Genomic DNA, 175,008 nt, shown 5'->3' with positions numbered 1-175,008 from the left:
CGACCCGGACGGAAGAGCTCCTTTAGATTATTTTGATAAAGAAACAGGTAAATATTTAGGTAAAGGTGGAACAGATGAAATTAGGTTTATAGATAAAAAAGATTGGGACAAAGGAAACCTTAAAAATTATACTACAAGCGGAAAAGATATAAGTAATAAAGCAGCTGAAAAGGTTGTAATGCATTATGCCCAATTTACTGATAAAAAAGTTTCAGAACCATTTAAAGTATCTATTAATAGTAATTTTAAGCAAGTAACTTCGTTCAACTCTGAAACAGGAGAAATAACTTATCATTTTCATAAACCTGCTTTTGGAGATTTTATAAAAAATAGATATGACATGATTAATATGTGGGAACATGAAGGTTTTCAGCACGGTAATGATCATATAAAATTATGGAACACAGAGAAGAGAAAATATTCCTATGCACAAGATGGTAATAATTTTGAAGTAAATGCTGTCTCACATCAAATTCAATCCTCAAGTTGGTCTAAAACAAGTATAGAATTTAAAAAATACTTGAGCTTTCAATATGGGGGTTTACTACCACCGAGCGTTTACAATAGATATTTTAAAGATATTTTAAAGAAATAGTTATGAAAGTAATAACGATTATTTTATTCAGTGTCTTTCTTTCATTTGTAAGTTGTAAGTCATTAAATAACTGCATTTTAAATATGCAATTTGAAAGAGAGTTAGATGGTCCCGGACCAGATTTGTTAACGTTTCAACTAATGAGTGAAAATGAAGATTTAGATAATATTTCTGATGAAATAGAAGTTGTAGAAATAAATTTTGACGAAAAAAGGATGTTCAAAAGTTCTGCTTTTAGTTTATTAAAAATTGAAAAAGGAAATTATGAACTGAAATTAAGCTCTCCTTTTTTTACTTTGTCAGGTTATAATGATGATGATGAAATTTATAAAATTTACAATGAAAGTGATAGATTAATAATTAGATTAATTTTAAATGAAAATGATATTATTGAATTTAAAAAATGTGATTAATCTAAAATATTTTACTTACAATCCAATAAAAGAATTTGATGGTTCGGGCTTCGAAAAGGGTAGAAGTAATCAGCCAACTAGTACTCCTAAATTTGAAGAAGTATTTATACTATAACGTTCAAAGAAAAATTATGGCACGAGCAGATAGAGAAAGCAAAGAAAAACAATAATGAAAGTCAGATTTAAAGTTGATAAATATAATTTAGTACCATTTATTATAATACTATCTTATTATACTTTGAAAAATAGTAATTATTTAAAAAAAATAATTTTAAATCTATTTGGAGATAATAAAGCTCTGTATAATATTTTAATAATTTCAATTTTAATTTCAATTTCAACATCTATAGTGAGTCTGTTGTTGAAATTTAACAAACAAAAAAAATTAGATGTAATAGCTTTGATAACATTAATTGCTTCTATTATATTGTTTTATTTATGGATTTTCTAATAAAAGTAAGTTTTTGAAAAAATAAGTTTAGTATTTCATTGAGTAAAGGAAAATATTTAGAGTTTCACGACTTAGACAGCATTGTAACCATTGGTTCCGTACGATTTAATGTGTACAAGAATCAAATAGTTGGTCATATTGTTCAAGATACTCTTAACCCTGATGCGCAACCTATAGGAGATGTAACCGGAAGATGGATGTCACCAGACCCTTTGAGCGAGGAGTTTCCGGAATGGTCTCCTTATACAATGGTAATGGACAGCCCCATTAGATTTAATGACCCGACAGGCATGGCAGCAGAATGGACTCCAGATAAAAACGGTAATTTAATTGCTGAAAAAGGAGATAATACAAAAACATTAGCAAAGTATTTAGGAACAACAACTAAAGATGTTTCAAATAGATTTACTTTAACATCTACAGGTAAAAGCTTATCTGAAGATCATGAGTTTACAGAAGGGAGTAAGGTTACTTTAAACAACAACTATTCGAGAGCTCTTGTCAAATCTAATGGAGAAAAAGGATTGACTACTGAAGAAATTACTAATGAAGGGTTGGGGCTTGGCGATTCTTATTCAAGAAGCAATAAAAAAACAGATTCTTATAACTGTACAGATGGGGCAACTTGTGGTGTTCTTGGAGTTGAAATAACTCCACAAAATGCTGACTTATATGGTAAAGGAGACATTCTATCTTTTGATAGCTTTTTAAATAATAGAAATCAATTTGATAAAGTATCACAAAATGATGCTGTCTTTGGCAAAACCATATACCAATTTGGATATGACCATGCAGCCGTTTATTATGGCACAAGTAAAGATGGAACTGTTTATGTTTTTAGTAAAAATGGTGAATACGTTAAGCCACAAATTACAACTTTAAAGTCTGTTGAAAGTTTATATGGAAATCATACTGGAATTTATAACTACAACCCTAAACAATAATTTTATGAAAATTAAACAGACCTATTTAATTTTATTTTTCTCTCTAATTTTCTTTTCATGCACGAATAAAGAAAAACCAGTTTTATTTTTTGAAACACCTGATTTAGAAAAATTTTCAGATACGTTTACTATATGTGAAACTTCTGAAGGGGTTGAAATTTATATAAATAATGATTTTAAAGATAAAATTTCCAACCAAAAAATTAAAAATTTTTCAATTAAATATAAGAATAAAGAAATAGTTATATCTCTGTTTAATATTCTTCATAGCTCAAATAAAGATAAACCACATCAATCTCCTACAACACCTAAAGGAAGCATTTCAGTGTTTAATGATAATGGGAAGTTTTTCATAGATATTAAATCAAAATCAAAATCAGATTTTTACGATTTACTTGCAGACATGAAAATTAGTAATTGTAATAATCAATAATCAAAATTACATATACAAAATGTAGCTTACTTAAACTATAATACAGAGAGCTATAAACATGTCTGAAGTTAAAACAATAAAATATTATAAATATGGTAAGTAAAGTTCGTTTTATTTCGTTTTTATTTTTAATACTGCTTGTAAGTTGTAATGGACAAGATAGTGGACAATTTGAATTCTTTTCTAAAGAAAAGGCTATAGTTATTAATAATTATACTATTTATGTAGATAGATTAGATAATTTACTTTTAATTATTAACAACGATAAAGAAAGAGAATTGGTTTTAAATTCTGAAATAGATTCCTTAAAGTATGTTGGTAATTCTTGTACCTATACAGCCACAAGATGTAAAATTTCAGGAGAAATTGTAAATTCTTTTCATTACATTACCCAAAATGATAAATTAAAGATTTTTCCTTTTGGTAAAAGTAAAAACGGAAAGGAAATAATTTCAATAGGATTAAAAGATAGCTTAAAATGTATAGTCAAGCATAATGTTGTTGATCAACTTAAATAAGTTCAAATTTAATTAATGGTTTTGAATTTTAAAATGAGTTGATGTTGAACTGGTTATCATATGGCAAAGAACTACGATCCTGCATTGGGCAAATGGTTTAGAGACTATATAACATTAAAAAGTGATAGAATGAAGCAACTAATTAAGATATTATGTTTAATTTCTTTGGTTTCCTGTAATTTAAAAGAAGATAAGGTTGAGATTTATTTATTAAAAAGCAGAATGAAAAATGTTAATGGTGTAAGTTTAGATAAAACTCCACAGTATAAACAAGGAGACAGTATCTATTTAAAAAAACTAATGCCTGAAACTACAGTTGATACATCGAAGATGAAATTTATTTTTGCAGGCAAATTTGAATTTAAAGATGATGACATTGAAGCAAAGCCATTTATTACAAATGATGAAATTTTAAAACTTGATACCATAAAAGGTAAAATTGAATTTTCAAATTCAGGAGGTAGAAAATTGTTAGGATTAAAGCCTAATTTAAGAAATGGTACGCAATTTATTATTACTGTAAACAAGAATCCTGTTTTTAGTGGATATGTTTGGAGTCCTTACTCTTCGAATGGTGCTAATTGGTTTTGTATTCAATATGAAGACACGCAAACAGCTAAAGATACAACTCTTAATAATTACAAGTTTTTATTTTATAAAGGATTAGGTACAAGTGACCCAAAGAAAAGAGAAAAAATTGACTTTAAAAAGTATCCTGAACTTTTAGAAGCGTTTAAAGAATCTGATAGATTAAAAGAAGATAAAAATAATTAGAATTAGATTTATTTTGAAAGGTTATTTACTATTTGCTTTTCTCTTAGTTTGTGGAACAGGGTTTTCACAAGACAAACTCTCGAAAGAAGAACAAGAACGAAGAGAAAAAAATATTGAAGCAGGCAATCCGTTTGCCCGATTTGGGTACAAAGCCAAAGTAGCCACATTGAGTAAGGGGAAGTATTTAGAGTTTCACGACTTAGACAGTATTGTAACCATTGGTTCCGTACGATTTAATGTGTACAAAAGTCAAATAGTTGGTCATATTGTTCAAGATACTCTTAACCCTGATGCGCAACCTATAGGAGACGTAACCGGGAGATGGATGTCACCTGACCCATTGAGCGAGGAGTTTCCGGAATGGTCTCCTTATACAATGGTAATGGACAGCCCCATTAGATTTAATGACCCGACAGGCATGGCAGCAGAATGGACACCTGATAAAAATGGTAATTTAATTGCTGAAAAAGGAGATAATACAAAAACATTAGCTAAATATTTGGGGACAACAACTAAAAATATTTCTAATAGGTTTACCTTAACATCTACGGGTAAAAGCTTATCTGAAGATCATGAGTTTACAGAAGGGAGTAAAGTTGTTTTAAATAATACTATGTCAACAGATGTTAAGCAATTTAATGATTCTGGAGTAGTAGAAGGCGAAAGTTGTCATAATTCAATTTACCCCGCAATTAAAGGATTAGAAATTGGAGATGACAACAATGGGCACATGGTTTCAGGCCCTTTAACAGACCCTCCTCAATTAGTTGGTTTAACTCAGAAAGAATTTATGAGTGAATTTACACAAATTGAAGCACCTGATGAAGCTGTTTTTGGAAAGACAGTAGCTGTCTTCGGAGGAGGAGCTCATTCAGCAGTATTCTATGGTCAAGATCAAGAAGGAACAAGATATTATTATTCAAAAAATGGACAAAATGGATCACCAACAATTTCAACAGAATCAGAATTACAACAGCAATATGGAGAAGGGGCTTCTATTAGGTACTTTAATCATACTGATAAGTAGTTTTTTATTAGGTTGTTCTGATAAGAAGAATAGCTCAAATATTTCTAAAAAAATCTTTTTTTCAAGTTTTGATAATGAAATATTAGAATTAAAAATTAATTCTGATGGAGTAGAAAAGAGAGATACTCTAAATATTAGTAATAAATTTACTTTAAATAACTTATCCGATTATAATAATAATATTTTTGAAGGCTATCTAGTTGGCTCATTCAATCCAATATATAATTTTGAAAATGAAAAAATTCTTTTGAATGATACCGGAGTTTTCATATCAAAAAAAGAAGACTCTATCTATTATTACAATATTAAAAAGAAAAAAATATTTTGGTTTAGTTTAAAAGATTTTAAACATGAATATTTAAACTTCAAAGGAGAGTTTTTTTTACCAGCAATTAACCGATTACCATCAAAAAACTTTATTTCCAAGAATCTTAAAAAAGTTGTCTTAATAGAAACTAATGACACTATAAGGCAAAACCTCAATAAGGAATATGTTTTACAAATATATGATTATGAAAAAGATTCCATTTTAAATAAAATACCCAATATAAAGGGTACAGTTATGTCAGGTTTATCAAGTACTGAATCTACACCGTCAGTAATTTGGATAAATGATTTTGAATTTATTTACACATCGAATTCATTAAAAGACAATTTGAATACTTGCTCTTTTATGAAATTTAATATTAAATCTAAATTAACTAAAAAAATAGGAAAACCTATTATTACAAGATTGTCAACTAAAAATGGAAGATTTATAAATGATGAAATCGGAAACATTTTCTATTTAATTAATGGGCAAGTATTTAATATTGATTTAAAGAACAATAACATTTCAAAAGAAATAGAATTTGATAAAGGAAATAGCTTTGTCATTTCCATAAAAGATGGGAAAACAAAAATTTTGCATAAAGGAGAAACCATTAAAGATATTAAAGATGAAAACATATTATTATTAAATGCAAATAATTGTAAATCATCAGAAAACTCTATATTTTTTATTGAGGATAAAACAGGAGATATATGGTTTGAAGACACTAAAAAATGGAAAAAAATAAATTTAGGTAAATTCGACTACTTATTAGGTTTTTAAAAGATGACACAATTGGTAATAACCCAGTGAAGATTTACCCTTTTTACACAGGGTTAAATTTAATAAAGGGATTGCAACAATTGGAGAAGTTCACACTGTTTCATACTACGGGACGAATAATGAAGGTACTATTTATGTTATGTCAAAGGATGGGCTTTTATATAAGCCTGAGGTCAAACCTTTAAATACAGTAATTCAACAAATGAATGATAGAGGTATGAATACAAGTACAATTAAATAGTATACAAAAAATGAAACTAAATAATTTTATAATTTTTATATCCTTTTTTTTGTTCATTTCTTGTGAAAAGAATGAAAACAAAAAAAGCAAAGTAGAAATCTATTTAACAAATAAGAGAATTGAATCATATGAAGGCGTTAAGACAAAAAACTTAAATGATACTTTAAAATATAAAGAATTATTAGACCGATTTAGTCAATTCTCAATAAAGATCGATACAGTTCATAATGATATAATTTTTGCCGGAGCTTTTGATATAAAAAATATGGATTTAGAAGATCATCCTTTAATAAGTGATGATGAAATTTTAAAATTTAATTTTGATACTTCTAAAATTGTTATGAAAAAATCTGCTATTAATAAAATAACAAACTTAAATTGGAAAATGGGAAATAGTTTTGGTAGACAATTTGTATTATGTATTGATAAAAAACCTGTTATCTGTGGTTATTTTTACAATTCGTCCTCCTCTTTTCTTTCAAATACTTATCAGATTTTTATAGATGATTACAAATTAATTAATTCTGAGGTTGAATATAAAATATATTTCGGTAAAGATTTAAAAACTCCTAACTTAAAGAACAGCAACGAATTTTATAAATTAATATCAGAAAGAAACTTATAAAAATTTCACTATAATAATCAGGGACACTGATGATTTGATGAAGTATTCAGCTGTTTATTATGGAACTGATAAGAGTGGAACTCATTATTTTTATTCAAAGAATGGAGCAGATAAACCTGAAATAACTACCTTAGAAGCAATGCAAGCTGCAAATCCTGGGATTGATTATACCTTAAGAAACTAAGAACCAAAAAAATAAAAAATGAGACTAGTTTATTTTATCTTTTTATCTTTTTCATTATTCATTTCATGTAATGATAACAAACAAAATTCAATCGAAATCTATCTTTTAAAAAATAGAAAATTGAATAGTGAAGGGGTACAAATCAACACGATTAAAGATTATAATGAAATGGATACCGTTAAGTTAAAATCATATATTCCTTATACAACATTTGACACCATTAAGAATGATTTTATTTACTCTTCAAAGTTTGAATTTAAAAATGAGGATTTAAACATTGAGCCTTTTATTGATAATAATGAAATAAATTCATTAGATATTAATAATGGAAAGTTGGTTTTAAATAATTCTGGGGCAAGAAAACTCTTTAAATTAAGACCATCTGGAAGAAATGGCGAACAGTTTGTTATTAAAGTCAACGACAGTGCAGTTTTTAGTGGTTATTTTTATAATTCAATATCTTCTTATGGTTCAGATTGGAATTGTATTAATATTGACTTTTCAGAGCTTGTAAAAGACTCTACTAAAACTAATTATAGTTTTGATTTTTTTAAGGGAAACGGAATAGACTTTACTAAAAGAGAAAAAATTGACTTTAAAAAGTATCCAGAACTTTTAGAAGCGTTTAAAGAATCTGATAGATTAAAAGAAGATAAAAATAATTAGATTTATTTTGAAAGGTTATCTACTATTTGCTTTTCTCTTAGTTTGTGGAACAGGATTTTCACAAGACGAACTCTCGAAAGACGAACAAGAAAGAAGGGAAAAAAATATTGAAGCAGGCAATCCGTTTGCCCGATTTGGGTACAAAGACAAAGTAGCTACATTGAGTAAGGGGAAGTATTTAGAGTTTCACGACCTAGACAGCATTGTAACCATTGGTTCCGTACGATTTAATGTGTACAAGAATCAAATAGTTGGTCATATTGTTCAAGATACTCTTAACCCTGATGCGCAACCTATAGGAGATGTAATCGGGAGATGGATGTCGCCAGACCCTTTAAGTGAAGAGTTCCCAGAATGGTCTCCTTACACAATGGTAATGGACAACCCTTTAAGATTTAATGACCCAACAGGTATGGCTGCTGATGATGTGATTACCTTAAACTCAAAAGGAATAGTCACTAAAGTGGAACGAGATGATAGACCAAACATTTTCTTAGATGAAAAAGGGAATACATTAGATATTCATGACGCCGAAGATTTAGATTCACCATTACTTAGTAAAAAATTTGAAATTGGGGACAAAGTTTTTGAAAAAATATCAAATGATGACTTAAATAAAGCGATGGCTGATGCTGGAAGTATTCCTTATGATAAGGATGCTAATTTTTTAGAAAAAGGTTGGTTTAATCTTAAATATGCCAAAGCTTCTTATTATGAATATGATTTTGGACACAGCTATTTAAAGGGAAAGCTTGGAGTTTCAACAGAGCAAATGGGTGAATTATATTATGGGACAGGCTATGTAGATGAAGTACCATTTGTTAAATTCGAATCAAGTAATACCCTTTTTAATTTACCAGATGCAGGAAATTTTATGTGGGGACACAGAGCTTTTTTAAATAACTTGCCTAAAGATATTATGCTTGATGCCGCTAATAAGAATGAAGGGGGGGCAGATACAAATGCAGATACAAGAGCAATTCTATCAGGATACAATTACAAAACAAAAAAGTAAAAATACATGAGAAACTTATTGAAAATAAACAAACTAAATATAATTTCTTTAATTTCTATACTTGTATTTATTTATGTGAAAAATAATAATTATATTAAAAAAATAATATTAAATATTTCTGGAAACAATAAAGCTATCTTTAATATTTTAATAATTTCAATTTTAATTTCAATTTCAACATCTATAGTGAGTCTGTTGTTGAAATTTAACAAACAAAAAAAATTAGATGTAATAGCTTTGATAACATTAATTGCTTCTATTATATTGTTTTATTTATGGATTTTCTAATAAAAGTAAGTTTTTGAAAAAATAAGTTTAGTATTTCATTGAGTAAAGGAAAATATTTAGAGTTTCACGACTTAGACAGCATTGTAACCATTGGTTCCGTACGATTTAATGTGTACAAGAATCAAATAGTTGGTCATATTGTTCAAGATACTCTTAACCCTGATGCGCAACCTATAGGAGATGTAACCGGGAGATGGATGTCACCAGACCCTTTGAGCGAGGAGTTTCCGGAATGGTCTCCTTATACAATGTCATTTGATGATCCGATTAAATTTGTTGACCCGGACGGAAGAGCTCCTTTAGATTATTTTGATAAAGAAACAGGTAAATATTTAGGTAAAGGTGGAACAGATGAAATTAGATTAATATCAAAATCAGACTGGGATAAGGGAAATTTAAATAATTATAGCACTAAAGGAAAGTATTTAAGTGATGTCGCTGCAAAAAATATAGTATCACACTACATTCAGTTTACAGATAAAAAGATAGAGAAAAATGTTGAAGTAAAGATTAACAACAATTTAGATTTATCAGCCAAATACGATGAAAAAGCAGACAAAATTGTATTGAATTTTCCGAAAGAAATTATTGGAGGTACTATTGAAAATAGATATGATATGATAAACATGCATGAGCATGAAACTTTTTCACACGGTAATGACCATGTAAAATTGTGGAAAAATGAACACCGAAAATATGAAAGGTCTAAAGATGGTGTTAGATTTGAACAAAATGCAGTTAATTATCAAGTAAGAACGAGTAGTTGGAACAAAACAAGTTATGAATTTAAAGAAACATTATATAATGCTGGTTATAATAATTATATTTCAATATCAGATCAAAACAAATATTTTATAGATGTTATTAAAAAATTAAGAAAATAAATTTATGAATAGAATGTCAATGTATATTGTGAATATTTTGTTTGCAATGGTTTTTATAGGGTGTAATAGTCAAAACTGTATCAGTAATGTTGACTTTGAAAGACCTAATGACGATTCAACGGCAATGGATTTGATAACCGTTACGTTGAACACTGATATTAATCTAGTACAGAAAGAACTTGATGAAATAAAAAAAATTAAAATTTTTATCAATGAAAAAGATTCTATTGTGAATACTGGTTTTTTTACTGTTGATAGTATTGATAAAAATAGAATTGATGTAAGATTAAGAACATTACTCTTTATGAAAGATAATAATTTTTCTCAAGAAAAATTTAAAGACTTTTTTGTTAAAAATGAAAACTTTAAGGTTGTTTTAGCTTTTGAGAATAAAGAAATTGAATTTAAAAAATGTGATTAATCTAAAATATTTTACTTACAATCCAATAAAAGAATTTGATGGTTCGGGCTTAAATATTTTAATTTTAATAATTAGTCTATGCTTTACAAATTGTAATAAGAAATCAAATAATGATTCAATCTATACTTATTTAAAGCAAGAAAATTGTGATAATTTTTTTTCAAAAAAAATAAAGATTCAAAATTCAGAAGTGTGTTATTTGGATTTTGATTCATCTGATGAAGCTAAAAGAGATTTATCATTATTGAATGAATTCAATCCTAATAATATTGAATTAAATGATGAAAAAAAGATCTACAAGGAAATTGATTTAATTTTTGATACTAATGAAAAAAAAGTAATAAAGTTTAATCTTTTTTATTTAAAAAAAGAAATTAATAAAATAGAGAAAGTTGTTGAATATATTTTTAATGGATATGCTAAATATATTAATAAAAATAGTTTTGATAAATACAAAAAAATATTTGAAAATTTAACCGAAGAACAAAAAGTTGAAATAATTGAAAATAATGATTTACTTATAATGGTAAGTCTAATTTATGAAACTAAAGTTCCGTTAGACTCTCCACCTAATTATTGATTAATACTAGTTTTAAAAATCAAAAGAACCAACTTGGAAAAACTTAAAAAAGAGAGAAAAATAAAAGCTATTTTTATAAAATGAAATTGATTTTAAAAATAGCTTTAAGCGTGCCATTAGTCTTAATGTTCAATTCTTGTAAGTCAAATAAAAATAGACATAAGATTGAGACAAAATATTTAATTACCCGATTAGATTCAATTAATAATTGGTATATAATATACGCTGCAAGAAAAGACAGTTTATATAAGATCATTTCTAAAAAAGCAGTGATCATACCCAAAGCCACAAAAAAGATAGTAAAAGGGAAAAACTATAGTCTTTCTTTGAATTCCCAAAGAGAGAATGCTCCTGTGATCAATGGGATTAAAGTAGCTACGATCAATTATCTGGATGTAAACTGCTATGGTTTTGATAAAGAAACAAAAATATGTATTGAGCCTGAAAAAGGGTATTTTGATTTATATACAACCTCTGATCTAAATGGACTGTATATAGTACGATAAATCGGAATGAAGGTAAGAACAAGAGCACTTATGTGCTATCCTTTTTCCCCTGAATAATATTCTGTAACGTTATCACTGCTTCCAATCTAAGCCGCAAGCGATCAAGTCGTCGGATATTTTCTGTTGCCAGATTGCGTTCCACTTTGTCCCGAATATTCTTTAATAAAGAGGCAGGATCCTTTTTCTGCATTTCTAAAAATCGGATAACGTGCAAAGCAGCCAGATTTTTAGCCCGTTTTTGTTCCGATACCGCTATTTTCTTTTCCAGAAGCAGTTGTTCGTATCTTAGTCTCTCCAACTTTCGCTGTAATACTAATTTTCCATTCTTCCTTTGATCTGTCTGCAATAATTTTTTGGTATTGAAGACATCCTTCTCTTTTTGCCGTTGCAGATAAATAAGAATAGCCGCAAGCTTGTTCTTAGCAGTTAAAGGCAAGTTGCGTTTCCCGCTCACAAACATTGACCATTGACTTCTGCTGATCCCTAAAAGCAAAGCTATCTCATGTTGGGATAACCCTACTATTCCGCTTAAGCTTGATCTATCTTTCATAATTTGACAAATTTTTTGAACAAAATATTTTCATATTTTTACCAAACAAAAATTTTGCCACAAAAGTTATAGCAAAAATGGATAATGTATTTTTTTCCGGACTTTTCAAATTACAATTAACTAAGTACCCTACGTAATATTTGCACGTTCCACGTATGTTTTACCATTCCCGATTATCTTAATCTTGTAGTTGAAATTAAACCCTATTTATGATGAGAAATAGTTTGCGTAGTATCCTGTATGACCTGCCTGTACTGATAAGGCGGCAACACGAAGTTGAGTTAAGAGCAGCCCGTCGACCGGCTCGGGGTGTTTTTTGATCCGTAGGACGACCCGAATAGCAACTCTTTTACGAGAGAACAGCTCCTTTTGACGTCTGACGTTTTTTGAAAAGTAAGACCATTCCACAGATTACCTGATAAGGAATAGTCGTACTTAAATTTTATTATGAGACGAATTGATAAACTTAAAACCAATCATGAAAATTAAAATATTGTTGTATACCCTTGTGTCACTTATGGAGGTAATGGTAGTTGCTCAAACCAAATCCCATCCCGCTATGAGTACTCATGCAACCGCTTCGCAAATCCATGACCGAGCGGAAAATTATAATTTGATAAACTTAGCCTGTCCCGGGAATGTAACGGTGAATAACGATGCGGGGCAATGTCAGGCAAATGTTGTACTTCCGGATTATGATGTTTCGGGTAATGCAATTGCCTTTGACGGAACAAACGATTATCTGTCAGCTACCCTGCCTACAGCATTTGCTGCTATAGGAACGACTGATTTTACAGTAGAGACCTGGGTTAATCCGTCGTCTCACGGAACTTCAAGACGTGTGTTCTTTGCACAATACGATCAATCCAATTTTATGACGATCTTGATCAATTCCTCCGGTGTAGTATATGTTTTTGTACAAAACAATGCTACTGTTTATAGTACAAACACGCAAACAGTAGCTCCCCTAAATCAGTGGACACATATCGCATTTCGCTGGGTGGCTTCCACAAAGGCTATTCAAGTACTGATAAACGGAACACTTGCACCTTCTATTTCAGGAGGTTCAAGTTCATTAGGAACTAACAATCGGATGACGATAGGTAGCCGAAGTGACGGGATGCAGGTTTTTAGCGGAAAAATAGATGAATTCCGGATATGGAACACCTTAAGAAGCAATTCGGAGATCGTAGGTTCAATGACTACCTGTGTGCCTGAAGCAAGTACCGGACTAATTGCCTATTATCGTTTTGATGAAACAAGCGGAAGCCTTACCGCAGCTGATGCAACCGGAAACGGTTATGATAGTACCTTGAATAATATGGACAGTTCGACAGTTTGGGTGAACGGCATTACTACATGCGGAGCCTCAGCGGTAAATGATTATACAGGAACGAACAATGCTTCGGGTACTTATCCTATAGGGAACACAACAGTGAACTGGACCATAGATGACGGACAGGGGAATATAAGTAACTGTACACAGATAGTAACCGTGACCGATGCCGAAGATCCGGTCATTACATGTCCGGCGACTATTACGCTCAATGCAGCTGCTGGTCAATGTACGGCCACAGCATCCATAGGAACGGCTACAGCCACGGATAATTGCGGTAGCCCAACAGTAACCAATGATGCACCGACGGCTTTTCCGCTACGGACGGAGCAGGGAACACGGCAACTTGTACGCAACTGGTAACCGTGACCGATGTCGAAGATCCGGTCATTACATGTCCGGGAGCGATTACGCTCAATACAACTGCAGGTCAATGTACAGCTACAGCATCCATAGGAACCGCTACAGCTACGGATAATTGCGGTAGCCCAACAGTAACCAATGATGCACCGACCGCTTTTCCGATAGGAACCACTACTGTAACCTGGACGGCTACGGACGGAGCAGGGAACACGGCAACTTGTACGCAAGTAGTAACCGTGACTGATGTTGAAAGTCCTGTTGCCATTGCTCAGGATATTACGGTTTCTTTAGATGCTTCCGGCAATGCAACCCTTACACCGGCAATGATCGACAACGGAAGTAGCGATAACTGTACTATTGCTTCTTGGCAACTGGATAGAACTTCTTTTGATTGCTCGGATATAGGGACACCGGTTACTGTAGTTCTGACCGTTACTGACGGTGTGGGCAATAGCGATAGTACTACTGCTTTGGTAACGGTTGAAGACACTATTGATCCGGTAGTGATAACACAAGATATTACCGTACAATTAGACAATTCGGGAAGTGCTTTTATTACGCCTGAAATGATCGATAACGGAAGTTATGATAATTGTGGTATCGTGAGTATGTCTTTGAATACAACTTCTTTTAACTGTCCGGGACTTGACGAAGCTGAAATGGTAACACTAACCCTAACAGATGCAAGCGGTAACAGTAGCCAGGCACATGCAACCGTTAGCTTTACGGGACCGGATAGGGATATGGACCATATAGCTGATCCTTGTGATGCTGAGCAAAACCCTGATATTACCCCTATTTTAGGTTTATCGCCTAATAATGACGGTCAGAACGATACTTGGGTAATTGAAAATATCACCGATTATCCTCAAGCAAAGATTGAAGTTTTTGACAGGAATGGGGTAGCGGTGTTCCATACGGTAAATTATCAAAACGATTGGGACGGCCGTAGAAACGGAACGGGAGACTTAGTACCGGTGGGCTCTTACTTTTACAGTATTGATGTTTTCGGAGATGCTTCCTTATACCTTAAAGGGTGGTTGTATATAAATTACTAATAAATCAATAAAATGAAATTCTATAAATTATTATTTTTAATACTATTGCTTTTAACATCATCATTAAAAGTTTTAGCACAAGCAGAACCGAGTTATTCTCTGTATCGATACAATACCAGTTTTTTTAACCCGTCAGCATTCGGACTTGATGAACGCGCTACGGTCAGAGCCAATTTCAGAAGTCAGTTCATCGGTATTGCAGAAGCACCTGAAACACAAAGCCTGAATTTGTCGGTCCCGGTTAATGACAAGATCAACATTGGCGGAATTGTTATAGCAGACAAAGTGTTCATTGAGCGAACAACTTCTTTGTTCGGTAGTTTTTCTTATGCGTTAAAAATCAGCGAGTCTACGGATGTATTGTTCGGAGTTCAGGCAGGAGGAACATTTGTGAATATTGACTTTGAACGGTTGAATTTACCGGCAGATCCGTTCTTATCTCAGAACACCAATTATTTTAATCCGAACATAGGAGCCGGTTTTTATCTGAAGAACGACAACTATTTTGCGTCACTGTCTGTTCCCAGAATATTTGAAACGGATCGGGTAGCCGATAAGAACGGAATTGCCACGACTGCTAATAATAAAGCACAGCTTTACATAAGCGGTGGTTATAATTTTACGATCAGCGATCAGATAAAGTTCATCCCCTCAACATTGGTTCGCTATTCGAGCGAAGAAACCATTACCGACGTAACGGGAACATTTAACTTTTTTGATGTTCTCGATCTCGGGGCAAATTACAGAATAGACCGCGCTGTAGGAGGCTTATTCAATATTAAGATAAAAAACCGCTTGCAGTTGAGCTATGCTTTTGAATCGAATATTACAAACATAAACAAGTATGAGAACGGAACCCACGAACTGGGAATATGTTTTGAATTTTAAAAATATGTTTTTCTCTTTTCGATAGAAAAAAAGAATAAAGAAAGTAATTACCCCAAAAGGATCGTGCACAGGCTGATTCTTTTGGGGTTGCTTTTTAGGGCTTAAAAGGTGTTGGATAAAAGAGGAGAAGAACGCTCAATACAAAAATCAGATCAGATAAAGTTGAATTTGTACATTTTTACATCGGATAAAGAATGATTGTGTACAAATCCTATTTTTACAATAACAAATTTTCTGTTCTTACAGAAAAGAGGTATATATTTGGCAATAAGAAAAAGGGACACACTATTTTTAAATGGTAAAAACAAGATGAGTTTATTTAAAGTTATACAGGAAAACTGCCCGCATTGTAATGCTATTCAAGAGATCAAATATTATCAGACAGTCAATGTTACACTGGAACCTAACTTAAAAGAAGAGGTTTTAAGCGGGACACTGAATAGTAAAAAGTGTACTAACTGTCGCAAAGAGATCACTATTTTTTCCGGACTGCTCTATCACGATATGGAGAACCGATTAATGTTTGAAGTAAAAGTTTCAGATGAGCAAGATGAGCGGAAAGCAGAAACCCTGAATGAATTTAAGAAAAACGGTTATATATACCGGGAAGTCCATTCTTATCCTGAATTAGTTGAAAAAATTCACATTTTCGACAACAAATTGAACGATCAAGTGGTTGAGAGTGTATCCAATAAACTGAAAGCAATGTTAGATGAATCCCTTAAACAAGTAAAGGAAACGGATATAGAATTTAAAGTCTTTTTTAAAAAAATAGAAAAAGGCCTTTTTAAGAAAAAGTTGGTTTTCTTTTGTTTCTCTCATCCGAGTCAAATGATGGAAATGAAATATGAGATAAAAAATCTCTCAGCAAACGAAAAAAAGGATCTGTATACTATTGACAGCTTAAGAGGCTAAAAATAGCTGTATATATGAAAATAAGATACTGCTGGAGATGTGGAATGGAGGTTCCAATGTTAGAAGGAGAAGAAAGTAAAATAGCATCTCAACTCTATGCTGAAGGGTTTAGAGCCTTAAAAAAAGATAATCAGAACCGATTTAAAAAGTTATTGGATTACTATAACGAGTTGACAGGATTCGAAGAACGAAACCCTAATGCAATTCTTCACCATTTTGCAGATATGTACGGTCCGGTTTGTGAGGTTTGCGGAAAACCATATAGAACTCATCAGGCGACATTTTGTGCAGCTTGCGGAAACAAAAGAAAGATGAAAAAACTCTTTTTAGACGATATTCGAACGATTGATATGATTTATGACCGATCCTTAGAATCGGAATTTGACATAGTCAGAAGTTATAATGAATTTGTGGCTTATATAACCAAAAACGGACTTCCGAACTTTATAAGTTTTGATAATGATCTGGGACTTGATGATGAGAGAAATGTAGCACCTGACGGAGTAGCATGTGCAAAATGGTTGGTTTATCAATCCAAACTTGACTTACGCAATTTAGAGTTTAAAGTACATTCAGCAAATCCGGTAGCATCAGAACAGATCAGAGGACTTTTAAATAATTACATTAAACACTTGAAAACCATTGAATAGAAAAAGGTTTGACGTTGTGATTCGGTAAACCGGAATGCTTCTATTTAGTTGTACCTGATTAAAACAGTATTTGATTTGTAATTGTTTGTTAAATAGTGTTTTATTTATCTAAAAGGGATTGTTTAGCATTTAATTTTAGCATACATTTATCTTTGTAGTATAATTTTTAAAATCGTAATGTTATGAGTACAACAAAAAATCACAATGCAGACAGTCACAATGCTAACAAAGGTACATCAGGGACAAATGAAACGTATCAGGCACAATTAGACAATCGTTCTAATCAATTAAACCCTAACAATCCGGAATATAAGGGTAAAAAATAAAAAGAAAAAAGGAGTTTTTGATTAATTTTATTAAAAACTCCTTTTTTGCATTCGTATGTTTTTAAAACTATATCATTTTATACAGTCCGAAGTAACGTCGCTTTGTAATGATCCGGATTTCCAATTGGAACTCCGACAAATTGCAGGTGAAAATACGGAGCCGATAGGTTCATTAGAAGAGATCGGGAACGCTTCAAATTATGTAGTGATCGATTTTAAGTTTTTATTTAGTTGTGTTGTCACTGAAACATTGTCCGAATTGTTTAAAAGAAATAGTCAGACGGATAAAATTTCAAATTGGGTTATGCAGACAGATCTCAAAAAGGAAGAGTTAGGATATGCCTTAGAGAGATTAGATGTCATAAAAGCAAAAATAGGACGTTATGTTTTCAATAAACTATTTAAGATTAAAAGATCGCAACGTTTAACCAAAGACTTATTGCTCAGGAAAATGGATACTGTTATCAAAGTTTCAAGAGACGAAATTGCAACAGAATTCGGAATTGAAAACAAAACCCTGAATCTATGGATTACTCAAATATATGGTTTTGATAAATACAAAGATAAAGAGATCCGATTTTCAGAATATTTAGATTTATACATAAGGTGTTTTGTTTCTTCTGATGTAACATCATTTAATTTTGAGCACAACAGAAAGCATTTTCAAAATTTGTTCGATAAGAACAACAAGGAAATAAAAAGGGTTTATTCCAAAAAAGAGATTATCGATCTATCTGATTCAGATTATAAAACAGCCAGAGCTCAAGTACTAGATCGCAATAAACTGGAATTCTATGCTACAATGAACATCTTTCCTTATACATTGGCTCAAGAAATTATACAAGGAATGAACGGGAAAAATAGTTTAGAGGAGTGAATGGCTTTTGGATGCAATATTTTACTTTTCTTTATTCATAGGAGGTAAAGAGAGTAGAGGTGTACAAAAGGTATTGTAAACATGACTAAAAAAGACTAAAAATCGGCATTTATAACCTCTTTAAAATCCTCTTTAATAAATCCCTAGTAATTACCTTTGGAACAAATAGGCATCAAATCATCATCGGCTTGGTCAAAAAGAATAAGAGTCTGAAGAATTAGATCTTTTTGATGATAGGGGACTTCCAATCATTGGATTAATTTTACCATTTTAACAGTAAAAAATGAAAGACAAAATAAATAGTTTACCGATATATCAAAAAGCAGAATTCATTTTAAAATTGATCAACAGTCTGCTGGAAGCTATTCCGGAGGAAGATGAGTATTTAAATGCAACAAAATATATGATGCGCGATGATATGGCTATAATTTGCGCTAAAATTGCAGGAGCAGAAGCAGGTGATCTATACAGCATCCGAATGCAAAATGCGGCAATAATCAGAGACTATGTCATGCATTTATATACTCACGTGGGTAGTTTAAGGTTTGACGATAATTTTAAAGAAAAAGAATATGTAACCTTAATCAGAAAAGAAATAGAGGAATTCAGAGAACTCTTTATAGATTGGGTTTCTAATTTTGATAAGAGCAATTACATTTGGGACGAATGGGAGCTATTCAATCCGCCCGGAGCAATACCACCTGATCCAAACGATGATCAAGATCCGATAAATTGGGATGACTTTGAGGAAGATTAGGATAATTTCTATTTTTTAAAGACTTATCCTATCCCAAAAAGTTTCAGTTGCTTTCATAAAATTACTGATTTTCTACAGCATTTTTAAATGGTAACAATACATTTTCAAGATATTCTTTAAAATCACTACTTTCGACTTCAAAAGTATCATTGTAAATTAAAAGTTCTTGAACTTCACGTTGTATTTTGGGATCTAATTTAGAGGTAATGGAATGTAAAACTTCATCTATCTCAGTAATCATTTTACTTTCTAATTGTGGTACAATGTATTGCTTAACTATTTTAGCTTCATTTTCATGACTATATTCAGTTATCATTTTTTCAATAAATGTAGCTTTCAGTTTTTTGTCGTAATTTTTTAGAGTAAGTGAAAACAGAGGGTCAATTTCAATATACTCTTGCAATATTATTTCTATACTGTTTTTAGATTTTTCAGAATCTAGTTTTAAATCTTCAAAATAGAATAGAACTAATTAATTCAAATTGTTTTTCAAGAATTTCAGTTTGTTCTCTATTTGAAATTTCTGACTCACTAATTCCAAGATTTTCTCTCATATATTGAATCTGTAATTCATTTATAGATTCTAATCGTTTTTTGAAATTTAGTTTTTCACTAGCAGCCTTTCTCACTATAAGCAAATGGTATAAAAGCTTATTTAGTTTCTTTTTCTTTTCATCTTTTTCTTTTGCACGCGTTGATTGAATACCAAAATAATAAGCTAAATAAGCAGACAAAAAAAGTGTTATTACACTAATTATAATTGTAATTAAGTTTTGAATCATAATTTATTTAGGCAAACCAATTAGCCATGTTTTTAACTCATTTATTTTCCTTATATCTCTTGCAGTTTGATTTGCAATATCTACTTTAGGAAATTTTTCAATATTGATAAATTTTTGCAACCAGCCTTTTCCATAGTTATAATTATTAAGTATATGTTTTCTTCCTTTTCCTTTTGTTCTACAGGCACAAATTATGATGTCAACAGATTCAATATCTGATGTTCTAAATAAATCATCAATTTTCTTTACTTCTTTTTCATTATCACCAGCACTATTAATCCCTATTTTTAGTTTTCCAATAGTTAAAATACCAAAAGTATCCTTTCTATAATTAGTTATATCCAATCCAATGGTATTTGGTACGGTATAAGTAGTAATGATCCATTCTGCAACTTGATTAATTTTGGTTGTTTTCCCAGTATCAGCCCCTCCTTTTAGAATAAATATTTTTTTCATTGATTTGTTGTTTTAATTTTTATTTATCTATAAACCATGTAATCTTATTAAAATCTTCCAACATCTTTTTATTCGCTTTTGGATTGACCGATTTGATAAAACATAAATGCCCGTATAACCAATCGTGGAAACTGATTGCATTGTATTTTGGAAATTCTTTTTCTCTTCTTTTTAAATGACTATTTACGCCATATTTTCTACAATAAAAGATATGTTCAGCAATTTCTTTTCTATATTTTTTAGAAACATTTACCCCATTTGTTGTGGTTAAACCGGTTACATATTGTTTGCAGCTTTTTTTCATATATTTTGTTTTTTTATCATTGATAAAGAAACCTTCCTCAGTAATTATTTTAGAAATCAATTTTAATGAAGGTAGTTTGCCTTCTTTTTGAATAGAAAAGGTTAAATCGTCTGCATATCTAGAATAACGAAAGTTCATTTTTTTTGCTTCCCCATCTAAAACCAAGTTTCCAATAACTTATTATGCTTTTATTTTGTTAATTTGTGTTCGTGAAATTTCATTAATCTATGAAAGTTTTTCCAAAATTTTCTACTCTGTTTTTTTATTACATCGGTACTATTAATTGAAAACATTGCATCATTAGATTTATAAATGTAACTCATGTAATTACCCCAGTAATATTCTTTTGTTTTAATATATTTTTTTGCATCATCTTTTGAAGGTCGATAAATAAGTTTTCTATTAGCTCCTTTGTAAGTAAATCTTTTATACAATCTAGATTTAAAAATTCTCTTATCAGGATTTTTACTATTTTTGGCTAATGAAGAGGATTTTTTAAATGAACGCTTCATTGCTCTGTAGAATTTTGAAAAGCCAGATGTTTTTATCAATACTCTTTGACCATTGTAAGTAAAACCAAGATATTCTAATGATTTATTATAATTTGGATTTTTTGTTTTTTCATCAATTTCAAACCCTTGAAATGCTCCATCAACATCTTCAAATCTATAAATTCTAGTTTTACTTTCACTAATTTCAAGTTTTGCAAGATTTTCAATTCTATCTCTTATGAATTGAATTATTACATCTTCGTATTCTTGTTTACAAACTATAATTAAGTCATCGCTGTATCTTTGGTAAAATCCATTTATTGAATCAACTTTTTCAAAAACTTCTTGATCAAAATCTAACATATAAATATTTGCCAAAGTTGCACTTATTGGACTACCTTGCGGAATTCCTTTTTTGTTTTGAGCTGAAATTACTAGATTTAAATTGTTTTTTAAGAATTCATCTTTAGTACAATAAGCAACTGCGTTTTTTTCTTTAAAATATTTATTTGAATTAATCTTAATCCGTTTGTATTCTTTTAGAGTTGATGAATTTGGGACACCCTTTTCCACAATCATTGTTCCTTTATAGCTATTAAATAATTGATCAGACTCTACATATCTTAATTTTGTAAGTGCCTTAAAAACATTATAGTGATCTGGAGGTAATGTGTTTTCATTTATAACATTACACCAGTGTCTTTTCAATGTTTTATGATCTAAATTATCAAAAAAAGATGTTACATCTGCTACTATAACGCTTAATTTTTCATGTTTATTTGATTCTATAAATTCAAAAGTTGTTTTTGCGAAATCAACATTGCATTTATTTTTTTCAGAACCTTCTATTATTGGTATTTTTCTATATGCCACTATAGAACTTTCAAATTTTTTGTTTTTTATTAGTTTATTATAAGCTTCACTTAATAAGCTATTATAATATGAAAAAATTAATGAATCGAAATGTGAAGCATAATATATGTTTCTGATTTTTGGCTTACCGATTATCCTTTTTCTTTTACCAGTTGGGTTTCTAATGATTGAATTTTTATCTGCTCGATATTTTCTTTGAACAATACATTTATGTACAAGTGGGAGGAAACTATGTTTTTTAATACATGTTTCATCCTCAATATATTCTTTTACCCAATTGTAATCCTTAATGGTTAATGGTTCGCCAATATGAGGGTATCGTTTCAATTTGTACCATTCGGGTGTTTCCATAATATAAAAAAAATAAGGGTCAGATACTAATAGTAGCAGGTTCAAGACTTACATGCCATTCGAAGCTTTCACCAAGAAATGGTTATTTCAACGCTACTCTTTTCAGGTATAGAAATTGTTATCTTTGTAATTAACAACTTAAACACTTTACAAATGCTTAGAAGAATTAAACCCAGATGCAACTTCAAGAAATCAACAGTTATTAAGCTGTTGGCAACTATTTCTTCACTTCTTACTCTATTTCTAGAGGGAAATTTGGAAATTGGTATTCTCTTTCCCAACTAACGTATGTCTTAGAAGGTATTACTGAGTAAAACGTAATGTCTCAACCCTCTGACCCTATATTAAATTATTTAATTTTGTTCATTATTAATTGCGTATTCATTTTTTAATGTTTCAAAAATCCTTTCAATTTCATCATATTTACTTTCACCACTTAAAACTGTAACATCATACTCCAAACAATACTGAATATCTTTTTGTGATAAATAATGTTGATGAATTAAAGCTTCATTAATTTGTTCATTTATATCAAAATATTGTCTTGTTTCTTCATCTTGACTTTCAATTAAAAATCTTTCAAAAGACTCTTGGATAATTGGTTTAGAAAAAGACTGAATTTCTTCAGCATACTGTAAAATACTGTTTATTTTAGTATGAAGATAAGTATCAGCTCTAAATGGAATTAACCCATTTGCATGAGCGATATCATTTCTATCTTTTACAAGTTTTTTATATTTACCAACTAAAGCATTTACATCAGAATGAGATGCACATAAGTATTTCATTAAATCAAAGATTCTACTTTCACCTTCAGTACTAAACATGAAAGGATTTGTAACTTTATCTAATCTATCACTAAATCCCAACTTTATTTTATTAAAATCATCTTCACGAACAGATTTTACTTGCCAAATATTAAAATAAACAAAGCTCATAAACAACATATGATATGCCATAAAAGCAAATTGATATTTTTCATTATTGTAGTTACTCTCATAGGAAGACCATAGATGTTGAATATACTCTTGTTCGTTTGTATCTTTAAAACGAACAGGTAAATATTCAAATATGTAATAGGCTTCTTCCATTACTCTCCCCACACTTTAGCAATCCTATCCTTTATTTTTTGCTCATAAATAGCAATCAACTCTTTATTGGCATTGACCAATGCTTGTTCTTTTTCTATTTGGGAAACAATTTGTTGTTGGGTTTCTAGCGATGGGACAGGAATTTTTAAATCAGTAACTGTTTTTTGTGAAATAGATGGTTGACCACCAACTTTTGCAAATTGATTAAGATTTAATTGAGTTAATACTTGACTTAAATATTTTAATTCTATCTCTTGAAGAAAGTTAGTTACATATAAGCCGTTATCACTAATCCATGATTTATTTTCTGTGATATGAACAACTCCACAATATGCTCCAACTCTTCCTATTACAATTGTGGGTTCTTCAAGAAAATATTCATTATGATAACCATTTATTCCATTTCCTCCATAAACAGGATATGGTCCTTCAACCATATTTATAGATGTCAAACCTTTTCCACTAGATAGTTTTATAATCTTATCAAGTTGTTCCATCTCCCACTTAGGATCAATTTCAATCCTCGGTTTGTAATGATCGACTACCATTTTTGCACCATCAATAATTTTTTGATAACTCTCTATCTCTGCTACAATTTCTTCTTGAACGGATAGAGGAGGAAGGGGGATTTTTTCATTTTTAATCATTGGGATTGTCAATTGAGGTATTGAATTCCCATTTCTATATATATCAAGCGAATCTAAAAGGAGCTGTAAATAATTAATATTGACTTTTGTCTTATTCGGTATTGCTACAATTAATCTTACTATTGGTAAAAAAGGAGCCTTTCTAACTCTTGCATGACCTATTGTTCCTCTTGCAGAAATTGTTACAGCATCTTCATCTACTTTTGATATATTTGAATAACCATAAATACTTTTTTTTCCTATTCCATTTGAATAAATGGGAATATTAAAATTTATTGTCTGAGTTTTTGAAAATTCATTTGGAGCATCACCTCCAGCAAAAAGTCTATCACAAATGTCTTCTAACTTTACTAGGTCATATTTGCTTGAAGTAAGTGATATTATTTTATACTTGTCACCACTCAAATTATAATCCCCACTTTTTCCTATGGCTTCTTTGCTTACAGCATGGGCTAGTGTGGTGTTTTCAAAAGGTTGGCTATTTATTATATGATTTTTATAATCGGTTAGGGTTTGTATCACTTCTTCAAGTTGCCCTCCTTTTATAGGAGTGCGTTGTGCACCCAAACTGTAGCCGTCGTTTTCTATTTTTACGAATAGAATATCATTGGTTTTTTTTGCCAGTGCTTTGTCCATTAATAAAATAGAGGTCTTTACACCACTATACGGGTTAAAAACACCTGCGGGCAAACTCACCACCGCATACAAATAGTTATCAACAAGCATCTTGCGTAATTCTTTGTAGGCTTTTCCACTTTGAAAAATAATGCCTTCGGGCACAATAATACCCGCTTTTCCATTGGGGTTTAAATGTTCGGCTATATAATCTACAAACAATACTTCGCTACGGTTGCTGGTTATTGAAAATTTCTTGTGAGGTCTTATGCCTCCTTTTGGACTCATAAAGGGTGGGTTAGCCAATACTACATCAAAGGTTTCGTCCCATCGGTCTTCACTGCTTAGGGTATCGTATTCAAAAATATGAGGGTCTGAAAAACCATGTAAATATAAATTCACCAAACTCATGCGCACCATATCGGGCGAAATGTCATAGCCTATTAGGTTTTTGATTATTTTTTTTCGCTCGTCGGGTTGTAATTCGTTATTTGAGACGCCATGCATGGCGTTTGTACCGTTATTTGAAATATATTTAAAAGCCGATATTAAAAATCCTGCTGTACCACAAGCTGGGTCAAGAATGGTATCATTTTTATTGGGGTCAACAGCCGCTACCAAGAAGTCGATAATATGCCTAGGGGTTCTAAATTGTCCTGCATCGCCTTGCGAACCCATAACCGATAATAAATATTCAAAGGCATCGCCTAGTTTTTCACTATGGGTGTATTCAAATTCACCTATGGTTTTTAAAAACATTTTTAAGGTTTCGGGATCCCGATAAGGTAAATAGGCGTTTTTAAAAATAGTAGCAAACAATTCCGGAATATTCGGGTTTTTGACCATCCCTTCAATGGCTTCCGAATATAATTTTAGCATTTGGGTAGCGCTTACTTTGGCATCAAACAAATTGCCCCAACTGTATTTTTCAAAAGGTACAAGTAATGTTTTGTTGGGGGCGTTTGGGTCTGGAAGGGTATAATCAGAAAAGAATTTTGCCTTGCCACCTAATGCAATGGCTTCTTTATCCATGTCGTCCATGAATTTGTAAATCAGCGCAATGGTAATTTGTTCTATTTGCGATTTGGGATCGGGTAATTTCCCAACCAATATATCACGGCAATCGTCTATTCTTCTTTTGGTTATGTTGTCTAACATTATTTGTTTTTTCGGGTAATCAATTATTATTTATTAAATTCAGCATCAACCCATTTTTTGGGATTGTCAATGATGTATTGTGAAATCACATCATACGATTGTTGATTTCTAATGATATGGTCATAAAATCTTGGTTGCCAACCAAAACCGGGGTTAATTTTTTTTGCCTGAACCGTTACGGCAGATTTAAATCCGCGAATTAGGGATGATACATTTTTGGATTGTGGTCCAAATTCATTTTTGTATTCATTATTTATTTCCCCCGTATCCGTAGAGACGCCATGCATGGCGTCTCTATCAAACGTGTCGATTGTATCATCATGTATGGTATTTGAAATTATTTTGGAATTATCATTTGTTTTGGAGACGCCATGCATGGCGTCTCTACGGTTAAACGCATTGTTTCCAATAAAAATAATGCCATGAAAATGATTGGGCATAACCGCAAATTCGCCCAATTCTAAATTCATATCCGGTCTAATGTTGGGCGTTTTTATCCATTCTTGTTCCACAATGGTTCCCATTTCTGAAGGTATAAATACCTGATTTTCTACGGTTCCAAAAAAAGGGGTTCTATTGGCAGTACATATAGTGATAAAATACACCCCTTTTTGGGCATAATCCCAATGTTTCAAACGTGCAGATTCTATTCTATATGTATTGTTGAATTTGGTCATTAGGCTGCAAAAGTATCAAGATTTACATAATCTTTAATATAAACAGGAACTACTTCTCTGTATTTAGCGGTTACTTCTTTAAACTGCGCAATTGTTAAAACGGGATGTGTTTGTAAGGCTTGAAAATCTTTGGTTTCAATTATTTTACGAATATCTTGGTCGATAATATAGGCTTTAAAAAAATACTGTAAGGATCGTATATTCACATCTTCTTCCGGAGGATAAATACTAATGAACTTATCAAATTCTTCATCTAGTAATTCATCTTTTGATTTGAATTTAGGTATTATGCCAAATATTTTTTCAACTAATTCTCTAATAGAAACCTTTCGGTCTATTTTTGCCGATTTTCGTAATTTTTCAAGATTAAAATATTCATTAGGCTTGTCCATGATTTCATTTTTAATATGGCTCACCACTTGCTCCCAGTTGCCCAGTTCTACATTTTTTCTAATGATATCGTCCATTTTAATACGATTCTCAAAATCACGATAGAGCATGCGGTCAATCTTCATGCCTTCATAGCCTATTACTTTTTCTTCAGCTACTACTAAAGGATCGAGTAACTCACTGGTGTATTTCTTTATCCTTTTAGTTTCACCGGTATTATCTGGAATGCCTTCTCTTACCTTTGGTAAAATCAACACTTCATCATAGTCAAACTTTTCTTCAAAATATTCACAATTGGCAAAGAAATCAAACAATTTAAAATGGGCTTTATCTTTTTGAATACTTTCTTCTTCCTGCAACTCATTCTTGAATTTATAGGTAAAAGTATGCTTGCGAGTACCACGACCTTTTATCTGAACAAAATCTGACGGACTAAAAACAGGACGCATCAAGCCAATATTCAATAAATCAGAACAGTCATAACCGGTAGTCATCATACCTACGGTAACACAAACACGTGTTTTGCTCGATTTATAACCCTCTAACCAATTGGTTTTCCCATTAAGGTTGTTATTAGAAAAATTAATAGTCATTTGTTGGGCATTGGTAACTTGAGAAGTTACCTGAACAGCAAAATCAGAATTATATTTATTAGGAAATAATTGTTCGGCAAACTCATTTAAAATTTCTGTGATTCGTCTTGCATGATTCTGACTCACTGCAAAAATGATGGTTTTCCCAATTTCATTCGTTATAGGGTCACGTAACGCTTTTTCTAAAAAAGTCGAACAAAAAACAGCATTGGTTTTATCTGAAAAGAATCTTTTTTCAAAATCTCTAGATACAAATGTTTCCGCTTCTTGACCTTCTTCTGTTTGGGTTACTACGGCATAACCTTCGTCAGATAATAATTGTGTGGTTATTTCAGTACGGGCATCAATGGTAATAGGATTTCTTAGGAAATCATCTTTTACACCTTGCAATAATGTATATCTAAAAGTAGGTTGCCCATTTTCGCAACCAAAAGTAGTGTAGGTATCGCGTAGCATTCTACGTTCAATTTCCCTAGGGTCATTTTCTCGTATTTTATCTAAATCGACTCCTTTCAAATAATCTTTTGGAGTTGCGGTTAAGCCCAATTTATAACCGTTAAAATACTCAAAAACCGCTCTCGAATTTCCAGAAACAGAACGATGTGATTCGTCAGAAATTAATAAATCAAAATCGGTAGGAGAGAAAAGTTCCCGATACTTATTATTAAAAAGCAACGATTGAATGGTCGTTACAATAATATCGGCTTTATGCCAATCGCTTCGATGTTCTTTGTAGATATACGTAGTATAATCGGGTTTTAAATAATTTGTAAAATCCTTATACGCTTGGTCTTCCAGTTCTAATCGATCTACTAAAAATAAAACTTTCTTTGCATTTTTTGTTCGTAAAAACAACTTGATGACAGCCGCAGCTGTTAATGTTTTTCCTGTTCCGGTTGCCATTTCAAAGAGAAAACGATCGTTCCCTTTATCGACAGCCTCTTGTAGCTTTTGAACAGCATTTAATTGATAATACCGAAGAAAACGAAGTTTATTGTTCCAAATAAAATCGGTACTGTTTTCAACCGTTCCGTTCCAACCAGGTCTTTCTGCATAATCTGGCATTTGTACAGAAGCAATATAATCGATACTTACTTTTTCATTGGCTAATGCTTTTCTATCAGGTTGCCATTCTTTTATAGCTCCGATCTCTAACGGAGAAGGAAATTTATAAATCGGTTTAGGATTTCCTTTTTTTAAATCCCATAAATAATGGACAACTCCATTTGAAAGAATAATGTATTGCGCTCCTACCGTATTGGCATATTTTCTAGCTTGTTCCTTTGCAACAAGTGGGTGTAAACTTTCTTTTTTAGCTTCAAGAACACAAATGGGTTTGTTATTATCATCTACCAGTAAAAAATCAAGAGAACCACCTTTTATCTTTTCATAATCATTGCCCCAGGCATCAATTGCTACTTGACTGATCTTTACGTAATTCTCTAATAAAATATTTGCTTTACCATGCTCAGTATCAAAGAATCGCCAACCTGCTTCAGTAAGCAATTGGTTAATTTTAATTCTTGCATGAGCTTCGTTTTTCATAACATTTATTAGTTATCCCAAACCTACCAAAAAAATACCATTTTAACAATAGGTATTTAAATTCCTGTTTCTGGTATTTCTTACAAAAATAGATTTTGTTTTTACACATTCCTTACGTAAAACCATAACCCGATACACTTTTTGTAAAAAGATCTTCTGAGGTTCGTTCGGGTTTTGTTCGGGTTTTGTTCGGAGTCCAGTGCTTATATCTTAGGTTTTATGCGGGCTGGTTGGGAAAAATGCCGAACAAAGACCGAACAAACCCCCTGAAAAATCCCTTTTTATCGGTCAAAACCCGTCAAAAGCGGTCAAATTCAGTCAAATCCGGTCAAAACCCGTCACCGCAAGGCTAAAGCATACTATTTTTTGAAGTGCTGCAGTTATTACAATTGATGATACCGAACCGGTACAAAATGGCTTGCGTTCAGTAGTATCATAACCTATTGTTAAAAGGAGTATTAATTTTTAATTTTTGTAAGTATGGGAACTTATAACAAAGGCATTTTAGGTGCATTCTCAGGAAAAGTAGGACCAGTAGTAGGAGCTAGCTGGAGAGGAAAAGAAGTGTTGCGCAGTTTGCCCAGAAAAGCGAACCGAGAAGCGACACCGACACAAGCATTGCAACGCTTAAAGTTTAGTACGGTTGCGGCCTTCTTAAATCCGTTATACCCATTGCTAAGCCGCTATTATGGCAACAATACAGGAGAAAAAACCCGTTTAAACCAGGCCATGTCCTATCACATGAAAGAAGCCACGGTGTACAACGATCCTGTTTTTGACATGATATATGCCAAAGTGCAAATTTCTAAAGGAGATTTATTGGGGGTACAAGCGGGTTCGGTAGCCTCCACTGTGGCAAACACCGTAACCTTTACTTGGACAGACAATTCAGGGCAGGGGCAAGCGGTGGCTACTGACCAACTTATTGCGGCTATCTATGAGCCAACGACTAAAACAACCCTGTATGCTTTAGCAGTTGCCAACAGAAGTGCCGGAACCGGAGCCATGATAGTTCCTGCAGGACTAGTGGGCTTAACGGTTGAGGTATGGGCGGGTTTTGCCTCAGCCGACGAAAAGAAATACGCGACCAGTTCGTATTTAGGTAATGTGCTTGTCGTATAATATGACAGAGGGTAGAGCTGCAAAAAAGAGGTTGTTGGAGTCGTAAAGTGTGGGTTTTTAGCACACCCGACAACCTCTTTTCTTTGAAAATTGGTTTTATCAGAAAAAAAGCATTCCCTTTAGAACTTATAAAATAAACGTAAGATTTTTTCGTTATTATATGTGTTTTTTCCTACGGTTATGAATAAGCAGTTAAAACAAATGCAAGACGAAATAGATGCTATAAAAAGGGCGTTGGATTATTTTGTACGGTTGCAAAAAGAAGAAGATTGGTTAGACAATGCCGATATAAAAATGCGTTTTCATATCAGCGATAGTACGTTGTACAGAATGCGCAAAGAAGGGAAAATTCCGTTTGTAAAGATTAGAGGCAAGTACCATTACCCCAAATCGTTTTTGAATGATTATTTGTTGGGTAAGATTTGAGATTATTTGTTATCCAAAAAACTTTTTGTTTTTGCATTAAAAAATCTGCTAATCTGTGAAGGTAAATAGTATGAAGAACTTCTAAGATAAAATGAATTGTACTTTTGATTTTTTATGTAAAAAAAGCAAAAATTACAACACTAGTGAACTCCCTTTTAATTTCTTCAATCAGGTTGATTTTATTTAAAAATTTAAATAATAAAACTTATTTTGAGCCGAATAGTGAATATTAATTTTAAAAGATATTCAAATTTGAAGTATATTGTTGAATTATAATTTAGTATGGAAAATAAAAATATCACTGTTATAAAGTCAATTGAGGATTTCCCATCTGAAAGTGTATTGTTTAAATTAAATAGGGGAGATAAATTAATAATTTATTATGATAAGTTTAGTTCGCCAGAAAAGAAGACAAAAGCAGAAGAGTGGAAAGAAAGGTTTTCAGACTATTCGATTGAAATAGATACTGTTGATGAAAGTATCTCTATTTTTAAGAAAATTACTAAAGAAGAAGTTCTGAAAAATTTGAGTTTTTTTTAAAAATATGAGGCAGAATATAGAGAATTGGCTTCAAGCCTTTTTTTAGAACTAAATAAATTATTATTCAATAATGGAGATCTTAAACATATTGATCCAATAATGAGAAAAAAGTTTGCTAAAGGACAAATTTTAGATTGGAATTTTAATTTTTCAGGAAGTTATTATTCTTTTGAAAATAGGAAAAAAGAAGAGTTTATAACTGTGCCTAAAAACTTTGGAAAGGATACTAAGTTAGATTCGTATTGTTTTCCTAAATTTATTGAAGAGAATAGAGAAATAGCTAGTATTCTTCCAATTAAAATTTATTTTGGATATAAAGATTGGGAAAGGATTGTTAATATTATTTCAGAATAATTATTTCTAATTCATATTGGTAATATTGTAAGAAGCATGTGCTTATTTCAAATTAAGGTTTCATATACAAACGATATTCTTTTTATTCGCTAAAAATAGTCAAAACTTACTTGTTAAAGTAAATTACAATTGTTGCACAAACCATAAAAATTATTTACGTTTGGAATACTATAAAAAAGATTCAAATTCATTCGAATGAAATTCAACGAAGATTCAAGAGTTAAAATTCCTACCATACTACATTTGATACGTTTAGGGTATCAATATCTTTCTTTAAAAGATCAAGTATGGGACGAATCAACCAATATTTTTACGGATATTTTTAAAGAAAATCTACTTCGTTTGAATCATGAGCTTAATGAAGCGGAAGCCGATAAATTTTATGCTGAATTAGCACTTACTTTAGAAAATGAAGATTTAGGAAAAGCTTTTTATGAAAAGTTAATCGATCAATCAGGGATTCGATTAATCGATTTTGAGAATTTTGAAAATAATACTTTTCATGTTGTAACTGAATTAACCTATAAAAAAGATGAAGACGAGTTTCGTCCAGATATAGTTTTATTCATTAACGGATTGCCATTGGTTTTTATTGAGGTTAAAAAACCAAATAATTTAGATGGTATTCAAGCGGAACATAAAAGATTGCAAATGCGTTTCCAAAATAAAAAGTTCCGACATTTTATCAACTTAACGCAGTTTATGGTGTTCTCTAATAATATGGAATACGATGATAATGCGTTGCAACCCTTACAAGGAGCTTTTTATTCGACTACCTCTTACTATAAACCAATATTCAATTATTTCAGAGAAGAGGAAACGTTTGATTTAGAATCACTTTTAAATACTGTTGAAGACGATTTAGAAAACTTTGTTTTAAAGGATAATAATTTATTGAGTATAAAAAACTCACCTGAGTTTTTAACGAATAAAAATCCAAAATCGCCAACAAACAGCATTTGTACTTCGTTATTTCAAAAAGATCGTTTAGCTTTTATTTTGCAATTTGGTTTTGCTTACGTAAAAGATAACAAAGGATTGCAAAAACATATCATGCGTTATCCGCAATTATTTGCTACAAAAGCAATTGAGCAGAAATTAGAAGAAGGTGTAAAAAATGGTATTATTTGGCACACACAAGGAAGTGGTAAAACAGCTTTAACGTATTATAATGTCAAATATTTAACAAGCTATTTTCAATCAAAGAAAGTAGTTCCTAAATTTTATTTCATTGTAGATAGAATTGATTTACTAATTCAGGCAGGAAAAGAGTTTAGAAGTAGGGGATTGGTTGTACACAATATCAATTCGCGTGAAGAGTTTGCAAAAGACATTAAAACGACTTCCGTTATACATAACAGTTCTGGAAAACCTGAAATTACAGTAGTAAATATCCAAAAGTTTCAAGACGATCCTGATGTAGTTCAAAATACGGATTACAATTTAAATATTCAACGTGTGTATTTTTTAGATGAGGTACACCGCAGTTATAATCCTAAAGGTAGTTTCTTAGCGAATTTAAAAGAATCGGATAAGAATGCGATTAAAATAGGCTTAACAGGAACTCCTTTATTAGGAACAGACTACAACACAAGAAGTTTATTTGGTAGTTATATTCACAAATATTACTACAATTCTTCTATTGCTGATGGTTATACTTTGCGTTTGATTCGTGAGGAAATTGAAACCAATTACCAATTAAAATTAAAAGAAGCTTTAGAGTCTATTGACATTTTAAAAGGAAATGCCGACAAAACGCAAGTTTATGCGCATCATCGTTTTGTTGAACCGATGTTAGATTACATTGTGCAAGATTTTGAAAGAGCTAGAATTTCATTTAATGATAATTCTATTGGTGGAATGGTGGTTTGTGATTCTTCCGATCAAGCTAAAAAGATGTATGAAATCTTTCAAACAAAATATGCAATTGCCAACGATAGTTTCAACGTAGCAGCGGAACCAGAGGAATCGTATGGAAACCAAAAAATAGAAGAGAGCAAAGTAAAATCGGCAGCGGTTATTTTACACGACATTGGTACAAAAGAAGAACGCAAAGACCAAGTGGAAGAATTTAAAGATGGAAAGATTGATTTGTTGTTTGTGTACAATATGTTGCTCACCGGTTTTGATGCCCCACGATTGAAAAAACTGTATGTGGGTAGAGTTATCAAAGCGCATAATTTATTGCAAACGTTAACACGCGTTAATCGAACGTACAAAGATTTTCGTTATGGATATGTAGTAGATTTTGCCGACATTCAAAAAGAGTTCGAAAAAACCAATCGCGATTATTTTAATGAGTTGCAAGAAGAATTAGGTGATGAAATGGTGCATTATTCTAATCTCTTTAAATCGGCTGAAGAAATTAAAGAAGAAATAAAGGAAATAAAAGAAGTCTTGTTTCATTATGATACTTCAAATGCTGAAATCTTTCAACAACAAATTTCGCAAATCAGCGATAGAAAAGAAATGTTGAAAATAACACGTGTTTTGAATAACGCGAAGAGTTTGTATAATTTAATCCGACTTTCTGGAAATTACGAATTATTAGAACAACTCGATTTTCATAAATTAACGATTTTATCGCGTGAAGCCAATAATCATTTGGCATTAATCAATACCAAAGAAGCTTTAGAACAAAACGTTGATACTACTAATTTATTGAATGTAGCTTTAGAAGACGTTTTATTCGCCTTTGTGAAAATCAAAGAAGAAGAAATGGTTTTGGCTGATGAATTGAAAAACACGCTTCAAAAAACGAGAGAAATGCTCGGGGGTAATTTTGACCAAAAAGACCCGCATTTTGTTTCCTTGAAAGAAGAATTAGAACGCTTGTTTAAAAAGAAAAATTTAAGCGAAGTGACCAAAGAAGAAATGGAAGCCAATATTAAAGCACTTCAAGAAATTTATGATAAAGCCAAAGAATTAGAGCGCAAAAATGCGTTACTTCGCGCCAAATACGATAATGACGAAAAATATGCTCGTTTGCACAAACGATTAATGGAAAAAGATCCGTTAACGGATAGTGAAAGTAAGCTATTTGAAGCTTTACAAGGATTGAAAAAAGAAATTGATAATCAAATCATGCAAAATGCAAAAGTATTAGAAAATGAAAGTTTTGCAGAAAAAATGATGATTCGCATTTTAATAGATCAATTCAAAAATAAAAATCATATTGCGTTAGATGCCGCTACTTCTAAACGCGTAAATCACATGATTGTAAAAGAATATATGAACGAATTTTACGGAAGGGTGGCGTAATTATGTTACAAGGAGAAGGCTTTCATACTTATTTTGTCTATATACTCACTAATGTGAACAAAACGGTGTTATACATTGGTGTAACTAATAATTTGAAAGCAAGAATTGAACAACACAAAACAGGTGTTATTGAAAAGACTAAGTCTTTTACAGCTAGATACAATGTAAAGCATTTAGTGTACTATGAAAAGTTTACTTGGATACAAGAGGCAATTGCCAGAGAAAAAGAATTAAAAGGTTGGCGAAGGGAAAAAAAGGAAGCACTAATACGGAAAGTGAATCCAGACATGGCGTTTATTGAGTATTAAAAAAACATTATCAATGCGTCTTGTTGGTCATTCCGTTGTGTATGTCATTCCTCCCTGTTTGTCATTCCGACGAAGGAGGAATCCAGATGCTTCCTAATGTCAGCATGACAAGATTATGGAAAACGAAAGAATAAAAGAATAAAAGAATAAAAAATAAAACAATGACCACTAGTCTACAATTTGAAACCCAAACTAAAAACCTCATAGACGAACTAAAAAGCGTTTGTGCCAATTATGGTTTGGGAAATGACGGAAACGAATTTAAAATTATAACCCAAGTTTTTCTATATAAATTCCTGAACGACAAGTTTGTTCACGAAATTAAAGAATTAGAACCTACCATTGCCAATGCCGAAAAATGGGAAGTAGCACTTCGTAATTTATCCGATGATGATTTAGAAATGCTTACGCTTCAAATGAGTGAAAGCACGGCAAACATAAAACCCGAGCAATTAATCTCGAGTTTATTTGAACGTCAAAACGAACCTAAGTTCGCGGAACTTTTCGATACTACTTTGTTGGAAATTGCAGCTGCAAATAGTGAAATCTTCTCGGTAATGACAGAAGGTGGCGAGAAAATTGTATTGTTTGAAAACATTAGTAAATACGTAATCGATAAACGTGATGAGTTTTGCAAAGCCATCATTAACAAATTGGTTAACTTTAGTTTTGAGCATATTTTTCATGAGAAGTTTGATTTTTACGCCACTATTTTCGAATACTTAATTAAAGATTACAATACCAATAGTGGCGGAAAATATGCCGAATACTTCACCCCACATGCTGTAGCCAAAATCATGGCACGTTGTTTAGTAACCAAAGAAGTACAAAGCGTTACCTGTTATGATCCAAGTGCGGGTTCAGGGACTTTATTAATGAATTTAGCCCATCAAATTGGAGAGGATAAATGTACGGTGTATTCGCAAGATATTTCGCAAAAGTCGTCTAACTTATTACGTTTGAACTTGATTTTGAACAATTTGGTGCACTCGATACCGAATATTGTAAAAGGAAATACCATTTTAGATCCGTATCACAAAGATAAAAATGGCCAATTGCAACAGTTTGATTACATCGTGAGTAATCCTCCGTTTAAATTGGATTTTTCAGATTACCGTGATGAGTTAGATACCAAAGAAAACCACGATCGCTTTTTTGCAGGGATACCAAATGTACCGAAAGCTAAAAAAGAAAGCATGGCCATTTATTTGCTATTCTTGCAACACATTATGCACTCATTGACTGATAACGGAAAGGCCGCTATTGTAGTGCCTACAGGTTTTATTACGGCACAGACTGGTATTGATAAAAAAATACGCGAACAAATGGTAGCGCGTAAAATGTTGGCAGGTGTGGTAAGCATGCCAAGTAATATTTTTGCCACTACAGGTACCAACGTTTCCGTTATCTTTTTAGACAAACAAAACAAAGGTGATGTGGTATTGATTGATGCCTCTAAATTAGGCGTTACCGTAAAAGAAGGTAAAAACCAAAAAACGGTATTACAACCCGAAGAAGAAGAACACATTATCAAAACATTTAACGATAAAGTAGTTGTTGACGATTTCTCTGTAGTAGTGAGTTATGACGACATTAAAGCTAAAAACTACAGTTTAAGTGCCGGACAATATTTTGAAGTAAAAATTGAATATGTGGACATTACGGCTGATGAGTTTGCCACTAAAATGAAAACTTTTGAAAACAATTTGGAAAGTTTGTTTGCAGAAAGTAAAGCGCTAGAAAAAGAAATACAGAATAATTTGAAAGGGTTGAAGTATGAGTAAGCTTTGGAAAAAACGAGTTATTGAACTTGTAGATGTATTTAATAATATAAGAATACCATTATCTTCCAAACAGCGTGAAAATATTGATAAAATATACCCATATTATGGAGCACAAGGTATTGTTGATTATGTTGATAATTATCTTTTTGATGGAGAATATATTTTGATTGCTGAAGATGGAGAAAATTTAAGATCAAATAATCAAAATATTTGCAATATCGTTAATAAAAAATTTTGGGTTAATAACCATGCTCATATAGTTAAAGCAAATTTTGAAAATAATACAAAGTATCTTTATTATAATTTTAATAGAATTAAGTTTGAACCATATGTGACAGGTAGTGCACAACCAAAGTTAAATAAAGAAAATTTACTAAACATTGAAACGTATGTTCATAGTTTAAGTGAACAACAAAAAATCGCCAAAGTTCTTTCTGATTTAGATGCCAAAATTGACTTGAACAACAAAATCAATAGTGAGTTAGAAGTTATGGCTAAGACGTTGTATGATTATTGGTTTGTGCAGTTTGATTTTCCCTTCGACTTCGCTCAGGGTAAACCCATCATTTCGAGCCTGTCACATCGAGCGGAGTCGAGATGCGAGAAGCCTTACAAATCATCAGGAGGTAAAATGGTTTATAATAAAGAATTGAAGAGAGAGGTTCCTGAAGGATGGGAAGTTGGAACACTTCTAGATATTTCTACTTTTACTAATGGGTTAGCATGTCAAAAATTTAGACCTAAAGAAAACGAAGATTATTATAAAGTTATAAAAATTCGAGAAATGGGCTCTGGGTTTACTGAAAACTCGGAATTCGTAAGTACTAATATTCCTGAGAAAGTTATTGTTTATAATGGGGATATACTTTTTTCTTGGTCAGCAACTTTAGATGTGAAAATATGGACTGGAGGAATAGGTGGCTTGAACCAACACATATTTAAGGTTACTTCAAAAAAATACCCTAAAAGCTACTATTATTTTGAATTATTAAATTATTTGCAACATTTTAAAATGATAGCAGAATTGCGTAAAACAACAATGGGACATATTACCCAAGATCATTTAAAAGAAAGCAGAATAGCTATTCCTCCTATGGAATTGATACAAAAATCAGATAAAATTATTAGTCCAATTTTAGAAAAAAAAGTAAAATTATACCAAGAAAACCAGGAACTCGCTTCACTACGTGATTGGTTGTTGCCTATGTTGATGAATGGGCAGGTTACGGTGGGTGAGACAGTTGATATTGAAGATAGAGAAGAATTAAAAATGATTGTAGAGAATCCTGAAGCTAAAGTTTTGTCATTACAAGATAAAAAATTAAGACGAAAAATGTTAGCTACATTTATTGTGAATCAATCTTTATCTGATCCTAGTTTTGGTAAAACTAAATTTGAAAAACTATTACACTTAATAGAATATCATATAGTTAAAAACGATTATAATCAAAGATATTCGGTACAGACAGCCGGTCCATACGATGGAGGTTTTACAAATGTTTTTTGGGATGAAGTTATTAGGTCAAAATGGTTTCGATTTGAAGAATTAGGAAATTTAAAAAGAATAGTTGCTGGAGAAAATCACGTTAAATCGTTAGTTGATTATGGATATTTTTCAGATGATTTGAAAGAATCAATTTCAAGGTTTATTTCGCTTTTTAAGTTAAAAAATTACAAGAAAGCTGAAGTTGTTTCAACACTTTATGCTGTTTGGAACAACCGTTTGATAAAAAATGAAATGATTACTGATGCACTTTTAAAGAAAGATTTTTTAGAATGGGATAAACAAAAAGCTCAATATGCCAAGGATTTAGAAAGTGGTTTGAATTGGATGAGATCAGAAAATATAATTCCTAATGGTTGGGGAAAATATATTAGTAGAGCGAAGAGTAAAAAAAAATAAAAAGTAAAAAGAGGAAGACAATTGATTTTTACACCTAAAGATACAATATCAATTCTTAGAGAAAAAGAGATCAAAAAAAGCATATGAAAGAAAATGTAAAAAAAATACCAGCCAATACTACTGAAATTACTTTGTATTGTCACCTAGGAGAGGCATTGATAAAAACTCAAGCGGTAGAACAAGCCTTAAGTCATTCGATAACTCTTAAAATGAATCCTGACGAAACGAAAGAAATTGCGGATGAATTTTTAAAAAAATCCCAAAAATATACTTTAGGTCAAGCTGTAAATATTGCAAAAGAAAAAAAACTTTGTAATTCAGCTTTACAAGAGGAATTAGATTCTTTTTTAAAGCAAAGGAATTGGTTAGTTCACAGTGTTTTGATTGGAAATGAGGAAGATTTTAATGCGGGAAATATAAAAGAAGCATTGTTTCAAAAAATTAAATCTATTTCTGATAAAGCGGAAAGCATTCAACACTTAATTGAGTATGATATGATAGACTTTTGTTCTTCTAAAGGAAGAGATATGTCAAAAATTAAAGAATTATTACAATTACAAGAAAGAGGGATTAGAGTTCGAAAGAGTTTAAATTAATATTTAAAGTTTATAACTCAGGGATTATGTTGCCTTTGATATAAAAAATAAATAAGATTATGAAATACAAGCTTATTTTTGCTTACTTTATAAATGAGAAAAGAATGTATTAAACTTTTTTAATACATGCTATAAGTGAACAGTTTGAAAGAAATATATTTTTTAGGTTTGATTTGCAGCGTAATGTTGCTGCTTTTTTTGGGTTGTACAAATAAAATCGATTCCAATACAGTTGTCTTATTAAAGCAGTATAAAGGACTTCCAAAAGCTGAATTAGATACAGCTAAATTGTGTCTTGAAAAGTTCTATGGTGTAAACGTTCATATTAACGAAAATCAAGAATTGTATAAAGAAGCTTTTGTTCTAATTAAATCACCGAGATACAGAGCTGATTCAATCATTAGATTTCAAAAAAAGGATTTAAAAGATAGTATACAATACGTTTTAGGATTAACGAATAAAGATATCTCTACTACAAAAAGGGATAAAGATGGAAATATCAAAAAACCAGTTTACAAATACGAAGATTGGGGAATTATGGGATTAGCGTATTGTCCGGGTAATAGTTGCATAATTTCAACATTTAGAATCCAGTCTCCTAATGAAAGAATATATTTTAACCGTTTTAAAAAGATTATAGTTCATGAGTTCGGGCATAATTTAGGATTACCCCATTGTAATGATAAAAAATGTGTGATGACTGATGCTGTGGAATCAATAAAAACGATAGATAATGCTGACTTAGCCTTGTGTGAAAAATGTAAACGGGAATTAAGGTAAAGATCACTAATTATGGCACACAATTTTTACTAAATCAGCTTAGGTTTTAAAAAAGAACAAAAAGGCGTATTGATTTTCACTGCTTAAAATGATCAATCTATCCAATGCGCAGCCATTTTACCTATTCAGGAATTAGAGCAAATAGTACAATTATTAAATCAAAAATACAATTCTTGATGTTGGATAATTTTAGAATGAACAAATTGTTTTAATTACTTCCCGATACAAAAATTAGCAAAAATATTACCTAGCAATTCATCATTGGTCACTTCACCTGTAATCTCGCCGAAATAATGCAAAGCAGAGCGGATGTCGATCGCCATTAAGTCCGATGAAATACCGGCATTTAAACCCCATTTTACTTTTTGGATCTCTTCCAGAGCTTTTAACAACGAGTCATAATGACGCGTATTGGTAACAATGGTTTCATTGTTGCGCAAGGCACCTGTATTTACAAATGAAAGCAAAGCATTCTTCAGTTCGTCAATACCTTCTTTGTTTTTTGCGGAAATAAACAAACTGTTCGGAATTTGAGATCTCAGATTCGAAATCAGATCTTCCGACAATAAATCTTTTTTGTTAAATAAAACCAACAGTGCTTTTTGCGGGTATTTATTTTTGATACGCTCGGCTTCATTTTTAAGAGGTTCTAAGCTATCAACTGTTAGCTGAGAACTGTCAACCAAAAAAAGGACAACCTGAGCCTGTTCGATCTTTTCAAAAGTCTTCTGAATCCCGATGCTTTCCACATGATCTTTTGTTTCTCGGATTCCGGCCGTATCGATGAATCGGAAACCAATACCGTTGATGACCAATTCGTCTTCAATGGTATCACGGGTCGTTCCGGCAATGTCCGAAACAATAGCGCGTTCCTCGTTCAGCAAGGCATTCAATAAAGTCGATTTCCCTACATTGGGTTCGCCCACAATTGCTACCGGAATACCATTTTTAATCACATTCCCCACAGCAAACGAATCGATTAAACGCTTTAAAACAAATTCAATGCGGTTTAAGAGTTCATGAAAAGCCGTTCTGTCTGCAAATTCCACATCTTCTTCACTAAAATCTAATTCCAATTCAATTAAGGAAGCAAAATTCAATAATTCTTCACGCAATTTGGCAATCTCATTACTAAAACCACCACGCATTTGCTGCATGGCAATCTGGTGACTCGCTTCATTATCGCTGGCAATAAGGTCAGCTACAGCTTCTGCTTGTGATAGATCCAGTTTTCCATTCAAAAAAGCACGCAAGGTAAATTCACCTGCCTGAGCCATTTTGGCTCCTTTACGGAGCAATAATTGAATGATCTGCTGCTGGATGAAAGTAGAACCGTGACAGGAAATTTCAACCACATTTTCGCCGGTATACGAATGGGGTCCTTTAAAGATAGATACCAAAACCTGATCGTAAACCTTTCCTTCGTCTGTAATATGTCCTAAGTGGATTGTATGTGTCTTTTGTCGGCTCAGTTCTTTACCGGAAACCGATTGAAATACTTGTGTCGCAATAGCAATAGCCTCTTTACCCGACAGGCGGATAACAGCAATAGCACCGGCACCGGAAGGTGTAGCCAAGGCAACGATAGTTTCTTGTGGAATCATAGCTTTTTAATCTTACCGCAAAGATACGAATAGAATTGAGAAGTTGGTCAGGAGGAATAAGGTGTAATACAATGGAAGTCACTCTCGGGGTATACAGTATACCATAAATTGGACAGAAAGCGTAAAATTCAGTATTTTTGCTGAAAAAAATATTCATGTATAAGATCATCATAGCCTTATTGGTTTCGTGCTATACATTTGCTCAGGAAAGCGAAATGAGGTCGGCTCAGGAATTTCAGGAGCATTTGAATGAAGAATTCAGAGATTCTGTTTCAAGTCCGTTAGAAAAGGAAGATTTAGTGCATTTTGAACAATTGGATTTTTATCCGGTTTCACAGGAATTCATAGTTCAGGCAACTTTTGTGCAAGTAAAGAATACAAAGAAGTTTAAGATGAGAACGTCGACTTCCCGAACTCCGTTGTATAAAAAATACGGAGAACTGCATTTTGAGTTAAACGGAAAGCAATTCGTTTTAAATGTATACCAAAATATAGAATTAAGTAAGAAACCGGGATTCAAAGATTATCTTTTTCTGCCCTTTTTAGATTTGACCAACGGAGAAGCAACGTATGCAGGCGGACGGTATCTGGACATGAAGATTCCGGAAACCGATACAGTGGTTATAAACTTCAACAAAGCATACAATCCGTATTGCGCCTACAATCACAACTATTCTTGTCCGATAGTACCCCGGGAAAACGATCTGGATATTGCTATTGAAGCAGGAGTAAAAAAGTTTCATGACTAATGCTGTTCATTAACCTACATACACATCAGTACACAGCTGATCCGGAAATTCTGGAAGTGGTTAACCAATACCCGTGGGAGTTTTCTGCGAAGATCCCTCAGTATTCCATAGGAATTCATCCGTGGTATATAAAGGAAGATCGCTTATCAAGTGATCTGCAGCTAATAGAAGAGAAATTAAAAGACGAAAAATGTCTGGCATTAGGAGAATGTGGTTTAGATAAGCGAATTGAAATTCCGTTATCGCTACAAATGGAAGTCTTTCAACAGCAGATAGAATTGGTACAGCAAACAACAAAGCCTATTATTTTACATTGTGTAGCGGCTTATCAGGAACTCATTGCTATTAAAAAAGAAATGGATATTCAGAACCCGATGATCGTTCACGGTTTCTCAAAAAATGAGCAGGTCGCCAAAAGTTTACTAGATAGTGGACTGTATCTTTCTTTCGGAAAATACCTGTTGCGTAATCCTGATTTAGAAAAGGTTTTTAAATTTGTGCCCGAAAATTGTTTTTTTTTAGAGACGGATACTATTGAAGAGGGGATTGCTCAGGTTTACCAAAAAGCGGCAACTGTAAAAAATTTGACAGTAGAGCAACTACAGCAACAAGTGGCACAAAATTTTGAAGCGGTTTTCAAAAGAAATAAATAAAAAATAAATCAATAGAATAAGGTATGGCAAAGTGGCAAGAACGCGCAGAATTATTGTTTAAGCCGGAAGGGATGGCAAAATTGACAAATGCAAATGTAATGGTAGTAGGTTTAGGTGGAGTAGGAAGTTTTGCAGCAGAATTTTTAGCTCGCGCCGGAGTAGGGAATATGACTATTGTAGATGGCGATACGGTTGATATTACCAATATAAACCGCCAATTACCGGCATTGCACTCTACCGTAGATAAACCAAAGGTACAAGTAGTGGGTGATCGTTTACTGGATATCAATCCGGAACTCAATTTAACCCGTGTTCAGGAATTTCTTTCTCCGGAAAGAGCGTTTGAATTGGTTACTCAGGATTTTGATTATGTACTGGATTGTATTGACAGCTTAACACCTAAGTTGAATTTGATCCTGGCTGCCAAAAGAAAAAAAGTAAAGATCATCAGTAATATGGGAGCCGGCGGAAAGTTCCTGGCAGAAAAGGTAAAGGTTCGCGACATCAGTAAAACCGATTATTGTCCGTTAGCCAAACAAGTGCGCAAACGCTTAAAGAAAGAAGGGATTTCCGGTGGCGTGAAAGTAGTGTATTCAGATGAACGACCGGATTACGATAGCGTAAAAATGACCGACGGGACCAACTTTAAAAAGTCGTTTTACGGAACGAATAGCTGGATGCCGGGATTGTTCGGACTGCATGCTGCACAAACGGTTATTCTGCATATTTTAAAAAAGAAAGACGTTAAAGAAAGCGAATAGCTTTTATATTCAGATATGAAAAAGATCATTATTGCAATCGACGGCTTCTCGTCGACCGGAAAAAGTACCTTAGCCAAACAGTTAGCTAAAGAATTAGGATATGTTTATGTAGATACCGGAGCGATGTACAGAGCCGTGACCTATTTTGCCATGCAAAACCATTGGGTTTCTGAAGAGCATTTAGACAAAGAGCAGGTCGCTCAAAACCTGAATAAAGTTCAGTTGCGTTTCCAGTTCAATGACACTTTGGGATTTGCTGAAATGTATTTGAACGGTGAAAATGTTGAAAAAGAGATCAGAACTCTGGAGGTGTCTCAAAAAGTAAGCCGTATAGCTGAAATTTCGGAAGTACGTGCTAAATTAGTACAACAACAACAGGAAATGGGGCAGGATAAAGGAATCGTAATGGATGGCAGAGATATAGGAACGGTTGTATTTCCGGAAGCAGAGTTAAAAATTTTCATGACGGCATCGGCAGAGACAAGAGCTGAGAGAAGGTATAAAGAGTTGTTAGATAAAGGTCAAACGGTAACGTATGAAGAAGTATTGGAAAATGTGGAACAACGGGATTATATTGATACGCATCGTGAAGATTCACCTTTAGTACAGGCTGAAGATGCTGTTGTGATCGATAATTCAGATCTGACCCGTGAAGAGCAGTTTGCAAAAGTTATGGAATTGGTCAAACAAAAAATAAGCTAACAAGTTTAGAATAAGAGCGGTAATAAAACTTTTTTTTAAAAATAAGTATTTGGATTTCAGAAAAAATGACTATCTTTGCACACCTTTTTGGCAGAGTAGAGTTTCCGATTGGGTATCAAGTAATTATGTAAAAAACACTGTTGTGGTTTAATCTGCAAATTGAAACTCAAAAAACCCGGCATACAAATTTTTTTAATCAGCATGGCTGAAATTAACAAAACACAAGAAGAGTTTTTAGCAAACTTTAACTGGCACAATTACGCAGAAGGTATTGATGCGGTAGATGAGAAAAACTTGCAGGAATTTGAAGATTTAGTAGCAAAAACTTTCGTATCTACTGACGATCAAGAAGTTGTAGAAGGAGTTGTGGTAAGAATTACAGATAGAGACGCAATCGTTGATATCAATGCTAAATCAGAAGGTGTTATTTCTTTAAACGAATTTCGTTACAATCCTAACTTACAAGTTGGTGATAAAGTAGAAGTTTTAATCGACGTTCGTGAAGATAAAACAGGGCAATTAGTATTGTCTCACAGAAAAGCCAGAACTATCAAAGCATGGGATAGAGTTATCGCTGCTCATGAAACTGGTGAAATCGTTAACGGTTTCGTTAAATGTAGAACTAAAGGTGGTATGATCGTTGACGTATTCGGAATCGAAGCATTCTTACCAGGTTCTCAAATTGATGTTAAACCGATCCGTGATTACGATCAATACGTAAACAAAACTATGGAATTCAAAGTGGTTAAAATCAACCACGAATTCAAAAACGTTGTGGTTTCTCACAAAGCGCTTATCGAGGCAGATATCGAAGAACAAAAGAAAGAAATCATTGGTCAATTAGAAAAAGGACAAGTATTAGAAGGAGTTGTGAAAAACATCACTTCTTATGGTGTGTTCATTGACTTAGGTGGTGTTGACGGATTAATCCACATCACTGACTTATCTTGGTCTCGTATCAACCACCCAAGCGAAGTATTAGAATTAGATCAAAAATTAAATGTTGTAATCTTAGACTTTGATGATGAGAAAACACGTATCCAATTAGGTTTAAAACAATTACACCCTCATCCGTGGGATGCTTTAGATACTAACTTACAAGTTGGAGATAAAGTAAAAGGTAAAGTAGTAGTTTTAGCGGATTACGGTGCTTTCATTGAAGTTGCTGACGGTGTTGAAGGATTGATCCACGTTTCAGAAATGTCTTGGTCTACTCACTTAAGATCAGCTCAGGATTTCATGAAGATCGGTGATGAAGTAGAAGCGGTTATCTTAACTTTAGACAGAGATGAGCGTAAAATGTCATTAGGTATCAAACAATTAACTCCGGATCCTTGGACTGATATCACTACTAAATACCCGGTAGGTTCTCGTCACACAGGAACTGTTAGAAACTTTACTAACTTCGGTATCTTCGTTGAATTAGAAGAAGGTGTTGACGGTTTAGTGTATATTTCTGACCTATCTTGGACTAAGAAAATCAAACACCCGTCTGAATTTGTTAACGTTGGTGATAAATTAGACGTTGTTGTATTAGAGTTGGATGTTGAAGGACGTAAATTATCTTTAGGTCACAAACAAACTACTGAAAACCCTTGGGATAAACACGAAGAAGCTTTCGCTGTAGGTACTATTCACAATGGAACTATTGCTGAGATCGTAGACAAAGGTGCTACTGTAGATTTCGGTGATGATGTAGTTGCTTTCATTCCGTCTCGTCACTTAGAAAAAGAAGATGGTAAAAAATTGAAAAAAGGTGAAACTGCTGACTTCAAAGTAATTGAGTTCAATAAAGAATTCAAAAGAGTAGTAGCGTCTCACACTGCTATCTTCCGTGAAGAAGAAGAAAAAGTAGTTAAAGAAGCTGCAGCGTCAACTTCATCTAACACAGTTGAAAAATCAACTTTAGGTGATATCGATGCTTTAGCAGAATTAAAAGCTAAAATGGAAAAAGGAGGAAACTAATCTTTCTCTTTTCTGAATAAATTAAATCCCGCGTGTTTCATGCGGGATTTTTTTGTTTAAGACATTTTGGATAGGATTAATTTTTTATTAAAATTAACTTAGAAATAACTTGTTGAAATATAGTTTTTTTCTTTCTTTTGTTAGTAAATTTCTTGATATGAAAAAACTTTATTTTTTATCTTTTTTATTGCTTAATTTTCTAGCTAATGCTCAGATTATTAATTTTCCTGATGCAAATTTAAAGGCAAAGTTGTTAAGTGCAACGGCTGGAACAACTTCTTCTAATCACGTTGCATCTACAGTAGCTGATCCTGGACTATGGCCAACATTTTTCCATAAAATTGATACAAATGATAATGGTGAAATAGAGGTAAGTGAAGCAGAATTAATAACATACCTAGATATTTCAAGTGCAAATATTACTGATTTAACAGGGTTATCGTATTTTAGTAATCTTAAAACGCTGATATGTAAATATAATCAAATCTCCAATTTAGATGAGGTTAATACTTTGTCTAATTTACTTCTTTTTCATTTATATTATAATAGTAATAGTAATTTAACTCAAGTCAATTTAAATAATCTAGTAAACTTGACAAAGTTACATTGTTTTGGTAGTGGTATTAGTGAGTTAATAGTGTCAAGTAATGTTAGTTTAACAGCTCTTGATTGTATGGGTAATCAATTAACAACTCTAGATGTTTCAAATTGTCCAAATTTAAATTATTTAAGATGTGCTAATAATTCTAGTTCTCTTGAATATCTCAATTTGAAAAATGGAAATACACAAGATTGGATAACTTTGGACATTTACGGTTTACAAAATTTAAAATATGTATGTGCAGATGAGGAAGATATTGCTTTAGTTCAAAGTAAAATAAATAATTTACCTAACTGTCATGTTAATACTTATTGTTCTTTCACACCAGGTGGAACATTCTATGAAATTTCTGGAAATGTAAAATTTGATTATGACGATAATGGTTGTGATAATTTAGATTTTTCTTATTCTAATTTGAGTTTTGATATAACTGATGGAGTAACTCCAAGTATATTTATCGCTAACCAAACAGGTGAATATTACATTCCTGTTGGAAATAGTAGTCTTATAATTACACCAAATTTAGAAAATCCTACATATTTCAATATCACTCCGCCAAGTTTTACAGTAGATTTTCCAACTCAACCAAGTCCGTTTACGCAAGATTTTTGTGTTACGGCAAATGGCGTGTATTCCGATGTGGAAGTTATGATTGTACCAATAAATCCTGCGAGACCAGGTTTTGATGCAAATTATAAATTAGTATTTAAAAATAAAGGAAACCAAGTTGAAAATGGAACTGTAAGCTTAACTTTTGATAATACAGTTTTAGATTATGTTTCTTCAAATCTGGTTTATGATAGCTCAGTAACTAATAGCTTTACTTGGAATTATACTAATTTACAACCGTTTGAAATTAGAGAAATTGAAATTGCCTTCAATGTAAATTCTCCAATAGAAACACCTGCTGTCAATAATGGAGATGTGTTAAATTATACAGCTACAATTACAACAGCAAATACAGATGAAACTATTGAAGATAATTCATTTACATTAAATCAAACCGTGGTTGGTTCTTATGATCCTAATGATAAAACCTGTTTAGAAGGAGAAGTTGTTGGACCGAGTATGATTGGAAAATATATACACTATGTAATTCGTTTTGAAAATACAGGAACTTATGCTGCACAAAATATCGTAGTAAAAGATATGATTGATGCTTCAAAATTTGATCTTTCAAGTTTAGTTCCTTTGCATAGTAGTCATGATTTCTATACAAGAATTAAGAATAATAAAGTGGAATTTATTTTTGAAAATATCAATCTAGATTTCAATGATTCTACCAATGATGGTTATGTTGCTTTCAAAATAAAAACGTTGCCTACTTTAAATATTGGTGATACGTTTAGCAATGAAGCTAATATCTACTTTGATTATAATTTTCCGATTACAACCAATAATTATGTAACAACGATTCAAGCTTTGAGTAATCCGAGTTTTGAATTTGGAGATGAGTTTACTTTATATCCAAATCCGGTGAAGGATATTTTAAATATTTCAAGTAAAAATCAAACGGAGATTAAATCGGTTGAAATTTATAATATTATTGGGCAATTGGTAATAGTTGTACCAAATGCTGTACAGAATATAGATGTTTCTAGCTTGGAAAGCGGAACTTACTTTGTAAAAGTAAATTCTGAAAAGGGTAGTGGGAATACAAAATTTATAAAAGAATAAGTAAAAATAAAAGCTCTGATGAAAGTTAGGGCTTTTTTATTTTGCTGTTTAATTATTATATCGTAATATTACAATATAATAATTTAACTATGGGAGCTTCAAAAGCCGATTTTTTTACCAAAGAACAAAATGATTTAGCAGGTTTATTCAAAGCCATGTCGCATCCGGCGCGTATTGCTATTATTCAGTATTTATTGAGTGTAGATAGCTGTATTTGCGGTGATATTGTGAACGAATTACCATTGGCGCAGCCAACGGTTTCGCAGCATTTAAAAGAGTTGAAGAATGCAGGTGTTATTCAGGGAAATATAGAGGGAACAGCGATTTGCTATTGCTTGAATCTGGAAACTATGCAGAAGATCCAGCATTACTTTGGTGAAATATCAAGTAAGCTACAAAAGAAATGTTGTTAATTTTAAAAAACATAAAAAATGAAATTATCAGAATTTAGAATAGCTTTAGAAACGATAACTGAATTTACTATTCAGTTACCTGACGGAACTTTCGTTCCGAACCATTTTCATATTACAGAAATGGGATTGTTGACTAAGAATTTTATCGATTGCGGAAATACCATTCGTGAAGAAAAGTTGATCACGTTTCAAGTTTGGTTTGCCGGCGATCTGGAACATCGTTTAACGGCTGATAAGGTGTTTAAGATCATTAAAGCCTCCGAGAATTTGTTTCAAGGACAGGATCTGGAATTGGAAGTGGAATATCAAATGGAACAAACCATCGGGAAATTTGGTTTGGCTTTTGAAAACGGAATCTTTAAACTGACTAAAAAAGAGACTACTTGTTTAGCATCTGATCATTGCGGCATACCACCGGAAAAAATGAAAATTTCTTTAAAAGACCTGGAAGCCAAAACAAGTTGTTGTACACCAAATTCGGGCTGTTGCTAAATGGAACTTTCGAAGAAAGAACATTGGGAAAATGTTTTTGCTACAAAGGCTGTAAATGAAGTGAGTTGGTACCAACCCAATCCTGAAACTTCTTTACAGCTTTTTGAAAGGTATGGTATTGATAAAAAAGCTAAAATAATCGAGATTGGTGGCGGTGACAGTTATTTGATAGATCATTTGTTGCTTTTAGGTTACGAAGATCTGACGGTTTTAGATATTTCTGAAAAAGCCATTGAAAGATTAAAGACAAGATTAGGGGATAAAGCTAAAAATGTAAATTTTATAGTTTCAGATGTGTTAGATTTTCAACCGACAGAACGTTATGATGTTTGGCATGATCGCGCAAGTTTTCATTTTCTAACGAAAACCAATGATATTCAGAAATATGTTGATTTGGCTTCCAAAGCCTTGACACAAGACGGATTTTTATTTTTGGCAACCTTTTCTGCCAATGGTCCGTTGAAATGCAGTGGATTGACCGTTACGCAATATGATGAACCTAAAATAGGACTTCTTTTTCAAAACAATTTTCAGAAATTAAATTGTTTTATGACGAACCATCAAACACCGTTTGATACAATTCAAAATTTTATTTTTTGTTCCTTCCAAAAGAAATAATATGTATTCAAAATTATTGCAAACACTTGAAAAAATAACAGATATTTCTGTTTCAAACGAACGAAAAGAGGTCTTACAATCTTTAATTGATTTTATTCAGAACAAAGTCAATTCAAAAGACGAGATCCGATTAAATTTTATCTGTACACATAATTCACGTAGAAGTCATTTAGGGCAAATCTGGGCACAAACTATGGCTTTTCATTTCGGAATTCCAAATGTTTATTCTTATTCAGGCGGAACAGAAGCCACAGCAATGTTTTCTAAAATAGTGGAAACTTTAACGCATCAAGGATTTAATATTGAAAAATTAAGTGAGAGTACTAATCCGGTTTATGCTGTAAAATTCGATAGTAGTGAAGCGGCTGTTATCGGGTTTTCAAAAAAATACGATGATACGTTTAATCCGGAAAAAGGTTTTGCGGCTATTATGACTTGTTCTCAGGCTGATGGTGGCTGTCCTTTTATAGCAGGAGCAGAAAAGCGAATTCCTATTACTTACGAGGATCCGAAAGCTTTTGACGGAACGGAATTAATGAACGCTAAATATGAAGAGCGAAGTTTAGAAATTGCCTCTGAAATGTATTATGTTTTCTCACAAATAAAAAAATAATATGTCGGTTACAAATTGTGCTCCTGTTGTAGAAAGAAAAAAATTAGGCTTTTTAGACCGGTATTTAACGTTATGGATTTTTATAGCCATGTTGGTCGGAGTCGGGATAGGGTATTTTATTCCTTCAAGTAGTGGTTTTATCAATTCTTTTTCAAGCGGAACGACGAATATTCCTTTAGCAATCGGATTGATCCTGATGATGTATCCGCCTTTGGCAAAAGTTAATTACGCTAAAATGGGTGAAGTATTTAAAAATACTAAAGTATTGGGTGCTTCCCTTATCCTGAACTGGATTATTGGTCCGGTTTTGATGTTTCTTCTCGCTATTTTATTTCTAAAAGGTTATCCGGAATATATGATCGGAGTTATTCTCATTGGTTTAGCGCGTTGTATTGCAATGGTAGTTGTGTGGAATGATCTGGCAGAAGGAAATCGGGAATACGGTGCCGGATTAATCGCTTTGAACAGTATTTTTCAAGTGCTTTTGTATAGTGTATATGCTTATTTTTTTATAACAGTGCTGCCTCCGGTTTTTGGTTATAAAGGGTTTGAAGTCAATATTAGTATTGGTCAGATTGCAGAAAGTGTCGGGATTTATTTAGGAATCCCGTTTGCTTTGGGAATCATCAGCCGATTTGGTTTGATTCGTTTAAAAGGCGAAAAGTGGTTTCAGGAAAAATACGTTCCGTTTATATCGCCAATAACGCTCATCGCATTATTGTTTACGATTGTTTTGATGTTTAGTTTGAAAGGCGAATTGATCGTTCAGATTCCGATGGATGTAGTTCGAATTGCCATTCCTTTGGTAATTTATTTTGCCTTGATGTTTGTGATGAGCTTTTTTATCGGGAAATATTTCGGTGCCAATTATTCTAAGGCTACAGCCATTGCATTTACGGCAACCGGAAATAATTTTGAATTAGCAATTGCAGTTTCTATTGGCGTTTTCGGGATTAATAGCGGTCAGGCTTTTGCCGGTGTAATAGGTCCTTTAGTAGAGGTTCCGGCTTTGATAGCTCTGGTTAATCTGGCTTTCTGGTTTAAGAAGAAATACTTTTAGAATAAAATATATTAAAAAACCGGATTCTTTAGGGCTTAAAGAATCCGGTATATTTAGTTATGTTAAAAGTAATAGCATAATCTTATTTAGCCCTATTCTTTTAAAATTTTAAAAACTGATTTTTGACCTTTTTGTTCAAGGGTCAGAAAGTATATTCCTTTTTTTAATGAAGAAACATCAATAGTTTGTTTAGGTGTTTTGTCTGTAAATTCAATATGGTATACATTTTTTCCTGAAATGTCATATATCATAATCGCATCAATACTTGTTCCGTAAATAGTTAAAAGATCTGTTGTGGGATTAGGATATACTTGAATGCTGTTTACTGTAGTGTTAAATGTTTTGTTATCCAATACCGTTGTAATAGCAAACTGATAAGGAGTTTGGTAGTTAGAGGTACTAGGACTTACACTGGTTATTCTTAAAAAGTAATTGCCGGGACTTAATGTTTCAGTAAAGTTTAACGTATTTCCGCTGTTATTATGGGCAGAACCGATTAAATTTCCGTTGGCATCTAAAAATGAAGCATTCATATTACTCGTAACAATAGAACTCATATCTACTGTAGCATTGACATTATCAGAAACGGTAAACTTAAAATAATCGATGTCTGAAGTACCGGAATTAGCCTGAACGGTGGTAAAACCAATGTAATTTTGATTTGTTGAAATACCGTAAGCTAACTCTTTATAATTGGGTTCGTCTAAACCTTGAAGGATCTGGTAATATTTACCGGGAAGTTCGGTGTGATTTTCAATAAAATCAAAAGAAGAGTTAAAGTAAAAATACTTAGCAGGATAAAGCAGACCTGTTATGTATGTATTTAAAAGTGAAGAAGGCTCTGCTACGACACCATCAGTTGTTCCTCCTGTAATTCTACCGATAACACAAGAAAAGTCAATATAATTATCCAGGACTTTTTGATTCAACCCTATAATACTTTCTCCTGTGACACCATTGCAATTAATATCAACATTATAAAAATCAGGAGAATAAGAATTATCATTCATGCTACTGCTGTTCTGTATTTCTGTTCCTCCGAATAAATAAACGCTAGGCTCACCGCTGTAATAGTAGGTTTCTTTAAGATCCCGGATAGCTTCTGAACGAACATTAACACTGGTAAAGAAGGCTAGAGGATTATCGCTGGCATTACTTCCGCCGTGTGGTGTTCCTAAAGTCAGCAATTTGGCTACGTGGTGCAGGTTGTCAGCCTGCCAGTTGTTTGTATTCTGAAGATATTCTCTGGAAGCCAAACCTCCCATGCTGTGACCTACCAGAATAACTTTGTCTTTTCCGGTTATTTGTAAAACACGCTGTACGGCATCTTTCATGGCTGCTCCTTGTTTGGTAACGGCGGCCTGGTTACTCAATACATTAGTATCAATTGTGCCGTCAGGATTTAGATTAAAGTTGACGTAATAATAATCTCCGTTTTGAAAGTTTGTAGAAAATGCGGCAATATCAGCATTTGCAACAGGGTAGAAATCGGTATTGGCAAGTACATTATTTGAATCTGCATTGAGACAATAATCCAGTCGGCCACCAAAAGTAAAATTGTACTGGTTGTCAAAATAATTGGTAGAAGTATTCCAAGTATCTGAGCTGGAATTTAATCCGTGTACAAAGATAATAGGATAGGGAAGTTTGCTGGTAAATGTTTGAAGGTTAGCTTGAGGCGTTTTTAATACAATTATTTCATCATTGTGAAATTCCAAATATTCAAGCTGAGTAGCTCTGGGTTTAAAAACAACTTGTGCATAAACCGATGAAGCAAATAAAAACAGAGTAGAGAGAAAATATAGTTGTTTCATAAATTATATATTGAATTTTTATGCAATATATAATTTTTTAACAAAATAATAATAATGTGGTAAAAAATAACATAAATAAATACTCTCTTTTTAATGAGAGTATTTATTCTTTATCGATTGAACCCAGTACCCGCTTCATAAAATCGTTAAGAGCTGTTTTCTTGTCTTTTCCTTCTTTGATCATTTTATGAACTTCAAGGGCACCGTACATGTTGGAAATCAATTCACCGATCACATCAAGTTCTTCGTCTTTAAGAGAAGGAACTTCAGTAAGGTTTTCTAAAACTTCTATAGTTTCAACCAGATAATCCTGATCATTTTCCTCAATAAACTGAGTTAATTGTTTAATTACAGGGAGTTTCATTTGGATAGATTTAATAGTTCCTGTTTGCCAGATTACAATACTTTGCTTGCTAATTCTGCCAAAACTTCTGCTTTGTTTGTCTGAGTCTGATCGACCAGTTGTCCGTTTTTGAATGCTGCGAAAGTAGGTAAATTATCCACTTTTGCTAACTTTCTGGATTCAGGGAATTTTTCTGCATCTACTACTAAAAACGGTACATTTTCATGTTCAGAAGCTAATTTTTTAAATTTAGGCTTCATAATTCTACAGTTACCGCACCATGAAGCTGAAAATTGTACCAATACAATATCATTAGTGTTTACAATTTCCTGTAAGTTATCTTGATCTAATTCTTGGAACATAGTTGTTGTAATTTCAATCTCAATAACAATATCAGATTTCAATTACTGATCTTGACATTGCTATTGAGATTTATTATTGATTTTTTTATTAGTGAGAAGCTAAGTATTCAGCAGTACTTTTTCTGTCAGCTTTCATAGCGTCTTTTCCTTCTTCCCAGTTTGCAGGACAAACTTCTCCGTGTGTTTGAACGTGTGAATAAGCATCAATTAATCTTAAGTACTCGTGTACATTTCTTCCTAAAGGCATATCGTTTACACTTTCGTGGAAAATTTTACCGTCTTCGTCAACTAAATAAGTCGCACGGTACGTTACGTTAGAACCTTCGATTTGATATTCACCGGTTTCTTCGTTGAAAATATCTTCAGCTTCTAGAATTCCTAATGCACTTGACAAGTTACGTGTTGTATCAGCAAGGATCGGGTAAGTAACTCCTTCGATACCACCGTTATCTTTCGGAGTGTTTAACCATGCAAAGTGAACTTCATTTGTATCACATGAAGCACCGATTACCATAGTGTTTCTTTTTTCAAATTCAGCTAAAGCTTCTTGGAAAGCATGAATTTCTGTAGGGCACACAAAAGTAAAGTCTTTTGGATACCAAAATAAAAGAACTTTTTTCTTGTTGTTAACAGCTTCTTCAAAAACGTTGATTTTTAAGTTGTCACCCATTTCAGAGATCGCGTCAACAGTAATGTTAGGAAATTTTTTACCTACTAGTGCCATAAAGTTTTTATTTTAAAGTTATTACTAATTTTCTGATAGCAAATTTACAAATAAAAAAACCATAACTATAGTTAAGTCATGGTTAATTTTTATTAGAGAATAAGTTTTATTTATACTGCTTATTCTGTCTCTTTTTTTGAGACTAATTGTCTTATTTTTATGTTCAAAGCTGCAAAAAGTAATGTCATTAACGGACTCAAATAATTGAAAATAGCATAAGGCAAATAATCAAAAGTGGCCACACCTAAAGCTCCTGATTGATAAGCCCCGCATGTGTTCCAAGGAATAAGGACTGAAGTTACAGTTCCTGAATCTTCAAGAGTTCTACTTAAGTTTTCAGGCGCTAAGCCTCGATCTTTATAAGCTTTGGCAAACATTTTTCCGGGAACTACTATGGCCAGGTATTGGTCAGATGCAGTGACGTTTAAAGCAAGGCAGCTTCCTACTGTAGAAGCAAACAATCCGGCTGTTGAATGAGCCAGTTTTAATAAGGATTGGCTAATGCGCGCTAATGCTCCGATTGCATCCATGATTCCTCCGAAAACCATAGCACAAAGGATCAGCCAAATAGTACCTAACATCTTTTGCATTCCTCCGGCTTTGAAAAGGTCTTTTAACGTTTCATTATCAGTTGGGATCACAGATTCAACAGTGATCGCATTCATTACGCCTTTATAAGCATTTACGAAGTTCAGTTCAGTTCCTCCGGAAAGCATCAGTACAATATTGGGCTGAAAGATAATAGCAAAGATAGCTCCCAGTAAGGTTCCTATTAAAAGGGCAATAAGCGGTTCTGTTTTTTTGACGATCAATCCGATCACAATAACCGGAACTAAGAATAGCCACGGTGTGATGGTAAACGATTTTTCGATATCTGCTAAAAGTCCGTCAGTATTAGCAATTCCGTGCGTCTCTACGGTTAGCCCGAAAATGATAAAAATAATCAATGTGATGATGTAGGTAGGAACAGTAGTTAAGGTCATATACTTGATATGCGTAAACAGATCTGTTCCGGCCATGGCAGGAGCTAAATTGGTTGTATCAGACATTGGTGATAACTTATCTCCGAAATAAGCACCGGAAATTACGGCACCGGCAACCATACCTAAATCAAAGCCTAAAGCTCCTCCTATTCCTATTAGAGCTATACCTACAGTAGCTGAAGTAGTCCAAGAACTTCCTGTGGCTATAGAGATTACCGAACAAATAATTAATGTGGCCGGTAAAAAGATAGCCGGACTTAGAATTTTTAGTCCGTAATAGATCATAGAAGGAATTACACCGCTAACGAGCCAGGTTCCGGCAAGGGATCCTACCATTAACAAGATCAATATGGCTCCTGCAGTTGATTTGATATTTTCAGCAACTTCATCCAGCATTTTTTTATAGGTAACTTTGTTTAGGAAACCTACAATTGCTGCAACCGAAGCTCCTAAAAGAAGGACAAACTGGTTTGTTCCGCTTAGGGCTTCATCACCGAAAACATATACGTTAAAGGCTAACATACCGATTAAGGCTATGACAGGGATCAGGGCTTCAAAGATGCTTAGTTCTTTATTTTTGATGATTTTTGTACTCATAAAATAGTGTTATTGGCTTATAATTAATTATTTAAGAAACGTGTTGAAGTAGTCAGCAATTTTAGCATACATGTGAATACGATCAGTTCCTCTTACATTGTGTTCATGATTAGGGTATAAGAAATAATCCACTTGTTTTCCGGCTTTGATACAGGCTTCAATAAAGTTCATGCTATTTTGTTGTACGACTACAGGATCTTGTGCACCGTGTATCACTAATAAACGAGCCTTTAAATTGGCCGCTTTATTTAATAAGGATGCTTTTTCATAACCTTCAGGGTTTTCTTGAGGAGTGTCCATATAGCGTTCTCCGTACATTACTTCATAATATTTCCAGTCGATAACCGGTCCGCCGGCTACACCTGTTTTAAACAGTTCCGGATAAGTGGTTAACAAAGAAGTAGTCATAAACCCTCCGAAACTCCAACCGAAAACACCGATTCTGTCACTGTCTACAAATGTTTTTGATTTTAAGAATTCTACACCTTTTAGCTGGTCTGCCATTTCATTGATTCCCAGTTGTCTGTGGTTTACATCACAAAAGTGTTTGCCTCTGGCTTCACTTCCTCTGTTGTCCAATGAAAATACCACATAGCCTTGTTGCGCCATATAGTAATCAAAGAAGGCGGCACCGGCTAACCATTTGTTCTTGATCAATTGTGCATGAGATCCTCCGTATACATAGATCATTACCGGATATTTCCGGGTAGGATCAAAGTTTGCCGGATATAGAATTCTTCCGTTTAAAGGTGTTTTGCCATCAGCAGAAGTTAAAGTAACCAGTTCCGTTTTAGGTAAATCAATTTTTCCGGTAAACGGATTTTGAGCATTGACTAAAACCGTTTCTTTTTTTGTTTTAGTATTTAGAATCTCAATTTTGTTAGGTGTTTCTGTATTACTGAACGTATCTAAAATATATTTTCCGTCAGAAGAAACAGCGGCAAGATGAGTTCCGCTATCAGAGGTTAATTGTGTTGTTTTTCCTGATTTAAGGACAACATTGAACAATTGACGGTCTAATCCTTGATTGGTAATTCCGGTGTAGTAAACCGATTTATTATCTGAACTAAAACCAAGGAACTCCTGAACAATAACGTCTTTAAAACCTAGGTCTTTAATTAATTTGCCAGAAGTACTGTATAAATACATCTGGTTGTAACCGTTGTTATCAGTTTGATAAATAAATTGTTCCGGATCATTCGGTACAAAAATAATAGTATGTTGAGGCTCAACCCAAGTGAGGGACTTTTCTTCAAACAATGTTTTTATCAAAGCTCCGGTTTGGGCGTTGTATTGATTGAATCGTAAATGATTTTGTTCCCGATTCAGAACACCTATAAATATACTTTTCCCGTTCGGATGCCAGGAAACCATCGTTAAATATTGTTCTTTTGGTTCACCGGTTTGGATTTGAACAGTATTTTGTGTTTTCAGATCAAAAACTTGAAGTGTCACTTCTTCACTTTTCATACCCGCCATAGGGTACTTAATGTTGTTATTTACTGCTTCGCGTTCATTCCAGTTAATGATAGGATAATCTCCTACCATTGTTTCGTCTTTGCGATAATAGGCTAGTTTTGTACCGTTCTCATTCCACCACATTCCTTTGTGAATACCAAATTCTTGACGGTGAACGTAACTGCTCCCGTTTACAATTCCTTTATTACTATCATTAGTTACGGAAATAGAAGAGCCGTCCTGACGCGTAATTTTGATGTTGTTATCTTCTAACCAAGCAACATCGGAGTTTTTAGAGACTGCCGGTTCATTTGCTGTTAGCGGAGTAGCAACACTATGTATTACTTTTTTATTTTTTAAGTTGTAGTGAACAAAATATTTGTTGCTCTTTCCGTCAACATCAAAAGAAATGACCTCTTTTGTCTCCCAATTAAAGTTGTAAGGGAAAAAACGCAATTCGAAGGTTTCATTAGGAATTGCAGCTTGTAGGTTTTTTGAAAGTTCGGAAGTTGACGCTAAAGTATGTTCTTTCCAATTGTCGGAATCATTTCTTTCCAGTAGTGATTGGAAATCTTTACTTACATAAACAATAGCATTTTCATTTTTTTTCCATTGCGAAAACAATAGGTTTTCAGGAGCATATTTTCGAGAACCGGTTACGGTTTCTTCAATAGTGAAATTTTGGGAAAATGATACTAAATGAAAGAATAATGCAAAAGCACTGATTATAATTTTTCTCATATTTAATTTTTGATTACGAAATCCAAAAATAACTTTAAATTATTGAAAAGGAAAATTTATCCTTGAAGTTTTCCATATTAAATAACAAAACGGGACAAGTGTTAAAAGATTTTAATAGAATTTGCTTTTTTCTTAAAAGCTAAAAGATTTTTTTAGGTAGTACAGAAAGATCTTTTTTTTAGTAAAAAAAATAAAGTTTTATTGTCTTTAAGATTAAAAATTTGTCATTCTGTTTTTATTTTAGTTAATTTATGCGTTTTTAACCCCTTTATTTGATTTTTATTATGAAAAAAACGCTACTTTTTATTCTTTCGGGAATAAGTATTACTGTTACTGCCCAGGTAGGGGTGGGGACTACGACCCCAAGAGCTGCTTTAGAAGTTAATTCTACAACTAATGGTTTTTTAGCTCCGCAAATTGCTTTGACTGATACAACGATTGACACCCCCGTAGTAAATCCTGCCGGCGGAGCTTTGACAGCAGGAACTATTGTGTACAATACAGCAACTGTAAATGATGTAACACCCGGTTATTATTATTGGAACGGGACAATTTGGGTGAGAATGGCAGCCGGAACAGGAGGCGGTTCTCATAATACACTTGACATGGCCTATGATGAAGGTGGTGCAGGTGCCGGAAGAGTTATTAATGCTGATGCCGGAGCAGTATCTATTACAAACAATAACTCGGCTTCAACAGGACTTTTGGTTGTAAATAATACAACTTCTGCGGGCTATTCCGGACAATCTAATTTTGTGATCAATGATAATACGATAGGTGTTGTCGCTAATGTTGATGCAAATGGTGTAGGGGTGCTCATTGACCATAATGATACCAATAACCCTTATGCGGGTTTGCAAATAACGAATTATTCGGCAAACGGTTCAGGTATTTTATCAACTACAAATGCGGCAGGACCTTCAATTGCTGTTGAGGCAGACGCAGCCTCCGGAGCAGCTAATGCTATGACAGTGTATAATTTCAGAACAGGTGGTGGTGCTGCTATTGATGCCATTGGAGCGATAGGAATTCGTTCTATGAGTCAAACGGCTTCCGGGTCGGCATTTGCAGGTTATCTGAATGCTACGCAAGGAACGGCAGCGCAATTTAACGGAGCTGGAACAGCCTCTCTTTCTCCGATCAATGTTTTTGCGGGGAACAACCGTTACGGTGCAGTTGTTCAGGGAAATCCTGTAGGAACATATTCAAGTTTTCCGGGAACCAGTGGAGCAGCTTTTATAGGGTATGCTACGAACTATTCAGGAGCTTGGTTTGGTTATACTTTAGTTACCGGAGGAACTTTGTACGATGTTTATAAATCAGCACCCGGTAAAGAAGAAGAAACAAAAATGATGTTCAATGTTGTAGGCCCCGGAATTAATGCAACAACTGTTAAGAAGGATGATAAAACGTATGTAATGCCTGCTGTTTCTGCTCCTGAAAGCTTATTGCAAGATTACGGAACAGAAAAGTTAGTGAACGGAAGAGCAACGGTGACTATAGATCCTATTTTAAGTGAAAATATCTTAGTAGATAAAGAGCATCCTTTGAAAGTTTTTATCCAGTTAGAAGGAGACTGTAATGGGGTTTATGTTACGAATAAATCAGCTGAAGGATTTGAGGTGGTAGAATTAGGTCATGGAACATCTGATGTTGCTTTTTCTTATTCTATAGTAGCGTCAAGAGCTACGAGAGCATTCTCAGGTAAAGACGGTATGGAGGCTTTTAATGCTCCTGAAAGATTCAGACGTATTGAAGTTAAGCCAACAGCAGAAAATTTATTGTCGGATGACGATAAAGAAATTAAACCGGCTATAAAACTCGAAGATAGAGAAGAATTAAAATAAGAATTCATAAAAAAGTCCCGATAAATTTTATCGGGACTTTTTATTTAATTATTTGATATTAGTTTACAAAACGTTTAATTCCGTCATACACTGTTTCATGATTTGGTAAGTACGTTCAATATCGTTGTCTAAACCTATTGAAAAACGGATTAAACCGTCTGTTAAGCCCATTTCTTGTTGTTCTTCCATAGGAATTTCGGAAGAAGTAGAAGTTCCGGGAGCACTGAATAAAGTTTTGTAAAAACCTAAACTTACCGCTAAATATCCGAGATTTTTTTGTTGCATTAGCTCCATAAGCTCATTGGCTTTGTCTAAATTACCTACATCAATGGTCATCATACCTCCAAAACCATATTCCTGATTAATCATTCCGGCATATAGTTTATGACTAGGGTGACTTTCTAAACCGGGATAAACAACTTTTAAGCCGTCTTTTTCAAATTTTTGTGCCAAATACATAGCATTGTGACTGTGTTGTTTCATACGGATATGTAGTGTTCTTAAATTTTTTAAGATACTTGCAGCTCGTAAACTATCCATTGTCGGACCTAAAAGCATACTGGCACCGTCATTAACATTGCGCAGATCGTCTATGAATTGCTGTGTTCCGCAAACGACACCGCCAACGGTATCACTGCTTCCGTTGATGAATTTGGTTAAACTATGGATCACAACATCAGCGCCTAATTTTCCGGGTGCTACCGAAAGCGGAGAAAAAGTATTGTCTACAACTAATTTTAGATTGTGCTTTTTAGCAATTTGAGCCAAACCTGCTATATCAGCAACTTCTAAAAGCGGATTACTTACTGTTTCGCAGTATAAAACTTTGGTATCAGCAGTAATTGCTGCTTCCACTTTGTCTAATTTAGTAATATCGACAAATGAGGTTTTAATAGCAAACTTAGGAGCAAAGTTTTTCAGGAAAGCATAGGTTCCGCCGTAAATAGTTCGACTCGAAACAATGTGATCTCCGGCATTGCATAATTGCATCAGAACCGGAGTAATAGCACCCATTCCGGACGCTGCAACATTAGCAGCCTCTGTTCCTTCCATGGCAGCTAAAGCTTCACCTAGATATAAATTAGAAGGAGAAGAGTGACGAGAGTATAAATAACATCCTTCTGCATTGCCTTCAAAAGTATCAAACATAGTTTTAGCAGAAAGGAAAGTATAAGTAGAACTGTCAGAAATAGAAGGATTTACTCCTCCGAATTCACCGAAATATTGTAGATCCTGAATCTTGTCAGCCGGATTAAATGTACTCATAGTGTTATTTTGTTTAGTTTTTATTGTTCAAATTTCTAATTACATAATTTATTTTTCAATATAAAATAAAATATTTAGAATAAAAAACTGTAAATTTGTATAAATATAGATTTTTATACTATTTAAAAAATAAAATAACTTTAAAACTAAAGAAATATGAAGTTAGATACTATCGATAAGCGTCTGTTAGAGTTGTTACAAGCTGATACCAAAAAAACAACTAAGGAGCTTTCTCTTAAACTGAACTTATCAGTAACGGCAGTTTACGAACGCATTAAAAAGTTAGAACGAGAAGGTATAATCAGTAAATATGTAGCCTTATTGGATAAAGCAAAGATAGAGAAAAATTTTGTTGTTTTTTGTCATATCAAACTGACACAGCACAATATTGATATTATTTCACAGTTTGAGAAAGAAGTAGTAAAGATCAATGAGGTACTTGAATGTTATCATGTAAGCGGTGATTACGATTATATTTTAAAGATATTTGTAAAGGACATGGAGGCTTATCGTGAGTTTATGGTAACAAAATTAACGACAATTCAACATATCGGAAGTACCCATAGTACCTTTATGATCGGTGAGGTAAAAAACAGCACAGCCTTTAAATTTTAGATATAATAAATTACCAATAAATTCACACCTATTAATACAAAAAGCGTTACTTTTGTAATGAATAAATCAATATAACTACTAATATTAATAAAATATTTCCAAAAAAATGAGTCAATTTGATGTAACCATTATTGGTTCTGGTCCCGGCGGATACGTATCGGCAATACGTTGCGCTCAATTAGGTTTTAAAACTGCAATCATTGAAAAATATTCAAGTTTAGGAGGTACATGTTTAAATGTAGGCTGTATCCCGTCTAAAGCTTTATTAGCATCATCTCACCATTACGAAGAGTTACAGCATTTTGCAGATCACGGTATTGACGTTTCCGGAGATGTAAAAGTGAATCTAACTAAAATGATCGAGCGTAAACAAGCGGTTGTAGATCAGACTTCAGGCGGTGTTAAATACCTGATGGATAAAAATAAGGTTACTGTTTTTGAAGGTGTGGGTTCATTTGAAAGTGCTACTTCAGTTAAAATCACTAAAAACGACGGTAGTTCTGAGGTAATTGAATCAAAATATGTTATCATTGCTACCGGTTCTAAACCATCGACTTTACCGTTTATTTCAATTGATAAAGAAAGAGTAATTACTTCTACTGAAGCTTTGAAATTACCGGAAGTGCCTAAACATTTAGTAATCATCGGAGGGGGAGTTATCGGAATTGAGTTAGGACAAGTATATATGCGTTTAGGAGCTCAGGTTTCGGTAGTTGAATATATGGACAGAATTATTCCGGGAATGGACGGTGCTTTGTCAAAAGAATTGACTAAAGTGTTGAAAAAGAAAGGAATGAAATTCTATACTTCACATAAAGTAAAAGAAGTAACCCGTAATGGAGAAACGGTTACCGTTAAAGCTGATGATACTAAAGGAAATGAAGTAGTATTAGAAGGAGATTATTGTTTGGTAGCTGTTGGTCGTCGTCCGTATACTGACGGATTAAATGCTGACAAAGCCGGAGTAAAAATGACAGAAAGAGGTCAGGTTGAAGTGAACGACCATTTACAAACTTCAGTGCCTAATATTTATGCTATCGGTGATGTGATCCGCGGAGCTATGCTGGCGCACAAAGCAGAGGAAGAAGGAGTATTGGTTGCTGAATATTTAGCAGGTCAAAAACCACATATCGATTATAACTTGATTCCGGGAGTAGTTTACACTTGGCCTGAAGTTGCGGCAGTCGGTAAAACAGAAGAACAATTAAAAGCAGAAGGTGTAGCGTATAAATCCGGAAGCTTCCCGTTTAAAGCATTAGGTAGAGCCAGAGCAGGTGGAGACACTGATGGTTTCGTTAAAATTTTAGCTGATGCTAAAACAGATGAGGTGTTAGGTGTTCACATGATCGGTGCTCGTTGTGCAGATCTGATTGCAGAAGCAGTTACAGCGATGGAATTCAGAGCAAGTGCAGAAGATATTTCAAGAATGTCACATGCACACCCTACATTTGCGGAGGCTGTGAAAGAAGCGGCTTTAGCAGCTACTGATAACAGAGCATTGCACGTATAATTTAGTACAATAACTATATATAAACCCTTATTAAAAAACTTAATAAGGGTTTTTTTATATGTGATTTTGAGAAGAAAATGATAAAATAGTATTTGAGGATAATATGTAAAAAGTAAACCTTTGCCGAAAATTTTGAAATCTAAATAAAATGAGAAAAACATTTTTAATTGGTTTGGTTTTCTTTTCCTTGATAAGAATAAATGCTCAGGTCGGAATTAACACAGTTACTCCGGATCATTCCTCAATTTTAGATGTGGTTAGTACAGACAAAGGTGTATTGTTACCACGTATAGCTTTAACCTCAACACTTGATACATCCTCAATTTTTAATCCGGCTACAAGTTTACTCATCTACAATACATCAACTATGAATGATGTGGTTCCGGGATATTATTACTGGGACGGAGCAAAATGGGTAGGGCTTAGTGGTGGAGATAGTTCTGAAAAATGGGATATACATGGAAATAATTTTAATGCCGGAACAGGTTCAGAATTTTTAGGGACAACAACAAATCACCCTTTAACTATAAAAGTAAATAACACGAGTATAGGTCGGTTACATCCTAACGGAAGTATTTATTTTGGGTTGGGAGCTAATGCGAACGGAAATAATTCAATAGCTTTAGGATATAATGCTTTGGCTAACCTTCAAAATTCAGTAGCTATAGGATACAATTCTCAAACGCAGCAAAATGATGCAATAGCATTGGGTTACGGTGCAAATGCTTCCGGTTACCAATCGGCAGCCATAGGTTATAATTCGAAGACTAATGCAAACAGTACAACAGCAATCGGTTTTGCCACTATGGCAGATGGTTATCAGGCAACAGCTGTGGGTTGTAATTCAAAAGCATCAGCAACTAGTACTACAGCACTTGGATTTGCAGCCGTAGCTTCCGGTTACCAATCTACAGCAATAGGATATGGAGCAACAGCACCTCAGGACAATTCTATAATTTTAGGTTCATCAACTAATTATGCTAATAAAATAGGTATCGGAACAAATACACCGGACGAGCGCTTACATGTTGTAGGGAAATTAAAGTTAGTAGACGGAACTCAATCTGCCGGAAACGTACTGATCTCTGATGCAAATGGTGTTGCTTCCTGGGCCGACCCTGACCTGAATAAAGCATTCGGAGAAATAACAAAAGCAATCAATAGTACTTTAATAGCCGGAACAATAGACTTTAGCGGAGCTTCTATCAATACTAATGTAATCGTAAATGCTAATTCTATTCAGGTATTAAAAACAGGGACTTATAGAATTACGTATTCCGTTACCATAACAAAAACAGGTACTATTGTAACTACACCTTATTTTTATCTGTCAATTTGGGGAACCGAAGTTCCTAATACCAGAACGTATTGTACGATAGCAAAAGATGAAACAAGAGTCGTAACACTTACAAAATTTGTAAATCTGAATAGTTATGACGATATCAGAATAGATTCAGGTATAAGTGATGCAACTGTACAGGTTTTAGCCAATGCCACAATTTTAAATCTGGAATTGATGAAATAAAAATAAAGACCTTACCTGATAGAAAATACACGGTAACATATTTGTTTTTTATATTTTCAGTACTTTTGGGGTTTAAATTTCCGAATTGAGAACTAAAGTAATTCAACATATTTCTGATCCCGAAGAATTTAAGAGAAAATTACTGTATTGGGCGAACCAATTCAGAGAAATAGTTTTTTTAGATTCGAATGATTATCAGCAAAAATATTCCCATTACGATTGTATTTTGGCAGTTGAAGCTTTTACTTCTGTTCAAACTGATTTTTATAATGCTTTTGATGATTTGCATCAATACCAATCACAAACTAAAGATTGGCTATTTGGTTATTTATCGTATGACCTGAAAAATGATACAGAAAAGCTGGAATCTAATAATTCAGACGGCTTGGAGTTTCCGGATGTATTCTTTTTTCAACCTAAAAAAATATTCCTTTTGAAAGGAAATGAACTTGAAATTCAATACCTGAACTATATTGATGATGAAATTGAATTTGATCTTGAAGCTATCATATCAGTTCAGACAAAATCGGACGCAAAAGATACAAGTTTAGCAATACAGATCAACCAACGGATTTCCAGACAAAAATATCTTTCGAAAATAGATAAAATGTTGGATCATATCCACAGAGGTGATATTTATGAGGCTAATTTTTGCATGGAATTTTATGCGGCGAAAGCCCCGATCGATCCTTTAGTTATTTATGAAAAATTGAATCTTATTTCCAGACCTCCTTTTGCTACTTATTTAAAGAATAATAAACATTATGTACTCTCGGCATCGCCTGAACGCTATATTCGCAAAGAAGGAAACAAGGTCATTTCGCAACCGATAAAAGGAACAGCCAGAAGAGGACAAACTGAAGCAGAAGATAAAGAGAGCATAGCAGCACTACGATCTAGTGAAAAAGAGCGTTCTGAGAATATTATGATTGTTGATCTGGTGCGAAACGATCTGTCTCATACTGCAACAAAAGGAAGTGTTGAAGTAGAAGAATTGTGCGGTATCTATACTTTTAAGCAAGTACACCAGATGATCTCTACGGTCGTTTCTCAAGTAGAATCAATGACTAGTCCGGTTGAAATTATACGATCTACCTTTCCTATGGGAAGTATGACCGGGGCGCCTAAGATCTCAGCAATGAAAATTATTGAAGACTTAGAAGAAACCAAGCGCAGTTTGTACAGTGGCGCTATGGGTTATTTTACACCTGAAGGTGATTTTGATTTTAATGTAGTAATTCGCTCCATCTTGTATAATTCCGAAAAGCAATACCTCTCTTTTTCCGTAGGAAGTGCTATAACATCACAATCTGTTCCTGAGCAAGAGTATGAGGAATGTTTGTTAAAAGCTAAAGCCATGTTTGAGGTTTTGGGAAATAAATAATGCTTATTTTTGAAAGATGTTAACTCGATTTCAAAACCATATAGAAAATAAATTTACTTTTTTAAAAGAAAGCCCATTCTACATTGCCGTAAGCGGAGGAGTTGACAGTATGGTTTTGGCTCATTTGTTTCAACAATTGGGGTATTCGTTTTCTGTTTTGCATTGTAATTTTCAGTTGCGGGGCGAAGAAAGTGATGGGGACGAACAATTTGTGATCCAATATTTTCAAACCAAAGGCATTTCCGTTAAAGTACAACATTTTGCAACGGAAGAATATGCTACAAAGCACAAGCAAACCATTCAGATTGCCGCTCGCGAATTGCGTTACCGCTGGTTTGAAGAGGAAATGCAGACGCAAAATATTCCATATTTGCTTACAGCTCATCATGCCGACGACGATTTGGAAACGTTTATTATTAACCTGAGTCGGGGTTGTGGCTTAGACGGATTAGTGGCTATTCCGGAAGCAAACAAAAGTATCCTGAGACCGATGCTGCCTTTTTCACGTCAGGATATTTTAGAGTATGCTAAAGAGAACAATATCTTGTGGCGGGAAGATAGTAGCAATGCTTCTGATAAATATTTACGAAACAAGATCAGACACCATATCGTTCCGTTATTAAAAGAATTACATCCTACTTTTCTCGATAATTTCATTAAAACACAAGAGTATTTAAAACAAACTCAGGATGTAATTCATGAAACTACTGCAAGTACCATTTCAGAATTGCTTTCTGTTGAAGAGAATGGAGGTGTTTCGATTCCTGTGGAGTACCTGAGAAGATTACCGAACTACCAATTCTATCTGTACCAATGGCTGAACGATTTCGGCTTCACGGCCTGGCAGGATATTTATAATCTATTAGATGCTCAAACCGGAAAAAAAGTACTTTCGCCAACACATATTCTACTTAAAAACAGAGAGCGACTGATACTTTCTAAGTTTAAAGAAGCGAAAGAAGGTGTTTATTCTATTTCTGAAAAACAAAATACTCTTAAAGTTCCCTTAAAACTTACAGTTGAGCAGGTTGAGGTTATCGACTATTTTAATAACAATACTATCTTTGTAGATGCAGAAAAACTACATTTTCCATTGATTGTCCGAAAAAGAGAAGAAGCCGATGTGTTTTTTCCTAGTGGAATGAAAGGAAAGAAAAAGCTGAGTAAATATTTTAAAGATGAAAAATACTCACTTTTTGATAAAGAAAACCAGTGGTTATTAGTTTCTGTAAAAAATGAAATTATTTGGGTGATCGGAAAAAGAGCAGACGAACGATTTATGGCTCATTCCGATACAACAAGAATTTTAAAAATAGCATTAGAAGATTAAATTGTTTAAGAAATAGTATTAAAGAACCAAATAAAACCAATGAAAAAGAACTTATTTTTTATTTTACTACTTATTTCCTGGATCAGCCAAGCTCAGCTTTTAGATCCGGTAAAATGGAAAACCAGCCTGACAAAAATTTCCAATAATGAGTTTGAGTTGGTCATGAATGCGACTATTGAGCCGGAATGGCACATGTATTCACAATATACCCCAGACGGAGGTGCTTTGCCAACTGTTTTTGAATATAAAGAAGTCAAAGGAAATTATACCGTTGTTGGAAAAACTTCAGAAAGTAAATACATTAAAGAGTACAATGATATTTTTGAAGTAGATGAATATTTCTTTAGTAATACGGCTCAGTTTAAGCAAAAAATTAAGGTAACTAATACTCAGTTAAAAGAAATAAAGGTTTATGTGGAATACCAGGTTTGTAAAGAACAATGTATTCAACAAGACAAAACATTTACATTCAAATTACCCGAGATCAAGGAAGAAAAACCGGCAGTAGTTGAAGAGGTTAAAACTATAGCTCCAGAAACGGAAGCAAAACCTTTAGAACTAGAGATCGATACTACAGAAGTGGCTGTTATAGAAGAGCCTGTAGGAAAAGAAGAAGCAAAAACTGCTGTTGCAACAGAAGAGCATAAAGATTTAGTAAAAGCAGAAAAACGTGAAGAAAAGAGAAGCCTTTGGACGATTTTCATTTTTGCTTTTTTAGGTGGTTTTGCAGCATTATTGACGCCTTGTGTTTTTCCAATGATTCCACTAACAGTAAGTTTCTTTACTAAACAAAGTGGTTCTCGTGAAAAAGGAATTATGAATGCCGTTTTTTATGGTTTATCTATTATTGTTATTTATGTAGCATTAGGTTCGTTGATTGTCGGCATTTTCGGTGCTGATTCTTTGAATGCTTTGTCAACGAGTGTTATTTTTAATATCATATTCTTTATTATTTTGGTATTTTTTGCGGCTTCATTCCTTGGCGCTTTTGAAATTGTATTACCTCAATCTTGGGCAAATAAAGTAGATATGCAAGCCGGAAAATCTGGTATTTTAGCTATTTTCTTTATGGCATTAGCTTTAGCTATTGTATCTTTCTCTTGTACAGGTCCTATTGTAGGGACATTATTAGTAGAGGCTTCTTCAAAAGGTGGAATTGCTCCCATTGTAGGGATGTTAGGTTTTTCCAGTGCTATTGCCTTGCCATTTATGTTATTTGCATTATTTCCGGGATGGTTAAATTCTTTGCCTAAATCAGGAGGGTGGATGAATACTGTAAAAGCATCATTAGGATTCTTAGAATTAGCAATGGCGTTCAAATTTTTATCAAATGCTGATTTAGTATTACAATTACATTGGTTAGAGAGAGAAATATTTATAGCTATTTGGATTGCTATTTTTGCAACTTGGGCATTTTATTTATTCGGGAAAATCACATTACCGCACGATAGTCCGCTTTCTCATATTTCTGTCGGGCGCTTGTTTATGGCGTTGATAATATCCATTTTTACAATCTACTTAATTCCGGGATTATGGGGAGCACCGCTAAAAGTGATTTCTGGATTTCCACCGCCGATGACATATAGTGAAAGTCCTTATGGAGTAGGGTATACCAATGGAGGAGAAACAACTACTACTGAAGTTTTACCGGAACATGCTCACTATGGACCACATAAAATTATAGCTTTTCACGATTATGATAAAGGAGTAGCTTATGCTAAACAAGCCGGAAAACCAATTTTATTAGATTTTACCGGTCATGCTTGTGTAAATTGTAGAAAAATGGAAGAACACGTTTGGTCTAAACCTGAAATTTTACCATTGTTGAAAAATGATGTAGTATTGATTTCACTTTATGTTGATGATAAGCGTGAATTGGAAGAAAAAGATAAATATACTTCGCCGGAAACCGGAAAAGAAATAAAAACTATTGGTAACAAATGGAGCGATTTCCAAATTACACGTTATCAAAATAATGCTCAGCCTTTTTATGTTATCTTAGATGCTGAAGGAAAAGATATTAATACTCCTGTAGGTTATACTCCTGATGCTGATGAATATAAGACTTGGTTAGAAGGAGGAATTAAAACATTTAAAGAGAAATAAATATAATGCTGCCTAAAAGAAAAACGAAGCCTTTTGGCTTCGTTTTTTATTCTACGATCTTTTCAATATAATCGGAATTGAGCAGGTATAAAGCGCCCATATATTGGAGTTTAAACGTAACAATATCGCCTACTTTGTACTCTTTTTTAGAATCGGAAATGTCAATGACCATCATATCTGAACTGGCATCTACAATTGTAATATCCGGATTAACGGGAATTAAGTATTGTGGCTGCATATCTAAAAGACCAACATCTAAGATAGCTCGTAGTGAAGTTTCACTTAAATCGGTATCCTCATTGATCTCATAAGTATTTCCGGCTACATTTTCACCCAATTCTCCTATGGGGTTGTTTGGTTTTTCTGTAATTTCAATGATTTCTGAATAAAGGGTAAACACATCGTTATGCATACCTTCAATGGTTTCGCTTGTGAATAGATCTTTACCGAAGAAAAGAGCTTCTCCGACTCTAAAGTGATTCACAGCCATTGGTCTTGCATTTTTCAGCATAAGTGGTATTGCTACAGAAGTACCACCGGAAACCCAAGGAATTTCAATATTGAATTTTGCTTCAATGAGTTGTTTGTATAAACTCAACTGGATCAGTTTATCTTGCGTTGGCATAACACCACTAAGACAATTCAGATTGGTACCTATACCACTGATCTTGATATTAGGTAAACTAAAAACTTCCTGATAAAATTGTAATAGATCTTCGCCCAGAACACCTTCTCGCAGATCACCCATTTCGATCATAATAACGATCTTATGAATTTTATTTTGACGTTTGGCTTCCTCTGAAAGCATTTTAATAGTGTAAATTTCGGTATTGAAACTAACGTCAGCAAATTCTATAATCTTAGGAATATTTAGTTTAGAAGGAGGTTTTATGTAAACGGTTTGAACGTCAGGATTTAGTTTTTTGATCTTTTTTAAATTGCCAATTCTGGAATCGTGAATTTCTTCAACTCCCAGATCTAAGACCTCTTTTAAATAAATCGTATTACCACATAGTAATTTGGAAACAACTCCCCAAGTAATGTTACGCTCTTTAAATAATTGATCTAAGAATGTGTAATTTTCTTTTAGCTTTTGCCTGTTTAGTTTTAAAAATGCCATGACTCAATACTTATTGTGTTAGACGCATTTCCAGATACTTATTGGTAAAACCTAGTTTTTCATATAACTTCTTTGCCGGATTGTCAGGTTCCACATGAAGAGCAATGCTTCCTTCAACACTTGCAATAGCTTTCTGCATCAGTTTTTTGCCATAGCCTTTGCCGCGCTGACTGTTGTCAACTGCTATATATACCAAAATGTTTTCAGGAATATAATCTTTCATTCCTGTGTTGTTCAAAATAACGATGCCTACGATTTTGTTTTCGTCGGTTCCGACAATGATAGTACCTCCTTTTTCAGGAGTCATAACGTAATCGATACATTTTAAAATATCTTCTTTTGCATCGCCGTATTGCTCCAGATGGGTAAATAAAAAATCGGCAATAATTTCTGATGTAAAAACAGGATTTTCACCTGTTTTAGAATTAATAATATTAAATTCCATTTTTATTCTTTTTATAGTGATAGTTTGATAATACAATAAAAGTAAGTAGGGAGATACTGATCCCGAAAATGTTGGCATCCAGATCTTTTGGCAGTGAATATCCGAAAGCAAGTTTGTTACCGGACAATATGAGACTGATTGTTGTAGCTCCGCCTAAGAGCATACTCCAGAAGGCTGCCTTTGCATTGCTCTTTTTCCAGAAGAGTGCTCCTAAAACCGGTACAAAAAGTCCGGAAACCATAAAAGCATAAGAATACAGCATTAACTCTAATACGTTTTGCATTTGTGAAGCCAGAAGAATAGCAAAAACACCAACAGCAAGTGTTACAATTTGGGAAATTTGAAGTAGTTTTTTTTCGGATATGTTCTTTTTGTAAAAGGTTTCAATAATATCTGTTACAATATTTCCGGATGCAGCCATTAAACAGCTATCAGCAGTAGAGAGAATGGCTGAAAAATAAGAAGAAAGCATCAATCCCATTAACCCGACAGGTAAAATAGTACTTAATAAAACAGGCAGTCCCATTTCACTATCCATGGAAGCGACATCTGTGATGCTGTCAAACATTCCTTGTGATGCAGCTACTTTGGCTAGCATTCCCAGGATAACCCCCATAAAGGCCATAATCGGCCACTCAAATAAACCCGCTATGAACCAGGCTTTTTTCGCTTCTTTTTCGCTTTTACAAGCATAAATTCTCTGGTATAATGTCATCCCGATGAACCATATAGGTATAATGGTAACAGACCAATTTAAGAGCTGTAGCCAACTCACATTTTTTAGTGATAGATATTCCGGTGCCAATGTAGTTTTTATAGCTTCCATTCCTCCTACAGCATGATAAGCAATCGGGATTCCGATAAAAACCAAGCCGGCGATCAAAATGATCCATTGAATGGTATCGGTATAAATAACGGCTTTTAAGCCGCCAATGGAGGTATAGATAACAGCAATAGCTCCCATAATGATCAATGCCCATTGCAGATCCAAGCCTTCAATTGTAGCAGAAGCTAATTTGGCTCCGGCTAAAACCTGTGAACTGGTAAAACCAACATAGCCGATAGCGGAAATAATGCCGGCTAATAAGCCTACTCTGGCATTGTAAAAATGGCTGAAGATTTGAGGGAATGTAAAAAATTTATGCAAATGTCCTAGTCGGCTGACTTTAGGAATGAGTAAAACGGCACTTAACCAAGCGCCTATAAGTCCGGTGAAAAGCATCCAGGACCCGGAAAGGCCCATTGTGAAACCCAATCCGCCTAACCCTATTGAAAAACCGCCACCTACGTCTGTAGCGACAACGGATAGACCTATGTGCCAGCTACTCATACTGCGACCGCTTACATAAAAGTCTTCTGAGGATGTATTTTTTCTGTAAAAGTAAAAGCCAACGCCGAGCATAGCCAGCATGTAAATAACAAAGATTAAATAATCTATTGCGTGCATTTCAATATAATTTCAAATTTTGTCGACCTGAACTGAGATTTTCTCAAGGTCCGGACGCAGTTGACTGCAAATCGAATGATTTAGAAAGAAAGCAGACATTAAAAATGTTGCTTAAAAGACTTTTGTCTGTGACAAAAACAAAACTACGAGCGGCAAATGTACAAAATATATGAAAAATATCAAAAAGCCCCCTTTTTTGAAGGAATATTTAATGAAAAATTAAAATTAAAACGGTTTTTTGATTAAAAATGCTAACTTTATTAAGTTAGTCGTTCTCTTCCAATTCAAAAATTTCTTCTACCGGCTTGGCAAAGTAGCGGGCTAATTTTAAGGCTAGTAGGGTAGAAGGTACATATTTTCCTTTTTCCATAGCATTGATGGTTTGGCGACTCACTCCGATCTGATTGGCTAACTCTTCCTGCGAAATGTTTTTTATAGCTCGTAAAACTTTTAGATTATTCCTCATGATTAGTTTTATTAAGTTTATAGATCATATAATGAAAGCGAATGATAAAGAAGAATAACAAGGTAAAAGTGTTGTAAAAAAGTACATTCAGAAAGGAGATACCATACATGAAAGCTGTAAACAAAAGGATTAGTCCGTAGTTAACATAAGTTGCCCAAACTAAACTTTCATATCTGATCTTGGCAATGTATTCATCTTCATTTTTCAGTTTGGAAAAGCCAACCAGTAATCCGCCGATGATCAGGCAAAAAGTTAAAATTTCATCAGTTATACTGTTTTTAATGATCTGGAAAAAGTGATGGGAATCCTGATCAAAAATTTCATCATTGTAAATAGCAAAAACACTGACATTAAGGTATTCATCTATTTTCCATTCAAAAACAGAACTTAGAATAGCAAAAATAAAACCGGGTACAAATAAAATCCAGCCTAAGGTTTTGAACCGATTCGGAAAAAGGAAATATGTTTTCATAATAACGAAAGATTAAAATTAATATATCAAATGTAAAGTTTATTTTACATATAGACAAATAAATTTTACATAAAGTAATTTTTGTTTTACTTATTTAATTTTTTCAATTTGATTATCTCTTAAATCAGTTAAGTAAATTCAAAACCCGACTTTCCATTTATTATAGTTGACTTAACTAAATCAGTAAAAAAATTAAATTGAATTTCATTTATTAGAATAGCAAACTTAGTTTTTGAAACGTGAAAATATCTTATTTTTCAATATCGAGTCTAAATGCTGATTAAGTAGCTGTTATAGAATAGGTGTTTCAGCATCTTTAATTTGTGTAAGTGTGTGCAAATTAAAATTAGCGATAAAAAAGAAAGAATCGTTTTTGGGATTATTGTCTATATTGATGGTTGGAATATAGCTGCCTATAAATGGTTCTTATACGTGGGAATATTTAGGAATAAAAAAAAGCGGTTCTATAAGGAACCGCCGGTAAGTGGGAAGCAATGTTTATTTTTTAAAGAAGCCTGCAATCAATAAAATAATGACAGCTCCAATAAATCCTGTTAAAACATCTCCAATGATACCACCGGATAAAGAAATTCCTAAGATTCCAAAGGCCCAGTTTCCTACAAAACCTCCAATAATACCAAGAATGATATTGAACAGAGCTCCAAATCCGCCCCCTTTCATAAGTTTTCCAGCTAGCCAACCAGCAATAGCTCCTATTAATAATGCATAAAGTAAACTCATAATTAAAAATATTTTAAAGGTAATAAGTTTAAAGGTAATTAATTTATAGTTGAAGTGAAGCGATTTAATCTTTTATTGTTGTTGTTTTTTTAATTTTTTTAAGAGCAATTACATAGAGAGTCAGATAATTAACCCCTTTCCTGCTTTCTATAGTCGTTGTTAAACCGTTTAACAATGATCGAAAGCTATTCATCTCATCAATGTATTGTTGCGTTCCTGTATACATAATAGGTCGTTTTAAAATATTTACACTTTGTATGCAAATATCGATACCTTTTTTTATTTAATTTAAAAGTTCACATCACTTCAATAATATAAATAGTTGTTTGAAAATAGATTTTTATAAAATAGTATTTTTCGTGATTTTTTCTATATTTGTATCATTATAAGCCATTTAAAAAAGTATTCGCCATGTTAGTAAAAGTATTTGGAAGCGCCGTTTTCGGCGTTGATGCTACAACTATTACCGTTGAGGTAAACATTGATAAAGGAATTGGCTACCACTTGGTAGGTTTACCCGATTCCGCTATAAAAGAAAGCAGTTACCGCATTGCTGCTGCTTTAAAAAACAACAACTATCATTTTCCCGGAAAAAAGATCATCATCAATATGGCTCCTGCCGATCTGCGCAAAGAAGGTTCTGCCTATGATTTGACTATTGCTGTGGGTATTTTAGCGGCTTCTTCCCAAATTAATTCTGATGAAATAGGAAATTATATCATTATGGGCGAATTATCGCTTGACGGTAGCTTGCAACCTATAAAGGGAGCTTTGTCTATTGCGATAAAAGCTAAAGAAGAAGGTTTTAAAGGGGTCTTGTTGCCTATTCAGAATGTTAAAGAAGCTGCTATTGTAGAAGAAATAGAGGTTTATGGTATAGAAAATGTAACGGATGTTATTGATTTTTTTGAAGGTAACGGGGAATTACAACCCACTGTGATTGATTCTCAGGAAGAATTTTCTAAAACCTTGGATTTTCCGGAGTTTGATTTTGCAGATGTGAAAGGACAAGAATCCATTAAAAGATGTATGGAGATTGCCGCTGCCGGAGGGCATAATATCATTTTAATAGGTCCGCCCGGAGCCGGAAAAACAATGTTAGCGAAAAGATTGCCGAGTATATTACCTCCGATGACCGTACAGGAAGCGTTAGAAACAACAAAGATACATTCGGTAGCCGGGAAGATCAAAGAAGCCGGACTACTTACTCAGCGTCCCTTCCGGAATCCGCATCACACATCAAGTTCGGTTTCCTTAGTCGGTGGCGGAAGTTACCCGCAGCCCGGAGAAATTTCTTTGGCTCATAACGGTGTTTTGTTTTTGGATGAATTACCCGAATTTAAACGGGAAGTATTAGAAGTGATGCGGCAGCCTTTGGAAGATAGAGAAGTTACCATTTCGAGAGCTAAATTTACGATTACTTATCCATCGAGTTTTATGTTAGTTGCCAGTATGAATCCTAGCCCGGGTGGATATTTTAATGATCCGGATTCACCGGGAAATACTTCGTCACAGGAAATGCAACGCTATATGAATAAGATATCAGGACCTTTATTAGATCGGATAGACATTCATATTGAAGTGACACCTGTTCCTTTTGAAAAATTGTCAGACACCCGAAAAGCAGAAGGCAGTACCGTAATTCGGGAAAGAGTAACCAGAGCAAGACTTATTCAGTCGAAGCGTTTTGAATGTATGAGAAATGTACATTATAATGCACAAATGAGTAGCAAGTTAATTCGGGAATATTGTGTTTTGGACGAGGTTTCTTTGGGATTAATTAAAACAGCTATGGAACGTTTGAATTTATCAGCCAGAGCGTATGACCGTATTTTGAAAGTTTCCAGAACTATTGCAGATTTAGAAGCGTCTGATTCTATTGAATCACATCATATTGCAGAGGCGATACAATACAGAAGTCTGGATCGGGAAGGTTGGTTGCGTTAAAAATAAAAATGTAAGGGAGAAGAACCCTTACATTTTTTAATAGAAATAGCTTATTCTGATTTTACTGTTATAGTTATTTCATCATAAAATTTGTATTCACCTTTTTTATAAATTTCTTTATTAGCTAATACAATTTCATAAGTGTAAATTCCTTTGGGAATTTCAAAACAACATTCTTTTCCATCTTGTTGGATTACCATTTCTTTTTTTACAATATTATCTTCTTCATCTTTCCCCGTCAAAATAAATGTAATCTTTTGCGACAATCTATTTTTTACACACACACTTTCAACCTTTTTAGAATCTGTTTGTGAAGTACTATCAGCTTTGTCTTTTTTCAAAAAAGATAAGCCGTTTACTAAAATTTCACTGCTTTTTAAGATGGTTTCTAAATTTGTTTGAGAGTAAGATAATGATGAAATAAAAATTACAACTATTGTAATATATTTTGTCATTAATTTTTATTTAAAAAACGTTAAACTTAAAATGATAGCAAGTAATAAGTGCAAATACATATTACATTTCATTTTAGAATTTACATACCTATATATTAAATATATATTCGTGATAGTATATATTAAAAGTATTATCTTTAAAGACGTACTTAGATTACCAAGTATATATGATACATAAGAAAAAATAATAGTTGAAGAAATTAAAAAATTTGATAAGATGTTGAAAATTATTTTATCTTCTTTTTTAAAGAAAATCAACCTAAATGGAAAAAAATAAATAGCACCAATTAAAACTGTAATTAAATAAATCAATGAAGAATAAAGTTCCTTGATTAATAAGAAATAAGAAAGTATAATAACTATTAAATATAGGACTTCAATTTTTTTCATTTTTTTCATTTTTTTTATAAGCAATCCCAAGTACAAGAACCAACCATCCAGGCTGTAGATTCTGGAGTTCCTAAAATAAAAGCAGTTTGGTCAACCCAATTACCGGTATTAAAAACCGCACCTAATTTCTTTTTCATACAATTGTCTAAACAAGTTTCAAATCCAGAAATTCCACTAGCAGCTTTAGCAGAAACATCGTTTGAAAATAGAGTGAACCACTTAATATAAGCAATTGATTCTAAAAGTTTTGATTTGTCAAAACTTAATTTTTCTGCAACAACAAAATTTTCAAGTAAAATTAAATTTTTAAGATTGAAATCTTTATTACCAAAATAATTTTTATAAATGTTTAATTCATCTTCATTCAACTCCATAACAAAGTTGAATTCATTTTCAGCAATAAAATCACTTAAATTATCTTGATTAATTTCTTTGTTTTTCATTTTAGAAGTTAAGGTGTTTAAAAAATTATAATAATTTTCACCTTTGTTATTAAATGGATTATCCGATTTTAATAAGTCTTCATAATTTTGAGAAATTGAAAGATTACTAATCAACGCTGTAACCAAAAATAATAATAATTTTTTCATTTGTTAATATTTTATTATAAAAATTTATGCCTACTCTTTTTTGGGCAATCTTCGGCTTATTTACCCTTTTTAAATTCAAGTAAGATTTGATAAATTAATATCAGTTTTTATTAATTCAAACATTAAATCAAAGTTCTGTTTATAATCTCTCAAAAACTTTCTAAATCATTTATTGAAATTTTGAGGCGCAAATGTAAGTGTAGAAGATTTATTTTCATATACCCATTTTTAGGGATTTTATATACCTAATTTTAATATTTTTTGTTAATTAGTTGTTAACTAATGAAAGAAGAATAGTTTTTTTATTTTTTTTCGAAATGAGATTTTCAGTAATAAAAAATAACTGAAATTTAAAATAATGTTCTGAAAGTGTCCAGAATTATTGCAGAGGCGATACAATACAGAAGTCTGGACAGAGAAGGTTGGTTGCGTTAAAAAAGAAAAAGCTGGTTGTATAACCAGCTTTAACTAAACCAAAAACTAAATAAAACTGTGAACATTACTTCCTTAAGTAATATCGTGCTCCTAATAAATTAGGATTTTCTTTTTCTATATAATCGATCGAAAATTCATTTGAAGCTTCGACCACTGAACTTTTTAATTCTTTTTTGTGTAACTTTTCATAGGTATCAAAATCAATGGCTATACGTTGTTCCAAAACCTCAAACAGATTTGTTTTGGCTACTTCTGCTTGCCATTGCGGAGCGATCTCTGCTTCCATAACTTTTGATTTAGAACCGCTTCCATAAGCGATAAAACCTACTTTTTTTCCTTCAAGTGCTTTGTTTTCCTTAGCACTGAAATATAAGGCTGATAGTAAACCTAAGAAAATAGAACCTGTATAAATGTTTCCTACTTTCCCGGAGGCAATTTCAGCCGGATATAATTTTTCGTTTACCAAAGCTAAATATTCAGGTGATTTGGTTAACGCTTTTGTTTTTTCTTTTACGGTTTCTCCTTCTTGTTTTGCCAATAATTCAGGATTTTCAGCCGCAAATATATCGATGAACGTTCTTCTGCCTTGAAAACAATAGGGAAGATGCATTAGGATCAAATCCCAGCTTTCATAAATCTTACCTTTTTTTCCGGTTTCCGATTTGAAATTTTCATAGGCATCAGAAACTCGGTTGATGTAACATTCATTAGAATATTGTCCGTCAAAAACAGGTTGTTCTTTCGCGATACTTACTTCTGTTTCTGAAACTCCGAACCAATTTTCATTGGAATCATCTCCGAAAATAGCCGCTTTACTAACTGTTCTTTTGGGTTTAAAGAAGTCAAAGACTCCCTCTGTAGCTACTCCCACAGCACTTTCAAATGAAAGAATTCTAGGATTAGCTGTTATTAACATTGCGATAGCACCGGCACCTTGTGTATATTCACCGGTAGAATCCAGATCATATTTGGCATTATCGGTAGTAATCACAATTGCTTTCTTGTTCGGATTCAGTCTTACAAAATCCAGACAATTTTGTAAAGCATCCACTCCGCCTATACAAGCAAAAGTTAAATCAACTACATCGCAGTTTTTTAAAGCTCTTTCACCTAATTCTTTTTCAATGAGCTGAACTAAGTAAGAGCCAATGGGCTTTGAATTGTCTACAGCACTTTCAGTACCTACATATATTCGGGAAATACTGTTTAGAGCAATATTTTCCTGTCGGATCAGTTTGTAAAGAGCGTTTGCAGCTAAGGTTACAGTATCCTGATGTACATCCAGAAAACTCATTTGTTGTAACCCGAGACCTTTTATTAATTTTGCCGGTTCAATATTTCTCTTTTCGGCTAGTATTTCAATTGGTAAAAATATTTTAGGAATATCAAACTGTATAGCGTCAATACCTACTTTCATTTTGGTTTGTTTTACACAAAAATAAAAAGCATACTCAATTTTTACGTGAATATGCTTTAAAATATTAGGCTTAGAAAAACGATTTACGAATATGGTAAATAAAAACCCTTATTTTTTTGGTATGTAAATTTTTTGAATCAAATTCTGAGGAAATAACAACTACAATTCCTCAGCAAATGTATCTCCATTTCTGATTTCACCGGTTTTATACCCTTTCATGAACCATTTCATACGTTGTTCAGAGGTTCCGTGTGTGAATGAGTCGGGTACAACACTACCTTGCATTTTCTTTTGAATTTCATCATCACCAACGGCATGAGCAGCACTTAAGGCTTCTTCAATATCACCTTCTTCTAAATACTTTTGATTGTAGTGTGCCCAAAGACCTGCGTAGAAATCGGCCTGAAGCTCTAAACAAACGCTTAATTTATTTGCTTCTGCCTGGCTTTTGCCTTGCTGTAGCTGGCGAACTTTGCCTGATGTTCCTAAAAGGGTTTGTATATGGTGACCGACCTCATGAGCAATTACATAAGCAGTAGCAAAATCTCCTCCTTTAGCGCCGAAACGCGTACGGAGTTCTTCAAAAAAAGTCAGATCCATATATACTTTATGGTCGCCAGGACAATAAAACGGACCGGAAGCTGAGCTGGCTCCTCCGCATGCGGTTTCAACACTTCCGGAGAAAAGAACCATTTTTGGTTTTTCATATTCTCCTAAATTATTTTCAGCAAAGATTTGAGACCAAATATCTTCTGTATCAGCTAAAACAGTGGCTGCAAATTCGCCCATTTCTTTTTCTTCAGCAGTAAGTTCTTTGCTCTGAACTTGCTCTGTTGAGGCTCCTTGGTTTAATTGTTCCAGAACAGGAGCTATAGCTTGTCCTGTTTCACCGCCGAACAATTGGAGTAATAGTACGATTATTCCGATTACACCACCACCCACAATTGCTTTACCACCGCCGGACATTCCTCTGCGATCTTCAACGTTGCCACTTTGTCTTCTACCTTGCCATTTCATGTTTTATAATTTTATAGTTTTGAAAATATTAAAATCCGAATCGAACTCCTAAATATAGATCCGCTTGTTTACCACTATTTGTTAAAGCTGTTATAACACTGTTGGAACCTATAAAAAAAGCAGATAGTCTAAAGCCCATACCAGTTGTAAAACCGGAAATTTCATTTGAACCGATCGGAACATAAGCTTCAAACCATTTATAGGAATAACGCGGAATCAGAGTGTAAGAATTTTGAGTCGTTACAATGTCATTATCAGAGTCATCATTTATTTTTTGATTCATACTGGCTGTAACATACCATTTTTTTGCTAATTGATAATCTACGTAAGCATTTAATGTTGTAGGCAGTTTAATAGTATAATTGTCTGTAGAGGTTGTTGCCTGAAAGTAATTAGCGTTTGCCGGATCTGCTATAATTTGATTCAATTCTTCTAAGCTTTCAACATTTTCAAACTGATTTAGGTTCAGACTTTCAAGGTTGTCAACATTTAAAACGTAATTCTGACTTAAGTTTTGATCTGATTTAAAGGTCATGCTTCCTAAATTGCGGACAGAGATTCCGGCCTTTAATTTGTAGTTTTCATTGTCTGTTTCATCTTTCCAAATATAATTAAAACCAAGATCAACAGCCAAACCGTTAATTCCCTGAGAAAAAAAATCGTTGTAATTGCCTTGGTCATTGTAGGCACCAGCCAGACTTCCGGCGTATGCCAGATTGATTTCTGCAGAGGCATTGACTAATTCTACATCTCCGAAGGTGTTTACAATAGTTCCGTTTAAGTTGGTCGCAGAGAAGTTTCCATAAGCTCCGGGAAAGAGAAAACGGATTGAAGCTCCTGCATTTAAAGCATGCTTAGGCAGGTCAATGATATTGCGTCCGACAATCAGGTCGATCTCACCCCAAGTTACTCCATTAATCCTCTGGTTGTCACTGGAAGATAAGGTGGTTTGTGAAATAAGATCACTAAATCGTCCGTTTTGAATAGCATCACCTAATTTGGCATCTACATTTATGACATTAGCTTTAATGTGTGCCATTGAAGTTAATCCGAACCCCCATTGTTTTATTTTGAAAGCAAAGGCAGGTCCGAGAATCAATCCGTCTAAACGGAGGTTGACATTCTCATTTCCTTCAAAGATCTTGTCTTCAAGGTCAGTACCTTTGATTAGATCATTAAAAGTTAATTTGTTATTGGAGAGTCCTAATGACGCATTAAATACATTTACTTCATACTTGGTTGAAAGGTTGACAATCTCAGACGGATTGTATACTGTATTGACGATTCCCACACGTTTTGAAGTTGAGATTCCTGTAAAGTGCTCTTGAGCGATTCCGCTTATCAAACAAAAGCCTAAAAAAGTTAAAGAGAGAATTTTTTTTAGCATATTGTTTTATTTTATAGTTTATTCTGTTCCGATTTCTTCAATCTCTGATTTCTCTTCAAAACCTATTGCCTGCTCGTAAATACTGTAATATGTACTGTATAAAAAAGGAATTGTAAAAATGATCCCTATACAAAAAGCGATAAAGCCTAGCATTGAAAAGAAAAAGGCAACCAATAATGCTACAAAAATATAAAGAGGTTGCTTGCCGAATAGTGTAATACTTTTAGAAAGCGCTTCAGAGTAACTGATGTCATCATAAATAATTAAAGGTATGGTAAAAATGGTAACCATAGAGATCAGTCCTTGTGTGATGAAGCTTAAAAAATTTAATCCTACAAAAGCCAGCATCACATTTGTTATGGACATGGTAAAACCGATGATTGCATAAGCAGTCATAAGAGGTATTACATATTTTCCTTTGTAAAATTCAAAATAGGTGCTTAAACTGAATTCACGGTTTCTTTTGGCTAAATAATTGACATGAATGAATCCGGCTGTTACCGGAGCCATAATAGCGCTTGCAATAGTAGAAAAAACACCTGTACTAATGAGATAAGTAGGTTTTCTGGAGATAATGCTAATTTGACTTATTAGTTCTGAAAAGTTGCCTAATCCGTAGAAAGCAGCGATTAGTCCTAAATAGAGTATAATGAAAACGATGCTTAAAAGTATTAATGCAAGCCCGCTGATTAAAAAAGTTTTTTTATAAACAGCAAAACCTTCTTCGATTACGACTCCTAAATCAAGAGAGTACCCATACATTAATTTGTCTTCAATTTTTTTTTTCATTTTGGTCAGAATTATTAAGAAATAGTATTCCAGATTACATCATTGGGAGTGGGTGCTGTAAATGTAAGAATTTCTTTTGTAACAGGATGTTGCAGGTTTAATTTTCGGGCATGTAAATGAATTCCTCCGTCAGGATTGCTACGGTCAAATCCGTATTTCAAGTCTCCTTTGATCGGACATCCTATAGCTGCTAACTGGCAACGGATCTGATGATGTCGACCGGTATGTAAATCAATTTCTAAAGCATAATAATTGTTTAGTTTTTGAAAAACAGAGTAGGAGAGACTCGCTTTTTTACTGTCTTTGACTTCTTTCAGATGTGCTTTAGAAGTATTGTTTTTCGGGTTTCGGGTTAGAAAATGAATTAAAGTATCTTTTTCTTTCGGAGGTTGTTTTTTTACTATTGCCCAATAGGTCTTTTGAGTTTCCCTATTTTTAAAGGTTTCGTTTAATCGGGATAAAGCTTTAGATGTTCTGGCAAATACAACAATCCCGGAAGTAGGTCGGTCTAAACGATGAACTACACCTAAAAAGACTTCGCCGGGTTTGTTGTATTTCTCTTTTATATATTCTTTTACGACATCCGATAACGGTTTGTCTCCTGTTTTATCGCCCTGAACAATATCGCCTACACGTTTGTTGACTACAATAATATGATTGTCTTCGTGTAGTACTTGCAGATTATCCTTGGTAGAGAGAATTTTCATTTCTGAATCGGTCAAATGATCGAATTAATAAAACAATGAATACGAATTAGTATTGCTCATTTTCATTAGGAAAATCTACACTCTTTACATCATCTACATATTGACTGATGGCCGTGCTCATCTCTTCGTATAAGTTCATATAGCGACGTAAAAACCTTGGGTTGAACTCATGTGTCATTCCTAACATATCATGAACAACTAAAACCTGACCGTCAACACCGTTTCCGGCACCAATGCCAATAACCGGAATGCTGATGCTTTCAGCAACTTTTTTTGCTAATTTGGCAGGGATTTTTTCCAAGACAACGGCAAAACAACCTAATTTCTCAAGAGTTTTAGCATCTTCAATTAGTTTTTCTGCTTCTTCTTCCTCTTTGGCTCTAACGGTATAAGTTCCGAATTTATAAATAGACTGAGGAGTTAGTCCTAAGTGTCCCATAACCGGAATACCTGCTTGAAGGATTCTTTTAATGGATTCTTTGATCTCTTTACCTCCTTCTAATTTTACGGCATGTCCGCCACTTTCTTTCATTACACGTATTGCTGAGCGTAAAGCTTCTTTAGGGTCTGATTGGTAAGTACCAAAAGGCAGATCAACCACCACCAGCGCACGTTCTGCTGCTCTTACTACAGAGGAAGCGTGATATATCATTTGATCCAGAGTGATCGGAAGAGTTGTTTCGTGTCCGGCCATTACATTACTGGCTGAGTCACCGACTAAAATAACATCAATACCTGCAGCATCAACAATTTTAGCCATAGTATAATCATAAGCAGTTAACATGGAGATTTTTTCTCCGTGTTGTTTCATTTCCACTAATGATTTTGTTGTAATTCTTTTATAATCTTTTTTTGCAACTGACATTTTTTGGTTTTTTAATTGTGTAAAAGTAGTAAAATCATTTTTTTTACTTTGAATTGTAACAATTTTTCTTTTCTCCAACTAATGAGTAAAAAGGATAATATGAATAAAGTCAGATGTTTAATAGGTTTCTTGTTTTTTAATCTGGTGGCAATAGCCCAAAATGAGCCTAAAGAGGTTGTTGAGGATTTTTTTAAAGCCTTTCATGCTCAGGATACGACAGGCTTACAACAAGTGTGTCATGACAATATTAGTATGCAGACTGTAACAAATGCAGTAGAAGGAACTCGCCTAAAAGTAGAAACAGCTGAAGAGTTCTACAAGTCGATAGCAAACATACCGGATACGGTTTCATTTTTAGAAAAGATTATCGATTATAAAGTTCAAACTGACGGTAATATGGCTCACGTTTGGACGCCTTACGAATTCTATGTCAATAATCAGTTAAGCCATGTCGGAGTTAATTCTTTTACCATGATAAAGGAACCGGATGGCACGTGGAAAATCGTTCACATCATTGATACCAGAAGAAAGAATTAATTTTTATTCCTAAGGTAGTGATCCGAAAAGAGAGCAAAAAAGGTTCCGAATAAATAACATATCAAATCTGTCCAAAGAAAACCTTGTCCCAGTATGTAATGGCCTAAGGTTGTTTTTCGGATAACGATTAGCCATTCCCATTGAATTAATTGAAATGTTTCAATGGAGAAACAGAATAACAGACTCAGTATGAACGTTATTTTTGGTTTCAAAAAGAATATTGCTCTAAAACCAAAATAAATCATTACGGCATATAAGATATCGCCTGTATAAAACGAAACAAAACTGATCTTACGGGATAGAATACCTAAAAAAATGACCAGTAAGGTTAGTGCGGAATAAAAAAGCCGGTTTTTCTTTATGGTTTCCACTAACAATCGGTTAGGTTAACACCAACAGCTAATCCGCCTTCACTGGTTTCTTTGTATTTAGAGTTCATGTCTTTGGCGGTTTCCCACATGGTGTTCACGACTTTGTCTAACGGAACTTTAGCATTTTTAGCATCGGTTTCCAAAGCGAGTTCGGCTGCATTGATCGCTTTAATGGCTCCCATAGTGTTTCGCTCAATACACGGTACCTGAACTAATCCTCCGATCGGATCGCAAGTTAATCCTAAGTGATGTTCCATGGCAATTTCAGCGGCCACTAAAACCTGTTCAGGAGTTCCGCCCATTACTTCACAAAGTGCTCCGGCAGCCATAGCGCTTGAAACTCCGATTTCAGCTTGACAACCTCCCATAGCAGCAGAAATGGTAGCTCCTTTTTTAAAGATAGAACCGATCTCTCCGGCTACAAGCAAGAATTGTTTGATCTGCTCTTCATTTGCTTCGTGATTTTCAATGACCATATAGTACATTAAAACAGCGGGAATAACACCTGCACTTCCGTTGGTAGGAGCGGTAACAACACGTCCTAAAGAAGCATTAACCTCGTTAACGGCTAAGGCAAAGCAACTTACCCATTTCAGGATTTGTCTGAACTTTACTTCCGTTTGACGAATAATCTGTAACCAAGAATACGGGTTATCATAAGGTAAAACTCCGATTAAATTTTTGTGCATATCATAAGCTCTTCGCCTTACGTTTAACCCTCCGGGTAAAACACCTTCAGTATGACAACCAATGTACATACATTCCAGCATTGTATCCCAAATTCGAAGCAGTTCACTATGAATAAATGCTTCATTTCTCATAGACTTTTCATTAGCATAAACCACTTCAGATATTTTCATGTTTTCTTGCTGGCAGTAAGCCAAAAGTTCACTGGCTTTATCTATAGGAAATGGAAAAGCACATTTTATTTCTTCATTTCTGTTATTTTCATCTTCGGTTACCACAAATCCACCGCCTATGGAATAGTAGGTTTCACTATATTCTTCATTTTCAAAATAGGCAGTAAAGGTTAATCCGTTAGCATGAAAAGGTAAAAAGTTACGGTTAAATACAATATCTGTTTCCGGATTAAATGGGATGATAATTTCGTTAGCTAAGAAAATTTCATGCTTATTTTTGATCGCTGAAATAATGACATCTATACTCTCAACAGGAATATATTCCGGATCAGCGCCACTTAAACCGAGCATTATTGACAGGTCAGTAGCATGCCCTTTTCCGGTTAAAGAAAGTGAGCCGTATAGATCAACCTGAACTCTGTTGATAAAATCAATGTTCTTTTTTTGACGTAATTCTTGTAGAAAACGTTCGGCAGCTCTCCAGGGACCGAGAGTATGAGAACTAGACGGACCAATACCGATCTTAAGCATATCAAAAACAGAAATACACTCCATATCTTATTCAAAAAATAGTTTCTGTAGCAAAGATAATCAAATGCGAATCATATAAAATAGAGTATTATTTTTTAACAAATAAATAATTAATACCAGCGTTTTTTGTTTTTCTTTGAATTATCTGATTTTCTGGAATTTGATTTCTTGGATTTGTTTTTATTGGCTTGAGATTTATTGTTGTTTCTGAAATCCTTTTTGGGAGGAGCAGAAGTGTTTGTGTCTGAACTTTCTTTCCATGGGAAAGGATGATCAGTTATTTCTTTTATTTTGGCTTGCGTCAGTTTTACAATATCCTGCCAGTAGGTTTTCTCATCTTTACCACAAAAAGAAATGGATCTACCTTCATTTTCTGCCCTTCCTGTTCTTCCGATTCTATGGATATAGGTTTCCGGAATATTTGGCAGATCATAATTGATTACAATAGGCAATTGTTCAATATCCAGACCTCGAGCGGCAATGTCTGTCGCTATTAAAAAGTTAACTTCTTTGTTTTTAAATCGTTCTAAAGCTTTGATACGAGCCGATTGCGATTTGTCACCGTGTATGGCTACTGCAGAAATGTTTTGTTTTTCTAAGGATTTAACAACATTGTCAGCTCCGTGTTTCGTTCGAACAAAAACAATAGCTTGTTCAATAGCATCTTCCTTTATAATATGTGCCAGTAACTTTTTCTTGTCTTCTTTTTCAACAAAATAAATAGATTGCTTGATGTTTTTTGAAGTACTAGAAACCGGGTCTACAATAATATATTTGGGATTCTTTAAAAGAGAATCGGCTAGCACACGAATTTCAAATGGCATGGTAGCTGAAAACAAAAGTGTTTGCCTGTTTTCGGGTGATAGCTTAACGATTTTCTTCACATCATTAATAAAACCCATATCCAGCATCAGGTCGGCTTCATCAATCACCAGATGGTGCATTTGATCCAGACTGATGAATTCTTGTTTGTACAGGTCTAAAAAGCGTCCCGGAGTTGTAATAACAATATCTACTCCTTCTTTTAAAGCTTGAACCTGCGGGTTTTGATTAACACCGCCATATAATACTAAAGTACGGGTATTCATGTACTTTCCATATTCATCGAAATTAGCCTGAATTTGCATAGCCAATTCCCGGGTAGGTGTAACGACCACAGTACGGATGAATTTTCTTTTTTTAGCAGAACCTACAATAGGATGTAGTATCTCTAAAATAGGAATAGCAAAAGCAGCCGTTTTACCGGTACCGGTTTGTGCGCATCCTACAATGTCGTTTCCGTTTAATATTTCCGGAATGGCCTGTTGCTGGATCAGTGTCGGAGCAGTATACCCTTTGTCTTTAATAGCTTCAAGTAAACTTCTGTGTAGGTTTAAATCTGAAAATTGCATCTTAAGTGTTTTCTTAAGGCAAAGATAATGATATATTCAGAATGACATTCAATAGAAAAGAATTGTCAGCAAAAATGTCATGTTGTCATATAAAAAATGGTATTTCTGACAAAATGAGAACCAAAACATAACATTTTTGTATTGGCACAAAACTTGACTAATAGAAAGCGTGTTTATCACTGTTCACTCGTAGAGGAACAATCAAATTGAACTAAAAAGGAGAATATATTATGAGTAAAATTATTGGTATCGATTTAGGTACAACCAACTCTTGTGTGGCAGTTATGGAAGGTGGAGAACCAGTAGTAATTGCTAATGCAGAGGGGAAAAGAACAACGCCTTCAGTAATCGCTTTTGTTGAAGGAGGAGAAATTAAAGTAGGGGATCCGGCTAAACGTCAGGCGGTAACAAACCCGACTAAGACCATTGCTTCTATTAAGCGTTTTATGGGGAACAAATTTACCGAAAGCCAAAAAGAAGCAGGGAATGTAGCGTATAAAGTGGTAAAAGGAGATAACGATACGCCAAGAGTTGATATTGACGGTCGTTTGTATACACCACAAGAATTATCGGCTATGATTCTTCAAAAAATGAAAAAAACAGCCGAAGATTATTTAGGTACAACTGTAGATAAAGCAGTTATTACCGTTCCGGCTTATTTTAATGATGCACAACGTCAGGCTACTAAAGAAGCAGGTCAGATTGCAGGTTTAGAAGTGATGCGTATCATTAATGAACCGACAGCTGCTGCCTTAGCGTATGGTTTGGATAAAGCAGGAAAAGATCAAAAAATTGCAGTATATGACTTAGGTGGGGGTACATTTGATATTTCTATCCTTGAATTAGGAGACGGAGTTTTTGAAGTATTGTCAACTAACGGGGATACTCACTTAGGAGGGGATGACTTTGACCAAGTAATCATCGATTGGCTGGCAAATGAATTCAACGCTGCCGAAGGAGTTGATTTACGTAAAGATCCAATGGCTTTACAACGTTTAAAAGAAGCTGCTGAAAAAGCTAAAATCGAATTGTCGTCTTCTGCTCAAACAGAGATCAATTTGCCTTATGTTACTGCAACAGCTTCAGGACCTAAACACTTGGTGCAAACTTTAACACGTTCTAAATTTGAGCAATTGGCTCACGATTTGGTAAAACGTTCTATGTTGCCATGTGAAAAAGCATTAAAAGATGCAGGATTGTCAAAATCTGATATTGATGAGGTAATCTTAGTTGGTGGTTCTACACGTATCCCTGTGATTCAGGAAGAAGTAGAGAAATTCTTCGGTAAAAAACCATCAAAAGGAGTTAATCCGGATGAAGTTGTAGCCATTGGTGCAGCTATTCAAGGTGGTGTATTAACAGGAGATGTAAAAGATGTATTATTGTTAGATGTTACTCCGCTTTCATTAGGTATTGAAACTATGGGAGGAGTAATGACTAAATTGATCGAAGCCAATACAACTATCCCGACAAAAAAATCGCAAGTGTTCTCTACAGCGGCAGATAATCAGCCATCGGTAGAAATCCACGTGTTGCAAGGGGAAAGACCTATGGCAACAGATAATAAAACAATCGGACGTTTCCATTTAGACGGAATTCCGCCTGCACCAAGAGGAGTACCTCAAATTGAAGTAACTTTTGATATTGATGCTAATGGTATCATTAAAGTTTCTGCAACAGATAAAGGAACAGGTAAATCTCACGATATTCGTATCGAAGCTTCTTCCGGATTGACTCAGGAAGAGATCGAAAAAATGAAAAAAGAAGCAGAGATGAATGCCGAAGCAGATAAAGCAGCTATGGAAAAAGTAGCAAAATTAAATGAAGCTGATAGCATGATTTTCCAAACAGAGAAACAATTGAGTGACTTTGGTGATAAATTATCAGAAGGAAATAAAACAGCTATTAATGCCGCTTTAGAAGATTTGAAAAAAGCTTACGAGACTAAAGATGTAGATACTATTCAACCTGCTTTAGATAAGATCAACGAGGCTTGGAAAAATGCTTCTGAAGAAATGTACAAAGCTCAGGCTGAACAAGGCGGAGCTCAGGAAGCACAACCACAAGGAGGTGATACTGATTCAGGAGATCAAACGCAAGATGTTGATTTCGAAGAAGTGAAATAATTTTTCAAAATATCTCTCATAATAAAAAACCGAATCTATACGATTCGGTTTTTTATTATCTTTACATATTAATTTACAAAAAAAGATGGAAAAACTAATAGTCAAGAATTTTGGTCCGATTAAAGAGGCTGAAGTTGACTTAACTAAATATGTGATTTTTATTGGTGATACATCAACTGGAAAAAGTGTTTTAGCAAAATTAATTGCAATTTTTAAAGATTCGTTCTTTAAACTTACATTGTTTAAAGATGTCGAAAAGATAAATTTTCAAAGTGAGTTAAAAAAATATAATATTGATTTTAAGACTAATAAAACTGAAATTTCTCTTTTTCAAAAATCGATTTCTAATGATAGAATGATTAAAGTGTTAGAATTAAAAGATGGTTATATAGTAAATTTAAACTCCGAGTTAAAGAAAGGTTTTTTAAAAATTATTTCAGATTTTAATGAATCAAAAATTAATAGTTTAGATGTTGATAGATTAAGAAGTATTAACAAAGAAGAGCTAATAGAAATTTTTAATAGAAATTTTTATAATATCTTTTTAAATAAAACTAATTCAATTTATTTCCCAGCTGAAAGAGTCTTATACTCTCTTACAGGTAATGCAATATCAGGTTTGTTGGCGAACAATATTGCTTTGCCAGAATGTTATAAGGAATTTGCAGCAAAATATGAGGTAGCTAGAGCAAATGTAAAAACGGCAAAGTATAATAGTTTTGGTTTAGAGTACAACTTTAAGAATGATTTAGATGAAGTAAAAATTAATAATCAAAAAATTCTTCTCAATGAGGCCTCTAGTGGTGTGCAATCATTAGTTCCTTTGTTACTAGTTTTAGAAAATGAATTAAAAGAGCAAGACCAATTAATGTCAGGAAAGGTTATAGTAATTGAAGAACCTGAACTAAATTTATTTCCAATTAAACAGAAGAAAATAGTTAATTTTTTAGTTTCATCTTTCTATGATAAATCTGTGCAATGTATTCTTACAACTCATAGCCCTTATATAGTTTCATCTTTTGATACATTAATTTTAGCAAAAAATATTTATAATGAAAAACCAGAGCTTAAAGATGAAATAATTAAAATTATTCCTGAAAGTAATTGGGTTGATTTTGAAGAAATTTCAGTTTATGAAATTAAAGAAGATGGTTTAGTATATATGATAAAAGATAAAGAGTTTAAAAGCATAGATGTTAATATAATAGATAATGTCTCCGATGTGATTTCAGAAGAGTTTGATAAACTTACACAATTGCGATATGAATAATAATAGTTTTGAAGATTTTATAAAGCAATTTTCAGATTGTTCATCAAATAGTAAAGTTGCAAGCGAAAATGGAAAACGTTTTGAAATTAATTCATCTGAAAATTTTACAAGATTAAATATAGATGGTTGTGTAATTAATCTAAATGGACAAGAGCGATGTGATTTTGGGTTCCTTAGACATACAACTGATGAGTTTTATTTCATTGAACTTAAAGGAAGTGATATAGAAAAGGCATTTAATCAAATTGTAGCAACAATTAAACTTATTAATTCAGAATTTTTTGTAATTCCAAAAAATAAAAGACTTGGTTTTATAATAAGTTCAAGAGTTCCTAGTGCGGGTACTGATATTAAAAAGATTAAACAGAAATTTGCAAGAGATTATGGGAAAATTTTAGAAATTAAAAATAGAGTATTAACTTATTCACCTTAAATTATATTTTTTCATTTTTTCTGAGATATTGATTTCAAAAAGTAATTATAATAGATTAAAAAGAGCTGTCATTTTTGACAGCTCTTTTTTTATAAAAATGTAACAAATACTTTTTATAACGAATGTTTTTCTTGTGAGTTTTTTTACTAAATTGGGCAAACCTTAATCTCCAATCTTATGAGAAAACTTTTCTTTTTAACATGTCTTGTCACACTTCAATTTGCTGTAGCTCAAAAGAAAAAAACAACTGTGAAAAAAGTTGAAAAGAATGTTGTGATAGCTACTTTTGAAAATTTGTCTGCAGAAATTACAACCATAAACAAAGTAAAGAAGTTTGTTTTATTTGCTAAAAATGAACAAAGTACCGATACTTTAGTACTGAAAGAAACAATTGATAAAAATTTTAAGCCAGCGGAATTTAATGTAAAGAATTTTACAATCGGAACTCAAAAAATGTATTTAATTAGCTGGAAAGAGAATAATACAGTAACTATTAAGGATAAAACAGAAGCAACTGCAATTACAGAAAATCAAGTTTGGAATCCGATTACGAAAAAACAATTGTTTGCAAATACAGAGAAAACAATTCATACAAAAGAAAAAGTTTTTTTAGATGCCAATAAAACAGCTTCACACGATGTAGAGCGTAAAACTTCTGAAGGCTCTTTATTTACGTTATTAACAAACGGAGATGTTACATTGTATTCTAAAACACAGCAAAGCCACTTTGTTTATAATTCAGAGACCGATCAATATGAAAGTAAAAAAGTAAGTGCTTCTCCTGTTTCTAAAGCAAAACCAAAAAACGTTAAATAGTATGCGTGCATACTAATTTTTCATATATTTGGATAAAATAAATAAAAAATGAACAAACAATCACTAACCGATATTTTAAACATTAAACATCCGGTCTTAATGGCACCTATGTTTTTGGTATCCAATACTAAAATGGTCATTGAAGGGATGAAATGTGGCATTGCAGGTTGTATACCGGCATTAAATTACAGGACTTTGGAGGAGCTTAAAACAGCAATTCAAGAGTTGAAAGCCGCAAAAACAGAAGGAGGAAGTTTTGGCTTTAACCTAATTGTCAATAAATCAAATGTAAAGTATAAAGAACAACTCCGAATGCTATGTGATGAAAAAGTTGATTTCATTGTTACGTCATTAGGAAGTCCCGAAGAAACGATCAGAGAAGCACATAAAGCTGGGGTGAAAGTGTTTTGCGATGTAACGGACTTGGCTTATGCCAAAAAAGTAGAAAGCTTAGGAGCAGACGCTATTATTGCGGTAAATAATCAAGCCGGAGGACATCGTGGAAATATTGATCCGGAGGCATTGATTAAGTTACTGAATGATAATACAGCGATCCCGGTTATTTCAGCAGGAGGAGTGTCTACGAAAGCGGATCTTGATAAAATGCTAAGTTACGGAGCAGTAGGCGTTTCTGTTGGAAGTCCGTTTATTGCTTCTGAAGAATCAGGAGTATCTCAGGAATATAAACAAGCTTGTGTGGATTACGGAGCCGGAGATATTGTGATGACTGAAAGGATATCAGGAACACCTTGTACCGTGATCAATACACCTTATGTTCAAAAAGTAGGAACAAAACAGCCTTGGATCGAGCGTATATTGAACAAGAATAAAAAGCTAAAAAAATGGGTGAAGATGTTCCGTTTTTATATCGGAATGAAAGCAACCGAAAAAGCAGCTAAAGAAGTAACCTATAAAACCGTTTGGGTAGCGGGACCAAGTATTGAAGAAACAAGAGCGATACTTCCGGTACAGCAAATTGTTCAAAAGCTCATTCAGTAAAATGTACGATTCAATTTTTGGCGTATTAAAGAAATACGTTAAACCGGCTACGTTGTTTCGGGTAATGTTTAACGTATCTCCTATGTACAGAAGAAGTTGCGGAAAGTTATATTTTGTATCGGAAGATCTGCATTTGGTAAAAATCAGAATTCCGTTAACCTATCGCAATAAGAATTATGTTGGATCTATGTTTGGTGGCAGCTTGTTTTCGGCAACAGATCCAATTTATATGATCCAACTCATGCAGATTTTAGGGAAAGATTATGTGGTTTGGGATAAAGCCACTCAAATACGCTTCAGAAAACCTGCTTATTCAAATGCTTTTGTGGATTTTGAATTTTCCATTGACGAAATTAATGAGATAAAGAGACAGGTTCAGGAAAATAAAGAGATAGATTTTGTAAAAAAACTGAACATAACTGACGGTAAAGAGACTGTTTTTACGGAGTTAGAAAAAACATTATATATCAGTTCAAAAGAGCATTACAGACAGAAAAGAGCAAAGGTTAGTTCTAAATAAAAAAAGCGGTTTTTAAACCGCTTTTTTTATTCTTCAATCAATAGTTCAAAGGTTTTATCCCAATTTTTTCCGGTGACAAAAATAGTTTTTGTTTTCGGGTTATAAGCAATACCATTTAAAACATCAATGTCGGGATGCTGGGTAACTTTACTACGAAGGTCTCCTAAATTTAAAATAGCTTCTACTTCACCATTAGTATTGATAACGCCAATAGCATCTTTTCCGTAAATATTAGCCCAAATTTTGCCGTCAATCCATTCCAGTTCATTCAAAGATTCAATTTTTGCATGTTGGGTATAAACATTAATATAATCTACTTCTTGCATGGTTTCCGGATCTAAAACATAAATTTTCTCAGAACCGTCACTCATGTACAATTTTTTCCCGTCATTAGTCAATCCCCAGCCTTCAATATCCTTAAAGTATTTGAAAGTCTTTATTTTTTTAAAAGTGTCGGCATCGTATACATATCCTTCTTTATTAAGCCAGGTAAGTTGGTATACTTTATTGTTCAAAACGGTAATTCCTTCACCGAAATATTGATCTTCTAATGTTATTTTTTTAAATACTTCACCGGTTCTGTAGTCGGTTTTACGCAAACTGGAAACATCCCTTGTTCCTGTTCCGGATCCTCTTCCGTTACCGGTTCCTTCAAATAAAGTATCGCGGTAAAATTCAAAACCTTGTGTATAAGCTTTAATATCGTGAGGATAAGTATTTACAATTTTATAGTTTAATAATTTAGGCTGAATGCTCGATGCCAATGTAATTTTAGTCTCTTCATCAACAGTCGTACCTTCAGTATAAACTGTGGCTTTAATTGTATGACTCCCTAATTTGGTTTCTCTTAAAGCAAAAGGGAAAAGGGAATTTCCGGTAGCGGATCCTATTTTTGTATCTCCCAGGAAATATTGAATCGAGTCTACAGGTAGATTTTTAGCGTTTTTAACCTGTAAATTGATGCTTTCATTAAGGCTGTAAACCTGTTTTAAGTGGGAAGTATCTATAGAAAAATTATTTTTTAGCTCATTTTTGTCTTTTTCGCAACTCAGAACTGCAACACTTAATGCAGTGAAAGCGAATAGCTTAAAGTGTATCATGATTGTAATTTTTTGTCATGACAATATACAACGAAATTTTAAAGAAACAATCGCCTTGTAAAAATACAAAAAGATTGTATATTTGCACTGGCAAGTCCTACACGACCAGCTCCTGCAGAATCCCCCAGGGTGGGAACGCAGCAAGGGTATGCGGTTGTAGCGGTGCGATGTAGGTCGCTTGCCGTTTTTTAGAGCTCCTTAAGGGAGTTTTTCTTTTTTATATCCCTCTCTTTTCTACTTATTCCAATATGTTTACCTTTGTGGGCAAACAACAAAACTAACCTATAGATTAAGATGGACTTTATAAACTCAAGAGAATTTGCAAAGCAATTAGATTCTCAGGACGAATTGAATCAATACCGTGACGAATTTATTTTTCCTAAAGTAAATGGAAAAGAAGTTATTTACTTTACGGGAAACTCATTAGGCTTGCAGCCTAAAAGTGCTAAGATTTATGTAGATGAAGTAATGGACGATTGGGCAAATTTAGCCGTAGAAGGACATTTTTATTCAGAAAAGCCTTGGTGGGATTATCATGAACGTTTTTGCCAGCCGTTAAGTGAAATTGTAGGGGCTAAACCAACAGAAGTAGGGGTAATGAATACCTTAACGGTAAACCTGCATTTGTTAATGGTTTCATTTTATCAGCCTACAGCTAAGAAATATAAGATCATTTGTGAGGAAAAAGCATTTCCGAGCGATCAGTATATGTTTCAGAGCCAAGTGCATTTTCATGCGAAATCAGTCGGTTTTAACCCTGAAGAAGCTATTGTAGAAGTTAAGAAAAGAGAAGGGGAGAACACGCTGCGTTTGGACGATATTCTTCAGAAAATAGAAGAGGTCGGAGACGAATTAGCTTTAGTACTTTTCGGAGGGGTCAATTATTATACCGGGCAAGTATTAGATATGAAAGCAATTACTGAAGCCGGACAAAAACAAGGTGCGTATGTAGGTTGGGATTTAGCTCATGCTGCAGGAAATATAGCCCTTAAATTACACGAATGGAATGTCGATTTTGCTGCCTGGTGTAGTTATAAGTACATGAATTCAGGTCCGGGAAATGTGTCAGGTTACTTTGTTCATGAAAAGCATCATAATGATAATGATCTTCCAAGATTCGCCGGCTGGTATGGACACAATAAAGAACGCCGCTTTTTAATGGAACCGAAGTTTGACCCGGTTCACGGAGCAAATGGTTGGCAGATTAGTAATTTGCCTATTTTGTCAATGGCACCGTATTTAGCATCTGTAGAGATGTTTGCAAAAGTAGGGATGGAAAAATTGATCAAAAAGAGAAACCTTCTGACAGCTTATCTGGAATTTATTCTTAGCGAGATAGATGCGGAAGTGGAAGGAACAACATTCGAGATTCTTACACCTGAAAATCAGGCTGAAAGAGGTTGCCAACTTTCAGTCTACTTACACGGACAAGGAAGAGAATTGTTTAATTATTTAATGGAGAATGGAGTAATAACCGATTGGCGAGAACCGAATGTTATCCGATTGGCTCCGGTACCTTTTTATTCTTCTTTCGAGGATATGTACGATTTCGGGCAGATTTTAAGAAAAGGGATTCTGAAATAAAATAAAGTCGGAAAAATATTTAGAAAAATAATTTTAAAAGAGATAATAAAAGTAAAAAATTCGTACATTAGCTTATACAATTTGCTATTAACCAAACATATAAATGTATGAATCACTTTATTGTAGAAGAGTGGAAAGAATTTGTACCCGATTTTGAACTTAAAAAACGTTACTTAGTATCAAATTTAGGTAGAATCAAAAGTTGCGATAAAGATCTTGGAAATTGCTTGCTATTAAAAGGCTCTTTAACCGATGGTTATAATTTTTTGAATTTTTCAAGAAGTATAGATGGTAAGAAAAAATACATTCATTATTCCTATCATTTTTTGGTCGCTTCATTGTTTATTGAAAAAAAGAAGGAAGATCATACTCATGTTATTCATTTAGATTATGACAGACAGAATAATCATGTCAATAATTTGAAGTGGGTTACGTATGAAGAAATGTTAGAACATGGACAGAGAAGCCCTTATGTAAAGGAAGCTAAAAGAAAGCTCATTGAGTTCAATAAAAAAAGAGACGGACAAAAGCTGACAGTCAATGATGTTATACGCCTGAAAAAGAAATTATTGGATCCCAACAGAAAAACCAGACACAAGATCTTAGCGAAACAATTCGGCATTACAGAGATGCAGGTCTACCGGATCAAGTCAGGAGAGAATTGGGGACATATACAAGTAGATATAAAAGGAGCTGAGAATTAAGCTCCTTTTTTTATACGGTAAAAAAAGAGACTTATAAAGCTTGTTTCTCAATAATATCTGTAACTTTGTTCATTATACATTTTTAAGTCTTTTTCTTAAATGAAAGAACAAAAAAAGATAGCGGTAGTCGGTGCCGGATTAGTAGGTACTTTATTAGCTATATATTTAAAAAGAGCCGGGCATACCGTTCACGTTTTCGACAGAAGTAAAGATATAAGAACTGTTGAATTTTCAGGTCGTTCTATTAACTTAGTCATGTCAGATAGAGGTTGGAAAGCCTTAGAAAAGTTAGGACTGGATGCTGAAATTAAAAAAATAGGGATTCCGGTTTATAAAAGAGCCATCCATTTGGAAGATTCGTCTCTTAATTTTCAAAATTACGGTAAAGAAGATCAGGCAATTTTTTCGCTTTCCAGAGGTATTTTAAATAGAAAGATGGTTGATTTGGCAGAAGCTGAAGGTGTTCAGTTTTTCTTTGAAAGCAAAATCTGGGATATTACTCTCTCTACAGCAACACTTCATGAAGGACTTACAGAAAGAGGAGAATGGCACGATTTGGATTATGATATTGTATTCGGAGCTGATGGCGCTTTTTCAAGAATCCGTCACCGTATGCAACGACAAAGCATGTTCAACTATTCACAGGAGTTTCTGAAATTGGGCTATAAAGAGCTTCATATTCCGGCAAATCCGGACGGTAGTCATAAAATAGATCCGAACTCTCTGCATATTTGGCCCAGAGGTGAGTTTATGTTGATGGCATTAGCCAATACAAACGGAAGCTTTACCTGTACGTTATTTATGCCTCATGAAGGAGAAAACTCATTCGAACAATTAAAAGATAAAGCCACTTTAGAAGCATTTTTTGCCAAGTATTTCCCGGATACTAAAGAAGTGATCCCGAACTTGGTTGAAGATTTCTTTAAAAACCCTACCAGTTATCTGGTAACAATGAAATGTTATCCTTGGACTTATAAAGATAAAGTAGCTTTGATAGGCGATGCTTGCCATGCTATTGTTCCTTTTTACGGACATGGAATGAATGCCGGATTTGAGGATATAACCATTTTGGCAGAAATGATGGAAAAATATGGTAACGATTGGGAAACCGTTTTTGAACAATACCAGTTGTCAAGAAAACCAAATGCCGATGCCATTGCGGAACTTTCGTATAGAAATTTCATGGAAATGAGTTCCAAAACGGCGGATGATAAATTTCATTTGCAGAAAAAAATTGAAAAATGGTTCTCTGAAAAACATCCGGATAAGTGGGTTCCGTTGTACAGCAGAGTCACGTTTAGTCACCAGCCTTATGCTGAGGCATTGGCCGAAGGAGAAAAACAAAATGCAATAATGCAGGAAATCCTGTCTATTGATAAAATTGAAGAGATTTGGGAAACTGAACCCATTGAACATCGAATATTAGACTTATTAGCAAAATAAAAAAGCGGTTTTTAAACCGCTTTTTTATTCTCCTCTGTGAACACTTTCCATATTGAAGGCCGGTAGGCAAATGGCTAAATATTCGCAAGGTTCGTCAAACGGATTGGAATATTGGATTCGGGTGTTCTTTTCTATTTTAATGGACTGACCCGTTTCCAGAACTACAATTTCTTCTTCAATTATAAATTGTTTTTTCCCTTTGATAATATAAGTGTATTCATCAAATTCAGGTGTTTGAAAAGGCTCGCTCCAACCCGGTGGTGCAATCATGTGAGCAATTGAGATGTTCTTATTATCAGTGGTTAGTCCATGATGCTCTTCAATGAGCTTTCCGTCAGTGGTGGGAACTACAAAAGGTGATTTTTGAATGAAATACTTTTTCATAACTTACTTTTTCATCATTTTCATTAAAATACCCATAGCACCTCGTATAAAGGTTGCACTGGTCAATACTTTTACGATCGGATTTTGAGCCGTACTTTTTCTTGCAGAAGAACTTGAGCGCTTCGATTCTTTGGCTTCTTGCTTCTTCTCTTCTTCTTTAGCTGCAATTTCTTGCGCTTGCTCGATCTTTTTGGTTAAAATTTCATAAGCACTTTCACGGTCAATTTCGTCGTTATATTTTTTTACCAATTTAGACTTAGCAATACAATTTGCAATTTCAGCATCTGTCAGAATATCCATTCTGCTCATTGGAGCCCGCATCATTGTAGCGGCTAAAGGAGTCGGAATCCCTTTTTCGTTCAATGCAGTAATGAAAGCTTCTCCGATTCCCAGAGAAGTCAATACTTCATCCGTTTTATAATATTCTGAAATAGGGTAATTTTCGGCAGTCATTTTAATAGCTTTTCTGTCATTAGCTGTAAAAGCTCGTAAAGCGTGCTGAATTTTTAAACCTAACTGTGCTAAAACATCACTAGGAACATCCATAGGATTTTGCGTAATAAAGTATACGCCAATGCCTTTAGAACGGATTAATTTGACGATGGTTTCAATTTGGTCTAAAAGTGCTTTACTAGCCTGATCGAAGATCAAGTGAGCCTCATCAATGAAGATAACCAATTCAGGTTGACCGCTATCACCTTGCTCCGGCATTGTATTGTAAATTTCAGCTAATAAACTCAGCATGAATGTGGAGAAAAGCTTTGGTCTGTCCTGAATATCGGTTAGACGAATGATGTTTACATAACCATTTCCGTTTTCATCAATTCGCATTAAATCGTCAATTTCAAATGATTTTTCACCAAAAAAGAGATCGGCACCTTGTTGCTCCAGTTCAATTGTTTTTCTTAAAATAGCCCCAGTCGAAGCTGCAGAAATTCTGCCATAGTCAGCCGTAAACTCATCTTTACCTTCGTCAGTAGCGTATTGTAACACTTTTTTAAAATCTTTTAAATCTAAAAGCGGAATATTATTATCATCACAATATTTAAAAATGACAGAAACCACACCCGATTGGGTATCGTTTAGATCTAAGATTCGGGAGAATAGAACCGGTCCGAATTCAGAAACGGTTGCTCTTAAACGAACGCCGTCTTGTTTAGAAATGGTCATTAGTTCAACCGGAAAACCTTTGGTTTCATAAGGCAAGGTAATTTTAGCATGACGTTCCGTAATAAATGGCTTTTCTTCGCCCGGCATTGCAATTCCTGAAAAATCTCCTTTGATATCCATCATTAATACCGGAATACCTTTTGCTGACAATTGTTCTGATAGAACCTGAATGGTTTTGGTTTTACCGGTTCCTGTAGCTCCGGCTATCAGACCGTGTCGGTTTAAAGTTTTTAAAGGAATGTTGATAGGAGCATGTCCGATAGCTTCTCCATCTAAAATGGCTCCCCCCAAGGTTATAAAATCACCTTTGCAGGTATATCCGTTTCCTATATGTTCTCTAAAAGTTTCAGTTCTGTCCATTTTCTAACTTTTTTCCAAATTTATAAAATTGGATGGTAAAAATTGGGGAATAAAGGAACTACGTTCTTAAAAATTGTGTTATTTTTTTTATTGTTTGAACTTGTGTACTTTCGCAAAACAAATTTTTAATTATGAGTAAAGTTGTTTTCATAACAGGAGGTTCATCCGGAATTGGTAAAGCTGTTGGTATTTTTCTTAAAAATAAAGGATTTACAGTATACGGAACCAGTAGAAATCCGGAACGTTTTCCTGATGCGGAAATTAACCTGATCGCTTTAGATGTGAGAGATAAAGGAAGTATTGCAAAAGCCATTGAGGAAGTAGTGAATCAGGAAGGAAAGATAGATGTGTTGATTAATAATGCCGGAGTAGGTATTACAGGGCCATTAGAGGAGATTCCTGCTGAAGAGATCAAAAATAATTTTGAAACCAATTTATTCGGTCCCATAGAAGTTATGAAAGCTGTTTTGCCATATATGCGTGACAAAAAATCAGGTTTGATTATTAATGTAACTTCGATAGCCGGTTATATGGGCTTGCCTTTCAGAGGAGTGTATTCGGCTTCAAAAGGAGCTTTAGAATTGGTAACAGAAGCAATGCGTATGGAGGTAAAGCCTTTTGGTGTTCAGATAACCAATGTGGCGCCCGGTGATTTTTCAACCAATATTGCTGCCGGACGCTATCATGCGCCTTTAGTAAAAGGATCGGCCTACGAAGTAACTTACGGAAGTACTTTGGAAATGATGAACGAACATGTAGATGCCGGAAGTAATCCGATGGAAATGGCAGAGGCTATTTATACGATCATACAAAATCCTAACCCGAAGATTCATTATAAAGTAGGCGCGTTTATGCAAAAATTCTCTATTGTATTAAAACGTATTCTTCCGGATAAAGTATATGAAAAATTATTGATGAATCATTATAAATTGTAATTTTGCGCTCGTAATAACACAACTTAAATTAATACAAAACGAACTATGAAATTTTTTATTGACACGGCTAATTTAGAGCAAATTAAAGAAGCTCAGGAATTAGGAGTTTTAGATGGGGTAACTACAAACCCATCATTAATGGCTAAAGAAGGTATTACAGGAAAAAACAATATCTTGAAACATTATGTGGATATCTGTACTATTGTAGAGGGTGACGTAAGTGCGGAAGTGATCGCTACTGATTTTGAAGGAATGATCAAAGAAGGTGAGGAGTTAGCAGAATTACATGAGCAAATTGTAGTTAAAATCCCTATGACTAAAGACGGAATTAAAGCGTGTAAATATTTTTCTGATAAAGGAATCAGAACCAATGTTACGTTGGTATTTTCTGCCGGTCAGGCTTTGTTAGCTGCTAAAGCGGGAGCTACTTATGTTTCTCCGTTCTTAGGTAGGTTAGATGATATTTCAACTGACGGGTTAAATCTGATCGAAGAGATCCGTGAGATCTATGATAATTATGGATTCGGAACAGAAATCTTAGCAGCGTCAGTTCGTCATACGATGCATATTGTTAACTGTGCTAAAATAGGAGCTGATGTAATGACAGGACCTTTGTCTTCAATTTTAGGATTGTTAAAACATCCGTTAACAGATATCGGTTTGGCTCAGTTCTTAGCTGATTATGCAAAAGGGAATAAATAAAACAAAAATTTAAGATAAAAAAAGCGGCATCCTGAGATGTCGCTTTTTTTATTTATTGTAAGTTTTTATGAAAGTTGATGTCAAACAGATTGGCAAAGCCATTTTTTATCGTACCATCCGAATTCAATACAATTACCCGGTGTACCTTAGTGATCACCCATTTTTTCTTAATATCTGAAAAGTCGGTTGATTTATATTCGTTAATTTGATCCAATTGGAAATTTTTAAGCGCTTTTTTCCAGTTCTCTTCCGAGTCATTAATGTTGATAGCAATAAAATTAACGGCAGGGAATCGTTTTTTAAGTTCAGCGATTTTCCCGTGAGAAGACTTCAGATGCGATTCAGCATTTGTAGTCCAAAAGAAAATAACCGTTTCCTTATTTTGTGTTAATTCTTCTACCGGAACAGTTCGGTTTTGCTGATCGACCAAATGAACATCCGGCAGTCGCTTTCCGATAATTAGTTTTTGAACGGCTTCGGAGATTTCGCGAACTTCTTTTTGCTGTTCTTTATCGGTAGAAAGTTCAAGATAACGATCAATGAATTTTTTATTATTGTACATGTTTTGGTCTTCCAGTAAATACATGTAAGCAATATTGTTTAAGATAACATTTTTAATCTGGTGATCTTTAACTAAAGTGTCAGCAATATTTAGTTTTAAGATATTGTTCTCTAATGAGTTTTCGTTGAATTTTCCACCGTTTTTGGAATAAGTAATATTGCTTAATAAAGCTGAGATGTATTTTATGAATGGCGAAAAATTAGTTAAGTTCTTATTGTTGTAATAAAGTGATTTACGATAGTTGTAATAGTTTTCAGGTAATTTTTCATACACTTGCTCTCCTGTTTTGAACTGGTGAGCAAAAGGATAGATCTCTTTTTTCATGTAATGATTGAAATCTAAACTAGCCTTAGCTATTGAATCAAATCCTGAACCCCAGCCAATTTGAGCTCTTCTTTTTAAGTAAAAAGCTTTTTTACTGCTGTAACTGGAATCGATCAGGTGCTCAAAATCGTTTAGGTTGTAATCAATTGCTTCAAATAACTTGTCCTTATCTCTATCGTTCCTGAGGTATAGGTCAATTAAAAAATTGTTTTTTTCCTCACCTCTTCCGCAAAAAGCCAATGAATTGTCAAAATCAAAAGCGTTTAAACGGATCATTAAACTATCATTCTTTTCAAAATAAATGTATTGATACTCCGGTTCGCACTTAAAAGTATACAAGCCAGGAGTTAAAGAGTCAAATTTTTTATAGAAACGATTTTTTTTGTCAAGAAAAAGAGTGTCCAGTACTTTTCCGTCTTTCATAAAAAGTACAAAAGTACTTTGCGGATTAATGATTTCCCCACCAAAATATGCTACATAATTATCCGGCTCAAATACTTTTTCACAGGAAGTAAAAAAAGTTGAAAGTAGAACAGATGGGGTTAATAGATATAGTAGGTATTTCTTAATCATTAAATTACATTCATAATGGTTGTAGACAAATGTATAAGTTATTCATTAATGCCCTTGTTAATAGACAGTTAAAATAAACCTATATTTATTCTAAATAATCACTCCAAAACTGCACTATTTTTTCTACTTTTGCAACAATTTTAATAAAAAAAGAAAAAATGTTAACAGTTTCTAATTTATCGGTTCAGTTTGGAAAGCGTATTTTGTTTGATGAGGTTAATGTGACTTTCACTCAGGGCAATTGTTATGGAATTATCGGAGCTAATGGTGCAGGAAAATCTACATTTTTAAAGATTTTATCAGGAGAAATAGAGCCCACATCCGGTCACGTTATCTTAGAGCCAGGAAAAAGAATGTCTGTTTTAAACCAGAACCATAACTTGTTTGATGAGCATACAGTTTTAGAAACTGTAATGATGGGGAATAAAGTGTTGTATAAGGTAAAAACTGAAATGGATGCATTGTATTTGGATTACTCCGATGAGAATGCCGACAGAATAGGGGAGTTGCAAATGCAATTTGATGAAATGAACGGATGGAATGCAGAAAGTGATGCCGCAACATTATTGTCGAATTTAGGGATAGGTGACGAGTTTCATTATACTTTAATGGGTGAGATGGATGCCAAATTAAAAGTCCGTGTGTTATTAGCACAGGCTTTATTTGGAAATCCTGATGTGTTGATTATGGATGAGCCTACTAATGACCTGGATTTTGAAACGATCGGATGGTTAGAGAACTTTTTAGCAAACTACGAGAATACCGTATTGGTTGTATCACATGACCGTCACTTTTTAGATGCGGTTTGTACTCATATTTCCGATATTGATTTCGGAAAGATCACTCATTATTCCGGTAATTATACCTTTTGGTACGAAAGTAGCCAGTTAGCAGCTCGTCAAAGAGCGCAACAAAACAAAAAAGCGGAAGAGAAAAAGGCAGAATTGGAAGAGTTTATCCGTCGTTTCAGTGCTAACGTGGCAAAATCAAAACAAGCGACCTCTCGTAAAAAAATGTTGGAAAAATTAAAAGTTGACGATATTAAGCCATCAAGCAGAAGATATCCGGCAATTATTTTTGAACAAGAACGTGAGGCAGGAGATCAGATCTTAAATATTGAAAACCTGAGTGCTTCTACTGAAGGCGAAGTTTTGTTTAAGAATGTCGATCTTAATGTAGCCAAAGGTGATAAGATCGTAGTATTCTCTAAAGATTCAAGAGCAACAACGGCTTTCTATGAAATTATCAACGGAAACCAGCAAGCGGATTCCGGAAAATTTGAATGGGGAATTACAACGACTCAATCGTATTTACCGGTTGAAAATCACGACTTCTTTAAATCGGATCTGAATTTGGTTGACTGGTTGCGTCAATGGGCAAAAACGGAAGAAGAGCGAGACGAGGTTTATGTTCGCGGTTTCCTTGGGAAAATGATCTTTTCCGGAGAAGAGGCCTTGAAAAAGTGTAATGTGTTGTCAGGAGGAGAAAAAGTACGTTGTATGTTATCCAGAATGATGATGATCAGAGCCAATGTATTAATGCTGGATGAACCGACCAATCACTTGGATTTGGAATCTATTACAGCCTTCAATAATTCGCTTAAGAATTTTAAAGGAACTGTCTTATTTACTACTCATGACCACGAGTTTGCACAAACGGTTGCTAACAGGGTACTGGAGATCACTCCGAACGGAACTATTGATCGTTACATGACATTTGACGATTATTTAGATGACCCGAAGATCAAAGAATTACGAAAAACAATGTATGAAGCATAAAATAAAAAAATCCCGCAATCGCGGGATTTTTTTATTTCTTTATACTCAAAGCACCACTCGGACATTTTGCGACTTGATCGATCAATTCTTGTGAACTTGCATGTTCTGGTTTTACCCATGGTTTTTCTTTTGGGTTATATACTTCGGGTAATGTTTTAACACAAATTCCCGAATGGATACATTTTTTCGGTTGCCATATTATGGTTACCTCTCCGTTTGTATATTCTTTGGTTTCCATAGATTTACAATTAATGGATTAATGAATAAAGTTACTTAAATTTTAAGGTTAAAACAAAACATCACTAAGATTATTGTCTTTCTCAAAAACGGCTTTAGCAAACGGACAAAGAGGTAAAATTTTTAAATTGTTTTTACGCGCATAATCGACAGCAGCCAAAACCATTTTTTTTCCTACACCTTGCCCTTTAAAGTCGGGAGAAACCTCGGTGTGATCAATTATAAATTTTTCAGGTCCTGCCCAAGTGTAAGTCATTAATCCTGCTGTTTTACCATCAGAAAGTGCTTTGAAATTCCCCGCTTTTTCAGTGTTATGTTGAATGATCTCCATAGTTTTTTATTTAGTATTCAGTTAAAGTTATATTTTTTGAACTCATGTAAGTTAGAATAGTTGAGACTTTAACAAAATATACAGAAAAACTGTATCCGAGTTTGATTAGGAACCATTTATATTTACACCAATAGTTATAAGATAAACCTTAAACATTTATTAGCTAAAAGCTCGCTAATACTTGATGATTTGATTTTTACTAATAACGGGGAAAACAAGCTAAACAGATACCCATTATTATGATAGTAGGTAAAAATGTAATTAGAATAAAACATGAAAAAAATTAGTTTATTTGCTTTCCTATCATTACTTATGATATTTCTCAATTCTTGTGAGGAGGAAAATGTTGAAAGTAATCTTAATGTAAATAATGAGAAGATAAGTATTTCAGATGCCCTAAAATCAAATTATTTTGAAGAAAATTATTTTTTAGATTTTTATAATTCTGAAACTTTTAATTCAACAGACTTTTCTAAATGGTTTGGAATAAGTGATTTTGAATTAACAACTTCCAGAATTGTTTATGTTAAAAATGATTCTGGTATTGATATTCCTGTTATAAATATAGTTTTAGAAGATAATGCAGGTAAAATTATAGGAATGTTAGAGGCAATTAGTTATATTAATAATAATGGAAATACAGATTTTAATATTTTATTAAGAAATTATATTTTATTTGACTTTAACAATTATACAGGAAATATATCTTTGATTGACTTAAATGAAGATATAGATTATTTAAGTGCAAATATCGTTAATAATGAAATTATAGAAATAATACCAAATATTAATTTTGTTGTTAACGAAATAGGAAAGACACATCCAATGGATACAGATGGAGATGGAAATGTAACATTTAGTGAATGTTATGCAAATGCAAATTCAGCTTGTCAGACTGATCCAGAGTGCTATACTATGTGTTATTTTGTTGGAGATGCAGTTGGGTGGGTAGTAACAAATATGGGACCTTTATGTCAATATGCAATTTCAACTGCTTGTTTGGTTACTGCTTGGAGAAATTAATTCAAAATTATTAAAAAAATGAATAATCCTTTATTAATAACGATTCTTTGCACAGGAATTTTTGTGACTGTTATAAAATATTTAGCAAAAAGAAAGATGCGAAATTTAAATATCTCTGACAATAGGAAAAGGATCTATAAAAAGGCTTTAAAAAATCCTTTTGGGTGTTTATTGTTTTTATTTACTAAAATAGAAAATAATTATGAAAAAATAGAAAGATGAAAATAACAGTTGTAATTACAGCAGTTTTACTATTATTTTCTTTATTCTACTTATATCCTAGAATGAAATCAATTTCTTATGTTAAAAACACTCTGATAATAGAGAATGTAGAGGATAAATAATATAATATTTATTTTTAAAGGGTGTCTCAAAAATTATTTTGTTTTAAAATAGCAGATTCAATAACGTTGAATGAATTCTAATGACAAGTTTATAAGGTTTGAGACAACCTTTTTTATTCTATTTGATACGGGTATTAATAGTAATCTCCCCGGTTAAGGCTTTGTGAACCGGACAGGCTTCTGCAATTTGATGCAATCTTTTAATCTGTTCTTCGGTTAGATCGGTACCTTCAAAATGAAGAGTTCTGGTAAAAGTAGTCGTTCTGGTTTCACGGTTATTATCTAAGTGAATTTCCACATCTATTTTTTGAGCAGTCCAGTTTTTTCTATCCATATACATTTTTAGTGTAGCTAAAGTACAAGCTGAAAGTGCAGCGGTTAATAACTCCATAGGGTCAAAACCTTTGTCTTTTCCGCCCAGATCTAAAGGTTCGTCAGCAATGATAGTGTGGGCTCCTGTTGTAATTTCAGTATAATAATTTTCTTGTTCTATAAGGGCTTTTACGTTTGCTTCCATGATTTTTAAGTGTTAAGTGTTTTTTCGATCCTTGTGTCGGGAATAAGCCAAAGCAATGCTACACCGGCATATAACAGCATACTCACTATGGGAATAAAATAGGAGAGTATGACTCCGGCAAAGTAAAGCAGTAATGACAGGCTTTCTTTATTGTAATTTTTAAGAGCTATTTTTAATTTAGAGTTCTCTCCTTCATAATGAATGGAAGACTTTTCTAAAAGAATAAAGGCTAAAGCACACAGAAATAAATTGACGCCATACAGCGCAACCGGATTTTTGTCAAAATGATTTTCTCCCATCCAACCGGTTGAAAACGGAATTAATGATAAACAAAACAATAAAAAAAGATTAGCCCAGAGCAGTTTTCCGTTTACTTTTTGAATAACATGAAATAAATGATGGTGATTGTTCCAATAAATTCCGATATAGATAAAACTCAGGATATAAGAGATGAATTTAGGAATTATAGGCTTCAAAGCTGTAAAATCAGCCCCTTCAGGTACTTTCATTTCTAAAACCATAATGGTAATGATTATAGCCAGAACACCGTCACTGAATGCTTCTAATCGGTTTGTTGTCATTATTGTACGTTTTGCTTAAAGTCTGCTATTTTAGCATTTAGTTCCTTAAGAAGTTCAGGATTGATCACACCATTTTCTTCGTCAAAATTTTCATAGAATTTCGGCAACGAAAAACTTTCAATAATATCAGCGCCAAAAGCCGGAAAGTTCTTTTGTGCCAAAGCCATCGAATTTCCTCCGCCATAGCCGCCCGGTGAAGTACTCATCAGGAACATTTTTTTATCCTGAAAGACTTTTACATTGATTCGTGAACACCAGTCAAAGATATTTTTAAAAGCAGCTGTGAAATTTTTGTTGTGTTCGCTCATAGAACAGATAATAACATCACTTTCGGCAATAGCTGCTAAAAACTGATGAGCTTGCTCAGGGAATCCCTTTTCTTCTCTATCGACTGAAAAAACGGGCATTTCAAAATCATTAAGATCCAGTAAATTAACAGTATCGTCAGGAAAAGATCGCAGTACAAATTTGACTAATTCACGGTTAATGGATGTGGAAGAGGTACTTCCTGCAAAAGCTACTATTTTCATATTTTTCAATTTTATTTTTTATGGAATGGATTAACCGGTAACGGGACATATTCCTGATCGTCTCCGGGAACTTTAGGAAAGGCTTCGTGATTTTGGTCGCGCCAGTTTTCTTTAGCCCGTTCAATTACTTCCTTATCAGAATTGACAAAATTCCAGTAAATAAAATGCTCTTCAGCAAAAGGCGTTCCGCCAAAAAGATAAACGGTTGTGTTTTCACTCATGCTAAATTGACAAAGTTTTGAATTTTTAGCAATTAATAACTGTTTTGTGCCATAATCATTGCCTTCAATGTTAACATTTCCTTCCATAACGTACATGGCCACTTCACCATACAAATGTTCGCCAATATTTAAAGTGACAGCCTCAGAACTTTTAATTTCTATAAAATACAATTCAGAGTGAACATTGACAGGCGATTGTTTGCCAAAAGCCTTTCCGGCGATTAATTTAAAATGAGTAGTGCCTTCTTGCCAAGCAGGAATTTCACTAGCTTCAATATGTTGAAATGTAGGTTCACATTGTTCTAAATGTTTGGGTAAAGCCACCCAGATTTGCAAGCCATGAAGCTTTTTATCCGTATGGCGTAAATATTCAGGAGTTCGTTCCGAATGAACTACGCCTTTTCCTGCGGTCATCCAGTTTACAGCTCCGGGGGTGATCTCAATGGCGCTTCCCAGACTATCGCGATGAAAAATAGATCCTTCTAACAAATAGGTCAGAGTAGAAAGCCCGATGTGCGGGTGCGGCGCTACATCCAAATTTTGAAAGTCTTTTAAATCTGCCGGTCCCATGTGGTCAATGAAAACGAATGGACCTACTTGTCTTTTTTCACGGAAAGGCAATAATCTTCCCACTAAAAAATTGCCGATATCAGCGGCTTTTTCTTCTAAAATTAATCCGATATTTGACATTTTTATTCCAATTTTAAGTAGGCATGAGCCTGGAATGTTTATTTTGATTACTTAGTTACCGTTTTTATGCCAATAGATACCAACGGATAATCAAGTAGTATTCTTTTTATAGCTGTTTTTGCATTTGTTTCAACAATTAACCACAGTTCTATATTTATTTCAAATTACCGGTAACCATTAATCCGCCAATAGTACAAAAAGTAAGACTAAAGATTAAAAAAAATAACGACCAGCTCCATTTGGTAAAAAAGGTGTCTAAAATAGCTTTATTCGGATTCCATTTCAGGTATAAAATATCTCTTTGTTCATTTTCTGAAATTTTTTCAGTTGTCTGAACCCTATCGGAATTAATGAAATAGCGTTTACCGTCATTAGCCTCAAAGACAAATTTATAGCTGTAAACAATATCTTTTTCTTCAATAAACATATCGTGTATGGGATTTTCCGTTCCTCTGTAAACTTCCGAGAGTTTTTTAAATGAAGCTATACTTTCTTTAACAGCTGTTATTGTAGCCGTAGTTTTAATAGAAAAAATGAGAAAAAATACTCTCGATATAAATGATAAAATGAAGCCAATAACAGCGGCTAACCCAATTCCTAAAAATAATGAGCCGTACCAATCTTCTTGTGGTTCATACTTTTCAAGTATACTATGACTTCCTATTGTCAATAAGAGGATCAAAACGAGTACTCCAAACAGAACTCCATAATAATTTATATTTTCTTTATTTAACTTCACTATGTTTGAAATTTAAACCCACAAGCTAAAAAAAAGTAAACGTTATTCCTAATTTCCGACAAAAAAGTGGCAAAATGTTTCTTATTCTAAATAACCGAATTTTCCTTCGTTATAATCGTTAAAAGCCTCTACAAGTTGTTGTTGCGTATTCATCACAAACGGTCCGTAAGCGGCAATAGGCTCTTTAAGCGGTTCACCGCTAATGACTAATACAATACTATTTTCTAAGGCTTCAAAAGTGAATTGTTCACCTTCATTTTCAAATAATATAAAATGATCGGTAGCTACTTTTTCCGTTCCGTTAACGATGATACTTCCTTCAATAACAATAGCTGCGGTATTGTAATGTGCCGGAAATTCAAATTCGGCTTTTCCACCTTTTTGGAGTTTAGCATTCATCATATTAACAGGACTAAAAGTGGTAGCCGGTCCTTTTTGGTCTTTATAGTTCCCGGCAATGATCTCAACCAATCCGTTTGTACCTAGATCTACTCGTGTCATTTCACTATTTTGAATCGCCTGATATTTAGGTTGACTCATTTTGTCTTTTGCCGGCAGATTTACCCAAAGTTGAACCATTTGAAAAATTCCTCCGTCTTTAGCCCATTCTGTTTCGTGAAATTCTTTGTGCAAAACACCGCTGGCAGCAGTCATCCATTGTACATCGCCCAGACCGATAATTCCGCCACCTCCGGCACTGTCATGATGTTCCACTTTTCCCTCATAAGCAATAGTTACTGTTTCAAATCCCCTGTGCGGATGTACACCAACGCCACGGGGTGTATCAGTAGCGGAGAAGAAGTGTTTAGAGTTATAATCGAGCATGATGAAAGGATCCATTCGTTCCATGTCCAGGTGATAGGCACTCGGGATAAAGTTGTGAACTCGGAAACCATCGCCGACAAAATGAGGAGTGGGGGGCGCTAATACTAATTCTATATTTTTTGTTTTCATACTATCTTTTTTTGTTTGATACAAAGTTACAACAGCTAAAAAAGAATGAAGTTAATGTAGGATAAGAAATCAGAGATATCGAAGTTTTTTATAATTTGTTTTTCAATTTCTCATTTGAGAACATTTCCTCTAAAGTTAATGATTTTTGTTGTAAATTTACACACCAAACACAACTCCACACTCTATGAGTCAAAAAGTTCTGCTTTCAGCAAAGGAAATTTCTATTATTTTGCATCGTTTGGCTTGCCAGTTAATTGAAAATCATCAGGATTTTAAAGATACTGTTCTTATCGGAATTCAACCGCGCGGTAAATTTCTTGCCGAGCGTTTGGTAAAGATTTTAACAGAAGAATATCACATTCAAAATATTTCATTAGGTTTTTTAGATATTACATTTTTCAGGGATGATTTCAGGAGAAATGAAAAACCTCTGGAAGCGAATAAAACGGAGATCGATTTTGTTGTCGACGATAAAAAAATCGTTTTTATAGACGATGTTTTATATACCGGCAGGAGTATTCGGGCAGCATTAACCGCAATACAGTCGTTCGGAAGACCTTCAGAAATAGAATTATTAACGTTAATTGACAGAAGGTTTAGTCGCCATCTACCTATTCAACCGGATTACAGAGGAAGGCAGGTAGATGCCATTAACAATGAAAAAGTAGTGGTTAAGTGGAAAGAATATGACGGAGAAGATGAAGTTTTATTGGAATTGAAAAAATAAACAACAACAACACAACGATACAATTTGAATGAAAACACTTTCGGTAAATCATTTAATAGGAATTAAATACATCACCAAAGAAGATATTGAGTTAATTTTTGAAACGGCAGACCATTTTAAAGAAGTGATCAACCGTCCCATTAAAAAAGTACCTTCTTTACGGGATATAACTATTGCGAATATTTTTTTTGAGAACAGTACCCGTACTAAACTTTCTTTTGAATTGGCTCAAAAACGTCTTTCTGCTGACGTGATTAGCTTTTCGGCAGCGCAATCATCGGTAAAAAAAGGAGAGACATTGATCGATACGGTAAATAATATTTTATCGATGAAGGTTGATATGGTTGTTATGCGCCATAGTTCGCCGGGAGCAGCACATTTTTTATCTCAGAACGTTAAAGCCAGTATAGTAAATGCCGGAGACGGAGCACATGAGCATCCTACACAGGCATTATTGGATAGTTTTACTATTCGTGAAAAATTAGGAGAAGTAGGAGGAAAGAAAGTAGTCATTGTGGGTGATATTTTACACTCAAGGGTAGCGCTTTCCAATATTTTTGCACTGCAAATGCAAGGAGCCGAAGTTAAAGTTTGCGGACCTAAAACATTACTACCTAAATATATTGAGCAATTAGGTGTAAAAGTGGAACCCGATTTAAGAAAAGCTTTAGAATGGGCTGATGTGGCTAATATGCTTCGCGTACAGAATGAACGTCTGGACTTTAGTTATTTCCCGACAACCCGCGAATATTCACAGCAATTCGGGGTAACAAAAGAGTTACTGGATTCCTTAGATAAAGAGATTACGATCATGCATCCGGGACCGATTAACAGAGGTGTTGAAATTACATCGGATGTAGCCGATTCTAAACAATCTGTTATTCTGAATCAGGTTGAGAACGGAGTGGCAATACGAATGGCTGTAATTTATCTTTTGGCGAGTAAAATTCAATAATAAATTTTATATCTTAGCTTATATTTTAAAAAGATGAAGATCGATAAAAGAGAAAATACAACGATTGTAAGACAAACTAAGAACGAAATTGATACGTTTTTGGATAATTTAGAGAAGAGTTTTCATGAGTATGAAGACTTAAACCTGATCGTTGATATTACTGTTTCTGATGACTTAAGTGTAGAGGATTTGAACAAATTTAAACAATTAAGCAAAGTACAACAGAAACAAAAAAAGTCATTAGTAGTAGTAGCTAAGGATATTGATTTTCATACTGTTCCGGATTTTCTGACTGTAGTACCCTCAGTTTTAGAGGCTCATGATATTATTGAAATGGAGGAAATAGAAAGAGATCTGGGCTTTTAATCTTTTTTGAATTAATACACTGGCTTTTGTTTGTACCAAAAGTAATCAAGTAATTTTCGATTCTTCTTCAAAAAGAAAATTAAATCATAGGTTGTATGTTTGATGATTTATTGGTGTTATTAAAAAATCAAGAATTGTTTGAGGGATTTTTACATTATTTCTTACTAATAGCATTGTTAATATTATTCTTGTTTAGATTTCTGATAAGATCAAAAGAAGGAATCAGATTTTTAACGATTTCAGCATATTTAATACTAATCATTTATGTAAGTTTGATTTCAGGAAGTGCTTTTATAAGTGGTGATTATAGTAGAATATGGGGATTAGGGGGATATTTCATATTTTTTTACGGAATTAGTACTGTTCCCAAATTTCTAAAATGGTATGATGGAAAAATAGATAAATGGAATTAGAAATAGGAAGATATAGTGTAGTGTTAAAATGATAATTAAAACTGTTTAGTAGTAAACACGGAATATAAAAATAATGAAATTAACCGTTTTAGGCTGTTATGCAGCAACTCCGAGAACTTTAACGAATCCTACTTCCCAGCTTTTTGAAATCAAAAACCAGATGTTTTTGATTGATTGCGGAGAGGGAACTCAGGTGCAACTTCGTAAACATAAGATCAAGTTTTCCCGGATTAACCATATTTTTATTTCGCATTTACATGGTGACCACCTTTATGGACTGATCGGATTGATCTCTACTTTTACACTACTTAACAGAGTTAACGATCTGCACGTTTACGGTCCAAAAGGGATTAAGGAAATTATACTTTTACAACTGAAAGCTTCAGCTTCCTATACAAGTTATAATCTTTATTTTCATGAATTAGAATCTAAAGAAAGTGAGTTGATCTATGAAGACGATCATGTAACGGTGAGAACGATTCCTCTGGCACATCGTATATATACAAATGGTTATCTTTTCCGGGAAAAGAATAGCCAGCGAAAGATCAATATAGATGAGGTTAAAAAATACGATATTGATGTATGTTATTATCAAAAGATCAAGAACGGAGGAGATGTAGTTTTAGAGGATGGAACTGTTGTAGATAATAAGTTGTTGACTTTTAACCCGGAACCGGAGAAAAGTTACGCTTTTTGTAGTGATACGGTTTTTAATCCCGGAATGGTTCCTTTAATCAAAAATGTAGATGTATTGTATCATGAATCTACTTTTTTAGAATCAGAAGCTCATTTAGCAGAAAGAACTATGCATTCTACGGCTATACAAGCGGCAACAATAGCAAAAGAAGCTGAGGTTAAACATTTGGTTTTGGGGCATTATTCTACACGTTATGCTTCTATTGATGCCTTTAAGGAAGAGGCTGAGGCTATTTTTCCGAATGTGTTATTAGCGGATGACGGTATTTCGTTTGATTTCTAAAGACTATCACTAGTTGTTACTATTTCAGTCTGGTCAGAAGTATTGTTTTGTACGGAGTCCTGCAGTGATACCACCGGAATATGCTTACGTTTAACAGGAAAGTAGTATTCAATTGTTTCAGAGACCGTTCCTTTTGAGTTTATTTCTTCTTTATGAATTTCCAGCCATTTAAATTCCTTTTCATCAAAAGTATACTGGTTTTTCTCTAAATATTCTTTTGCTTTAGTAAAAACTTCGTTTTTAAAAGAAGGGTTTCCTTTAAAGGTTACTTTGAGTGCTTGAAATTCATTTAGTTTGGCAGCATCTATTTTACTGTTTGTGGTTGTAATAATCTCTTCGGTTACCGGATAACAAGTGGCAAATCGGTTATATTTTGAATTTTGGTACACTAAAACAAAAGGTTGACCATTTGTTTCAATATTATTTTGTTTTACAAAAAGAGAAACTTCAACTTTGCTCTTTGAAAAGGCTTTTTGAAAATCTGATAGTGCTACGGAATCTTTTTTAAACACATAATTCGTTTCATGTTTAGTAATGATCCCGGTAACTGAAACCTGATGAAATAAAATTGCATCAACAATTTGCTTATTAATTTCCTGAAGCGCATTTTGTTGCTTGTTCCTGAAGAAATTTTCAATACCTCCGTTAAGTAAAGCAACTACTTTCCATCGGAAACTTAAATCTCCCGATATGTGCCAGGAAATATCTGTTTTTTGAGAATCAGAATTCGGAGTGAAGTCCCATTTACTTGTACCCTGGATGCCATTGTAATTCATTTTTTGGACAAGGGAGTCATTTTGGTATCTTTTAGCAAGAGAAAAAGAACCTTTTGTATTTTCGTTGATCCATTTGAACGAATCGTTCTCTGTAGTAAAAGTATTTTCTGTATTGGATTCAAAACGGTTAAACCAAGACTTCCATTTGGAGCCGTCAGAAACAAATTGAGAAACCGAATCTTTAGGGTGATTGACTGTAAAGGAAGTGGTGACTGAAAAATGCTTAGGTTGTGTGGTAATGAAAACCACAAAGGCAACACCAAGAAGTGCTAATAATAAAATGATATATTTAGCAATTTTCATTTAGACTAACAAAATAGTAAATTAGGAGGGCATCCAAATATAAAGAAATTATTCTTTAATATAAAACTTAATAAAGAATAAAAAAGCTATAAATAAAAGAAACCCGATCAGAATCCAGTAAATTCCTCTATATTGGTTTTTCATTTCTTTTAAGTCTTTTCTGTAAACGTAGATCATTGTTGCTATGAAGGCAATTACAAAAAATATAGCGAAATAAATTTGGCCGGTTGAAAACATTGGGAAAAATTTTTCACAAAAGTACGCAAAAGCATTAATCAAATCTATATTTTTATCGGAATAAAAAAGTTAAGAACATGAAAAAACAGTTAAGCTCAGTACAGATCTTTCACGAATCGTTCGGATTAGGAATAAGCTCTTTACCAAAAGCAGATTTAGGAGAATCTATTAATCTATTGCGGTATAATTTGATGAAAGAAGAAAATGAAGAATATTTTGAAGCCGTTCAAAACGGAGACTTGATTGAGATAGCAGATGCTCTTGGCGATATGCTTTATATTTTGTGCGGAACCATTTTAGAACATGGTTTACAACATAAGATCGAGGACGTTTTTGAAGAGATTCAGCGTAGCAATATGAGTAAATTAGGAGAGAATGGAAAACCGATCTATAGAGAAGACGGTAAAGTAATGAAAGGTCCTAATTATTTTAAGCCGAATATTAAAGAAGTATTGGACTTATAAAGAAAACAGTCTCGATGTAAAAACGCATTGTCTTGTGTCGAGACTGTTTTCATCGGAAACTAAATTTTTACAGTCCAGTTGAAAGTGTCATCTGCTACTTTATTTTGAATATTGGTAAGCTTTTCTTTTAAATATAAAGCGTACGATTTTTCAACTTTAGGCAATTCAAAATATTCGTCTTTATAAGCAAAACCGGCAATAGGATTTACTACTGCTGCAGTTCCGGCTCCGAAAATTTCTTTTAACGAACCGTCTTTGGCTGCTGCAACTAATTCATCAACCAATACTGATCTTACTTCAACATTGATATTTTCTTTTTTAGCCAGTTCGATCAGACTTTTTCTTGTAACGCCATCCAGAATTCTTTCACTCGTAGGCGCAGTATATAAAGTATCATTAATACGGAAGAAAACATTCATTGTTCCGGCTTCTTCTAATTTAGTATGAGTAGCATCATCAGTCCAGATAATTTGCTGGAATCCTTTTTCGTTAGCTAATTTTGTAGGATAGAACTGTGCGGAATAATTACCGGCAGCTTTTGCAGCACCGATACCACCGTTAGCGGCTCTACTGAAATGATCGGCAATAACTACTTTTACTTCACCGGAATAATATGATTTTGCCGGCGACAGAATGATCATAAATCGGTAGTTGTTAGAAGGAGAAGCAATAACTCCTGAGCTTGTTGCGATCATAAACGGGCGAATATATAAAGATTTTCCGTCACCACGTTTTACCCATTCTTTATCAATTTGGATCAATTTTTTTAATCCGCCTAGAAAAACCTCTTCCGGAACTTCCGGCATAGCCAAGCGAACAGCGCTTTTGTTGAAACGGGCAAAATTTTGCTCCGGTCTGAAAAGCCATACATCTCCGGCTTCATCCTTATACGCTTTCATTCCTTCAAAGATAGCTTGCCCGTAATGGAAAACTCGTGCAGACGGTTCAATAGTGAATGGCGCGTATGGCATAATTTCAGGTTGCTTCCATTGGCCGTTGACAAAGTCACAAACCAACATGTGGTCTGTGAAAACATTACCAAAACTTAAATTTTCAAAATCAATATCATTAATTTTTGAACGCTCAGTTAAGTTGAGTTTGATGTCCTCGAGAGTTTTAATTTCCATTAGTTCTTATATTAAAAATTGTGTGTTTCAAAAATAAACAAAATATCCTTTAATTTTACGTGTAAAATTAAGAATTTAATAAAATAAACAATGTTTTTTTATGAATAGTAAAAAATAGGTTTAAATTTATTGGTTTTGAGTGATTTGTTGATATTTTTTTACGAATTCCTTTTGTATATTGTCGTATATAAATAATTTTACAGAAAATCAGAGAATCAATAAATTTTTTGCAAAGATAAGTAATTATGAAGAAAAATGTATTAGCTTTTGGCATTCTTTTGACCTTGTTAAGTTGCGGTAAGGACAAAAAAGAAGAACAAGTAACAGTGGTTGAAGAGCCTAAGGTAGAAGTAGAATATGCTGTTTTCGGCGATTCAATAACGTCTGAAGGAGCAATTTCCGCTCATGAAATGATGGAAAAATTCAGTAATTTAAAAGAAGGAGACACTGTAGATGTTAAATTTCAGTCTTCTATTCATGAAGTATGTCAAAAGAAAGGTTGCTGGATGACATTAGGACTAGAAAATGACAAAGAAGCTTTTGTGAAATTTAAAGATTATGGTTTTTTTGTGCCCAAAAATGCTCAGGATAAAGATGTCGTGGTTAACGGAAAAGCTTTTGTAAGTGTAATCAGTGTGGATGAGTTGAAACATTATGCAAAAGATGAAGGAAAATCACAAGCTGCCATTGACAGCATCACAGAGCCGGAAGTTACCTATTCTTTTATGGCTGATGGTGTTTTAATCCATAAATAGGATGAAGAAAGTAGTTTTTAGTTCTCTTTTAATCGTGGGATTAACTTTTTTTCAGTCTTGTAAAGAAGAAGAAAAAAAAGAAACGGCAGATGCCAAGACAGCAGAGTGTACATCAGATTCTTCTAAAAATGATGATGGATTTGATATGTATGAGATGAGTGAAATGGCTGCTTTAATGGAACAGATGTATGTTGATAACCAACGTTTAAAAGAAAGAATCCTGAAAGGGGATACCATAGGAAGGTTTCCGCAGCATTTTATGCGTATACACGAAGCCGTTTTAACGGATGAAACCGATAAGGATCAGTTTTTCAATGAACAGGCAAAAAAGTTCATAGAAGCACAAGAACTTATTTATAATGATCCTGAGAATGCTAAAGAGCATTTTAATAATGGAATTGACGCATGTATCAAATGTCACGAAGTGAAATGCGGAGGACCTATTCCGAAGATCAAAAAATTATACATTAAATAAGAGTAAAAAGTTTAAGAGTAATTCTTAAACTTTTTTGTTTTTACAGAACATTCTGATTATGAATCGAAAGATTATCACGACTAATGATGGCTCAGTGACCATTCATATTGAAGACTGGAATGAAAGCTACCATTCTAAACATGGGGCAATACAGGAAGCTTATCATGTTTTTATCAAGAACGGTTTGGATCTGTTTTCAGAAGAAGCTGCTATTTTAGAAATAGGCTTTGGTACAGGATTAAATGCTTTTATAACCTATTTAGAGCATAACAAAAGGAAGCTAAAGATCAATTATGTAGGCGTAGAGGCTTACCCGGTTTCAGTTGAAGAAATATCACAGCTTAATTATGTATCCCAATTGGATGCTGACCAATACAAAACTATTTTTGATCGCATGCACGAATCAGCATGGGATAAGCCGACGACTATTGATGAAACTTTTTCTTTAACGAAAAGACAACAATTTTTTCAAGATATAAAGGATGAAAATACGTTTGATTTGATTTACTTTGATGCTTTCGGATTCAGGGTTCAACCGGAGCTGTGGGATGAAGCTATTTTTGAAAAAATGTTCAAAGCTTTAAAACCTAATGGTATTTTGGTAACGTATGCATGTCGGACGAGTATTAAAAAAGCCATGCTGGCATCAGGGTTTAAAGTAGAAAAACTGCCCGGAGCACCAGGTAAACGAGAAATGTTAAGAGCCTTAAAATAAAAAATTATGTTTTTTTTAAGATTTTTTTAATGAATATAATAGTAAATGTATTCTAAAAATTATTATTTTTGAAATGCGTTCTTACCCCATGTTTAACCAATATATCCTAAAAAAGTATGTCAAGATCAATGTATTCGTACACTAAATCTATACTTGAAAGAGTTAGTTTTGACCCTAGACTTTTTTGTAAAGAACTAGAAAAGGCCGTTAAAGTTTTATTACCGTATGAAATTGAGCAATTAAGAGATTGGTTACTACAATTTACAAAAGAAAAGCCAGAGTTGAGGCAGTGTTTAATATATGTAAACTAATAATATAAAAATATAAGAAAAGAGTGGTATAACCACTCTTTTTTATTTTAGTTTAGGACTTATGATTTCTACATCATGAAAGGCAATAGCTCCTTTGATCACACCCGATATGGTATTGCGGAGTGCTTCTATAATATGTATTTTAAGTTCGTTTTTAGGATAAATCAAACTCACTTCTCTGGCAGGTTTAGGATCTGTAAAATCGCGAAGTTTAGCTTTATTCTTCTCATTAAGGTCAATCGTATGTAGGTATGGCAAAAGTGTAACCCCAAGGCCTTCATCAGCTAATTTGATCAAGGTTTCAAAGCTTCCGCTTTCTAAATGAAATCCGCCTTCTTCTAAAAACTTATTGTTTTTACATAGATTTAAAATTCCGTTTCTAAAACAATGTCCATCTTGCAATAATAAGATATTATCGTCATTGAGATCGTTGATCTCAATTTCTTTTTTGTTGTAATTCTTATTGCTTTCAGGAATGTAGGCAACAAACGGTTCGTAGTATAAAACGATTTCCTTAATACTCTCTTCTTCCAGAGGAGTGGCGGCTATGGCACAGTCCAGGTGCCCGTTTTTTAACTTGGTAATGATTTCCTCAGTAGTATTTTCTTCAATAATCAAATTGACTTTAGGATACTTGTGGATGAAGTTATTCAGAAACATTGGCAACAAGGTCGGCATGATCGTCGGAATGATCCCTACTTTAAATTCTCCTCCTATGTAACCTTTTTGCTGATCGACAATGTCTTTTATTCTTCCGGCTTCATTGACAATGTTTTTAGCCTGAGTGACAATCTTTTCACCGACTTCGGTTAAGGAGATCGGTTTTTTACTTCGATCAAAGATGATAACATCCAGTTCTTCTTCTAATTTTTGGATTTGCATGCTCAAAGTAGGTTGGGTAACAAAACATTTTTCGGCAGCGAGGGTAAAATTTTTATGTTCGGCAACAGCTAAAACATAGTGAAGTTGAGTTATGGTCATCTTTAATAAATTATTTTGATGCAAATATAATAACTATCAATTCAGATTATGGGAAAAAAGTGTAAAAAATCGTAAATTTGAATGTAATTAAAAAAGGACAAAAAATTATGAAAACAAACACATTAGGCTTACCTATTAAAGAAACGGAAAAATTAATTGAAGATCTAAATACTTTACTTTCTAATTTTCAGGTATATTATCAAAATTTAAGAGGTTTACATTGGAATATCAGAGGAAAGCGCTTTTTTGATTTACACTTAAAGTTTGAGGAATTGTATAATGACTCTCAAGTAAAGATCGATATGATCGCAGAGAGAGTTCTGACACTCGGGGGAACTCCTTTACATACTTTTTCAGATTACTTGGAACATAATCGTTTAAAAATAGGGAAAAACATTTCTAAGGATGTTGAGGCCGTACAATTAGTAATAGAATCGTTAACGGATCTGTTAAAGGTAGAACGTGAAATTTTAAACGCATCCGATGCAATTGATGATGAAGGAACCAACTCTATGATGAGTGATTTTATAAAAGAGCAGGAAAAAACCATCTGGATGCTTAAAGCCTGGATGGAAGAAGAAATTTAAAAGAAGGAACCACGCAATCAGCGTGGTTTTTTTATGTATTTTTATTAGTATTTCTGCTGATAAATTCTATATTTGTGCTATGAAGTGTTTGACCAAAATAGTTCTTCTTTTGTTTTTTATCTTTCTGATGACTCCAACTGTAGTTAGTATTTTAGATAGAAAAGCAGACACTTCTTATTTTTACAATATGGCAGAAGAAGAAGAAAACCACGTTTCTTTTGAAGCGATTAATGTATCTTCTCAATTGTTTATTAATTGCGAATCTGTTTCAGTTAGCTGTTCTAAGAACAACCTTTTTCTGAACAGGAACGAAGTGATCCTTGAATCGTTATCAGCTCTTATATTTTTACCGCCTCCCGAATTATCATAATATCTTTTCAAATTGTGTAAACTTCAACTTATAGTATTTGAAGTAGAGTTTAATTTGTAAAATATATTTATGAACAAAGATTTATTTTCTAATATCAGAGGAGATTTATCCTCCGGATTAGTAGTTTTTTTAGTAGCATTGCCTTTGTGTTTAGGGATTGCGTTAGCTTCGGGAGCACCTCTGTTTTCGGGAATCATATCCGGAATCATAGGAGGCATTGTAGTCGGAATATTTAGCAACTCTAATTTAAGCGTATCCGGTCCGGCAGCCGGTTTAACAGCAATAGTAATGAATGCCATTATGGATTTAGGTTCATTTCAGGTATTTCTTGTAGCTGTTATTTTAGCCGGTTGTATACAAATCCTGTTAGGTTATATCAAAGCGGGAGCGCTATCCAATTATTTTCCGACCAGTGTGATCGAAGGAATGCTGGCTGCCATCGGAATAATTATTATTCTGAAGCAAATTCCGCATGCCTTTGGTCATGATATAGACAATGAAGGTGATTTTTTCTTTATAGAAAAATCAGGGCATAATACATTCGATACTTTAATAGAGTCCATTAACTATATCCATTTAGGCGCTTTATTGATTTCAGTGATCTCTGTAATCATCTTAATAGCATGGGATAAAGTTTCTTTCTTAAAAAGAATCAAATTATTACCCGGGGCATTGGTAGTGGTGGTTGTAAGTATTGTTCTGAATGAGATGTTCAAAGGTGCCGGTTCTCCTTTGGCAGTAGTGAATGAAAGCCATTTGGTAAATTTACCGTCATTCACGGAAATTCAAGAGGGACTTTCTTTGCCTAAGTTGTCTGCATTTCTGAATCCTAAAGTTTGGATGGTAGCGGTTACAATTGCTATTGTAGCTTCAATAGAGACCTTGTTGTGTATTGAGGCAACAGATAAACTGGATCCATGGAAACGATTCACAAATACCAATAAAGAACTAAAAGCTCAGGGTATCGGTAATGTTATCAGTGGTTTTTTAGGCGGTTTGCCTATGACCTCAGTAGTGGTTCGATCTTCAGCAAATATCAATTCCGGTGGTAAAACTAAAATGGCAACGATCTTTCACGGAATTTTATTGTTGTTGTGTGTTCTGGTTATTCCTTCTGTTTTAAATCGTATTCCTCTGGCTGCTTTGGCTGCTGTATTACTAATGGTGGGGTATAAGCTGGCAAAACCTTCGGTTTTTATGCATTTATGGAAAAGCGGTAAAACAAGATTTATTCCTTTTTTCGTTACTGTAGTAGCCGTAGTAGGGATCGACCTTTTAAAAGGAGTGGCAATAGGTTTATTTGTCAGTATATTATTCTTATTGTATGAGAACCTGAAAGTAGCCTATTCATTTAACAAAGAAAATTACAAAGAAGGAGATATCATCACGATTAAACTGGCACAGGAAGTTTCTTTTTTGAATAAGGCTGCTATTAAAAAAACATTGAGCCAAATTCCGGAAGAATCAAAGTTAATTATTGATGCTTCTTTGACAACGTATATCGATTTTGATGTTCAGGAGGTTATTAAGGATTTTGTAGAAGCTGCCGAAAATAAAGAAATAGAGTTGACTTTAATAGGTTTTAAAGAGCATTACAATATTAAGAATTCACAGTCCGGAAGAATTGATATTGAAAAAGAAAATAAATGAGTTCTAATCAGAGCAAAACATGACAGAGTTTTATAAAAAAATACTGGAGAATAATAAAGAATGGGTTGAAAGAAAATTGCAGATCAGCCCGGATTATTTTAACAATTTAGCAGATGGACAAAAGCCACCGTTATTGTGGATCGGCTGTTCAGATAGCCGTGTTCCGGCCAATGAGATTATAGGGGCAGAACCGGGAGAGGTTTTTGTACATCGCAACATAGCAAATATGGTTCTGCATACCGACATGAGTATGCTGAGTGTACTGGATTATGCAGTTAATGCACTGAAGATCCAACATATTATTGTATGTGGACACTATGGTTGTGGTGGCGTGAAAGCAGCTATGACCAATAATTCCATCGGGATTATTGATAACTGGATCAGACATATTAAGGATGTTTATCGTTTTAATAGAGCGGAACTTGATGCTATTGCTGATGACAGAGAACGTTTTAATCGTTTTGTAGAGTTGAATGTTAAGGAGCAGGTATTTGATCTGGCCAAAACCTCTATCGTTCAATCTGCATGGAAAAAAGGACAAGATTTAAGTATTCACGGGTGGGTCTACGGATTAAATTCCGGATATGTTACCGACCTGGGATTGAACTTCAGCTCTAATGATGATTTGGATGAAGTGTATAAATTACAATTTTAATCTTCCAGATTTTCATTAAAAGAGGAGGGTAGAAGCTGAGGTATATATTTAATTAGAATTGGTAATAAGATTCCTCCTCCCGGAAGTAAAAAAATGGTCAAAGACGGTATTGTTTTACAAATGTCAAGTAGCTGTTTTTTTACTTTCTTTTTTTCTGTTTCATCTAGTTCGCGAGAGGTGGATTGCAGGAGTAAAATCATAAGTTCTTTGCTTTCACTTATTTCTTTGATCAGTCTGTTTTTATTGCGAATGATAAGCTTAGTAACCGTTTTATTCGTTTGGTCGTAAAAGTGTTTAACCGGATTAGAATAATTGAAATAAGGAATTTCTTCTTTGTATTTTGAGATAAATTGATCAATGTTTTGACAACTGTTATCTAAATTGATATGTTCTAATTGTAAACGGATAATGATCTCATTTAAGAACTGAAGTTCTTTTGATTCTAATTTTTCATCATTCCACAGCGCCATTTCGGTTAGGTCTAAAAGATATAAACGTTCAAGGATGTGCGGATAATCCTGAAAGTTCAGTTTTTCTAAACTGCTTTCTTCAAATTCCGGAGATTTAGTATAGCGAAGCGAGTTTTCAAATAGTTTAATGATCAGTTCATCATATTTGGTTTTGTTTTGCTTTACATTCAGAGCTAATGATACTATTTTGATACAGCAAAGCTCAAAATCTTTGATATATTTCGCTGAAAAATGATTTTTAGCTTTCAGATAGTTAAAGAAAGCTAAAACATCAATAAAAAGCAAAGCATTAGTAATAATATGAGAAAAGTTCTTACTGATAAAGTTTGCATTGGTCTGTATCCTGTCATTAATAATCACTTCCAGTTTGGAACTATTATTAGCAGAGGGGAGAATGTTCTTTAAAAAAATATAATTTTCGTGCTGAACTTCTTTATAGAAGTTTTTGGCCGTTTTGATAAAGTTTTTGCTATCGGTATCACCGGTTACTAAAGTGTAAACATAATACAAAGAAGTTAACAGTCCTACCTTAGTGATTTCGTCCTGAGAAAACTTTTCGATAGGATAGCTTTCTTTTAAGTTGAACGATATGGTATAGCCATAAATGAAGCCCGACTCTCTGACGGTTTTGTAGAAAGAGGTGAAACTTCCCTTGAAATCGATGAAATTATTCTCGTTTTCATGGAAATATTTATCAATCCAACCTGATATAGAGGGGTTTATCATATTATGAAAATGTTGAAACAAAAATAAAAAAATCTTGCGGGGAACAAATTAAATGTTGAAAACTATTTTTATCTTGCTATAAAATAACGCCCATGAATTTCGCTATTATCATCACTATATGTGTTTTACTTTTATTAGCTTATTTATTTACTATTACTTCTTCAAAGACAAAGATACCTTCGGTTATCTTATTATTGCTTTTAGGTTGGGTAGTAAAACAAGCTACAGAAGTGATCCATTTAGTCACTCCGGATCTGGAGCCGCTTTTAGAATTTTTCGGAACAATCGGTTTGGTGCTGATCGTTCTTGAGGGATCTTTAGAGCTGGATCTGAACAAGCGGAAATTACCTTTTGTAGCGAAAACGGTTGTGACGGCAATATTACCTTTGATCATTACAGCCTTTGTTATCGGACACTTTTTTTATTATTTTTTAGATGCAACTTATAAAGAGGGCTTAATTAATGCAATTCCTTTGTGTATCATCAGTAGTGCAATTGCTATTTCCAGTGTGGGGAATTTAGGTGTATTTAACAAAGAGTTTGCTATTTATGAAAGTAGTTTGTCAGATATTCTCGGTGTTCTGTTTTTTAATTTTTTAGCGCTTAATACTGTGATCAACCTTGAAACTCTCGGGAATTTTACCTTAGAGGTTTTCTTAATGTTACTGATCTCATTTATAGCAACAGCATTTTTAGCATTCTTGTTGAGCAGGATAGACCACCATGTGAAATTTGCTCCGATTATTTTATTGATCATATTGATCTTTGCAATTTCTGAGATATACCATTTGCCGGCATTGATTTTTATTATGTTATTCGGTTTATTTCTTGGAAATTTTGACGAGTTAGATCGTTTTAAATTCATTCAGAAGCTAAAACCTAGAACATTGAACCGGGAAGTAGTTAAGTTTAAAGAACTGATAGGAGAGGCCGCTTTTTTAGTTCGTTCACTGTTCTTTTTATTGTTTGGCTTTTTAATGAAAACGGAAGATATATTAAATCCTAATACGCTAGAGTTGGCTCTGGGAATTGTAGCATTGATCTACTTGGTCAGAGCGATTCAGCTAAAAGTGTTTAAAGTAAAATTAATGCCGTTATTATTTATTGCTCCTCGAGGGTTGATCACGATCTTATTGTTCTTGAAAATCCCTTTGGAGAGTAAGATTCCTTTAGTCAATAAAGCATTGATTATTCAGGTTATTGTTTTGTCGGCTCTGGTTATGATGATAGGGTTGATCTTTGACAAAAAAGATAAGGTACAGGTAGAAGAAGAACCCGTAGATGAAGAAAAAAGTGAGGTACTTCCTTAACATAAGAAAGGCTGCTCTAAAGCAGCCTTTACTTTTAACAAACTAAACCAAAATGTTGCTGTAATTAATAACAGTATTGGTTTTCTGAAATTAATTTAGCAGCAATTTTGTCTCGTAACGCTACCACATTTGGCATGTTTACATATTTTGTAAAACGGCGTAATCCCATTAACATCATGCGTTGTTCATCACCTTCTGCAAAAGAAACGATTCCTTCTTTTCCTCTTTTAGTAATGATATCTACAGCATTGTATAAATACAATTGAGCCATTGCAATTTGTTCCTGAGCTTTCTCTTCGCCTACTTTTTTAACTAATTTTTCAGTTCTTAAAATTGTGCTTTCTGCCATGTAAATTTCAATTAGCATATCAGCAGCAGCCATTAATAACTGTTGGTGTTTGTCTAATTCTTGTCCGAATTTTTGAACTGCCGCACCGGCAACCATTAAGAATGATTTTTTCAATTTTGCGATCATTTCTTTTTCTTCTGCAAAAAGTTCGGTGTAATCCGGAGTATCAAATGAAGGAATACCCATTAATTCTTCGGCAACAGCCATAGCCGGACCTAATAAATCAACGTGGCCTTTCATTGCTTTTTTGATCAACATACCTACAGAAAGCATACGGTTGATCTCGTTTGTACCTTCATAGATACGAGCAATACGAGCATCTCTCCAAGCACTTTCCATTGGAGTGTCTTCAGAGAATCCCATACCACCGAAGATCTGAATACCTTCGTCAGAACAGTTTTGGATATCTTCAGAAACTGCTACTTTTAAGATTGAACATTCTATAGCAAATTCTTCAACACCTTTTAGTTCAGCTTCCTGATGTGAATTTCCCTCACTTTGTCTGATCTCGATACGTTTCTGAATGTCGGCAGCAGCACGATAGGTTGCACTTTCTCCGGCATAAGCAGAAGTTGCCATTTCAGCTAATTTCGCCTGAATAGCACCAAAACTAGAAATAGGTGTTTTAAACTGAATTCTTTCATTGGCATATTTTACAGATTCTGTAATGTTTCTTCTTTGAGCATCTAAACAAGCCGCTCCAAGTTTAATACGACCAACGTTTAAGGCATTCATAGCAATTTTGAAACCTTCACCGCGACCTGCTAACATGTTTTCAACCGGAACTTTAGTTTCGTTGAAGAAAACCTGACGGGTAGAAGAAGAGCGAATACCTAATTTGTGTTCTTCATCACCCAAAGAAATTCCGTTTGAAGGATCGTTCTCAACAATAAAACCGGTAATGTTCTTATCGTCTTCAATACGTGCAAAAACGATAAATAAATTACAGAACCCGGCATTAGATATCCACATTTTACCTCCGGTAATTTTGTAATGTGTTCCGTCTTCAGATAGAACAGCTTTAGTTTTTCCGGAATTAGCATCAGAACCGGCACCCGGCTCTGTTAAACAGTAAGCGCCAAACCACTCACCGGAAGCTAATTTCGGAACGTATTTTTGTTTTTGTTCTTCTGTACCGTATAAAGTAATCGGCATTGTACCGATACCAGTATGGGCTCCGAAAGCGGTAGAGAATGAACCTGTTGCTCCTGAGATGTAATCACATACTAATACGGTATTTACAAATCCCATTCCCATTCCGCCGTAAGCTTCAGGAACAGCAACGCTTAAGAATCCAAGTTCGCCCGCTTTACGCATACACTCTTCAGTAAAAGCGTAATCTTTTTTCTCAAAACGCTCTTTGTTTGCCCATAGTTCTTTGTCCACGAATTCTTTTACAGAATCGCGCATCATGATTTGCTCTTCCGAGAAATCTTCTGGTGTGAAAATAGCATCACACTTTGTTTCTTTTACTAGGAATTGACCTCCTCTTAGAATATCAGCCATCTTTATTTGTTTTTTTATTATTTTTATTTTAAAAATTCATAGATTGCAGCAGCACCTTGTCCGGTACCTACGCACATTGTAACCATTCCGTATTTGTTATTGCGTAAGCGCATTTCATCAAATAATTGAACTGCAAGTTTTGCTCCTGTACAACCTAGCGGATGACCTAAAGCAATAGCTCCTCCGTTTACATTGATAATTTCAGGATTCAGATCTAATTCGCGAATTACGGCTAAGGATTGAGAAGCGAATGCCTCGTTCAATTCGATTAATTCAATGTCAGATTGTTTTAATCCGGCTTGTTTTAATGCTTTCGGAATAGCTTTTACCGGTCCGATACCCATAATTCTTGGTTCAACTCCGGCAGCGGCATAGTTTACTAAACGGGCAATTGGTTCAAGGTTCAATTCTTTTACCATTTCCTCACTCATGATCAGTACAAAAGCGGCACCGTCACTCATTTGAGAGGAGTTCCCCGCTGTTACGCTACCGTCAGCAGCAAAAACAGGACGAAGTTTAGCCAATGCTTCAATAGAAGTTCCTGCTCTTGGTCCTTCATCTTTTGAAACGGTATAAGAATTAGTTTCTTTTTTTCCTTTTTCATTTACAAAAGTATGCTCAACGGTAATCGGAACAATTTGTTTGTCAAATTTACCATCAGCCTGTGCTTTTAAGGCTTTCATATGTGAATTATAAGCAAATTCATCTTGGTCTTCACGAGAAACGTTGAATTGATTAGCAACTGCTTCAGCCGTTAACCCCATTCCCCAGTAATAATCTTCGTGTCCCTGAGCCGCTACTTTATAATCCGGGGTAGGTTTGTAACCTCCCATCGGAATGTAACTCATACTTTCAGCTCCTCCGGCAATGATACAATCTGCCATTCCAGATTGGATCTTAGCAGTAGCCATAGCGATAGTTTCAGAACCTGAAGCACAGTATCTGTTAACTGTTACCCCCGGAACGTCTTCAATTTTTAATCCCATTAATGAAATTAAACGACCTACATTCAAGCCTTGTTCTGCTTCCGGCATTGCATTACCTACAATCACGTCATCAATACGAGTTTTATCAAAATTCGGTAACTCGCTCATCATGTGCTCAATAGTTTCAGCAGCCAATTCATCCGGTCTTTTAAAGCGGAAGACTCCTTTTGGGGCTTTTCCCACTGCTGTTCTATATGCTTTTACTATATATGCTGTTTTCATATTGTTTGTTTTTAAGAGAAATAAAGAAAGAAGAAAGAGAAAAGACAAAGCTTGTATCTTACTTCTTACGTCTTGTTTCTAAATTTAATTTCTTAATGGTTTACCTTTAGTTAACATGTATTGGATTCTCTCAAGCGTTTTGCGTTCTCCTGTTAAACTTAAGAAAGCTTCACGTTCTAGGTCTAATAAATATTGTTCTGTTACTAATGTTGGTTCTGACAGATCGCCTCCGGCCATTACATAAGCTAATTTGTTAGCGATTTTCCTGTCATGCTCAGAAATGTATTTTCCGGCTTCCATACTGTCAGTTCCTACTAAGAACATACCTAAAGCTTGTTTACCTAATACTTTGATATCTTTGCGATGAACAGGTTGTGTATAACCTTGCTCTGCCATTTGTAAAGCAATCTGTTTAGCTGTAGCAATCTGACGGTCTTTATTAACCACAACTATGTCTCGTCCTTTCAATAAAACTCCGGTATCAAAACCTTCGTAAGCAGAAGTTGCTACTTTGGCCATACCTACGGTTAAGAAATATTCTTGTAAAACATTCAATTCAACATCATTTTTACGGAAAGTATCAGAAGCTCTTAAAGCCATTTCTTTTGAACCACCTCCGCCAGGGATCACACCTACACCAAATTCAACTAAACCGATATAGGTTTCTGCAGCAGCAACAGCTCTGTCAGAATGCATAGTCAGCTCGCAACCGCCACCTAATGTCATACCATGTGGCGCGGCAATAACCGGGATGGCAGAATAACGGCATCGCATCATAGTATCCTGGAACATTTTGATCGCCATATTCAACTCATCATATTCTTGTTCCACTGCCATCATGAAGATCATGGCTAAATTAGCACCTACAGAGAAATTAGCATCCTGGTTACCGATGACTAATCCGTTATAGCCTTTTTCAGCCATATCGATAGCTTTGTTGATGCCTTGAAGTACACCGGCACCAATGGAATTCATTTTGGATGTAAATTCTAAGTTTAAGATTCCGTCTCCTAAGTCCGTAATGATACTTTCGCTGTTATTCCAGACTTTTTTACTTTCACGGATGTTATTTAAGATAATGAAAGCATCTTGTCCGGGAACTTTTTCTGCCTTTTTAGAAGAGATAGAGTAGTAGTAAGTAGCTCCGTCTTTAACTGAATAGAAAGAAGTAGTTCCGGAAGCTAACATTTCTGTTACCCAAGCAGCCGGTTCGTATCCTTCAGCTTTCATCATTTCAATTCCTTTCTCTACACCGATAGCATCCCAAATTTCAAATGGTCCGTTTTCCCATCCGAATCCGGCTTTCATAGCATCATCAATTTTGTAGAAATCTTCTGTGATCTCAGGAACTCTATTAGAACAGTAAGCGAATAAACCTGAGAAGTTTTTGCGATAGAATTCTCCTGCTTTATCTTTTCCACCTACTAAAACTTTAAAACGTTTAATAGGCTTGTCAATTGCTTTAGTTAGATCTAATGTAGCGAAAGAAGCTTTTTTGCTTGGGCGGTATTCTAAAGTATCTAAATCTAATGAAAGGATGTCTTTTCCTTCTTTTTTGTAAAAACCTTGTTTTGTTTTGCTTCCTAACCATTTGTTTTCCATCATGGTATTGATGAAATCAGGAAGTTTAAATAATTCGTGAGCTTCGTCGTTAGGACAGTTGTCATAAATTCCGTTAGCTACATGAACTAATGTGTCTAAACCAACAACATCGACTGTACGGAAAGTAGCTGATTTGGGACGACCGATAACCGGACCTGTTAGTTTATCTACTTCTTCAATGGTTAAGCCCATTTCTTTAACTTGGTGGAAAAGGCTCATAATTCCATAGATACCGATACGGTTTCCGATGAATGCCGGGGTATCTTTGGCTACAACAGAAGTTTTGCCTAAGAATTTTTCACCGTATCCGTTTAAGAAATCCAATACTTCCTGTGACGTTTTCGGTCCCGGAATAATTTCAAATAATTTTAAGTAACGAGCCGGATTAAAGAAGTGTGTTCCGCAGAAGTGCTGTTGGAAATCTTCGCTTCTTCCTTCGCTCATAAAGTGAATCGGAATACCGGAAGTATTTGAGGTAATCAATGTGCCTGGTTTTCTATATTTTTCTACTTGTTCAAAAACTAATTTCTTGATATCAAGTCGCTCTACAACAACCTCAATGATCCAATCAACATCAGCTATTTTTGCCATATCATCCGTAGTGTTTCCGGTGGTAATTCTATCGGCAAAACTTTGGTGATAAATAGGAGAAGGTTTTGATTTCAGAGCATTTGTTAAATGCTCGTTGACAATTCTGTTTCTTACGGCTTTACTTTCTAGGGTAAGACCTTTTTTTTGTTCAGCTTCTGTTAGCTCTCTCGGAACAATGTCTAAAAGTAATACTTCGACACCTATGTTGGCAAAATGGCAAGCAATACCGCTCCCCATAATTCCCGAACCTATAACAGCAACTTTTTTGATGTTACGTTTCATATTTTTTGGTTGTTTTTATTATTTGTTATCTTCTTTGTTCTCAAAAATTTTCTTTTCCGAAATTAATTCATTGATTACTTCGGCTACTTCAATAAAATGTTGTAATTGTTCTTCATTGACATGAGCTTTAATAACTTCATTAAATTGTAGAACGGTTGATTTTGACAGTTCTCTTTTTTCCTTGCCTTCTTCTGTTAAGTGTACTAAAACACCTCTTCCGTCACTGGGATTTTTTTTTCTGTAAATCAGCCCTTTTTCTTCCATAGATTTTAAGGTACGGGTTAAGCTGGTTGCTTCCATTCCCATTCGCGGACCTAATGCGGTGGAAGGGGAACCGTTATCTTTATCTATAGTCAACAAAGCAAAACCGGTAGCCATAGAAGCTCCGTATTTGTTAGCTTCTTCATTATACATTCGGGCTACAGCTTGCCAAGTGGCTCTTAGTATATAATCTATTGTTTTATCTTTCATCTATTGTTTTTTACTAAAACGTTTTCAAATATAAAAAAAAATACTATGCATGCATAGTATTTTTAGAAAAATTTAATATTTTTTTACTTTTTTTAATGTTATGGTAAAATTAGTGCCCCTAAATTGGTTTCTGTGTTAGCCATGACCTCAATATTTTGAATTGTTAAAGATGTCAAAGGCGCTTCTGGAGTGATACTAATTGTATAAGTTCCGGGTGCTAATCCTAATAGTTGAAATTCACTGTTTTCGTCAACAATTGTTGTGAATTCTTCTCCTGTTGCGGAAATTGCAGTAACAGTAGCATTGATTCCGGTTGTAGAAATGGATCCGCTTACGGAACCGGTAATCTGTACATTGACCTCGCGTAAAACCGGTTTTAGAGAGTAAGAACCGTTTCCTTCAACGACAATTGAACTGTGTGCATCAAAATCAATTAGAATAGTATTCTGAACATTAGCGTCCAATTCTTGATTGACCAACAATTTTAAACCTGATTGTTGAGCACTGGGAGTACTTAGCGGATAGGTTTGTCCGTTGACAACAATGCTGTTGTTTTCTCCTAAAATTAATCGAATTTGTGTGACATAGGCACTTTGTATTTCGTCAGATGCAATTTCAACAGTAATACCATTTGAAAGTTCTAACAAATTGTAAACCTGTGCTTCAGTTTCTAAGTCATAAGTTGCTCCGTCTGAAGTTTTAACTTCTACTCCCTGAACATCAATATATACTGCATCATAAGGAGCAGGAGCATCGGTCATTTTTACATTATAACTATACGATTGTGCTTGTGAGTCATCATCATTACAAGAAATGAATAATAGTGTTGTTGCTACGCTTACAAATAAAAATAACTTTTTCATAGAAATTGTTTTTTATGTTAACAATACAAAGGTCGTGTGAAGTACTTTATATTGCATTATAATATTTTTTGGTTTTGTTATACAATTCCCAGAAAAAGTTATTTGCTAAATATTATTGGGGATTATAGATCTTTTGGTATAAATCTTTATATTTTTCCAATATAATTTTACGTTTCAATTTCATAGTAGGTGTCAGGTGACCGTCTTCGACTGACCAGATATCAGGGGTTAATTCAAATTTCTTGACTTTTTCCCAATTACCGAATCTTTCATTATAATGATCTACTTCTTCCTGAAATCTTTTTATGACATCGTCATTTTTACAGATATCACTGTTGGTCGTACCGATGTTTAAGTCCTGATGTCTGGAAGCCCATTCTTTGACAAAGTCAAAGTTAGGTTGTATGAATGCCGCCGGCATTTTTTCGCCTTCTCCAATAACCATGATTTGTTCTATAAAACGAGACTGTTTAAATGTGTTTTCCAGAATTTGAGGCGCAACATATTTGCCGCCTGAAGTTTTAAACATTTCTTTTTTACGATCTGTTATCTTCAGAAAGCCTTCTGTATCAATTTCTCCGATATCCCCGGTATGAAAATAGCCGTTTTGTAAAGCCTCATTTGTTTTTTCTTCGTCTTTGTAATAACCTGTCATAACGTTAGGTCCTTTACAAAGAATTTCACCGTCTTCTGCTATTTTTACTTCAACACCATTTAATACTTTGCCGACAGTTCCTACTTTGAAACCTTTGTTTCGCATATCGTTTACTGAAATAACGGGTGAAGTTTCGGTTAATCCGTAGCCTTCCATAACCGGAATTCCGGCTGCGGTGAAAACCTTTGTTAAACGAGGTTGTAAAGCAGCGCTACCGGAAACTAAGAGTTTTAATTCACCACCTAAGGCTTCTTGCCATTTAGAGAAAATTAGTTTTCGGGCAATTTTTAACTGGAATTCATACCACCAACCGTTTTCTTCGTAAGGTTTGTATTGGATCCCTAAGCCGGTAGCCCAGAAGAATAGTTTCTTTTTAATGCCTGTCAATTCAGCACCTTTGGCATATATTTTATCGTATACTTTTTCTAACAATCTCGGAACAACGGTCATTACATTCGGATGAATCTCTTTTAGGTTATCGGAGATCTTATCGATGCTTTCAGCAAAGTAAACAGAAACTCCGAAGTATTGGTACAAATAGAGGATCATTCGTTCAAAGATGTGGCAGATAGGAAGAAAGCTCAATGCTTTAAAATTACCGGGAGCAAAAGGCACGCGTTCTGCACTCATAAGAACGTCGGAAACGATATTCTGATGGGTAAGCATTACACCTTTAGGGCGCCCGGTTGTTCCTGAAGTATAGATAATAGTTGCTAAATCTGTCGTTACGATCGAATCTTTCCGTTTTTCAACTTCTTCCTGATTGCTAACGTCTTCTCCTAAAGTCAAAAGTTCATTCCAATTCTTACAACCGGGAATTTCATTATACGAATAGATTTCTTTTAAGGAAGAAACATTCTTTTTAATGGAATTGATCTTTTCAAATACTTCTTCGTCGGAAATAAAACAGTAAACCGATTCTGAGTGGTTTAAAATATATTCATAATCTTCCGCGGAAATAGTAGGGTAAATAGGAACAGTTTGTGCCCCGGTTTGTAACACACCTATGTCGGTAATATTCCATTCTGTTCTGTTAGTCGATGAAATGATGGCTATTTTTTCATTTTTTTGGATTCCTAACCGTACTAATGCCCGGGAAAGTTTATTGGCTTCGTCAATGTATTTTTGAGTAGAGGTTTTTATCCATTGTCCATCATATTTGGTTACCAAAGCATCTTGTAAATTGTACTTTTGAAGTTGGTAATATGGAAAATCAAATAAGCGTGTTATTTCGTTCATTTTTTAATTATTTCTATATTGCAAATTAATGAATTTGTATTTTAAACCCAAATTTTTTTGTCAATACATAATTTAATTAACATTTTTTTGAAATAACATTTACAGCTTGTTTATAAATTTTATGAAATAAAAAAAATCTACAGTTTAATTACTGTAGATTTTGTCGTATAACTCTTTGTATTGTGCTAATATTTGTTTTCGTTTGAGTTTCAGAGTAGGGGTAAGCTGACCACCTTCAATTGTCCAGATGTCAGGGGTTAATTCAAATTTTTTGATCTGTTCCCATTTTCCGAATTTAGGATTAATCGAATCTAAAACTTTTTGTACTCTTGCTATTACTTGTGGATTTTGAGCAATTTCAGCATTGGTATTACCAATTTGAATTTGTTTGCGTTCTGCCCAGTTTTTTACAAATTCAAAATCGAGTTGTATAAAGGCTGCCGGCATTTTTTGTCCTTCGCCAATTACCATGATCTGCTCTATGAATCGAGATTGTTTGAAATCATTTTCCAGAACTTGTGGAGCAACATATTTTCCACCGGAAGTTTTGAACATTTCTTTTTTACGATCTGTAATTTTTAAGAAGCCTTCAGAGTCAATTTCCCCGATGTCTTCGGTATGAAAATAGCCGTCTTTGATCATTTCAGCTGTTTTAGCCTCATCTTTGTAATATCCCATCATTACAATTGGACCTTTACAAAGAATCTCACCGTCAGCAGCAATTTTTACCTCAATGTTATCCAGTGGCTTTCCGACCGTTCCGATTTTGAAACCACCATTTCTCATATCATTTACAGCAATAACCGGAGAAGTTTCAGTTAATCCGTAACCTTCCATAACGATCATTTTACTAGCTGTAAAAACACGGATCAAGCGGTGTTGCAACGGAGCACTTCCGGATACGATAATTTCTAAATTGCCTCCTAATCCTTCTTTCCATTTGCTTAGGACTAATTTATTAGCAATGGCTAATTTTAATTCATATAACCAACCGTTTTTTCTGTAAGGTTCGTATTGTTCACCGATTTTTACTGCCCAGAAGAACAATGCTTTTTTGATACCGCCAAGTTCTGCTCCTTTTTCGGTGATCTTATCGTATACTTTTTCTAACAATCTAGGAACAACAGTCATTACATTAGGTTTTACTTCCTTAATGTTGTCGGCTATTTTATCAATGGATTCGGCATAATAAATTGCAATTCCGGAGTATTGATAAATGTAGGTTAGTACCCGTTCAAAGACATGGCAAATGGGTAAAAAGCTCATGGCTCTGCTTTCTCCTAGTTTTAGTGGAACTCTTTTGAATGATCCTAAGGCATCACTTACTAAATTTTCGTGGGAAAGCATTACGCCTTTAGGTTTTCCGGTAGTTCCGGATGTATAAATAATGGTGACTAAATCTTTAGTGCTAACATTATTTTTTGCTTCTTCAACTTTATCCTGATTGGATGAATTTTTACCAAGGTTGACTAACTCTTCCCAGTTTTTACAACCCTGAACTGAATCAAAAGAATAGATATCTTTTACAAATGGAAGCTTATCCTTAATAGAATTTAGTTTCTGGAATAAAACTTCATCGGAAACGAAACACAATTCGGCTTCTGAGTGGTTAAAAATATAGTCAAATTCTTCTAAAGAAATAGTCGGGTAGATAGGTACGGAAACAGCACCGATCTGTGAGATCCCGATGTCCATAATGTTCCATTCGGTTCTGTTATTAGATGAAATTAAAGCAATTTTACTTCCTTTTTTTATTCCTAAATCCAGTAAGGCTCTGGAAATAGCATTAGCCTTTTCTATATATTCAGCAGTGGAAGTTTTAATCCAGTTTCCGGCTACTTTAGTTACAAAAGCATCATTAAGATTGTACTTTTCCAATTGGTAATATGGAAAATCAAATATTCTGGTAATTTTATTCATTTTTTCAGAAAATTAGTGGCTGCAAAGTAAGAAAAATATATTTATTTGGGAGCTTTTTTATTATTTTCTTAGAGTAAAAGAATTGATTTTCAATGTATTGTGTTGATTTACTGAATATTATGCGTGCATATAAAAAAGAATCCCCGCAAAAATGAGCGGGGATTTTATTTATTTCAGAAAGCTTTTCTATTATTTATTCTTTTCGTCAATCCATTTTCTGGCATTTACAAAAGCTTCAATCCATGGAGAAACTAAATCTTTTTGCCCTCTGTCTGGATAGTAAGCCCAGTTCCAAGGGAAAGCAGAACGCTCAATGTGTGGCATCATTACCAGATGTCTTCCGGTACTGTCACACATCATAGCGGTATTGAAATCTGAACCGTTAGGATTTGCGGGATAACCTTCGTAAGCATATTTTGCTACAATATTGTATTGCTCTTCACCGTAAGGCAGTCTGAATTTACCTTCACCGTGAGAGATCCAAACTCCTAAAGTAGTTCCTGCTAAAGTAGACAGCATGACGGAATTGTTTTCTTGAACGGTTACACTGGTGAATCCGCTTTCGTGCTTGTGCGACGTGTTGTGCTGCATTTTTCCGTGTATCTCATGTTCCGGATTGATTAATTCCAATTCCATGAACAATTGGCAACCGTTACAAATACCTACAGATAAAGTGTCTTCTCTTTTAAAGAAGTTTTTTAATGCAGTATTTGCTTTTTCATTATATAAAAAGGCACCGGCCCAACCTTTTGCAGAGCCTAAAACGTCTGAATTGGAAAAACCACCGACAGCGCCTATAAACTGAATGTCTTCTAAAGTTTCTCTACCGGAAATTAAATCGGTCATGTGAACATCTTTAACATCAAATCCGGCTAAATACATAGCATTTGCCATTTCACGCTCTGAATTACTTCCTTTTTCACGTATAATGGCTGCTTTAGGTCTTACAGTTCCGTTTGCAATGACAGGTTTAGCACCTGTAAAGTTTTTAGGGAATGTATATTGTAAAGGTTGATTTTTGTAATTGTTGTAGCGAGCTTCTGCCATTCCGTTTTTGGATTGTTTCTGATCCAATAGGAATGAAGTCTTATACCACGTATCTCTTAATTCTGTAACAGAGAAGCTGAAAGTATCTTCAAAGTTTTTAAAAGTGACAGTATCACTTTCTGCAACTGAACCGATATTGAAAATTTCAATTCCATTCGCTTTGAATGTTTCCTCTACTGAAGCATCGGCTTGGAAAACTACGGCAATATTTTCGTTGAATAATGCTTTAACGGTATCTTTTTCGTCTAAAACAGACAAATCGTAATGAGCTGCTAAGTTCACATCCGCAAAGCACAGTTCTAATAGAGTAGTTACTAAACCTCCAGAACCGATATCGTGTCCGGCTTTAATTTTACGCTCTTTAATTAAATCTTGTAATGTATTGAAAGCTTTTTTGAAATATGCAGCATTTGTGATAGTAGGAACTTCTGAACCAATTTTATTTAAAACCTGAGCAAAAGAACTTCCTCCTAATTTAAACGAATCTTGTGATAGGTTTAAATAATAGATATTTCCGCCGTTTCTTTGTAAAACAGGTTCAACTACTTTGGTGATATTTGAACAGTTTCCGGCCGCTGAAATAATTACCGTTCCCGGTGCTATTACTTCATCATTCGGATATTTTTGTTTCATGGAAAGGGAATCTTTTCCTGTAGGGATATTGATTCCTAATTCAATCGCGAAGTCTGAACATCCCTGAACAGCTTCGTATAAACGAGCGTCTTCCCCTTCGTTTTTACAAGCCCACATCCAGTTAGCAGAAAGTGAAACGGAATGTAAACCGTCTTTTAAGGGAGCCCAAACGATGTTGGATAACGCTTCTCCTATAGAATTTCTGGAACCTGCCGCCGGATCAACTAATGCAGAGACAGGGGAGTGGCCAATTGTTGTGGCGATACCTTCTTTTCCTTTGAAATCTAAAGCCATAACCCCAACATTGTTCAATGGTAATTGTAGAGGTCCGGCGCATTGCTGTTTGGCAACTCGTCCGCCTACACAACGGTCTACTTTGTTGGTTAACCAGTCTTTACACGCTACAGCTTCGAGCTGTAAAAGATGGTTCAGATAAGTAGGTATTTCATTTGAACTATACGTAACATCCGCATAGTTGCGAATGATCTTTTTATCATCCATGATGGTTTTCGGTGAACTTCCGAACATTTCATCGATGGCAAAGTCCATCGGTTTAGCACCGGTAGTTTTGCTTTCAAACGTAAAACGATGGTTTCCGGTAATATCACCTACAGTATACATTGGGGATCGTTCTCGATCTGCAATTTTGTGTAAGGTTTCGATATCTTTTTCACCGATAACCAATCCCATTCTTTCTTGTGATTCATTACCGATAATTTCTTTTGCAGATAGTGTAGGGTCGCCTACCGGTAATTTGTCTAAGTCAATTAATCCTCCGGTTTCTTCCACTAATTCAGATAAACAGTTTAAGTGTCCGCCCGCACCATGATCGTGAATAGAAACGATTGGGTTTTCATCAGCTTCTACTAAACCGCGAATGGCATTAGCCGCACGTTTTTGCATTTCAGGATTAGAACGTTGGATAGCATTTAATTCAATTCCACTACCAAAGGCTCCTGTATCTGCTGATGAAACTGCAGCTCCACCCATACCGATGCGGTAATTTTCACCTCCTAAAACGACAACTTTATCGCCAACAGAAGGTTTTTGTTTTATTGCCTGGCTTTCTTTTCCGTAGCCAATTCCTCCGGCTAACATAATTACTTTGTCAAATCCTAGTTTACGGGCTTCTTCTTCGTGTTCAAAAGTTAAAACAGAACCTGTAATTAACGGTTGCCCGAATTTGTTCCCGAAATCGGAAGCACCGTTTGAAGCTTTGATCAAGATATCCATTGGTGTTTGGTATAACCAAGGACGTTCTGCCATTCCGTTTTCCCAAGGACGGTTTTCTAGTAAACGAGAATAAGAGGTCATATAAACAGCTGTTCCGGCTAATGGTAAAGAACCTTGCCCTCCGGCTAAACGGTCACGAATTTCACCACCTGAACCGGTTGCAGCACCATTAAAAGGCTCAACGGTAGTAGGGAAGTTGTGTGTTTCTGCTTTTAAGGAAATGACGGCATCAAATTCTTTTTCCTGATAGAAATCAGGCTTGTCTGCACTTTTCGGTGCAAATTGTGTTACTTTAGGGCCTTTTAAAAAGGCTACATTGTCTTTATAGGCTGAAACAATATCGTTCGGATTTGTTTCGGATGTTTTCTTGATTAATTTGAATAAGGATGTCGGTTTTTCTTCTCCGTCAATTACAAAAGTGCCGTTAAAAATTTTATGACGGCAGTGTTCAGAATTTACCTGTGAGAAACCGAAAACTTCTGAGTCTGTTAATTTCCTGTTGAGCTTAGTCGCTAAATTATCCAGATATGCTACTTCTTCATCACTTAAGGCTAAACCTTCCTGCTGATTATAAGCAGCAATATCTTCAATTTCTAAAATAGGCTCCGGCTGAATGTTGATCGTGTAGATGTCCTGATGCAGCTTAGAATATTTCTGTGACAGCATTGGGTCAAAATCAGAAAAATCAGCATCCACAACCTGGAATTCTTCAATGCGGATAATTCCTTCGATTCCCATATTCTGTGTTATTTCAACAGCGTTAGTACTCCAAGGCGTAACCATAGCTGCTCTTGGACCAACAAAAAAAGCATCCAGTGATGCTCCTTGTGTATTAACAACGGTATGTGTGTTTTCCGCTTGGCTGTTAAATAACCAGTTTAATTTATTAATGTCTTCAGTTGATAATTCGTTATGCGATTGTACGGCATAAACCAAATTGGATGAATTTCCAAAGAAATGAATCATTGTATGTGATGTTTTATTCCGCTGCGCTTCATATAGTTGCTTTGCATCGGGTGTTGTGTTGTTGAAAGTGCAAATTTATTTTAAAAATTTAGAAGTTCAAAGCATTATTTGCTAAGGAAATAAAAAAGCTGTTCGTACAAGAACAGCTTTTAATTATGAGATAAATAAAACGTTACATTTTTCTTTTAGAAAGAATTTCCATTGTTTTGAATTCTTTACCGTCATCACTGACTTCGAACATTTCCATTTTCTGGTTGTTATCGTCTATATAAGTAACTACTTCTTTTACTTTTTTCTCTTTTTTACTTATCGGATCGACCATAGTTCCGAACATCGTTAATTGTTTAGTAGTTTCATCATATTTTCCTCGGGTTACCATTAGTCCGGTTCCCATATTATCGATCCAGGTGGAAATAAATTCTTCTGTGGCATTGTCAAAGGCAGTTATGCTTCTTCCTTCAAAAGGCATTCCCCACATATTCCCTGTATGAATACATTCCTGATAACGACCATCCAAGATCATTTTATATTCTGCTTGAGAAGTAGATTTTTGAGGCTCCGGATTGTCCGGCATCCAAAAAGTAAGGTCAGCATCCCAGGTTCCGGCATCTTTTGCCATCATGTGGTGTGCATTTGATGGTGTCATATAGACTTCCCATGCTTTGGCAACTGTAGCAGAGTCTGGTTGTTCCGTAACGGCTTCTTCTACGACAGTTTCAGTTTCTGTAGCAGTTTTTTTATCTGCTTTAGGTTCTTCTTTTTTACAGGCTACCAATGTTAGTGCCGCTAAGAGTACAGGTACAAATGCTTTTTTCATAATCTTTACGTTTTTAGTTTATTCAAAGATAATAAAATTATAAGCACCTATGTCAGTGGGACTTATTCTCGGATTGTTTAAAATGTCATTGAATGTTGAATAGGTCGTATTTGCTGCTCCTTTTGCCGCTGAATTATCACCGATAATCATCTCATTGTTATCCGGATCTTTAAAATCCGGAAGGTTACTGTTGTAAATTTCGGCAATAATGCAATTGCTATAATGGGAACCATCGAATTGATATTCGGCAATGTTCCCGAATTGATTACTAGAGTCTATGAATTTAATCAGACAACTGTCAAATAAGAAATTGTAATTTGCATCGTTAGTTCCGTATCTGCTGAAATATAGCGATTGATTGGTCGAACCGTACACAATACAATTTTTAAAATTAGCCTGAGTTAAGGCATATTCCGGACTTCCGTCATAATCATCAATCATGATACAATATTGACTGGGTGTCGCCCAATAATTAGCAAAAGTACAATGGGTAAAGTCGTAGCTTCCGCCGAAACTACAGGATAAAGCAGTTTCACCACAATTGTTAATTACTACATTTCGTCCGGTCATATTTCCGGTTCGGGCTAATATTCCAACGTTAGAACAATTGTAGATCTGAGTGTTTTGTATGTCAATTGTCGGAGTGGCTGTACCGTCATTTCCGGTAACAAATAGTCCTACAGTAGCATTTTTTACGGTTAAGTTAGAGATCGTATTGTTGGTACTTCCTTGTGAGAACCAAATCGTCCCCCATTGTCCCGGAACATCTGCAAAGCCGGGTTCCAGGCGGTCACCTTCAAAGATCACTTCATTTTCAAGCTCTTCAGTATTTGAATAGGTACCGTTGATCTGTAATGAGGCATTATTGGCCACAATTAAACCGGATTCGGCATGAAAGTGTACACGAGCTCCTGCGTCAACAATTAATGTTTTAGTAGACGGAACGGCTGCGTAACCATAAATGACATAGGGTTTTGAGTTGTTCCAGTGCAGTTCGTTTCCGTTAACAGGGTCAGTTTCGTCTAAAAAGAAACCGTAAATTTCGTCCTCTCCGATAGGAAGTGTTTCCGTAGTTCCGTTTCCGAAACGTTGCGGATAAAGGAAATAGGCATCTTGAATTAATGTAACTAATTCTACTTTTTGAAAATTGCCTGAATCGCCGAAAAGAATTTGATCGGTATATAAAAAATCGGTCGGATTAGCTTCTGAGATATCCGAAGTCACTTCTATGAAAACGAACATGCTATCTTTTGCCAACAGTTCGACGTTTTGAAAAGTTTTTCCGGGTATTCCGTCTACCATTAAGCGGTAGTTTGAGTTTTCGCCTTTTCCCAGTTCGATTTTAGGAATAGCAATATTTTTATCACTTCTATTATAAACCTTTAAAGTATAGGTACTGGAACCGATATTGGTAAAAACCGTATCGAGGTATACTGTATCTCTTGAAAAACTTAAATTTCCGGTGCTGGGTTCAAAATCAAAATCATTTCGGCACGAAACTAAGGCAATCAGAGTAATTGCCAGGATATAAATGTAATGACGCATATTTGTCGCAATTTTTGGTAAAAATAAGTTTTTTTTACAAATGTTAACGTTTTACCAAATGATTTGTTGTGTTTCGCAGGAGTGAATGAAATTTGTACTTTTGAAAAAAATACGGAATACATGTTTGACAAAGAAGCAGTGATAAAATTATGCAACGATCTATCAAAAAATACCTTGATGACTACGTTGGAAATAGAATATATAGATGCCGGAGAAGATTTTTTAACAGCTAAAATGCCGGTTAATCCTAGAGTACACCAACCGATGGGCTTATTACACGGAGGCGCGAGTGTAGCTTTAGCAGAAAGTGTAGGGAGTGCCGCTTCCATTATGTTTGTGAACCCCGAAAAGCAGGAGGTACGAGGAATTGAGATCAGTGCCAATCACTTACGAAGTAAAAGAGAAGGGACAGTTTATGCTACGGCGCGTATAATTCACAAAGGAAGAAGCTTACATCTCTGGGAGATCAGAATTGTGGATGAAGAGGATCGTTTGATCTCATTGTGTAAATTGACCAATATGGTTTTGCCAAGAAAAAGTTGAGATGGATATTTTTTCAGCCATTAATCATCATAAAGCTCAAAACCTACCTTTTGTAGTATTTGCAAAACCTGATGAGAATAAGGTTCTAGCTCATTTACAACAGGATGATGTGTTGTATACCGTTGAACAATTTACGGAAAGCGGTTTTGTCTTAGCGAGTTTTAACCAAGAAGAAGTGTATTACATTCCTGAAGAAAAGTCGGATTACTTAGAGTTTGAAATTTCGAAAGATCTGAATTTTTTGACCGAGCCAAAAGCATCAGGTTCTTTTAAAGAAGAAGACAAAATACAGTTTGAACAATTAGTAGCTTCAGCTATTGCTACAATACAATCGGGAAAATGTGAGAAAATTGTAACTTCCCGAAAAGAAGTTCAGGCTGTTTCAGGTTGGGATTGGACGGAAACTTTCCAAAAGATGTTAGTGTTCTATCCAAAGGCTTTCAGGTATTGTTTTTTTCATCCTAAAATAGGAATGTGGATGGGCGCTTCACCGGAACAATTATTGAAAGTAGCTGATCAAAGAATCAAAACAGTAGCGCTGGCAGGAACACGTCTTAAAGCAACAGTTGATGTGTCTTGGGGGCAAAAAGAGGTAGTGGAACAGCAGTTGGTAACTGAATTTATTCAGCGAACATTAGCACCTTTTGTAAAAGAGTTATCGATATCGGAACCTTACACAGCGACTGCAGGAACGATACAGCATATAAAAACGGATATTGAAGCGGAATTAATGGACGAAAATCCGGCCGGTATCATTAAAGCGTTGCATCCGACACCGGCAGTTTGCGGAATGCCTAAGGCTGTAGCTTTAGATTTTTTGAAAGAGCATGAAGGTTATGATCGTAGATTTTATGCCGGATTTATCGGAGAGTTAAATAAGACTCAGACGAAGCAAACGGATCTATTTGTTAATTTGCGCTGTATGGAAGTGCTGTCAGAGAAAGAAGTGGCACTTTATATCGGTTGCGGAATTACTGCTGAAAGTGATCCGGAAGCTGAATTTAAGGAAACGGTTAACAAAGCCGTGACGATGAAGAAAATTTTGTAAAATGAAGTTCTTGGCTTGAGAGCCAGGTTAAAAATAAAGAAGAAAGATGAAGTTAGATATTTTAGCATTCGGAGCACATCCGGATGATGTGGAATTAGGCTGTGCCGGAACAATAGCCAAAGAGATCTCATTAGGTAAAAAAGTCGGGATAATTGATTTGACCCGGGGAGAATTGGGAACAAGAGGTTCGGCTAAGATCAGAGATCAGGAAGCAACGAGTGCGGCTGAAATTCTGGGCGTTTCAGTACGCGAAAATTTAGAGTTCAGAGATGGTTTCTTTGTCAATGATGAAAAACACCAGTTAGAGATCATTAAAATGATTCGTAAGTACCAACCGGAGATCGTGTTGTGTAATGCTGTTTTTGACCGTCATATCGATCACGGAAAAGGTAGTAAACTGGTAAGTGACGCTTGTTTTTTATCGGGATTGCGAAAAATAGAAACAATACTGGACGGTCAATCTCAACAAGCCTGGCGTCCGAAAGTAGTATATCATTATATTCAGTGGCATAACATTGAACCTGATTTTGTAGTGGATATTACAGGATTTATTGATAAGAAAATGGAATCGGTTTTGGCTTATGGTTCTCAGTTTTATGATAAAGATTCTAAAGAACCGGTTACACCGATCACCTCAAAAAACTTTTTAGACAGTATTACGTATCGTGCACAAGACATGGGACGAATCGTAGGAGTTGATTATGCCGAGGGATTTACAGCGGAGAGGTATTTGGCTGTCAATAGCTTAGCGGATTTGCGTTAAAAAAAGTATTTTTTTGTTTGCGAAATAATGTAAATGTTATATATTTGCACTCGCAATTAAGCAATAGGCATACTTTTTGTTTGTATTATGGCTTAAAAGCATTAAAAATGGTGATTGTAGCTCAGTTGGTTAGAGCGTCGGATTGTGGTTCCGAAGGTCGTGGGTTCGAGACCCATCATTCACCCGAAAAGCCCCGCATTTTGTGGGGCTTTTTCTTTTTGTATTTTATAAATAGCAATGCTTTTTAATTTATAAGTACTAACAATTTTAACCGCCAGTAGGTGGTTTAACTTTTTCCAGGTTTATCTCTGTTTTATTTGTAGTATTATAGTATCTCCGTTACCTGCAGGTTTTTATCCATTCGTTAAGGTTTAGGAATTGGTTCAACAGACAATTTATGTTCTGCTTTGTCCAGATAAGTTACGGTCATTTCAATCATATGAGTTGTCCATTTTTCAACTCCTGCATCTGCTGCTTGTTGACAAAACGTTAGGTAATCCGTTTGTCCTTGTTGATGGATTGAAATTGCATATTTCAATTTCTCCGCAGAACTACTATTATGTACTTCAATTTTCGGATATTTTGATTCTCCGTCAAGGGAAAAGTCCTTTCCATAATATTTTGTTCGTCCATCAGAAACAAAGTTGTCATAGTGTGTAACTCCGATTTCTTTTAAATCTTGGACAAATTGAGGAAAGTCTGCTCCACTTTTAACTTTTTGGAATGCTTTGTGTATTTGCTCTATTGTAAACATATTTAATAATATTTTTTATTTCAAGTTGCGATTTTTTAGCTTGCAGGTAACGGTGGCGATATGAGTAGTACGGGTTTTCGAAGCACTTACCTATCAAACCTTTGCAATTTTCATTAAATGTACTCATGTTCAATTAACCACATCACCCCGCATTACTTATGACCGCGTGTTATGGGGCGTGATTTTTATATTATCTGTAGTGCTTTAAATAGTCCACGATGTACAATTAAATGTTCATCACGATTTAAATTCATATTAGTTTGCATGTATTTAAAATATAGTATATCTAGCCTCTTTTTATTTTGATTTCCTAGAACACTAAATTTAAATAATATGTCTAAAACATAATCAATATTTTCCTCGGTTATAGTCCTATTTTGGAGGTATTTATTGTATTCCGATTTAAACTCATCTATACTAAAAGCCTGTTTTCTTAAATTTGAAATTACTTGTAAAATCTCCTCGATATCAGGCAGTAATGGAGTTAGCTCATCAATTATCTCATCTCGCAAGTAATTAGAAAATGCTCTGTCAACAAATTTCACTGTATCATTAGATATCTTTTCTTTCTGTCGATTTAGTGTTTCTTCACAACATGCTTGAAAATAACGAATAAAATCTCTTGGTCTTAAATGAGTGCTTCGTGTGATATAATCAAATGTATTTACAGAAACTGTTTGCCTGTTCCCTGCTTTAATTTGATTATTTACAAAAATCAAGTTCCATGCTTTATCGAAATCTAATACACAATTATAATTTGCATCTTTTGATATTCGATAAGCTATTAATTTTCTAATTTTTTCTGAATTCCATTCAATTTCAATTTTAAAATCTCTCCATTTATTTTTATCAGAATCCCTAATGAGAGAATAAATATCATCACGAAGAAAAACTAAAGGGCAAATATTGATTGAAGTTGTATTAAATGTGTATTTAATATCCTGAACAGCTTTAAATAAACTAGTTAATAAATAATTGTATTGAGAATATTCATCCGATTTAATTGACCTATAGTCTTCATCAAGTTCATCAAATATTATAAAGTATTTTGAATCATCACAATATTCCAAAATAATATCTTCAAGTGCGTTTACTCTATCAATCCAATTATTGGTTTGAGTTTTAACATCTTTTGAAAATTTAAAAGTACCACCTGTGCCTAATACTGTTGCTCCAAATTCAGCTGATGTCCAATTGTTAATTGTTCTAGCTAATGACCTAATTGGGTCTGGTTGATAGATTTCCTTCAATTTACTTCTCACATTGGAATCTATTTTCTCATTCATTACCATCAAACGTGCAACCGTTGAATAAATTAAGTATTTCCATAACGTTATATATTGATTTGGAGCTGTGTATTTCTGATTATCCAAACCATAGAGTTCATTAAATGGAAAGTTTTTAAAACTTAATTTTTCGGTAAAAGTATCATGATTTTTTAGACCGAAAATGTGTTCACTTATTGAAGATTTTCCAGAACCTTTTCGTCCAATGATATAGTATTTATTATTATCAAGAATTTGTGTTACTTCTTGTAAATGATAAAAGTAATTATTCTGTGATTCAAGTTTCGCTTCTAATTTCCAATTACTAGCAATGCTTTGTATAATTTCAACCGAACTTGCGATTTTAGATTTAGTAGTTGCTTTTAAGGAACTTTCTCCATTAGAATCTATAGTAATATTAATAGCTATTTTACCTTTATGATTTTCAGATTCTTCGTAGCTAACTTTTGAATTTATTTCTACAGGTTTATCAACTGCTGATTTATGAAAGAAAATTTCCTTTCCATCTAAATCTGATAGAATGAATCCTATGTTTTTTCTTTTATTAAAAGACTTTATTATTCCTGTTTTCATAAAAATAAAAATTTATTGTAGTTCGTAGGTTTGCTCTTTATTTTCATGCCTCATAACGTTTTGCCGCTTTGCGAAGGCGGGGCTTTTCAGCACTAAACTTCATTAGATGCACAAAGCTTAAATTTTGCACTTCACTGTCATAGAAGCACGAAACCCCCGCTTTTGCAAAACGGCTGTTACCGCCTAGTGCTTCTTTTTCTTCGTCCGTTTGTCTGTCGGTCGTGGGTTTGGAAAGACACACTCTTTGCCAAGTTATGGCTTGAGGGTCGGCTGTAGCAACTTGGCAATGTGTGTGGCTGTGAGGGGCTGATTTCATTTATTCTATTTTCAATGTTTTGTTTGTTTCCGAATAAAAGTCCCCTACACATAATTCAGTATTATCAAGGTCTGGAGAAATCATTGAAGTAGTTATAATAATTTGGTGTCTCACTTCTGATTCAAATGATAATTTCACGATTTCATTTTGAAAACTTTGACTTCTATCTGGTTGCATTCCTTTATCTTCAATATTGTCGCAAAGTATGAACCTAGGAAGTCTAAAAAAGTCCTTTTGTAATGAAGCGAAAAATATTGCAAAGCGAACGCTATTTTTTAAATACACATTTGAACTTTCCGAAAAGTTATTTTCACCATCTAATGAAAAAGTGTTTTTCTCAAAGTCTAATTCAACTTTTTTTCCTGTACTAAATTCAGCTTGTCTTCCTAAATCACTGTGCAACAAACGTAATGTTAAAGACTGAATTACTTGAAAAGCATTTTGTAAGCGATTTCGTTGCTCTGCTTCTTTTGAATAAATGTTCGCTTTTAATGAATCTATTTTGATTTTAAGTCCTGCAAGTTCTTTTCTTAATACGTCAATCTGTTCTAGTGCACGAAGTTGTTTAATTAAATAATCATTTTTTGACCTAAGTTCACCTTTCTTAATAAGCAATTCGTCAAATTCTTGATTTCTGACTGTTTTAACATTTGATAAAGCTTCGTCAAGTTCTCTTTGAAATGCTCTTACTTTTTGTTCAAGCGTTGGATAACTTGACTTTAGTCCTAAAAGTTTATGCTCGTTTTCAAGGTATAATTTTTTTGATTCCCTAATTTGATTATCAATTTCTTGTTGCATTCTTTTTATTTGAGAAGAGCCTTTATCTTCTGGCAGTTGCTGTTTGCAAAGTTCACAATGATTTTCATCTTCAGCCGGAACTAATGGAGATAGGCAATTCGGACAATGATGCATTTTCAAGTCTACGAAAGTTTCCCTTGTAAGCAATGAGTCAGATAATGCCAATGCTCTTTTTTCTAAGCTTCTAATAAAATCTTGTGAATCTAGAAGCTCAAATTCAAATTTGTTTATTTCAGACTGTAAAAGGGATAAACTGTTCCTTGATGCTAATAGGTTGGTTTTTATAGTAACAACCTTTAATTCTTCTTCATCAGATTTTTTATTTGTTTCATCTTGTTCTTTAGTTAATTTATCAAGATATTCATCTATACTTTTAATCTGCGAGTTGTTTTCTTCAATTAAAGCATTTATAGTACCTACATTTGTTTCATTATCACTTGCCTTAAAAATCTGTTCGATTCCTTCAAATTGCTTTTTCTTAATATCAAAGTCTTTTTCTGATTCCCTAAGTGAAAGTTTATCACTATATAAAGAATCATCATAAACACCAAAAAGTAAATCAGCAATAGTTTTTCTTGTGATTGATGAATCGAAATTTTCGGTCATTAATAAATCAAGTGTTAAACTTTTTTGGTCAACGTAAAGCATCCTTAAAATCTGATGCATTGTTATATTGCTATCAACATCACCCCTTAATTCAGGAAATCCTAATGCAAGAAATAAAGCATTAGAAAAACTTTTTTTACTGGTCGATTCATTTCTACGATAAGGAAAAAGTTGCCATCCTTCACTTGCTGATTTTAGAGCTTCTTCATAAGTTCCCCAAAAAATTGACATTGGCTGATTTCCTGAGTCACTTACGGTTCTTTTTATTGTTATCGGTTCCGAATTTATATATACTTCTGCATAAACATCACTGCAATAAACAGCGGCTGTTGTCCACTTCTTAAAGTCACCACCTAAAACATAAAATATGAAATTTCCAATTGTTGATTTTCCTGCACTATTATGTCCCCGAATAATATTAACACCTTCGTGAAACTTTTGGTCATAAGCAGTTTTGCCATTCTTTGTAAAAATGGTAAGTCGATTTAACTTTAAAAATGGATTATACTGCGTCATACTTAAATTCTATTAGATTGGTTCTCTCTTTAAGTCCTAAATGACCATAGAGGTTCATAGATGCAAGAGGGCCTGTAATTAGGGTAATTAAATTTTGACTTTCGTCATTTGCTATTTGAATCCTTGTTGATAAACTTTCAGAGAGTTGTATATCTGTTCTTTTTAATTTCCCATTTTTAAATTCGTTTGCATCAAATAAATCATAAGAAATTAAAGCTTTCATTGCGGAAATCTGAATATGCTCCATTTTAAAAAAAAGCCTTTTTCTGTCAATTACTCTTTCATAATTGTTGGATTCCGCTTTCAGAAATCTTTCATATTTCTTGAATCCAACAAAACTTCTTATTTCAAGGAGTTCAGCGGGAAAAGCTAAATAAAAATCCAATATTCTAAGTTTATCAACTTCTAAATCTTGTTTAGATTTTTCCATTATTTGAAGAATCCTAAACATAGTGTGATATAAGTCGTAAGCTTGGCTATATATTAACATATTAATTCCATTTTATATGACAATTGCCCATTAGGAAATAAATCATTCCATTGATTTCATCTTCATAGATGTGCAGTAAATTGTTACCTAACAAATCTTCAAGAGGTTTAACAATAAACTCGTCAACGAGTTGATTGATATATTCTTCGGGATGTCCTTCGTTTAGTCTTGAATAAATATGAGTCTCAAATCGGGAATAGACCTTTGCCAAAAGAAACGCATAAATATGTTGAGCTGTTTCTGAATGTTCATTTTTCAAAAGCTTTTTAGTGAATTTCTCTTTTGCTCGTTCAGCAAAATTTAAATATCGAAGTCTATTTCCATTTTCTAATTTCTTTTCAAGACCTATAATTTCAGTATTTGTAGCATACGATTTAAAATGCATCAATTCTTCAACCATTTCAGAAAAAACAGGTGAGTTTTGCTTTTCTTGTTCTAGTTTTTCATAAAGCACTTCCAATTGTGATTTACCACCAAATGAAACCCGTCCAATGTTGATTGTGGTTGGTTTAATTACATCACGCCCTGCGATGTCACCATTTTCAACGGTGTTGTTTGATTGGGTTACTTCGTTTTTGTTCTCTTCGTCTGCCATTAAACCTATTTATTTACATCACGTCCTGCAATGTCGCCATTTTTAACTTTGTTTTTTTCTTGATTGACTTTGTTCGTAGAGTTGTCTGTCAATTTGTTCTTTATTGAAACTACTTGTGTCGTTAGAAAAATTGCTATTAACAGTCCTAGAATTGAACAAATGCTTCCTATTAAATTAATTGTTTCCATAGTTATTATTTAAGCGTTGGCAAATATTTAGGCTCTTTTGCTTGCGAAGCGGTCGCCCGTGTGTATGGGCAAGCAAATGTGCCTGAATGTGCGGTTGGCATTTTTTTTTGTCGTTCATTTTATTCGGTGTCGTTGTTTTTTTAGCATTGGCGGTAACTAATATATATCAACAAATATATACAACTTTTTGTAAGTTATTTATTTTGTAATAAAAAAACCACTCTTGATAGAGCGGTTAAAATAGTTTCGGAGGTTGTATTAGATATACTTTAAATATTCGGTTTAGGCTATATATTTTAATTATAAAAGTGACTTTCAGTTAACCGGAAAGCTACTATTGAAATATACAGTGTTAAGAACTCTATTGTTTTGTTAAAATAATGTCAGTAGGAATAATAAAAGCAGGTGTCGGAATACCTGTCATATTTTCTTCATTAGCATTTTCAATCTCCCAATGTGCACTATTTGAACTGTTAGCATCTATTGTAAAAATTAAATATCCTTTTTTGCCAAAATAATACATAAAATTATCACTTCTTGTATTAATATCATATATTATGGCTGTCATTTTATTAAATTCTATAGAGTCGCCATTAATAATTGTATTGATAAGTTGTGAGCTATTTAAATAAGTTGTTTCAGAAGTATAAATTATTTCTTCATTAAGAGAACCATAATTTTCAACCAATTTATAATGACCGAAAAGATTATCCATATAATATAATGGCTTACTGGAGTTATCGCTTGGGTATTTGGTTTGTTTCCATATTGTTACAATGAATGTCTGATTTCCATTTTGAGAGTACCAAGTTCCGACAAAAGGGTCATACATATTAAAAACATCTTTGTAGTACACTTGGTCAATTGGAGTTGTAGGCAAACTTTCAGTATAGAAGCTGCTTATAGGTTTTATGGTTTGACTATAAATCAAATTTATAATCAATAGTGATAATAAAGTGTATATTGTTTTCATGATATTTTCAAATTTAATTACAGTTTTCTGATTTTGTCTGTCCGTTACTATCTAAAGAAAGTTTGGTATAATTCTCAAAATTATTATCAATTTCAAAAAGAGTTAAACCACAATCAGCTTCTTTTAAAAATTTTAAAAATTTTGTTTTATCGTCTACAGGATTACTATCAACTTTTATACCATTTGGTGAATTATAATATTTTTTAAAAATTTTATCTTTTTCTATTAAATCTTGACCATTAACGTATGTTCCGACAGAACCTGAAATACTATTAAAAAAAGCATTTAATTTAGTGCTGTCGTCTATAGTTATTGCGTATTGTGTATTATCTGCCGTTATTGCATAAAATACAAATTCACTTGTTTTAATATGTCCGTCTTTTGCTAATTTACTGATAGCAGCTAAATCATCCCATGAAAAAATAGAATATGTTCCGTTTCCGGTAGAACCTTGAGAGTCATGGGTGTGAGCAATCATTATATATTTTTTTGAAGGAGACATATCAGGGTTTATTTGTCCTCCGGAAGAATTTTCTGAGGGAATATTTTGGATTGAATTTGAATTTGATGAAGAAGCATCAACATCACAAAATATACCATTTTCATGATTTTGACTTGTTGTTGCTTTTAAATTGATGAGGGCTTGCTTTAATTGTGATACCTTATTGTTAAGATTTTTGACTTTTTTACAAGGACTTGCTAATGTAGTAGTAGGGGAAGTATTTACAGAGCCTCCGCCTCCTGATGAACTATTATCTCCTGAACTTCCGTCAGGACAAGCTCCCCAAGTTTCTACCCATTGATCGGGAGTTGCAGGAGAAGAAAAGCAAGTACAAAATTCACCATAGGAGTGCCCGTCACAACCACAAACAGAACCAGGTACAAAATTAACGTCCAAAAGGCAAGGAGCTTCAAGAGCATCATAATAGGCTTTCCCAAAAATAGAAGAGGTATTTATGGTGTTGTTATTTACTCTTAATAATGTACATTTTTGCGAAAGATTGATTGCGTTACCCTCTTGTAACTGTAGAATTTCATCGGATGTAACATCATAGAGGGCAACATACATGTCATAACCCAAAGAGTCATTTAAAGATAAAATTAAATTTTCTAAAGGATATTCTGCACTGTCACTAATAATTCTAAACGTATAGGAATGATAACCGTTATCGTCTTCTATATAAGTAGCAAAATCGGTATCAATATAAAAATCATTTTCTGCAGAATAAACTATTTTTCCATCGATACTTTGAGAAATGCTTTCGCTTATTTCAGATAGATTATTAATTAATTTTTTGTTTAGAGATAATTCTTCGAAACCTATAGGTCTTACATTAAAATGTTTTTCATGTAGATTGCTATTATCAGTTAAGTTTACTTTTTCATCATACTCACAATTGGTAAATGAAAAAAATAATATACTGAATAGGGTTAGAAATAGAATTTTTTTAAGTTTTTGTTTCATGCACTATAAATTGTGAACTAAATTAATATTAAGCTCAAATTTAAACTGTTTGAAAAAAGAGATTTTACGGTTTTTCGTACTCATTTTATTTTTACGGTTTATTTGTAATAAAATTTCTTGTAATTAGTATATACCAACAAATATATACAACTTTTTGTAAGTTATTTATTTTGTAATAAAAAACCACTCTTGATAGAGTGGTTAAAATAGTTTCGGAGGTTTTTCCGAAATTTTATTTCGCTAAAAAAGGATTAAGCTTTTTTCACATTAATGGCGTTAAGTCCTTTTTTTCCGTTTTCTACATCAAAAACAACTTTGTCATTTTCACGTATTTCCTCTGTAAGAGCTGAGGAATGCACAAAAATATCGTTACTACCATTTGCAGGAGTAATGAATCCAAAGCCTTTTGTAGCGTTAAAAAATTTTACTGTACCTTCTTGCATTATTTCTATTGTTATAAATTACTGATTATTTTATTTTTTTTACGTTTATGGCATTATAACCTTTGGCTGTCCTTTCTTTTTCAAAGATCACTTTATCTTTTTCTTTGAGAGGTTCTGATAATTGGTTACTATGCACAAAAATATTTTCATGGGATTCATCATCTATGATAAATCCATAACCATTTTGACTAAAAAATGAAACGACACCGGTTCTCTCCTTTTTTTCTTCTTCAATTGGTGTAGCGCCTAGTAAAATATCGTCAGGATTGATTTCCTTTCGTTTACTCAAATCGGGTGGAGTTGAGGTTAGATTACCGTCTTCATTAAGATAAGCAATCATGTTATCAAATCCTTTACCTTTATTGTTATTTATTTTTCGATCTTCTCTTCTAAGAGCCTTTTCCTGTTGTTTCTTAGCCTTTTTCTTTGCATTTTCCTTTTTAGAAAAAGAATCACTCATATATTTTTTCTTTTTGGGTTAGACAATTTATTTTGCATTTGAATTTACAGGCATATTAAAACCTATTAATTTTTGAATGTTTCTCAGGTTCACTTTTTCCTCATCATTACAAAATGAAATAGCAGTGCCTTCAATTCCGGCGCGTCCGGTTCTGCCTATTCTGTGGACATAGGTTTCAGGAACATTCGGAAGATCATAGTTCACTACATGAGGCAGTTCTTCAATATCGATTCCTCGGGCAGCAATATCTGTAGCGATAAGTACTCGTATCTTACTGGTCTTAAAATCGTCAAGGGCTTTTTGTCTAGCATTTTGAGATTTGTTCCCGTGTATTGCCGCTGAATGAATCCCTTTTTGTTCTAATTGTCTTGCCAGCCTATTAGCTCCGTGTTTGGTACGTGTAAAGACTAGTGAACGAGGAATAGACGGATTGTTTAACAGATCGATGAGAAGTTTTGTTTTTTCGTTTTTTTCTACAAAATAAACAGATTGTTTTATAGTCTGAGCAGTAGAAGAAACAGGTGTTACATTTATTTCAACGGGCTGATATAGGATAGAGTTTGCAAATTTCCTTATGTTTTCAGGCATAGTAGCCGAAAAGAAGAGTGTTTGTCTCTTTTTAGGAATTTTTGATAAGATCTTTTTAACATCGTTAACAAATCCCAAGTCGAGCATACGGTCGGCTTCGTCCAATACTAAAATTTCCAGTCTGGATAAATCGATGTGTCCTTGATGCATAAGATCTAATAATCTTCCCGGTGTAGCAATAAGTATATCTACTTTTCTTTTTAGTGCTAATACCTGTTTTTCTTGTGAAACACCGCCAAAAATAACAAGGTGAGTTAAGGGCAAATGTTTACCATACATTTTGAAATTTTCTTCAATTTGTATGGCTAGTTCCCGCGTTGGAGTTAAAACTAACGTTTTGATGTTTGGTGTTGAATAAGCTCTTTGGCTTAATTGCTGTAAAATGGGTATAGCAAATGCTGCTGTTTTTCCCGTACCCGTTTGGGCACAGCCTATAAGATCTTTGCCTTCTAAAATATAAGGTATTGTACGATACTGTATTTTAGTAGCTTGTGTATACCCTACTTCAGTTACTGCCTGAAGAATAGGGTCTATAAGGTTTAAATTTTTGAAATTCATAATTTATTACCGTAAAAAACGGCGTAATTGAATAAACCAATCATAAGGTATTGGTTTCTTTTTGTTTGTATTGTGAAAGATGAGATTAGACTTTTTGGAGAAGTCAAAACGCATGAAAAAAGGTAATAACAACTTTCAGCTTTGTTAATTTTAATTTACGGCTAAAAATGAAGAGTTGCTTTTACAAGCTTTATGATCAGGTTGCCAATGGAAATATTCATAAATGAAAAATGTGAGTTATAAATATGGCAGCTGAAAAAGCGAAAACTGAGAAAGAAAATTTTGACCTAAACTATGTCAGAAAAAGCAAAGGCAGAAGCCTGTAAAATATTTTACAAATATATGAATTTTTTTATTAAAAAATGGATTTCCTTATATTTTTTTGATAATTAGAGATTTACAAAATAAAATTTTACTTTTTATTATACAGAGCCTGCAAACTCAATGAAAAAAGAATCGTCAATAGTGCTCCGATAAAATTCAGCCAAAGGAAGCTTACAAGATCAATATAATAAATATAAAATATGATCAATTGGGATATACTCGCTCCCAGAAAGATGGCTTTGGCTTTAACGTATTTGATATAAAAACCAACCAGAAAAATTCCTAAAACCGTTCCGTAAAAGATGGAGCCGATAATGTTGACCAACTGAATAAGGTTTTCAAATAACGTTCCGATACAGGCAAATAATATCGCAATGATTCCCCAGAACAGAGTGAAAAATTGCGTGGCATACACATAATGTTTGTCGTCTTTTTCAGGAACGTTTCTTTTGTAAATATCTATTGCCGTAGTGGCTGCCAACGAATTTAAGCCTGATGCACTGGACGACATGGCCGCACTGAAAATAACGGCTAAAAGCAGCCCTAAAAGTCCTTTAGGCAGGTAATGCAAAATAAAATAGAGGAACACATAATCTTTATCATTGGTTTCAGAGGAACTATCCACTGTGGCAATAACGGCTTTGGCTTCTTCCCGCAGGTCTTTTTCTTTGTTGGCCAAGGAAACCATTTGTTTGCGTAGCGTCGGGTTGTCATAATCGTTGTGTTCCAACTGTTCGACATATATTTTGTTTACTACTTTTTTATCAATATTGATCTGTTCCAATTCCTGTTCTAAGCTTTCATATTCGGCTTTATAGGTCGAATTTTTTACTTTTTCCACATTGGTCGGATTAAAATGCAGCGGCGTATCGTTGAACTGGAAAAAGACGAAAACCAAAACTCCAGTTAAGAGAATAAAGAATTGCATCGGAACTTTTAAGATTCCGTTCATGATCAGTCCCATTTGGCTTTCTTTAATCGATTTTCCTGATAAATAGCGTCCCACTTGGGATTGGTCGGTACCAAAATAAGAAAGCATCAGAAAGAAACCTCCGGTGATTCCGCTCCAGAAGGTATAACGTGTTTCCGGATTGTAAGAAAAATCCAAAATGTTCATCTTGCCGTTGGCTCCGGCTACGTGCAGCGCATTGGTAAAATTCAGATCTTCGGGCAAATAAGACAATATGGTAAAGAACGTCAGGAACATTCCTAACATAATGATGAACATTTGCTGTTTCTGTGTTACATTGACCGCTTTGGTTCCGCCTGAAACTGTATAAACAATTACTAAAATCCCGATAATGATATTTAGCATGGTTAAATTCCAACCTAGTAGCGCTGATAAGATGATAGACGGTGCGTAAATGGTTAATCCGGTTCCTAATCCGCGCTGGATCAAGAATAAAATAGCGGCTAAAGAACGGGTCTTAACATCAAAACGTTGTTCCAGGTATTCATAAGCCGTGTATACCTGAAGCTTATGGTAAATAGGGATAAAAGTATACGCAATAACGATCATGGCTAAAGGAAGTCCAAAATAAAATTGAACAAATCCCATTCCGTCATGATACGCCTGTCCCGGAGTGGAAAGAAACGTAATAGCACTGGCTTGTGTAGCCATCACGGAAATCCCGACGGTAAACCAAGGGGTTTCGTTATTGTCCAGCAAATAATCTTTAACGTTGGCACTGCCTTTGGTCTTCATCGCACCGTAGATCACGATAAAAAGTAAGGTACAACTCAATACGATCCAATCTAAACTTTCCATATTAAGAGAAGATTTCCATTAGTAAATAGAAAACTAAAATATATATAGCATTGAGCAGTAAAACCACTGTATAGCTCATTTTCCAGTGCTGTTTGTCTTTCTCCATAGTTTTTAAAGTGCTATAAGGTTAGCCAATAATTTATAAGCGCCGCTAACGCCTTCCGGAAGTTGTCTGAAGAAACTCAGTCCGGTGTAGCAATAATTTCCTTTTCCGTATTTGGCTACCAGTAAACAACCTTTCTTTTCCGTTTCTCCGGTGTCGGCTGTTGCCAAAATAGGTTGAAATTCAGAGCCCCATTCGTTCGGGAAATACAGACCTCTTTCCTGTACCCAACCGTCAAAATCTTTTTGGGTAATGGTATTCGGCGAATTCAATGCTGTGCATTTAAAATCCAGAAAGTTCATTCTTGCATTTTCATTGGTTACCCTGTCGCGTGATAAATTCAGGCTGTAAGGAGCAATTTCCGGGGTTACCAGATGGTGATTGGTATTGTATTGTACAATTAAATTTCCGCCGTTTTCTACATATTCAAATAAAACTTTGTTTTTGTATTGCAATTCCGGTACTACATTAAAAGCTCTGATTCCTAAAATAATAGCATCAAATTGTTTTAGGTTTTCTAAAGTTAGGTCTTTTGGAGTTAAATAGGTAATGGTATAATTAAGATTTTCCAGATAGCGTCCTACTTCGTCACCGGCGCCGGTTAAATAGCCGATGCTCTCTTTTTTGGTTTTGATATCCAGAGTAACCATTTTGGCTTCGGCATCTTCTAGTATGGTTTGCTTCGGAATGTGCGGATAATTGATTTCAATGATTTGCTTACTGAAAGTCTGATTATCTGTAATAACCTTAGCTAAGAGCGAGGTGTTTTGTTCGTCTGAAGGTGATTTTACTTTGAATGTATAGATCTTTTCATCGCCTTTTTGCGCTATATTGACTTCTTGATGGCTCGGATAAACCGACCAGTCTGAGTTTAAATCAAGTTCTAACGTACCTTTGAAATCCGCTTTATTGGCTTTTACTTTTACTTTGATCTCTTTGGTTTGTTTGGGTTTAAAGATATTTACGTTATCAACTAAACTCACGGAAACATCCGGTAAGAGCGCAAAAGGGTAGTAGGTTTCTCCGTTTTCAGGTGTATTGGTTTTGTATTTAATATTTTCGGTTACCGAAAAAGGAATGCCGTCTATGTTTAACAGGAAAGTAATGGGAAATGGTGTTTTGATCTCGGGTAAATTTCGTTCTGCTTTATCTGGAACCACATACATCCCCACAGTAGGTTTTTCGTTTAGCCAAAATAGATTGCTGTAGGCTTCATTAGTTGGTAAAGTATAGTTTTCAAGGGTAATATCATTTTTTTCATTGGTAGCCAAAGTTCTGTTTTGCGGAAAATTTCCGTTAGGGAGTTGAATTTCCTTAAGTTCAATTTTAGCGTGACTTCTGTTGATGGCTTCAACGTTCAGGCTGAAAGTTTGTCCTTTGGTTATGTACGGAACGGAAGCTTTAGCTTCTAAATACAATCCGGAACAGGCTTCAATGATCGAAGTAATTTGCTCTGATTTCAGTTTTTTCCAACTATCGTCTTTCAATTGGTTGATTAAAGTGTAGGCTTTGATGAGTTGCGGTAAATGTTCGGCCGGATTATTGAAATTGAAATGTTCTTCGATCGGTTTTAAAATAGCTTCGATAGCGGCTCCGCCTTCAATACGATTCCAGGAAGTATCGATCCCTTCAAAGATATCATCGGCATTAGGCATGGTACCTTTTAAAAGTTCCAAATATTCCGGTTCGTTACCTCGGGTTCCGGTTGTGCCGAATCCTTGGCATTTGTGTTGGCTACGACTTAATGCTGCAATTTCACTATTACTTTTTCCTTTTAGCGGATAATAGACATTGGCTTCAATGGCTAAAAGGTTGGATTTATCTGCTTTTTCAAAATTTTCCTCACTGCCGTAGAACCACCAGGACGTATTGAAAAATACACGTTGCGGTTTGACCGAAATTTTATTGTAAGCCTCTAAGCTTAAAATCGCGGAAGCCGTGTGATGCCCGTGGGTAGTACCGGGTGTCCGATGGTCGAAACGGTTGATTACAATGTCGGGCTTAAAGTTTTCCATTGCCTGAACAACATCACTTAAAACCTGATCTTTATTCCAGATACTGAAAGTTTCTGTCGGCTCTTTACTGAATCCGAAATCGTTGGCACGGGTAAAAAATTGTTTACCGCCATCTACTCTTCGGGCGGCTAATAATTCCTGCGTACGAATAGCTCCTAATTTTTCGCGTAGTTCCGGACCGATTAAATTCTGCCCTCCGTCACCTCGCGTAAGGGAAAGATAAGCAGTTTCCGCATGGTAATAATTAGAAAAATAGGAAATTAACTTGGTATTTTCATCGTCAGGATGTGCCGCTACATACAATACTTTTCCCAGAAAATTCAGTTTTTGAATACGTTCGTAAATTTGGTTAGAGCTCAGTTTTTCAGGAGTCTGAGCTTGTAAACTTAGGGATATGATCGAAATAAAAAACAGCGTAATTCTTTTGAGCATCGGTTTCGTTTTTTTCAAAAATAAACATAATAAAAAAAGGGCACTTATTCAAGTTGCCCTTTTAACAGTAAATTATCATTTGCAAAAGCTAAGTAATTTGTCGTATACTTTGTCAATTGGCATTCCTACAACATTAGCATAGGAACCTTCGATCTTATCAATTCCGACAAGACCTATCCATTCCTGAATGCCATAAGCTCCGGCTTTATCAAACGGTTGGTATTTGTCGATGTAATACCGTAAAGCTTCATCGGATAGGTTTTTAAAACTGACTTTAGTTTTTTCAAAAAAAACAGTTGTGAATTGTGTTGTTTTGAAACAAACGGAAGTGATTACTTCGTGTGTTTTGCCACACATGGATTGTAGCATATTGAAAGCGTCTTCATAATCTTTGGGTTTCCCCAATGCTTTTCCTTCGTGCCAAACGATGGTGTCACTGGTGATCAGAATGTCATTGTCCTGAAGATCTGTAAAAGCATCTGCTTTCATCTTGGCTAAAAAATCAGTAATCTCTTCTGCCCGAAGCGCATCGGGATATATTTCTTCCACATCTTTCAACCGAATCTCAAAATCAATATCCAGTTCTTTGAAAAATTGTTGGCGGCGGGGTGACCCGGAAGCTAAAATAATATGGTAGTCTTGTAATTTTTCTCTAAGCATGATGTGTGGTAGCATAAGTGATTACCCAAATCGACAGAATTCCTAAAAATAAAATCACTTTTAATAATGTGCTTAAATTGTGGAATTCTTTTTGTGTTTTGGCGCTCCAACTTTTGATTGTAAAAAAGAGTAGAGGAGCTATGATAAATAGTAAGGCGTAATATACAACATAGTCGTACATATACAGATTTTTATTTAAGTAGTAGGCTAAAAGTACTATCGGAACGATAGACAGTACAAAAATAATTTTCATGGTTCTGTTCTTACCTATCAGAACCGGTAGGGTTGCTATTCCGGCAGCATAATCGGCATCGGTATCTTCAACATCTTTGACTAATTCGCGTAAAAGATTGATAAGAAAGGCAAAAATGGCATAATCGGTTAAGATGCTGAAAACTTGTTTCATTTGTTCTTTATTTCCTTCCCAAAGCATGTTTCCCTCGTGAGTAGAAGGAACGAGATCAAAAATTCCGATGATAAGGATGCTGAATGAAGTGATTAGTGCAATAACGATATTGCCCACTACGGCAATTTGTTTTAAAGTAGTGGAATAAATGTACAATAAAGCAGCCGTAAGGATGAATAAGGTTGCAAAACTCGGTTTGTTTATTGCATTGGAAAGATAAAAACCGATTCCTACGCCAATGACATTAAGACCAACATATAAATTATAGGCTGTGGTTTCGGTTATGGTAACACCTACGATACGTTTTTTGGCGATGGCATCTGTTTCCTGATCTAAAATATCATTGATAACATAACCTGCCGCTGCGATACAAACGGTTGCTAAAACTAATAAGAAAAACTGTAAGTGGGACAAGGCCAGAAAATTATATGTCGGAGTAAGCTCGGTATATGTCCCTGCTTTCATGAACGTATAGCGAAATAGATATTGCATGAATGCAATCATAGCAAGGTTTTGTACTCGTATTAGTTTTAGGAATTTCATTTATTTAAGGTAAAGGGTATTGGGTTATAAGTTTTGTCAGGTCGAGCGGAGTCGAGATCTAATTAATCATATTTAGCATCAAAGTGTTCCATCCATTTGTGTTGTACTTTCATGACTTGTTCAATTACATCACGAACACAGCCTTTGCCGCCTTCTTTATGGGAAACATATTTCGAAATGTTCTTGATTTCGGGAGCAGCATTTTGAGGGCATGTTGGTAAGCCTGTTAGTTTCATCACATGATAGTCAGGAATGTCATCCCCCATGTACAGAACCTGTTCGGGATCAATGTTATAAATATCCATGTATTCTTTGAAGACTTCTACTTTATCAGAAACTCCTAAATGAATATCAGTTATCCCTAAATTTCGCAAGCGAACGCGAACTCCTTCATTGCTGCCGCCTGAAATGATACAAACATTGTAACCATTTTCTACTGCTGCTTTCATAGCATAGCCATCGCGAATATTCATATTGCGAAGCATTTCTCCGGTTTGGGTTACGTGTATGGTTCCGTCGGTTAATACGCCGTCAACATCAAAAATGAATGTAGTGATGTTGTTCATGAGTTCTTTATAACTTTTTTGAGACATCTTGGATGGATTGGGTTAAGAGTTTGTAAATATCCTGATATTTTGAATCTTTTAAAAATTCAATGTGTTGGTTTATGGTTTTGGTATCGTTTCGCTTCGCCGGACCTGTTTGCGCTTCTTCGGGTGATAATTCCATTATTTTTTGCGCCGTTTCCCGAATTAATGGATGCAACACCTCAAAAGGAACATTGTTTTTATCGCAAACTTCGTTACCAATGTAATACAGATGGTTGACAAAATTACAGACAAAAACAGCAGCAACGTGCAAACTTCTGCGTTGTTCGGAAGAAATTCGGTAGACTTTTTCTGAGATAGCCTGAGCGACTTTTTCTAAAACTTGGAAATCCGTTTCATCTTCTGTTTCCAGACAAAGCGGAACAGAGGAGAAGTTGATCTCTTTATTCTTAGAAAATGTTTGCAAGGGATAGAAGACACCTTTTCTATTTTTGGAATCCAGAATAGAAATAGCAGAAGTTCCTGAAGTATGAACAACCAATTGGTCTTTAAAAGGGAGTTGCTCCGAAACTTCAGCAATAGCATTATCGGTTACGGAAATAATATACACATCTGCTTTTTGAAGCTTTTGATAGTCATTCGTGATCTTTTCATAGGGAAGTAAATGCAACAAACTTTCGGGTTGGCGGGCAAAGGCCTGAACCAACTCAATTCCGGTAGTTTTCGAAAAGACTTTAATCAGATGTTGCGCTACATTACCGCTACCAATGACAGATACTGTAATCATGGGGCTAATTTAGGGAATTTTGTATAATATGACTTAGTAAAATTAAAGAGATAGGAGGATTTTTTGCTGGAATTTAAAAAAAGGGTTGTATATTTGTATATACAAATGTTGTGAAATGAAAAGGAAAAATTTTATTAAGTTAATTGCAGGAGGTACAGTTATGATGAATATACAACCATTTTACAGTTGGACTCAGGATTTAAAGGAGAATGACACTTTAATGCCGGTCCTGTTTATAGGGCATGGTTCGCCTATGAATGCTATAGAAGACAATGAATTTTCCCGTCGTTGGGAGAAAATGGGGCAGGAGATCCCTAAGCCTAAAGCCGTAGTTGTGGTTTCAGCCCACTGGTTGACTAAAGGAACTTTTGTAACAGCGATGAACCAACCTAAAACAATTCATGATTTCGGAGGTTTTCCAAGAGCTTTATTTGAAGTACAATATCCGGCGCCCGGAAATCCGGAATTAGCATCTGAAATTCAGAAATTAATAACCAATCCGGCAGTGGAATTAGACCATGATTGGGGATTAGATCATGGAACGTGGTCAGTTGTAAAACACATGTATCCGAATGCAGATATTCCGGTGCTACAATTGAGTATTGATTATTACAAGCCTGCTCAATATCACTATGAAATAGCGAAACAACTTTTGGCTTTGCGGAAAAAAGGGGTGTTGATCATCGGTAGTGGTAATATGGTGCACAACTTGCGCATGGTGGCCTGGGATAAATTGAATGTGGATAATTATGGTTTTGACTGGGCTTTAGAAATGGATGCTATTTTTAAAGATAAAATTTTAAAGAAAGACCATAAAGCACTGTTTGACTATCCTAGTTTAAGTAAAGCTGCTACATTAGCTATCCCTACACCGGACCATTATTATCCGTTGATCTATACATTAGCTCTTCAAACGGATAATGATGCGGTCGAATTTTTTAACGATAAAGCTGTCGGCGGTTCGTTGACCATGACATCCGTTAAAATAGGTTAATCCTCTAATTCAAACGGATAGTTATCAAATAATGAGGAAAGTCTTTTTATCTGATATACTTTTTTGGTGTATTTGTTAGCCAAAGCTATACAGGTAACCGTATCATTTTTTAATGTGATGTAAGAGGTTGTGTTACCGTGCCACCAACCGTTGTGATAATAAAAAGTAGGAGCGTCATCCCATTCGCGAAGACGGATTCCGAGACCGTAATTTTTTTCCCCTTTCTTTTCGTAGCTGTAGCCTCTGAAGATTTCTTTTCGCAAGCTATCTGAAAAGAATCGGTTTGAATAAGTAGCTTTGTCAAATTTCAAAAGATCTTGTGGAGTCGAATAAATATTTTTATCACCATAAACAGCATCCAGATAATCGTTCGGTATTGCTTCCCAAGTACTTTTGTAAGATGGAGGCGTTGAATCTTTTTGAGTAAAATAATCAAATACAAAAGTGTTTTTCATATCCAATGGTTCAAAAAGCAACTTTTGCATGGCTTTTTTATAAGGGAGACCACTAATTTTTTCAATTACTAAGGCTAAAAGGGCATAATTAGTATTGCAATAAGCGAATCGCTTGTCCGGAGTAGCTTCAAGAGGAATATTTCCGGTGCAAAGCAGATTCAGAATGTCTTGATTGGTAAGTACGTTTTTTTTATCCCATACGGTTTCTTCATCTGTGAAATAGCTGTATCGACGCAATCCGCTCCTGTGGTTTAAAAGTGTCCGGATTGTAATTTCTTTATAGGGGAATTCAGGAAATATGCTTTGCAGGCTCTGGTCAAGCTGCAATTGATTTTTGTCTACCATTCGTAAAATAACAGCCGCGGTCAATACTTTACTAATGGAAGCCAGGTGGATCGGGGTAGTAGCTGAAACCTTTATTTTTTTCTGATAATCAGTGTATCCTTGATAGCTTTCATATAAAGTTTTTCCGTTTTTAGCAATTAAAATACTTCCGCTAAAATCATCATCAATAATATTATCATTTAAGAATTGCTGTATTTGCGGTGTAATTGAATCCTTAAAACTTTTCTCTAATGGTAAGAAGGTTATATCAAAATCACCATGTTTTTGTAGTTGCTGATCTTGATCTTGTGAAGCTATTTGTGTTTTTTGTTTTGTTTTTTCTTTGCAGGAATTTAAAATCAGTAGGGAGAAAAAAGATAGGTAAATTAAATTAAACTTAAACATTTGTAGGTGGGGCAATAATTATAAAATCGGGGTTAATTTCTTTTAATTTCAGAAGAAAGAGATCTTGATTTTCAGGAGAAATGTATAGTTCGTTTAATTTACCGTAGTTTATGATAATCCCCTCGCTATTGAGAGAAAGCTTTAGTAAAACCGGAACGATAGTACCTGAATGGTGGCTAATCTTTGTGATTTCTTTAATGTTGATCTCTTTTTTGATAGGGCCACATGTACAAAAAAGAGTTTGGTCAGTAATCTTGTATTCAGTTTTTAATAGTATCCAGAAAAGAAGAACAACAGCCATACTATTTATAATAAATGGTATAGCTGAAGCTGCAAGATTTTCCGGATCAAAAGCAAAAAAAGAGGTAATTGATAAAATCAATAAAATGAAACCAAAAATAAATTTGGTTGTTCTTGTAATTGTAGACTTAAAAATCATGATAAATTCTTTTAAGTCAGAATTTTATAGATTTAATGATTTTTTTAACTTTTTGTCAATACCGTTCTTATTTACTAAAACAGAGATCGATTTAAGTTGGAGATAAGCAGCACTCATGTAAACATATCCGCCGTTTTTTACTCTTTTCTCATCAGATCCCCAAGAATTTTTCACTTTGTAATATACATTACCTTTTTGATCCTGTAATTTACCTACGATATGCATTAAGTGGTCATCAGTAGTATCAAAATTTTCAAATTCATCCTGACGGTATTCCGGCGTAATTGTTTTTTCTGCTACGATCTCAGTTAATCCGTTTTTTTCATCTTCTTCATTTTCAGGGATGAAAGCAACACCGTATTTAGCTGAAAATGTTTTTTCCGATACATCGCAATCTAAGGCTAAAGTATAGCCGCTTTCTAAGGCATGATCAATAGCTTTCATAAATTCGTCTAAAGGTAAATTGTACATGCTTCCGTTCGAAAAATTATCCGGAATGTTTAAAATAAAAGGCTCGTAAAACGGATGATTTGTAAAACTGGTTAAAGTAACATATTCATCGGCATTTAGTTTGGTATAATCCAAAAAGGATTTAGGAGTGTATTTTTTTCCTTCATACATAAATTCAGAGGGAACTTCACCTAAATAAGTATCTAAAACTTTTGAGACAGCATCTTTCCATTTCGGGGACAATTTTTTTGCAGGATTTTCAACGTATGTTTTAACCATAGCTTCTAAAACAGCTGCTAATTCAGCATGATTGTGTATTTTTTCTTCTTCTGAAAGTCCTGTAAAAACAGATACCGGTACTAAACCAAAGTCTTTCATGCTGTTAATCACATCATGTGCCAAAGCTCCTTCGCTAAATTGTGCTTTACCCTGACGCATTACAAAATTTTCTGCCTTTTTAGGGTAAGTGGTTCTAACCTGATACATTTCAGATAGATCGATATGTTTTCCTGTTTTTTTGATGATCTCTGATTCCAGAAAAGAAGATGTGGAAAAACTCCAACACGTTCCGGTTCTGTCTTGTGAAATCACAGGTAAATGGTCTAAGTCTATAACTTCTTTAAAATCATAGCTTTGTGCAAATGAGCAGAAGCCTGTAAGTAAGCTTATAAAGGAGATTTGTATTTTTTTCATGATAATTATTGATTAAAGACCTGCAAGATAATATAAAAATGGCGTATTTTTACCTTCAGAAAGTTAAAAATACATATAGCTTTTAACACTTAATTGAATAACTAAACTCTAAATAAACTTTTTCGTTATGAGTAAAATCGAATGGGAAATTGCAAAAGAATTTGATGATATTACCTATAAAAAAAGCAACGGCGTAGCACGTATTGCTTTTAATCGTCCGGAAGTCCGCAATGCTTTTCGTCCGAAAACAACTAAAGAACTATTAGAAGCCTTTCACGATGCGCATGAAGATACTTCTATAGGTGTTATTTTATTATCTTCTGAAGGACCATCTCCTAAAGACGGAATTTATTCTTTTTGTAGTGGTGGAGATCAAAAGGCGAGAGGATATCAAGGTTATGTGGGGGAAGACGGTTATCATCGTTTAAACATTTTAGAAGTACAACGTTTGATCCGTTTTACACCTAAAGTAGTTATTGCCGTAGTTAACGGTTGGGCTGTAGGCGGAGGACATTCTTTACATGTCGTTTGTGATTTAACCTTAGCGAGTAAAGAGCATGCTATTTTTAAACAAACGGATGCTGATGTGACCAGTTTTGATGCCGGTTACGGTTCTGCTTATTTGGCTAAGTTAGTGGGACAAAAAAGAGCGAGAGAAATTTTCTTTTTAGGACGTAATTATTCAGCGCAAGATGCTTATGAAATGGGCATGGTCAATGCAGTAATTCCACATGATGAATTAGAAGAAACTGCTTATCAGTGGGCTCAGGAAATCCTTGAAAAATCACCGATCTCTATTAAGATGCTGAAATTTGCTATGAATTTGACCGACGACGGAATGGTAGGGCAACAGGTGTTTGCCGGTGAAGCTACACGTTTAGCGTATATGAGTGATGAGGCTAAAGAAGGACGCGATGCTTTTCTTGAAAAACGTAAGCCTAATTTTGAAAAAAAATATATTCCTTAAAATAAGTTAGATTTCAGAATTCAGAAGTAGAATGTTCTTTATTTCTGAATTTTCTGATTTCATAATTTTGATTCTATAAAATGAAACACTGGATTCAAGCGGCTCGTCTGCGTACGTTACCATTATCCGTATCGGGTATAATAGTAGGGAGTGCTTATGCTGTATACCAACATACTTATAATAGTACGATCTTTATCGGGGCTATTGTAACAACTTTGCTATTTCAGATCTTATCCAATTTTGCGAATGATTACGGGGATGGTATTAAAGGGACTGATGCTAACAGAACAGGAGAAAAACGATTAGTGGCTGCCGGTGTAATCACTGCCGGACAAATGAAAAAAGCAGTTGTTCTGATGGCTGTATTATCGTTGCTTTCAGCTTTAGTGCTGATCTATATTTCTTTTGGTAAAGATAACTTTTTATATTCAGTTCTCTTTGCTGTTTTAGGAATAGCTTCCATTGCAGCTGCTATTAAATATACTGTAGGAAAAAATGCTTATGGCTATAGCGGATTAGGAGACCTGTTTGTTTTTCTTTTTTTTGGATGGGTAAGTGTTGTAGGAGCTAATTTCTTATTTTCTAAAACAACAGATTGGGTTGTCTGGTTACCGGCAACAGCCGTAGGTTTTTTGAGTATTGCTGTATTGAATTTAAACAATATGAGGGATATTCATAATGATAAAGTAGCTGGTAAGCATACTTTAGTGGTTAAGTTAGGACTTGAAAAAGCAAAATATTATCATTATTTTTTGATCGTCAGTTCAGGGTTACTCTTTTTGATTGCTGAAATTTTAATGGGAAAATATCCGGTTGCCGGAGTTTTTTGTTTATTCCTGTTTTTAAAACATTTGGTATTTGTGAAAAATACTAATGAACCGGGTACTTTAGACTCTCAATTAAAGATAGTTGCGCTTGGAACATTTTTTGTTAGTTTATTATTTTTACTGAACGTTGTATTTTTAAGCTGATCTTTTTTAAAATTAATTTACTGAAACTATGAAAATAACATTTTACGGACATGCATGTTTAGGAATCGAAATAAAAGGGACATCTATTTTAGTAGATCCTTTTATTACCGGAAATCCGAAAGCTTCACATATTAGTATAGATGAAATTAAAGCAGATTATATTTTGCTTACGCATGCACATCAGGATCATACTCTGGACGTAGAAGCAATTGCTAAAAGAACAAATGCCGTAATTGTGTCAAATTTTGAAATAGCATCTTATTATGGCAATAAAGGTTTTCAGTATCATCCTATGAACCATGGAGGGAGTTGGAATTTTGATTTCGGTAAGCTTAAATATGTAATTGCTTTGCATACTTCATCATTTGCAGACGGAACTTATGGTGGTCAACCCGGAGGTTTCGTTATTGAGGGAGAACATAAAAATATTTACATTGCCGGAGATACAGCTTTAACAATGGATATGAAGCTGATCCCGATGCGGACAAAATTGGATCTGGCCATTTTGCCGATAGGAAGTAATTTTACAATGGATGTTGATGATGCTATTGTAGCGTCAGATTTTGTAGAATGTGATAAAGTGTTAGGTTATCATTTTGATACTTTTGGCTATATAGAGATCAATCACGATGAAGCAAAACGTAAATTTTTTGACAAAGGAAAAGATCTGATGCTTTTAGATATCGGAGAATCGATAGAATTGTAGCATTTAGTAATTGATCCGAAAAAAATCCGGTTATTAATTATAGAATTTAATTGGTAGACTTGAAAGCTAGTTATAAAAGATACGTATTAAACTTTAAAAGGCCGAGTGGAACTTCCAGAGGCGTTCTAACGGAAAAAGAAACCTGGTTTTTAATTTTAGAAGAAAACGATAAAAAAGGAATAGGGGAATGTGGAATCCTGCGAACACTCTCTATTGATGATCGTCCGGATTATGAAGCTAAATTAAAATGGGTTTGCGAAAATATTCATTTAGGAGAAGAGCAACTCTGGAATGAACTTATTGAATTTCCATCCATACAATTTGGAGTAGAGATGGCCTTTCTATCTTTAAGATCAAGAGATCCCTTTGAACTCTTTCCTTCTGATTTTACGCAAGGAAAAAAAGGAATGGAGATCAACGGACTTATTTGGATGGGAGAGGAACAGTTTATGAAAGCTCAGATTGAAGAAAAATTAAGTCAAGGTTTTCGTTGTATTAAATTGAAGATCGGAGCTATTGATTTTGAAAGAGAATTGAATCTTTTGCATTTTATTCGTCAAAATTTTGATGCCCGGACTGTAGAAATCAGAGTGGATGCTAACGGAGCTTTTAAGACTAATGAAGCTCTGGGGAAACTAAAACGATTAGCCCGATTTGAATTACATAGTATAGAACAACCTATTCGTCAGGGAAATCAGGATGAAATGGAAGAGCTGTGTAAGTTGACTCCTTTTCCTATTGCTTTAGACGAAGAACTGATCGGAGTTTTCGGTTATGAAAAAAAAGAAGCTCTATTAAAAAAAATAAAACCACAATATATTATTTTAAAGCCTAGCCTCGTAGGAGGTTTTAAAGGAACTTTAGAATGGATTGCATTAGCAGAACAATATAATATAGGTTGGTGGATCACATCAGCTTTAGAAAGTAATATTGGTTTAAATGCGATTACTCAATTTACTTTTACGTTACAAAATCCGATGCCTCAGGGGTTAGGAACCGGCGGGTTGTATACGAATAATTTTAAATCTCCATTATTTATCCAAAAAGGAACTATTTGCTATAATTCTGACGAAAAATGGCTTAATCTGATAGTTTAAAATCAATTTAATTAAGAAAAAGTTGTAAGAATGTTTTATTAAGTAAGTATTTTACATGTATTTGTATAATATTAATGTTTTTTTTAAAGATTTCTTAATAAACGGTCTGAAAATTTAATAAATAAATTATGTTAAAATTTTTGGTTAAAATGTTAAAATAGATATTTTTGTTAACCAAATTTTAACAAGCCCTATCGTGTCAGAAAGAAAAGCATTAATTATTACACTTGTTAATTCAGTGTTGCTAATAGCGGTAATTTTATTTCTTTTTTTTGATAAGCTTAAAACAGACAAAGAGATTGTGTCTGTAAATAAAGCTGAGTTGTTTGAAAGTTTTCAGATGACTAAAGAATCCCAAGGATTCGGAGAAAAAGAATTTTCCAATAAAAAGAAAATATTAGATAGTTTATATTTAAGACTACAAGGAGATCTGCAAGATTCAGAGAAAGAAGTCTTGATGAAAGACTTTATTGCAAAAAGAGAAGAATTTGATGAGTTTAGTCAAAACTTTGCTTTACAGGAATCTGATAAAATATGGAGCAGATTAAAAACATATGCTGAAGAGTTTGCAAAAGAGCATAACTATAAGGTTATATTGGAAACTGAAGACGGCTATAATGGCAATGTTCTGTATAGCGAATCAGAAATAGATGTAACAAAAGAATTAATCGTTTTTGTAAATAAAAGATATAGTGGTCTCTAAAAAAATAATTATAATCTCAGTATTTTTTATTTTGCTATTTTCTTGTAAGAAAGAAACCAAACCAAAAAATATAGAAGACGATAGTTCTATTCGTCAACAGTTATACCGATTAGAAAATGTAGGCTGGAAATCAAAGATACATTCAGAAGCAATTGAAGGTATTAATTTTTCAGCTACAGAAGTTCCTGTTCAATATTATTTATTAAAAGATCAGGGAAATCAGGATCTATTTTTAATAGATTCTCTTTATCAGGAAAATAAAACGGAACGCATAGTTGAGTTTGTCTTTACCCAAGAAGAGGAAGAAGACTTACTAAAAGAAAAATTCACTTCTCTTTCTTATGAAGACGGAGTAAAATATTTGTCTTTTTCTATAGATAAAGATTTTTATGTCGTGACCTCTAAAAACGATACAATTCCTTGTTCCGGTGTAAATTACGAACGTAATTTCAAAATAGCACCTTTTCAAAAAATCATGTTGTTTTTTTCGGGAATTGACCCGGAAGAAGAAATACAGCTAATTTATAATGATAAACTATTCGGAAAAGGAACTATAAAATTTCAATTCAAAGATACTTATACAGAAATACTATTATGAAGCAGATCAGAACCAGTAAACTTTCTAAGCTAATAGCCTATTATTTAGCTATGATGATGTTTTTGCAAGTCACTCAGCCTTTACAGATGTATGCATTGACCAGCGGTCCT

At 34.1% G+C, this 175,008-nt stretch carries 174 protein-coding genes, 1 tRNA gene, 1 other RNA gene and 2 pseudogenes (1 of these 178 cut by a window edge); 95 read left to right on the top strand and 83 right to left on the bottom strand.

Annotation, left to right across the window (positions count from 1 at the left end):
- From NHF50_RS01065 to NHF50_RS00995, 15 genes are all read left to right on the top strand, one after another.
- Positions 1-595 (top strand): hypothetical protein (locus tag NHF50_RS01065; protein WP_252774752.1); only part of this gene is annotated, 595 nt, incomplete at its 5' end.
- Positions 596-597: 2 nt separating this feature from the next.
- Positions 598-1,008, top strand: a complete 411-nt coding sequence (locus NHF50_RS01060) for a hypothetical protein (RefSeq protein WP_252774751.1) — start codon at positions 598-600, stop codon at positions 1,006-1,008.
- A 489-nt stretch (positions 1,009-1,497) separates the two neighbouring features.
- Complete coding sequence (locus NHF50_RS01055) at positions 1,498-2,403, top strand: hypothetical protein (RefSeq protein ID WP_252774750.1); 906 nt, start codon at positions 1,498-1,500, stop codon at positions 2,401-2,403.
- A 4-nt stretch (positions 2,404-2,407) separates the two neighbouring features.
- On the top strand, positions 2,408-2,836 hold the full coding sequence (locus NHF50_RS01050) for a hypothetical protein (protein ID WP_252774749.1): 429 nt from the start codon (positions 2,408-2,410) through the stop codon (positions 2,834-2,836).
- A 92-nt stretch (positions 2,837-2,928) separates the two neighbouring features.
- Positions 2,929-3,354: a hypothetical protein gene (locus NHF50_RS01045; protein ID WP_252774748.1), complete on the top strand. Its 426-nt coding sequence runs from the start codon at positions 2,929-2,931 to the stop codon at positions 3,352-3,354.
- A gap of 60 nt (positions 3,355-3,414) precedes the next feature.
- Entirely contained in the window at positions 3,415-4,128 is a 714-nt protein-coding gene (locus tag NHF50_RS01040) for a hypothetical protein (protein WP_252774747.1), read from the top strand.
- A gap of 13 nt (positions 4,129-4,141) precedes the next feature.
- On the top strand, positions 4,142-5,155 hold the full coding sequence (locus tag NHF50_RS01035) for a hypothetical protein (protein WP_252774746.1): 1,014 nt from the start codon (positions 4,142-4,144) through the stop codon (positions 5,153-5,155).
- Complete coding sequence (locus tag NHF50_RS01030; protein WP_252774745.1) at positions 5,064-6,248, top strand: hypothetical protein; 1,185 nt, start codon at positions 5,064-5,066, stop codon at positions 6,246-6,248. Before NHF50_RS01035 ends, NHF50_RS01030 begins: the two co-directional genes overlap by 92 nt.
- A 251-nt stretch (positions 6,249-6,499) precedes the next feature.
- The gene (locus NHF50_RS01025) at positions 6,500-7,114 is read left to right on the top strand and encodes a hypothetical protein (RefSeq protein WP_252774744.1); all 615 of its coding nucleotides are present in this window, start codon (positions 6,500-6,502) and stop codon (positions 7,112-7,114) included.
- A gap of 202 nt (positions 7,115-7,316) precedes the next feature.
- Positions 7,317-7,964 carry a hypothetical protein gene (locus NHF50_RS01020; protein WP_252774743.1) on the top strand — a complete coding sequence of 216 codons (648 nt, stop codon included), beginning with the start codon at positions 7,317-7,319 and terminating at the stop codon, positions 7,962-7,964.
- 7 nt (positions 7,965-7,971) lie between these two features.
- Complete coding sequence (locus tag NHF50_RS01015) at positions 7,972-8,979, top strand: hypothetical protein (protein WP_252774742.1); 1,008 nt, start codon at positions 7,972-7,974, stop codon at positions 8,977-8,979.
- Between the two features lie 326 nt (positions 8,980-9,305).
- Positions 9,306-10,151 carry a hypothetical protein gene (locus NHF50_RS01010; protein WP_252774741.1) on the top strand — a complete coding sequence of 282 codons (846 nt, stop codon included), beginning with the start codon at positions 9,306-9,308 and terminating at the stop codon, positions 10,149-10,151.
- A gap of 4 nt (positions 10,152-10,155) precedes the next feature.
- Positions 10,156-10,572: a hypothetical protein gene (locus NHF50_RS01005; protein WP_252774740.1), complete on the top strand. Its 417-nt coding sequence runs from the start codon at positions 10,156-10,158 to the stop codon at positions 10,570-10,572.
- Positions 10,550-11,152 (top strand): hypothetical protein, encoded by a 603-nt coding sequence (locus NHF50_RS01000; protein ID WP_252774739.1) that lies wholly within the window; start codon positions 10,550-10,552, stop codon positions 11,150-11,152. The genes NHF50_RS01005 and NHF50_RS01000 overlap by 23 nt, the downstream gene beginning before the upstream one ends.
- Before the next feature lie 80 nt (positions 11,153-11,232).
- Positions 11,233-11,658, top strand: coding sequence for a hypothetical protein (locus NHF50_RS00995; protein ID WP_252774738.1), 426 nt, complete (start codon positions 11,233-11,235; stop codon positions 11,656-11,658).
- 28 nt (positions 11,659-11,686) lie between these two features.
- On the opposite strand, the gene NHF50_RS00990 is transcribed toward NHF50_RS00995, so the two are convergent.
- Positions 11,687-12,208 (bottom strand): helix-turn-helix transcriptional regulator, encoded by a 522-nt coding sequence (locus tag NHF50_RS00990; protein ID WP_252774737.1) that lies wholly within the window; start codon positions 12,206-12,208, stop codon positions 11,687-11,689.
- A 478-nt stretch (positions 12,209-12,686) separates the two neighbouring features.
- On the opposite strand from NHF50_RS00990, the gene NHF50_RS00985 reads away from it, so the two are divergent.
- The 8 genes from NHF50_RS00985 (at position 12,687) to NHF50_RS00950 (ending at position 19,378) form a co-directional block, all read left to right on the top strand.
- Positions 12,687-13,907, top strand: a complete 1,221-nt coding sequence (locus NHF50_RS00985) for a LamG domain-containing protein (RefSeq protein ID WP_252774736.1) — start codon at positions 12,687-12,689, stop codon at positions 13,905-13,907.
- A 2-nt stretch (positions 13,908-13,909) separates the two neighbouring features.
- Complete coding sequence (locus NHF50_RS00980) at positions 13,910-14,965, top strand: gliding motility-associated C-terminal domain-containing protein (RefSeq protein WP_252774735.1); 1,056 nt, start codon at positions 13,910-13,912, stop codon at positions 14,963-14,965.
- Between the two features lie 12 nt (positions 14,966-14,977).
- Positions 14,978-15,853, top strand: coding sequence for a type IX secretion system membrane protein PorP/SprF (locus NHF50_RS00975; protein WP_252774734.1), 876 nt, complete (start codon positions 14,978-14,980; stop codon positions 15,851-15,853).
- A gap of 309 nt (positions 15,854-16,162) precedes the next feature.
- Positions 16,163-16,768, top strand: coding sequence for a CpXC domain-containing protein (locus tag NHF50_RS00970; protein WP_252774733.1), 606 nt, complete (start codon positions 16,163-16,165; stop codon positions 16,766-16,768).
- A gap of 14 nt (positions 16,769-16,782) precedes the next feature.
- The gene (locus NHF50_RS15775) at positions 16,783-17,418 is read left to right on the top strand and encodes a cyclic-phosphate processing receiver domain-containing protein (RefSeq protein WP_308219290.1); all 636 of its coding nucleotides are present in this window, start codon (positions 16,783-16,785) and stop codon (positions 17,416-17,418) included.
- A 182-nt stretch (positions 17,419-17,600) separates the two neighbouring features.
- Positions 17,601-17,744 (top strand): alpha-amylase, encoded by a 144-nt coding sequence (locus tag NHF50_RS00960; RefSeq protein ID WP_109567942.1) that lies wholly within the window; start codon positions 17,601-17,603, stop codon positions 17,742-17,744.
- A gap of 55 nt (positions 17,745-17,799) precedes the next feature.
- A complete protein-coding gene (locus NHF50_RS00955; RefSeq protein WP_252774732.1) occupies positions 17,800-18,621 on the top strand; it encodes a hypothetical protein in 822 nt (273 codons plus the stop codon).
- A gap of 283 nt (positions 18,622-18,904) precedes the next feature.
- Positions 18,905-19,378: a hypothetical protein gene (locus tag NHF50_RS00950; RefSeq protein WP_252774731.1), complete on the top strand. Its 474-nt coding sequence runs from the start codon at positions 18,905-18,907 to the stop codon at positions 19,376-19,378.
- Positions 19,379-19,439: 61 nt separating this feature from the next.
- Here the strand turns inward: NHF50_RS00950 and NHF50_RS00945 are convergent, their stop codons facing one another.
- The 9 genes from NHF50_RS00945 to NHF50_RS00905 form a co-directional block, all read right to left on the bottom strand.
- Positions 19,440-19,781: a hypothetical protein gene (locus NHF50_RS00945; protein WP_252774730.1), complete on the bottom strand. Its 342-nt coding sequence runs from the start codon at positions 19,779-19,781 to the stop codon at positions 19,440-19,442.
- A gap of 49 nt (positions 19,782-19,830) precedes the next feature.
- Positions 19,831-20,160, bottom strand: a complete 330-nt coding sequence (locus tag NHF50_RS00940; protein ID WP_252774729.1) for a hypothetical protein — start codon at positions 20,158-20,160, stop codon at positions 19,831-19,833.
- Between the two features lie 3 nt (positions 20,161-20,163).
- Positions 20,164-20,616, bottom strand: a complete 453-nt coding sequence (locus NHF50_RS00935; protein ID WP_252774728.1) for a hypothetical protein — start codon at positions 20,614-20,616, stop codon at positions 20,164-20,166.
- Positions 20,617-20,635: 19 nt separating this feature from the next.
- On the bottom strand, positions 20,636-21,058 hold the full coding sequence (locus tag NHF50_RS00930; RefSeq protein ID WP_252774727.1) for a hypothetical protein: 423 nt from the start codon (positions 21,056-21,058) through the stop codon (positions 20,636-20,638).
- A gap of 50 nt (positions 21,059-21,108) precedes the next feature.
- Positions 21,109-22,635: a reverse transcriptase domain-containing protein gene (locus NHF50_RS00925; protein ID WP_252774726.1), complete on the bottom strand. Its 1,527-nt coding sequence runs from the start codon at positions 22,633-22,635 to the stop codon at positions 21,109-21,111.
- Positions 22,636-22,988: 353 nt separating this feature from the next.
- Complete coding sequence (locus NHF50_RS00920; RefSeq protein ID WP_252774725.1) at positions 22,989-23,726, bottom strand: hypothetical protein; 738 nt, start codon at positions 23,724-23,726, stop codon at positions 22,989-22,991.
- Entirely contained in the window at positions 23,726-26,146 is a 2,421-nt protein-coding gene (locus tag NHF50_RS00915) for an N-6 DNA methylase (protein ID WP_252774724.1), read from the bottom strand. Before NHF50_RS00915 ends, NHF50_RS00920 begins: the two co-directional genes overlap by 1 nt.
- 26 nt (positions 26,147-26,172) lie before the next feature.
- Positions 26,173-26,823, bottom strand: a complete 651-nt coding sequence (locus tag NHF50_RS00910; RefSeq protein WP_252774723.1) for a transposase — start codon at positions 26,821-26,823, stop codon at positions 26,173-26,175.
- Entirely contained in the window at positions 26,823-29,351 is a 2,529-nt protein-coding gene (locus NHF50_RS00905; RefSeq protein WP_252774722.1) for a DEAD/DEAH box helicase family protein, read from the bottom strand. Before NHF50_RS00905 ends, NHF50_RS00910 begins: the two co-directional genes overlap by 1 nt.
- A 480-nt stretch (positions 29,352-29,831) precedes the next feature.
- On the opposite strand from NHF50_RS00905, the gene NHF50_RS00900 reads away from it, so the two are divergent.
- From NHF50_RS00900 to NHF50_RS00855, 10 genes are all read left to right on the top strand, one after another.
- Positions 29,832-30,473, top strand: a complete 642-nt coding sequence (locus NHF50_RS00900; RefSeq protein WP_252774721.1) for a DUF6266 family protein — start codon at positions 29,832-29,834, stop codon at positions 30,471-30,473.
- A gap of 201 nt (positions 30,474-30,674) precedes the next feature.
- A complete protein-coding gene (locus NHF50_RS00895; RefSeq protein ID WP_252774720.1) occupies positions 30,675-30,899 on the top strand; it encodes a helix-turn-helix domain-containing protein in 225 nt (74 codons plus the stop codon).
- Between the two features lie 282 nt (positions 30,900-31,181).
- Entirely contained in the window at positions 31,182-31,439 is a 258-nt protein-coding gene (locus NHF50_RS00890) for a hypothetical protein (RefSeq protein ID WP_252774719.1), read from the top strand.
- Between the two features lie 24 nt (positions 31,440-31,463).
- Positions 31,464-31,793, top strand: a complete 330-nt coding sequence (locus NHF50_RS00885) for a hypothetical protein (protein ID WP_252774718.1) — start codon at positions 31,464-31,466, stop codon at positions 31,791-31,793.
- 195 nt (positions 31,794-31,988) lie between these two features.
- The gene (locus NHF50_RS00880) at positions 31,989-35,054 is read left to right on the top strand and encodes a type I restriction endonuclease subunit R (RefSeq protein ID WP_252774717.1); all 3,066 of its coding nucleotides are present in this window, start codon (positions 31,989-31,991) and stop codon (positions 35,052-35,054) included.
- 2 nt (positions 35,055-35,056) lie between these two features.
- A complete protein-coding gene (locus NHF50_RS00875) occupies positions 35,057-35,362 on the top strand; it encodes a GIY-YIG nuclease family protein (protein WP_252774716.1) in 306 nt (101 codons plus the stop codon).
- 161 nt (positions 35,363-35,523) lie between these two features.
- On the top strand, positions 35,524-37,146 hold the full coding sequence (locus tag NHF50_RS00870) for a class I SAM-dependent DNA methyltransferase (protein ID WP_252774715.1): 1,623 nt from the start codon (positions 35,524-35,526) through the stop codon (positions 37,144-37,146).
- A complete protein-coding gene (locus tag NHF50_RS00865; RefSeq protein WP_252774714.1) occupies positions 37,139-39,049 on the top strand; it encodes a restriction endonuclease subunit S in 1,911 nt (636 codons plus the stop codon). Before NHF50_RS00870 ends, NHF50_RS00865 begins: the two co-directional genes overlap by 8 nt.
- An 83-nt stretch (positions 39,050-39,132) precedes the next feature.
- A complete protein-coding gene (locus tag NHF50_RS00860) occupies positions 39,133-39,645 on the top strand; it encodes a hypothetical protein (protein WP_252774713.1) in 513 nt (170 codons plus the stop codon).
- 144 nt (positions 39,646-39,789) lie between these two features.
- Positions 39,790-40,425, top strand: a complete 636-nt coding sequence (locus NHF50_RS00855) for a matrixin family metalloprotease (protein WP_252774712.1) — start codon at positions 39,790-39,792, stop codon at positions 40,423-40,425.
- A gap of 212 nt (positions 40,426-40,637) precedes the next feature.
- Here NHF50_RS00855 and mnmE read toward each other — a convergent pair whose 3' ends face one another.
- Positions 40,638-42,029, bottom strand: coding sequence for a tRNA uridine-5-carboxymethylaminomethyl(34) synthesis GTPase MnmE (gene mnmE / locus NHF50_RS00850; protein WP_252774711.1), 1,392 nt, complete (start codon positions 42,027-42,029; stop codon positions 40,638-40,640).
- 137 nt (positions 42,030-42,166) lie between these two features.
- Here mnmE and NHF50_RS00845 point away from each other — a divergent pair, with 137 nt between their 5' ends.
- The 11 genes from NHF50_RS00845 (at position 42,167) to arsB (ending at position 52,333) form a co-directional block, all read left to right on the top strand.
- On the top strand, positions 42,167-42,778 hold the full coding sequence (locus tag NHF50_RS00845) for a DUF1684 domain-containing protein (RefSeq protein ID WP_308219289.1): 612 nt from the start codon (positions 42,167-42,169) through the stop codon (positions 42,776-42,778).
- Positions 42,778-43,431, top strand: a complete 654-nt coding sequence (locus tag NHF50_RS00840) for a TatD family hydrolase (protein ID WP_252774710.1) — start codon at positions 42,778-42,780, stop codon at positions 43,429-43,431. Before NHF50_RS00845 ends, NHF50_RS00840 begins: the two co-directional genes overlap by 1 nt.
- Positions 43,432-43,454: 23 nt before the next feature.
- The gene (locus tag NHF50_RS00835; protein WP_109567935.1) at positions 43,455-44,192 is read left to right on the top strand and encodes a ThiF family adenylyltransferase; all 738 of its coding nucleotides are present in this window, start codon (positions 43,455-43,457) and stop codon (positions 44,190-44,192) included.
- A gap of 15 nt (positions 44,193-44,207) precedes the next feature.
- The gene (gene cmk / locus NHF50_RS00830; RefSeq protein WP_252774709.1) at positions 44,208-44,894 is read left to right on the top strand and encodes a (d)CMP kinase; all 687 of its coding nucleotides are present in this window, start codon (positions 44,208-44,210) and stop codon (positions 44,892-44,894) included.
- Positions 44,895-45,095: 201 nt separating this feature from the next.
- Positions 45,096-46,859 (top strand): 30S ribosomal protein S1, encoded by a 1,764-nt coding sequence (gene rpsA / locus NHF50_RS00825; protein ID WP_109567933.1) that lies wholly within the window; start codon positions 45,096-45,098, stop codon positions 46,857-46,859.
- 157 nt (positions 46,860-47,016) lie between these two features.
- Positions 47,017-49,137, top strand: coding sequence for a T9SS type A sorting domain-containing protein (locus NHF50_RS00820; protein WP_252774708.1), 2,121 nt, complete (start codon positions 47,017-47,019; stop codon positions 49,135-49,137).
- Positions 49,138-49,226: 89 nt separating this feature from the next.
- The gene (locus NHF50_RS00815; RefSeq protein ID WP_109570558.1) at positions 49,227-49,550 is read left to right on the top strand and encodes a helix-turn-helix transcriptional regulator; all 324 of its coding nucleotides are present in this window, start codon (positions 49,227-49,229) and stop codon (positions 49,548-49,550) included.
- 18 nt (positions 49,551-49,568) lie between these two features.
- On the top strand, positions 49,569-50,042 hold the full coding sequence (locus tag NHF50_RS00810; RefSeq protein ID WP_252774707.1) for a DUF6428 family protein: 474 nt from the start codon (positions 49,569-49,571) through the stop codon (positions 50,040-50,042).
- Complete coding sequence (locus tag NHF50_RS00805; RefSeq protein ID WP_252774706.1) at positions 50,043-50,660, top strand: trans-aconitate 2-methyltransferase; 618 nt, start codon at positions 50,043-50,045, stop codon at positions 50,658-50,660.
- 1 nt (position 50,661) lies between these two features.
- The gene (locus NHF50_RS00800) at positions 50,662-51,273 is read left to right on the top strand and encodes a low molecular weight phosphatase family protein (RefSeq protein WP_252774705.1); all 612 of its coding nucleotides are present in this window, start codon (positions 50,662-50,664) and stop codon (positions 51,271-51,273) included.
- 1 nt (position 51,274) lies between these two features.
- On the top strand, positions 51,275-52,333 hold the full coding sequence (gene arsB, locus NHF50_RS00795) for an ACR3 family arsenite efflux transporter (protein WP_252774704.1): 1,059 nt from the start codon (positions 51,275-51,277) through the stop codon (positions 52,331-52,333).
- A gap of 92 nt (positions 52,334-52,425) precedes the next feature.
- Here the strand turns inward: arsB and NHF50_RS00790 are convergent, their stop codons facing one another.
- The 6 genes from NHF50_RS00790 to NHF50_RS00765 all read right to left on the bottom strand — a co-directional run bounded on the left by NHF50_RS00790 (position 52,426) and on the right by NHF50_RS00765 (position 59,355).
- Positions 52,426-54,147 (bottom strand): alpha/beta fold hydrolase, encoded by a 1,722-nt coding sequence (locus NHF50_RS00790; RefSeq protein WP_252774703.1) that lies wholly within the window; start codon positions 54,145-54,147, stop codon positions 52,426-52,428.
- Positions 54,148-54,250: 103 nt separating this feature from the next.
- On the bottom strand, positions 54,251-54,511 hold the full coding sequence (locus tag NHF50_RS00785; protein ID WP_109567928.1) for a hypothetical protein: 261 nt from the start codon (positions 54,509-54,511) through the stop codon (positions 54,251-54,253).
- Between the two features lie 32 nt (positions 54,512-54,543).
- A complete protein-coding gene (locus tag NHF50_RS00780) occupies positions 54,544-54,852 on the bottom strand; it encodes a co-chaperone YbbN (RefSeq protein WP_252774702.1) in 309 nt (102 codons plus the stop codon).
- A gap of 88 nt (positions 54,853-54,940) precedes the next feature.
- Positions 54,941-55,576 carry a peroxiredoxin gene (locus NHF50_RS00775; RefSeq protein ID WP_109567926.1) on the bottom strand — a complete coding sequence of 212 codons (636 nt, stop codon included), beginning with the start codon at positions 55,574-55,576 and terminating at the stop codon, positions 54,941-54,943.
- A 119-nt stretch (positions 55,577-55,695) separates the two neighbouring features.
- Complete coding sequence (gene nhaC, locus NHF50_RS00770) at positions 55,696-57,156, bottom strand: Na+/H+ antiporter NhaC (protein WP_252774701.1); 1,461 nt, start codon at positions 57,154-57,156, stop codon at positions 55,696-55,698.
- A 27-nt stretch (positions 57,157-57,183) separates the two neighbouring features.
- The gene (locus NHF50_RS00765) at positions 57,184-59,355 is read right to left on the bottom strand and encodes a DPP IV N-terminal domain-containing protein (protein ID WP_252774700.1); all 2,172 of its coding nucleotides are present in this window, start codon (positions 59,353-59,355) and stop codon (positions 57,184-57,186) included.
- Positions 59,356-59,639: 284 nt separating this feature from the next.
- On the opposite strand from NHF50_RS00765, the gene NHF50_RS00760 reads away from it, so the two are divergent.
- On the top strand, positions 59,640-61,202 hold the full coding sequence (locus tag NHF50_RS00760; protein ID WP_252774699.1) for a hypothetical protein: 1,563 nt from the start codon (positions 59,640-59,642) through the stop codon (positions 61,200-61,202).
- A 63-nt stretch (positions 61,203-61,265) separates the two neighbouring features.
- Here the strand turns inward: NHF50_RS00760 and NHF50_RS00755 are convergent, their stop codons facing one another.
- Positions 61,266-62,468 carry an aminotransferase class I/II-fold pyridoxal phosphate-dependent enzyme gene (locus NHF50_RS00755; protein ID WP_252774698.1) on the bottom strand — a complete coding sequence of 401 codons (1,203 nt, stop codon included), beginning with the start codon at positions 62,466-62,468 and terminating at the stop codon, positions 61,266-61,268.
- Between the two features lie 156 nt (positions 62,469-62,624).
- On the opposite strand from NHF50_RS00755, the gene NHF50_RS00750 reads away from it, so the two are divergent.
- The 6 genes from NHF50_RS00750 (at position 62,625) to NHF50_RS00725 (ending at position 70,938) form a co-directional block, all read left to right on the top strand.
- Complete coding sequence (locus NHF50_RS00750; protein ID WP_109567922.1) at positions 62,625-63,083, top strand: Lrp/AsnC family transcriptional regulator; 459 nt, start codon at positions 62,625-62,627, stop codon at positions 63,081-63,083.
- 106 nt (positions 63,084-63,189) lie between these two features.
- Entirely contained in the window at positions 63,190-64,593 is a 1,404-nt protein-coding gene (lpdA, locus tag NHF50_RS00745; protein ID WP_252774697.1) for a dihydrolipoyl dehydrogenase, read from the top strand.
- Positions 64,594-64,741: 148 nt separating this feature from the next.
- Positions 64,742-66,118 carry a hypothetical protein gene (locus NHF50_RS00740; RefSeq protein ID WP_252774696.1) on the top strand — a complete coding sequence of 459 codons (1,377 nt, stop codon included), beginning with the start codon at positions 64,742-64,744 and terminating at the stop codon, positions 66,116-66,118.
- Positions 66,119-66,203: 85 nt separating this feature from the next.
- The gene (gene pabB, locus NHF50_RS00735; protein WP_252774695.1) at positions 66,204-67,502 is read left to right on the top strand and encodes an aminodeoxychorismate synthase component I; all 1,299 of its coding nucleotides are present in this window, start codon (positions 66,204-66,206) and stop codon (positions 67,500-67,502) included.
- Positions 67,503-67,518: 16 nt separating this feature from the next.
- A complete protein-coding gene (gene tilS / locus NHF50_RS00730) occupies positions 67,519-68,832 on the top strand; it encodes a tRNA lysidine(34) synthetase TilS (protein ID WP_252774694.1) in 1,314 nt (437 codons plus the stop codon).
- A 39-nt stretch (positions 68,833-68,871) separates the two neighbouring features.
- Entirely contained in the window at positions 68,872-70,938 is a 2,067-nt protein-coding gene (locus NHF50_RS00725) for a protein-disulfide reductase DsbD (protein WP_252774693.1), read from the top strand.
- 46 nt (positions 70,939-70,984) lie between these two features.
- Here NHF50_RS00725 and NHF50_RS00720 read toward each other — a convergent pair whose 3' ends face one another.
- The 8 genes and pseudogenes from NHF50_RS00720 to NHF50_RS00685 all read right to left on the bottom strand — a co-directional run bounded on the left by NHF50_RS00720 (position 70,985) and on the right by NHF50_RS00685 (position 75,855).
- Positions 70,985-72,058 carry an alanine/ornithine racemase family PLP-dependent enzyme gene (locus NHF50_RS00720; protein WP_109567918.1) on the bottom strand — a complete coding sequence of 358 codons (1,074 nt, stop codon included), beginning with the start codon at positions 72,056-72,058 and terminating at the stop codon, positions 70,985-70,987.
- Between the two features lie 10 nt (positions 72,059-72,068).
- The gene (locus NHF50_RS00715; RefSeq protein WP_109570556.1) at positions 72,069-72,503 is read right to left on the bottom strand and encodes a GNAT family N-acetyltransferase; all 435 of its coding nucleotides are present in this window, start codon (positions 72,501-72,503) and stop codon (positions 72,069-72,071) included.
- Entirely contained in the window at positions 72,493-73,950 is a 1,458-nt protein-coding gene (locus tag NHF50_RS00710; RefSeq protein WP_252774692.1) for a sodium:solute symporter, read from the bottom strand. The genes NHF50_RS00715 and NHF50_RS00710 overlap by 11 nt, the downstream gene beginning before the upstream one ends.
- 265 nt (positions 73,951-74,215) lie before the next feature.
- Positions 74,216-74,416 carry a helix-turn-helix transcriptional regulator gene (locus NHF50_RS00705; protein ID WP_109567917.1) on the bottom strand — a complete coding sequence of 67 codons (201 nt, stop codon included), beginning with the start codon at positions 74,414-74,416 and terminating at the stop codon, positions 74,216-74,218.
- Entirely contained in the window at positions 74,406-74,888 is a 483-nt protein-coding gene (locus NHF50_RS00700) for a hypothetical protein (RefSeq protein WP_218925777.1), read from the bottom strand. Before NHF50_RS00700 ends, NHF50_RS00705 begins: the two co-directional genes overlap by 11 nt.
- A 306-nt stretch (positions 74,889-75,194) precedes the next feature.
- Positions 75,195-75,305, bottom strand: a pseudogene (locus NHF50_RS00695) (tryptophan--tRNA ligase); the annotation flags it as partial.
- Positions 75,306-75,386: 81 nt separating this feature from the next.
- Positions 75,387-75,629 (bottom strand): GlsB/YeaQ/YmgE family stress response membrane protein, encoded by a 243-nt coding sequence (locus NHF50_RS00690; protein ID WP_252774691.1) that lies wholly within the window; start codon positions 75,627-75,629, stop codon positions 75,387-75,389.
- A gap of 64 nt (positions 75,630-75,693) precedes the next feature.
- Positions 75,694-75,855 carry a hypothetical protein gene (locus tag NHF50_RS00685; protein ID WP_252774690.1) on the bottom strand — a complete coding sequence of 54 codons (162 nt, stop codon included), beginning with the start codon at positions 75,853-75,855 and terminating at the stop codon, positions 75,694-75,696.
- Positions 75,856-76,040: 185 nt separating this feature from the next.
- Between NHF50_RS00685 and NHF50_RS00680 the strand changes: the two genes are divergently transcribed.
- Complete coding sequence (locus tag NHF50_RS00680; protein ID WP_252774689.1) at positions 76,041-77,576, top strand: YifB family Mg chelatase-like AAA ATPase; 1,536 nt, start codon at positions 76,041-76,043, stop codon at positions 77,574-77,576.
- A 50-nt stretch (positions 77,577-77,626) separates the two neighbouring features.
- Here the strand turns inward: NHF50_RS00680 and NHF50_RS00675 are convergent, their stop codons facing one another.
- Positions 77,627-78,031 carry a hypothetical protein gene (locus NHF50_RS00675; RefSeq protein WP_252774688.1) on the bottom strand — a complete coding sequence of 135 codons (405 nt, stop codon included), beginning with the start codon at positions 78,029-78,031 and terminating at the stop codon, positions 77,627-77,629.
- A 404-nt stretch (positions 78,032-78,435) separates the two neighbouring features.
- Entirely contained in the window at positions 78,436-79,011 is a 576-nt protein-coding gene (locus NHF50_RS00670; RefSeq protein ID WP_252774687.1) for a hypothetical protein, read from the bottom strand.
- Between the two features lie 354 nt (positions 79,012-79,365).
- Between NHF50_RS00670 and NHF50_RS15835 the strand changes: the two are divergent.
- Positions 79,366-79,446: pseudogene (locus tag NHF50_RS15835) on the top strand (ATP-binding protein); the annotation flags it as partial.
- Between the two features lie 64 nt (positions 79,447-79,510).
- Here NHF50_RS15835 and NHF50_RS00665 read toward each other — a convergent pair.
- The 6 genes from NHF50_RS00665 to panB form a co-directional block, all read right to left on the bottom strand.
- Entirely contained in the window at positions 79,511-80,863 is a 1,353-nt protein-coding gene (locus tag NHF50_RS00665) for a hydroxymethylglutaryl-CoA synthase family protein (RefSeq protein WP_252774686.1), read from the bottom strand.
- 159 nt (positions 80,864-81,022) lie between these two features.
- On the bottom strand, positions 81,023-81,880 hold the full coding sequence (locus tag NHF50_RS00660; RefSeq protein ID WP_109567914.1) for a neutral zinc metallopeptidase: 858 nt from the start codon (positions 81,878-81,880) through the stop codon (positions 81,023-81,025).
- 28 nt (positions 81,881-81,908) lie between these two features.
- Positions 81,909-83,267, bottom strand: a complete 1,359-nt coding sequence (locus tag NHF50_RS00655) for a hypothetical protein (RefSeq protein WP_252774685.1) — start codon at positions 83,265-83,267, stop codon at positions 81,909-81,911.
- Between the two features lie 18 nt (positions 83,268-83,285).
- Entirely contained in the window at positions 83,286-84,056 is a 771-nt protein-coding gene (locus NHF50_RS00650) for a hypothetical protein (RefSeq protein ID WP_252774684.1), read from the bottom strand.
- 14 nt (positions 84,057-84,070) lie between these two features.
- Positions 84,071-84,763, bottom strand: coding sequence for an RluA family pseudouridine synthase (locus tag NHF50_RS00645; protein WP_252774683.1), 693 nt, complete (start codon positions 84,761-84,763; stop codon positions 84,071-84,073).
- A 46-nt stretch (positions 84,764-84,809) separates the two neighbouring features.
- Positions 84,810-85,628 carry a 3-methyl-2-oxobutanoate hydroxymethyltransferase gene (gene panB, locus NHF50_RS00640; RefSeq protein ID WP_109570553.1) on the bottom strand — a complete coding sequence of 273 codons (819 nt, stop codon included), beginning with the start codon at positions 85,626-85,628 and terminating at the stop codon, positions 84,810-84,812.
- Positions 85,629-85,727: 99 nt separating this feature from the next.
- Between panB and NHF50_RS00635 the strand changes: the two genes are divergently transcribed.
- A complete protein-coding gene (locus NHF50_RS00635) occupies positions 85,728-86,165 on the top strand; it encodes a DUF4440 domain-containing protein (protein WP_252774682.1) in 438 nt (145 codons plus the stop codon).
- Here NHF50_RS00635 and NHF50_RS00630 read toward each other — a convergent pair.
- The 3 genes from NHF50_RS00630 to NHF50_RS00620 all read right to left on the bottom strand — a co-directional run bounded on the left by NHF50_RS00630 (position 86,162) and on the right by NHF50_RS00620 (position 89,318).
- Positions 86,162-86,536, bottom strand: a complete 375-nt coding sequence (locus tag NHF50_RS00630) for a DUF2809 domain-containing protein (protein ID WP_308219288.1) — start codon at positions 86,534-86,536, stop codon at positions 86,162-86,164. The genes NHF50_RS00635 and NHF50_RS00630 overlap by 4 nt on opposite strands.
- Positions 86,536-87,951: an L-serine ammonia-lyase gene (locus NHF50_RS00625; RefSeq protein ID WP_252774681.1), complete on the bottom strand. Its 1,416-nt coding sequence runs from the start codon at positions 87,949-87,951 to the stop codon at positions 86,536-86,538. Before NHF50_RS00625 ends, NHF50_RS00630 begins: the two co-directional genes overlap by 1 nt.
- Before the next feature lie 86 nt (positions 87,952-88,037).
- Positions 88,038-89,318 carry a DEAD/DEAH box helicase gene (locus NHF50_RS00620; RefSeq protein ID WP_109567910.1) on the bottom strand — a complete coding sequence of 427 codons (1,281 nt, stop codon included), beginning with the start codon at positions 89,316-89,318 and terminating at the stop codon, positions 88,038-88,040.
- Between the two features lie 230 nt (positions 89,319-89,548).
- Here NHF50_RS00620 and dnaK point away from each other — a divergent pair, with 230 nt between their 5' ends.
- From dnaK to NHF50_RS00590, 6 genes are all read left to right on the top strand, one after another.
- A complete protein-coding gene (gene dnaK, locus NHF50_RS00615) occupies positions 89,549-91,444 on the top strand; it encodes a molecular chaperone DnaK (protein ID WP_109567909.1) in 1,896 nt (631 codons plus the stop codon).
- A gap of 85 nt (positions 91,445-91,529) precedes the next feature.
- The gene (locus tag NHF50_RS00610; protein ID WP_252774680.1) at positions 91,530-92,714 is read left to right on the top strand and encodes an AAA family ATPase; all 1,185 of its coding nucleotides are present in this window, start codon (positions 91,530-91,532) and stop codon (positions 92,712-92,714) included.
- Positions 92,707-93,147 (top strand): hypothetical protein, encoded by a 441-nt coding sequence (locus NHF50_RS00605; protein WP_252774679.1) that lies wholly within the window; start codon positions 92,707-92,709, stop codon positions 93,145-93,147. The genes NHF50_RS00610 and NHF50_RS00605 overlap by 8 nt, the downstream gene beginning before the upstream one ends.
- A 177-nt stretch (positions 93,148-93,324) precedes the next feature.
- Positions 93,325-93,963, top strand: coding sequence for a hypothetical protein (locus NHF50_RS00600; protein ID WP_252774678.1), 639 nt, complete (start codon positions 93,325-93,327; stop codon positions 93,961-93,963).
- A 48-nt stretch (positions 93,964-94,011) separates the two neighbouring features.
- Entirely contained in the window at positions 94,012-94,962 is a 951-nt protein-coding gene (locus tag NHF50_RS00595; protein ID WP_252774677.1) for a nitronate monooxygenase family protein, read from the top strand.
- Position 94,963: 1 nt separating this feature from the next.
- Complete coding sequence (locus NHF50_RS00590; RefSeq protein ID WP_252774676.1) at positions 94,964-95,482, top strand: DUF4442 domain-containing protein; 519 nt, start codon at positions 94,964-94,966, stop codon at positions 95,480-95,482.
- 26 nt (positions 95,483-95,508) lie between these two features.
- Here the strand turns inward: NHF50_RS00590 and NHF50_RS00585 are convergent, their stop codons facing one another.
- The gene (locus NHF50_RS00585) at positions 95,509-96,582 is read right to left on the bottom strand and encodes a glutaminyl-peptide cyclotransferase (RefSeq protein WP_252774675.1); all 1,074 of its coding nucleotides are present in this window, start codon (positions 96,580-96,582) and stop codon (positions 95,509-95,511) included.
- 88 nt (positions 96,583-96,670) lie between these two features.
- Here NHF50_RS00585 and ffs point away from each other — a divergent pair.
- From ffs to NHF50_RS00565, 4 genes are all read left to right on the top strand, one after another.
- An RNA gene (gene ffs, locus NHF50_RS00580) (signal recognition particle sRNA small type) lies at positions 96,671-96,769 on the top strand.
- A 107-nt stretch (positions 96,770-96,876) separates the two neighbouring features.
- Entirely contained in the window at positions 96,877-98,166 is a 1,290-nt protein-coding gene (kynU, locus tag NHF50_RS00575; RefSeq protein ID WP_252774674.1) for a kynureninase, read from the top strand.
- 107 nt (positions 98,167-98,273) lie between these two features.
- Positions 98,274-98,870 carry an NUMOD4 domain-containing protein gene (locus NHF50_RS00570; RefSeq protein WP_109567903.1) on the top strand — a complete coding sequence of 199 codons (597 nt, stop codon included), beginning with the start codon at positions 98,274-98,276 and terminating at the stop codon, positions 98,868-98,870.
- Between the two features lie 99 nt (positions 98,871-98,969).
- Positions 98,970-100,313: an NAD(P)/FAD-dependent oxidoreductase gene (locus NHF50_RS00565; protein WP_252774673.1), complete on the top strand. Its 1,344-nt coding sequence runs from the start codon at positions 98,970-98,972 to the stop codon at positions 100,311-100,313.
- Positions 100,314-100,337: 24 nt separating this feature from the next.
- Here NHF50_RS00565 and NHF50_RS00560 read toward each other — a convergent pair whose 3' ends face one another.
- Entirely contained in the window at positions 100,338-100,697 is a 360-nt protein-coding gene (locus NHF50_RS00560; protein WP_252774672.1) for a cupin domain-containing protein, read from the bottom strand.
- 3 nt (positions 100,698-100,700) lie between these two features.
- The gene (locus NHF50_RS00555) at positions 100,701-102,227 is read right to left on the bottom strand and encodes a helicase HerA-like domain-containing protein (RefSeq protein WP_252774671.1); all 1,527 of its coding nucleotides are present in this window, start codon (positions 102,225-102,227) and stop codon (positions 100,701-100,703) included.
- A 131-nt stretch (positions 102,228-102,358) separates the two neighbouring features.
- On the opposite strand from NHF50_RS00555, the gene NHF50_RS00550 reads away from it, so the two are divergent.
- Together NHF50_RS00550 and fsa are read left to right on the top strand one after the other, a co-directional pair.
- Positions 102,359-103,162: an SDR family oxidoreductase gene (locus NHF50_RS00550; protein ID WP_252774670.1), complete on the top strand. Its 804-nt coding sequence runs from the start codon at positions 102,359-102,361 to the stop codon at positions 103,160-103,162.
- 45 nt (positions 103,163-103,207) lie between these two features.
- Positions 103,208-103,864 carry a fructose-6-phosphate aldolase gene (gene fsa / locus NHF50_RS00545; RefSeq protein ID WP_109567899.1) on the top strand — a complete coding sequence of 219 codons (657 nt, stop codon included), beginning with the start codon at positions 103,208-103,210 and terminating at the stop codon, positions 103,862-103,864.
- 52 nt (positions 103,865-103,916) lie between these two features.
- Here fsa and NHF50_RS00540 read toward each other — a convergent pair whose 3' ends face one another.
- Complete coding sequence (locus NHF50_RS00540) at positions 103,917-105,323, bottom strand: thioredoxin family protein (RefSeq protein WP_252774669.1); 1,407 nt, start codon at positions 105,321-105,323, stop codon at positions 103,917-103,919.
- A gap of 158 nt (positions 105,324-105,481) precedes the next feature.
- Here NHF50_RS00540 and NHF50_RS00535 point away from each other — a divergent pair, with 158 nt between their 5' ends.
- A complete protein-coding gene (locus NHF50_RS00535; RefSeq protein WP_252774668.1) occupies positions 105,482-107,101 on the top strand; it encodes an ABC-F family ATP-binding cassette domain-containing protein in 1,620 nt (539 codons plus the stop codon).
- Between the two features lie 31 nt (positions 107,102-107,132).
- On the opposite strand, the gene NHF50_RS00530 is transcribed toward NHF50_RS00535, so the two are convergent.
- Together NHF50_RS00530 and NHF50_RS00525 are read right to left on the bottom strand one after the other, a co-directional pair.
- Positions 107,133-107,339 carry a (4Fe-4S)-binding protein gene (locus NHF50_RS00530; RefSeq protein ID WP_252774667.1) on the bottom strand — a complete coding sequence of 69 codons (207 nt, stop codon included), beginning with the start codon at positions 107,337-107,339 and terminating at the stop codon, positions 107,133-107,135.
- A 48-nt stretch (positions 107,340-107,387) separates the two neighbouring features.
- The gene (locus NHF50_RS00525) at positions 107,388-107,669 is read right to left on the bottom strand and encodes a GNAT family N-acetyltransferase (RefSeq protein ID WP_252774666.1); all 282 of its coding nucleotides are present in this window, start codon (positions 107,667-107,669) and stop codon (positions 107,388-107,390) included.
- A 273-nt stretch (positions 107,670-107,942) separates the two neighbouring features.
- Between NHF50_RS00525 and NHF50_RS00520 the strand changes: the two genes are divergently transcribed.
- Positions 107,943-108,692 (top strand): hypothetical protein, encoded by a 750-nt coding sequence (locus tag NHF50_RS00520; protein WP_252774665.1) that lies wholly within the window; start codon positions 107,943-107,945, stop codon positions 108,690-108,692.
- Between the two features lie 462 nt (positions 108,693-109,154).
- Here the strand turns inward: NHF50_RS00520 and NHF50_RS00515 are convergent, their stop codons facing one another.
- The 6 genes from NHF50_RS00515 to NHF50_RS00490 all read right to left on the bottom strand — a co-directional run bounded on the left by NHF50_RS00515 (position 109,155) and on the right by NHF50_RS00490 (position 113,268).
- Positions 109,155-109,553 carry an OsmC family protein gene (locus tag NHF50_RS00515; RefSeq protein WP_252774664.1) on the bottom strand — a complete coding sequence of 133 codons (399 nt, stop codon included), beginning with the start codon at positions 109,551-109,553 and terminating at the stop codon, positions 109,155-109,157.
- Between the two features lie 5 nt (positions 109,554-109,558).
- On the bottom strand, positions 109,559-110,134 hold the full coding sequence (locus tag NHF50_RS00510; protein ID WP_252774663.1) for a TMEM175 family protein: 576 nt from the start codon (positions 110,132-110,134) through the stop codon (positions 109,559-109,561).
- Positions 110,134-110,664 (bottom strand): NADPH-dependent FMN reductase, encoded by a 531-nt coding sequence (locus tag NHF50_RS00505; RefSeq protein ID WP_252774662.1) that lies wholly within the window; start codon positions 110,662-110,664, stop codon positions 110,134-110,136. Before NHF50_RS00505 ends, NHF50_RS00510 begins: the two co-directional genes overlap by 1 nt.
- 11 nt (positions 110,665-110,675) lie before the next feature.
- Positions 110,676-111,575: a pirin family protein gene (locus NHF50_RS00500; RefSeq protein WP_252774661.1), complete on the bottom strand. Its 900-nt coding sequence runs from the start codon at positions 111,573-111,575 to the stop codon at positions 110,676-110,678.
- Positions 111,576-111,729: 154 nt separating this feature from the next.
- On the bottom strand, positions 111,730-112,314 hold the full coding sequence (locus tag NHF50_RS00495) for a hypothetical protein (protein WP_252774660.1): 585 nt from the start codon (positions 112,312-112,314) through the stop codon (positions 111,730-111,732).
- Between the two features lie 81 nt (positions 112,315-112,395).
- Positions 112,396-113,268, bottom strand: a complete 873-nt coding sequence (locus NHF50_RS00490; protein WP_252774659.1) for a pirin family protein — start codon at positions 113,266-113,268, stop codon at positions 112,396-112,398.
- Between the two features lie 184 nt (positions 113,269-113,452).
- On the opposite strand from NHF50_RS00490, the gene pyrR reads away from it, so the two are divergent.
- The 5 genes from pyrR (at position 113,453) to NHF50_RS00465 (ending at position 116,708) form a co-directional block, all read left to right on the top strand.
- Positions 113,453-113,995 carry a bifunctional pyr operon transcriptional regulator/uracil phosphoribosyltransferase PyrR gene (gene pyrR, locus NHF50_RS00485; protein ID WP_109567889.1) on the top strand — a complete coding sequence of 181 codons (543 nt, stop codon included), beginning with the start codon at positions 113,453-113,455 and terminating at the stop codon, positions 113,993-113,995.
- 28 nt (positions 113,996-114,023) lie between these two features.
- Positions 114,024-114,950 (top strand): aspartate carbamoyltransferase catalytic subunit, encoded by a 927-nt coding sequence (locus NHF50_RS00480; RefSeq protein ID WP_252774658.1) that lies wholly within the window; start codon positions 114,024-114,026, stop codon positions 114,948-114,950.
- Positions 114,951-114,983: 33 nt separating this feature from the next.
- Positions 114,984-115,316: a ribonuclease Z gene (locus NHF50_RS00475; protein ID WP_109567887.1), complete on the top strand. Its 333-nt coding sequence runs from the start codon at positions 114,984-114,986 to the stop codon at positions 115,314-115,316.
- A 95-nt stretch (positions 115,317-115,411) separates the two neighbouring features.
- Complete coding sequence (locus NHF50_RS00470) at positions 115,412-115,729, top strand: hypothetical protein (RefSeq protein ID WP_252774657.1); 318 nt, start codon at positions 115,412-115,414, stop codon at positions 115,727-115,729.
- A gap of 73 nt (positions 115,730-115,802) precedes the next feature.
- Positions 115,803-116,708: a ribonuclease Z gene (locus NHF50_RS00465; protein ID WP_109567885.1), complete on the top strand. Its 906-nt coding sequence runs from the start codon at positions 115,803-115,805 to the stop codon at positions 116,706-116,708.
- Here the strand turns inward: NHF50_RS00465 and NHF50_RS00460 are convergent.
- A complete protein-coding gene (locus NHF50_RS00460; protein WP_252774656.1) occupies positions 116,705-117,787 on the bottom strand; it encodes a hypothetical protein in 1,083 nt (360 codons plus the stop codon). The genes NHF50_RS00465 and NHF50_RS00460 overlap by 4 nt on opposite strands.
- 314 nt (positions 117,788-118,101) lie before the next feature.
- Here NHF50_RS00460 and NHF50_RS00450 point away from each other — a divergent pair, with 314 nt between their 5' ends.
- The gene (locus NHF50_RS00450) at positions 118,102-118,488 is read left to right on the top strand and encodes a MazG nucleotide pyrophosphohydrolase domain-containing protein (protein WP_109567882.1); all 387 of its coding nucleotides are present in this window, start codon (positions 118,102-118,104) and stop codon (positions 118,486-118,488) included.
- Between the two features lie 59 nt (positions 118,489-118,547).
- Here the strand turns inward: NHF50_RS00450 and NHF50_RS00445 are convergent, their stop codons facing one another.
- Complete coding sequence (locus NHF50_RS00445) at positions 118,548-119,615, bottom strand: branched-chain amino acid aminotransferase (protein WP_109567881.1); 1,068 nt, start codon at positions 119,613-119,615, stop codon at positions 118,548-118,550.
- A gap of 245 nt (positions 119,616-119,860) precedes the next feature.
- On the opposite strand from NHF50_RS00445, the gene NHF50_RS00440 reads away from it, so the two are divergent.
- From NHF50_RS00440 to NHF50_RS00425, 4 genes are all read left to right on the top strand, one after another.
- A complete protein-coding gene (locus NHF50_RS00440; protein WP_109567880.1) occupies positions 119,861-120,370 on the top strand; it encodes a DUF4920 domain-containing protein in 510 nt (169 codons plus the stop codon).
- Position 120,371: 1 nt separating this feature from the next.
- Positions 120,372-120,845 carry a hypothetical protein gene (locus NHF50_RS00435; RefSeq protein ID WP_109567879.1) on the top strand — a complete coding sequence of 158 codons (474 nt, stop codon included), beginning with the start codon at positions 120,372-120,374 and terminating at the stop codon, positions 120,843-120,845.
- A 58-nt stretch (positions 120,846-120,903) separates the two neighbouring features.
- Positions 120,904-121,560, top strand: a complete 657-nt coding sequence (gene mnmD, locus NHF50_RS00430) for a tRNA (5-methylaminomethyl-2-thiouridine)(34)-methyltransferase MnmD (protein WP_252774655.1) — start codon at positions 120,904-120,906, stop codon at positions 121,558-121,560.
- A 116-nt stretch (positions 121,561-121,676) separates the two neighbouring features.
- Positions 121,677-121,871, top strand: coding sequence for a hypothetical protein (locus tag NHF50_RS00425; protein WP_109567878.1), 195 nt, complete (start codon positions 121,677-121,679; stop codon positions 121,869-121,871).
- A gap of 42 nt (positions 121,872-121,913) precedes the next feature.
- On the opposite strand, the gene NHF50_RS00420 is transcribed toward NHF50_RS00425, so the two are convergent.
- Positions 121,914-122,852 (bottom strand): LysR substrate-binding domain-containing protein, encoded by a 939-nt coding sequence (locus tag NHF50_RS00420; RefSeq protein ID WP_109567877.1) that lies wholly within the window; start codon positions 122,850-122,852, stop codon positions 121,914-121,916.
- Positions 122,853-122,959: 107 nt separating this feature from the next.
- On the opposite strand from NHF50_RS00420, the gene NHF50_RS00415 reads away from it, so the two are divergent.
- The 4 genes from NHF50_RS00415 to can all read left to right on the top strand — a co-directional run bounded on the left by NHF50_RS00415 (position 122,960) and on the right by can (position 126,114).
- A complete protein-coding gene (locus NHF50_RS00415) occupies positions 122,960-123,439 on the top strand; it encodes a Dps family protein (RefSeq protein ID WP_109567876.1) in 480 nt (159 codons plus the stop codon).
- Between the two features lie 109 nt (positions 123,440-123,548).
- Positions 123,549-123,809 (top strand): hypothetical protein, encoded by a 261-nt coding sequence (locus NHF50_RS00410; protein WP_146193342.1) that lies wholly within the window; start codon positions 123,549-123,551, stop codon positions 123,807-123,809.
- 69 nt (positions 123,810-123,878) lie between these two features.
- The gene (locus tag NHF50_RS00405) at positions 123,879-125,459 is read left to right on the top strand and encodes a SulP family inorganic anion transporter (RefSeq protein ID WP_252774654.1); all 1,581 of its coding nucleotides are present in this window, start codon (positions 123,879-123,881) and stop codon (positions 125,457-125,459) included.
- Between the two features lie 19 nt (positions 125,460-125,478).
- Positions 125,479-126,114 carry a carbonate dehydratase gene (gene can, locus NHF50_RS00400; RefSeq protein WP_109567874.1) on the top strand — a complete coding sequence of 212 codons (636 nt, stop codon included), beginning with the start codon at positions 125,479-125,481 and terminating at the stop codon, positions 126,112-126,114.
- Here the strand turns inward: can and NHF50_RS00395 are convergent.
- The gene (locus NHF50_RS00395; RefSeq protein ID WP_109567873.1) at positions 126,111-127,310 is read right to left on the bottom strand and encodes an LETM1-related biofilm-associated protein; all 1,200 of its coding nucleotides are present in this window, start codon (positions 127,308-127,310) and stop codon (positions 126,111-126,113) included. The genes can and NHF50_RS00395 overlap by 4 nt on opposite strands.
- Positions 127,311-127,402: 92 nt before the next feature.
- Here NHF50_RS00395 and NHF50_RS00390 point away from each other — a divergent pair, with 92 nt between their 5' ends.
- Positions 127,403-128,620, top strand: a complete 1,218-nt coding sequence (locus tag NHF50_RS00390; protein WP_252774653.1) for a cation:proton antiporter — start codon at positions 127,403-127,405, stop codon at positions 128,618-128,620.
- Between the two features lie 64 nt (positions 128,621-128,684).
- Here NHF50_RS00390 and NHF50_RS00385 read toward each other — a convergent pair whose 3' ends face one another.
- The 10 genes from NHF50_RS00385 to NHF50_RS00340 all read right to left on the bottom strand — a co-directional run bounded on the left by NHF50_RS00385 (position 128,685) and on the right by NHF50_RS00340 (position 145,547).
- Positions 128,685-130,475 carry an acyl-CoA dehydrogenase family protein gene (locus tag NHF50_RS00385; RefSeq protein ID WP_252774652.1) on the bottom strand — a complete coding sequence of 597 codons (1,791 nt, stop codon included), beginning with the start codon at positions 130,473-130,475 and terminating at the stop codon, positions 128,685-128,687.
- A 23-nt stretch (positions 130,476-130,498) separates the two neighbouring features.
- Positions 130,499-131,683 (bottom strand): acetyl-CoA C-acyltransferase, encoded by a 1,185-nt coding sequence (locus NHF50_RS00380; RefSeq protein ID WP_109567870.1) that lies wholly within the window; start codon positions 131,681-131,683, stop codon positions 130,499-130,501.
- A gap of 84 nt (positions 131,684-131,767) precedes the next feature.
- Positions 131,768-134,158, bottom strand: a complete 2,391-nt coding sequence (locus NHF50_RS00375; protein ID WP_252774651.1) for a 3-hydroxyacyl-CoA dehydrogenase/enoyl-CoA hydratase family protein — start codon at positions 134,156-134,158, stop codon at positions 131,768-131,770.
- An 18-nt stretch (positions 134,159-134,176) separates the two neighbouring features.
- On the bottom strand, positions 134,177-134,629 hold the full coding sequence (locus NHF50_RS00370; RefSeq protein WP_109567868.1) for a MarR family winged helix-turn-helix transcriptional regulator: 453 nt from the start codon (positions 134,627-134,629) through the stop codon (positions 134,177-134,179).
- 98 nt (positions 134,630-134,727) lie between these two features.
- The gene (locus tag NHF50_RS00365; protein WP_252774650.1) at positions 134,728-135,492 is read right to left on the bottom strand and encodes a DUF4382 domain-containing protein; all 765 of its coding nucleotides are present in this window, start codon (positions 135,490-135,492) and stop codon (positions 134,728-134,730) included.
- Positions 135,493-135,604: 112 nt separating this feature from the next.
- Positions 135,605-137,386 (bottom strand): long-chain fatty acid--CoA ligase, encoded by a 1,782-nt coding sequence (locus NHF50_RS00360; protein ID WP_252774649.1) that lies wholly within the window; start codon positions 137,384-137,386, stop codon positions 135,605-135,607.
- A 144-nt stretch (positions 137,387-137,530) separates the two neighbouring features.
- Entirely contained in the window at positions 137,531-139,306 is a 1,776-nt protein-coding gene (locus tag NHF50_RS00355; RefSeq protein ID WP_252774648.1) for a long-chain fatty acid--CoA ligase, read from the bottom strand.
- A gap of 189 nt (positions 139,307-139,495) precedes the next feature.
- Positions 139,496-143,185 carry a phosphoribosylformylglycinamidine synthase gene (gene purL, locus NHF50_RS00350; protein WP_252774647.1) on the bottom strand — a complete coding sequence of 1,230 codons (3,690 nt, stop codon included), beginning with the start codon at positions 143,183-143,185 and terminating at the stop codon, positions 139,496-139,498.
- Between the two features lie 172 nt (positions 143,186-143,357).
- The gene (locus NHF50_RS00345) at positions 143,358-144,002 is read right to left on the bottom strand and encodes a DUF1579 domain-containing protein (RefSeq protein WP_252774646.1); all 645 of its coding nucleotides are present in this window, start codon (positions 144,000-144,002) and stop codon (positions 143,358-143,360) included.
- Positions 144,003-144,020: 18 nt separating this feature from the next.
- A complete protein-coding gene (locus tag NHF50_RS00340; protein ID WP_252774645.1) occupies positions 144,021-145,547 on the bottom strand; it encodes a hypothetical protein in 1,527 nt (508 codons plus the stop codon).
- Positions 145,548-145,667: 120 nt separating this feature from the next.
- On the opposite strand from NHF50_RS00340, the gene NHF50_RS00335 reads away from it, so the two are divergent.
- From NHF50_RS00335 to NHF50_RS00320, 4 genes are all read left to right on the top strand, one after another.
- Positions 145,668-146,090, top strand: coding sequence for a PaaI family thioesterase (locus NHF50_RS00335; protein WP_109570548.1), 423 nt, complete (start codon positions 145,668-145,670; stop codon positions 146,088-146,090).
- A gap of 1 nt (position 146,091) precedes the next feature.
- Positions 146,092-147,138 carry an isochorismate synthase gene (locus NHF50_RS00330; RefSeq protein ID WP_252774644.1) on the top strand — a complete coding sequence of 349 codons (1,047 nt, stop codon included), beginning with the start codon at positions 146,092-146,094 and terminating at the stop codon, positions 147,136-147,138.
- Positions 147,139-147,184: 46 nt separating this feature from the next.
- Positions 147,185-147,901 (top strand): bacillithiol biosynthesis deacetylase BshB1, encoded by a 717-nt coding sequence (bshB1, locus tag NHF50_RS00325; protein WP_252774643.1) that lies wholly within the window; start codon positions 147,185-147,187, stop codon positions 147,899-147,901.
- Between the two features lie 109 nt (positions 147,902-148,010).
- Positions 148,011-148,086 (top strand) — tRNA-His (locus tag NHF50_RS00320).
- A 179-nt stretch (positions 148,087-148,265) separates the two neighbouring features.
- Here the strand turns inward: NHF50_RS00320 and NHF50_RS00315 are convergent.
- The 17 genes from NHF50_RS00315 to NHF50_RS00235 form a co-directional block, all read right to left on the bottom strand.
- A complete protein-coding gene (locus NHF50_RS00315) occupies positions 148,266-148,655 on the bottom strand; it encodes a DUF1398 domain-containing protein (RefSeq protein WP_252774642.1) in 390 nt (129 codons plus the stop codon).
- A gap of 185 nt (positions 148,656-148,840) precedes the next feature.
- Entirely contained in the window at positions 148,841-150,514 is a 1,674-nt protein-coding gene (locus tag NHF50_RS00310; RefSeq protein WP_252774641.1) for a cold shock domain-containing protein, read from the bottom strand.
- Between the two features lie 43 nt (positions 150,515-150,557).
- Complete coding sequence (locus NHF50_RS00305; protein ID WP_252774640.1) at positions 150,558-150,830, bottom strand: hypothetical protein; 273 nt, start codon at positions 150,828-150,830, stop codon at positions 150,558-150,560.
- Positions 150,831-152,750 carry a hypothetical protein gene (locus NHF50_RS00300; protein ID WP_252774639.1) on the bottom strand — a complete coding sequence of 640 codons (1,920 nt, stop codon included), beginning with the start codon at positions 152,748-152,750 and terminating at the stop codon, positions 150,831-150,833.
- A complete protein-coding gene (locus NHF50_RS00295) occupies positions 152,737-153,180 on the bottom strand; it encodes an ABC-three component system middle component 5 (protein WP_252774638.1) in 444 nt (147 codons plus the stop codon). The genes NHF50_RS00300 and NHF50_RS00295 overlap by 14 nt, the downstream gene beginning before the upstream one ends.
- A gap of 61 nt (positions 153,181-153,241) precedes the next feature.
- Entirely contained in the window at positions 153,242-153,835 is a 594-nt protein-coding gene (locus NHF50_RS00290) for an ABC-three component system protein (protein WP_252774637.1), read from the bottom strand.
- Positions 153,836-154,384: 549 nt separating this feature from the next.
- Complete coding sequence (locus NHF50_RS00285; RefSeq protein ID WP_252774636.1) at positions 154,385-154,996, bottom strand: DUF6705 family protein; 612 nt, start codon at positions 154,994-154,996, stop codon at positions 154,385-154,387.
- Between the two features lie 13 nt (positions 154,997-155,009).
- On the bottom strand, positions 155,010-156,461 hold the full coding sequence (locus tag NHF50_RS00280; protein WP_252774635.1) for a hypothetical protein: 1,452 nt from the start codon (positions 156,459-156,461) through the stop codon (positions 155,010-155,012).
- 251 nt (positions 156,462-156,712) lie between these two features.
- The gene (locus NHF50_RS00275) at positions 156,713-156,904 is read right to left on the bottom strand and encodes a cold-shock protein (RefSeq protein ID WP_109567849.1); all 192 of its coding nucleotides are present in this window, start codon (positions 156,902-156,904) and stop codon (positions 156,713-156,715) included.
- A gap of 25 nt (positions 156,905-156,929) precedes the next feature.
- On the bottom strand, positions 156,930-157,364 hold the full coding sequence (locus tag NHF50_RS00270) for a cold-shock protein (RefSeq protein ID WP_252774634.1): 435 nt from the start codon (positions 157,362-157,364) through the stop codon (positions 156,930-156,932).
- Positions 157,365-157,391: 27 nt separating this feature from the next.
- The gene (locus NHF50_RS00265; RefSeq protein ID WP_252774633.1) at positions 157,392-158,510 is read right to left on the bottom strand and encodes a DEAD/DEAH box helicase; all 1,119 of its coding nucleotides are present in this window, start codon (positions 158,508-158,510) and stop codon (positions 157,392-157,394) included.
- A 412-nt stretch (positions 158,511-158,922) separates the two neighbouring features.
- Positions 158,923-160,602 carry a sodium:solute symporter gene (locus tag NHF50_RS00260; RefSeq protein ID WP_252774632.1) on the bottom strand — a complete coding sequence of 560 codons (1,680 nt, stop codon included), beginning with the start codon at positions 160,600-160,602 and terminating at the stop codon, positions 158,923-158,925.
- Between the two features lie 111 nt (positions 160,603-160,713).
- Positions 160,714-163,152 (bottom strand): PIG-L family deacetylase, encoded by a 2,439-nt coding sequence (locus NHF50_RS00255; protein WP_252774631.1) that lies wholly within the window; start codon positions 163,150-163,152, stop codon positions 160,714-160,716.
- Positions 163,153-163,227: 75 nt separating this feature from the next.
- Entirely contained in the window at positions 163,228-163,812 is a 585-nt protein-coding gene (locus NHF50_RS00250) for a Maf-like protein (protein ID WP_109567845.1), read from the bottom strand.
- On the bottom strand, positions 163,805-164,761 hold the full coding sequence (locus NHF50_RS00245; RefSeq protein WP_109567844.1) for a geranylgeranylglycerol-phosphate geranylgeranyltransferase: 957 nt from the start codon (positions 164,759-164,761) through the stop codon (positions 163,805-163,807). The genes NHF50_RS00250 and NHF50_RS00245 overlap by 8 nt, the downstream gene beginning before the upstream one ends.
- 62 nt (positions 164,762-164,823) lie before the next feature.
- Positions 164,824-165,354 (bottom strand): HAD family hydrolase, encoded by a 531-nt coding sequence (locus NHF50_RS00240; protein ID WP_109567843.1) that lies wholly within the window; start codon positions 165,352-165,354, stop codon positions 164,824-164,826.
- The gene (locus tag NHF50_RS00235) at positions 165,335-166,096 is read right to left on the bottom strand and encodes a Rossmann-like and DUF2520 domain-containing protein (RefSeq protein WP_252774629.1); all 762 of its coding nucleotides are present in this window, start codon (positions 166,094-166,096) and stop codon (positions 165,335-165,337) included. The genes NHF50_RS00240 and NHF50_RS00235 overlap by 20 nt, the downstream gene beginning before the upstream one ends.
- 115 nt (positions 166,097-166,211) lie before the next feature.
- On the opposite strand from NHF50_RS00235, the gene ygiD reads away from it, so the two are divergent.
- Positions 166,212-167,090: a 4,5-DOPA dioxygenase extradiol gene (gene ygiD / locus NHF50_RS00230; RefSeq protein WP_252774628.1), complete on the top strand. Its 879-nt coding sequence runs from the start codon at positions 166,212-166,214 to the stop codon at positions 167,088-167,090.
- Here the strand turns inward: ygiD and NHF50_RS00225 are convergent.
- From NHF50_RS00225 to NHF50_RS00215, 3 genes are read right to left on the bottom strand one after another with little or no spacing between them, the layout of a single operon-like run.
- Complete coding sequence (locus NHF50_RS00225; RefSeq protein ID WP_252774627.1) at positions 167,087-168,274, bottom strand: serine hydrolase; 1,188 nt, start codon at positions 168,272-168,274, stop codon at positions 167,087-167,089. The two genes, ygiD and NHF50_RS00225, sit on opposite strands and share 4 nt — an antisense overlap.
- Positions 168,267-168,713: a PH domain-containing protein gene (locus NHF50_RS00220; protein WP_252774626.1), complete on the bottom strand. Its 447-nt coding sequence runs from the start codon at positions 168,711-168,713 to the stop codon at positions 168,267-168,269. The genes NHF50_RS00225 and NHF50_RS00220 overlap by 8 nt, the downstream gene beginning before the upstream one ends.
- 24 nt (positions 168,714-168,737) lie before the next feature.
- Complete coding sequence (locus NHF50_RS00215; protein WP_252774625.1) at positions 168,738-169,856, bottom strand: C1 family peptidase; 1,119 nt, start codon at positions 169,854-169,856, stop codon at positions 168,738-168,740.
- Positions 169,857-169,983: 127 nt separating this feature from the next.
- On the opposite strand from NHF50_RS00215, the gene NHF50_RS00210 reads away from it, so the two are divergent.
- From NHF50_RS00210 to NHF50_RS00180, 7 genes are all read left to right on the top strand, one after another.
- The gene (locus tag NHF50_RS00210) at positions 169,984-170,823 is read left to right on the top strand and encodes a 1,4-dihydroxy-2-naphthoyl-CoA synthase (protein ID WP_109567833.1); all 840 of its coding nucleotides are present in this window, start codon (positions 169,984-169,986) and stop codon (positions 170,821-170,823) included.
- An 80-nt stretch (positions 170,824-170,903) separates the two neighbouring features.
- Positions 170,904-171,794 carry a 1,4-dihydroxy-2-naphthoate octaprenyltransferase gene (gene menA, locus NHF50_RS00205; RefSeq protein ID WP_252774624.1) on the top strand — a complete coding sequence of 297 codons (891 nt, stop codon included), beginning with the start codon at positions 170,904-170,906 and terminating at the stop codon, positions 171,792-171,794.
- Between the two features lie 28 nt (positions 171,795-171,822).
- Entirely contained in the window at positions 171,823-172,500 is a 678-nt protein-coding gene (locus NHF50_RS00200; protein WP_109567831.1) for a metal-dependent hydrolase, read from the top strand.
- Positions 172,501-172,559: 59 nt separating this feature from the next.
- A complete protein-coding gene (locus tag NHF50_RS00195; protein WP_252774623.1) occupies positions 172,560-173,597 on the top strand; it encodes an o-succinylbenzoate synthase in 1,038 nt (345 codons plus the stop codon).
- 196 nt (positions 173,598-173,793) lie between these two features.
- The gene (locus NHF50_RS00190; protein WP_170108149.1) at positions 173,794-174,300 is read left to right on the top strand and encodes an OmpH family outer membrane protein; all 507 of its coding nucleotides are present in this window, start codon (positions 173,794-173,796) and stop codon (positions 174,298-174,300) included.
- 31 nt (positions 174,301-174,331) lie between these two features.
- Complete coding sequence (locus NHF50_RS00185) at positions 174,332-174,898, top strand: hypothetical protein (protein ID WP_252774622.1); 567 nt, start codon at positions 174,332-174,334, stop codon at positions 174,896-174,898.
- Positions 174,895-175,008, top strand: the beginning of a protein-coding gene (locus tag NHF50_RS00180; protein WP_252774621.1) for a hypothetical protein. 5,667 nt of this gene lie beyond the right edge of the window; only the first 114 of its 5,781 coding nucleotides appear in the window; the start codon lies at positions 174,895-174,897; the stop codon falls past the right edge of the window. Before NHF50_RS00185 ends, NHF50_RS00180 begins: the two co-directional genes overlap by 4 nt.

It is taken from the genome of Flavobacterium sp. NRK F10 (assembly GCF_024054235.1).
Classification (GTDB): Bacteria; Bacteroidota; Bacteroidia; order Flavobacteriales; family Flavobacteriaceae; genus Flavobacterium; species Flavobacterium sediminis.
Note: the sequence above shows the minus strand (reverse complement) of the source record. Positions and strands in the feature narration are given on the sequence as shown.

Excerpts from the sequence above, each read along its gene's own strand:
- NHF50_RS00245 (WP_109567844.1), bottom strand. The coding sequence starts at position 164,761 with ATGAAATTCCTAAAACTAATACGAGTACAAAACCTTGCTATGATTGCA.
- NHF50_RS00465 (WP_109567885.1), top strand. The coding sequence starts at position 115,803 with ATGAAATTAACCGTTTTAGGCTGTTATGCAGCAACTCCGAGAACTTTA.
- NHF50_RS00450 (WP_109567882.1), top strand. The coding sequence starts at position 118,102 with ATGAAAAAACAGTTAAGCTCAGTACAGATCTTTCACGAATCGTTCGGA.
- NHF50_RS00420 (WP_109567877.1), bottom strand. The coding sequence starts at position 122,852 with ATGACCATAACTCAACTTCACTATGTTTTAGCTGTTGCCGAACATAAA.
- panB (WP_109570553.1), bottom strand. The coding sequence starts at position 85,628 with ATGTCAGTTGCAAAAAAAGATTATAAAAGAATTACAACAAAATCATTA.
- NHF50_RS00805 (WP_252774706.1), top strand. The coding sequence starts at position 50,043 with ATGGAACTTTCGAAGAAAGAACATTGGGAAAATGTTTTTGCTACAAAG.
- NHF50_RS00315 (WP_252774642.1), bottom strand. The coding sequence starts at position 148,655 with ATGTTTACAATAGAGCAAATACACAAAGCATTCCAAAAAGTTAAAAGT.
- NHF50_RS00215 (WP_252774625.1), bottom strand. The coding sequence starts at position 169,856 with ATGAAAAAAATACAAATCTCCTTTATAAGCTTACTTACAGGCTTCTGC.
- NHF50_RS00975 (WP_252774734.1), top strand. The coding sequence starts at position 14,978 with ATGAAATTCTATAAATTATTATTTTTAATACTATTGCTTTTAACATCA.
- NHF50_RS00475 (WP_109567887.1), top strand. The coding sequence starts at position 114,984 with ATGAAGATCGATAAAAGAGAAAATACAACGATTGTAAGACAAACTAAG.
- NHF50_RS00505 (WP_252774662.1), bottom strand. The coding sequence starts at position 110,664 with ATGAAAATAGTAGCTTTTGCAGGAAGTACCTCTTCCACATCCATTAAC.
- NHF50_RS00460 (WP_252774656.1), bottom strand. The coding sequence starts at position 117,787 with ATGAAAATTGCTAAATATATCATTTTATTATTAGCACTTCTTGGTGTT.
- NHF50_RS00335 (WP_109570548.1), top strand. The coding sequence starts at position 145,668 with ATGTTTGACAAAGAAGCAGTGATAAAATTATGCAACGATCTATCAAAA.
- NHF50_RS00915 (WP_252774724.1), bottom strand. The coding sequence starts at position 26,146 with ATGTTAGACAACATAACCAAAAGAAGAATAGACGATTGCCGTGATATA.
- NHF50_RS00985 (WP_252774736.1), top strand. The coding sequence starts at position 12,687 with ATGAAAATTAAAATATTGTTGTATACCCTTGTGTCACTTATGGAGGTA.
- NHF50_RS00700 (WP_218925777.1), bottom strand. The coding sequence starts at position 74,888 with ATGAAAACATATTTCCTTTTTCCGAATCGGTTCAAAACCTTAGGCTGG.
- NHF50_RS00790 (WP_252774703.1), bottom strand. The coding sequence starts at position 54,147 with ATGAAACAACTATATTTTCTCTCTACTCTGTTTTTATTTGCTTCATCG.
- NHF50_RS01020 (WP_252774743.1), top strand. The coding sequence starts at position 7,317 with ATGAGACTAGTTTATTTTATCTTTTTATCTTTTTCATTATTCATTTCA.
- NHF50_RS00555 (WP_252774671.1), bottom strand. The coding sequence starts at position 102,227 with ATGGACAGAACTGAAACTTTTAGAGAACATATAGGAAACGGATATACC.
- NHF50_RS00360 (WP_252774649.1), bottom strand. The coding sequence starts at position 137,386 with ATGAACGAAATAACACGCTTATTTGATTTTCCATATTACCAACTTCAA.
- dnaK (WP_109567909.1), top strand. The coding sequence starts at position 89,549 with ATGAGTAAAATTATTGGTATCGATTTAGGTACAACCAACTCTTGTGTG.
- mnmD (WP_252774655.1), top strand. The coding sequence starts at position 120,904 with ATGAATCGAAAGATTATCACGACTAATGATGGCTCAGTGACCATTCAT.
- NHF50_RS00425 (WP_109567878.1), top strand. The coding sequence starts at position 121,677 with ATGTCAAGATCAATGTATTCGTACACTAAATCTATACTTGAAAGAGTT.
- NHF50_RS00295 (WP_252774638.1), bottom strand. The coding sequence starts at position 153,180 with ATGGAAAAATCTAAACAAGATTTAGAAGTTGATAAACTTAGAATATTG.
- NHF50_RS00990 (WP_252774737.1), bottom strand. The coding sequence starts at position 12,208 with ATGAAAGATAGATCAAGCTTAAGCGGAATAGTAGGGTTATCCCAACAT.
- NHF50_RS00890 (WP_252774719.1), top strand. The coding sequence starts at position 31,182 with ATGGAAAATAAAAATATCACTGTTATAAAGTCAATTGAGGATTTCCCA.
- NHF50_RS15775 (WP_308219290.1), top strand. The coding sequence starts at position 16,783 with ATGAAAATAAGATACTGCTGGAGATGTGGAATGGAGGTTCCAATGTTA.
- NHF50_RS00755 (WP_252774698.1), bottom strand. The coding sequence starts at position 62,468 with ATGAGTACATTTAATCCGGCTGACAAGATTCAGGATCTACAATATTTC.
- NHF50_RS00670 (WP_252774687.1), bottom strand. The coding sequence starts at position 79,011 with ATGAAAAAATTATTATTATTTTTGGTTACAGCGTTGATTAGTAATCTT.
- NHF50_RS00355 (WP_252774648.1), bottom strand. The coding sequence starts at position 139,306 with ATGAATAAAATTACCAGAATATTTGATTTTCCATATTACCAATTGGAA.
- NHF50_RS00570 (WP_109567903.1), top strand. The coding sequence starts at position 98,274 with ATGAATCACTTTATTGTAGAAGAGTGGAAAGAATTTGTACCCGATTTT.
- NHF50_RS00390 (WP_252774653.1), top strand. The coding sequence starts at position 127,403 with ATGAATTTCGCTATTATCATCACTATATGTGTTTTACTTTTATTAGCT.
- NHF50_RS00925 (WP_252774726.1), bottom strand. The coding sequence starts at position 22,635 with ATGGAAACACCCGAATGGTACAAATTGAAACGATACCCTCATATTGGC.
- NHF50_RS00285 (WP_252774636.1), bottom strand. The coding sequence starts at position 154,996 with ATGAAAACAATATACACTTTATTATCACTATTGATTATAAATTTGATT.
- NHF50_RS00970 (WP_252774733.1), top strand. The coding sequence starts at position 16,163 with ATGAGTTTATTTAAAGTTATACAGGAAAACTGCCCGCATTGTAATGCT.
- NHF50_RS01060 (WP_252774751.1), top strand. The coding sequence starts at position 598 with ATGAAAGTAATAACGATTATTTTATTCAGTGTCTTTCTTTCATTTGTA.
- NHF50_RS00515 (WP_252774664.1), bottom strand. The coding sequence starts at position 109,553 with ATGGAAGCAAACGTAAAAGCCCTTATAGAACAAGAAAATTATTATACT.
- tilS (WP_252774694.1), top strand. The coding sequence starts at position 67,519 with ATGTTAACTCGATTTCAAAACCATATAGAAAATAAATTTACTTTTTTA.
- NHF50_RS00340 (WP_252774645.1), bottom strand. The coding sequence starts at position 145,547 with ATGCGTCATTACATTTATATCCTGGCAATTACTCTGATTGCCTTAGTT.
- NHF50_RS00260 (WP_252774632.1), bottom strand. The coding sequence starts at position 160,602 with ATGGAAAGTTTAGATTGGATCGTATTGAGTTGTACCTTACTTTTTATC.
- NHF50_RS00625 (WP_252774681.1), bottom strand. The coding sequence starts at position 87,951 with ATGGAGTGTATTTCTGTTTTTGATATGCTTAAGATCGGTATTGGTCCG.
- menA (WP_252774624.1), top strand. The coding sequence starts at position 170,904 with ATGAAACACTGGATTCAAGCGGCTCGTCTGCGTACGTTACCATTATCC.
- NHF50_RS00680 (WP_252774689.1), top strand. The coding sequence starts at position 76,041 with ATGTTAGTAAAAGTATTTGGAAGCGCCGTTTTCGGCGTTGATGCTACA.
- NHF50_RS00995 (WP_252774738.1), top strand. The coding sequence starts at position 11,233 with ATGAAATTGATTTTAAAAATAGCTTTAAGCGTGCCATTAGTCTTAATG.
- NHF50_RS00810 (WP_252774707.1), top strand. The coding sequence starts at position 49,569 with ATGAAATTATCAGAATTTAGAATAGCTTTAGAAACGATAACTGAATTT.
- NHF50_RS00510 (WP_252774663.1), bottom strand. The coding sequence starts at position 110,134 with ATGACAACAAACCGATTAGAAGCATTCAGTGACGGTGTTCTGGCTATA.
- NHF50_RS00765 (WP_252774700.1), bottom strand. The coding sequence starts at position 59,355 with ATGAGAAAAATTATAATCAGTGCTTTTGCATTATTCTTTCATTTAGTA.
- NHF50_RS00585 (WP_252774675.1), bottom strand. The coding sequence starts at position 96,582 with ATGATACACTTTAAGCTATTCGCTTTCACTGCATTAAGTGTTGCAGTT.
- NHF50_RS00520 (WP_252774665.1), top strand. The coding sequence starts at position 107,943 with ATGAAAAAAATTAGTTTATTTGCTTTCCTATCATTACTTATGATATTT.
- NHF50_RS00760 (WP_252774699.1), top strand. The coding sequence starts at position 59,640 with ATGAAAAAAACGCTACTTTTTATTCTTTCGGGAATAAGTATTACTGTT.
- NHF50_RS01025 (WP_252774744.1), top strand. The coding sequence starts at position 6,500 with ATGAAACTAAATAATTTTATAATTTTTATATCCTTTTTTTTGTTCATT.
- NHF50_RS00595 (WP_252774677.1), top strand. The coding sequence starts at position 94,012 with ATGAACAAACAATCACTAACCGATATTTTAAACATTAAACATCCGGTC.
- NHF50_RS00645 (WP_252774683.1), bottom strand. The coding sequence starts at position 84,763 with ATGAAAATTCTCTCTACCAAGGATAATCTGCAAGTACTACACGAAGAC.
- NHF50_RS00905 (WP_252774722.1), bottom strand. The coding sequence starts at position 29,351 with ATGAAAAACGAAGCTCATGCAAGAATTAAAATTAACCAATTGCTTACT.
- NHF50_RS00365 (WP_252774650.1), bottom strand. The coding sequence starts at position 135,492 with ATGAAAAAGTTATTTTTATTTGTAAGCGTAGCAACAACACTATTATTC.
- NHF50_RS00210 (WP_109567833.1), top strand. The coding sequence starts at position 169,984 with ATGAGTAAAATCGAATGGGAAATTGCAAAAGAATTTGATGATATTACC.
- NHF50_RS00880 (WP_252774717.1), top strand. The coding sequence starts at position 31,989 with ATGAAATTCAACGAAGATTCAAGAGTTAAAATTCCTACCATACTACAT.
- NHF50_RS00225 (WP_252774627.1), bottom strand. The coding sequence starts at position 168,274 with ATGTTTAAGTTTAATTTAATTTACCTATCTTTTTTCTCCCTACTGATT.
- NHF50_RS00490 (WP_252774659.1), bottom strand. The coding sequence starts at position 113,268 with ATGAAAACAAAAAATATAGAATTAGTATTAGCGCCCCCCACTCCTCAT.
- NHF50_RS00235 (WP_252774629.1), bottom strand. The coding sequence starts at position 166,096 with ATGATTACAGTATCTGTCATTGGTAGCGGTAATGTAGCGCAACATCTG.
- NHF50_RS00605 (WP_252774679.1), top strand. The coding sequence starts at position 92,707 with ATGAATAATAATAGTTTTGAAGATTTTATAAAGCAATTTTCAGATTGT.
- NHF50_RS00955 (WP_252774732.1), top strand. The coding sequence starts at position 17,800 with ATGTTTTTAAAACTATATCATTTTATACAGTCCGAAGTAACGTCGCTT.
- rpsA (WP_109567933.1), top strand. The coding sequence starts at position 45,096 with ATGGCTGAAATTAACAAAACACAAGAAGAGTTTTTAGCAAACTTTAAC.
- NHF50_RS00415 (WP_109567876.1), top strand. The coding sequence starts at position 122,960 with ATGAAAACAAACACATTAGGCTTACCTATTAAAGAAACGGAAAAATTA.
- NHF50_RS00720 (WP_109567918.1), bottom strand. The coding sequence starts at position 72,058 with ATGGCATTTTTAAAACTAAACAGGCAAAAGCTAAAAGAAAATTACACA.
- NHF50_RS00775 (WP_109567926.1), bottom strand. The coding sequence starts at position 55,576 with ATGGCACTAGTAGGTAAAAAATTTCCTAACATTACTGTTGACGCGATC.
- bshB1 (WP_252774643.1), top strand. The coding sequence starts at position 147,185 with ATGAAGTTAGATATTTTAGCATTCGGAGCACATCCGGATGATGTGGAA.
- cmk (WP_252774709.1), top strand. The coding sequence starts at position 44,208 with ATGAAAAAGATCATTATTGCAATCGACGGCTTCTCGTCGACCGGAAAA.
- NHF50_RS00800 (WP_252774705.1), top strand. The coding sequence starts at position 50,662 with ATGTATTCAAAATTATTGCAAACACTTGAAAAAATAACAGATATTTCT.
- NHF50_RS00620 (WP_109567910.1), bottom strand. The coding sequence starts at position 89,318 with ATGCAATTTTCAGATTTAAACCTACACAGAAGTTTACTTGAAGCTATT.
- NHF50_RS00370 (WP_109567868.1), bottom strand. The coding sequence starts at position 134,629 with ATGAAAGATAAAACAATAGATTATATACTAAGAGCCACTTGGCAAGCT.
- NHF50_RS00910 (WP_252774723.1), bottom strand. The coding sequence starts at position 26,823 with ATGACCAAATTCAACAATACATATAGAATAGAATCTGCACGTTTGAAA.
- NHF50_RS00785 (WP_109567928.1), bottom strand. The coding sequence starts at position 54,511 with ATGAAACTCCCTGTAATTAAACAATTAACTCAGTTTATTGAGGAAAAT.
- NHF50_RS00660 (WP_109567914.1), bottom strand. The coding sequence starts at position 81,880 with ATGAAATGGCAAGGTAGAAGACAAAGTGGCAACGTTGAAGATCGCAGA.
- fsa (WP_109567899.1), top strand. The coding sequence starts at position 103,208 with ATGAAATTTTTTATTGACACGGCTAATTTAGAGCAAATTAAAGAAGCT.
- NHF50_RS00820 (WP_252774708.1), top strand. The coding sequence starts at position 47,017 with ATGAAAAAACTTTATTTTTTATCTTTTTTATTGCTTAATTTTCTAGCT.
- NHF50_RS00280 (WP_252774635.1), bottom strand. The coding sequence starts at position 156,461 with ATGAAACAAAAACTTAAAAAAATTCTATTTCTAACCCTATTCAGTATA.
- NHF50_RS00750 (WP_109567922.1), top strand. The coding sequence starts at position 62,625 with ATGAAGTTAGATACTATCGATAAGCGTCTGTTAGAGTTGTTACAAGCT.
- NHF50_RS00275 (WP_109567849.1), bottom strand. The coding sequence starts at position 156,904 with ATGCAAGAAGGTACAGTAAAATTTTTTAACGCTACAAAAGGCTTTGGA.
- NHF50_RS00960 (WP_109567942.1), top strand. The coding sequence starts at position 17,601 with ATGAGTACAACAAAAAATCACAATGCAGACAGTCACAATGCTAACAAA.
- NHF50_RS00715 (WP_109570556.1), bottom strand. The coding sequence starts at position 72,503 with ATGGAATTTAATATTATTAATTCTAAAACAGGTGAAAATCCTGTTTTT.
- NHF50_RS00940 (WP_252774729.1), bottom strand. The coding sequence starts at position 20,160 with ATGATTCAAAACTTAATTACAATTATAATTAGTGTAATAACACTTTTT.
- NHF50_RS00255 (WP_252774631.1), bottom strand. The coding sequence starts at position 163,152 with ATGCTCAAAAGAATTACGCTGTTTTTTATTTCGATCATATCCCTAAGT.
- NHF50_RS00200 (WP_109567831.1), top strand. The coding sequence starts at position 171,823 with ATGAAAATAACATTTTACGGACATGCATGTTTAGGAATCGAAATAAAA.
- NHF50_RS00665 (WP_252774686.1), bottom strand. The coding sequence starts at position 80,863 with ATGAAAGTAGGTATTGACGCTATACAGTTTGATATTCCTAAAATATTT.
- NHF50_RS00865 (WP_252774714.1), top strand. The coding sequence starts at position 37,139 with ATGAGTAAGCTTTGGAAAAAACGAGTTATTGAACTTGTAGATGTATTT.
- NHF50_RS00895 (WP_252774720.1), top strand. The coding sequence starts at position 30,675 with ATGCAAGACGAAATAGATGCTATAAAAAGGGCGTTGGATTATTTTGTA.
- NHF50_RS00250 (WP_109567845.1), bottom strand. The coding sequence starts at position 163,812 with ATGCTTAGAGAAAAATTACAAGACTACCATATTATTTTAGCTTCCGGG.
- NHF50_RS00650 (WP_252774684.1), bottom strand. The coding sequence starts at position 84,056 with ATGAAAAAAAAAATTGAAGACAAATTAATGTATGGGTACTCTCTTGAT.
- NHF50_RS00220 (WP_252774626.1), bottom strand. The coding sequence starts at position 168,713 with ATGATTTTTAAGTCTACAATTACAAGAACAACCAAATTTATTTTTGGT.
- NHF50_RS00635 (WP_252774682.1), top strand. The coding sequence starts at position 85,728 with ATGAATAAAGTCAGATGTTTAATAGGTTTCTTGTTTTTTAATCTGGTG.
- NHF50_RS01045 (WP_252774748.1), top strand. The coding sequence starts at position 2,929 with ATGGTAAGTAAAGTTCGTTTTATTTCGTTTTTATTTTTAATACTGCTT.
- NHF50_RS00685 (WP_252774690.1), bottom strand. The coding sequence starts at position 75,855 with ATGTATACAGGAACGCAACAATACATTGATGAGATGAATAGCTTTCGA.
- NHF50_RS00330 (WP_252774644.1), top strand. The coding sequence starts at position 146,092 with ATGGATATTTTTTCAGCCATTAATCATCATAAAGCTCAAAACCTACCT.
- NHF50_RS00375 (WP_252774651.1), bottom strand. The coding sequence starts at position 134,158 with ATGAAACGTAACATCAAAAAAGTTGCTGTTATAGGTTCGGGAATTATG.
- NHF50_RS00875 (WP_252774716.1), top strand. The coding sequence starts at position 35,057 with ATGTTACAAGGAGAAGGCTTTCATACTTATTTTGTCTATATACTCACT.
- NHF50_RS00675 (WP_252774688.1), bottom strand. The coding sequence starts at position 78,031 with ATGACAAAATATATTACAATAGTTGTAATTTTTATTTCATCATTATCT.
- NHF50_RS00705 (WP_109567917.1), bottom strand. The coding sequence starts at position 74,416 with ATGAGGAATAATCTAAAAGTTTTACGAGCTATAAAAAACATTTCGCAG.
- NHF50_RS00445 (WP_109567881.1), bottom strand. The coding sequence starts at position 119,615 with ATGGAAATTAAAACTCTCGAGGACATCAAACTCAACTTAACTGAGCGT.
- NHF50_RS00345 (WP_252774646.1), bottom strand. The coding sequence starts at position 144,002 with ATGAAAAAAGCATTTGTACCTGTACTCTTAGCGGCACTAACATTGGTA.
- NHF50_RS00480 (WP_252774658.1), top strand. The coding sequence starts at position 114,024 with ATGAAAACACTTTCGGTAAATCATTTAATAGGAATTAAATACATCACC.
- NHF50_RS00655 (WP_252774685.1), bottom strand. The coding sequence starts at position 83,267 with ATGCTAAAAAAAATTCTCTCTTTAACTTTTTTAGGCTTTTGTTTGATA.
- NHF50_RS00930 (WP_252774727.1), bottom strand. The coding sequence starts at position 21,058 with ATGAACTTTCGTTATTCTAGATATGCAGACGATTTAACCTTTTCTATT.
- NHF50_RS00540 (WP_252774669.1), bottom strand. The coding sequence starts at position 105,323 with ATGATTAAGAAATACCTACTATATCTATTAACCCCATCTGTTCTACTT.
- NHF50_RS00710 (WP_252774692.1), bottom strand. The coding sequence starts at position 73,950 with ATGCACGCAATAGATTATTTAATCTTTGTTATTTACATGCTGGCTATG.
- NHF50_RS00300 (WP_252774639.1), bottom strand. The coding sequence starts at position 152,750 with ATGACGCAGTATAATCCATTTTTAAAGTTAAATCGACTTACCATTTTT.
- NHF50_RS00405 (WP_252774654.1), top strand. The coding sequence starts at position 123,879 with ATGAACAAAGATTTATTTTCTAATATCAGAGGAGATTTATCCTCCGGA.
- NHF50_RS01040 (WP_252774747.1), top strand. The coding sequence starts at position 3,415 with ATGGCAAAGAACTACGATCCTGCATTGGGCAAATGGTTTAGAGACTAT.
- NHF50_RS00590 (WP_252774676.1), top strand. The coding sequence starts at position 94,964 with ATGTACGATTCAATTTTTGGCGTATTAAAGAAATACGTTAAACCGGCT.
- NHF50_RS00550 (WP_252774670.1), top strand. The coding sequence starts at position 102,359 with ATGAGTAAAGTTGTTTTCATAACAGGAGGTTCATCCGGAATTGGTAAA.
- NHF50_RS00435 (WP_109567879.1), top strand. The coding sequence starts at position 120,372 with ATGAAGAAAGTAGTTTTTAGTTCTCTTTTAATCGTGGGATTAACTTTT.
- NHF50_RS00290 (WP_252774637.1), bottom strand. The coding sequence starts at position 153,835 with ATGGCAGACGAAGAGAACAAAAACGAAGTAACCCAATCAAACAACACC.
- pyrR (WP_109567889.1), top strand. The coding sequence starts at position 113,453 with ATGAGTCAAAAAGTTCTGCTTTCAGCAAAGGAAATTTCTATTATTTTG.
- NHF50_RS00815 (WP_109570558.1), top strand. The coding sequence starts at position 49,227 with ATGGGAGCTTCAAAAGCCGATTTTTTTACCAAAGAACAAAATGATTTA.
- NHF50_RS00240 (WP_109567843.1), bottom strand. The coding sequence starts at position 165,354 with ATGTCTCAAAAAAGTTATAAAGAACTCATGAACAACATCACTACATTC.
- NHF50_RS00935 (WP_252774728.1), bottom strand. The coding sequence starts at position 20,616 with ATGAAAAAAATATTTATTCTAAAAGGAGGGGCTGATACTGGGAAAACA.
- NHF50_RS00310 (WP_252774641.1), bottom strand. The coding sequence starts at position 150,514 with ATGAAAACAGGAATAATAAAGTCTTTTAATAAAAGAAAAAACATAGGA.
- NHF50_RS00840 (WP_252774710.1), top strand. The coding sequence starts at position 42,778 with ATGCTGTTCATTAACCTACATACACATCAGTACACAGCTGATCCGGAA.
- NHF50_RS00950 (WP_252774731.1), top strand. The coding sequence starts at position 18,905 with ATGAAAGACAAAATAAATAGTTTACCGATATATCAAAAAGCAGAATTC.
- NHF50_RS00920 (WP_252774725.1), bottom strand. The coding sequence starts at position 23,726 with ATGGAAGAAGCCTATTACATATTTGAATATTTACCTGTTCGTTTTAAA.
- NHF50_RS00725 (WP_252774693.1), top strand. The coding sequence starts at position 68,872 with ATGAAAAAGAACTTATTTTTTATTTTACTACTTATTTCCTGGATCAGC.
- NHF50_RS00270 (WP_252774634.1), bottom strand. The coding sequence starts at position 157,364 with ATGAGTGATTCTTTTTCTAAAAAGGAAAATGCAAAGAAAAAGGCTAAG.
- NHF50_RS00525 (WP_252774666.1), bottom strand. The coding sequence starts at position 107,669 with ATGGAGATCATTCAACATAACACTGAAAAAGCGGGGAATTTCAAAGCA.
- NHF50_RS00395 (WP_109567873.1), bottom strand. The coding sequence starts at position 127,310 with ATGATAAACCCCTCTATATCAGGTTGGATTGATAAATATTTCCATGAA.
- NHF50_RS00780 (WP_252774702.1), bottom strand. The coding sequence starts at position 54,852 with ATGTTCCAAGAATTAGATCAAGATAACTTACAGGAAATTGTAAACACT.
- NHF50_RS00870 (WP_252774715.1), top strand. The coding sequence starts at position 35,524 with ATGACCACTAGTCTACAATTTGAAACCCAAACTAAAAACCTCATAGAC.
- NHF50_RS00690 (WP_252774691.1), bottom strand. The coding sequence starts at position 75,629 with ATGAGTTTACTTTATGCATTATTAATAGGAGCTATTGCTGGTTGGCTA.
- NHF50_RS00305 (WP_252774640.1), bottom strand. The coding sequence starts at position 150,830 with ATGAAATCAGCCCCTCACAGCCACACACATTGCCAAGTTGCTACAGCC.
- NHF50_RS01030 (WP_252774745.1), top strand. The coding sequence starts at position 5,064 with ATGGATCACCAACAATTTCAACAGAATCAGAATTACAACAGCAATATG.
- mnmE (WP_252774711.1), bottom strand. The coding sequence starts at position 42,029 with ATGATTCCACAAGAAACTATCGTTGCCTTGGCTACACCTTCCGGTGCC.
- kynU (WP_252774674.1), top strand. The coding sequence starts at position 96,877 with ATGGACTTTATAAACTCAAGAGAATTTGCAAAGCAATTAGATTCTCAG.
- NHF50_RS00535 (WP_252774668.1), top strand. The coding sequence starts at position 105,482 with ATGTTAACAGTTTCTAATTTATCGGTTCAGTTTGGAAAGCGTATTTTG.
- NHF50_RS00440 (WP_109567880.1), top strand. The coding sequence starts at position 119,861 with ATGAAGAAAAATGTATTAGCTTTTGGCATTCTTTTGACCTTGTTAAGT.
- NHF50_RS01050 (WP_252774749.1), top strand. The coding sequence starts at position 2,408 with ATGAAAATTAAACAGACCTATTTAATTTTATTTTTCTCTCTAATTTTC.
- NHF50_RS00265 (WP_252774633.1), bottom strand. The coding sequence starts at position 158,510 with ATGAATTTCAAAAATTTAAACCTTATAGACCCTATTCTTCAGGCAGTA.
- can (WP_109567874.1), top strand. The coding sequence starts at position 125,479 with ATGACAGAGTTTTATAAAAAAATACTGGAGAATAATAAAGAATGGGTT.
- NHF50_RS00500 (WP_252774661.1), bottom strand. The coding sequence starts at position 111,575 with ATGTCAAATATCGGATTAATTTTAGAAGAAAAAGCCGCTGATATCGGC.
- NHF50_RS00835 (WP_109567935.1), top strand. The coding sequence starts at position 43,455 with ATGGCAAAGTGGCAAGAACGCGCAGAATTATTGTTTAAGCCGGAAGGG.
- purL (WP_252774647.1), bottom strand. The coding sequence starts at position 143,185 with ATGATTCATTTCTTTGGAAATTCATCCAATTTGGTTTATGCCGTACAA.
- NHF50_RS01005 (WP_252774740.1), top strand. The coding sequence starts at position 10,156 with ATGAATAGAATGTCAATGTATATTGTGAATATTTTGTTTGCAATGGTT.
- arsB (WP_252774704.1), top strand. The coding sequence starts at position 51,275 with ATGTCGGTTACAAATTGTGCTCCTGTTGTAGAAAGAAAAAAATTAGGC.
- NHF50_RS00610 (WP_252774680.1), top strand. The coding sequence starts at position 91,530 with ATGGAAAAACTAATAGTCAAGAATTTTGGTCCGATTAAAGAGGCTGAA.
- lpdA (WP_252774697.1), top strand. The coding sequence starts at position 63,190 with ATGAGTCAATTTGATGTAACCATTATTGGTTCTGGTCCCGGCGGATAC.
- NHF50_RS00385 (WP_252774652.1), bottom strand. The coding sequence starts at position 130,475 with ATGGCTGATATTCTAAGAGGAGGTCAATTCCTAGTAAAAGAAACAAAG.
- NHF50_RS00380 (WP_109567870.1), bottom strand. The coding sequence starts at position 131,683 with ATGAAAACAGCATATATAGTAAAAGCATATAGAACAGCAGTGGGAAAA.
- NHF50_RS00740 (WP_252774696.1), top strand. The coding sequence starts at position 64,742 with ATGAGAAAAACATTTTTAATTGGTTTGGTTTTCTTTTCCTTGATAAGA.
- NHF50_RS00860 (WP_252774713.1), top strand. The coding sequence starts at position 39,133 with ATGAAAGAAAATGTAAAAAAAATACCAGCCAATACTACTGAAATTACT.
- NHF50_RS00470 (WP_252774657.1), top strand. The coding sequence starts at position 115,412 with ATGTTTGATGATTTATTGGTGTTATTAAAAAATCAAGAATTGTTTGAG.
- NHF50_RS00900 (WP_252774721.1), top strand. The coding sequence starts at position 29,832 with ATGGGAACTTATAACAAAGGCATTTTAGGTGCATTCTCAGGAAAAGTA.
- ygiD (WP_252774628.1), top strand. The coding sequence starts at position 166,212 with ATGAAAAGGAAAAATTTTATTAAGTTAATTGCAGGAGGTACAGTTATG.
- NHF50_RS00530 (WP_252774667.1), bottom strand. The coding sequence starts at position 107,339 with ATGGAAACCAAAGAATATACAAACGGAGAGGTAACCATAATATGGCAA.
- nhaC (WP_252774701.1), bottom strand. The coding sequence starts at position 57,156 with ATGAGTACAAAAATCATCAAAAATAAAGAACTAAGCATCTTTGAAGCC.
- NHF50_RS00560 (WP_252774672.1), bottom strand. The coding sequence starts at position 100,697 with ATGAAAAAGTATTTCATTCAAAAATCACCTTTTGTAGTTCCCACCACT.
- NHF50_RS00600 (WP_252774678.1), top strand. The coding sequence starts at position 93,325 with ATGAGAAAACTTTTCTTTTTAACATGTCTTGTCACACTTCAATTTGCT.
- NHF50_RS00565 (WP_252774673.1), top strand. The coding sequence starts at position 98,970 with ATGAAAGAACAAAAAAAGATAGCGGTAGTCGGTGCCGGATTAGTAGGT.